A 223,719-nucleotide genomic window follows, 5' to 3' on the forward strand; every position below is an offset into this window, starting at 1 on the left:
GCGCGACCACGAACTCCTTACCGTCTTTGGTGAGGCCCCGGCCAGGAGGACAGGTGGCCAGCAGATGGGCACGGCGGCGGTCCATCTCGGACTCTGCCGGATCACCCAGCCGCAATTCGATCCGGGTGCCCAGGTGGTCTTTCAGCATCGGCCGCAGTTCCGCCCACCGATTCGCGGTCAGGACCACGTGGACCCCGACCGACAGGCCTTGCGCCGACAGCGCGGTGATGGGGTCCTCCAGTGCGTCGAATTCGCGACGCAGCGTGGCCCAGCCGTCGACCGCCAGGACGACCTCACCGTAATTGTCCGGAAAACGGGCCTCGGGCCCGTGCTGCTGCCGAAAGTCCTGGCGCCGGCGGCACACCGATAACAGCTGGGACACGATGCGCCGCAATAACTCCGGCTCGTTCCGACCGGCGACGGTGCCGACGTGCGGGTGCTGTCGCAACGCCGTCAGCGCACCGTCGCCCAGATCGAGGCCGTAGACGCTGAGGCCGTCGGCAGGCGCGGTCACAGCGAGGCCCAGTAGCAACGTCTGCAGCGCAACGGATTTCCCCGAGCGCGGGCCGCCCACGATGGCCACGTGCCCGCCGGACCCACTGAGGTCGGCAACGAGCGGCTCGCGGCGCTGCTGAAACGGGTTGTCCACTAATCCGATCGGGACCCGCAGCGGACCGCCTTCGCTGCCGGCCGCCAGCAGCTCGGACAACGCGGGCGAATTCGTGAGGGGCGGCAGCCAGACCGGATGAGCGCGCGCACCGCGACCGGTCAGCCGGCGCAAGGTCGTGTCCATCAGCGTCGGCCCGGCCGGCGGGTCAGGCGTGACCACCGGGGCCTCGACGGTGAACAGGCGCGGAACCGGGCGTTCGTCGTGGCTCTGTGGGACCGGCCCCGAGACGAATGCAGTGTGAAATCGCACCAGCTTTCCGTCTGCGGTGCGCAGCAACCCCGCACCCGGCGTTCCGGGCAGCTCGTGTGCGTCGGTGACCCCGATGACGGCCCGCGACTCCGCCGCCGAGAACGTCTTGAGGCAGACCCGGTACGAGAGGTGGGTGTCCAGTCCGCGCAGGCGACCCTCGTCGAGACGCTGGCTGGCCAGCAGGAGATGAACGCCCAGTGATCGACCGAGGCGGCCGATGGCGACGAACAGCTCCGCGAAATCCGGATGCTGGCTGAGCAATTCGGAGAACTCATCGACCACGATGAACAGGGCAGGCAGCGGTGGCAGGTCGGCGCCCGCCGCGCGTGCCCGCCGGTGGTCGCCGATTCCGGACAGGTTCCCGGCCGCCCGCAACAGTCCTTGGCGCCGTGTCAGCTCGCCGGCGAGGGCGTCGTGCATCCGGGCGACCAGATGTGCTTCCTGCGCCAAGTTGGTGATGACGGCCGCGACGTGGTTGGCCTGTTCGAAGCCGAGAAACGTTGCACCGCCTTTGAAGTCGACGAGGATCAGATTGAGCTCGTCCGGCGAGTGGGTGCTGATCAGACCCAGGGTCAGGGTGCGCAGGAACTCGGATTTGCCGGAACCTGTTGCGCCGATGCACAAGCCGTGCGGACCCATGCCGTGCTCGGCCGGTTCCTTGAGGTCGAGCTCGACCGTCGCACCGGTGTCGTCGGTACCGATCGGCACCCGCAGCCGATGCCGGGCCGGACGAATCGGCCACCCGTCCCCCGCCACGTCCACGCCGACGAACGTCGTCCGATCATGGTGTCGGCGTGCGTTGTCCGCACCGACGGCCAGGCGGTAGCGCGCCACACGTCGTCCGCAGGTCTCTGCTTGTGCGGCCGTGAGCACGTCGGCGGTCGAGCAGGGCGGAAGCGTCGACGCCGTACCCGGCGCGCCGAGCACCAGCAGTGTCACCGCGTCGGTGTCCACGAAGACGGCGGCCGCCGGACTGTCGACCAGCACCACCAGATGACACCCGGCGATGGCAGTGACGGCACCGAGGTCCGTAAACCGCAGCGGCTGCCCGCTGAGCACGCCCGAGCGATAGTGGTGCGGTAGCCATTTCAGCCAGTCCCACTCGGCCGATCCGGCGACCGCGGCGATCTTCAGCTGGTCGGGTCCATGCCACATAGCCAGCTGGCACGCCATGGCGCGCGCCTGTCCCCGTGGATCATCGCCGCCGACGTCGATCCGCCGCAGCCGATTGACGACGACCGTCACCGGGACATCGGGCACGGTCGCGGCGGTTCGTAGCAGCCGATCGAGTGCCGAGGCGGTCAGCGGATCCGTCGTCCCGTCGCCGGTGGCGGGTACCGGAACGAGTCTGGTGTTGAGTGGGCGTTCCCCGATCCCGACGCGGATTTCGGTGAAATCGTCGTCGTTCCAACGGCGTTGCCACATCCGTTCGGAGCCGGCGAGCGTCCACAGCGTGTCAGGCGGCGGGTGGTTCTGATGTAGTACCCGATGCTGCTCGGCTGCGGTTCGCTCCGCGCACTCACCGATCGCGTCGAGATACACCAGGTACTCACGCCGATCTGCGTCGATCTCACCTGCCCGGCGCGCACCGCGCGACCCGAGGACAGTGCTGCCGACCAGCGACAGCACCATCATCGCCGGAAACAGTAGGAACATCGGATTCCGGCCGGTGGCCGAACCCGAACGGAAGTAGAACACCATCATGCCGGCCATCGCCAACAGCATGAGCACGGGTGCGACTCGGGTGACGACGTTGCCCGACGACAATCGCGGCACCTGTGGTGGTGTCCGGACCTCGATGTCTTCCGCATCCACTGGGACTACGGGAGATCGTGCGACTCTGGTGAATTCCATCGAACTATCAGACGTACCCCGACACCGTTCGGTTCCATCGATTTTCGTGTCGGGTAGGGACCCGATTCGCGGTTACGGTGAGATCGGCATGTCGATCCGGGGGGCGCGATGTCTGAAGCAGTGTGTCGGCTATCCGTACGGACCGACAGTGAACGCACCAGCGACACCACCGATCTGGTGCTGCCTGCGGGCGCCGCGGTGGACGCGTTGCTCCCTGACATCGTGGCGCTGGCACATGCGCGCGCGCCGGAAGGCGTGAGTTGGCACCTGAGCCGGGCTGCCGGGGATCCGATCGACGGGTCATTATCGTTGCGGCAAAACGGAGTTCACGACGGTGACATCCTGGAGCTGCGGCGAAGCACGGTGCCGGAGTTCGGCACGCTCCGGAGGCACACGGCGACCATGGCCGCCGACCAGGCGCCTCGCGATGCCACCGGCCATCTGGTCGGGCCCGTGCTCTGTCTGTGGGCGGTGACCGCCGCGTCCGTGCTGCTGCTCTGGTCTGCTGCGCGCGGCGACCACTTCACGGCAGCCACTGTCGGTTGCGGTGGTGCGCTGGCTGCAGTGGCGATGTCATGGCGGTCCGGCCGGGCGGCGTGGCCGGCCGCCGCCGTCGTGCTCGCTTTCGCGGCGGGTTTCTCGGCCGTACCGGGTGGCCCGGCGGCGCCCAACGTCCTGCTCGGATCGGCGACGGCGTTCGCGGTGGCCCTCGTTCTGCTACGGATCGGTGTGCTTCCCGTATCCGTTGCGGCCGTGGCCTTTACGATGCCGACAATGGTGGCGACCGTTGCGGCGAGCATGTGGTCGGTGGCGCTGGCCAGTACCGGGGTGGCCACCACCGTGGCGGCATTTGTGGTGCTGTCGGCCGCGCCGCGGTGCGCTGTCACCGTCGCGGGACTCACGCCGCGCTCGGCGACGGTCACCGACGGCGATCCGCAACGGATCGAGCTGGCGCAGCGGGTGCTCACGGCGATGGTCGTGGGCGCGGCCGCTGCCGCGGCGGCCGGCGCCGTCGTGGTTGCAATGGGCGCCGTCCATGAGTCCCGGACCTCGACGGTGGTGTTCATCTGGGTGGCGACGGCCGCGATTGCGCTGCGGGCACCGTCCTATCGGCATCCGGCACGGCGGTGGGCGGTCATGGTCGCGGGAATGGTCTGTACCACTGCGGCTTTGGTCGTCACCGCGATGGCATTCCCCGGCTGGGCCGCCTGGCTCGGCGGCGGCGTCATCGCGGTGGTGCTGGGCGCTCAGCGGATCGGACGGGTGAGTGCCACGGTGGGCCGAGGCTTTGTACATCTCGAATACGTGGCACTGGTCGCCGTGCCGGCATGCGCACTCTGGACCGCAGATGTTTTCCGCCTGGCGCGTGGCCTGTGAGCGCCCTGCGACGGGTCATCGCTGTCGCCTTGACGATCACCATCGCGTCGGCCGCTCCGTGCGCACATGCCATCGCGCCGAAACCGGTTGATCACAGCCAACTTCCCGGACCCGCGGCCCCGGCGCCGCCCGGTAGGACCGAACAATCGGACCGGTGTGCGACGGCGAAGCCGGCTGATGCCCGTCCCGCAGACCAACCCGACATGCTCAATCTTGCTGCGGTGTGGCCGCTTTCCCGCGGCAGCGGACAGCTGGTGGCAGTGATCGACACCGGCGTGGCCCGGCACCGACTGCTCCCCCGCCTGGTCGCCGGCGGTGACTACGTCTCGTCCGGGGACGGTACGCAGGACTGCGACGGCCACGGTACGGCGATCGCCGGACTGATCGGCGCCGTTGCCCCGGACAACGGGACCTTCAGCGGTGCGGCACCCGACGCCACGATCCTGGCGATTCGACAGTCCAGCAACAAGTTCCGGCTGACCGACGATCATGAGATATCAGGGGTGGGTGATGTCGAGACGCTCGCCCGTGCGGTGCGCTCGGCCGCCGACGCGGGCGCCACTGTCATCAACATCTCGTCGGTCGCCTGCATGCCCGCCGCGGACCCGCTCGACGACCGGTCGTTGGGCGCCGCCCTGGCCTATGCGGTCGATGTCCGCAATGTCGTGGTCGTCGCGGCGGCGGGCAACGCCAGCGGTGACTGCGCGGGGCAGAACCCGCTGTCCGATCCCAAACGGCCGGGCACGCCGGACTGGGACACGGTGCACACCGTCGTCAGCCCGGGCTGGTACGACGACTACGTGCTCACCGTCGGATCGGTCAGCCCGAACGGGACGCCGTCGCCATTCAGCCTGGCCGGACCCTGGGTCGACGTCGCCGCGCCCGGCGAGTCGGTGGTGTCACTGAGCGCGCAGGGCGACGGACTGGTCGACAGCCGGCCCGACGGGCGCCCGCTGTCGGGCAGCAGCTACGCCGCACCCGTCGTCAGTGGTGTTGTCGCACTGGTGCGTTCGCGACTGCCACAATTGTCGGCCCGCCAGGTGATGGCCCGTATCGAAGACACCGCGCGCCATCCGGCCGACGGCTGGAACCCCCAGATCGGCCGCGGCGTGGTCGACCCGTTGGCCGCGGTCAGCGGCGGTGTGCCGACACCCGCCCCGGCGCGGGTGTCGACCGGGCAGAGTGCGCCGGCGTCCGGCTCCGATCATCGGCCGTCGCGGCGCATCGCCTTCCTCGGCACCGCAATCTGCATCGCGGTGGCGGCTGTCGCCGCGACCGGGCGGCGCCGGTCACCGCGATAGGCAACCGAAGGTCATTGCGTGTGCAGGTCGGCGAAAACAGATTCAGATGGCGTCCGTCCGCCCCCACCTTGACGCCCCTACCTACTAGTAGGTAGGCTAGCTTGCGTGGCACGAGCTCCGTCGACAGCAGACGAAATCCTTACTCACGCAGAAAGACTCATCATCGCCGGCGGCTACAACGGCTTCAGCTACGCCGACATCGCGAACGAAATCGGCATCCGCAAGCCGAGCATTCACCACCACTTCCCCACCAAGGCCGATCTTGTCCGGACCCTGGTGAGCCGTTACCGGCAGGAGGCCCTCGCCGGAATCGCCGAGATAGAACGCCACGTCGGCGATCCCATCGGCATGCTGCGTAGCTACGTCGATTACTGGCGCGCCTGCATCGCGGACGCGAGCCATCCATTTTGCGTCTGCGCCCTCCTGGCCGGCGAACTACCTTCCCTCCCGGAGCAAGTCGCCGACGAGGTGACCGCTCACTTTCGCGCACTGTCGGCGTGGCTGACGTCGGTTCTCGAGCGGGGCGCCGAGCAGCAACTGATTCGAATCGAGACAAGTCCCGGCGTCGACGCCGAGGTGTTCATGGCCACCGTGCACGGGGCGATGCTGTCCGCCCGCGCCTACGGCGATGCCGCAACGTTCGCCACCGTCGTAACCCCTCTGGTCAACCGACTCGACGCGATGGGCTCCACTCCGACGGCAACTGCGTGAACACCACGGCGGCAGCACCAATGACGAACAAGTCGTCGAAGTGAGCAATGCGGCGCACCCGCCGAAACCGATTCGTCGCGGCGATCGAAATCATTGAGAGGAAACCCATCATGTCAATCCACCAAGCAAGCCCGTCCGAGACCGACCGTGAGCAGTGGTTGAAGGTCTACTACTTCGTTCGCGCAGCCTTCTCCTTCGCCTGGGTAGCTGGCGCGCTGACGCTCGCCCAGCACAGCCTTCCGCTGGCCTCGGGGTGGCTCATCCTCTATCCGCTGTGGGACGCCGCCGCGAATTTCTGGGATGCCGCGCGAAGCGGTGGACTGGCGCAAAACCGCAGCCAGTTGATCAACGTTGCGGTCAGTCTGATCGTCACCGTCGTGGCTGCCTACGCCCTGTTCGCGGGTACGACGTGGGTACTCGCGGTCTTCGGCGCGTGGGCCACCCTTGCCGGGTTGCTGCAACTCATCACCGCCATTCGACGTTGGAAGGTCGGCGCGCAGTGGGCGATGGTCCTCAGCGGCGGCCAGTCGGCGCTTGTCGGGGGCCTGTTCATCACCCAGGCTCACACGCCGACCATCGAGTCGGTCAAGACCCTTGCCGGATACGCGGCGATGGGCGCGATCTACTTTCTCATTTCAGCGGTCTGGCTGACGGTGAAGGCCAAGCGCACCAAGGCAATAGGTGTCCCGCACGACGGGGACGCACGCACCGCGAAGCTCAGTCGACGGTCACGGGGCTAGCGGATCGAACGTCGTTGTCGCCGTGGCCAATTCGGACATGACATCGCCGACATCTTTGCGGCGTCGCCAGGCCCGACGCTGCCGCATGGCCCCGTTGCCCTGCTCGGCGATGCGGGCCAACTCGTCGCGGGCCATGTCATAGTCACCCAGCGCTTCGAGGGCCGGGCGGAGGTTCTCGATGAATCCGGCGAGCAGAACCCGGGCCGGCGCCATCGAGCAGTCGCCCGCCAAGTCGATCGCCTCGCCGTCGAGCCCGTCATGCGCCGCCTTCCAGTGCGCGGCGCGCAGCGTCCAATCAGCAAGGCGTGGTATCGGTTTCCCACGTTCCTTCGCGTCCAGCGCCGTCATCACCGCGGCCCGGATGAGCGTGGCCAGTAACACGGTCTCGGCCACTGTTGCCGGCACATCGGCCACGCGCACCTCGACGGTCGGGAAATTGGCAGACGGCCGCACATCCCAATAGAGCATGCCGTCGTCGAGCACCGCACCGGCCCGCGTCAGGGTGTTGGTGACGGCGTCGTAGTCCTCGACCGAGTCGAAGTATGGTGGCGGTCCGGCGCTCGGCCAGCGGGTCCACAGCACGCCCCGGAAGCTGGCGTAACCGCTGTCGGTGTTGCGGTAGATCGCGGAGTTCGCGCTCAGCGCAAGGAGCAGGTGCAGGTACGGCCGGAGCCGGTTGCTGACGTCGACGGCCGCCGCCCGGCTGGGCACCGCGACGTGCACGTGACATCCAGAGATGCCCTGCTCATGAGCGATCATGCCGAAGCGGTCGGCGATGCGGCCGTAACGCTCGGTAGTCGTCACCGGGAACGCGTGCGGCACGGTCGGCGGTAGCGCGACGGCCAACAGCCGCGCCCGCTGTGCCTCGGCCGACTCGGTGGCGACGCGGCGCAGCCGAGTCAGTTCCGCACGCAGATCGTCGCTGCTACTCATTACGGCGGTCGTGGTCTCGACCTGGCACCTGGTCAACTCGAGCTGTAGGTCCACACCGCGTGCGGCCGCATACTCCGCGACCGCCTGATTACGCGGAGTGGGCGCACCGTCGCGGTGATCGACGAGGAGAAATTCCTCCTCCACCCCGAAAGTCGGCAGGTCGGTCATGGCACCTGGAATGCCCCGGAGGCCACCAGGGCAAACCCGCCGGCTCGCTATGGCGACAGGCCGTCGCGCTGCACCTCGGCCGCCGCCACACTCAGCTCGGGGCCGCCGGGCAACCGGGCCAGCAGGGGCCAGGGCGCCGGCAGCGGCGCACCCTCCACCCCGAGGTACTTCGCCGTCTCGGCATCGTGGAGGCCGTACCGCACCCCGCTGTCCGTGACCAGGTACAGCGGTCCGGTCACCGATCCACCGGTGGCCCCGGTGGCGTGCACGTAGGCGTAGCGGCCCGGCGGGATCGCCACGGCATCGATGTTCGGACCGTCACCGTCTTCTTGCGCCAGCGTCCTCATCGCCTGGCCGGGTTTCCCCTGCACGACAACGGTTTCGGCGCGGCTGTCGTCCGATCGCCAGCGGGCGCAGACCGGGGCCTCGCTCGGCAGGGGCGGGCTCGCCCGGTCCGGAAACGTCGACACGGCAAGGTCGTGGACCGCGGGGATGGCGGCGATGGCCGCCGGCGCCACACTGCGGAGGTCACCGTCGTCCACGCCGTGGGTGAAGCGGATGACGTCGGCCGCCACGTCACCGATGCGCTGCAGACCACCGCTGAGGACCACGTGATGTTCCGGGGCGTCGGCGCGGCTCACGCGCAGCACCTGCCCGACGACGAAACCGCCCGGGCCCGTCCTGCCGAGGGCCGGGATCGGCGGCGCCGTGATCGCGGGAAGTTCGGACAGCAGGTCGAGGAACGATCGCGACACCTGCCGGGGCGTGACGCCGTCGAGCCGCAGCGCTCTGACCACCGCGAGGTCACGCAGATCCACCGCGGCGCGCTTGCCCCCGTACAGCAGATAGGTGGTGGACAGGTGCTCCCCCGCCGCCGTCGCCAGGATCGGTCGTCCGCCATCGGGTCCGACAGCGCCCTCGCCGGCGATCAGTGACGTCCGGCCGCTGTCGCACACCTGCCACGACGCCGCCGCGAGTGGCCGGCCCAATTCAGCTGGGGCACCCGGGATTCCGATGAGAGGCCCGCGCGGTGCGCTCGCGATGGCCGCCGCGTCCACCGCGACGGGGTTGACCGCGGACCTCGCGACGAGCCGGGCCGACGCGAGATTCAGCGCGGGGTGCCACGTCGGCCCGATCCGCACGTACAGCGCGCCGGTGTCCCGGACCATGACGATGGGCGCGTCTCCCAGCCTGCCCGCCGGCGACGCGATCGCGATGACCGCACAGACCGCCACTGCCAACAGTCCGACGAGCCATCCTGACGCGTACGAAATCGATTGCGCGCGAATCGGTTCGTCGACCATCGCCGCGTCACCACGCACCAGTGCATGCATCAGCCGCCGCGTCTGAAAACGCCGGCCGCTGGCCTCCAGCTGCGCGCCCTGCCCCCGAGCCATGTCCATCCCCCGGCTAGCAGCCTAACCGCGGACGGCCACCCGTCCCGACGCCAGTTTTCTCGGGGATTTGTGCACGATTTTCCGCGCCGACCGCGGAAAATCGTGCACAAATCCCTAGGAGACGTCGACCCAGTCCAGGGTGCGGCCGACGGCCTTCTGCCAGCCGGCGTATCCGGCGGCGCGCTGGCCGTCGTCCCACGACGGTGCCCAGCGCTTGTGCTCCAGCCAGTTGGCGCGCAGCTCGTCAGGGTTCGACCAGAACCCCACACCGAGCCCGGCGGCATACGCCGCGCCGAGCGCAGTGGTCTCGGCGACAACGGGTTTCACCACTTCGACGCCCAGCACGTCGGCCTGGATCTGCATGCACAGTTCGTTGGCGGTGATGCCGCCGTCGACCTTGAGTACTTCGAGGTGCACGCCGGAGTCCGCGGCCATGGCGTCGACGACGTCGCGGCTCTGGTAGCAGATGGCCTCGAGGGTGGCCCGGGCGATATGGGCGTTGGTGTTGAACCGCGACAGCCCGACGATCGCGCCGCGCGCATCCGAACGCCAGTACGGCGCAAAGAGTCCCGAGAACGCCGGCACGAAGTAGACGCCGCCGTTGTCCTCCACCTGGCGAGCCAGCGTCTCACTGTCGGAGGCACCGGCGATGATGCCCAGCTGGTCCCGCAGCCACTGCACGGCCGACCCGGTGACGGCGATCGAACCCTCCAGCGCGTAAACGGGTTTCGCGTCACCGAAGCGGTAACACACAGTCGTCAGCAGGCCGTGCTCCGAGCGCACGATCTTCTCACCGGTGTTGAGGAGCAGGAAATTACCTGTGCCGTAGGTGTTCTTGGCCTCGCCCGCCGACAGACACACCTGCCCGACCATGGCGGCCTGCTGGTCGCCGAGGATGCCGGTGACCGGTACCGGCGCGCCGAGAGGGCCGTCGGCCGCCGTCAGGCCGTAGGGCTCCGACACCGACGACGACGCGATGGCCGGCAGCATCTGGCGCGGAATCCCGAAGAACGACAACAGTTCGTCGTCCCAGTCCAGGGTCTCGAGGTTCATCAGCATGGTGCGGCTGGCGTTGGTGACGTCGGTGACGTGCACGCCGCCGCGGGTACCGCCGGTCAGGTTCCACAGCACCCACGTGTCGCAGGTGCCGAAGATCGCGTCACCGCGTTCGGCGGCGTCCCGCACGCCGTCGACGTTCTCGAGGATCCACTGAATCTTGCCGCCGGAGAAGTAGGTCGCCGGCGGCAGACCGGCCTTGCGGCGGATGACGTCGCCGTGGCCGTCGTGTTCCAGGGCCGAGGCGATGCGGTCGGTGCGGGTGTCCTGCCACACGATCGCGTGGTAGTACGGGCGCCCGGTGTGCTTGTTCCACACCATGGTCGTCTCACGCTGGTTGGTGATACCGAGCGCGACCAGATCGGACGCCGACAGCCGGGTCTTGTTCAGCGCGGTCTGCAGCACCGAGCCGGTGCGCTCCCAGATCTCGACGGGATTGTGCTCGACCCACCCGGCCCGCGGCAGGATCTGCTCGTGCTCGAGCTGGTGGCGTCCGACCTCGCGACCTGAGTGATCGAAGATCATCGCCCGGGTGCTGGTGGTGCCCTGGTCGATGGCCGCCACGAATTCGGCCAATGGCCCGTCCTTCCGCTCAAACGCTGCATCCGCTGTCGGACATCACGGTAGGAGACGCGGGCCTGTCACGCGATGCATTGCGGCAACCGGCGCGGGCGCGTCGGACGCCGAATGTCAGTTCTCGCGGGCGCGGCGTTCGCGGTACGCCGCGACGTGCTGGCGGTTCCCGCAGTTCCCGGTGTCGCAGAAGATGCGGGATCGGTTGCGCGACATGTCGATCAGCACCGCGGTGCAGTCCGACGCCGCACACGTCTTGAGCCGGCGCAGTTCACCGGCGCGGATCAGGTCGGCCAGGGCCATCGCCATCTCGGCGCCCATGCGCTGGGCGAGCGGGTCCTGGTCGGCCGCCAGGTGCAGGTGCCATTCCGGCATCTCGGGGTGTCGCGTCAGCCAGGGGTTGGCGCGGGTGTCACTGAGCAGGGCGTTGACCTGGCCGACCACCGCCTCCTCGTCGTCCGCCGCGGCCCACAGCAACCCGAGCCGTTCGCGCAGGGCCTGCACCGCGGCCAGCTCCGCGGTGTCCCGGTCGCGCCGGCCCGTCCAGCCGAAGTCGTTCAGATACCCGTCGAGGGCCGCCAGGTCGGCCAGCTGGTCGCCGTCGACCCGGTCGCTGTTGATCAACACGCACGCCGCGCGCAGCGTGAGCTCCGTGTCATGACTGAAATTCATTTGACTCGTTACACCCGCCCTCCGTAGCGTCATGACCAATCCCAACTTCACTCATTACATCATCGGAGGTGGCCCGTGACTGCGTCGAACGGCACCGCGGCCGGCCACTTCCGGACCGGCATGATCTTTGCCGTCGCATCCGCCTTCACCTTCGGGATGGCCGGTGCCCTGGGCAAGTCCCTGATCGAGGCGGGCTGGAGCCCCACCGCCGCGGTGGTCGCCCGGCTGACCGGCGGCGCGCTGGTCATGGCCGTGGTCGCGACGATCCTGCGCCGCGGCTGGGTACGCGAAGCGCTGAGCCACAAAGCGACGGTCGTCGCCTACGGCGCCATCCCGATCGCGGGCGCCCAGCTGTGCTACTTCAATGCCGTCACCTATCTGCCGGTCGGCGTGGCACTGCTGCTCGAGTACGCCGCACCCCTGCTGGTGGTCGGCTGGGTATGGGCCACGACCCGGCGCCGCCCCAGCACCCTCACGCTCGCCGGCGTCGCGATCGCCATCGCCGGCATCACGCTGGTGCTCGGCCTGGTCGGACCCGGCAGCCACACCGGAACCCAGATCAGCCTCGCCGGCATCGCCTGGGGCATGGGCGCCGCCATCTGCGCCGCCTGCTACTTCGTCATGTCCGACAAGGCCAGCGCGGACGGCACCGGCCTACACTCCATCACCCTGGCCACCGGCGGCCTGATCGTCGGCGCCGCTGCGGTGGCACTGCTCGGCGTCTCGGGCGTCATGCCGCTGGCCTTCACCAGCCACGCCACCACGCTGGCCGGCCTGACGACGTCCTGGCTGGTCCCCGTCATCGCCCTGGCCATCGTGCCGACCGCACTGGCCTACACCTTCGGCATCATGGGCATCGCCCGCCTGCAGCCCCGGTTCGCCTCGCTGGTCGGCCTGTCCGAGGTGATGTTCGCCGTGCTGGCGGCGTGGGCACTGCTGGGTGAGGCCATCACCGGAATCCAATTGCTGGGCGGAGCGGTGGTGCTGGCCGGCCTGGCGCTTGCCCGCCAGGGCGACCGCGGCGAAGCGACCTGGCACGACGACTGGCCCGACAGCCCGGAGGGTTTGCCAGCAGGTCAAACAATTGGCCGTAGCTGAGCCCCATATGTGAAGATGGCCCGCGTGACCTTGCTCAGCATGTCGGTCCGAGTGGCCGCAATCGCCGCCACCGTCATCTCCGGAACCGCGCTGCTGCCGTCGGCACCCGCCCAGGCAGACCCCTGCCCGAACATCGAGGTGATCTTCGCCCGCGGCACGCACGACGACCCCGGCATGGGCCGCGTCGGCTCGGTCCTGGTCGACGCCATCCAGCCCCTGGTCGGCAGCCGCACCGTCACCGGCTACGCCGTCGAGTACCCGGCGTCCTACGACTTCCTCACCGCACAGGACGGCGCGGCGGACGCGCAGAACCGCATCGCCTTGATGGCGCAGCAGTGCCCCAGCACCAAGATCGTGCTCGGTGGGTACTCGCAGGGCGCCGCGGTGGTCGACATGCTGGCCGGCGTTCCGCCGCTCGGTGACCGGATCGGCGATGTCGGCTCGGCACCTCCGCTGCCCACCGAACTCGCGAACCGGGTCGCGGCTGCCGCCGTATTCGGTAACCCGTCGGCCAAGTTCAGCCATCCGCTGGACTCCATCGGCCTGTTCTCGAACCGCTCGGTGGACCTGTGCCTGTGGGGCGACCCGATCTGCTCGCGTGGCCGAAACCCGTTCGCGCACTCGCGCTATGAGTCGTCCGAGTACATCGGGCAGGCCGCGCAGTTCATCGCATCCCGCGTCTGACCGGCGGCGGACCGGCTGTCGCGGGAGCACATCGGGAGTCGCGGTTAGGATTCGGTGTGATCATCAGTGCTCTGCGCCGGGCCTTCGCCGGCACCGCAACCACCGTCGTCATGGCCGGCATCACTGTGCTGACGCCACCGTCCCTGGGTGCCATCGGCACCGCCGCCGCGGCCAACTGCCCCGACATCGAGGTGACGTTCGCCCGCGGCACGTCCGAAGATCCGGGCCTGGGCCGCGTCGGCGGCGCGTTCGTCAACCAGCTGCGCAACAAGGTCGGCGGCCGCTCGGTGGGCGCCTACGCCGTCGTCTACCCGGCGTCATACGACTTCCTGGCCGCCGCTGACGGCGCCAACGACGCCAGCGCCCACATCCAGTGGATGGCCGAGAACTGCCCGGGCACCCGGCAGGTGCTCGGCGGCTACTCGCAGGGCGCCGCGGTGATGGACGTCATCGGCGCCATCCCGGTTCCGGGCATCGGCTTCAACAACCCGCTGCCGCCCGAGGCCGCCGGCCACGTCGCGGCGATCGCGGTGTTCGGCAACCCGTCCGCCAAGCTGGGCCTGCCTCTGACGGCGAGCCCGGTATGGGGCGGCAAGGTCATCGATCTGTGCAACGCGGGTGATCCGATCTGCCAGACCGACGGTCAGAGCGTGCCGGCGCACAAGAGCTATGCGGGTGGCCCGACCAACGAAGCGGCCAATTTCGTCGCCGGATTGTTGTAAGGCTGGCATCTTTTCTCGACGAGACCGTCAATTCGTCGGGATACCATCGGATTTGTGATTGGCCGCCGGACGCTGTGTGTGCTGATCACCATTCTGACTGTCGGCACCATCCCAATGTCCGTGCTACTGACGGACATTGGGATGGCCAACGCCGCTGCCACATGTGCGCCCGCCGAGGTCGTGTTCGCGCGCGGCCGGATGGAACCGCCCGGTCCCGGACAGGTCGGCGCCGCCTTCGTCACCGCGCTGCGTCAGCTCCGCGGCCCGAATATCGGTCTGTACCCGGTGAATTACCCCGCGGACACCCAGGTCGACGTGGGCGCCAACGACATGAGCCGGCGCGTGCAATGGCTCGCCCGTAACTGCCCGGCGACCAAGATCGTGCTCGGCGGTTACTCATTGGGCGCCGCCGCCACCGATCTGGTTATCGCGGTACCGATTTCGGCCTTCACCTTCAACAGCCCCCTGCCCCGCGGCGCCGATCAGCACATTGCGGCCGTCGCACTCTTCGGAAATGGCGCCAACTGGGCCCTGCCCATCACCGCGCTGAGCCCGACGTATCAGAATCGGACCATCGATCTCTGCCATTCCGACGACCCGGTCTGCAACCCGAGCAGCCCCTACAAATGGCGTTCCGAATGGCAGGATCACCTCGCGCCGGGCTACATCAAGTCCGGCATGGTGACCCAGGCCGCGAAGTTCGTGGCTGCGCGTCTGTGACGCGCCGCTAGACTCCAGCCATGACCCCCCGCTCCGTCATGACGTCCGTCCGGTCTGCCGTCGCCCTGGCCGGCGCGGCAGCGTCGGTTGCCACCGGCCTGGTGGCCGCGACGGCCGTAACCCCTGCAGCTGTCATCGGCGTCGCAGCGGCGGACCCGTGCCCGCAGGCGGAGGTGATCTTCGCGCGCGGCCGCAACGAGCGACCGGGCGTCGGCCGGGTGGGAGGCGCATTCGTCGATGCGCTGCGCGCCAAGACACCGCTGAACGTCGGGGTCTACGCGGTGAACTACCCCGCCAACGTCGAAATCGCCCAGGGCGCCAACGACATCAGCTCGCGCATTCAGGACATGGCCGCACGATGCCCCGACACCCGGTTGATCATCGGCGGTTACTCGCTGGGTGCCGCTTCGGCGGCCGTGGCATTGTCCTCCGACGGCAAGGGATTCGGGTTCAACCGGCCGCTGCCGCCCGGCATGGACACCCACATCGCGGCCGTCGCACTGTTCGGCAACGTCACCCACCGCATGGGTGGCTCCAACATCGGCCCGGCCTATCTCGATCGCACCATCGACCAGTGCAACGGCGCCGATCCCGTGTGCATGGCCGGACTTCCGCAAACCATCACCCAGCTGCAGGGCGACTGGCAGAACCACCTGCAGGACGGCTACATCGGGTCCGGCATGGTCGATCAGGCCGCCGACTTCGTCGCCGCCCGCCTGGCCCCGCCCCCACCGCCGGCCCCGTGAGCTCAGTCGAGTGTACGTAAATCCCGGGTGACGGCGATCCGCGACGCCAGCTGATCGTCGGGCGGGTAATCCACCGACACCAGGGTCAGGCCCCGCGCCGGGGCGGCTGCGTACTCGCTCGACCGACTGTCGGCCGCCAAAAGGCCTGCGATCCAACCAGGTTCGCGACGGCCCTCCCCCACGGCGAGCAGCGCGCCGACCAGCGACCGCACCATGTTCCAGCAGAAGGCATCGGCCGTCACGTGGGCGGTGACCAGATCACCCGAGCGCTGCCAGTCGAGCCGCTGCAGATCCCGGATGGTCGTCGCACCCTCCCGGAATCGGCAGAACGCGGCAAAATCCTGCAGCCCCAACAACTCCCGCGATGCGGCCGTCATCGCCTCCAGGTCCAGAGGCCGCGACCACGGCGTGATGAAGCGCGCCTGCTGCGGCTCGACACCGTACGGCGCCAACGACAACCGGTACTCGTAATGCCGCCGCAACGCGGAGAACCGGGCATCGAATCCCGGTGCGGCCCGAACGATCTGGCGGACCCGCACATCGGCAGGCAGGAAGCGCGCGAGCCGGCGCACCAGCGGCAGGAACTCCGGATCGCCGGGGCGGGGTGTGCGCGGATAGACGAATCTCAGTGCGGCAGAAGGCACATCGACATGCGCGACCTGCCCGGTGGCATGCACGCCGGTATCGGTCCGCCCTGCGGTGACCAGGCGCACCGGCTCACGGAACACCGTCGACAACGTCTCTTCGATGACACCGGCGACCGTGCGCTGCCCGGCCTGCGGTGCCCAACCGGCGAATTCGGTGCCGTCGTACGAGATATCCAGCCGTAAACGAACGTGCCCGCCATCGGATTCGATGGCGGGCACGTCGTTCACAGCGTGATTAGGACTTGGCCTCATCCTCGGTCGCCTCAGCCTCGGCCTCAGCGGTCTGAGCGTCGGCGATGCCCTCGTCAGCAGCCTCGACCTCGGCAACCGGAGCCTCGACAGCGGCTTCCTCAGCGGGAGCCTCGGCTTCGGCAGCCTTCGCCTGAGCGGCGGCCGCGCGACGGGCGCGGTCGGCCTCGGAGACGACGGTCTTCTCCCGAACCAGCTCGATCACGGCCATGGGGGCGTTGTCGCCCTTGCGGTTCTCGACCTTGATGATGCGGGTGTAGCCGCCCTCGCGGTCCGCGAAATGCGGTGCGATCTCGGCGAACAGGGTGTGCACCACGTCCTTGTCGCGGATCTTCTTCATCACCTCGCGCCGGTTGTGCAGCGCGCCCTTCTTGGCGTGGGTGATGAGCTTCTCGGCGTACGGACGCAACGCCCGGGCCTTGGCATCAGTGGTCTTGATGCGGCCGTGCTCGAACAGCGAGGTGGCCAGGTTGGCCAGGATCGCGGCCTGGTGTGACGACGACCCGCCGAGGCGAGCACCCTTAGTGGGTTTGGGCATTGCAACTTCTCCTAATTGGGGCCGGCCCCCGTATCAGGTAGGGCCGGGACGGAATCTCTTCTTTAGAGCTGTTCGGTTTCGGCGTAGTCCTGGTCGGCGTCCAGGTCATAGCTGGCATCGCTGTTCCAGGTGCCGGTGGCCACGTCGTAGCCGGCGACCTGCGACGGGTCGAACGTGGCGGGGCTGTCCTTGAGCGACAGACCCAGCTGGTGCAGCTTGATCTTGACCTCGTCGATGGACTTCTGGCCGAAGTTACGGATGTCCAGCAGGTCCGACTCGGTACGCGAGACCAGCTCGCCGACGGTGTGCACACCCTCGCGCTTGAGGCAGTTGTACGACCGCACGGTCAGCTCCAGGTCGTCGATCGGCAGCGCGAACGAGGCGATGTGGTCTGCCTCGGCCGGCGACGGGCCGATCTCGATGCCTTCGGCCTCGACATTGAGCTCACGGGCCAGACCGAACAGCTCGACCAGCGTCTTACCGGCCGAAGCCAGGGCGTCACGCGGGGCGATCGAGTTCTTGGTCTCGACATCCAGGATCAGCTTGTCGAAGTCGGTGCGCTGCTCGACGCGGGTGGCCTCCACCTTGTAGGTGACCTTCAGCACCGGCGAGTAGATCGAGTCGACCGGGATACGGCCGATCTCGGCACCCGAAGCCTTGTTCTGCACGGCCGGGACGTAACCGCGGCCGCGCTCGACGACGAGCTCGACCTCCAGCTTGCCCTTGTCGTTCAGGGTGGCGATGTGCATGTCCGGGTTGTGGACCGTGACGCCGGCCGGGGGCACGATGTCACCGGCGGTGACGGCACCCGGGCCCTGCTTGCGCAGGTACATGGTGACCGGCTCGTCCTCTTCCGAGGAGACGACCAGGCCCTTGAGGTTCAGGATGATGTCGGTGACGTCTTCCTTGACCCCGGGGACGGTGGTGAACTCGTGCAGGACACCGTCGATGCGGATGCTGGTGACCGCCGCGCCCGGGATGGACGACAGCAGCGTGCGCCGCAGCGAGTTACCCAGGGTGTAGCCGAAGCCCGGCTCCAGCGGCTCGATGGTGAACCGCGACCGGTTGTCGGCCAGCACGTCCTCGGACAGGGTGGGTCGCTGAGAGATCAGCATTTTTCTATCTCCTTCTCGGCACCCGCTATTTGATGCCGGTTGGTTGGTGCCCGCCCGGGATTGGGCGGGCCACCAGGACTCGAATTACTTCGAGTAGAACTCGACGATCAGCTGCTCGGTGAGCGGCACGACGATCTGGGCGCGCTCGGGCAGCTGGTGCACGAGGATGCGCTGACGCTCGCCGACAACCTGCAGCCACGACGGCACCGGACGCTCGCCGGCGACCTCACGGGCGATCTGGAACGGCAGGGTGTTCAGCGACTTCGGCTTGATGTCGATGATGTCGTACTGCGACACCCGGTAGCTCGGGATGTTCACCTTGACACCGTTGACGGTGAAGTGACCGTGGCTGACCAGCTGACGGGCCATGCGGCGGGTACGGGCCAGACCGGCGCGGTACACGACGTTGTCCAGACGGCTTTCGAGGATCTGCAGCAGGTTCTCACCGGTCTTGCCAGCCTTGCGGTTGGCTTCCTCGTAGTACTTGCGGAACTGCTTCTCCATGACGCCGTAGGTGAAGCGAGCCTTCTGCTTCTCCTGCAGCTGGGTGCGGTATTCGCTCTCCTTGATCCGCGCGCGGCCGTGCTGGCCGGGCGGGTAGGGGCGCTTTTCGAACGACTGATCGTCACCGACGAGGTCGACGCCGAGACGGCGCGACTTGCGGGTGGCGGGTCCGGTATAACGAGCCATTTTTCAGATCCTCCCTAGACCCGGCGCCGCTTGGGCGGACGGCAGCCGTTGTGCGGCTGCGGCGTGACGTCGGAAATCGCGCCGACCTCGAGGCCGGCAGCCTGCAGCGAACGGATCGCGGTCTCGCGGCCCGAACCCGGACCCTTCACGAAAACGTCGACCTTCTTGACACCGTGCTCCTGCGCCTTGCGGGCAGCGTTCTCGGCGGCGAGCTGCGCGGCGAACGGGGTGCTCTTGCGCGAACCCTTGAAGCCGACGTGACCCGACGAGGCCCAGGCGATGACGTTGCCCTGGGGATCGGTGATCGAGACGATGGTGTTGTTGAACGTGCTCTTGATGTGAGCGGCGCCGTGCGGGACGTTCTTCTTTTCCCGGCGACGAGTGGGCTTGCCGCGCTTGGAAGCAGCGCCGGCTTTCTTGGTGGGTGCCATTTACTTACCTGGCCTTCTTCTTGCCGGCGATGGTGCGCTTCGGGCCCTTGCGGGTACGCGCGTTGGTCTTGGTGCGCTGGCCACGCACGGGCAGGCCACGACGGTGGCGCAGGCCCTGGTAGCAACCGATCTCGATCTTGCGACGGATGTCGGCCTGCACCTCGCGGCGCAGGTCACCCTCGACCTTGAGGTTGCCTTCGATGTAGTCGCGCAGCTGGGTCACCTGGTCGTCGGTGAGGTCCTTGGTGCGCAGGTCCCGGTCGATGCCGGTGGCGGCCAGGATTTCCTGGCTGCGGGTACGGCCGATGCCGTAGATGTAGGTCAGCGCGATCTCCATGCGCTTGTCGCGCGGGAGATCAACGCCCATGAGGCGTGCCATCAGGCAGTGTTCCTTTTCATTGCGGAGGTCTGATCCCAGTCCGTTCCCCGTCTTGGTCGGGGTCCGGCCTCCGTGCCGGACGTGGTTGAGGGCCGTCTGCCCTCAGTGGTACTGGGAGGTCTGCATTCAGTTTTGGGTGCTGCTTGAGCTGGTGTTTAGCCCTGCCGCTGCTTGTGCCGCGGGTCAGAGCAGATCACCATGACCCGGCCGTGGCGGCGGATCACCCTGCACTTGTCGCAGATCGGCTTGACGCTCGGGTTCACCTTCACGACTTAGCGATCCTTTTCTCGGTTCTGAATTGATGGTGCTCGGGCGAGTTACTTGTAGCGGTACACGATGCGGCCACGGGACAGGTCGTACGGAGAGAGCTCCACTACGACACGGTCCTCCGGCAGGATGCGGATGTAGTGCTGCCGCATCTTGCCGCTGATGTGGGCGAGCACCTTGTGACCGTTCTCCAGCTCAATGCGGAACATCGCATTGGGCAGGGGCTCGATCACGCGACCCTCGACCTCGATGGCGCCGTCTTTCTTGGCCATACTCTTTGGTAATCCTCTGGTTCTTCGGTTTCGTATCTCATACGCCCGTGCTTGGCGCAGAGCCCACCCCGGCTACAAGAACGTGGACTTAATGCCAGGAAATTCCGGGGAACTTCAGAACAGAGCACGCAAAGAGCCGGCGCAGAAGCTGCACCGTTGGTCCACGATACCCGCTCGGACCCCAGGGACCAAAATCCGCGGAGCACCCCGGCAGAGGCCAGGTAGGCGCATCGTCTTCGCAAGTCAGGGCGCATGATGAACAGCGATGACTGGACCCGCTTCCCCGGCTCGCAATCCGGTGATTCTCACCGTTGACGATGATCCCGCAGTGTCCCGGGCCGTCGCCCGCGACCTGCGCAAACACTACGGTGAGCGCTATCGGATCGTACGCGCCGAATCTGGACAGGACGCGCTGGTCGCGATCAACGAGCTGCAGCTACGGGGCGACACCGTGGCGATGTTCATCGCGGACTACCAGATGCCGGAGATGAACGGCATCGACTTCCTGGAACTGGCCATGGACGTGTTCCCGCTGGCCCGCCGCGTGCTGCTGACCGCGTACGCGGACACCCATGCCGCGATCAACGCCATCAACCTGGTCGACCTGGACCACTACCTGCTCAAGCCGTGGGACCCGCCCGAGGAGAAGCTGTACCCGATCATCGACGGCCTGCTGGAGGCCTGGCATGAGGTCGGCGACCGCGCCGTCCCCCACACCAAGGTGATCGGCCACCGGTGGAATCCCCGCTCGTGGGAGGTCCGCCAGTTCCTGGCCCGCAACCAGCACTACTACCGCGCGTACGCGTCGGACGAGCCCAAGGGCAAGCAGCTGCTGACCGCCGCCGGCCTGGACGGGCTGGAGCTGCCGGTGGTGATCTCCGAGCAGGGCGAGACGCTGGTCCAGCCGACGGACGCGCAGCTGGCCGGAATGCTCGGCCTGTCGACCACACCGTCGTTGGAGATGTACGACCTGGCCGTCATCGGCGGCGGACCGGCCGGCCTGGCGGCCGCGGTGTACGGCGCGTCCGAGGGGCTGCGCACGGTCCTGATCGAGCGCACCACCACCGGCGGGCAGGCGGGCCGCAGCTCGCGCATCGAGAACTATTTGGGCTTCGAGACCGGCATCTCGGGCGCCGAGCTGACGACCTCGGCGCGGCGGCAGGCCGAGCGCTTCGCCGCCGAGGTCATCACCACCCGTGAGGTCGTCGGGCTGGACGTCTCGTCGCTGGCCAGCAAGACGCTGACCTTCGACGACGGCCGGAGTATCACCGCGCGGTCGGTCATCCTGGCCACCGGCGTCGACTACCGGCATCTGCAGGTCGCCGGGTGCTGGGAGGACCCCGACAGCGTCGGCAACAGCTATGTCGGCAACGGCGTCTTCTACGGCGCCTCGGTGTCGCAGGCCTCCGAATGCGCCGGCGAGGACGTCTACATCGTCGGCGGCGCGAACTCCGCCGGCCAGGCCGCGATGTTCATGTCGCAGCAGGCCAAGTCGGTGACGCTGCTGGTACGCGGCAAGTCGCTCGAGGCGTCGATGTCCTACTACCTGATCCAGCAGATCGAGAACACCCCGAACATCAGCGTCCGGACCTGCACCGAGGTGGTCGACACCTGCGGCGAGGACGGGCACCTGACCGGGCTGTGGCTGGTCAACAACGCCACCTGCGAGCGCGAGCACGTCGAGTCGACGCGCCTGTGCTGTTTCATCGGCGCCACCCCGCGCACCCAGTGGCTGGAGAACGCCGGCATCGCCCGCGACGACCACGGCTTCATCCTCACCGGCCCGGATCTCAAGGACGTCTGCGGCTGGAACCTGGACCGGCCGCCGCACCACTTGGAAACAAGTGTGCCCGGTGTGTTTGTTGCAGGAGATGTCCGCGCTGAATCGGCCAAACGGGTCGCAGCCGCGGTTGGCGAAGGCTCGATGGCAGTGATGCTGGTGCACCGGTATCTGGCCGAGACGTAGGAGGAGACCGGTATGGGCGAAACGTGCGCGCGAAGTGAACTGAAAACGCTGTTCCTTTTCGAGGCGTTGACCGACGAGCAGCTGGACACGCTGTGCGCCAACGGTCACATCGCGACGTTCGAGCCCGGCCCCGTCTGCACCGAAGGCGAACCGGCCACCTGCTTCTACGTCATGCTCGACGGCGAGCTGGTGATGTCGATGAAGTCGGGCGGCATCGACATCGAGACCAACCGCACCTCGATGCGCGGCGTGTACTGCGGCGCCTGGTCCGCGTACATCCCCGACGAGCAGCCGGTCTACGAGGCGTCGGTGCGGGTGACCAAGCCGTCGCGGTTCTTCGTCCTGGACGCCAACGCCTACGCCGACTTCATGCGCAAGGAATTCCCGATGGCGGTGCACCTGCTGGAGGGCCACAAGGTCGGCGGCCGCCGCGGGCGGCAGATCGTCGGCCAGCGCGAGAAGCTCCTCGCGCTCGGCCAGCTCTCGGCAGGGCTGACCCACCAGCTCAACAACCCGGCTGCCGCGACCGCCCGCGCCGTCGCCGACCTGCACGACCGGATCGGCAAGATGCGCCACAAGCTCGCCATGCTGGCCGACGGCCAGGTCAGCCCGCAGTCGCTGCGGGTGCTGGTCGGCATCCAGGAGGGCATCGCCGAGCAGGTGGCCAAGGCCAGGACCCAGGAACTGTCGGCCATCGAGGCGTCCGACCGTGAAGACCAGATCGGCGAATGGCTGGAGGACCACGACATCGCGTCCGCGTGGGACTACGCCCCCACCTTCGTCGACGCCGGCCTGGATGTCGCTTGGCTGGAAGGCATTTCGTCATCCATCGGGAGCGCCGACTCGTCCGCGACGTTGCAGGGCGCGCTGGGCTGGCTGAAGTACACCATCGACACCGAGCTGCTGATGTGTGAGATTTCCGAAGCGAGCAAGCGGATTTCGACGCTGCTGGCCGGTGCCAAGCAGTACTCCCAGATGGACCGGGCCCCCTATCAGAACGCCAACGTGCACGACCTCCTGCGCAGCACGCTGATGATGTTCGGTGACCGCATCGGCAAGGACGGCACCACCTGCGTCAAGGTCGTCAAGGAGTACGACCCGGCGCTGCCCGAATTGCATTGCTACCCAGCAGATCTGAACCAGGTGTGGACGAACATCATCGACAACGCACTGCAGGCCATGAAGGGCTGTGGAGTGCTGACGATCCGCACCAAGCGCGCCGGCGACGACACCGTCCGGATCGAGATCAACGACAACGGCCCGGGCATTCCGCCCGACGTCATCGAGCGCATCTTCACCCCGTTCTTCACGACCAAGCCGTTCGGCGAGGGCACCGGCCTGGGGCTCGATCTGGCGTGGCGCATCATCTGCGAGAAGCACCACGGCAACATCTACGTCGAATCCAAGCCGGGCGACACCACGTTCATCGTCACGCTGCCCGTGCACGCACCCGCGCCAGAAGAAATTCTGGCTGGGACAACGGGATAGTTCGAATCACCGCGCGCCGAACGGAATAGCCGCCCGCGCCCCATAGTTGCCGCAAAGGTGACCAAACCAGACCTTGGGCGCTACGGCGTATTCGGGCGCGGCGCGACGCCGCAACAGGCAGCAGAAATCGAAGCGCTGGGCTACGGCGCGATCTGGGTCGGGGGATCCCCGCCCGCGGAACTCGACTGGGTCGAGCCACTGCTCGGCGCGACGGAGCGGCTGAAGGTCGCGACCGGCATCGTCAACATCTGGACGGCGGCAGCGGGACCGGTGGCCGAGTCGTTCCACCGCATAAACACTGCGTATCCGGGCCGGTTCCTGCTGGGCATCGGCGTCGGGCACCCGGAGGCCATCACCGAGTACAAGAAGCCGATCGATGCGCTGAACGAGTATCTCGACAAACTCGACGAGTACGGCGTCCCGAAGGAACACCGCGTCGTGGCCGCGCTCGGCCCGCAGGTGCTCAAGCTCTCGGCCCGCCGCAGCGCCGGCGCACACCCGTATCTGACCACCCCGGAGCACACCGCCGAGGCGCGTGAATTGATCGGGCCGGACGCGTTCCTCGCGCCCGAGCACAAGGCGATCCTCACGACCGATGCGGAGAAGGCTCGCGCGGTCGGACGCCAGGCCCTGGAGATTTACCTCAATCTGAACAATTACCTCAACAGCTGGAAACGGTTGGGGTTCACTGACTCTGACGTCGCCAAGCCCGGCGGTGACGGGCTCGTCGACGCGGTGGTCGCGTACGGCACCGTCGACGCGATCGCCGCCCGGCTCAAGCAGCACCTCGACGCCGGCGCCGACCACGTACCGGTTCAGGTGCTGACGTCGCCCGAGAAACTGGTACCCGCACTGACCGAACTCGCCGGCCCGCTGGGCCTGCGGTAACTGGAAGGATCGCGCATGAGCAAGCTGGATCTGGGCCGCGTCGGGGTGTGGACGTTCGGCGCCCCTACGCCCGAGCAGGCCGCCGAGATCGAGAAGTTGGGGTACGGCGCGGTGTGGCCGGGCGGCTCCCCCGCCGGCGACCTGGCGTTCGTCGAGCCGATCCTGGCCGCGACGGAGAAATTGCAGGTGGCCACCGGCATCGTCAACGTGTGGACGGCCCCGGCCGGGCAGGTCGCCGAGTCGTACCACCGGATCGAGGCGGCCTACCCGGGACGGTTCGTGCTGGGCGTCGGCATCGGCCACCCCGAGCACACCAAGGAGTACCGCAAGCCCTACGACGTCCTCGTCGAGTACCTGGACGAGCTGGACGCCGCGGGCGTTCCGGTCGCGCGCCGGGTGGTCGCGGCCCTCGGCCCGAAGGTGTTGCGGCTGGCGGCCGACCGCAGCGCCGGTGCGCACCCGTACCTCACCACCCCTGAGCACACGGCAGAAGCGCGCCAGCTCATCGGGCCGGACGCGTTCCTGGCACCCGAGCACAAGGTCGTGCTGACCGACGGATCGGCCGAGGCCACCGCGGAGGCACGGGCCATCGGCCGGCAGACCGTCGACTTCTACCTGAATCTCAGTAACTACCTGAACAATTGGCGCCGGCTCGGCTTCTCCGAAGACGACATCGCCAAGCCGGGCAGCGACGCGTTGATCGACGCGGTGGTCGCGCACGGAACACCCGATGCCATCGCCGCACGGCTCACCGAGCATCTCGACGCCGGCGCCGATCACGTGACCGTCCAGGTGCTGGGCGGCTGGGACAAGCTGGTGCCGACGCTGACGGCGCTGGCGGGTCCGCTCGGCTTACGCGGATAGCCTGGCGCTCAGCGCTTTTGGCCTTGACCGTCCTGCTGGTCGTGGTGCTGCCAGATGCGGCGCAGCCAGTCCCAGTGCGGCCGGCGCTGCGTCGGCTTCGGGGCCTCGGCGATGGGCGGCGCGGCAACCGGCTGCGGCGGCACGACGGCCTTCGGCGGGACGACGACGGGCGCGCTCACCACGCCGGCCACCGGCGCCGGTGCCGGACCTGCCACATGATTGGCGGTCGCCATCGGGGCCGCGGCCGGCGCGACGTACGGAGTCGACCGCGTGTGGTCGACGACGGCCAGCGGAGTCGACGGCTCATCGCTGCCGCCGAGGAGGATCGCGCCGAGCGCGGCAGCGACGGTGACCCCGCCGAACACCACCGCGACGAGCGCGCCCCGTGTGCTTTTCGGTGGCCGCGTCGACGCGAGCGGTGCGGCGGGAATCAGGTTCGGCGCCAAAGGTTCTTCGGCGTCTCCCGACTCGGCCAGCGACCAGGCCAGCGCCCCGAACGGCATCGTCGGGAGCCCGTGGAGGCTTCCACTGGCCGGGTCGGATGAGTACTCCAGGTTCGGCAGTGTGGCGGTCATGGCAGTGGACATGGCGTGCTCCTGTGTCGTTGTTGCTGTCCCGGATGGGCGGCTCTCACACGTAGGAGTCGCGCGGCACCCACGACGGGACAACTTTTGGCGGGCTTTGCTTCTCGGCTCGACATCGGCCGGGCTAGTAGATGATTGGTCCCTGCGTCGTCGTCACCGGTGCCGGCTCAACGGGCCCGATCGGGCCCGTGGGCAACGGCCGCGGGCGGGGCGGCTTGGGCGTGCCGGTCGGTGTCGTCGGAGTTGGCGATGGCAGCGGCTCGGCGATGATGGGCGGCGTCTGGCTGGGCGACGGCTGCTCGGAGACGACGGGCGGCCGCGGATGGTGCGTCGGCAACGGCCGCGGCGACGGCGGCGGCGTCACGACCGGCGCGGCCGGCGGCAGCGGCACCGGCGACTGCTGCGGCGGCGGGACCGCCCGTGGCGGAAGGACCGTCGTCGGCTCGATAGGCGCGGTGACGACGGCGGTCGGGCTGGGAGGAGGTGCGACGGTCGTGGTCACCGGGTTCTCCGGCGTCGTGCTCGGTGGCGGGGTGACGGAGGTAGTGACGCCTTTCGGGGCGACCGGGGCGTTGGTTTCGTACCGCCAGGCGATGGTCAGCGCCAGCACGATCAGTGGAATGCCGATCAGCAGCGACATCGTCAGCATCACGCGGCCATTCGGCTGCCTGGTGGCCGGTTCCGCGGCGAGCCCGTCGGCCGCGGCGAACTGCTCGGTCGGCGCATCCGGCAGCGCACTCTGTGCCGCGGTGGGTGCGCTGTCCAGATCGGCGGACGCCGAGGTCAGCTGAATCCGATTCAGTGTGCGGTCGCGCAGCCAGGTCGGCGCGGGGATGAACAGCGGCGTGCCGCCGAGCAGCGCGACCGGGTTGACCATCCGGCGACGGTCCTGATCGCACGTCAGGCAACTTTCGATGTGACGGGCGATCCGCTTGCGCATCAGGATGGTGAAAGTCCCGTCCCACCCGGCGAGGATCGCGCCCAACTCCGCACAGCTGTTACCACTCTGTCCGCGTCGGGCGACCAACAGCGCGCCCAGCGAGCGTTCCATGGTGTCGCGCAACCGCTGCATGATCTTCTTGGCGCTGGCGGTACTGACGCCGAGGGCCTCGGCAAGTTCAGGCCCCTCCAGTCCGTGGCGGTAGCCCAGCTCCAGCACCGCGCGGTCGCGGTCGGACAACCCGCCGGCCGCTTCGGCGACCAGTTTGGCCAGTTCGTTGCGGGCTGCCAGCGTGTCGGGCCCGGCGTCCCCGGACGCCTCGTCGGGCAGTTCTTCTGACGGTTCTTCGCGGCGCCGCTGCCGGATCCGGCGCAGCGCCTCGTTCCTGGCGATCGCGTACAGCCAGGGGCGCAGCTTGTCGGGCTCCCGCAACTTGTCCAAAGCTGTTGCGGCAGTGCAGAACACGTCCTGGACGCAGTCCGCGGCAGCATCGCGGTCCCGGACCATGCCGACGCAGAAGTCGTGGAGCCGGTCGGCATAGCGGTCATAAATACCGGCAAATGCCATGCGGTCTCCGGAGAGCGCGGCGCCGACCAAGTCGGCGTCGCTGACAATGTCCCAATCTGGCACTGCGGTCATGAGACGGGCTCCCGTACCGGATCGATCGCCGGTATGCACTGATGCTAATCCGGCGAAGGCGAGATGGTTTGCCGAATCAACGAGCATCGGCGTTGGCTTCATTGAGGAGAACGAGAGCAGCCCGGACCCGGTTCAACACCGGACCCGGCTGCGTCTCGAATCCGCGCAGGCGGGGTGCCATCACGGCCAGTCAGTGCTTCTTGTGGTCGGAGTGCTTCCAGTCCCAGTCGTACCAGTGCCAGTAGTAGTGGCAGTGCTCCCAGTCCCACCGGGCCCACGAGCAGTAGTCGTGGCCCCAGGTCTGCGGAGCAGGGATGGACGGCTGGGCTTGTGCGGTGCCCGCCGTCAGGCCCATGCCGGCCAGGGCCATGCTGCCGGACAGCAGCGCTGCCGCGGCAGCCCGCTTCGCAAGAGACTGCCGCTTGGCAGGGGTGTTGTTGGTCATTTCGCGCTCCTTGTTCGGTGTTGCAGACGCCCCGTGCGGGCTCTGTCATAGGTAGGAGCGCGACCCCCGGACGCCGGGGACACTTTTTTCGGAAGAATCCGAATTGCCACGAAAAAACTTGTCAGACTCTGCTGCCGGCAGTGCTCATACCAGCATGAGCAACCATTCACCGACCCCGTGGAACCCCGACACCGACAACACCATCGCGGCTGACGCCATAGACGCCGGCCCGCGTTCGGCGACCTTCTCCCGGCTCGCGTACAGCGACCAACTCGACATACCCGATGCGCCGGAGGACGAACTCACCGTCGCCGTCGGCACCGACGACGGCCGCTGGGCCCGGCGCCGCGTGGCGCTTGCCCTGGGCGGTGCGGCCAGTGTGATCGTGGCGTCGGCCGCCGTGGCGTTCACCGCGATCAGTTCACTCGACGCGGGGACCTCTGTGGCGGCCGCCGGCGGCTCGACTGCCGTGCCCGCGGCCGCGCCGGCCGTCCTGGTGCAGTCGCCGTCGGCACTTCCCGTGCCTTCTGCCCCGCAGGCGGCGCCGGCCGCTCCGGTGATTCCCGATCACGTACCGGCAGCCGCGCCCCAGCGGTCGGCAGCACCCGTCGTCGTCACTGCGGCGCCGGCGGCCGGTCCCGCCCCCGAGGTCGCACCCCCGGCTCCCGCACCAGAAGTCGTCCCGGAACCGCCCGCACTACCACTGCCCACGTTCCCGCCGATCGTCATCAATCTGCCGGCGCCGCCGGCGGCACCGCCGAAAGAGCCGCCCACCAAACCCGAACCGCCCGTGGTAAAAGGCCCCCTCGCCATTCCGAGCCCCGGAAAGACCCCGCCGATCAACCCGAATCTGCCCCTGGATGCCGGCTGACATCCGGCCCACGCACAAGCCCGCCACGGTCGGTATCCCCACTGTGGCGGGCTTTTTCGCGTTGACCCTGTATTGACGGCGTGATTGTTCGAGTGGACTACGCCCGCACGTCAGGGTCAAGGACTCTGCGCGGGACAGCGGCAGGCCCCGCCCAGCGTCATCGCCGGCCGCCGGAACCCGCATCACCGGTCGGCGGCGGCGGCGCTTCGAACGACGGCGGCGCAACCGACATCGGCGGGCGCGTCACCGGCCCGGGCCTGCTGACGGTGCGATCGGGCAACGACGGGTGCGGTGCCGGCGCGGATCCGGCAGCCGGAGATTCCTGCTGAGGCTGCGGTTGCTGACTCGGCGCCACCACCGGCGGTGCGACGGATTTGGTCGAGACCCCGGGCATCGACGTACTCGACGCCGGCGGTGCGCTCGGCGGCGCGGAAAGCGGTGTTGTCGCAGGCGTTTCCAGTGGAGCCGTGATCCCGCTGTCGAGCGGTTCCCCGCCGTGCCGGCCCGGCCCGGCCAGCGTCCAGACCAGACCCGCCACCAGCAGCACCAGCGCGCACGCGGCCAGACTGATCGGCAGTGCGAGCCGGCGGCGCCGTTCCTCCGCCGGCGCGGTACCGGCGCCCGCGGCAGAACCGGCGCCGGCGGCCGAACCGGAATCGGCACCGGCGACCAGATCGGTTGTCCGACAGACCAACTGAATGTCCCTGAGCGTCGTATCCCGAAGCTCCTTCGGCGCCGGGATGAAGGGCATGGCGCCCAGTAGCGCTGCCGGACTCACCCGGCGGCGCCGTTCGGATTCACACTCGGGGCACGACTCGATGTGGCGGGCGATGCGCTTGCGCATCAGCACCGTCATCGCACCGTCCCAACCATCGAGCACCGCGGCAAGCTCCGGGCAGCGCGCCGGATCCTGCCGCGTCTGCCGGGCCACCAGCAGCGCACCGAGCGAGCGGCCGACCATCTCCCGCGCCCGATGCGTCAGGGTGTTGGCGGTGGCCGGGCTGACGCCGAGTGCCTTGCCGAGCTCCGGGCCGTCGAGGCCGTGGCGGTAACTCAATTCGATGACCTCGCGGTCGCGATCCGAGAGGCCACCGCAGGCCTCCCGGATCAATTGGGCCAGGTCGTCCTGCTCGGCCAGGGCATCGGGACCGGCATCGCCCGACGCGCTGTCGAGGTATTCGTCGTCGGCCGGTTGCTCACGCTGTCGGCGCTGAATGTGCCGCAGGGCCTGAGAGCGCGACACCGCGTACAACCACGGCCGCAGCTTCTCGGGCTGGCGCAGCTTCGACAGCCCGGTCGCCGCGGTGCAGAACGCCTCGTGCACACAGTCGGCAGCGGCGTCACTGTCACGGACCATGCGCACGACGAAGTCGTTGAGCCGGTCCGCGTAGCGGTCGTAGATCGCGGCGAAAGCCGCGCGGTCGCCCGAGGCGGCCGCGCGGGCAAGTTCCTCGTCGGGTGCTTCGTCCCAATCGACAAGCGCGCTCATCGGCGGGGTTCTCCCCTGATCATCAGTAGTAGTAGGCCGGGTAGAAGCCGGTATCGCCGTTGTCGCAGTTGACGTTGATGTCCCAGAACCGGTTCAGCGGAATGCCCGGAACGAAGAAGCCCGCCTCGCCGGCCGAGTTCTGGTAGGCCCTGGTGGTGAACCAGTCCGAGGTGTAGGTGCACCACGTGCCCCCGCTGCCACCGCTCCTACCGATCCAGATGCCGCCGTAGTGCGGTACCGGATTCACGCCCAAGGGGTTCGCGTGCGCGGTTCCGGCACCCATCAGAGCTACCGGGACCGCCGCTGCCGCAGCAATTCCAGCAACGAACTTTTTCAGCTTGGTAGCCATGTGCTCCGCCTTTCCTCTGCTCGGCCCGGTTGGCCTCGCTTGTATGTAGGAGCATCTCGCCGCATCAATCCTGACAAGTTTTTCCGAATTTGGTCAGGCATCCGCAAAGAAGTTCTGAACCTTGCGCATACCCCGGAGCAACCACAGCGGCAACCACGCTGCGCACCGGGCCGGCAAACCCCTTGCCAACACCCCGACCGAATTACTAGGATATGCAAGTATCTCGGCGCTCGAGTCGAGAATCCTGAACTCTCCATAACTTTGGACGGACGTCATGACCACCCAGATTCCGCATTTCATCAACGGCCGGCGCACCACCGGCGAATCGACCCGCACCGCCGACGTGCTCAACCCCAGCACCGGCCAGACTCAGGCCCAGGTGCTCCTGGCGTCGGCCGCCGACGTCGACGCCGCCGTGGCGGGGGCCGTTGTCGCGCAACGGGAATGGGCATCGTGGAATCCGCAGCGCCGGTCGCGCGTGCTGATGAAGTTCATCGACCTGGTGAACCAGAACAAGGATGAGTTGGCCCGCCTGCTCTCGCTGGAGCACGGCAAGACCTTCGAGGACTCGCTCGGCGACATCCAGCGCGGCGTCGAGGTCATCGAGTTCGCCGTCGGCATCCCGCACCTGATGAAGGGTGAGTTCACCGAGGGTGCCGGCGCCGGCATCGACGTCTACTCGATGCGCCAGCCGCTCGGTGTCGTCGCCGGCATCACGCCGTTCAACTTCCCCGCCATGATCCCGCTGTGGAAGGCCGGGCCCGCGCTGGCCTGCGGCAACGCCATCATCATCAAGCCGTCCGAGCGCGACCCCTCGGTGCCGCTGCGCCTCGCCGAGCTGTTCATCGAGGCGGGCCTGCCGGCCGGTGTCCTGCAGGTGGTCAACGGTGACAAGGAGGCCGTCGACGCCATCCTGCAGCACCCCGACATCAAGGCCGTCGGCTTCGTCGGCAGCACCGACATCGCGCAGTACATCTACTCGAACGCCGCCGCCAACGGTAAGCGCGCGCAGTGCTTCGGCGGCGCCAAGAACCACATGGTCGTGATGCCCGACGCCGACCTGGACCAGGCCGTCGACGCGTTGATCGGTGCCGGCTACGGCAGCGCGGGTGAGCGGTGCATGGCGATCAGCGTCGCCGTCCCCGTCGGCGAAGAGACCGCAAATCGCTTGCGCAACAAGCTCGTCGAGCGTGTCAACCAGCTGCGCGTCGGGCACAGCCTGGACCCGAAGGCCGACTACGGCCCGCTGGTCACCGGAGCGGCCCTCGAGCGGGTGCGGGGCTACATCGCCCAGGGTGTCGAGGCCGGCGCCGAGCTCGTGGTCGACGGCCGCGAACGCGCCAGCGACGACCTCACGTTCGACGACGCCGACCTGTCCGGCGGCTTCTTCCTCGGCCCCACCCTGTTCGACCACGTCACCCCGGACATGTCGATCTACACCGACGAAATCTTCGGCCCGGTGCTGGTGATCGTCCGCGCCCACGACTACGAGGAGGCGCTGCGGTTGCCGTCGGAGCACGAGTACGGCAACGGCGTCGCGGTGTTCACCCGCGACGGCGACACCGCCCGCGATTTCGTCTCGCGCGTGCAGGTCGGCATGGTCGGCGTCAATGTGCCGATCCCGGTTCCGGTGTCCTACCACAGCTTTGGCGGCTGGAAGCGGTCCGGCTTCGGCGACCTCAACCAGTACGGCACGGCGTCGATCCAGTTCTACACCAAGGTCAAGACCGTCACCGAGCGCTGGCCGTCGGGCATCAAGGACGGGGCCGAGTTCTCGATCCCGACCTTCAAGTAAGGGCCTGCGTTGAGCATCGACCTTTTCGGACTGGACGACGACGAACGCGTGATCGCCGAAACGGCGGCCGCGTTCGCCGAAAAGCGGCTGGCCCCAAATGCTTTGGCGTGGGACGCCGACGACCACTTCCCCACCGATGTCCTGCGGGAAGCGGCCGAGCTGGGCATGGCGGCCATCTACTGCAATGACGACGTGGGCGGCAGCGGACTGCGCCGGTTGGACGGTGTGCGCATCTTCGAGCAACTGGCCGCCGCCGATCCGACCATCGCGGCGTTCCTGTCGATCCACAACATGTGCGCGTGGATGGTGGACAGCTACGGCACGCCGGAACAGCGCAAGACCTGGCTGCCGAAGCTGGCCTCGATGGAGGCCATCGCCAGTTACTGCCTCACCGAGCCCGGCGCCGGCAGTGACGCCGCGGCCTTGCGCACCAAGGCCGTTCGCGACGGCGACCACTACGTGCTCGACGGCGTCAAACAGTTCATCTCGGGCGCGGGCGCCTCGGACGTCTACGTCGTGATGGCCCGCACCGGGGCAGACGGACCGCGCGGCATCTCGGCCTTCATCGTCGAAAAGGACACGCCGGGACTGAGTTTCGGCGCCAACGAAGAGAAGATGGGCTGGCACGCCCAGCCCACCGCCCAGGTGATCCTGGAAGGTGTGCGGGTGCCCGCCGAGGCCATGCTGGGCGGCTCGGACGGCGAGGGCAGCGGTTTCTCCATCGCGATGAACGGCCTCAACGGCGGCCGCATCAACATCGCCGCGTGCTCCCTGGGCGGCGCGCAGGCCGCCTACGACAAGGCGCTGGGCTATCTGGCATCGCGCGAGGCCTTCGGTGGGGCGCTGATCGACGAGCCGACCATCCGGTTCACCCTCGCCGAGATGGCCACCGCGCTCGAGACCTCGCGAAACATGTTGTGGCGGGCGGCAACCGCGCTCGACACCAACAATCCGCGCAAGGTCGAACTGTGCGCCATGGCCAAGCTCCATGTGACCGAGGCCTGCTACACGGTGGCCGACCAGGCGTTGCAGTTGCACGGCGGCTACGGCTACCTGCGCGAGTACGGGCTGGAAAAGATCGTCCGCGACCTCCGGGTGCACCGCATCCTGGAGGGGACGAACGAGATCATGCGCGTGGTCATCGGCCGGGCAGCCTCGGCTGCCGCACGTAATTGAGGGATTTGTGCACGAAAATCCGCGGTGAGCGCGAGAAATCGTGCACAAATCGCGGAGAACTAGGGAGGACAGACTGATGGCGACGATTGCATTCCTGGGCCTGGGCCACATGGGCGGCCCGATGGCGGCGAACCTCATCGCGGCGGGGCACACCGTGCACGGCTTCGACCCGGTCCCGGCCGCGGCGCAGGCGGCCCGCGAGCACGGCGCGACGACCTTCGACAGCGGCCCCGAGGCGGTGGCCGGCGCCGACGTCGTCATCACGATGCTGCCCAACGGCGACCTGGTGAAGAGCTGCTACGCCGAGGTCCTGCCCGCCGCGGCCCCCGGCGCGCTGTTCATCGATTCGTCCACCATCTCGGTCGACGATGCCCGCGAGGTGCACCGTCTGGCCGGCGAGCACGGCTTCGCCCAATTGGACGCCCCGGTGTCGGGCGGCGTGAAGGGCGCGACGGCCGGCACGCTGGCGTTCATGGTCGGCGGCGAGCCCGAGGCCTTCGAACGCGGACGCGCGGTGCTCGAGCCGATGGCCGGCAAGATCATCCACTGCGGCGACTCGGGGGCCGGCCAGGCCGCCAAGGTGTGCAACAACATGGTGCTCGCCGTCCAGCAGATCGCGATCGGTGAGGCGTTCGTGCTCGCCGAGCACCTCGGCCTGGACAAGCAGTCGCTGTTCGACGTGATCACCGGTGCGACCGGCAACTGCTGGGCCGTGCAGGTGAACTGTCCCGTCCCCGGACCGGTCCCCAGCTCCCCGGCCAACAACGGATTCCAGCCCGGTTTCGCCACCGCCCTGATGAACAAGGACCTCGGTCTGGCGATGGCTGCGGTGCGCTCGACGGGGTCGTCGGCACCCCTCGGTAGCCACGCCGCGGACATCTACGCAAAGTTTGCCGCCGAGCATCCCGATCTCGACTTCAGCGCGGTAATCAACCTGCTGCGTCAATGAGGTCGCATCACCATCACCGCACGTCACAGTGGTATTCGTTAGTTAACTGTGACATCGCGCGCATTAGGGCATAGGATGCGTGGGTCGCACAGGGAGGATTCGCGCCGCATGACTTTCAAATATTCCGCCAAGGGGGCCACCGCCTCGGCTACCGCGATTGCTGTGGCGTTTTTCGGGGCGGGCGTCGCCTTCGCATCGCCCGGCCCGTCGAGCCCGAGCAACCCGGGCACCGACCCGGCTCAGCCGACGCAGACGCAGCAGGCCAGCAAGAACAACGAGTCGGCCACGACGCCGTCGAGTGATCTCGGTACGGCCAGCAGCAAGACCGTCTCCAACTCGACTTCGAGTTCGACCGCCGGCCACACCGGCAAGACGGCCCGCAACAACGACAACGGCCTCGAGTGGGGTGACGACTGGAGCCTGGGTGGCTTCCCGCCGATCAACCTGTCGAGCATGCAGCCGCCGGAGGCCACCGTCGCCGTGCCGCTGTCCCTCGGCCTGCCCGGCCTGAGCCTGCCCAGCCTGGTGCTCGACGCCGGTCTCGGCGGTCTGGTCACCGGCCTCGGGGCGCTGCTCTTGAACGGTGCCGCAGCCGCCGTGCCCGCGGGCGCGACGCTGGGCGCCCCGGTAGCCGCTGCCGCAGCTCCGGCTGCGACTGCCGCCACCTTCGGCACCCTGTCCACCGTCGGCGACATCGCCAAGGTCTCCTCGGCGGCCGCCGCTCCGGCCCTGTCGGTTCCCGCCATGGCGGCTCCGGCGGTGGCTGCCCCGAGCCTCGGCGGCCTGCCGGCCATCGGCGCACCGGCCATCGGCTCGCTCGGCGCGCTGGCCGCACCGAAGCTGCCGGGCATCGGTCTGCCGAAGCTCCCGTCCGCCGGCCTGCCGGAGATGCCGGACTTCACCAAGCTGGGCACCCCCAAGCTGCCCAAGCCGGAAGACCTGCCCCACCCGGAGATCGGTCTGCCGAAGGCCCCGAAGGTCGGCCTGCCCGACATGTCGGACATCCCGCACCCGCAGATCGGCTTCCCGCCGCACCCGCGGATCTTCCCGAAGATCGGCCTGCCGAAGGTCAGCCTTCCGTGGTTCTGAGCCGCTGAAAGAGGCGGGGCTCGGCACCCCGCCTCGACAAGTGAAAAGTTGTGAAGAACTGGTGGTCAGCCCTGGGCTGACCACCAGTTCTTGTGTAGGCGCTCGCACCCGGCGGCCAGCAGGCCGTCGTACTCGGCGCGCACCTGGACCGCCCCGGGGAATTCGTGGCCGGCCGAGTAGCCGGTGGTGACGACCAGCGTCGCCAGCTTGGCGGCCCGTGCCGCGCGGAAACCGCGGGCACCGCCCGCGACCGCCAGTGCACTCTCGGGTCCCAGGCCCAACTCCCACAGGGCGTGGCCGTGCAGATCCGGCTCCCGGGTCGGACGCGGCAGATCGTCGGGCGTCACGATGGTCTCGGCGATGCCATCACCCAGCAGCTGACGGACCAGCGGCTCCACCCACGACCGGCTGCCGGTGCTGACCACGGCCACCGCCACCCCGGCGCCGAACAATCCGGCCGCCAGGTCGGCGAGGCCGTCGCGCGGGCTCACGTCACCATCGAGGACCGACGCCTCGAACAGGTCGGTCTTGGTGCGGTACACGTGGGCCGCGATCTCGTTGCTGACCCGCCCGTATCCGCGCCGGCGCAGCGCCGAGGCGACGCGCCGCTGTTCGTCGGCGATGCGGACCAGCCGGCCGTACTCGGCCACCGACCAGGAGATGTCGAGCCCGTGTTCGGCGAAGGCGGCGTTGAATGCCACGCGGTGCCCGTCGCGCTCGACATCGGCCAGCGCACCGTCCAGGTCGAAGATCACCGCGCGCAGCGGGTCGATCACGGCATGGGCCGGGCGCGCCACATCCCACCAGAACGTGCGCTCCACACAACTCACCGACATGCGTACAAGGGTGTCCCACGTCACACGTCCCGGGCCTCCCCCCAACGGGGGATTGGACCGGGGTAACACTCCGGGACCGTCCAGCCGGTCCTGCCGACCAGCGCCGAATCACGGCTCTAAGGTGATGCCATGAGCACCAGCGAGAAGCCGAAGGCGGATCGCGCATGACCGCCGAGCCCGATGCCGAGGCCGCCGCGCCGGTACGGCTGATCCTGGTCGACGACCACGAAATGGTCATCGAGGGACTCAAGGCCATGCTGGCCGCGTTCAGCGACCGGGTGCGGGTGGTCGGCCAGGCCGTCGGCGCCGAACGTGCCGCCGCGGTGGTCGACGAGCTGCAGCCCGACATCGTGCTGTGCGATGTGCGGATGCAGGGCGCCAGCGGTCTGGACCTGTGCCGTGAACTGCGCGAGCGCGATCCGGACCGCAAAGTGGTCATGCTGTCGGTGTACGACGACGAGCAGTACCTGTACCAGGCGCTGCGGGTCGGCGCGGCGGGCTATCTGCTCAAGAGCATCAGCAGCGACGATCTGGTCCGTCAGCTCGAATTGGTGCACGGCGGGGCGACGGCCATCGACCCGAGCATGGCCGCGCGGGCCGCCGATACCGCCGCCCGCATGCAGCGCGACGAGTTCTGGCCGGGCGCCCGGCAGGGCCTCACGCAGCGCGAGAGCGAAATCCTGTCGTTCGTCGTCGACGGCCTGTCCAACCGCGGTATCGCCACCCGGCTGGTGATCGGCGAGGAGACCGTCAAGAGCCACCTGCGATCCATCTACCGCAAGCTCGACGTCAGCGACCGGGCCGGCGCGGTGGCCACCGCGCTGCGGGAGGGCATCTACCGATGACACCGCGCAATGAGGTGCTGACCGCCGACCGCGAGCTGGCCCTGCTGCGCGAGCTGATCCAGGCCGCCTCGAGCGGACCCGGCGTCGAGCCGCTGGCCGCGGCGGCGGCCCGGATGATCACCGCGGCCACCGGCACCGACGTCTGCTTCGTCCATGTTCTCGACGACACCGAGCGATCGCTGACGTTGACGGGCGCGACCCCGCCGTTCGACCAGGAGGTGGGCAAGATCCGGCTCCCGCTCGGCGAAGGCGTCTCCGGGTGGGTGGCCAGCAACCGCGAACCTGTGGTGATCAGTCACGACAAGGAATCCGACCCCCGGTACCGGCCGTTCGAATCGCTGCGCGGCAGTGACTTCGCGTCGATGGTGTCGGTGCCGATGGAGACCGACCCGGGCGGGCTGGTCGGCGTGCTCAATGTGCACACCGTGGAGCGCCGGGAGTTCACTGCCCGCGACGTGGAGCTGCTGCTGGTCATCGGCCGGCTCATCGCCGGGGCCATGCATCAGGCCCGGCTGCACCGCCAGCTCGTCGCCCGCGAACGGGCCCACGAGAACTTCGTCGAGCAGGTCATCGAGGCCCAGGAGATCGAGCGCCGCCGACTGGCCGGCGACATCCACGACGGCATCTCGCAGCGGCTGGTGACGCTGTCGTACCGGCTCGACGCGGCCAGCCGGGCGGTCGGGACCGACGCCGCCGTCGCGGCCGAACAGCTGACGCTGGCCCGGGAACTGGTGGACCTGACGCTCGGCGAGGCCCGCGCCGCCATCGGGAATCTGCGCCCGCCCGTGCTCGACGATCTGGGGCTGGCCGGCGGACTGGCCAGCCTCGCGCGCTCCATCGGTCAGCTCGACGTCGACGTCGAGCTGACCGACGTCCGCCTCCCCGACCACATCGAGCTGGCGCTGTACCGCATCGCGCAGGAATGCCTGCAGAACGTCGTGAAGCACGCCCACGCCAGCAATGCGCTGCTGAAGTTCGCCGCCGACGCGGAGCACGCCCGGCTCGAGATCATCGACAACGGCATCGGCTTCGACACCTTCGAGCGCCCGCTGGGCGCCGACGAGACCGGCGGCTACGGCTTGCTGTCGATGGCCGAGCGCGCCGAGATCGTCGGCGGCCGGCTGAACATCCGGTCCCGGCCCGGCTCGGGGACCATCGTCACCGCCACCATCCCGCTGCCGTCGACGAACTGAGACGACTCTCCCCTCAGAGTTGCTAGATTTCACTTGCCGTGCATCATGCGGTCATCTCGGCAAATTTTGACAACGCCCGCAAAATGCCGAACCATCGAGGCTGACATGGGGGTGTAGGTGCGCACAGGCAACACAAACGCGATCATCGGCGCTGCCGCGATCATCTTCGCCGTGTTCGGCTATCTGGTGATCACCGGTGACCATGACACGGCGGCGGCACGTCTCACCAACGACATCGGACTGACCGCCTTCAGCAGCCTTGCCTGCCTGGCCGCTGTGGCCGCCTACCGGGCCAACCGTGGCCGGCGTCGGCGCGCCTGGCTGGCACTGGCGATCGGGATGGCAGGCTGGGTCGTCGGCAACCTGACCCTGCTCTATCACCACGCCGTGCTCGGATCGCCGCCCGCGTTTCCGTCGGTCGCCGACGCCGCGTTCCTGCTGCTGCCGTGCACCGTGGTGGTCGCGTCCGTCGGGAAGGTGCGGCCCGACCGCATGTCGGCCCTGCGCCCCGTGCTGGACGGCGTGATCGTCGCCTCCGCGTTGTTCCTCGTGTGCTGGGTGCTGGTCCTGGAGGATCTGTTCACCTCCGCGCATTCCAGCTGGATCGCGACCGCGGTGTCGGTGGCGTTCCCGATCTCGGACGTCGTCATGATCACGCTGGCCGTGTTGACGGTGGGTTCGACGGTGCCGGGCAAACGCCAGGCCATCGTCCTGGTCTGCACGGGACTGATCATCGTCGCGGTGGCCGACAGCATCTGGATATACGTTCTGGCGCAAGCGAATTCGACCAGCCCGGTGGCGGTCGTCTGCTGGGCGGCGGGCCTGGTGCTGTTCAGCGCCGGCGGGCTGATCGATGCGCGCACACCACCGTCGGCGACCCGGCGGAAACGGCAGCCGCTGTCCGATCCGCTGCTCTGGCTACCGTATTCGCCGATGGTGGCCGCGGTGGTCGTCGGGCTCTTCGACCTCTGGCCGGTGACCAACGACAAACCGGTGCTGATCGCCGCCTCGGTGCTCGTGATGACGGCGCTGGTCCGGCAGCTCATCGTGCTGATCCAGAATCGGCGGTTGTTGTTCGACCTGGCCGAGCAGACCAGGCGCGATCCGTTGACGGGTCTGGGAAATCGGTTGATGTTCAACGATCACCTCGATGCGGCCATCCGGTCCCGCGGCGACGATCGGATTCCCGTCGCCGTGCTCGCGCTCGACCTGGACGACTTCAAGATGGTGAACGACAACCTCGGGCACCCGAGCGGTGACGAGCTGTTGGTCGACGTCGCGAGCCGGCTGAAGAGCACGGTGCCGGCCGAGCACACCGTGGCCCGGCTGGGCGGCGACGAATTCGCCGTTCTCATCCGGTCGGCACCGAATGCGGCAACCACCATCGCCGAGCGGATCATCGAGGCGTTCGACGCACCGTTCTCGCTCAACAGCGAGAAGGTCTTCATCCACGCGAGTGTCGGGTTGGCGATCACCCCCGCCGACGAACCAGACGTCACCGCTGACGATCTGATGCAGCAGGCCGACATCGCGCTGTACGCCGCCAAGCGGACCGGCATCGGCGGCGTACAGACCTTCTCCGCGGACATGCGCCAGGTCTCGCGGCTGGACCTGCCGCAGCGGTGGAGCGACAGCGGTCGGATCCAGCCGCCCGCCCAAGCCGGTGTGCAACTGCTCGGGCAACTGCGCCGTGCCATCGGCGACTCCGAGTTGAAGTTGGTGTATCAGCCCAAAGTGCTGCTGGCCACCGGCGAAATCGTCGGTGTGGAGGCGTTGCCCCGCTGGCCCCATCCCGAGCTCGGCCTGCTGACCCCGTCCGAGTTTCTGCCGTTGATCCGGCGTAACGGCCTGATCGGCTCGGTTACCGACACGGTGCTCAAGCAAGCGGTCCTGGACGCCTCGACCTGGTTCGGGACGGGATATCGCAATGTGCCGGTCGCCATCAACCTCTTCGCGCAGTCGCTGACCGACGTCGATCTGGCCGATCGCATAGGGACCATCCTCGCCGAGCACTCACTGCCACCGAGCGCCCTCACCGTGGAGATCACCGAGCAGATGCTGCTGTCGAACATGAGCCGGACGGAGGTGGTCATCGATCGGCTCCGGAAGTCGGGTCTGCGGGTGTCGATCGACGACTTCGGGTCCGGCTACTCGACCACGAGTTACCTGCGCGACCTGCCGGTCGATGAACTCAAACTCGACCGCGAGTTCGTGCTGCCGATGACGCACAATCCCCGCGCCGCCGCCATCGTTCGATCGGTGATCAACCTGACCCACGCCCTGAACATCGCGAGCGTCGCCGAAGGAGTCGAAGACGCCGCGACCGCCGAGCAGCTCTCGGCGTACGGGTGCGATATCGGCCAGGGCTACTACTTCGCCAAACCGATGTTCGCCGAATCGCTGCGGCCCCTGATCGAATCGCGGAATCCGCTGCGGCGCTGAGCCGGTCAGAAGTCGCCGGCGGTGCGGCGCAGGGTCTCGATCGCGTCGACCAGCGCCGCGGACTGCTCGTCGGACATCCCGACGTCGGCGAACACCTCCTTGTTGAGGGTCACCGTGGCGTCCTCGACCGTCGAGCGGCCGAGCTCGGTCAGCCGCACCAGGGTGGTCCGCCCGTCCGTGGGGTGCGGCACCCGCTCGACGAGGCCGTCGGCCTCGAGCCGCCGGATGGCATGGGTGACACTCGTGACGTGCACCTGCAGCCGGTCGGACGCCTTGGTGATCGGCAGTGCGCCACTACCGCTGAACGCCAGTAGCCGGAGCAGTTCGTAGCGGGAAAAGCTGAGGTCATAGGGCCGCAGCGCAGTCTCCACGCGGGCCAGCAGAATCTGGTGGGCCCGCATCACCGAGGTCACCGCGACCATGCCGTCGGCGACGTCGCCCCAGCCGGCCCGCTCCCAGTTGGCCCGGGCCCGGGCGATGGGGTCACTGCTCACCGCTCATTCATACCGCACCGGACCCCTCGCCCGATGCAGTCAGGCCCCGACTTCCGTCCCGTCCACCGCCTTCCGGATGGCCGCCAGCACCGCGCGCGACGATCTGCGGTCCCCGACGGTGATCCGGACGCCGCCGTCGGCATAGCTGCGGACCCGCGGGCCGTCATCGCCGAATTTCCAGGCCCGCGCCCCGCTCGGCAGATACACGAAGTTGGCGTGGCTGTCGGTGCAGTACACACCCATCGACCGCAACCGCGCCCGCAGGAACGCCCCCTCCGAGGCGATCATCCGGATACGTTGCCGCAGTTGATCTTCCGCGTCGTAGGACGCGGCGACGGCGACCAGTCCGGTAATCCCGATCCCGAACGGCAACTGCATCCCCCACAGCTCGCGCGCCAGCGACGGCGCACACACGCCATAGCCGATGCGCAGGCCGGCGAGCCCGTAGGCCTTCGAAAAGGTGCGCACCACAACCAGATTGGGGTAGCGCACCACCAGCGACGGGATGTCCAGGCACAGCTCGGGGGCCAGGAACTCGACGTACGCCTCGTCCAGCAGGACGACGGTGCCCGACGGCACCCGGTCCAGGAACCGGTACAGGTCGGCGGCCGACTCGACCGTCCCGGTCGGGTTGTGCGGACGGCAGATCACCACCACCCGGGCGCGCGCCGCGGCGGCCGCCATGGCGTCGAGGTCGTGGTGACCGTGCCGGTCCAGCGGCACGGTCACCGACCGCAAGCGCGCCATCTGCGCGAAGATCGGATAGCCGTCGAAGGTGGGCGACGCCGTCACCAGCACGTCACCGGGGTGGGTGACGGCCTGCAGCACCTGCAGGATGACGCCGGTGGCGCCCGCGCCGACGAGTACCTGCTCATCGGCGACGCCCACGTGCCCGGCGATCAGCGACCGCAGCCGCTGCGGCAGGAACTCCGGGTACCGGTTCACCACGCCGATCGACGCGGTCAGCGCGGCCCGGACCGCCGGCAGCGGCGGGAACGGATTCTCGTTGAGCGCCAACGCCAACGGGTCGTCCGCGGCGGGCAGCGAACCGACCGCGTCGGCCAGCGCGCACGTGGGTGTCATCGCTGTCCGCCCCAGCGCACCGCGGCCGCGCCGGCGAAGTCACCGGCGTGCGCGAAGGCTGCCATCATCACCACGTCACCTTTCGCGACCTGTCCGTCGGTGATCGCCCGGTCCAGGTTGACGGGCACACCGGCGGCGAACAGGTTGCCGCACTCGTCGAAGGTGTCGCGGTGCTTCGCCTCGGGCAGCTCCAGGGCCTCGCGCCAGTTCCGCAGGAACACACGGTTCGGCTGATTGGTGACCAGCAGACCGATGTCCTTGGGCGCCAGCCCGATCCGGTCGCACACCGCGTACGCCACCTCGGGCACCTGACGGTTACCCCGGGCCAGCACCTTGGTGATCTTGCTCTCGGTGAAGCCGATGCAGCCCTCACCCGGTCCGGCCTGCCACCATTTGCGCGGCGGGTCGACCGACATCGTCATGTCACCGGCGTATTCGCCGTAGGTGCGGCATTCGACGTCGAGGATCGGCGAAACATCGGACGCCGCAACGAGTCCCACCGCGGCGCCGTCACCAGGCACCGAGGCCTGTGCCTTGGGCCGGATGGTGACCTGGTCGAACACCTGACCCGCCGCGTTCTGCGCGACCGCCACCAACGCGGTACGCCCCTCCCCTGACGCGATCAGCTGTTTGGCCAACTTGAGGCCCAGGATGAAGGCCGCGCACCCGCCGTTGTGCAGGTCGATCACCCAGTTCGGCTTCATGCCAAGGCGATTGGCCATGCCGCCGCCGCCGCCGTAGAACGGCATGTCGGGCAGCTGGGTATGGGTGATCAGGATGTCGACGTCGGCGAGGGCGTCGGAGCCGTGCCGGTCGACGAGGCCCGCGGCGGCCCGCTCGACCATGTCGATGGCCGTCTCGTCGGGGGCCACGTGGTGGCGGAACTTCGGCGCCCGGAACATCAGGTTGTCCCGCAGATCGTCGGAATCGGCGAACTGCGCGTAGTAGTCGGCGCTGATCGGCTCGCCCGGAAGATAGGTCGAGACATCGAGCAGGCTCACAACTGGTTGGCTCATGCGTGACTCACTTCATCCAGGCCGGGGTGATCGGCAGGCCGTTGCGATGCCGGTATTCGGCAATCGCCTTGAGGTTGTCCAGCTCGAGGCGGTGGCCCGCCCCGAACATGTCCCAGAAGTCCCCGACCCACACGGGTCGCTGCGCGGGCGCGGTCTCCGGGTACGGGTTGTGGTCGTAGAAGGGGTGGTGGCAGTTGGTCCACAGCACCACCGAGCCGGGCTTGTTGAGCACGACCTGGGCGTCGACGACGCGCATCAGGTAGATCATCCAGAGGTGCCGGCCCTGGTCCCAGGCGCAGTGGTAGTCGACGGTCATCGCCTCGCGGTTCGCCACTGTGCGCGTGTAGATTTCGGTCTCCGAGCCCAGCCGGTCGTAGGCCAGCCAGAGGCCCGGTTCCTCGGTTTCGGTGAATCCACGCAGGCTGTAGGTCCACTCTTCGAGGCTGCGGGTGTCCGCCAGGTACTCGAAGAGTTCCTGCGGCGGGCAGTCGATGTAGTCGTTGACGGTGCAGTAGCCACCGAAGACGACGTCGTGCGGGTATACCGACCGCATCATCTCCATGATGATGGGCGTGGCCTTTTCCCGCGGCGCGTTCTCGATGCGGGTCACGCCGTCGATGGGTAGGGCGATGTCTTCAAGCGCGGGCAGCGACATGCTGGGAGCTCTCTTTCTGCGTCTGTTGTGTGGCGGTATCGAGAAATGGTGCGAACGTGGGGATTTCGTCGGCGGAGCATTCGACGCTGACGACCGATGGCCCGTGCCGGCTGAGCGCTTCGCTCAGCGCGCCGGCCAGCTGCGGCAGCTCGGTGACGTCCGTCGCGTGCAGGCCGGGGAACATCGCGGCCAGGCCGGCGCCCAGCCGGGCCGGGGTGAAGCGGTTGTAGCTGTAGCGGTCGCCGTAGAACAACTGTTCGCGGGTGACGCACATGGCGTGGGCGTTGTTGTTGAACAACACGAAGGTGATCGGGAGCCGGTACTCCAACGCCGTGTGCAGCTCCATGCCGTGCATGAAGAACGAGCCGTCGCCGGCCACCACCACGGTCCGGTATTGCGGCCCAGCGGTTTTCGCCCGCGCGAAGCACATGCCGATGCCGGCGCCGAAGCTGTATCCCATGCCGCCCATCCCGAGCGCCACCACGAAGCGGCCGGACCGGCGCACCGGCAGCCCGTGCACCGTCGAGGCACCGGTGTTGCCGGCGTCGACGACGATGTCGGCGCCGTCGGGCAGCAGTTCGTCGAGCAGGGCGACGGTGTCGCGGTACCGGATGCCGGGGCCGTCGTGCGGCGGCGGCTGAAGTTCGGTGTGCGGCAGCGGGTCGAGGACCCGTAGCCCGTGGGGCCGGCCGGCTCCGGTCAACGATCGGGTCAGCGCCGTCAGCGATGCCCGCAGGTTGGTCGAATTCACGTGTGTGCTCGGCACATACGGACGTTCCGCGCCGAGCGAGACCGTCTGCACCCCGGCCAGCGCGCTGTCGAGGCCGGCGCGCGCCGTCACCGCCAGGCGCGTCCCGATCACCAGACACACCGCGCTGCGGGAGATCGCGTCGACGACCCGCGGATGGCCCATCACGCCGGTGACGCCCAGCCATGACGACTGCCCCAGCCCGGGTGAGCCGCTGACGTCCTTGCCGTCAGGCACCGTGGCGACCCAGGCCCGCAGCACCGAGCGCAATTCCTCGAGCTCACGGCGGGCGTCGTCGCGGGCCACCTGCTCGCCGGCGATGATCGTGACCGGCCCCAGCGCCCGGCGCAGCACCTCGGCGATGGGACCCGGGTCTGCCAGCAACGAATCCTGCACAGCAGCAACCGGATTGACCACATCGATCATCGCCTCCTGGACGTCCTTCGGCAGCAGCAGTACCGCCGGGCCACCACCGGCCGCCGCGGTCAGCGCCTCCGCCAGCGCCGGCACGATGTCCTCCGGCTCCGTCACGCGACGGCAGTACACCGACACCGCCGAGAACAACGCCACCGCGTCCAGCGATCCGGACCGGCCACTGGTGTCCTGGAAGCTGCCGCGGCCGTCCATGCCGGTCGGCGCCTGCCCCACCAGAGCCAGCACCGGCACTCGGCTGGCCAGTGATTCACCCAGTCCCGCAACAAGATTCAGCGATCCGCCGCCCGACGTCGCGGCCACCACCCCGATCCGGGACACCGCACGGCTGTAGCCGTCGGCCATGGTGGCCGCGGAGAACTCATGCTTGGCCAGGATCGCGGTGACGTTGTCCGCGAGGAACGCCGCGTCGAACAGGTCCTCGATATTGGCCCCGTCGACACCGAAGAAATACTCGACGCCCGACGCCGCAAGTTGCGTGATGATGTGGTCCACCACCCGATGCCTGCTGACCATCTGCCACCTGCTTCCGCTCGTCTAACCACAGACACGAGGCGGATGGGCGAATGGTTCAACGCCGGTGGAAATTTTTAGAGATTGCGCTCCAGCAAAACCTTGCCGCTGTCGGCGGAAACCAGTTGTACCGCAGCAATTTCCGAAACCTGCATCGGCGTGTTACCACTCGGCAACGCGGTGGCACCGGACATGCCGAACCACGTGGCGATCTGGTTACGGCTGCCATCGCGGCCCACCACCACCATACCCAGATTGGTCGGTGGCGCGGCCGGTCCGCTGGACCAGTCGCCGTAGCTGCAGGCCATGTCGATCCGCGTGCCCCAGCCGAAGCTGCTCAGCGCGATGGTGGCGTTGAACGGTGTGGGTGCCACGTGCTCCATGGGCAGCTGCGCGACCTGCTCCTGGCTCTGGCCCCCGCCGAAGAACTCGGGCCGGACGACGGCCACCGCACCGACGGCCAGTACCGCCGCGGCCAGGCCGGCCACCGCCGTCGTCACCCAGCGGGTCCGGCGCCGGCGCCAGCGCACCTTGGCCAGTATCGAGTCGAGCACCTCGGGCCGCAACGGCGGTTCGGGCTGCTCGGCGCCGATCTCCTGCACGTCGGCCAAATCCAGTAGACCCAACAGGGCCGGCATACCGCTGAGCTCACCGACCGCGTCGCGGCACCGGGAGCAGGTCTGTAGGTGCGCTTCGTACTCACGGCGTTCGGCGCTGGACAGCGAACCCAGCACGTACGCGGCGTCCCAGGTTGCGTACCGGTCGCCGTCAAAGGGTCCGAGAGGTTCGACAATGTGCATGCTCACCGGGTAACCCCCATTTCCTGCAGATTCAGGCGCAGCGCCCGGACCGCATAATGCAGCCTCGATTTCACCGTGCCCTCGGCGATCTGAAGCTCCGCCGCGATCTGGGCGACGCTCAACTGCCGGTAGTACGCGCGCTCGATCACGGCGCGATGGTCGACGGAGAGCTGGCTCAGGGCACCCCCGAGCAACATCCGATCCAGGGCGGTATCCACCTCGTTGGTGGCGGCCGGGTCCGTCCGGTCCTCGGCCTCCACGACCTCCGACGACGTGGTTTCGTGCCGGCGCCGAGCACTGCGCTGCTCATCGATGATGAGATTGCGCGCGACGGTGTAGAGCCAGGCCCGCGGGGACTGGTTGGCGTCGGACACGACGTCGGGGTGGCGCCACGCCCGCAGCAACGTCTCCTGCACCACGTCCTCGGCACGCGCCGAGTCCTGTGTCAGACGCAGGGCATAGCGCCAAAGGGCGCCTGCGTGCTCGTCGTAAAGCACCCGCATCATGGCGGCCTCCGGATCGCTCATGCACCAACCTCCGTCATTGACACGAGATCAGGGGCGATCCGGTTCACCGGATCAGTCGCGTAGCAGCGTCAAGATTCGGGGTCCGTCCTCGGTGACAGCAACGGTGTGTTCCCAGTGTGCGGCACGCGAGCCGTCCTTGGTGACAACTGTCCACTCGTCTTCGAGAATGACCGTCTTCGAGGTACCCAACGTCAGCATCGGCTCGATGGCCAGCACCGAACCGGGCTCGAGGAACGGGCCCCGGCCAGGAGATCCCTCGTTGGGCAGGAACGGGTCCATGTGCATCTCTTGACCGATGCCGTGCCCGCCGTAGCCTGCGACGATGCCGAACTTGCGGTCGTAACGGGCGGACGCCGCGTGGGTCCCCCGCTCGATGGCGTGCGAGACGTCGGTCAGCCGGTTACCGGGGACCATGGCGGCGATGCCGGCCTCCATGGACTCGCGGGTGGCGTCGGACAGCTTCTGGTCGGCGTCGATCAGCGGACCGACACCGAACGTCACGGCCGAGTCGCCGTGCCAGTTGTCCAGAATGGCGCCGCAGTCGATCGAGACCAGGTCACCGCTGACGAGCACCTCGTCGGCAGTCGGAATCCCGTGCACCACGCGGTCGTTGACCGACGCGCAGATGGTCGCCGGGAAGCCGTGATAGCCCAGGAACGACGGGATGCCGCCACCATCGCGGATGACGGACTCGGCGATCTGGTCCAGCTCGAGAGTGGACATCCCGGGCGCGGCGGCGTCACGAACCGCTTTCAGCGCTGCCGCCACCAGCGAACCGGCAGCCGCCATCGCGTCCAGTTCGCCGGGTGTCCGCTGCGGGACGACCTTGCGGCCGCGTCGGGGAAGACCAATCATCGATGACTACTTCAGCCGGATCGGCGGATTCAGCTGCCGAGCGCCTGCAGGGCGCGGGCGAAGACCTCGTCCAGGCTGCCGACGGCGTCGACCGAGACGAGTTCGTCCCGGTAGTAGTCCAGCAGCGGGGCGGTCTCGTCCCGGTACACCTTCATACGGTTGAGGATGACCTCTTCGGTGTCGTCGGCGCGGCCGCGGCTCTTCAACCGGGTCAGCAGCTCGGACTCCGACACGCGGAACTCCAGCACGGCGTCCAGCTTCAGGTTGCGCTTGGCCAGCATCTCCTTGAGCGCGACGGCCTGCTCGACCGAGCGGGGGAAGCCGTCGAGGATGAACCCGTCGGCAGTGTCGTCGGCGTCGAGACGGTCGTCGACCAGCGCGTTGGTCAGCTCGGCCGGGACCAGGTCGCCGGCGTCGAGGTACTTCTTGGCCTCGACACCGAGCGGGGTGCCCTTGCTGATGTTGCTACGAAACAGATCACCCGTGGAGATCTGCGGGATGCCGAACTTCTCGGCCAGCTTCTCGGCCTGAGTGCCCTTACCTGCTCCCGGCGGTCCCAGCAGAACCATTCTCATTTGAGGAACCCTTCGTAGTTGCGCTGCATCAGCTGGCTCTCGATTTGCTTCACCGTGTCCAGACCCACACCGATCATGATCAGCACGGCCGTACCGCCGAACGGCAAGTTCTGCACGCTACCGGAGTTGCCGATCTCGAGGAACAGATTGGGCAGCACGGCGATGATGCCCAGGTAGATCGAGCCGGGCAGGGTGATCCGGCTCAGGACGTACCGCAGGTAGTCCGCCGTCGGCTTGCCGGGCCGGATGCCGGGGATGAAGCCACCGAACTTCTTCATCTCGTCCGCCCGCTCATCGGGGTTGAACGTGATGGACACGTAGAAGTAGGTGAAGAAGATGATCAGCCCGAAGTAGATCGCGATGTAGACCGGATCGGCCGGGTTGGTCAGGTACTTGGCGATCGCCTTGGACCACCAGCCGTTGGATGCGTTCGGATCACCGGCGGTGACCAGCTGGGTGATCAGGTGCGGGATGTAGATCAGCGACGACGCGAAGATGACGGGGATGACGCCGGCCTGGTTGACCTTCAGGGGCAGGTAGGTCGAGGTACCGCCGTACATCCGGCGGCCCACCATACGCTTGGCGTATTGCACCGGGATACGGCGCTGGCCCTGCTCGACGAAGACGACACCGACGATGATGATCAGCGTCGCGGCCACGACGGAGGCGAACACGACGCCGCCGCGGCTCTCCAGGATGGACTGGCCTTCGGACGGGATGCGGGCGGCGATGCCGGCGAAGATCATCAGCGACATGCCGTTACCGATGCCACGCTCGGTGACGAGCTCGCCCATCCACATGACCAGGGCGGCGCCCGCGGTCATGACCAGCACGATCACGACCAGGGTGAAGATGCTCTGGTCCTGGATGATGTTCAGCGTGCAGCCCTGCAGCAGGTTGCCGCTCGCGGCCATCGCGACGATCGAGGTGCCCTGCAGAACTGCCAGCGCGATCGCGAGATAACGCGTGTACTGCGTCATCTTGGCCTGACCGGACTGGCCTTCCTTCTGCAGCTGTTCGAAGCGCGGGATGACCACGACCAGCAGCTGCACGATGATGCTGGCGGTGATGTAGGGCATCACGCCGACCGCCAGCACCGACAGGTGCAGCAGCGCACCGCCGGAGAACAGGTTGATCAGCGAGTAGACCTGTGCGGCGTCACCGCCACTGACCTGCTCGATGCACTTCTGCACGTTCGGGTAGTTCACCCCGGGGGACGGCAACGCGGCACCGGCCCGATACAGGACGACTACACCCAGCGTGAAGAGGATCTTGCGTCGCAGATCGGCCGTCCGCAGGGACGAGATAAAAGCCGAAAGCACTCTTCCTCCTGCGCAGCCGAGCTCGGGCCGCGGCGTGCTGATGGGGCTGGTCAGGTCCAGCGTTTGGTTAATTCCGTGCGCGAACACAGCAGGTACCCGACCTGCCTGGACGCGCCGTCAAATCAGTCTCCGAGAATAACAGTTGCCGTCCCCGCGACCTGCATCCGCTCGGCGCCGAACCCTTCCTACCCAGCCGGGACGCGGCGAAACGTGCCGCCACCCGGCATTTCTGCCGCGTTCAGGAACGGCGCGTACAGTCGCCGACAGGTTGTTACATGAGCTAACTACCAGCCCGCTCAACGGGTAATCGACGACAGGAACGACGCGATGGCACGCACTGACAACGACACGTGGGACCTGGCATCGAGCGTAGGAGCGACCGCGACCCTGGTCGCCGCCGCCCGCGCCCTCGCCACCAATTCCGAAGACCCGATCATCGACGACCCGTTCGCCGCTCCCCTGGTCCGCGCCGTCGGGGTCGAGTTCTTCACCAAGCTGGTCGACGGCGCCACCGATCCCGCCCAGTTCGGCGCCGGCTACGGCCCGACCATGTCGCAGCTGACCAACGGGATGGCGGCGCGCACCAGATTCTTCGACGACTTCTTCCGGGACGCCGGCAAGGCCGGTATCCGGCAGGCCGTCATCCTGGCCGCGGGCCTCGACTCGCGGGCCTACCGCCTGGTCTGGCCGGCGGGCACCGTCGTCTTCGAGATCGACCAGCCCGACGTCATCGAGTTCAAGTCCAAGACCCTGTCGGATCTCGGCGCGGCGCCGACCACCGAACGGCGCACGGTGGCGATCGACCTGCGCGACGACTGGCCTGCCGCACTGCGCGCCGCTGGCCTGGACCCCGCCAAGCCCACCGCATGGATCGCGGAGGGCCTGTTCGGCTACCTGCCGCCCGAAGCACAGGACCGGCTGCTCGACCAGATCTCCGAACTGTCCGCACCGGGCAGCCGGATGGGCGCCGAAGGTGTGCCGGCCACACCGGACCTCGACGAGGACGCCGTGCGCGAGCGGATGAAGGCCGCGTCGGAACACTGGCGCGACCAGGGCTTCGAACTCGACTTCAGCGATCTGGTCTATCTCGGTGACCGCGCCGACGTGGACACCTATCTGCAGGGCCACGGCTGGCAGACCACCGCCGTCACCTCCAACGAACTGCTGGTCCGCAACGGCCTGCCGGCCGTCGCGGCCGACCCGAACGGCCAGCCCTCGATGGGCGAGGTCAACTACGTCACCGCACTGCGCTGAGCCCACGACAGGAGTGAACCGATGACCCGGACCGACAGCGACACCTGGGACCTGGCCTCGAGCGTGGGCGCGACCGCCACGATGGTGGCGACCGCCCGCGCCCTGGCGACGAAGGAAGCCGAACCGCTCATTCGCGATCCGTACGCCGATCCGCTGGTGCGGGCCGTCGGCGTCGAGTTCTTCATCAAGCTGCTCGACGGGCAGGTCGATCTCAGCGGCGAGGTCGGGACGGCCGCCGCCATGATGACCAACCTGATGGCGGTGCGGACGAAGTTCTTCGACGACTTCTTCACCACCGCGGGTGACGCCGGCATCCGGCAGGCCGTCATCCTCGCCGCCGGACTGGACTCGCGCGCCTACCGGTTGGACTGGCCGGCCGGCACCGTCGTCTACGAGATCGACCAGCCCGAGGTGATCGCCGCCAAGACCGGGACCATGGCACAGATCGGGGCCACCCCGACGTGCGAACGCCGCACCGTGGCGATCGACCTGCGCGAGGACTGGCCGGCCGCACTGCGCGCCGCCGGATTCGACCCGTCGGCACCGACGGCCTGGATCGCCGAGGGGCTGCTGATCTATCTGCCGCCCGAGGCGCAGGACAAGCTGTTCGACAACATCACCGCACTGTCGGCGCCGGGCAGCCGCCTGGCCACGGAGTTCCACACCGACCACGGCGCCGGCATGCGTGAGCGCGGTGCCGCCATGAGCGAGCGGTGGCGCGGCGCGGGCCTGGACCTCAACCTGACCGACCTCTGGTACCAGGGCGAGCGCACCTCGGTGGTCGAGCACCTGGATGCCAGTGGCTGGAATACCACCGCCCGCCCGCGCCTTGAAGTTTTCGCCGAGTACGGCCGCCCCCTCGCCGAGACCGAAGACACCGCGGCGCTGCGTAATTCCCTGTCCGTGACGGCCATCAAGAACTAGGAGCTGGACCCACATGACACGAACTGACGGAGATTCCTGGGACCTGGCCTCGAGCGTCGGGGCCACCGCGACCATGGTCGCGGGGCAGCGTGCCATCGCCCACCGCGAGCAGCTGATCGACGACCCCTACGCCGAGCCGCTGGTGCGGGCCGTCGGGCTGGACTTCTTCACCAAGGCGCTCGACGGCGAGATCGACCTGAGCGACGTCAACCCGGCCTTCACTCCGCGGCGCGCGGCCGAGGGCATGACGGTGCGCACCCGCTGGTTCGACCAGCTGTTCCTCGACGCGGCCGCCACCGGCGTACGGCAGGCCGTGATCCTGGCGGCCGGGCTGGACGCGCGCGCCTACCGGCTGCCCTGGCCCGACGGCACCGTCGTCTTCGAGGTGGACCAGCCCGAGGTCATCGAGTTCAAGTCGACGACGCTCGCCGGCCTCGGCGCCGCCCCCACCGCGACCCGGCGCACCGTCGCCGTCGACCTGCGCGACGACTGGATGCAGGCCTTGCGGGACAACGGTTTCGACCCCGAGGCGCCCACCGCGTGGATCGCCGAAGGGCTGTTGATCTACCTGCCACCGGACGCCCAGGACCGGCTGTTCGACAACATCACCGCGCTGTCGGCGCCCGGCAGTTTCGTGGCCACCGAGCAGGTCGGTGATCTGAGCTCCGCGTTCGACGACGAGCGCATGCAGCAGATGCGCGACCGCATGAAGGCCCTCGGTTCGAACATCGAGATGGCCGACCTGATCTACCAGGGCGACCGCAACCACGTCACCGACTACCTGACGAGTCTCGGCTGGGACGTCACGGCGCGGTCGGTCGAAGAGGCGCACGCCGACAACGGTTTCCAGTACCCGGACGACGAACTGTCCCGGGCGTGGACCCAGCTGAAGTACGTCCGCGCGGTCCTGAACCGGAAGGCGTGAGCGCGATGGCCCGGACACACGGAGACAGCTGGGACCTGGCATCGAGCGTGGGCGCGACGGCCACGCTGGTCGCGACGGGACGCGCGATCGCCAGTACCCACGAACACGGTTTGATCGACGATCCGTTCGCGGCGCCGTTGGTGCGCGCCGTCGGGATCGAGGCGTTCACCAAGATGGTCGACGGCGAGCTGGACCTGGCGGTCCTCGACGCTGTCGCCCCGGATGCGGCGGCGCGGGCACGTGCCAACATCGACGAAATGGCCGTGCGCACACGGTTTTTCGATGACTACTTCATTGCCGGTACGGAAAGCGGCATCCGGCAGGCGGTGATCCTGGCTTCCGGGCTGGACGCGCGCGCCTACCGGCTGGCGTGGCCCGAGGGCACGGTGGTCTACGAGATCGACCAGCCGGAGGTCATCGAGTTCAAGACTCGCACCCTGGCCGGCCTCGGCGCCGAGCCGACGGCGCAGCGCCGGACCGTCCCGATCGATCTGCGTGAGGACTGGCCCGCTGCGTTGCGGGCGGCGGGCTTCGACCCCAGCCGGCCGACGGCGTGGCTGGCCGAAGGTCTGCTCATCTACCTGCCGCCGGAGGCGCAGGACAAGCTGTTCGACAACATTCACGAACTCAGCGCCCCCGGCAGTACCGTGGCCACCGAATTCGTGCCGGGCCTCAAGGCTTTCGATGCGGACAAGGCTCGTGAGGCCGCAGCGGGGTTCCAGCAGCTCGGCTTGAACATGGATATGCCGTCGCTGGTCTACCACGGCGAAAGGCACTCCGCCGCAGACTATCTGGCGGCCAAGGGCTGGCAGATGACCGGCATCGGCCGGGTGGATCTGCATGCCCGGCACGGGCTGACGGCGACGGTCCTCGGCGACGACGACCCGATGCGCGAAATCATCTACATCAGCGGCACACTCGGCTGAGTCACTAGAAGCGGTAATCCCCCAGCCAGAGCGCGCTGACCCCGGTCATCGACCGCTCGGCCTGGCCGAGGGCACCGACCAGTGACCGACCGAGCAAGGCCGCCACCGCTTCCGGCAATGACGCGGCCGCCGGTTGCGAGGAGGCCTTGGGCCGGACGTGATCGAGCAGCGACGAGCCCGGGTAGTTGACGACCTTGGCGGTCGCGTCGGGATCAAGGCCGGCCAGCACCTTGGCCCGGCGGACGGCGGTCCGCAGCCCACCGAGTTCGTCGACCAGGCCGCGTTCCAGTGCGTCGGCACCGGTCCAGATGCGGCCGCGGGCCACCTGCTCGACGGCCTCGACCGGCAGGTTGCGGCCGTCGGCGACGCGCTCGACGAAGTCGGTGTAGAAGAGGTCGGCCTCGGCCACCACGTGCGCGTGCTGCGCTTCGGTGAACGGCTGGTTCGCCGACCAGGCATCGGCATTCTCGTTGGTACGCACGGCATCCGAGCCGACACCGAGCCGTTCCTTGAGGCCCCTGGTGACGAGCTTGCCCGTCACCACGCCGATGGATCCGGTGATGGTGCCGGCGTTGGCGACGATGTGGTCGGCCGCCATCGACACGTAGTAGCCGCCCGATGCGGCGACCGCGCCCATCGACGCGACGACCGGCTTGCCCGCCTCGCGCAGCCGCGCCACCTCGCGCCAGATGGTCTCCGAACCCGTGACCGCACCTCCCGGGCTGTCCACGCGGAGCACGACGGCCGCGACGTCGTCGTCCGCAGCGGCTTCCCGCAGGGCGGCGGCGATGGTGTCGCCACCGACGCTCGACGGTCCCGGCGGGAAGGCGCTCGGGCCGCCGCGGCCACTGACGATGGGCCCGGCCATGGTGACGACGGCGATGGTCGGCTTGTGCTTGATGCCCGGCAGCGGCGGCACCTCGGGCAGCGTGTGCCCCGCGGTGGCCTTGGCGTACCGGGACAGGAACAGCCGCGGCGGCGCGTCCTTGCCGTCGGCTTCCGCTGCGCCCCCGGCCAATTCGCCGACCCGGGCATACGCCTCGTCGCGGAAACCGATGCGATCCACCAGCTTGGCCGCGACCGCGTCGTCGCGCAGCAGCGGCGCCCGGTCGACCAGGGCGTCGAGTTCGTCGGCGTCGACGCCGCGGGATTCGGCGATGGCGGTCAGCACCTGGGCGTGCAGGCTCTCGATGAGCCGGCCGTCGGCCTCGCGGTGTGGCTCGGTGTAGCGGTCCTGCGTGAACATGTTGGCCGCCGACTTGTACTCGCCGCGCGCCACGAACTGCGCCTCGATACCGGCCTTGTCGAAGGCGTCGCGCAGGAACAGCGCATTGGTCGCGAAACCCACCAGACCGACGGTGCCCGACGGCTGCATCCACACTTCCCGGAACGCCGAGGCCAGGTAGTACGACATGGTGCCCGGATAGGTCTCGGCCCAGGCGATGGACGGCTTGACGGCGCTGAACGCGGCGATGGCGTCGCGCAGCTCCTGCACCGGACCCGCTGCGGCAGCAGGTAATTGGACGCGGGCGATCAGCCCGGCGACGCGCTTGTCGTCGGCCGCGCGGTGGATGGCGGCCACGGCGTCGCGCAGCACGAGCGGCCGCGCGTTGCCCGTGACGAAGGCGATCGGGTCGAAGCCGGCGGTCTCCGGCGGCACGGCCTGCAGGTCGAGTTCCAGTACGCAGCCGTTGGGTACGCCGTGGTGACGCGCGGTGTCGACCTTGCGGACAAGGGCACGCAACTCATCAGGGCCGGGAAGACCGGGCAGGCTGGGCCGGAAAGCAAACATGATCCGAGCGTACCGACTCGCCGCCGACTGCCGAGCCGACGCAAAACTGTCCATTCCGGCGCTGAATTCGACAGTTTTACGTCTGCTCGCGGGAGAAGATCGACCCATGGTGCTCAAGGTGTCCGTCTCCCCCGATCTGGTCCGCGGCGATGCCGACGACGGCTACGGCAAGGTCGCCGACGCGTTCCGGGCCAATTTCGCGGCCGGCGGTGAGGTCGGTGCCGCGCTGTGCGTCTACCGCGACGGCCGCAAGGTCGTCGACATGTGGGGCGGCTACCGCGACGGCATCAGTAGGGCGCCGTGGCAGGCCGACACCATGGTCAACATGTTCTCGTCGACGAAAGGGGTTGCCGCCCTTGCCGTTGCGCACGCGGTGTCGAAAGGACTCTTCGACTACGACGAGCGCGTCAGCACGTACTGGCCCGAGTTCGCCGCGCAGGACAAAGGCGACGTCACTGTCCGGCAGCTGCTGGCGCACCAGGCCGGGCTGTGCGTGCTGACGCCCAATCCCCTGCTGTCCGACATCGCCGACCCGGTGCGGCTCTCCGCCATCCTCGCGGCGCAGAAACCCGCATGGACGCCCGGCACCCGGCACGGGTATCACGCCATCACCATCGGCTGGTACGAGTCCGAGCTGATCCGTCGCACCGATGGCCGTACACTCGGCCGCTATCTCGCCGAGGAGATCACCGGGCCGTCGGGCCTCGACCTGTACATCGGTCTGCCGGACTCGGTCGATCGGAACCGGCTCGCCACGTTGCACCATTGGCAGCGTTACGAGTCCTTGCGGCACCTCGACGTCATGCCGGCCGGGTTCCTGATCGGCAGCCTCAACCCGCGCGGGTTGCTGGCCAGGACCGCCGCCATCCCCGCCGACATCGACCCCTACGCCGGCGACTACAACACCGACAAGGTGCGCCGCGTCGAGATCCCGTCCGCCAACGGCACCGGCACGGCGCGCGCACTGGCCGGCCTCTACGGCGCCGCGGCGACCGGCGGGAGCGAAATAGGTTTCACCCCAGAGATTTTCGATGCATTGATCGCCCCGCCGCGCAATCCGTCGGGCGGCACGCGGGACATGGTGCTGCGGCTGGACGGCGCATACTCCCTCGGCTTCTGCAAGGAGTTCCCGCGGATGGTGTTCGGATCGTCGGGAAAGGCGTTCGGCACGCCCGGCTTCGGTGGCTCGTTCGGCTTCGCCGACCCCGACACCGGCGTGGGCTTCGGCTACGTGATGAACCGACTGGGCTTCCATCTGGTCAGCGATCCCCGCGAGCTGGCCATCCGGCAGGCACTCTTCCACGACGTCCTCGGCGCCCGGTTGCAGAGCTAGCTGCAGGACCAGGCCACCGAAACTGAGCTTGTGTGCCAATTCCCCGACGAACTTGGCACACAAGCTCATTCTCGGCGGACACAAAAGGGAGCCCCGGCCGAAGGCCGAGACTCCCTTTTTGCGAAACAGTTACAGCTCGGTCGCGCTACCACCGGCAGCGGTGATCGCCTCACGGGCGCTACCGCTGAACTTGTTGGCGGTGACGTCGACCTTGACGGCCAGCTTGCCGTCGCCGAGCACCTTGACCAGGGTGTTCTTGCGAACCAGGCCCGCGGCCACCAGCTCGTCCACACCGACGGTGCCGCCCTGCGGGAACGCCTTGGCGAGGTCGCCGACGTTCACCACCGCGTACTCCGTGCGGAAGCGGTTGCGGAAGCCCTTGAGCTTCGGCAGACGCATGTGGATCGGCATCTGGCCACCCTCGAACGTCACGGGGACGTTCTTGCGGGCCTTGGTGCCCTTGGTACCACGACCAGCGGTCTTACCCTTGGAGCCCTCACCACGACCGACGCGGGTCTTGGCCTTCTTGGACCCCGCGGCCGGCTTGAGGTCGTGCAGCTTGATGACGCTCATTTACGCCTCCTCAACCGTGACGAGGTGGTTGACCACCGCGAGCAGACCACGGGTCTGCGCGTTGTCCTCGCGAACGACGGACTGGCGGATCTTGCGCAATCCCAGCGTCCGCAGGCTCTCGCGCTGCTTCCACCGGGCACCCACGGTGCCGCGCACCTGGGTGATCTTCAGTTCAGCCATGATTATGCCGATCCTTCACGCGCTGCCGAGGCGGCGAGCGCTTCTGCCTCACGCCGGGCCCGCAGCATGCCGGCCGGCGCAACATCTTCGATGGGCAGGCCACGACGGGCCGCCACTTCCTCCGGACGCTGCAGCTGCTTCAGCGCGGCAACGGTGGCGTGCACCACGTTGATCGCGTTGTCGCTGCCCAGCGACTTGGCCAGGATGTCGTGCACGCCGGCGCATTCCAGCACCGCGCGAGCCGCACCACCGGCGATCACACCGGTACCCGGGCTGGCCGGACGCAGCATCACGACACCGGCAGCGGCCTCGCCCTGAACCGGGTGCACGATGGTGCCACCGATCAGCGGGACGCGGAAGAAGCCCTTGCGAGCCTCCTCGACACCCTTGGCGATGGCGGCCGGAACTTCCTTGGCCTTGCCGTAGCCGACGCCCACCATGCCGTGGCCGTCACCGACGATCACCAGCGCGGTGAAGCTGAAGCGCCGACCACCCTTGACCACCTTCGAAACGCGGTTGATGGTGACAACGCGCTCGATGTAGTTGCTCTTCTCACCGCGGTCATCGCCACGGCCACGGCCACCACGGTCGTCGCGACGGCCCCGGCCGTCACGGTCGCCGCGGCCACCACGGTTGTCCTGCGCCGAACCGGCGCCAGCCTGGTCGGCCATCATGCAGTCCTTCCGGTCATCTTCAAGTAAGTCATTAGAACGTCAACCCGCTTTCACGAGCGGCGTCGGCGAGCGCGGCGATCCGGCCGCCGTAGCTGTAGCCACCGCGGTCGAAGACGACCTCGGAGATGCCGGCAGCCTTGGCACGCTCGGCGATCAGCTGACCCACGCGGGTGCTGACGGCCTTCTTGTCACCGTCGACGGCACGCACGTCGGCCTCGATGGACGACGCGGCGGCCAGCGTGGTGCCGGTCAGGTCGTCGATCACCTGGACGTGGATGTGCCGCGAGGAGCGGTTGACCATCAGACGCGGACGCTCGGCGGTGCCGGCGACCTTCTTGCGCAGACGGGCGTGACGACGCAGACGCGCCACCCGACGGGTCTCAGAGATGTTCTGGCCCAACGGCTTACGCTTGTCAGTCTCAGTGTTGGCCATTGCTACTTACCTGTCTTTCCGACCTTGCGGCGGATCTGCTCACCCTCGTAGCGAATGCCCTTGCCCTTGTACGGGTCGGGGCGACGCAGGCGGCGGATGACTGCCGAGATCTGGCCGACTTTCTGCTTGTCGATGCCGGACACCGAGAACTTCGTCGGGGTCTCGACTGCGAACGTGATGCCCTCGGGGGCCTCGATCAGCACCGGGTGGCTGTAGCCGAGCGCGAACTCCAGGTTCGAGCCCTTGGCCTGCACGCGGTAACCGACGCCGAAGATTTCCATCTTGGTGGTGTAGCCCTGCGTCACACCGGTCACCAGGTTGGCGATCAGGGTGCGGGACAGTCCGTGCAGCGAGCGGTTACGACGCTCGTCGTTCGGACGGGTGACCACGACGGCACCTTCGTCGTTGCGCGACACCTCGATGGGCTCGGCAACATCGAGTGCCAGGGTGCCCTTGGGGCCCTTCACGGCGATGTTCTGGCCGTCGATGGTCACATCGACGCCGGCCGGAATGACAACCGGCTGCTTTCCAATACGCGACATGTTCTCTGCCCCCTACCAGACGTAAGCGAGGACTTCGCCGCCCACGCCCTGTCGAGCTGCCTGGCGGTCGGTGAGCAGGCCGGAGGACGTGGAGATGATCGCCACGCCCAGGCCACCCAGAACCCGCGGCAGGTTGGTGGATTTCGCGTACACCCGCAGACCGGGCTTGGACACCCGGCGGAGGCCGGCGATGCTGCGCTCGCGGCTCGGGCCGTACTTGAGGGAAACAACGAGGCTCTTGCCCACGCGGGCGTCCTCGGTGCGGTAGTCGGTGATGTAACCCTCCTTCTTGAGGATCTCGGCGATGTTCGCCTTGATCTTCGAGTGGGGCAGGGTCACCTCGTCGTGGTACGCCGAGTTGGCGTTGCGCAGACGTGTCAAGAAGTCTGCGATCGGATCCGTCATTGTCATGACAGCGTTGATCAACCTTTCTCGCTGCGGTTCCCATGCATCACGCCCGTGTCGGTCCCACCTTGCGGTGGCTCGGCACGTCACATCGTGGGCCTGCTACGAAGTGTTTTCCCTTATCTGACCGAGGTCGGTCAGGGGTCGTGCATCAGTAGTGCAATCCAGTTTCAGAAGGCACATACCGATCGGCCATCGGACGAAAACGCCCATGGCAACCTGCCCAGTGTAGACAATGCGCAGCTCAGGGCCAAATCCGTGCTACTCAAGGGTTTGGCGTCCACGAATGTGCAGACAGATCGCCCGAACGGCACTTTTGACGATCTCTGTGCACGCTCGCGAAGTCGCCTCGCCACACATCGCCACGAATGTGCAAAGAGCGCGTGGATCCGCCGTTCTGGACGATCTGTGTGCACGCTCGACGAGCCGCTACCGATGCGCACCGCTGCGCGAACGAAAAAGCCGCCCCGGTCACGAGGACCGGGGCGGCTTTCTACAGCGTCATGAGACGGGCAGAGTCACCAGCTGGACTTCTGCACGCCGGGCAGCTCGCCGGCGTGGGCCATCTCCCGCAGGCAGATTCGGCACAGGCCGAACTTGCGGAACACCGAGTGCGGGCGACCGCACTTGTTGCAGCGGGTGTAGCCACGCACCGCGAACTTCGGCTTCTTGTTGGCCTTGTTGACCAGAGCCTTCTTTGCCATTGTCAGTTCTCCTTGAACGGGAAGCCCAGGGCCCGCAGCAACGCACGGCCTTCGTCGTCAGTGGTGGCCGAGGTGACGACCGTGATGTCCATGCCACGGGGGCGGTCGATCGAGTCGACGTCGATCTCGTGGAACATCGACTGCTCGTTGAGGCCGAAGGTGTAGTTGCCGCTGCCGTCGAACTGCTTGGCCGACAGACCGCGGAAGTCGCGGATACGGGGCAGTGCGATGGAGATCAGACGGTCCAGGAACTCCCACATGCGGTCGCCACGCAGGGTGACGCGGCAGCCGATCGGCATGCCCTCACGCAGCTTGAACTGCGCGATGGACTTGCGGGCCTTGCGGATTTCCGGCTTCTGACCGGTGATCAGCGTCAGGTCGTTGACCGCGCCGTTGATCAGCTTGGCGTCGCGGGCGGCGTCACCGACACCCATGTTGACGACAACCTTGACCACGCCGGGGATCTGCATGACGTTGGCGTAATTGAATTCGTTGTTGAGCGCGTCGCGGATCTCTTCGCGGTAACGCGTCTTCAGCCGGGGCTGAGTGTTTTCCACAGTGGTCATCTCAGATGTCCTTGCCATTGCGCTTGGAGATACGGACCTTCTTGCCGCTCTCCTCATCGACGCGGTAGCCGATGCGGGTCGCGTTACCGTCGGAGTCGACCACCATCACGTTCGAAACGTGGATCGGCGCCTCCTGGGTGACGATGCCACCCGACGATGCACCACGCTCGTTCTGAGACTGCGCGGTGTGCTTCTTGATCCGGTTGACGCCCTCAACGAGCACCTTGTTGCGGGTCGGGTAGGCCTCGATGACCTTGCCCTTGGCACCCTTGTCCTTGCCGGCGATGACCAGCACGGTGTCGCCCTTGTGCACCTTCATCACAAAACCTCCGGGGCCAGCGAGACGATCTTCATGAACTTCTTCTCGCGCAGTTCGCGACCGACCGGCCCGAAGATGCGGGTACCGCGGGGGTCATTGTCGTTCTTGATGATGACGGCGGCGTTCTCGTCGAACTTGATGTAGCTGCCGTCCGGCCGGCGGCGCTCCTTGACGGTGCGCACGACGACGGCCTTGACCACGTCACCACGCTTGACGTTGCCGCCGGGGATGGCGTCCTTGACGGTCGCCACGATGATGTCGCCGATGCCGGCGTAGCGCCGCGACGAGCCACCGAGCACGCGGATGCAAAGGATTTCCTTTGCGCCCGTGTTGTCGGCGACCTTGAGTCGCGATTCCTGCTGAATCACTCGATCTCCTGACCTGGGGTTTGTATGCACGCCAGATACCGACCTGGGCGTGCGCGGTCTTGTTGTCCAAGGGCACGCAGAGTCGGCGTGTGACCGGGGTCTGCCCTGGGCAACCCCTACATAGTAGGCGAGCAGCCATAACGCTCCAAATCGCTGCTCAAATCCCCGCGAGCGTCCATTGCTCCTATGTCAAGCAGCGAGTGGTGTTTCGGGTTTTTGGTGTGATCGGTTGAGGTGCAGGTCGGTGTGGAGGCTGCGGTATACGGTTCGGCTGAGGTGGCGTTTGAGGCATCGTAGGGCTTCTTTGGTGGCCTTGCCGTCGGCGATGCGACCGCGGTAGTACTGCTGGCCGGCGCTGCCGGGGATGCGCAGCTGGGTGATGGCGATGCGGTGTAAGGCCGCGTTGAGTTGGCGGTTGCCGGACCGGTTCAAGCGGACGCGTCCGGCGGTGTTGCCCGACCAGACTGGGATCGGTGCGGTGCCGTTGTGGCGGCTGAAGGCGGCTTCGCTGCGGAAGTGGCTGATGCCGGCGGTTTCGGCGATGATCTTGGCGGCGGTCAGTTCACCGCATCCGGGCACCGTCAGTAGCGTCGGGGCGATTTTTTGGACGCGTTCGCCGATGCGTGCGGCCAGGGTGTTGATGGCCTCGGTCAGGCGCATGACGTCGGCGAGTTCATCGCGGGCCAACTCGGCCAGCAGGCCGTGCTGGGTGTCGAGCCATTTTGCGAGCGCGGTGCAGGCCTTGGTGCGGTGTAGTGAGCCCGGTTTGGGTTCAGCCGCGGGGTCGAGTTCGTGGATCCGTTGACGTAGCCGGTTGATCGTCGAAGTGCGTTGTGCCACAAGGTCTTCACGACGATCAATCAATAGTTTCAGTTCGCGCGAACTCTGATCATGAGAGGCGACGGGCAGATCAGGATTGCGCAGCACAGCCTGAGCGACGGCCAGCGCATCGATGGGATCGGACTTACCGCGGGTCCGTGCCGAGGCCCGGGCCTGCGACATGAGTTTGGGGGCCACCCGTACCACGGACTGGCCGGCGGTGAGCAGATCGCGCTCCAGGCGAGCTGACAGGTTGCGACAGTCCTCGATACCCCACAGCAATTCTTCCCCGAACTGCTCGCGGGCCCAGGCCAACGCCTTGTGGTGTCCGATGGTGGTGGCTTTGACGACCTTCTCACCGAGCTTGCGGCCGACCTCGTCGACCGCAACAAAGGTGTGGGTGCGCTTGTGGACATCGGTTCCAACGACGACCATGAACGGTGCCTTCTTTCATCAGAGGTGGATGAGGCGAAGGTCGGGCCGGCCGGCAGGACACATCTCAGTGGGGGCGGTGCCACGCTCCTATCAAGTCACGCCGGTCGGTCCTTCCCGCCTGGTATCGGCACAACGGCCGAATGCCAGCCCGCAGGCGGCAGTGTTTGCAAGAGCCAAATACCAGGTGAGAAGTAACCCAACCACCGCAACAGCGGCAACTCGAGAATGACACTGAGTGTTTGCACACCGACACACCGCCCCAGGCGCGCATTTCGGGCACGCTCGCGCGCGACGACCGTCCGCGGTCAGTTCACCAGCAGCCAGATGTACGTGATGGTCTCGGACAGTGCGGCAGCGACCATCACGTCGGTCTCGGACAGCCCGGTGTCAGCCCCCGATGCCCCAGCCCAGAACGCGCGACGTCAGCAGCACCAGTGCCAGTGACACCGTCGCCACCACGACCAGGCCGATCACCGCGACGACGAGTGGGCGCCAGCCGGTGCGCGCGATCTGCCGGAAGTCGGTGGAGAGGCCGACGCCGGCGAAGGTCAACAGGAAGGCCCACTTGGAGACTGCGGCCAGGTTCGCGATCTGCCCCTTGCTCAACAACCCCGCGGTGACGACGGCCGAGACCGCCAGGAAGCCGAGCACGAACTTCGGGAACTTCTGCCAGACGAACGCGGCCTTGGCCTTGAGTCCCGGCGCGACGGCGTCGGCCTCTCCCCTGGCGGCCCAGTAGATCGCGAAGCCGAGGACGACGAATCCGATCAGCGCGTTGCGGACCGACTTCACCAGGACGGCGGTCTTGCCGGCCTCGTCGGAGAAGAGGTAGCCGGTGGCGGTGGTCTCGGCGGTGTTGTCGACGGCGAGACCGGCCCACAACCCGAACTCGTGGTCGGTCAGCCCGATGGCGTGACCCAGCGGCGGCAGCACGAACAGTGCGACGGCGCCGAGCGCCAGGATCGATGCGATCGCGTAGCTGACGTCGGAGTTGCGGGCCCGGATGGCGCCCTTGGCCGCGATGATCGCCGACACCCCGCAGATCGATGTCCCGATGGCCAGCAGCGAGCCGAGCTTGCCGGACAGACCGAACCACCGGGCCGCGGCGATGATGATGGCGCCGGCGACGGTCATGTCGATCAGGATCTGCACCAGGCTCGTGGCGCCGAGCTTGAGGACGTCACCGAGGACGAACCGCGCACCCAGCAGGACGATGCCGATCTTCAGCCAGAATTCGTACGTGGCGACACCAGGGCGGAAAATCCGGTGCAGGCCAACGGTATTGGTGATGATCAACCCGAAGACGATGGCCCACAGCACGTATTCGATGTCGGGCACCCGCCAGTGCTGGTGCTTGGCCAGCGCCAGCCAGCCGATCTGGGCGTATTTGCCGGCCAGGCCCACCGCCACGAGGAGCAGCAGGCCCGGGATGTAGTCGAGGAACCGACGGGCGCCCGTGGATTCGGTGTGGTCGCCCGATTCGATGTGGTCGGCGGTATCAGCCGCTTCGACGGTCATCGTCACCAGCCGATCTTCGGCAGGACGCCGGCCACCGCGAGCGCGGTCACGGCCAGGCCCAAAATCGTTGCCCACCAATCAGTCCCGACGCGGCTCACCCAGCTCTGCGTCGCCTCGGTCTCAGTCATCACGCCTCTCCCGTCACCCGATGTGGGCTCATCGTTGCGGGCGCCGCGCCGACTGCACAGGGATCTGCTCGCGCTGAATCTCTTTGCCAGGGACGACCAGAAGGAGGTCAGCCGAGGATCGCGTGCGCCAGCCGCGTCAGCGCGCCACTGATCTGCGCGACGGACAGGCCACGTTGGCGTTGATGCAGGAAGTTCTCGGCGGCCAACGGCGCCAACAGAACGTCCACCAGCGCGTCCGGCTCGGGCACATCAGCCTGCACCAGCAGGGCGCGCACGTGCGCGGCCCAGAAGCCGTAGGCCCCGGTGCGGTAGCGGGCGCCACCGATCTCGGCGCCGAGCGCGAGATCCACGTGCTGGTCGAGAAGGTCGACCATGGCGGCATAGAACGCCGAAAGCCGTTCGGCCGGTGCGGCTCCCGGCCCCAGCGGTGGAGCTCCCGAGATCAGTTGACGCTGCAGGGCGCGCTCATGTTCGTCGAGCAGTGCAACAGCGATGGCCGCGGTGTTCGGGTAGCGCCGATACAGCGTGCCGCGCCCGACACCGGCCGCGGTGGCGATGTGTTCCATCGTGACGCTGCGTGGGTCACGACCGGCGAAGACCTCCGCGGCCGCGGCCAGAATCCGGGCTCGGTTACGCGCTGCGTCAGCCCGCTCGGCGCCGCCGCCCGCAGTGCCCGCGTCGTCGCCGAGCAGGTCCCGACCGATGTCCACCACCGCACAATAGCTCACCCCGGGAATAAGTGGACACAATGTCCGGTTAGTTGCATCATCAATCCGGACACAATGTCCACTTCTGAGAGGATGGTCATGACCACGTTGCTTCACCTGGACGCCAGCGCCCGGAACCCATCGATCAGCAGGCAGCTCAGCGCCGAGTTCGTGCAGGCCTGGCGCACTGCGGCGCCCGACGGCACCTACCGCTACCGCGACGTGGCGGCCGATCCGGTGCCGTTCATCGACGCCGGCTGGACCGAGATCTGCGATGCCGCACTGGCTGCCGGCGTCACCGACCTCGACGAGCTGGCTGGTTTGGCACGCACCCCCGCCCAAACCGCGGCCTGGGCCATAGTCGAACCGCTGCTGGCCGAATTGCGGTCAGCCGACGTCGTGCTGATCGGCACACCGATGTACAACTACTCGATTCCGGCCGCCCTGAAGGCCTGGCTGGACCAGGTGACGTTTCCGCGAATGTCGTTGGCCCCCCGCCGATTCGTGGTCGCCACCGCCAGGGGCGGCGCCTACTCGCCGGGCTCACCCAAGGCGGCCTTCGACTATCAGGAGAGGTTCCTGCGTGACTTCTTCGCCGGGCATTTCGCCGTCACCGACACCGTGTTCATCAACGCCGAACTGGCCAACTCCCGCGTCGATCCCACGCTCGCCCAGTTCCGGGCCGGGCACGACGCCTCCCTGACGGCCGCGCTGGGCACGGCACGCGCGTTGGCCGCGGAGTACGCGAAATGAGCTGGCTCATCCTCGCTCTGGCCGGCGGTGTGGAGATCGCCTGGTCCCAGAGCATCAAACCGACCGACGGGTTCACCCGCCTGCTGCCGACGATCGTCTGCGTGCTGGTCGGCGCGTTGTCGGTGTATCTGTTGTCCTTGGCGATGCGGACCCTGCCGGTCGGCACCGCCTATGCGGTTTTCACCGGCATCGGCGCCGCCGGGGCCATCGCCATCGGGGTGCTGGTCCACAAGGACCCACTCAACGCCGGTCGTGCGGTGGCGCTGTCGATGATCGTCGGCGGAATCGTGTTGGCCCGCTTGACCAATCCCGAATGATGAGCGCCGCTCAACCCAGCCGAATACCGAAGTCCCCCAGCAGAACCGGCTTCGCCGCGTCCAGCCCTTTCGAACCGGCGGGTCCCTGCAACTGCAGCGCAACGAGGTAGTCCCCGTTGTTGGTCCACACGTGCACGATGCGGTCCGCGTAATCGCTGCCGGAGCCCGGCTTGTCGGCGAGGACGCCCATCAACTTCTGCCCGCTGTAACCGCACAATTCGTCGGGCAGGATGCTGACGCTGTTGAACTCGTGGCCCGCGGTGCGCGCATCGGCGTACTGCTGGAACGCGGCCCCGGCATCGAGCGGTGTCGGGCTGATCTTCACGGTGCCGGTCAGGCCGTCGGGGCCGGTCAGGTTCAGCGCGACGTCACCGGAAGCCGGTGCCCCCGGGCTGAATCCATCGGGCACCGCGACGACGACGGTCGGCGCGCCGGGGGCCCCGGTGACTGCGGTCATGGTCTGGGCGGGCGGGCCCGGCGGGTCACAGACCTGCTCGCCCGCCGAGACCGGCCGTTTCGTCGTCTCGACCACGCCGTAGGCCGGCAGGTCGGGCATCTTCGACCCGGACGCCGCCGTCGACGACGTGGCGGACGCCACCGGCGAACTGGCGGCCGTCGTCGTGGTGCCGCCGGATTTCGTTGTATCGGAAGGCTTCTCGTCGGTCTTGCCACCACAGGCTGCCAGCAGCAGCGCCGCCGACAGCCCGACGGCGCACCGCATGATCGTTCCGCTCATCGCAGTCCCCTAGTCCTTGCAGAACGCCTTGGCCAGCTCCTGTTCGACGTCAAGATACGGCGTACCGGAGATGTCGACGACGACTTTGGCGATGGTGCCGCCGACGAAGGGATACGGGGCCCGGTAGCGGTTCGACACCGGCTGGCCCGCATTGCGCCCGACCGCGACACCGCCACCGGCGAGCCCGAAAGTGCCGGGGTGCGCGCGGACGTCGGGGCGGGCCGCCACCACCGCATCGTCGATGCGCAGTTCGACGGTGCCGAGCGGCGTGTGACTGCCTTCGACAGTGCCGGTACGGTCATAGTGGACGCCGAAAACGTGCCGCCCCAAGGGCAATGGATCGAGTGCGGACACCCATTGTTCGTCCTCGCCCATGAAGTTGTAGACGTACTGCAGCCGGCCATCCTGGACGAACAGCACATGTCCACCGTGACCGGCGCCCTGCTTGAAGAGCACCCCGGCGGCAGCGGCCGATTCGACGTCGACCTCAGCCAGCACCGAGAACGACTGACCCCGCAGTTCGACGGCGGCACCGATACCCACCTCGGCCGAATCCGGGTAGTAGGTGAAGGTCTGCCGGTCCCGCATCAGGTAGGGGCGGTCGCGCAACAGCGTCTCGAACACGTTGAGGTCGGCCAGCGGCAGGCCGTTGTACTTGGCGGCCTCGGAGAACCAGAGTTCTTGCATTTCCGCGAGTTTCGCTGGATTCTCGGCGGCGAGGTCGTGGCACTGACTGCGGTCGGCTTCGATGTGGAACAGCTCCCAGCGGTCCTTGTCGAAGTGCGACCACCCCGACGGCGTGGCGGCGTGCACCGTGTTGGCGAACCAGCCGTCGTGCCAGATGCCACGTGTGCCGAGCATCGCGTAGAACTGCGTCGTCTTACCGGTGTCGGCCGCCGAGTCTGCCAGGGCCGCTTTGAAACTCACACCTTCCAGTGGCCGCTGCGGCACCCCCCGCACCTCGGTCGGCGGCTCGATGCCCAACAGGTCGTAGACCGTCGGGGTGATGTCGGCGACGTTGACGTAGTTGTCGCGGACCTCGCCGTGTGCGGCGATTCCGTTGGGCCAGCTGATGATTGCGGTGTCGGCGATGCCGCCCTCATGAGAGGCGTAGCGCTTGAACAGCTTGTAGGGCGTGTTGAAGGCCATCGCCCAGCCGATCGGGTAGTGGTTGTAGGTGTCCGGCGAGCCCAGCGTGTCGAAGTACCGCATACTCTCTTCGACGGTGTCGATGTAGCCGTTGAAGAACTTGTTCTCGTTGACCGAACCGTTCGGGCCGCCTTCGCCGCTGGCCCCGTTGTCGGAGATGACGACGATGAGCGTGTTGTCCAGCTGGCCCGACTCTTCCAGGTAGTCGAGAATCCGGCCGATCTGCGCATCGGTGTACGACAGGAAGCCGGCGAACACCTCGGCCATGCGGGCGAACAGCTTCTTCTCGTCGTCGCTCAGCCCGTCCCACGGCCGCACCGTGTCCTGCAGCGGCCATGGCTCACCGTTGGGCCCCTTGACGTCCAGATACGGATTCATCGGCGAGAGTTCGGTGTCGGGCGGCACGATGCCGAGGCGCTTCTGGTTCTCCAGCACCAGGTCGCGGTAGACCTCGTAGCCCATGTCGAACCTGCCGGCGTACTTGTCGGCCCACTCCTTGAACACGTGGTGCGGTGCGTGCCCGGCGCCCGGGCAGACGTAGGAGAACCAGGACTTGTCCGGCGCGATGACCTTGGCGTCGCGGATGAACTCGATGGTCTTGTCCGCCAGGTCTTTTGACAGGTGGTAGCCCTCTTCCGGAGTGGCCGGCGGGGCGACGGGGTGGTTGTCGTACACCAACTCCGGGTACCACTGGTCGGTCTCGCCGCCCATGAAACCGTAGAAGCGTTCGAAGCCCCGTGACAACGGCCAGTGCCGTTTGGTGGACGCGAGGTTCGACTCCTCCAACGGCGTCAGATGCCACTTGCCGACGCAGTAGGTGTTCCAGCCTTTCTCGGCCAGCACCTCGGACAGCAGCGCGGTCTCAAAAGGTATGCGGCCGTGGCAGTTCGGGAAGCCGTCGGTGAACTCCTCGATGGTCGCCATGCCCACCGAGGTGGCGTTGCGGCCGGTGAGCAGCGACGCCCGTGTCGGCGAGCACAACGCGGTGGTGTGGAACTGCGACAGCCGTACCCCCTTGTCGGCGATGCGGCGCATGGCCGGCATGTCGACGAGGCCGCCGAAACAGTCCCAGGTGGCGATACCGGTGTCGTCCCACACCAGGTACAGCACATTGGGCGCGCCCGCCGGTGCGACCGGTGCCGCATAGGGTGCCCAGTCGGGCTCCGAGTCGCGGATGTCGAGTTTGATCTTGCCCTGGAATTCAGTTGCCATGACGCCTCGTCCCGGTCAGTGCCCGCCGATCCCGGCGATTTGCCCGGAGATTACACCCGGGAGCTGGGCTGCGCCCCGGATATTGACGTTCGCGACGCGCCACGCGCGCTACGGCAGCACCACCCGTCCCACCATGTCGCCGGGCGGAGTATGAGCCGCACGTTCCACCGGTTCGACCGTCAGACCCAGCGCCGTGGCCCGCCCGATGTCCGAAACCATGACCGTGCGCGTCTCCCGGATCGGCGGACCCGACTGCACCGGAACACCGTCCTTCATCAGCCACACCTGGTACGCCATGCCCGGCGGGGGCGGCGCGGCGCCATCGAACATCACCATGCCGTCCCCGCGCGTCCGCGAGTACACGACGGTCGCGGTACCACCGGAACGCAGGGCGGTGGAGACACTGCGGACGTCCGGCGCTGTGATCACCTGTTCGGCGACCGGCGGCGCGGGCGGCGGCCGCAACATCCAGCCCGCGGCGAACGCGCTGCCGCCCACGGCGAGTATCGCGGCCGCCGCCAGAACCGCTTTGCGCCAACGATGTTCGCGGACCTGACTCCGGTTGCTGCGCAGAACAGCATCTCGCAGTGCCGCCGGTGGCGGCACGGCCGTGGCGTCCGACAGTGTCCCGAGGGTCTCCCGAGCCTCGGCCACCTGAGCCCGGAATGCCGCCACCACCGGCTGGGGCGACTCAGCCAATCGCCGGTCGATCTCCGCGCGCTCGGCGTCGGAGACCGCGTCGAGCGCGTACGGCACGGCCAGCTCCAGCAGTTCGAATTCCGACGGATCGCTCATGACTCCCCCAGACAATCACGCAGCTTGCGCAGCGCATCGCGCATACGCGATTTGACCGTGCCGAGACTCGTGGACAGCCGCTCGGAGACCTCCACGTACGTCAGACCGTCGTAATAGGCCAACTCGATCGCCTCACGCTGCGCGCCGGTGAGCGTGCCGAGGCAGCCCACCACCCGACGGCGATCGTCGCCCCGCACCGCCGCCTCTGCCACCACGTCCGACGGCCTCTCGAGATGCGTTGTGCCGTAGTACCATTCACGCCGGGTACCCGCGACCTCCGCACGCACCCGATCGACCGCCCGGCGATGCGCCAGCGTCATCAGCCAGGCCAGCGCCGAACCCTCGGCAGGGTCATAGGCGGAAGCCGAGCGCCACACCTGCGCGTACACCTCCTGCGTCGTCTCCTCGCTGTAGCCGGGGTCCCGCAGCACCCGCAGGATCAGGCCGAACACCCGGGCGCAGGTCGCGTCGTAGAACGACGCGAACGCGTCGTCGTCCCCGTCGGCGACACGGCGCAACAGGGCACCGAGATCAGGGACATGCTCGGACGATGCGGCCATCGTCGAGCAGCCTAGCGGCATCGGTCAGTGCTTGGCCTGGGCGAGCAGCTCACGGATCATGCCCTCGGTGACGTCGTAGTCGCCCTCGCCGAACTTGAGGTGGCGCACGACGCCCGCGGCGTCGATCAGGTAGCCGGCCGGCCAGTACTGGTTCTGGTAGTTGTGCCAGGTGTCATATGAGTTGTCCAGGGCGACCGGGTATTTGATGTGCAGGTCGGCGGCACCCTTGATGACACCGGCACGGTCGTGCTCGAACTGGTATTCCGGCGTGTGCACGCCGATCACGGTGAAACCCTGGTCCTTGTAACGGTCATACCAACCGGTGACGTGCTCGATCGCACGCTGGCAGTTGATACAGGTGTAGGTCCAGAAGTCGACGAGAACCACCTTGCCGCGCAAGGCTTTCAGATCGAGCGGCGCGTCACCGGGGGTGTTGAACCAGCTGTCGATGCCGACGATGTCCGGGGCGGTACCGCAGTCCTGCAGGACACTCGCGCCCTCGGCACAGTTCGACAAGCCGGCGCCGGCGGGCGCGATGCGCGCCTGCAACGTCGCGGTGTAGTCGGGAATCTTCCGCTGCACCGTGGCGGGCAGATTCAGCGCCAACGCCACCGCGGCGACCAGCGTGACCACCCCGGCAGCAACCCGGACCTGCCGCTGACGCTGCTGAAATGCCTTGACGCGCTCGGCAACTCGCTGTCCCCCCAGAGCGAACAGCAGCAACGGCAGTGCGGTACCGACGGCGAACGACGCGGTCAGCGCGACGGTGTCCAGCCCGATGTGGCCGGTCGCCCCGGCCACCACGATGGCCGCCAGCACGGGTCCCGCGCACGGGGCGTAGAGCACACCCAGTGCCAGCCCGAGGCCGAAACCCTTACGGCTGCCGGCAATGTCACGTTGCGGCAGGCGCGCGAACGGCGCTTCCAGCAGGCGCTCGACGCGCGGGAAGATCAGCCCGACACCGATGGCCGTGAGCGCCAGCAGGCCGGCCCAGCGGATGATGTCGGCCGGCAGGTGCAACTGTTGCAGCACGACGGTCCCGACGAGGGTCACCACGCTGAAACTCAGGACGAGTCCGGCGATCACCAGGTAGGGGCGGCGATTGGTGCCGGAGAACAGGACCACGGGCAGGACGGGCAGGATGCACGGTGAGATGCCGGTGATCAGTCCGCCGAGGAATCCGATGAGGACGAGTGTGTGCATGCCCCGTATTCGGAGCCGGCGCCGATCCGGATTGGATTGCCGCCCTGGAATTTCCCGCCAAATGCAAAACTGCCCCTCTCCCGAAGGAGAGGGGCAGTTCTATGCACGTGCGAAGGCCTACTTGGCCTTCTCGAGCACCTCGACCAGCCGCCAGCGCTTGCTGGCCGACAGCGGACGGGTCTCCATCAGCGAGACGCGGTCGCCGATACCGGCGTCGCCGTTCTCGTCGTGCGCCTTGACCTTCTTGGTGGTCCGGATGATCTTCCCGTAGAGCGGGTGCATCTTGCGATCTTCCAGCTCGACCACGATGGTCTTCTGCATCTTGTCCGACACCACGTAGCCGATGGCGGTCTTGCGGCTACCGCGCTCGGTCTCGGTGGCCGGCGTGTGCTTGGGGCCCTTAGTTTCTGCCATGACTAATCCTTACCAACCGGCCCGGACGCCAGGCCCAACTCACGTTCGCGCAGGATCGTGTAGACCCGCGCGATCTCCTGCCGCACGGTGCGCAGCCGGCGGTTGTTCGACAGCTGACCGGTGGCCATCTGGAAGCGAAGGTTGAACAGCTCTTCCTTCGACTCGCGCAGACGCGTGGTCAGCTCTTCCTCGGTGAGCTCACGCAGTTCACCAGGCGTAACTCCAACTGCCATCAGAACTGCTCCTCTCGAGTCACGATGCGTGCCTTGATCGGCAGCTTGTGGATGGCGCGGGTCAGCGCCTCCCGGGCGATCTTCTCGTCGGGGTAGCTGAGCTCGAAGAGCACGCGACCCGGCTTGACGTTGGCAACCCACCACTCCGGCGAACCCTTACCGGAACCCATGCGGGTTTCGGCAGGCTTCTTGGTCAGCGGGCGGTCCGGGAAGATGTTGATCCAGACCTTGCCGCCACGCTTGATGTGCCGGTTGATGGCGATACGAGCGGACTCGATCTGCCGGTTGGTGATGTAGGCATGGCCCAGGGCCTGGATGCCGTAGTCACCGAAGCTGACCGAGGTGCCGCCGCTGGCGATACCGCGCTGCTCCGGGTGGTGCTGCTTGCGGTGCTTGACCTTGCGGGGAATCAGCATGCTTAGCTCTCCGTTGCTTCCGACGGCGCATCGCCGGCGGGGGCCTCAACAGCGACGTCCACAGCGCGGCCGGCCTCGGTGCTGGTCGCCGTGGTGCCCGACGAACCGCTGCGACGCGGACGGGTACCGGACGGACGATCCCGACGGGGACGGTCGGCGGCGGGAGCGGCGGCGGCGAGCTCACGCTTGCCACCGACGATGTCGCCCTTGTAGATCCACACCTTCACGCCGATACGGCCGAATGTGGTCTTGGCCTCGTACAGGCCGTAATCGATGTCGGCGCGCAGCGTGTGAAGCGGCACGCGACCTTCGCGGTAGAACTCCGAGCGGCTCATCTCAGCACCGCCGAGGCGGCCCGAGCACTGCACCCGGATGCCCTTGACGTTCGGCTGACGCATGGCCGACTGGATGGCCTTGCGCATGGCACGACGGAACGCGACACGGTTGCTCAGCTGCTCGGCGACGCCCTGCGCCACCAGCTGGGCCACGCCCTCGGGGCTCTTGACCTCGAGGATGTTCAGCTGAACCTGCTTGCCGGTCAGCTTCTCCAGGTCGGCGCGGATGCGGTCGGCCTCGGTGCCACGGCGACCGATGACGATGCCCGGACGTGCGGTGTGGATGTCCACCCGGACGCGGTCACGCGTGCGCTCGATCTGCACGTCGGCGATGCCGGCGCGCTCCAGGCCGGTGGCCAGCAGCTTGCGGATGGCGACGTCTTCCTTGACGTAGTCCGCGTACTGCTTGTCGGCGTACCAACGGGACTTCCATTCGGTGGTGATACCGAGGCGGAAGCCGTGCGGGTTGATTTTCTGGCCCACTACTCCGAGCCTCCCTTCGTCTCGGTCTTGGCAGCGGCGGCCTTGCTGCCCTGGGCACGACGAGCGCGCGCGGCACCGGCCGAAGCAGCCTTCGAGCCCTTGTCCTTCGCGGGACGGCTCTCGACGACCACGGTGATGTGGCTGGTGCGCTTGCGGATCCGGTACGCACGCCCCTGGGCGCGCGGCCGGATGCGCTTGGCGGTCGGGCCCTCGTCGGCGAAGACCGTGGCGACCACGAGGGTCGTCGGGTCCAGGCCCTCGTTGTTCTGCGCGTTGGCGGCAGCGCTGGCGATCACCTTGGCGACCGGCTCGCTGGCAGCCTGCGGTGCCCACCGCAGGATGTCGAGCGCCTCTTCGACGCTCTTGCCACGGACCAGGTCGATGACCCGGCGGGCCTTGCTCGCCGACACACGCACGAAGCGCGCCTTGGCGCTCGCGGACGGGTATTCAGTAACGGTAGTCATTAGCGGCGCTTGCTCTTCCGGTCGTCCTTGATGTGACCCTTGAAGGTCCGCGTCGGGGCGAACTCGCCGAGCTTGTGCCCAACCATCGCTTCGCTGACGAACACCGGCACGTGCTTGCGACCGTCGTGGACGGCGAAGGTGTGACCGATGAAGTCGGGGATGATGGTCGACCGACGGGACCAGGTCTTGATGACCTGCTTGGTGTTCTTCTCGTTCTGCGCGTCGACCTTCTTCAACAGATGGTCGTCGACGAACGGACCCTTCTTGAGGCTACGAGGCATCGTCTATTCCTTTCCGGCCTAGCGCTTCTTGCCGGTGCGCCGGCGGCGGACGATGAGCTTGTCGCTCGGCTTGTTCGGCTTGCGGGTGCGGCCCTCGGGCTTGCCCCACGGGCTCACCGGGTGACGACCACCGGAGGTCTTACCCTCACCACCACCGTGCGGGTGGTCAACCGGGTTCATCACGACACCACGGACGGTCGGGCGCTTGCCCTTCCACCGCATACGGCCGGCCTTACCCCAGTTGATGTTCGCCTGCTCGGCGTTGCCGACCTCGCCGACGGTGGCGCGGCAGCGCACGTCGACGCGACGGATTTCGCCCGACGGCATACGCAGCGTGGCGTAGGCGCCTTCCTTACCGAGCAGCTGGATGCTGACACCGGCCGAGCGGGCCAGCTTGGCGCCACCACCCGGACGCAGCTCCACAGCGTGGATGACGGTACCGGCCGGGATGTTGCGCATCGGCAGGTTGTTACCCGGCTTGATGTCGGCGTTGGGGCCGGACTCGACAACGTCGCCCTGCTTGAGGTCCTTGGGGGCGATGATGTAGCGCTTCTCGCCGTCCACGAAGTGGAGCAGCGCGATGTTCGCGGTGCGGTTCGGGTCGTACTCGATGTGCGCGACCTTGGCGTTGACACCGTCCTTGTCGTGGCGACGGAAGTCGATGACGCGGTAGGCACGCTTGTGACCGCCACCCTTGTGACGAGTCGTGATGCGGCCGTGCGCGTTACGACCACCAGTGCCGTGCAGCGGACGGATCAGCGACTTCTCCGGAGTCGAACGAGTGATCTCGGCGAAGTCGGAGACGCTCGAACCGCGACGACCCGGGGTCGTCGGCTTGTACTTGCGAATTCCCATTATCAGTTAATCCCTTAACTCCCGGCCGATCAGGCCGGAGCTCCGAACAGTTCGATCGGCTTGCTGCCGGCGGACAGGGTCACGATCGCGCGCTTGGTGCTCTTGCGCTGGCCGTAACCGGTGCGGGTGCGCTTGCGCTTGCCCTTCCGGTTCGCGGTGTTCACCGAGTCGACCTTCACGTCGAAGATCTTCTCGATAGCGATCTTGATCTGCGTCTTGTTGGACTCCGGCGCCACGATGAACGTGTACGTGTTGTCCTCGATGAGTCCGTAGGACTTCTCCGAGATGACCGGGGCCAGGATGATGTCGCGAGGATCAGTCACGGTAGCCATCAGGCCGACACCTCCTCTTTCGTGTTGGCGGTGATGTAGGCGTTGAGCGCCTCCACCGAGAACACCAGGTCGTCGGCGTTGAGCACGTCGTAGGTGTTCAGCTGATCCGGCGAGATCACGTGCACGCCAGGCAGGTTGCGGACGCTCTTGGCGCCGACCACATCGCTGCGGCCGATCACGACGAGCACCTTCTTGTTGTCGGTCAGCGACGACAGGAACGACTTGGCGCTCTTGGTCGACGGGTTCTGACCGGCCACCAGTTCGGTGATCGCGTGGATGCGCTCGTTGCGAGCCCGGTCCGACAGCGCGCTGCGCAGGGCAGCAGCGATCATCTTCTTCGGGGTCCGCTGGCTGTAGTCACGCGGCTGCGGGCCGTGGACGACGCCACCACCGGTGAACTGCGGGGCGCGGGTCGAACCCTGACGGGCGCGGCCGGTGCCCTTCTGGCGGTACGGCTTCTTGCCACCACCGGACACCATGGCCCGGGTCTTGGTGGCGTGCGTGCCCTGGCGGGCGGCGGCCAGCTGGGCCGTCACCACCTGGTGCATCAGCGCGATGTTGGGCTCGACGTCGAACAGCGCGGCGGGCAGCTCGACAGAGCCGTCCTTCTTGCCGTCCGGGGTCTTGACGTCAATCTTGAGAGTCATTACTTCTCGCCTCGCTTAACTGCGGTGCGGACAACCACCAGTCCACCGTTGCGGCCCGGGATGGCGCCCTTGATGAGCAGCACACCGTTCTCGGCGTCGACCTTGTGAACCTTCAGGTTCTGGGTGGTGACGCGGTCGCTACCCATCCGGCCGGACATGCGGGTGCCCTTGAAGACACGGCCCGGGGTGGCGCAGCCACCGATCGAACCGGGACGACGGTGCACAGCCTGGGCACCGTGCGCGGCGCCCTGGCCCTTGAAGCCGTGACGCTTCATGGTGCCGGCGAAGCCCTTGCCCTTGCTGGTGCCGGTCACGTCGACGTATGCGCCGTCGGCGAAGATCTCGGCGGTCAGCTCCTGGCCGACCTCGTACTCAGCAGCGGCGGACTCGTCGTCGAGACGAAGCTCGGCCAGGTGCCGGCGCGGGTTGATGCCTGCAGCGGCGAACTGACCGGTGACCGGCTTGTTCACCTTGCGAGGGCTGATCTCGCCGTAGGCGAGCTGCACGGCGCTGTAGCCGTCGCGCTCGGTGGTACGGATGCGGGTCACCACGTTGGGGCCGGCCTTCACGACCGTGACCGGGACGACTTTGTTGTTCTCGTCGAACACCTGCGTCATGCCCAGCTTGGTGCCCAAAATGCCTTTGCGTGCCATTTTTCTGGGTCTCCTACTGGATGTTGACGTCGACGCTCGCCGGCAGATCGATGCGCATCAAGGCGTCAACGGTCTTCGGCGTGGGGTCGAGGATGTCGATAAGGCGCTTGTGGGTACGCATTTCGAAATGCTCCCGCGAGTCCTTGTACTTATGGGGAGACCGGATGACGCAGTACACGTTCTTCTCGGTCGGCAGCGGCACCGGGCCGACCACGCTTGCCCCCGTACGGGTGACCGTCTCAACGATCTTGCGCGCCGAGGCGTCAATCGCCTCGTGGTCGTAGGCCTTGAGCCTGATGCGGATCTTCTGTCCCGCCACGCTTCTCCTACCTAACTTTCACGGGCCCGTGCTCGGGCCTGGTCTTCAATACGCACGCATCGGGATACCCGATCGCGCGCGCTGGCTATGCCGCCGCTCTTTACGTTTCTGTGGTTCACCGACCCCCGCGCTCGGGCGTGTCGCCTTTGCGCACAGTCGTCCGCGTTGGAAATTCCATCGTGGGCGATGCTGGGACCGGATGCGCCCGAGATGGGCGCCGGTCGTATGCCCGCAGCGGGCGAACCCGGCGCAAGGCAACCCGAACAGTATGCCCCAGATCCGGGCTCGCTCCAAATCCGCTGCGGAGCCGTCCGGCGCGCCCGGGTTCTGCCGCCGGTCCTGCGGTGATTCTGCGGTGCGGGCCTGGTTGTCCGAGTGGACGCCGCTCTGGTTTCGCGGTTGATGGAGGCTGTTCTGTTGACCCGGTATCCAAGGCGCATAAGTGCGAGTGGAGTGCGCCCTGGGTACAGAGTCAACGCATGCGCAGCCACGCCAGTTGTTGACTCTGTACTGGTGGCGCAACGGTGCGAGTCGGGCGCACCCAGGCCGGCGAAATCCGCGTCGGCACTGAACTTACTTTTGAGTAAGATAGAGCCATGTCGACACTGAGCCCCACCTACCGCGCCTGGAAGCAGCTCTCCGGACGACCCGGCGGCAGCCTGATGTTCTCCGCGGCCGCGATGGTGCGGGTGCCGTACTTCGCTTCGGTCCTACCCCGGGTGGTGAGGATGGAGCCGGGCTACGCCGAGGTGGCGGTGCCGAAGTGGTTCTTCGTCTACAACCATCTGCACACCGTGCATGCGATCGCGTCCTGCAACGCCGCCGAGGCCGCAATGGGGATGGCGATGGAAGCGACGGTCCCGACGAGCCACCGCTGGATCCCGAAGGCCATGAACGTGCGGTACCTGGCCAAGGCCACCACCTCACTGCGGGCACACGCGCGGGTCGACGTCCCTGACTTCGAGACGCTGACGAAAGGCACCGACGTCGTCGTATCGGTCTCGGTGGTCGACGCCCGAGGCGAGGAGGTCGTGCACGCCGACATCACGACGTGGGTGACGCCCGCCCAATCGAGGTAGGTGCCGTGGCCTTCGCGCACCAGCTCACCGTCGAAGATCAGCACCTCGTTGACCAACTGCCCGCGGTGGTTGCGGTAGTTGATGACGAGCGCCTGCATCCCTATATAGGTAGCCACGATCTCGAAGCGCAGCTCCGGCACCGCGGCCAGCGCGGTGGTCCAGTACCGCCGGAGGGCGTCCTTACCCCGCACCACTCCCCCGGACTCGGGCACCACGCGCGCCGCGACCGGTGAGGTGAAGACGACATCGTCGTGAAAATGCGCCAGGACCGCCTCGACGTCATGTGCGTTCCAGGCCGCGCACCACTCGCGGGCGAACCGGTCGGCATCGGGCATCGTCATGCCGACCTATCGAAGTGCACACCCGCCCTGGTCGGCAAGCCAATTTCCGGCGGTGTGCGTCGAGCGTGCGACCTGCCGAGACGCCACGCCGCTGACGTCACCAGAATCCCCCACGTTCGACGTGGCCATCAGTGCTGCAGACTCCCCCAGAACGCGCACTGGTGCACCTGGTCGTAGTCCGTGACCAATCGACTTCCGTCGGGGCGCAAGGACATGCGGCTGTCATGCTCGTCGCCGGTCAGCTGCGGCCATTCCGGCGCACCGTCGGCGCTCGGCCGGCCGTCGCGGACGAACGAGCTCCAGTAGTCGATCATCTGGTCCGACAGGGCGACCTGCGGCGGCGTCGGCGGCGGCGCCCCGCCCATGTTGAAGATGTACCGCAGATCGAGCGAATGACTGGCCCCGACCGGGAAAGGCAACTTGCGCAGCGGATCTGGCGTCGGTGGCGCGGGATCGGCGAATTCGTACCCGTACACGGGTGCGTCGGCAGCCAGCGCGTCGCCGATGCGGTCCGCCACACACGCGAACGCCGCGTCGGTGACTGCCGTCGAATAGGCGACGGCCGCGCTGCCGCCGTAGCGGTCCAGCGGGTAGTGCGTCGCCACCGCGCCGGCGTCGGCGCCGAACGTCGACTCCAGGAGGCGCGGGTAGGCGTCGGCATGGAACCGCTTGCCCGCGCGGAGATACTGCAGCGCGACGAAGAGGGTGAATTCGTCGCGGGTGGTACCGATCATCACCGGCACCCGGGCCGCAGCGCCGTCGCTGATGGCCCGCATCGGGTCGACCGGCAGCAGCGTTGTCCCGGAGACGGGCCCGCTGAGCATGTTCTCGCCGATTCCGTAGTACCACACCGGTTTTCGCAGTTTGTCGACCGGCAGACGGCGCAGACAATCGGCGGCGTCCGCCACATCCCCGCACCCCGCCGCCTGCGCATAGGTCAGGCTCGCCCGCGTGGCCTCCGGTAGTGCGCCCTGCGCCTGGCACGGCCCACTCGCGATGATGGCGCCGCGGAAGAGACCGGCCGAGTCGGGGGCGACGAGATGGTCGCACACCGACATCCCGCCGGCGGATTCACCGGCGATGGTCACCTTGTCGGGATCGCCGCCGAACGCGGCGATGTTGTCGCGCACCCAGCGCAGCGCCGCCTGCTGATCGGCCAGCCCGTAGTTGCCGACGTCGGGACCGCTACCCAGTGCGGGGTGGGCCAGGAAACCCAGCGCACCGAGGCGGTAGTTGACGGTCACCACCACGACGTCGCCGCGTGTGGTCAGCCGAGTCGAGTTGTAGATGCTGCTGGAGCCGTTGATGAATCCGCCGCCGTGCAGCCACACCAGCACGGGTCGACGTTCACCGGAGGCCCGCACCGGCGGCGTCCAGACATTGAGCGTCAGGCAATCCTCGCTGGTGTTACGGCCCATCTCGAGGTCGCCCTTGGGATCCTGGATGCAGCGCGCGCCCGGCTTGCTGCCGTCGAGCGCGCCGTCCCACGCGAGCGCGGGCGCCGGCGGCCGGAAGCGCAATGGTCCCAATGGTGGTGCGGCATAAGGAATTCCACCGAAGAACCGTAGGTCCGGATTGACCGTCCCGCGGACGGTCCCCGATGCGGTGTGCACCAGCGCCGGATCGGCGGTCACCGCGTCGGGCGCGACGACCGTCGCACCTTCACTGTGCGAGTCCAGGCCACAGCCGGCCACCAGCAGCACCGCGGCAGCCACTGCCGCAGCGCGCTGCAGCAGTCTGGGCGAATGGGCGGACGACACGACCACCCAGCGTACTGAACGCCCACCGAATGCAGCTCAGAAATATTTCGCGCGACCCCCTCCCCAACGGACATCGAACGACCTACACTCCACTTGACAGCTGTCAAGTTTGCGTCTGCGTGAGGAGTTCAATGACTGCACCCACCACCGACGAGGCCGCGAAGGTCCTCGCCGACCCCTCCGCCTACGCCGACGACGATCGGTTGCATACCGCCCTGACCCGCCTCCGCGCCACCAATCCCGTTGCCTGGGTAGACAATCCGCCGTACCGGCCGTTCTGGGCGATCACCAAGCACGCCGACATCATGGCCATCGAGCGCGACAACAACCTCTTCATCAGCGAGCCCCGCCCGCTGCTCATGAAGGCCGACGCCGAAGATCTGCTGAAGGCACAGGCCGAGGCGGGGATCGGGCTGCGCACGCTCATCCACATGGACGACCCGCACCACCGGAAGATCCGCGCCATCGGCGCCGACTGGTTCCGCCCCAAGGCCATGCGCGACCTGAAGGTCCGGGTGGACGAGCTCGCGAAGCGGTACGTCGACCGGATGCGCGACATCGGCCCCGAGTGCGACTTCGTCGAGGAGATCGCGATCCAGTTCCCGCTCTACGTGATCATGTCGCTGCTCGGCCTCCCCGAGGAGGACTACGACCGCATGCACACCCTCACGCAGGAGATGTTCGGCGGCGACGACGAGGAGTACTCACGCGGCCAGACACCGGAAGAGCTGTTCGCCGTGCTGCTCGACTTCTTCCAGTACTTTGCCGCGCTGACCGCATCCCGGCGGGCCAACCCGACCGATGACCTGGCGTCGGCGATCGCGAACGGCCGCATCGACGGCGAACCGCTCAGCGACATGGACACCGCGTCCTACTACGTGATCGTGGCCAGCGCCGGTCACGACACCACCAAGGACGCCATCTCGGGTGGGCTGCACGCGCTGATCCAGAATCCCGGCGAGCTGGCCCGCCTGAAGGCGAATCCCGAGCTGATGTCCACGGCCGTCGAGGAGATGATCCGGTGGAGCACGCCGGTGAAGGAATTCATGCGCACCGCGACCGCCGACACCGTCGTGCGCGGGGTGCCGATCGCCGCAGGCGAATCCGTCTATCTCGCTTACGTTTCCGGTAACCGCGACGAAGAGGTGTTCACCGATCCGTTCCGGTTCGACGTCGGGCGCGAGCCGAACAAGCACCTGGCGTTCGGCTACGGCGTGCACTTCTGTCTGGGTGCCGCACTGGCGCGCATGGAGATGAACAGCCTGTTCTCCGAACTGCTGCCCCGGCTGGACTCGATCGAATTGGCCGGTACCCCGGAGCTTTCCGCGACGACGTTCGTCGGCGGCTTCAAGCACCTGCCGATCCGGTACTCGCTGCGCTGATGCGATGAGTCGCGAGGAAGCCGTCGACGGCGGCGACGGCGATCTCGCGATAGTCGAAGTCGGGCAGGGTGCTGAGCTTGCCGAGCACGATCGGGCCGAGTAACAACGCCGCGGCGCGGACCCGGTCGACGTCGCCCAACTCGGCGACGGCCTCGGGACTGGACAGCACTGCCTCGAACGGGGCGGCGTACTGCTCGGCCACGCGTTCCCGCAAGTTACGGACCTCGATGCTCTCGGTCCCCGCCGTGCCCCACGGCAGGTGTTCGAGGTTGCCACCGAGCGTCAGCCACGACATGGCCGCCAGGCTGACCGGCGCCTCGGCGATCAGTTCCGCCTGCGCGTGCACGAGCGCGATCAACCGCTCGCGCAGGTTCCCGTCGGCGAGCGGCACGGGAGCCGGCGGGATGAGCGCGTGAAATGCCGCTGCCAGCAAGTCATTTCCGCTGGCATAGTGCCGATAGAGGGTCGCCCTGGCCACGTTGGACGCCCGGACCACCGCATCGATGGTGACGGCGCTGGGACCGCCGGCGCGCAGGAGGGCGGTCGCCGCCTCGAGGAGCCGCGCCCGTGACCGGGCCGGCCGGGGGTCGCCGTATTCGCTGGACAACGCAGTTCACCTTCCGGACGACAAACAAGACTGTTAGTCTTGTTTGAAGATCATCAGTCTTGAAACTACCGGAAGGTGGCCGCATGGCCGACAAGGCGAGCGTGGTGAGCCCCCGGGCCGGTACCACGCCGCCGACGGCCGCCGCGCCCATCGCGCGGAACCGCACCTGGACACTGCTGGTGGCGTGTTCCGGTGTGCTGGTGGTGATTTCGTCGATGGTCGCGCTCAACACCGCGCTCGGTGACATCGCCATGGCAACGTCGGCGAACCAGACCCAGCTGACCTGGATCATCGACAGTTACACACTGACACTGGCCTGCCTGCTGCTGCCCGCCGGCGCCCTCGGCGACCGCTACGGCCGGCGCGGTGCCCTGCTGTTCGGTCTGGCCATCTTCGCGGCGGCCTCGATCGTCCCGGCGGTCAGCACCGATCCCTTGCACATCATCGGCGCCCGCGCGGTCGCCGGAGTGGGCGCCGCCTTCATCATGCCGGCGACGCTGTCCCTGATCACCGCGTCGTACCCGGCCGACCAGCGCACCAAGGCGGTGGGCATCTGGGTCGGGATGGCCGGCTGTGGCGGCGTGTTCGGCATGCTGGGATCCGGTGTGCTGCTGCACTTCTGGCCCTGGCAGTCGATCTTCTGGGCCTTCGCCGGCGCCGGACTGGTCCTGATGGTCATGAGCACGACCATCACGACGTCGCGCGATGCGGAGGCCCGCACCTTGGACGTCGCCGGCGCGATCGTCATCGCCGCCGCGGTCGCCGCGCTGGTGTACGGCATCCTCGCGGCACCCGATCGGGGCTGGACACATCCGGTGGTGCTGGGTGGTATCGCCGGCGGCCTGATCCTGGCCGGGGCGTTCACGATCATCGAGCTCCGGGCCCGGTACCCGCTGCTGGATGTCCGGCTGTTTCTCGATCGCCAGTTCGGCACCGGAGCCGCGGCCATCACGGTGCTGTTCCTGGTGATGTTCGGTTTCTTCTACCTGGCGATGCAATTCATGCAACTGGTCATGGGCTACAGCCCGCTGGGAACCGCACTGGCACTGTCCCCGCTGGCGGTGCCGATGCTCATCCTGTCCCCGCTGTCGTCGTGGTACCTGCCGAAGCTGGGATTGCGCCTCGTGGTGCTCATCGGCCTGGGGCTGCTGTCCGCCGGCCTGCTGTCACTATGTCTGGTGCGCATCGACTCGTCGTACTGGGCCCTGGCGTGGCCGCTGCTGGTGGTGAGCACCGGAGTCGGAATATTCACCGCGCCAACGACTTCAGCGATCATGACATCGGTACCGGACGGCAAACAGGGGGTGGCGTCGGCGGTCAACGACACCACCCGGGAGGTGGGTGCCGCCCTCGGCATCGCGCTGACCGGCTCCCTCCTGGCAGCCGGATACACCAAACAGATCGGGCCCGCCGTGGCCGGTTTTCCGGCTCCGGTACAAGACGCCGCACGCGGCTCGCTGGCCGGTGCGGTGGCCGCGGCGCCCCATCTGGGCCCGGTCGGTGGTCAGCTCCTGGCCGTGGCCCGCGTGGCGTTCCTGCACGGCATGCAGACAACACTCGTGGTGCTGGCGTCGATCACCGCGGTCGCGGGCGTACTGATCGCATTCTGGGCGCCCGGCCGCGACCGCACACCGCCCAACAACTAGTCACCACAGGCATTTTCATGCGACGTCTCCGCCGCGCGGCGGTCACGCCGCGATGAACCCGGCGGCCCGGTGCGCCAGCATGACGATGGTCGCGTGCGGGCCCCGGCCGGTGATGCCCGGCAGCGCGGCGCCGTCGGCCACCCACAACCCGTCGACGCCGCGCACCCGGCACTGCGGATCGAGGACGGCACGCTCGTCGCCGTCGGCCCCCATCGGCGCCGTGGCCGCCAGATGCTGCGCCGTGGACCAGGCGGGCTCGCCACCGGCGACGGCGTCACCGAACAGGTCGCGGCACAGTTCGTGACCGGCGTGCAGCGCGGCGGCATCGGCCGGGTCGGCGTCATAGCGATGTTCGATGATGGGACGGACGTCGGGATCGTCCGACACCAGCAGGACCCGGCCCAGCGCGCGCGGCCGCATCAGGGAGATGCCGAGGTGCACCGGGTCCGCACCGGCGGCGACCCCGCCGGTCATGGCCGCGAAACCCCACGTGTACGGCCGGATCTCCAATTCCTCAGTGGTGAGCAGCAATTCGAGCGGCGGGCGCCCGGGCTCGGCGGGCCAGGTGGTCGGCACCACCCATTCCGGATGATCGGCGCACGCGGCCCCCACCGGCAGGTCCGCCACCACCGGCACGCCGACGCCCCGCAACTGCGCGGCCGGGCCGATCCCGGACAGCAGCAACAGATGGGCAGATTCAATTGCCCCGGCGCACAACACGATCCGGTCGGCATACCGGTCCGCCACCCCCTCGGGACCGAGACACCTGACCCCCACCGCACGGTCACCGTCGAACAACACCCGCAGACCGCGGGTACCGGCGAGCACCGTCAGGTTGTCCCGGCCCCGCGCGGCCGTCAGGTAGACCTCGCCCGGACCGTGCCGGTGGCCGGTGTCATCGATGTTGAGTGGCACCGCACCCAGGCCGGGCCGGACCCCGGCCGCGGCGTTGAGATCGTCGATCCAGGGGTACCGGCCGCCCGCCGCATCACGGAAAGCCTGTGAGGACGCTGCGAATTCGCTGAGACGGCGCACCGGGACCGGGCCGGCCGCGCCGTGCTCGGCACCGTCGCCGAAGTCGTGGTCCGTCTCGATGGCGCGATAGTGCGGCAGGACGTCGGGCCACGACCAGCCCGGCACCGCCCAGGCCGCGAAGTCCGCCGGCCAAGCCCGGCAGAAGTAGCCGCCGTTGATCGCCCCGGACCCGCCCAGCACCCGCCCGCGCACGATGTCCGCGGACCGCACCGGATTCTGCGTCAGCGTCGTGCGGTGCTGTCGCGCCACCGTGCTGTCGACGCCGATGGGCAGCACCCAGCCCGGTTCCGGGCGGATCGTGCCGCCGGTCTCCAGCAGCGTCACCCGGCAGCCGGGGTCGGCCGAAAGACGCTCGGCCAGAACGCAGCCGGCGCTGCCGGCCCCGACGATCAGGACGTCATCGCGACGTGGGCTCAAGTCCGGATCTGCGGCTTGAGCGCACCCAGATGCCGCTCGCGCACCACGCCGCCCCACAGCCCGAGACCGTAGGCGATGTCGTCGAGGCGCTTCAGCAGCAGGTAGGCCAGCAGGCCCACGCGCTGGGTGTTGTCGTCGACCGTGTGGTGGCGGCGGGCCCAGTCGACGACGCCGTCCACGATCGCGGCGATCAGCACCACTTGACGCCAGCGCCGGAAACAGACCGCCAGCACGAGAGCCACCGGCCAGTAGTGCCGGCACAGCGCCGCGGCGAGTTGCAGGGCCGCGGCCCACAGTCCCTGCGCGGCGACGGCGGCGACCTCACGCGGCTCGGTGTCGACCGACCGCAGCGAGTTGGCGATGCGCCGGCCGGTGATCGCGGCGGCGATGGTCGACGCCAGGTAGCCCACGCCCGACCCCATGGCCAGCAGCACCCAGACCACCAGCGTCCAGCCGGAAATGACCAGCGGCGCCGTCTTGCCCGGGTGCCGCACCGACAGCGGTGCGGCCGAGGAGCCGTAAAAGGCCTTGCGGGTGAACCACTCTCGCAGTGCGGTGCGGTGATCGTGGCCGACGAGCGCGATCGGTTCGTACCGCAGCCGGGCCCCGGCCTCGATGAACCGCCAGCACAGGTCCACGTCCTCGCCGGACTGCAGCGACTCGTCGAAACCGCCCACCTGGTCCAGCGCCGCCCGCCGGCAGATGATGGCCGCGCTCGGCACGTAGGCCACCATGCCGTACGGCACCACCGGGGCTTCCCGCATGCCGAGGTCGAGCGACGACCGCACCGCCTCGTAGCGCGCGATCAGATTGTCGGGCTCGTGCAGGCCGACGATGCGCGGCGCGACCAACGCGACGGCCGGGTCGCAAAAGTGCCCCAGCAGCGCTTCCAGCCACCCGCGACGGGGCACCACGTCCGAGTCCAGGAACGCGACGAAGTCGGTCTCGCAGGCGGCCAGCCCGGTGTTGCGGGCCGCGGCCGGGCCCCGGCTGACGTCGTGCCGGAGCACCCGGACGTCGCAGTGGCCGGCCAGGTCGCAGAAGTCCGCGGCCTGCAGTGGCACCACCGAGCCGTCGTCGACGACGACGACGCGCATGCCGCGCAGGGACCGCACCAGCCGGGCGACACCAACGGCGTTGTCACGTACCGGAATCACGACGGTCACGTCGAGGTGCGACGGCCCGGTCGCCGGCCGTGGGTGCGCCACCGTGGCGTCGAGCAGCGTGCGGGCCAGCTGCGCGCTCTGGGCGTCGTGCACCTCCAGGCGGCCACGGTCGAGCATCGTCTGCGCCGCCGGAGCCAGCTTCAGCAGTCGCGTCGGTGAGCCACCGAGCAGCGCGGCGCCCTCACCCAGCACCTTGACTCGGCGATCCACTTGGACGGCAAAGCCGTCAGGCAGCCGCGGCCCAGTCACTGTCCCACCCCCGTCACGCGAGCATCCCCCCAGAGCTCGGCTGCCATGCGCTGATCCGGCGCACGGAGCCGTCGACCATTTCTGCAAAGATACGGGACCCTTCGACGGCGGTGGCAGTCGTCGGATCGCCCAGCACCCCGACCGGGCTGACCGCCGCCACCCCGCCGCGACGCAATGCCGGCAGCAGCTCCGGCAACGGTGCGGTGTTGCCGACGACACTTTCGTCGACCCAGACGTCGGCCGGTGAAAGGTGCAGCAGTACAGACGTTTCGGTATGGCCCGCGTGGGCGTCCGCGCCGGCGGCCGCACACGGGCACCAGGCCACGTCGCGCCCCTCGGCCCGCAGCAGCGTGGTCGCCGCCGTCAGCGCCGCGACGTTGCCACCGTGGCCGTTGACGAACACGATCCGGCCGGCCCAGTTGCAGGCCGACCGCCCGAACTCGACCAGCAAATGTTCCAGCGCCGCCAGGCCGATCGAGATGGTGCCGGGAAAGCTCTCGTGCTCACCGCTTGCCCCGTAGCTGATGGCCGGCGCGACCAACCACGCCGACTGAGCGACGCCGTCAGCCTGGTCAGATTCCGCAGCCTCACACAACCGCGCGGCCACGGACCGCGACACCGCCTCAGCGATCCGGGTATCGGTATCCAGCGGCAGGTGCGGCCCATGCTGCTCGGTGGAACCAATCGGGACGATCAACGAAGGCCGCAGGGATTCCAACTGCCTCGACGTCGAGTTCCCGAGCTCGATGGGAAAAGGCACCCGCCGATGGTAAGCCGAATTTGCCCGCTGTGCGCCAATTGTTGCCGTATACGCAACAATTCGTAGCGAATGGTCAAATCACCGCGGTTGTCAAGACCCCGGCGACCATCACGTCAGCCACGTCAGCACCGCGCGTATCAGCGGACCCGTCGAATCCCGCCGGACCGCCCGGCGGCTCAGCCGCCCAGCCGCCGGGTGAAGCCTTCCGGCACCAGGATGTCGTCCGGCCCGAGGTCGTGAATCGACCCCTTGCCCAGACCACGCAGTGCCGAGTCGATACCGCCGTGCATGATGTCCAGCACGTTCTCGACGCCGGCCTGCCCCTCGGCCGCCAGCCCCCACAGGTAGGCCCGGCCGAGCATGACCGCCCGGGCACCCAGCGCCAGCGCCTTGACCACGTCGCTGCCGCGACGGATACCGCCGTCCAGCAAAACCTCGACCTGGTCGCCCACGGCCTCGGCGATGGCGGGCAGCGCCCGGATCGACGCGGGGGTGCTGTCGAGGTTGTTGCCACCATGGTTGGACACCGAGATGGCCGAAACACCGGCATCCACAGCACGTTTGGCGTCGTCGATGCGCATGACGCCCTTGAGCATGAACGGGCCGCCCCACAGCTCGCGCAGCCAGGCGATGTCCTCCCAGGTCGGCGCCGGTGTACCCATCCATTCGCCGTAGGCGTGGAAGAACGGCGGCGCGGGCTGACCGTTGATGGCCTGGTTCGGCACGCACAACTCCGGCGGCCGCAGGGTCTTGCCCCAGGTCCACATGTAGCGCGGCTTGGTGATGACCTCAGGGCTCATCTTGATGATGGTCTTGATGTCCATCTTTTCCGGGATCTTGGGGCTGCCCCAGTCCCGGCCGTGGCTGAAGCTCCAGTCGGTGGTGACGATCAGCCCCTTCGCGCCGGCCGCGCGGGCCCGCTCCGCCCGGGCCGCGATGTCGTCGCGGCTGCCGAGCCAGTAGATCTGGAAGAACGTCTTGGGGTTGGCCGCGATGACCTCTTCCATCGGCTTGCTCGCGAATGACGACAGCCCCATGGCGGTGCCGCGGGCCGCGGCGGCGCGCGCGACGGCGACCTCACCGTCGGGGTGGATCGCCTGCACACCGGTCGGAGAAATAATCACGGGCAGTGAAATCTCTTGACCCATAACCGTTGTGGACATCTCACGCTTGTCCAGCGCGCCGATGACGTGCGGCGCGAAACCGAGCTCACCGAACGCCGCGACGTTGTCGGCGACCGTCAGGCCCTTCTCGCTCGCCGAGATCAGCGACGAATAGGCCGACTTGGGGAGCCGCTTCTTCGCGCGCTCCTGCGCGATCGCGACGGTTTCGAACCAGGTATCACGGGCCATGATCTAAACAGGACTTTCGTTACAGAATTTCTGGGGAGCCTTGGCCGGCATGGCCAACAGCTTGAGCGGGATCGGCCCCTTGCGGCCGCCGCTGCGGGAGTGGTCGAGATGCGACTTGGGCTTGTCGCGATCGAGCGCCAGGGCGGGCTCGCCGTAGCCCTGCACGCACTCGGGGTCCGGGCCGTCCATGGGCAGACCGGTGAAGAACTTGGCTGCCATGCAGCCGCCGCGGCAGCTGTCGTAGTGGTTGCAGCTGCTGCAGGCGCCGGCCGACTGCGGTTCCCGAAGCTCGCGGAACAGCGGGGCGTTCTGCCAGACGTCCTGGAACCCGTTGTCGCTGAGGATGTTTCCGGCCAGGAAGCGCTCATGGATGGCGAACGGGCAGGCGTACACGTCGCCGACGGGGTCGATGAGGCACACGACGCGACCGGCGCCGCAGAGGTTCAGACCGGCCAGCGCGCCCGGCTCACCGAGACCCGACAGGTGGAAGAACGAGTCACCCGTGAGCACCCGCTCGCCCTTGGCGACCAGCCAGTTGTACAGCTGCACCTGCTGCTCGGCGGTGGGGTGCAGGTCGTCCCACACGTCGGCGCCGCGACCCGAGGGGCGCAGTCGGGTGATGCGCAGGGTGGCGCCGTAGTTGTCGGCCAGGGCCTTGAAATCGTCGAGCTGGTCGACGTTGTGCCGGGTGACGACGACCGAGATCTTGGCGTCCTTGAAACCGGCGTTCTTCAAGTTCTCCAGGGCCCGGATGGCCATGGCGAACGAGCCCGGGCCGCGCACCGCGTCGTTGATCTCCGCGGTGGCGCCGTCGAGCGAAATCTGAACGTCCACATAGTCACTCGCGGCCAGCTTGGCCGCGACCGCCTCGTCGATGCGCACCCCGTTGGTGGAGAACTTGACGCCGACGTGGTGCTCGGTGGCGTAGTCGACGAGCTCCCAGAAGTCAGACCGCACGGTCGGCTCGCCGCCGCCGATGTTCACGTAGAACACCTGCATGCGCTCGAGCTCGTCGATGATGTCCTTGCACTGCTGGGTGCTCAGCTCGCGCGGGTCGCGCTTGCCCGACGACGACAGGCAGTGCACGCAGGACAGGTTGCAGGCGTAGGTCAGTTCCCAGGTGAGGCAGATGGGCGCGTCGAGGCCGTGCTCGAACTGCTCGATCAGCCGGGGCACGGGTGCCGTTGCGGTCATGAAGCGGTGGATCCTTCGGGGCTGTTCTGGTCTGCCGGGATCAGCATCTTGGACTGGACCAGCACGCCGAACGCGTGCAGATACGGCCCCTGCTGGTCATCGTCGATACCGGCGGCGCGGCAGGCGCTGCGGACGTCCGGATGGTCGCCGAGGGAGTTGACGATCTCGACGATGGTGCGATTCTTCAGGAACGAAAGTTTGCGCGTACCAAAGTGATACAGGAGGGCGCCGAACGGTTCCGGACGGACGGCGACCTGGTGGTGCAGCCGCCAGCCGCGGTCAGGATCGAAGGCCGCCTCGGGCCCGGTCCGGGCCGCGGCTGGTGTAGACACGGTCAGTAGACCCCGCACATACCGTCGATCGAGACCTCTTCGACCAGAGTCTCGGTGACCAGTTCGGTGCTGGATTCAGCCTGCTGATTCGAGTCCATGGATCGCCCCTTTCGCTACCGTGGCAGTTGTCGGGACTCGACAACTGTGATCCAAGTCGCAAGAATATGGCATCGAGTGCCGAAAAGGAAGGGCGGGTCTGATGAGGACCGAAACGGAGCGTCCCGTGCCCGAAGCCGGGACCGCCCCACAGCACGGCCGCGTGGGCCGTCGCCGCTCCACCACGCGCGACCACATCACCGATGTGGCCCTCGAGCTCTTCGCGACCCGAGGCTTCGACGACGTCAGCGTCGACGACGTCGCCCACGCCGCCGGCATCTCCCGGCGCACCCTGTTCCGGTACTTCTCGTCGAAGAATGCCATCCCGTGGGCCGACTTCGACGCGAGTCTGACCAATCTGCGGGACCTGTTGAATGCCGTCCCCCACGACGTCCCGCTGGACACCGCACTGCGCTCGGCCTTGTTGGAATTCAACAGCTTTGACGAAGCCGAGACACCCGGGCACCGGCGCCGGATGCAGGTGATCCTGCAGACCGACGCGCTGCAGGCCTACTCGATGACGATGTACGCGGGCTGGCGCGGCGTGATCGCGGCATTCGTCGCCCGCCGGCTGGACACCAAGCCGACGGCGCTGGTGCCGCAGACGGTGGCGTGGACGGTGCTCGGGGTGGCGCTGACCGCCTACGAGCAGTGGCTCGCCGACGAGACCGTCTCACTCCCCGATGCCTTGGGCGAGGCCTTCGACATCGTCCGCGACGGCCTCCGCGCCGTGTGATTTGTGCACGGTTTTCCGCGGTCAGCGCGGAAAACCGTGCACAAATCACAAGAAGTTGCGGTTGGGGCGTCGGAAAATGAGCGCCCGGCGCGACGATAAGGGTGTGAGGGGCGAATCAGACGGTGATGCTCCGCAGACGCTGCTGGCGCTGTACGACACGGCGCTGCCCGTGGTCTACGGGTACTTCGTGCGGCGCTGCGGTGACCGGGGCACCGCGGAAGACCTGACGTCGGAGACGTTTCTGGCGGCGATGGACGCCGCCCGCCGGGATTCGCCACCGGCGATCTCGGTGCCCTGGTTGATCGGTGTGGCCCGGCACAAGCTGGCCGACCACTACCGGCGCAGGCACGACCGCTTCACCGTCCCCGTACCCGAAACACCCGAGCCCGCAGAGCCTTTCGACGACTGGGACGCCGAGCTGGACCGGATCGTCGCCGAGGCCGCGCTGGCCCGGTTACCCGAACAGCACCGCATGGTGCTGACACTGCGATATCTGGATGACCGCCCGGTGCCCGAATGCGCCGAGTTGATCGGACGCACCGTGCACGCCACCGAGGCCCTGCTGGTACGGGCCAAGCGGGCATTCCGGAGCGAATACCAGGACACCGAATACCAGGACGGAGGTGCGTCATGACCATGCACAACAGTCACGACCCACTGACGGTCCTGGCCGGCGGCGAAAGCCCCGTACAACCGGACCCGGCCTTCGCGGCCCGGTTGCGGGCGCGTCTGGAAGCCGCCGTCACCCTTCCGAAAGGAGTTGTCATGAGTGGAACCGACACCGCCATCGCCGATCTGAACGCACCTGCCACCGCCCCGGTCGCGGCGCCCCGGCCCGCGGCCCTGCCCTATCTCGCGGTGGCCGACGCCCGGGCCGCGCTGACCTGGTACGTCGACGCGCTGGGTGCCGTCGTCGTCGGGGACCCGATCGTCATGGACGACGGCCGGATCGGGCACGCCGAGCTGACGCTCGCCGGTGGCGTGCTGTACCTGGCCGACGAGTTCCCCGAGCTCGGCCTGAAAGCGCCAGCAGCCCAATCTGTTTCGGTGAGCCTGATGCTCAACGTGCCCGATACCGACGCCGCGCTCGCGCAGGCCCGGCAGCACGGCGCGCAGGTGCAGCGGGAACCGTACGACGCCCACGGCTCGCGGACCGCGGTCGTGATCGACCCGTTCGGGCACCGCTGGATGCTCACCGGACCGGTCCCGGTCACTGTGCCGATCGAGCACGGCGACATCGGCTACATCTCGGTGCAGACACCGGACGCCCAGCGGGCCGCCGCGTTCTACCGGCACGTGCTCGGCTGGGACTACGACCCCGACACCCGCAAGGTGACGGGCAACCGCATGCACACCGGCATCTTCGAGACCACCGGCCCACAGACGGTGTTCTGCTGCTACGCGGTGCGTGATCTCGACGCCGCCCGGCAGGCGATCCTGGACGCGGGCGGCCGGGTGGGCACGCCCGAGGAGCACGAGTGGGGCCCGACGCTCGACGCCACGGATGCGCTCGGCACCGACTTCGCGGTGTTCCAGCCGGCGCCGGGAATCGCCCGGCCCGAGCTGAACGGCGCAGGGCCAGGCGAACTTTCGTATATGACGTACTACGTCACCGACTCGGCCGCGTTCAAGGATTTCTACGGCGCGGTGCTGGGCTGGACGTTCGAGCCGGGTCGCATCGAGGACGGCTGGGCAGTGCAGGGGTGCCACCCGATGTCCGGCGCGGCCGGCGGCGCCGCACAGTCCGTCGCCGTCCCGATGTGGACCGTGACCGACATCGACGCCGCGGTGGCGCGAGTCCGCGAGGCCGGGGGCACCGTCATCGACGAACCGTCCCGGCAGCCGTACGGCATGTCGGCGGAGTGCACCGACGACCAGGGCGCCCGGTTCTACCTCGGCGCTTTCTGAGGGATTTGTGCACGATTTTCCGCGCCCCGCGCGGAAAATCGTGCACAAATCCCTAGAGGACGTCGGCGATCGGGACGGCGGCCGCGACCTTGGCGCGGTTCTTCATCACCTTGCCCGGCATGCCGCCGCCGACGACGCCGCTGACGGCGCCGTCGCGCTCGTAGAACGCCAGGAACTTGCGGCCGTCGTCCTCGACGATGTGCACGGTGTCACCGGCCTTGGGCTCGCCCAGGCACTGGATTTTGACGTCGTACTGGTCGCTCCAGAAGTAGGGCACCACCACGGCGGCGGTGGCGTCCTGGCCCAGCATCGCCGGCACGATCACCCGCGCCTGCTCGGCCACATTGCTCCAATGTTCCACGCGCACTTGGTGTCCCGCGGCGTCACGCCAGGAGGCGACATCACCGATGGCCCACACGTTCGGGGCACTGGTGCGGCCGGCGGCGTCGCACACGACGCCGTTGTCGACGGCGATGCCGCTACCTTCGAGCCAGTCGGTCGACGGGCGCGACCCGATACCGACGACGACGACGTCGGCGTCGAGTTCGGTGCCGTCCGCCAGTTGCACCTTCTCGACGTGGCCGGTGCCCGTCACCCCGGTGACCCCGACGCCGCACCGCACGTCGACACCCTCGGCGCGGTGCAGCCGGGCCACCAGTTCACCGATCTCGGTACCGAGCACCGACGCCAGCGGCGTGGGCTGCGGCTCGACGATCGTGACCTCGACACCCATCTTGCGCAGGCTCGCCGCCACCTCGCAGCCGATGAAGCCGGCGCCGATCACCACGGCGCGCTTGGCCGAACCGGCGTGCTCACGCAGCGCCAGCGACTCGTCGTAGGTGCGCAGCACCCGGATGCCGTCGAGAGCGGGCAGCGACGGGATGGTGCGGGGCACCAGGCCGGTGGCGATGACCAGCTCGTCGTACGCGACGACCTCGCCGTTGGCGCGCGTCACCGTCTGGGCCTCGGTGTCCAGCTTGACCGCGCCCGAGCCGAGCAGCAGCGTGATGTCGTTGTCGGCGTAGAACTCGGCGGGCTTGAGCGTCGTGTCGTCGACCTCGGCGCGCAGCACGTCCTTGGACAGTGGCGGCCGGTCGTACGGCAGATGGACCTCGTCGCTGATCAGCGTGATCGGCCCGGCGTACTCCGCTTTGCGCAGTTGCTCCGCCGTGCGTGCAGCGGCCAGACCGCCACCGACGATGACGATGCCTCCGTTTGTAGTCACGTCGGCTTTCTTACACGATGCGGCCGGTGCGAGGTAGGCCACCCTGTGCTTACCTGCTCAGCATTACGGCAGGGGTTCAGGCGTGGCCCCGGCCACCGACCCGGCGCTCGACGATGTTCGACAGCACCACGATGCTCTCGCTGCGTTCGATCGCCGCACTGCCCCGGATGCGCTCCAGCACCGCCTCCAGATGCCGCATGTCCCGGGTCATGAGATGCAGGATCGCGTCGGACGTGCCGGTCACCGTGGCGGCCGAGACCACCTCGGGGATGCCCTCCCAGGCCTCCCGCAGCTGCGCCGGCGTGATGGTGCCGTGGCAGTACACCTGAACGTATGCCTCTGTCCCCCAACCGATCACGTTCCGGTCGACGACCGTCGTGAAGCCCCGGATGACGCCGGTGGCCAGCAGCCGGTCGACGCGGCGTTTGACGGCGGGCGCCGACAGGCCCACCCGTTCGCCGATCTCGGCGAACGTGGCGCGCGCGTTGTCCGCCAACTCGGCCAGGATGCGCTCGTCGGTCTCGTCGACGCTTTCCACCGGCCGCACACCTCCCTCACGCAATAGATTGTCGAATCGCGAGTGATCAAACAATAGATCTGTTACATATGCGCAACAAGCATCGATTGCTTGCGCGCAATAGTGCTCCTACCATCGAATTATGACGATTACTGATGTCGTCAAGATGGCGACACCGAATTCAGGCTGGCGACCGGACCGGGTGGCCCGCCCCCGGCACTATGTGATGACCCGGCCCACGCATTTCGCCGTCGAATATGCGATCAACCCGTGGATGGACACCTCCACCCCCGTCGATACGGCGCTCGCGGTGCGGCAGTGGGAGCATCTGGTCCGGACGTACCGCAGCCTCGGGCACACCGTCGAACTGGTCGAACCGATTCCCGGACTGCCCGACATGGTCTACGCCGCGAACGGCGGGCTGGTGCTCGACGACGGGTTCGAGAAGGTGGCCATCATCGCCCGCTTCACCTACCCGCAGCGGACCGGAGAATCGGTGGCCTACGCCGGATGGCTGATGGACCACGGCTACTGCCCGCTGTACACCGAGCACACCAATGAGGGCCAGGGCGACCTGCTGATCATCGGGTCAAAGATCCTGGCCGGCTACGGATTCCGCACCGACCGACAGTCGCACGACGAGGTCGCCAAGCTGTCCGGGCTGCCGTTGGTCAGCCTGCAGTTGGTCAACCCCCGCTTCTACCACCTCGATACCGCGCTGGCCGTGCTGGACGACGAGACCATCGCGTTCTATCCCCCCGCCTTCGGTGCCACGTCGGTCGCATTGCTGCGCAAGATGTTTCCCGGCGCCATCGAGGTGTCCGATGCCGACGCCCACGTGCTCGGCCTGAACGCGGTGTCCGACGGGCTGAACGTCGTGCACCCGGCCGCGGCCACCGGGTTCGCCGCGCAGCTCGCCGACGCCGGTTTCCGGCCGGTCGGTGTCGACCTGTCCGAGTTGCTCAAGGGCGGCGGATCGGTGAAGTGCTGCACCTTGGAGGTGTACCCGGCGTCATGCTGAAAGCCGTTGCGGGGACACCGGAAAGCACGGCCGAGCTGATCGCCCTCGACGACCGCTACGCCGCGCACAACTACGCCCCGCTGCCGGTCGTCGCGGCGTCTGCCGACGGCGTGTGGATCACCGACCCGGAAGGGCGCAGCTACCTGGACTGTCTCGCGGCGTATTCGGCGGTGAACTTCGGCCACCGCAATCCCGAGATCCTGGCGACCGCACATGCCCAGCTGGACACCGTGACGCTCGTCAGCCGCGCCTTCCACTCCGACCGCCTGGGCCCGTTCTGCGCCGCTCTCGCCCAACTGTGCGGCAAGGAGCTGGTGCTGCCCATGAACAGCGGCGCCGAGGCGGTGGAGAGCGCGATCAAGGTCGCGCGCAAGTGGAGTCGAGACGTCAAGGGCAGCACCGACCCGAACATCGTCGTGGCACAGGGCAACTTCCACGGCCGCACGACGACGATCATCAGCTTCTCCGACGACGACACGGCGCGATGCGGTTTCGGCCCGTACACACCGGGCTTCCGGTTGGTGCCGTTCGGGGACGCCGACGCGCTCGCGGCGGCCGTCGACGACAACACTGCCGCGGTGCTGATCGAGCCGATCCAGGGCGAGGCCGGAATCATCGTGCCGCCCGACGACTATCTGCCCCGGGTCCGCGCGCTGTGCACCGAGCGCCACGTACTGATGATCGCCGACGAAATCCAGTCCGGTCTGGCCCGCACCGGCCGCACCTTCGCGTGCGACCACTGGGGCGTCGTGCCCGACGTCTACGTGCTGGGCAAGGCGCTCGGCGGCGGCGTCGTGCCGCTGTCCGCGGTGGTGGCCGACCGGGACGTGCTCGGCGTGCTGCACCCCGGCGAGCACGGATCGACGTTCGGCGGCAATCCGCTGGCCGCGGCCATCGGCACCACGGTGGTCGGCATGCTGCAGCGTGGCGAATTCCAAGCCCGGGCAACCGAACTCGGCCGGCACCTGCACGCTCGCCTGACGGCGATGATCGGGCACGGCGTGACGGCCGTGCGCGGACTGGGCCTGTGGGCGGGCGTCGACCTCGATCCGGCCGTGGGCACCGGCCGGGAGGTCAGCCTGCGGCTGGCCGAGCGCGGTGTGCTGACCAAGGACACCCACGGCCCGACTCTGCGGTTCGCCCCGCCCCTGGTCATCACCCGCGCCGAAATCGATTGGGCGATGGACCTATTCGCCGAGGTGCTGGCCGGGCCGACGGACGTGCGGTGGTAGACCGATAGGATGCGTTTCAATCCGCCACCCGACTGGCCGCCGTTTCCACCCGACTGGCAGCCAGGCCCGGACTGGCAGCCCGATCCTTCCTGGCCGCCACCACCGCCGGGTTGGCCGATGTGGGTGGACGACCAATACCGTTACGCCCCAACAGAACCGGCGCAGCGGTCCGGAAAACGGAAATGGTGGATCATCGGGGGTGCGGTGCTCGCCGTCGTCGCCCTGGTGGCCGGCGGCACCGTCGTCGCCACCAAACTCTCGCGCGACAACGCGGCGGCACCGAGCGCGACGCCGACGCCGTTCAACGGCCTGACCATCGTGCCGACGCACCCACCGGAGCCGACGGACTTCGACACCTGGACCCGCGTCGGCGACGTCGAGGCCACGTTCACCAACGACGGCCGGGCGGTACGCCTCGAGTCGAACGCCAACCCGACGGCCGCCTGGGCGGGTCTGCTCCAGCCCGGCGACCCGGCGTGCTCACTGCGGTTCACCGGGCGCGTCCGCACCGCGTCGGGCGGTTACACCCTCGGGCTCACCACGGAGGCCGGTCCCGCCGAAACCGATTCCGGCTCGATCCCCACACCGCCCGGCAACGACTGGCACGCGATCGATGTGACGATCACGAAGGCCGGCGAGGTCGCGGTGGATCTCGACGGCAAGTCCGCGCTGCGCCGCACGACAACGCCCGGCTGCGGCCGTCCCGCGATCAGAATCTCGGCGGGCGCAACGGAATTCGCGGACGTGCTGGTCGGTCAGGTGTCCGCGTAGGTCAGTACTTCATGACGCCGCGGTCGACGGCGATCTGGGAACCGGAGATGGTCCCCGAGCCCGGGCCGGCCAGCCAGGTCACCACGTCGGTGACCTCTTCCGGCGTCATGAACTCCTGCAGACCGGCCTTGCCGTCGTGAGAGACGGGCTTGTACGGCATCGGCGCGAAGCTGTGCAGGTAGGTCGGGTACTTGGCGAAGATCGCACCCATGGCCTCGGGCTCGATCATCGGCGTCATGATCGAGTACGGATGGATCGAGTTGACCCGGATGCCGAACTCGCCCACCTCGAGGGCCAGGGCGTTGGTCAGACCCACGAGGCCGAACTTCGAGGCCGCGTAGTGGCCGTTGCCCGGCGTCGCCTTGAGGCCCGCCGAGGAGCTGACGATGATGATCGACCCGCCGTTGCCCGCCTCGATCATCGCCGGGACGACGGCCCGGATGGTGCGCCACGTGCCCGAGAGGTTGACGTTGACGACGCTGTCCCACTGGTCTTCGTCCATCTCGAACAGCCGTCCCCAGCTCAGGACACCGGCGTTGGCGACCAGAATGTCGAGGCGGCCGAACTGCTCGACGGCGTCGGCGACGACCTGCTGCTGCGCGGCCAGGTCACGGATGTCGACCTCACGGGCGAGGACCTTGCGGCCTTCGGCCTCGACCAGGCGTGCGGTCTCGGCCAGATCCTCCGACGTCGGCATCGGGTAGGTGATGGTGTCCGAGACGGAACCACAGATGTCGATGGCGACGATGTCGGCACCCTCGCGCGCCATCCGGACGGCGTGCGCCCGGCCCTGTCCGCGGGCAGCCCCGGTAATGAACGCCACCTTGCCTTCGAGTGCTCCGCCTGCCGTCATTGCCAGTCCCTTCATCGCTTCTCGCCGGAATCAACCGCCACGCTAGCAGCCAAACTAGAACGCGTTCTAGTGGCTCCCGAAAGGCGGTCGTGTCGACTACAACTCGGCGATGATCTGGGCGCGCTTCGCGGTGTACTCGGCCTCGCTGATGGTGCCCATGGCGCGCAGCGTCTCGATCTCCTGCAGCCGCTGCGCTGTCGACGGCGCCGGTGGCGGCGGCACGACAGGCGGCGCCGCGGCGGCCGGCGCCGCCGCCGGCTCGCGCTCAGCGGCAGTGGCCCGCCGGACCACGTCCATCACCTGTTGCCGCACCGCTGGATTCGAGCGCAGGTCGGCGATTCCGCTGAGGGCCACCCCGTTCGACTTGAGGATCTGCAGGATGTCCATGATCGGACCCGACCGTCCCGTCAGGTCATAGGTGCGCCCGTCCTGCTCCGAGGTCAAGCGGACCGGCATCATGCCGGACACCAATGCGCTTCGCTCCCAGTCGATATGGAACTTGTTGGTCGCCGGGTTGACCATCACGACCAGCTTGCGGGCGGTGATCATCGGCAGCCGGCTCACCGAGGCCAGCACCTTGTCCTGCGCATCGAACGGAGCCAGCTGCGGCCCGGTGATGTGCAGATTGAGTTTCACCAGTGGCTGGTCGTTGACCCGGGTGCCGGTCTCCCCGATCCCGGTGACCTCGGCCAGCCCCAGTATCCCGCTGGCCTCGAGTTCCTCGAGCTCCGCCGACCGCATCTGGCCGAAGCCCGCCAACCCCAGCGCGACGAGTACGTCGATCGCCGTGACCAGCAGGCCCGCCCAGAACATCCACTTCAGCAATTCGTCCTGGCCGGTGTAGAAGTACACCGCCAGGAAGATGGGGCCCACCAGCCCGCCGCACAGCAGGACCATGACCTGAGCCTTGAGGTAACGCACCAGCATGTCAGCCACGCTCCTTGATCAGCCGAACCGATGCGAGAGACTTTAGTGCGGCTCAGTCGCCGAGGACGTCCAACAGGACGAACGAGAAATTGTCGGCGGCGCCATTGGCCCGGGCCGTCCCGATGATGATGGCCGAACCGTCGCCCCGGTCGTTGCACGCGGTGGCCGCCTGCAGATCGTGATGCTCCATCTGCCCGTGCACACCGTCAGAGCACATCAGGTAGCTGCCGGGCTGCAGCGGCGTCGCGGTCAGGTGCGCCGCGATGGGCACGCCCTGCCCGAGCGACTGCGTGATGATGTTGGTGGGCCGGCCCGACGCGTCGAGGACGGCGTCATCGACCGAAACCTGCGTCAGCGTCTCGCCCGCAACCGAATACACCCGGCTGTCCCCGACATTGAAGACGATCACCTCGTCGGCCGTCAGGCAGACACCGGCGATGGTGGTACCCATGCCGGCGAGTTCGGTGTCGCGGCCCATGTCGTACAGCCAGTCGCTGACATACGACAGCGACGACGTGATGTCGTCGCCACCGGTCCAGCCCGGCGACATGGTCGCGATCATGCTCAGCGCCGTCCGGCTCGCGACGTCGCCGCCGACGTGCCCGCCCATGCCGTCGCACACCGCGCAGACGAACGGGGCGCCCGGCTGCATCCGCATCTCCACCAGGACACCGTTGTGCGTCTGGCTGACCCAGCCGCCGACCATCACGGCATCTTCGTTGCGCTTGCGCCGCAATCCGGTGTCGGTGAATGCCCGTACGTTCACCCGCACGACAGGCCACCCCTCATCGTGTTCCCCTCCATCGCGAACGATCCTGCCATCCTGCCGGTAAAAGCACTGCGCCGACACCTCTTTCTCACGGCAAAACAAAGCGCCGCCCACCCTTTCGGGTGAGCGGCGCTCCGCTTGGAAAAACTAGATCACTTGATGATCTTGGTGACGCGACCCGCGCCGACGGTACGACCGCCCTCACGGATGGCGAAACGCAGACCCTCGTCCATGGCGACCGGCTGGATCAGCACGACGGAGATGTCGGTGTTGTCACCGGGCATGACCATCTCGGTGCCCTCGGGGAGGGTAACCACGCCCGTCACGTCCGTGGTACGGAAGTAGAACTGCGGGCGGTAGTTGTTGAAGAACGGCGTGTGGCGGCCACCCTCGTCCTTGGACAGGATGTAGACGCTGCCCTCGAACTCGGTGTGCGGGGTGGTGGTGCCGGGCTTCACGACGACCTGGCCACGCTCGACCTCTTCGCGCTTGATACCACGAACCAGCAGACCGACGTTGTCGCCGGCCTGGCCCTGGTCGAGCAGCTTGCGGAACATCTCGACACCGGTGACAGTGGTCTTGGTCGTGGTCGGGCGGATGCCGACGATCTCGACCTCTTCGTTGACGTTGATCACGCCACGCTCGACACGGCCGGTCACCACGGTGCCACGACCGGTGATGGTGAAGACGTCCTCAACGGGCATCAGGAACGGCTTGTCGGTCTCGCGAACCGGGTCCGGGATGGACTCGTCGACGGCCTCCATGAGCTCCTCGACGGACTTGACCCAGGTCGGGTCGCCCTCGAGCGCCTTCAGCGCCGAGACGCGGACCACGGGGGCCTCCTCGTCGAAGTCCTGAGCCGACAGCAGCTCGCGGACCTCCATCTCGACGAGCTCCAGGAGCTCCTCGTCCTCAACCATGTCGGACTTGTTCAGCGCGACGAGGATGTAGGGCACGCCGACCTGGCGGGCGAGCAGCACGTGCTCACGGGTCTGCGGCATCGGGCCGTCGGTGGCGGCGACCACGAGGATTGCGCCGTCCATCTGGGCGGCACCGGTGATCATGTTCTTGATGTAGTCAGCGTGACCGGGGGCGTCCACGTGGGCGTAGTGGCGCTTGTCGGTCTGGTACTCAACATGCGAGATGTTGATGGTGATACCGCGCTGACGCTCCTCGGGCGCGTTGTCGATCTGGTCGAATGCGCGCGATTCGTTCAAATCGGGGTACTTGTCGTGCAGAACCTTGGTGATTGCTGCAGTCAGCGTGGTCTTGCCGTGGTCAACGTGACCGATGGTCCCGATGTTGACGTGCGGCTTCGTCCGCTCGAACTTCGCCTTCGCCACTTCTGTGTCCTCCTGGACTTGTTGGTGCTTTGGTTAAGCAGGTGTGTAAAGCAGTAAAACAGTGTTCAGTTATGTGGTCCGCCAGGGACAACGGGTCAGAGACTACTGGCCCGTCGCCTTGGCGATGATCTCCTTCGACACGTTCGCCGGAACTTCGGCGTACGAGTCGAACACCATGGAGTAGTTCGCCCGGCCCTGGGTCTTCGACCGGAGGTCGCCGACGTAGCCGAACATTTCGGACAGCGGAACCTGTGCCTTGACGACACGAGCACCACTGCGCTCCTCCATGGCCTGGATCTGGCCACGGCGGGAGTTCAGGTCGCCGATCACGTCGCCCATGTAGTCCTCGGGCGTGGTGACCTCGACGGCCATGATCGGTTCCAGGATGACCGGCTGCGCGGCAGACGCAGCCTTCTTCAGTGCCTGCGAACCGGCGACCTTGAAGGCCATTTCCGACGAGTCGACGTCGTGGTAGGCGCCGTCGAGCAGCGTCACCTTGAGGTTGACCAGCGGGTAGCCGGCCAAGATGCCGTACTGCATCGCGTCCTGCGCACCGGCATCCACCGACGGGATGTACTCACGCGGGATACGGCCACCGGTGACCTTGTTCTCGAATTCGTAGGTCGCACCGTCTTCGCCGACGAAGGGCTCGACGTTGATGATGACCTTCGCGAACTGGCCCGATCCACCGGTCTGCTTCTTGTGGGTGAACTCCACGTTCTGCACGGCCTTGCGGATGGTCTCGCGGTAGGCGACCTGCGGCTTACCGACGTTGGCCTCGACCTTGAACTCGCGACGCATGCGGTCCACCAGGATGTCCAGGTGGAGCTCGCCCATACCGCCGATGACGGTCTGGCCGGTCTCCTGGTCCAGGTGCACCTTGAAGGTCGGGTCCTCTTCGGCGAGCTTCTGGATCGCCGTGCCCAGCTTCTCCTGGTCGCTCTTGGTCTTGGGCTCGATGGCCACCTCGATAACCGGGTCCGGGAACGTCATGGACTCCAGCACGATCTGGTTGGCCGGGTCGCACAGGGTGTCACCGGTGGTGGTGTCCTTGAGGCCGATGACCGCGTAGATGTGACCAGCGGCAGCCGACTCGACCGGGTTCTCCTTGTTGGAGTGCATCTGGAACAGCTTGCCCAGACGCTCCTTCTTGCCCTTGGTCGAGTTGATGACCTGAGCACCGGAGTCGACCTTGCCCGAGTAGACGCGGACGTAGGTCAGCTTGCCGAAGAACGGGTGCGTGGCGACCTTGAACGCCAGGCCCGAGAACGGCTCGTCGGCCGACGGCTTGCGCGAGATGATCTCGTCTTCCTTGCCCGGGACGTGGCCTTCGGCGGCCGGGACGTCCAGCGGGGTCGGGAGGTAGTCGATGACCGCGTCGAGCATGGGCTGCACACCCTTGTTCTTGAACGCGGAACCACACAGCACCGGGTACGCGGCGCTGGTGACGGTGAGCTTGCGCAGACCGCCCTTGATCTCCTCGATGGTCAGCTCTTCGCCGCCCAGGTACTTCTCCAGCAGCGCCTCGTCGGTCTCGGCGACCGCCTCGATCATGGCGGTGCGGTACTCCTCGGCCTTCTCCTGCAGGTCGGCCGGGATGTCGACGACGTCGTACTTCTCGCCGAGCTTGGTCTCGCCGCGCCAGACCTTGGCCTTCATCTCGACCAGGTCGACGACGCCCTCGAAGTCACCTTCGGAGCCGATCGGCAGCTGGATCGGGATGACGTTGGCGCCCAGGCGGTCCTTCATGGTCTGGACCGAGAAGTAGAAGTCGGCGCCCAGCTTGTCCATCTTGTTGACGAAGCAGATGCGCGGCACGTCGTACTTGTCGGCCTGGCGCCACACCTGCTCGGACTGCGGCTCCACGCCTTCCTTGCCGTCGAAGACGGCAACGGCACCGTCGAGCACGCGCAGCGAACGCTCCACCTCGACGGTGAAGTCGACGTGGCCCGGGGTGTCGATGATGTTGATCTGGTTGTCGTTCCAGAAACAGGTGGTGGCAGCGGAGGTGATGGTGATACCACGCTCCTGCTCCTGCTCCATCCAGTCCATGGTGGCCGCGCCGTCATGGACCTCACCGATCTTGTACGAGATACCGGTGTAGAAGAGGATGCGCTCGGTCGTCGTCGTCTTGCCGGCGTCGATGTGCGCCATGATGCCGATGTTGCGGACCTTGTTCAGGTCGGTCAGCACGTCCTGTGCCACGGCTAGATTCCCACTCTTTCAGTTGCTTTAAGTAAATCCGCGTCGCCCGGTAGGGCGGTCAGTTGTGAATCAGATGCGCCGGCCGCCGACATTGGCGGCCGGCGATTGAGTCACCAGCGGTAGTGCGCGAAGGCCCGGTTCGCCTCGGCCATCTTGTGGGTGTCCTCGCGTCGCTTGACGGCGGCACCCAGACCGTTGCTGGCGTCCAGGATTTCGTTGGCCAGGCGCTCGACCATGGTCTTCTCGCGGCGAGCCTTCGAGAAGCTGACCAGCCAGCGCAGCGCCAGGGTGGTCGAACGGTCCGGGCGAACCTCGACCGGCACCTGGTAGGTCGCGCCACCGACACGGCGGCTGCGGACCTCGAGGGACGGCTTGACGTTGTCCATGGCGCGCTTCAGCGTCACGACGGGGTCGGTACCGGTCTTCTCACGAGCCTGCTCAAGGGCGCCGTAGACGATGCGCTCGGCCAGCGACTTCTTGCCGTCCAGCAGCACCTTGTTGACGAGCTGGGTGACCAGCTGCGAACCGTAGACCGGGTCGTTGACCAGCGGCCGCTTCGGCGCGGGGCCCTTGCGTGGCATTAGCTCTTCTCCTTCTTGGCGCCGTAACGGCTGCGTGCCTGCTTGCGGTTCTTGACACCCTGGGTGTCCAGCGAGCCGCGGATGATCTTGTAGCGCACACCGGGGAGGTCCTTCACACGACCGCCACGCACGAGCACCATCGAGTGCTCCTGCAGGTTGTGGCCTTCACCCGGGATGTAGGCCGTGACCTCAACCTGGCTCGTCAGCTTCACACGGGCGACCTTGCGCAGCGCCGAGTTCGGCTTCTTGGGGGTGGTGGTGTACACGCGGGTGCACACACCACGACGCTGCGGGCTGCCCTTGAGCGCCGCGGTCTTGACCTTGGCGGTCTTGTCGTGGCGACCCTTGCGGACCAGCTGGTTGATGGTTGGCATCTATCGGCTTTCTGTGTTGCGTTCGTACTGCGGTTTAAGTCTCTGTACTGCGGTTTTCGTCCGATCGCATACCCCGCGTCCGGGCGTGTCGCACGAGGCTAGGCACAGACCTTTCGGTGCACCACGGACATGCGAATTGGCCCGGCGTGCAGGCATGCCTACAAACACAATGGATGCAAGCGCCCAGTCGGCCAGGCACGAACCACCACGATACCAGTACGGACCGCCACGATCCAAACCCGCACGGGGCACTCAAACCGCAGGTCAGAACGGTGCAGCCGGGATCGTGATCAACACCTTACCGTTGGCGCGATCCCCATCGGGTCATCAGAACCACTCCGAGGATGACCGCGAAGATCACCACCACCCCGCCGCCGAGAACCGCGATTCGTTGCACCGACCAGAACGACGGCGCGATCCGACCCGTCTGCACCGACTGCACCGATATCGGCAGCTGCAGCGGCCCGCCGGCCACCACGGCGGCGAACGACTTCGCCGAATCGGCGGTGAACTGCCCGTGGATCTGGGTGCGTCCCGTCGTGATGGGTTCCAGCAGCGCCGGCGCACTGACGACCTGGGTGTCGACCGTGAAAGCGGTCCGGGCGCCGGTGTTGGCCGCGGTGAACGTCGACCAGACGTCGGCGGCCTTGTCGTCGAAGGTGACGAAGACGACGAAGTCGCCGCGCTGCCCGCCCTGGCGCGCCGAGGCGTCCTTGATCTGGTCACCGCCGATGATCAACTTGTCCAGCAGATACACCTGCTTGCCGTCGTCGGAGCAGGTGACGAGCGGCAGCTTGGGGTCGTCATGGTCGGCGAGCGCGTCCGGCTGCCCGCAGCGCGTGGCCTGGAACTGCAGCGACAACACCTGAATCTGCGGCTGGGTGCTCTGCCGCAGCGCCTTCTCATCGGCGATGCGCTGGCTGTCGGCCGCCTTCGGGGCCGACGGGGTCTGGGACGCCGGCTCGGCCTGCGCCGGAATCGTGTGGATGACGGGCCGTATATAGAGGCGGCCGACGGCGGTGATGCCGCGCAGCTGCGCCTCGGTGACGTCGGTGGCGCTGACCTTGAGCGTGTTCCCGTCCAGCCCGACGGTCACGTCGTGGCCACCGAGGTGGTTGATCCGGGATTCGACGACCTTGCGGGTCTGCGCGAGGGCATCCGGCGCCGTTCCGGGCGGCGCCTGAATCGCGACCGACGCGTGGACCACCGGACGGGGCGGGCCGGCGCGCCAGATGTCCCGGGTCACGAACACCGTCGCGCCATAACTGAGGATCAGCACTGCCAGCACCAGGGCGACCAGCCAGCGGGGCACGCCGGACGGCGCGGGCACGGGCGGCGGCCACCCGGGCGGCATCGCCGGTGGCATCCCCGGCGGCATGAAGCCCGGCGGTGGTGGCTGGGGCGGGTGCGGCGGCTGCCAGCCGCTGTGGTCGTCAGACATCACGCGCTCCCCTGATCAAGCCGAGTCGCGCTCGTTCATCCCTCGGGCCAGCCGTACCACCATGTCGGTGAACACCGCGTCGGTGTCGACACCGTCCATCACGCCCGTCATCTCCAGCAACACGAAACCGTGCAGGGCCGACCAGAACTCCAGCGCCGCGTAGAAGGCGTTCTCACCGTCGAGTCCGTACGACGCCAGAACCGCGATCACCGGCCCGGCCGCCGCGTGCGTCGCGGCGGTGTACTCGGGGTCGTCGCCACCCAGCGGCATCCGGGTGAAGGCCGAGTACCGACCCGGATGGTGATGGGCGTAGCTGCGGTAGGCACTGGCCATGGCCATCACGGCGTCGTCCCGGCTGCGGCCCTCGCCGACGGTGTTGAGCATGCCGATGATGTCGTCGATGACGCGCATCCGGACGGTGCGGCGCAGGTCATCGAGGCTCTGCACGTGGTTGTACAGCGACGGGCCCTTGGTGCCGAGCTGGTTGGCCAGTGCGTTGATGGTCAGCGCATCCCAGCCCTCGCGGTCGAGGAAGGTCAGTGCCGCGCTGACGATCGAGTCCCGGCTGAGCTTGGTGGCCCGCGCCGCCGCCCGCGGCCGCACCGGCGCAGCCGGTCGGGCATCCCCAACCGCTTGCGACTCTGGCCGAGGTGCCATCTGCCCGATCCTCCGGTGTTCTATCGTGATTCCACGGACCGCGGCGCGGTCGGTTAACTAATGACTCTAACCTCTGGACGCTGCAGATACGTTGCCATTTGGGCGAATCTTGTAACCGCGTCTCATGGCAAGTCCCACAGAACGGACGAACCCACTCCGCAGCACCTGCCTCGCAACGTAGGCTCCCAGATACCGCAACACCGTGCACATCGCCGGACCAGAACGAAGGGAACCATCGTGAGTCGCACAGCATGGGGAACCGCATTGCTTGCCGGACTGCTGACGGTCCCGTTCGCGGTCGGCGCACCCAACGCCGCCGCGGTCAACGATGACACCCACATCGTCGGCACGGGCATCACCCAGACCCTCGACTGCCACAACGGCACCCTGTTCGTCAACGGTAGCGGCAACACCATCACCGCGTTCGGTACCTGCTGGGCCGTCACCGTCCAGGGCTCGTCCAACACCGTCATCGCCGACACGATCGTCAACGACGTCACCGCCTACGGCTTCAATCAGACGGTCATATTCCACAATGGGGATCCGGCACTCATCGACGTCGGTCACCAACTGGGATTGGGCAACCGGCTCAACAAGATCCCCTGACCGGGTTCCGCTCCGGGTGCCGGTAACGCCGACAGGGAGGGACACCGCATGAACCCCAACCGAATCGCGATGGCGGCGGGCGTCGTCACCGCAGCCGCTCTGCTGCTGACCGGCTGCGGATCGCAGGACAGCAATTCCGGTAGCAGCAGTTCGAGCGCCGCCGGCACGGCAGGCACCTCCGGCGTGCCGACGACAGCGCAGGTCGAGGTGGGCAACACCATCAACTACAGCGCCGTCGGCACCACGCGGGAAATCGACTGCGGCAGCGGCAAATCGCTGACCGTGGGCGGCGCCAACAACACGCTGACCGTCAAGGGCACCTGCGCGAAGGCCAACATCGGCGGCACCGACAATAAGGTGACGTTCGACAAGGTCGACCAGGAGCTCGACGTCGTCGGCATGCACGCCACCGTCACCTACAAGGACGGCTCGCCGAAGGTCAGCAACACGGGCTCCGGCAACACCGTCACCAAGGGCTGAACCTCACGCCGGAGCGCCGTGCCGGCCCGCTCCCCCGGCGAACCGCTGCGCGCCCGCGAGCGACTCCGCGGCCACCTGCGAGAGGCTGGCGAACTCGAATTCCATTGCGGATTGCTCGGATTCGCCCCACTGCCGCAGCGCGGACATCCGGTCGGCGCGCAGACACAACTGTGGCAACGCCGCCAGCTGGTGCGCGAGCTCTTCGGCCTTCGCCCGGGCCTGCCCGGGCGGCACGACGCGGTTCGCCAGGCCGATCTGCAGCGCCTCGGCGGCATCGACGGCACGGCCGGTGAGGATCAGGTCCATGGCCCGGCTGTGCCCGATCAGCCGCGGCAACCGGACCGTGCCACCGTCGATGAGCGGGACACCCCAGCGCCGGCAGAACACGCCGAAGGTCGCGTCCTCCTCGACGACGCGCAGGTCGCACCACACCGCGAGCTCCAGCCCGCCGGCGACGGCGTAGCCGCTGACCGCGGCGATGACCGGCTTGGACAGCATCATCCGGCTCGGGCCCATCGGCCCCGGCCCCGTCCGGTGCGTCTGGTTCATCTCCGGGGTGCCGAACGCCTTGAGATCCGCTCCGGCACAGAAGGTTCCGTGGTCGCCCCACAACACCGCCACGGCGGCGGAGTCGTCGCGGTCGAACTCGTCGAACGCCTGGTACAGCGCTGCTGCCGTCGGCCCGTTGACGGCGTTGCGGGCGGCGGGCCGGTCGATGATGACCGTCGTCACCGGCCCGTTCTTCTCGACGCGCACAGGTTCGGTCATGATGCCTCCATCGGTTCGTCGCGCCGCGCCACCAGCTCGGCGGCGAAGTCTGCATAGGCCTGCCGCAACTGCTCGCCGGGCCAGTCGCCCGGGAGCAGTTCGGCAGGTAGCACGGGGTCGGCCAACAGGTGCCGGACGATCGCGGCCGCCGCCACGAACCGGCCGGGAACGTCGGCGACCGCGGCGATCTCGTCGAGCAGTCGACGGGCGGTCGCGGCCCAGGCGGGCAGATCCCACAGGACAGCGGCCAGACCCGCCGGATCGTCGTCCCGGCTGGTCAGCACCCGGGCGTTGGCCGTGATCTCCTCCGGCAGCTCGCCGGCCAGATTTGCCGGCCGCAGCCACAGGCCCTCACGCAGCTCTCCGAACCTGTTCTGCAGCAGGTCGTTTCGCAATTCGGCCCGCGTCCGGGCATCGGCGCCGACCGTGGTGATGACGACTGTCGTCCAGTCACCGTGCCACGGCCGGGTGTTCGGGTCGATGGCGGCATCCTGCCGGCGTTGCCGCGCCAGCAGGCGGTCGGCGAGCCGGTAGCCGTCGGCCGAACGCACCAGATCACCGGCGCTGACCATGCGTGTCAACGCCACCCGCAGCGTCTGCTCCTTGATGTCGAAATCCGAAGTGAGCCGGAGCAACTCGGCCGCGGATGCCCACGCCGGGTGGGCACCCAGCAGCACGCTGAGCACCACCGACCGGGCGGTCATCCGCTTCAGCTCAGCCATGGCCGTCAGACCCCGGAGGCCACCCGGCCCGCGTCACCGAACGGATCGTCACGGTGCCGCACCGCCTGCCGGAATCCGTGCTCGACGGCGTCGGCGACGAACGCGTGCCCCTCGGGTGTGTGCCGGGCGATGCCGTCGAACACCGTGCTGACCATGCGGCTGGTCGCGATCCCCTGCTGTAGCAGCGAGGTGTTGCACGCGAGCTTCGCCATGATCAGCTGGTTGACGGGCATGGCCGCGATGCGGGCGACGAGCCGCTCGGTGCGTTCATCCAAGTCCTCGGGCTCCGGGGCCTCGACCGCCAGACCCCAGTCGGCGGCCTGCGCCCCGGTGATGCAGTCCCCGGTGAACAGCAGGCGTTTCGCGCGCTGGTCGCCCAGGCGGTGCGCCCAGAGGCCGGCGGCGGGCACACCCCACACCCGCATGGGCGGGTAGCCGATCTTGGCGTCGGAGGCGGCGATCACCTGGTCGGCGTGCAGCGCGATGTCGGTGCCGCCGGCCACGCAGTAGCCGTGGATTTTCACGACGGTCGGTTTGTCGCAGTGCATCAGGCTGGAGAAGCCACGGACGAACCGGCTCATCATCTGGTAATCGATCATCGGATCCCAGGGCTGATTCGGCAGGTGGTTGACGGCCTGCGTCTTGCCGTCGAGCACCGTGCCCTGGTGCTCCGCGCCGCCGGCGGCTCCGGTGCCGTCGGCGTACGCGCTCAGATCGAAACCGGCACAGAACCCTTCACCGCGACCGGACACCAGGATCACGTGCACGCTCGGATCGAGGTCGGCCCGTTCGACGCAGGCCGCCAGCTCCAGCGGGGTGTCCGCGACGATCGAGTTGCCCTTCTCCGGACGGTTGAACGTGATCCGCGCGACGCGATCGGTGACCTCGTAGGTCATGGTCTTCAGGTTGTCGAAATCCACCAGCTCAGCCTTCCCGCGAGCAGTCGCAAAACTGTCCCAAACGGGGATATTGGGACAGTTTTGCGTTCCCCCACAAGTGGGAGGTACCCCCAGCTCGGTAGTTGAAAATCAGCCCTTGACGAGGGCGCGTTCGATGATGGGCGCGAGGTCGAGGCCCGTCGGCAGGGTGCCGAACGCGCCGCCCCACTGGCGGTCGAGGCGGCTGACGAGGAACGCCTCGGCCACCGCGGGGTGCCCGTGGCGCACCAGCAGCGCGCCCTGCAGCGCCAGCGAGATGTCCTCGGCCACTTTGCGTCCGCGGTATTCGAGGGTCGCCGGATCGGTGAGCTGCGCCTTGAGCGCGTTGACGTGGGCGTCCAGGCGCGGGTCCTGCGCCTGCGCCAACTCGTCGAACAGCACCTCGATGCACTCGGGCTTGGTCGCCATGGCGCGCAGCGTGTCGAGCGCGCTGACGTTGCCCGAGCCTTCCCAGATGCCCATCAGCGGGGCCTCGCGGTAGAGCCGCGGCATACCCGATTCCTCGGCGTAGCCGTTGCCGCCGAAGCACTCCATGGCCTCCGCGGCGTGCGGCGTCGCCCGCTTGCACACCCAGTACTTGGCCGCGGCCAGACCGATGCGGCGGAACAGGCTTTCGCGTTCGTCACCGCGGACGGCGCGGTCGGTGGCGCCGGCCATGCGCATCGCCAGCATGGTGGCGGCCTCGGCTTCGACGGCCATGTCGGCCAGCACGTTGCGCATCAGCGGCTGGTCGATCAGGTAGGCGCCGAACGCCTTGCGGTGCTGGGCGTGGTGCACGGCCTGGGTCAGGCCGGTGCGCATGCTGGTGGCGCTGCCGAGCGTGCAGTCCAGGCGGGTCAGGTTGACCATCTCGATGATGGTCGGCACGCCGCGGCCCTCCTCGCCGACGAGCCAGACGGTCGCGCCGTCGTACTCGATCTCGCTGGAGGCGTTGGCGTGGTTGCCGAGCTTGTCCTTGAGCCGCTGGATGAACATGCGGTTGCGGGTGCCGTCGGGCAGGACGCGGGGCAGGAAGAAGCACGACAGTCCGCCCGGTGCCTGCGCGAGGACGAGGAACATGTCGCCCATCGGCGCCGAGGTGAACCACTTGTGCCCGCGCAGCGAGTAGCTGCCGTCACCGTTGGGCGTGGCCTGCGTGGTGCCGGCGCGGACGTCGGAGCCGCCCTGCTTCTCGGTCATCGACATGCCGGCGGTAATACCGGCTTTGGTGGCAGGCACTTTCAGCTCGGGGTCGTAGACCCGGCTGGTCAGCAGCGGTTCGTAGACCTTGGCCAGTTCGGGGTTGAACCGCAGTGCCGGGACGACGGCGTACGTCATCGAGATCGGGCAGACGTGGCCTGGCTCGGGGGTCCAGGCCGACATCTTCGCCGCACGGACAACGTGGGCGCCGGGACGGTCGTCGGCCCACGGTGCGCCGTGCAGGCCGTGTGTCACCGCGGCGTTCATGAGGTGGTGGTAGGCGGGGTCGTATTCGACCTCGTCGACGCGGTGCCCGTACCTGTCGTGCGTGTGCAGGATCGGGACGTTGCGGTCCGCGAGCTCCCCCCAGCGCTGCGCGACCCGGCTGCCGCCGAGCGCACCGACCTCGTGGACCTCGTCGACACCCCACTCCCCGCCTTCGCGGATGAGGGCCTCGGCGAGCGCCGGGAAGGTGGCGGGGTTGTAGTTCTCCAGCGGCGGGACCTGATTGGTCACGACATGGGTATCGGCCATGTCCCCACTATTACACTTTTACGACAGTCGCACAAGAACTGTATATATGAATGGCAGACGCGGTCCGGCGATCAAGTGGAAAATCTCAATACACTCGCGGCGGAGCTGAACGATGAATGTCAGCAGACACGCAACTCCCAGGAGTCCCACCATGCCTCTGGCCCGACAGGATTGCGCTGCGCTGGTCGTCGGCGGCCCGACCACCGTGCTCGATCTCGGCGGCCTGCGCATCGTCAGCGACCCGACCTTCGACGCCCCCGGCCCGCAGGGGTACTTGACGAAAACCCGCGGCCCGGCCGTCACCGAGGAGCAGATCGGCGCCGTCGACGTCGTCCTCGTCAGCCACGACAACCACGTTGACAACTTCGACGAGCGCGGCCGCGCCTTCGCCGAGAACGCACCGGTCCTGCTCACCACGATCGGCGCAGCCAGGCGACTGGGCACGCCGGCTGTCGGGTTGCGACCGTGGAGCACCTACACCCTCACCCGGCCCGACACCGGCGAGCTCAACGTCACCGCCGTCCCTGCCGTCCACGGTCCCGAAGACGGCGACCGCGACCCCGACGGGTACGTCAACTGCGAAGTCATCGGGTTCGTGCTTTCCGGTAGCACACTGCCCACGGTCTACATCAGCGGCGACAACGCCTCTCTCCGTACTGTCGGCGAGATCGCCCGTCGCGTCGGCACCATCGACGCAGCCATCCTGCACGCCGGCGCCGCCCGCGTGCCCGGCAAGTTCCGCACTCGGGCGGTCAGTCTCGACAGCATCCGAACGGCGGCCGCCGCCGCGGTGCTGGGCGCCCCGGTCAACATCCCCGTCCACTACGACGGTTGGGCACACTTCACCGAAGGCCGCGACGCCATCACACGCGCTTTCGACGACGCCGGTCTCACCGCGGCCCTGCGCATCGCCGACCACGGCACCTGGCTGTCGTTGCAGCCATGAGCGGTGCCGACGGTCTCGGCCGTCACCGACACGCGTGCGGTTCGCCTAGTGGCGCGTCACCACCTCGGTGGCGCGATCGCCACGGTGCACGAAGTAGCCCAGCGTCACGATGACGAACCAGATGGCACCCACCAGGATCGCGGTCCGGCCGTCGTCGGTGAAGAACAGCAGCACGACGACGAGTGCCAGGAACCCGAGCGCCAGGAACGTCGTGTACGGCGCGCCCGGCAGGCGGTAATCCGACGCCGGCAACACGCCGGCGGCCACCCGCTGGCGGTAGATGAAGTGCGACACCAGGATCGAGCCCCACACGAAGATGATGCCGATGGTCGACACCGAGGTGATGTAGGCGAACGCCTTGTCCGGCGACAGGTAGTTCACCAGGACACCGACGCCCATGGTCAGGGCGGAGAAGCAGATGGCGAGCATCGGCACGTGCCGGCTGCTCAGCGCCTGCAGACCGGCGGGCGCGTCACCGCGCTGCGCGAGGCTGCGCACCATGCGGCCCGTCGAATAGATACCCGAGTTGCACGACGACAGTGCCGCGGTGAGCAGGATGAAGTTCACGATGCCCGCGGCGGCCGGGATGTTGAGGTACTGGAAAACCGCGACGAACGGGCTGTGGCCGGCGTGGTAGTTGCGCCAGCCCTGCACCGACAGGATCACGATCAGCGCGCCGACGTAGAACAGGCCGATGCGGAAGGGCAGCGTGTTGATCGCCTTGCGCAGCGTCACCTTCGGGTTCTCGGCCTCGCCCGCGGTGACACCCACGAGCTCGACACCGACGTAGGCGAACACCACGATCTGCAGGCTCAGCAACGCCGAGCTGAAGCCCGTCGGGAAGAAGCCGCCGTCGTTCCACAGGTTGCTCACGCTGGGGCCGGTGGCCGGGCCGAAACCGGCGATCGGCAGCAGCACACCGATGCCGATGATGATCATGCCGATGATCGCGGTCACCTTGATCATCGAGAACCAGAACTCGGCCTCACCGAAGATCTTCACCGAGATCAGGTTCGCCACGAACAACACCAGCAGGACGACGAGCGCCGTCACCCACTGCGGGATGTCGTGCCCCCACGGCCAGTACTGCACGTACTTGCCGGCCACCGTGATCTCGGCCATGCAGGTCGTGGCCCAGACTGCCCAGTACGTCCAGCCGTTCGCGAACCCGGCGAAGCGGCCCATGAACTCCTCGGCGTACTCCGAGATGCTGCCCGACACCGGGCGGTACACCAGCAGCTCACCGAGCGCCCGCATGATGACGAACACCGCCAGACCGGCCAGCAGGTAGGCCAGGATCAGCGCCGGACCGGCCTTCTCGATAGCGCCGCCGGCGCCGTAGAACAGGCCGGTACCGATGGCCCCGCCGATCGCGATCATCTGCACGGTCCTGGCCGACAGACCGCGCTCGTAACCGACGTCGGGTGTCTCTGCTACCTCAGTGTTGGCGTCTCGCACCCGAGGTGTCTATCACAATTGTCGGGACCGACTAAACGTTCTCACGCAGGAACGCGATGTCGTCCTTCCGGCCGTCCTCGGACGTCTCGCAGATGACCGGAGCGTCCGCGGCGCGCACCACCGCTGCCAGCAACTGCGGGTCGATCTGACCCGAACCGAAGTTCGCGTGCCGGTCGGCCCCCGAGCCGGCGGCGTCGCGGGAGTCGTTGCAGTGCACCAGATCGATGCGGCCGGTGATGGACTTGATGCGCTCGACGGCGTCGACCAGCGCCTCCCCTGCCGCCCAGGCATGGCACGTGTCCAGGCAGAAGCCGATGCCCTTGTCGCCGATGCGATCCCACAGCCGGGCGATCGTGTCGAAGTGCCGCGCCATGGCGTGATCACCGCCGGCGGTGTTCTCCAGATACACCGGCATGTCCGTCTTGAGGGCGTCGAGCGCCTTCACCCACCGCTCGAAGCCGGCGTCCATGTCGTTGTCGTCGGCGTGCCCGCCGTGCACGATCACGGCCGTCGCGCCGATCTCGGACGCCGCATCGCACGTGTCCTGCAGGATCTTGCGCGACGGGATACGCACCTTGTTGTTGGCCGACGCGACGTTGATCAGGTACGGCGCGTGGACGTACAACGGCACCGACGACGCCCGCAGGATCTCGGCGTCCTCGCGGGGCGCGGGTTTCTTCCAGCTCTGCGGGTTGCCGAGGAAGAACTGCACCACATCGGCGCCATCGGCGGCCGCCGCGGCCAGGGGATCGGTGTTGTCGACGTGCGAGCCAATCAGCATGGGGCCCAGCCTAGTTGCGTGGACCGACACCTCGTCGGCCCACGTCCGACGCATCGTGAAACGCAGAACTGCCCCTCTTCCGGAGAAGAGGGGCAGTTCTGTGCGGATCACACCGCTACCGGTTAGCGGTAGTCGCTGTAGCCGTAGTCAGCCAGCGGCACGGCAGCACCAGTGGCCTGACCGAAGTCCGGGCTGTAGTACTGATCCTCGTAGGACGGGATCGTGTACGCCGCAGCGCGGGCTTCCTCGGTCGGCTGGACCTGGATGTTGCGGTACCGGTTGATGCCCGTACCAGCCGGGATCAACTTACCGATGATCACGTTCTCCTTCAGACCCTGCAGCTTGTCGCTACGGCAGTTGATCGCCGCATCGGTCAGCACGCGAGTGGTCTCCTGGAACGACGCCGCCGACAGCCACGAGTCCGTGGCCAGCGATGCCTTCGTGATACCCATCAGCACCGGACGTCCGGCCGCGGGCTCGCCACCCTCGGCCACGACGCGACGGTTCTCGGTCTCGAACTCGCTGCGCTCGGTCAGCGAACCGGGCAGGAACTCCGTCGAGCCCGAGTCGATGATCGTCACGCGACGCAGCATCTGGCGAACGATGACCTCGATGTGCTTGTCGTGGATCGACACACCCTGTGCGCGGTAGACCTCCTGGACCTCCTTGACGAGGTGAATCTGCACCTCGCGGGGGCCCTGGACGCGGAGCACCTCGTGGGGGTTCGCCGAACCCTCCATGAGCTGCTGGCCGACCTCGACGTGGTCACCATCGGCCAACAGGCGCTCGGTGCCGTCGTCGTGCTTGAAGACGCGCAGGCGGCGGTTACGACGCGGCAGCTTGTCGTAGACGACTTCCTCGCCACCATCGTCGGGAACGATGGTGATCTTGTAGAACTTGTCGTCCTCTTCCAGCTGCACCCGGCCGGCCACGTCGGCGATCGGAGCGACGTTGCGGGGCACGCGGGCCTCGAACAGCTCCTGGACGCGCGGCAGACCACCGACGATGTCGGCGCCACCGGTAACACCACCCTGGTGGAAGGTACGCATCGTCAGCTGGGTACCGGGCTCACCGATGGACTGGGCGGCGACGATACCGACGGCCTCGCCGATGTCGACCAGCTTGCCGGTGGCCATCGAGCGGCCGTAGCACTTGGCACACACACCGGTGCCGGTGGCACAGGTCAGCACCGAACGCACCTTGACCGTCGAGATACCCGCAGCCAGCAGGGCCTCGATCGCCGGGTCACCGAGATCGTGGCCGCGCTCGACGATGACGTTGCCGTTCGCGTCGACCGCATCGGTGGCCAGGGTCCGCGCGTAGGCGGACGTCTCGACGTGCGCATCGCGCACCAGCGAACCGTCGGCCTGGACCTCGGCCAGCGTGACGATGACGCCGCGCTCGGTCTCACAGTCGGTCTCGCGGACGATGACGTCCTGCGACACGTCGACCAGACGACGGGTCAGGTAGCCCGAGTCGGCGGTACGCAGAGCGGTATCGGCCAGACCCTTACGAGCACCGTGGGTGTTGATGAAGTACTCCAACACCGTCAGGCCCTCGCGGAAGGACGACTTGATGGGCCGCGGGATGAACTCACCCTTCGGGTTCGTCACCAGACCCTTCATGCCGGCCAGGGTGCGGGTCTGGGTGAGGTTACCCGTGGCGCCCGACTTCACGATCGTGATGATCGGGTTGTCCGCCGGGTAGTAGTCCTCCAGAGCCTTACCGACCTCTTCCGTGGCCTGCTGCCAGATCTTGACCAGCGACTCGTTGCGCTCCTCATGGTTCAGACCACCGCGCTGGTACTTCTTCTCGATCGCGTCGGCCTGGCCCTCGTAGCGCTCCAGGATTTCCTGCTTCTGCGGCGGCACCAGAACGTCGGCCATCGAGACCGTCACGCCCGAGCGGGTCGCCCAGTGGAAACCGGCGTCCTTCAGCTTGTCGACGGTCTGCGCCACGACGATCATCGGGTAGCGCTCGGCGAGATCGTTGATGATCGCCGCCTGGACCTTCTTGTGCATCTGCTTGTCGACGAACGGGTAGCCCTTCGGCAGCAGCTCGTTGAAGAGCACGCGACCCAGGGTGGTCTCCGCGGTCCACGCGTCGCCCGGCTTCCAGCCGTTCTCGAACAGCTGCTGCTCGATCTCGGCCGGCGGACGCAGGTGCGTCAGGCGGACCTTGATCTTCGCGCGCACCGACAGCGCACCGCGGTCCATGGCCATGATGGCCTCGGCCGGGCTGCTGTAGACGCCGGTCTCCGGCTGATCGTTGGTGGCCGGCGTGAACTCGCCGAGGTCACCGTCGATCTGCGTGGTCAGGAAGAACAGACCGGTCACCATGTCCAGACGCGGCATGGCGAGCGGGCGGCCCGACGCCGGCGACAGGATGTTGTTCGACGACAGCATCAGGATGCGCGCCTCGGCCTGCGCCTCCGCCGACAGCGGGAGGTGCACGGCCATCTGGTCACCGTCGAAGTCGGCGTTGAACGCCTCACACACCAGCGGGTGCAGCTGGATGGCCTTGCCTTCCACCAGCTGCGGCTCGAAGGCCTGGATACCCAGGCGGTGCAGCGTAGGTGCACGGTTCAGCAGCACCGGGTGCTCGGCGATGACCTCTTCGAGGACATCCCACACCTGGGGACGCTGACGCTCGACCATGCGCTTGGCGCTCTTGATGTTCTGCGCGTGATTCAGGTCGACCAGACGCTTCATCACGAACGGCTTGAACAGCTCGAGGGCCATGAGCTTCGGCAGACCACACTGGTGCAGCTTGAGCTGCGGGCCGACGACGATGACCGAACGGCCCGAGTAGTCGACGCGCTTACCCAGCAGGTTCTGACGGAAGCGGCCCTGCTTGCCCTTGAGCAGGTCGGACAGCGACTTGAGCGGACGGTTGCCCGGACCGGTGACCGGCCGGCCACGACGGCCGTTGTCGAACAGCGCGTCCACAGACTCCTGCAGCATGCGCTTTTCGTTGTTGACGATGATCTCGGGCGCACCGAGGTCGATCAGTCGCTTCAACCGGTTGTTGCGGTTGATGACGCGGCGGTAGAGGTCGTTCAGGTCGGAGGTCGCGAAGCGGCCACCGTCCAGCTGAACCATCGGGCGCAGCTCCGGCGGGATCACCGGAACGGCGTCGAGCACCATGCCCATGGGCGAGTTGCCGGACTGCTGGAACGCGGCGACGACCTTCAGACGCTTGAGGGCGCGCAGCTTCTTCTGGCCCTTGCCGTTCTTGATGGTGTCGCGCAGCGACTCGGCCTCGGCGTCGATGTCGAAGGTCTCGATGAGCTTCTTGATCGACTCGGCACCCATGGCACCGGTGAAGTACTCGCCGTAGCGGTCCTGCAGCTCGCGGTACAGCACCTCGTCCACGATGAGCTGCTTCGGGGCCAGCTTGGTGAAGGTGGTCCAGATTTCGTCGAGCCGGTCCAGCTCACGCTGGGCCCGGTCGCGGAGCTGACGCATCTCGCGCTCGCCACCGTCGCGCACCTTGCGGCGGACGTCGGACTTGGCGCCTTCCTTCTCCAGCTCGGCCAGGTCCTGCTCGAGCTTCTGCGCGCGCTCGGCGAGATCGAGGTCCCGTTGATCTTCAACGGCCTTCTTCTCGACGACCATCTCGGCCTCGAGCGTCGACAGCTCGTTGTGCCGCATCTCGGTGTCGACCGAGGTGATGACGTAGGCCGCGAAGTAGATGATCTTTTCCAGATCCTTCGGGGCCAGGTCCAGCAGGTAGCCCAAGCGCGACGGAACGCCCTTGAAGTACCAGATGTGGGTGACCGGCGCGGCCAGCTCGATGTGGCCCATGCGCTCACGACGCACCTTGGCACGAGTCACCTCGACGCCACAGCGCTCGCAGACGATGCCCTTGAAGCGGACGCGCTTGTACTTACCGCAGTAGCACTCCCAGTCGCGAGTAGGTCCGAAGATCTTCTCGCAGAACAGGCCGTCCTTTTCCGGCTTGAGCGTGCGGTAGTTGATGGTCTCCGGCTTCTTGACCTCGCCGTACGACCAATTACGGATGTCTTCCGCGGTGGCCAGGCCGATGCGGAGTTCATCGAAGAAGTTGACGTCTAGCACGTAACTCCCTTTCCCCTTGCGGGTGTATGAATCAGAAAAAGCTGACTACGGGCGGACGGTTTAGGCGAGGTCCTCGACGGACGCGGACTCGTTGCGCGACAGGTTGATACCCAGGTTCGCGGCGGTGCGCTCCAGGTCCTCGTCGTCGCTGTCGCGCATCTCGATCGCGGCACCGTCCGAAGACAGCACCTCGACGTTGAGGCACAGCGACTGGAGTTCCTTGAGCAGAACCTTGAACGACTCCGGGATACCCGGCTCGGGGATGTTCTCGCCCTTGACGATCGCCTCGTAGACCTTCACGCGACCGACGGTGTCGTCGGACTTGATGGTCAGCAGCTCCTGCAGCGTGTACGCCGCACCGTAGGCCTGCATGGCCCAGCACTCCATCTCACCGAACCGCTGGCCACCGAACTGCGCCTTACCACCGAGCGGCTGCTGGGTGATCATCGAGTACGGACCGGTCGAACGCGCGTGAATCTTGTCGTCCACCAGGTGGTGCAGCTTCAGGATGTACATGTAGCCGACCGTGACCGGGTACGGGAACGGCTCGCCGGAACGACCGTCGAACAGCGTGGCCTTGCCGTCGGCGTTGACCATGACGTCGCCGTCGCGGTTCGGCAGCGTCGAGCCCAGCAGGCCCTGCAGCTCGTTCTCGCGGGCACCGTCGAACACCGGGGTGGCGACGATGCTGTCGCGCGGCGCGCTGTGCATGCCCTCGGGCAGGTTCGCCGCCCACTCGGGCTCGCCCTCGATGTTCCAGCCGGCCTTGGCGACCCACCCGAGGTGGGTTTCCAGGATCTGGCCGATGTTCATACGACGCGGCACACCGTGCGTGTTCAGGATGATGTCCACCGGGGTGCCGTCAGGCATGAACGGCATGTCCTCGATCGGCAGGATCTTGCCGATGACGCCCTTGTTGCCGTGGCGGCCGGCGAGCTTGTCACCGTCGGAGATCTTGCGCTTCTGGGCCACGTAGACGCGGACCAGCTCGTTGACACCGGCGGGCAGATCGTCGTCGTCCTCGCGCGAGAACACGCGGACGCCGATGACCTTGCCGGACTCACCGTGCGGCACCTTCAGCGAGGTGTCGCGGACCTCACGGGCCTTCTCACCGAAGATGGCACGCAGCAGGCGCTCTTCCGGCGTCAGCTCGGTCTCACCCTTCGGGGTGACCTTGCCGACCAGGATGTCGCCGTCGCGGACCTCGGCGCCGATGCGGACGATGCCGCGCTCGTCGAGGTCAGCCAGCACCTCATCGGAGACGTTCGGGATGTCCCGGGTGATCTCCTCGGCGCCCAGCTTGGTGTCGCGGGCATCGATCTCGTGCTCCTCGATGTGGATCGAGGTGAGCACGTCCTGCTCCACGAGCCGCTGGCTCAGGATGATGGCGTCCTCGTAGTTGTGGCCTTCCCACGGCATGACTGCCACGAGCAGGTTCTTACCGAGGGCCATTTCACCGTTCTCGGTGCAGGGGCCGTCGGCGATGACCTGGCCGGCCTCGACACGCTGACCCGAGTCCACGATCGGGCGCTGGTTGGCGCACGTGCCGTGGTTAGAGCGGTTGAACTTGCGCATCCGGTAGGTGTGCCGCGAGCCGTCGTCAGCCATGACGGTGACGTAGTCGGCGGACACCTCTTCGATGACACCCGACTTGTCGGCGACGACGACGTCACCGGCGTCGATGGCGGCACGCAGCTCCATGCCGGTACCGACCAGCGGGGCCTCGCTGCGCACCAGCGGAACCGCCTGACGCTGCATGTTCGCACCCATCAGGGCGCGGTTGGCGTCGTCGTGCTCCAGGAACGGGATCATCGCGGTCGCGACCGACACCATCTGGCGCGGCGAGACGTCCATGTAGTCGACGTCGTTCGCCGAGACGAACTCGACCTCGCCGCCCTTACGACGGACGAGGATCTTCTCCTCGGTGAAGTGACCGTTCGCGTCCAGCGGCGAGTTGGCCTGCGCCACGACGTGGCGGTCCTCCTCGTCGGCGGTCAGGTAGTCGATCTGATCGGTGACGATGCCGTCGACGACCTTGCGGTACGGGGTCTCGATGAAGCCGAACGGGTTCACCCGCGCGTACACCGACAGCGAGCCGATCAGACCGATGTTCGGGCCTTCAGGGGTCTCGATCGGGCACATGCGGCCGTAGTGCGACGAGTGGACGTCGCGGACCTCGAGGCCGGCGCGCTCACGGGACAGACCACCGGGGCCCAGCGCCGACAGACGACGCTTGTGGGTCAGACCCGACAGCGGGTTGTTCTGGTCCATGAACTGCGACAGCTGCGACGTGCCGAAGAACTCCTTGATCGCCGCCACGACGGGACGGATGTTGATCAGGGTCTGCGGGGTGATCGCCTCGACGTCCTGCGTGGTCATGCGCTCGCGGACGACGCGCTCCATACGCGACAGGCCGACCCGGATCTGGTTCTGGATCAGCTCGCCCACGGTGCGCAGACGACGGTTGCCGAAGTGGTCGATGTCGTCGACCTCGACGGGGACCTCGACGCCGCCGGGGGCGGTCATGGTCTTGTCACCGTCGTGCAGGCGCACCAGGTACTCGATGGTGGCGACGATGTCCTCTTCGGTCAGCGTCGTCGCGGTCACCTGGGCCGGGTTGCCGTCGTGCAGGCCCAGCTTCTTGTTGACCTTGTACCGGCCCACGCGGGCCAGGTCGTAACGCTTCTCCTTGAAGAACAGGTTCTCCAGCAGGGTCTGCGCCGACTCCTTGGTCGGCGGCTCGCCCGGGCGCAGCTTCCGGTAGATGTCCAGCAGCGCCTCGTCGGGACCGGCGGTCGGGTCCTTCTCGAGGGTGCCCATCATGATCTCGGAGAAGCCGAAGCGCTCACGGATCTGCTCGTTGGTCCAGCCGAGTGCCTTCAGCAGCACGGTGACGGGCTGGCGGCGCTTGCGGTCGATGCGGACACCGACGGTGTCGCGCTTGTCGACGTCGAACTCCAGCCAGGCGCCACGGCCCGGGATGACCTTGACGCTGTGCAGGGTCTTCTCGGTGGCCTTGTCGATGGACTCGTCGAAGTACACACCGGGCGAACGGACGAGCTGCGACACGACGACGCGCTCGGTGCCGTTGATGATGAAGGTGCCCTTTTCGGTCATCATCGGGAAGTCACCCATGAAGACCGTCTGGCTCTTGATCTCGCCGGTGGTGTTGTTGATGAACTCAGCCGTGACGAACAGCGGGGCCGCGTACGTCTGGTCCTTTTCCTTGCACTCGTCGACCGGAGCCTTGACCTCGTCGAAGCGCGGGTCGGAGAAGCTCAGCGACAGGGTGCCGGCGAAGTCCTCGATCGGCGACAGCTCGGCGAGGACCTCTTCGAGGCCACCGACCGGATTGATGTCACCGCGGTCGACTGCCTTCGAGCGCCAGCGGTCCGAGCCGATCAGCCACTCGAAGGAATCCGTCTGCACATCGAGCAGGCCCGGAACCTCAAGTGGTTCGCGCAGCTTGGCGAACGAGACTCGGTTCGGCGCTCCTGGGACGGAGTTGTTGGAATCTACTGACTTGCTCTCGCGAGAGGCTGCCAAGATGCGTCCTTCCAGCACCTGATGCGACCATTCCGGTGCCGGTCGAAACCGGTCCGAATTGCCGCTATATCTGTGTCGGTCCGGCTGGCGTTCTCACAGTCCGGGCCTTACAAGACACAGGGCACGCGTCTAGATCACTGAGCAAGACTCAGGCTAGAAGGTGTCAGGTGCGGGTGAGGTGGGCAGGATGCAGCCAGCGCAACGTCCAACATTAGCGTAGGACGGCGCATTCCTCAACCACGGCATGGTGAATCAAGGGTTTGATCGGCTGACGCTGGCTGGCGTCCGGAACCCTCGAATACATGCTGCCCAACAGATTGGCCCGTTTGCGGGCGTCAGTCAAGACTTGCCACGGTGTTTGGTGTGGAGTTTTGCCGGCAACTGGCGAACCGGGGCGCTCTCATCGTGACGCAGCGGGCCCCGCGGCGCCACCCGCACGCCGTCGCCGGCGGACGCGCCGTGACCAAGATCACCGACCACCCTGCCCCGCACACCGCCGCCAGGCGTGCTCACAGCGCTCGCCGAGCGGAGATTTCGCGGTCAGGGTGCACGTGCGCCGAAAACAAATCGCGCCCGGGCTGGTTCAGCCCGGGCGCGATTTTCACGTTCTGCGGATCAGGCCCGCGGAATCTGAGCGGTCACCGGGTCGTCGGCGTGGCCGTTCTTGTTGAGGTCCTCGAGGATGGCGGCCTGCGCGGCGGGCGGCAGGGTGTGCAGGATCGAGCGCACACGAGCCTGCCGACGAGCGACGGCCTGGCGGACCGGCATACCCGGGGTCACCTCGATCTGCGGCGGCACGCCCTCGATCTCCTCGACACCACCGTCGGAGTGACCGGCATCGATCGCGGCCTGCTCGGCGGCCGCCGTCGCGGCGTCCTTCTCCTCGGACATACCGATGGGGCCGATACGACGGCCGTTGAGGAACTGCTTGACCGCGGGCTCCTCACTGGTCAGCAGCACCTCGCGGGGGCCGAACATGACCAGGTGCTTGCGGTAGAGCATGCCGATGTTGTCCGGCACCGTACGCACGATGTTGATGTTGTGGGTAACGATCAGCACCGTGGCGTCGATCTGGGCGTTGATGTCGATCAGCAGCTGCGACAGGTAGGCGGTACGGACCGGGTCCAGACCGGAGTCCGGCTCGTCGACCAGGATGATCTTGGGGTCGAGCACCAGGGCGCGGGCCAGGCCGGCACGCTTGCGCATACCACCGGAGATTTCGCCCGGGAACTTGTGACCGTCGTTGGGCATACCCACGACGTCCAGCTTCTCCATGACGATCTTGCGGATCTCGGACTCGGACTTCTTGGTGTGCTCGCGCAGCGGGAAGGCCGTGTTGTCGTAGATGTTCATCGAACCGAACAGCGCGCCGTCCTGGAACAGCACACCGAACAGGGTGCGGATCTCGTAGAGCTCCTTGGCCGAGCACTCGATGATGTTGGTGCCGTCGATGACGATCGAACCGCGCTCGGGCCGCAGCAGGCCGATGAGCGACTTCAGGAAAACAGACTTACCGGTACCGGACGGGCCCAGCATGACGCTGACCTCGCCGGCGGGGATGGTCAAAGTGACGTCTTCCCAGATCTTCGACGACCCAAAGGACTTACTCAGTCCCGTCACGTCGATTTGGACGCCCATGTGAGATCCCTTCCGCCAGCGCTCGCGCGCCATTTGCTGCCCTGCCTGTGGCTTGAGTCACTGTAGCGCATCGATCGCGAGCTGTTGCACCTTGTTCCAACTATCGGTCGGCCCGCCGAAAAGTCACCCTGATGGACGCGGAGCCAACTACCCCATCGTCCCCCGAACGGCTCGAAATGCCCCGATTTATATCCCCCTGAAAAGCGAAATCCCCCGGAGTCCGTGCTGGACTCCGGGGGAAAACGTCAGTTCTGGCGAACTTACTTGACGGACACCGATGCGCCGGCGGCCTCGAGCTTGGCCTTGGCGTCCTCGGCGGCCTCCTTCGAGACCTTCTCCAGCAGCGGCTTGGGGGCGCCGTCGACCAGGTCCTTGGCTTCCTTCAGGCCCAGGCCGGAAACGATCTCGCGGACGACCTTGATGACGCCGATCTTCTTGTCGCCGGCACCCTCGAGGATGACGTCGAACTCGGACTGCTCTTCGGCGGCCTCAGCGGCGGCGGGAGCGGCACCGGCGGCGGCAACGGCGACCGGAGCGGCGGCGGTGACGTCGAAGGTCTCCTCGAACTGCTTCACGAACTCCGAGAGCTCCAGCAGGGTCATTTCCTTGAACGCGTCGAGCAGTTCTTCGGTGGACAGCTTGGCCATGTGAATGGTCCTTCCTTATTACTTCTTTTGTGGATGTGGGGTGGGTCAGGCAGCCGGTTCGGCGGCCTTCTTGTCCTGCAGCGCGGCGGCCAGGCGCGCAACCTGGGACGCGGGCGCAACGAACAGCGCCGCGGCCTGGGACTGCTTCGCCTTGAGGGCGCCGGCCAGCTTGGACAGCAGCACTTCGCGCGACTCGAGGTCGGCGATCTTCTCGACCTGGGCCACGGACAGCGCAGCGCCGTCCATGTAGCCGCCCTTGATGACGAGCTGCTTGTGATCCTTCGCGAACTTCTTGAGTGCCTTCGCGGCATCGACCGGCTCGCCGGTGATGAACGCGATGGCGGTCGGACCTGCGAACAGGTCGTCGAGGCCTTCGATCCCGGCCTCCGAGGCGGCGCGCTTGACCAGGGTGTTCTTGGCGACCGTGTAGGTCGTCGAAGCACCGAGGGAACGACGCAGCTCGGCGAGATTGGCAACCGTCAGACCGCGGTACTCGGTCACGACAGTGGCCGTCGAGGCCTTGAACTGTTCGGCGATGTCAGCGACCGCAGTGGCTTTATCAGCCGTGGCCATACATGCCTCCTTGTGGTGTATTCATCGGCCCACTGGAGACTGCCGGGGATTCGGTCCGGAAATGCAAAGCGCCCCGACACAGAAAGGTCGGGGCGCGCAGAATCAAAACTCTGGAAACCTCGTCCTCCTGCGTGGGCCGCCAGGCGTTGCCTGGACCTTCAACCTCTGCGCGCAAGCGCTCAGCGGTGACCGACGGTCTTCGGTGGAACTGGACAAGAGTAGCCGATGGGCTGCCGATCAGCCAAAACGGCGATTCTGCAGCTACGGCCGGCCGCGGCGAACCTGGTCCGGCGTCGGCAACCGCCACTGCCGGCCCTGCTCGAGGTCGAAGCTCATGGGCTCGTACCGCAGCATGCCCGTCCCCGGGTACGGGGTGTACTCGCCGAACCATACGTCGCCGTCGACGGCATAGAGGTCAACGCGGATGAAATCCCAGCCGGTGCCCAGCACGCTCGCGATCTCCAGCATCTTGTCCAGTTCGAGCGGGCGTTCTTCGACGGCGACGGGGTGGATGCGCCACCGCACCGGCAGTTGACGCCAGTCGGCGTCCAGGAATGTGGTGGTCTGCCGCTTCCCGAAGCGGCCGCGATTCACCTGGATCAGCTCGACACGGCCGTCGAAGACGAAGAACTTGTAGTCGACGGGCGCTTCGCCGTCCGGGGTCGGGATGCGTTCCTCTATCAACAACAGCGGGCGGGCCTGGCTGTAGCCCCACTCGCCGAGCTCCAGTGGCGTCTCCTGGAACCAGCTTCTGGTCTGGTCCCGCAGGCGGGCCAGATCAGTTTGCGGATCGGGACCGAACAGCGCCTGGCCGCTGCTGGCATTGGGCTTGAGCACCCAGGGCGGCAGGGCCGCCAGGTCCGGTGCGTCCCGCAGGTCGGTCCCGCACCAGTACGTGGCGGGAATCCGGAGATCGGCGCCGGGGTACGCCGCGCGGGCCATCTCCTTCATCCACATCTTGTCGCAGGCCCGCACGATCCGGTCCCGGCGATCGTGGAAGATGCGCCAGTTCACCTTCTCGTTGAAGGTCGCGGGTTCACGGAAGTTGCCGGGCTTGCGGATCATCAAGAGATAGAGGACGTGCCGCAGGAACCGGACCGGGATCAACGCGAGCAGCCGGCGGCGGATCGACATGAGCCACGACGGCGTGGCGATGTATGTCAGCAGCGGCACGGCCTCATGCCTCGCTGGTGAGGTAGCCGCCGCGGCGGAAGAACTCCGTGCCGTCGTGCTCCTCTCCGTCGGCCGTGCGGAGCCGGGTGATGACCAGGCCGAGGTTCCCGCCGCGGTGGGCATGCGAGCCGCACACCACGGCGCCGCCGCCCTCCTGCACGATCACGCGGCCGGGGGTGCCGCCGTAGCGGATTTCGGAGACCTTGGCCTCGAGCACTTCGATGCGCTCACCGCGGTAGAAGGTGAACGCGCGCGGGTAGGGGTCCGACAGCGCGCGGACGAGGCGCTCCAGATCGTCGGACGGCCAGCTCCAGTCGATGAGGCTGTCGCGTTCGGCGCGCTTGTGGAAGTAGGTCCGCTCGGCCTTGTCCTGCGGCCGCCACTGTGCGGTGCCGGCTTCCAGCGCGGTCAGCGCCTCGTCCAGCGCGCCGGGGATCAGGTCGATGCCACGCATCACCAGTTCGGTGCCGGTGTCGTCGGGCCCGATGGACAGCGAGCGCTGGACCAGGATGTCGCCGGCGTCGAGCTCGGCGTTCATGCGGTGAATGGTCAGGCCGATGTGCGATTCCCCGCTGATCAGCGACCAGATGACCGGGGAGAAACCGGTGCCCTTCGGCAGCAGGGAGTCGTGCAGGTTCAGGGTGCCGTACGGCGGCAGGTCGTAGAGCTCGTCCGTCATCCGCGTGTACCAGCTGTTGACGACGATGACGTCGGGTTCGGAGCGCTTGACCAGGTCGATGGTCTCGTGGTCGGCGCGCATGGTCAGGTGGACCGGGATGTCGTGTGCCTGGGCGAGTTCCTCGACGGAGTCCGAGAAGATCGCCTTGTACGACTCCGTGCTGGTCGGGTGCGTGACGACCATCGGCACGTCGTGTCCCAGATCGATCAGCGCCTGCAGCGTCTTGACCCCCCACGTCTGGAAACCGAAGAAGACGACGCGCATGCCAAGACCTCACTAAGTCAGATTCTGCTGGCGTGTGAAGAGTTGTTCACCCACCGTTAAACAAGATCAACTTAGCTAAGTCTTGCCTAAGTTTGTTGCCTACCCCTCCCAGGTAGTTCACAGTCTCGTCAGCGCGGAACCGTGACCAGGACAAACGCGGCCAGCAACAGCGCCACCCGCACCCAGTGCAGCCGGTCCCAGCGGTGAGCGAGTTCCCGGCTTGTCGGCGCCTCGCCAGGGCCGGTACCCGCCCACGCCGCGACACGGTTGTTGATCGGCACCAGCGTGGTGAGCGTCAGGGCCATCACCACGCCCATCACCGCGACGGCGGCGATGGGGAGTGGCGCCGGCACGAGCACGGCATCGCCGACCAGCAGCACCGCCGCGGCGATGTACCAGAACGGCATCACCGTCCCGAGGAGCCTGCTGCCCGTCGCGCGCGCCTGGCGGTACGCGTCGTCGGGCAGCCGTTCCAGGATCGGATTGGTGAACGCGGCGACGCCGAACTCCACGCCGACGAGCGTGCCGACGACGATCACGGTGAGAACTTGCGCGATGTGCTCCATGACATCGAGCCTGTTCACTACACTGACAAAAAACAAGGTACTGACAAATTAGTCAGTAGAGGCGACGACGGGAGTGCATCGTGGCGGTGTCGAAGAAGGAAGTCGGTGAGTGCCCGATCGACGCCGCCCTGTCGGTGGTCGACGGCCGCTGGAAGGGCACCATTCTGTGGCGGCTCACGGACGGGCCGATGCGCACCGCAGAGCTCCGCCGCAGCATTCCCGGCATCACCGAGCGCATGCTCATCCGGCACCTGCACGAGCTCGTAGCCGACGGCATCATCGACCGGCACGACGCCGGCACGGTGCCGCCGTGCGTGCACTACTCGATCTCGCAGTACGGCAAGACGCTGGGCCCGGTGTTGTGGGCGCTGTGCGACTGGGGCCGAAAGCACATGGAGCGCAACGCTTCTCAGGCCCGCCACAACGCCGCGGCGCCGACGAGCCCGGCATCGCCGCCGAGTTCGGCGGGCACCACCCGCAGGCCGCGCAGGAAGCTCAATCCGGCGTAGCGCGGCAGCGCCGCCCGCAACGGGCCGAACAGCACCTCCCCCGCATTCGCCACGCCGCCGCCGATCACCACCAGGTCCAGGTCGCAGACGGCGGCCGCCGACGCGATGGCGACGGCGATCGCCTCGGCACCACGCGAGAATGCCTGCACCGCAATCGGATTCCCGCGCCCGGCGGCCTCGGCGAGTGCCTTCGCATCAGCGTCCGGCGGGGCGTCCCAGCCGTGCTCGTGCGCCCACCGCGCCAGGTGCGGACCCGAGGCCACCGCCTCCACGCAGCCCTGACCGCCGCAGGCGCAGCGCGGTCCGTCGGGGTCGACGACGACGTGGCCGATGTGACCGGCATTTCCGGTGCGGCCGAGGTACGGCGCACCGCCCTGCACCAGTCCGCCGCCGATACCGGTGGACACCACCATGCCGAGCAGGAACTGCGCCCCCTGCCCGGCCCCGCGCCAGTGCTCGCCCATGGCCAGGCAGACGACGTCGCCGGCCAGCCGCACCGGCAGGCCGGTGCGCTCGGCGAGCCGCTGAATCAACGGAAACTGGCGCCAGGCAACGACATTGAGCGGGCTGACCGTGCCCGCGACCACATCGATGGGGCCGGCGCAGCCGACGCCCACGGCGCGCACCGGCCGCCCGGCAGCGGCGGCGAGAGCGTTCCCGATCAACACGTCGACCGTCGCCCACACCTGCTCGCTGTCGGCGTGCGGGGTGGGGAGCTGCTCGCGGTGCACGAGCGCGCCGTCGGGGTCGACGAGGGCCGCGGCGATCTTCGTGCCACCGATGTCGAGGGCGAGGGTCAGGTCGGACATCGTGCGCTTTCAGTGCCGGTGGACGTGGTCGGGCTGACGCGGGTCGCCGGGATGTTCGTAGCCGGGCGCCAGATGCACCGACTCGGCTCGGCGGGCGTCGAGCCAGTGCCGGAAGGCCCGCCGGCGCGCCGAACCCAGCAGGTGCGCGGTGATCTGTGACCGCACCTCGTCCAGCGCGGGGGCGACGGTCGGCGCGGTGGACCAGCCACCGGGACCGGGTACCGGCGGCGCGAACCGCAGCGGGTTGCGCGCGTGATAGCTCTCGACCTCCGCGTCGGGGATCCGCACCGCGGCGGTCACCCGAACGAACAGCGCCCGTGCCAGCGGCTGTTCGAGCGCGGCCGCGGCGATACTGCCGAGCTCCATGCGGGCTGCCGCGTCGGGCAGCAGGTCGGTTTCGGTGGGCGCGTCCCTGTCGCTGACCCCGAGTTCGCCGGCCGCCACGCGCACCACCTCGTCGGTGACGAGCAGCTGAGCCAGCCAGCGCCGCAGCTGCCGGCCCTCACTGGTCCCGGGCGCCGGCAGCGACGAGGCTAATATGCTTGCCCGCAAACGTGTTTCGCGTTCGTCGAGTGCGGTTACGGGTATCTCCCGTCCAGCGACGGTGGCGATGCGGTTCATCGGACCCGCACCGATACCGCCGGTGTGTAGAGCACCCGGCCGGCCGCGGCGATCCGGATCAGCGCCCACCACTGTCCGGGCTCGACCCACGACGGTGGCGCGACGTCGAAGTCGAATGCGACGGTGCCGCCGGCCGGCACATCGGCGCCGAGTACGGCCGGCCCCAACCATTCCCAGGTGCCCCACGGACTGATGAGGTGTGCCTCCAAGCTCAGCGGCGCACCCGCGGCCGAGCCGACGACGACGCTCAGATCGCCGTGTTGCCCGGCGACGACGTCGACCGGTTGGGGTTCCTCGACCAGCCGCAGCAGCGGGGCGTCGCCGGGTTCGCCGACGGTGACGACACAGACGTCCTCGACCATCTGACGCCAGGCGGCCGGAACCTGATGATGCTTGTCGCCGCCGGTCACCGCCAGCTCGACCCGCACCGGATACCGGCCGGCGGGGGCGTCGGCCGGAAGGTCCAGCTGCACTTCGGTTTCCAGATAGCCGCCGGGCGGCAGCACGAAGGGCAGTTCGTCCGGGGTGGCCGACCAGCCGTCGGGGCACAGCACGCGGACCCGGCCGTGGAGCGTGGCGTCGGTGCAGTCGCTGGCGGCGGTGACGCGCAACGACACGGGGACGCCCGGTGCGCCGGCGGCTTCGGTGGGGTGCACATGAGCGACCGCGGGCAGTCCGCCCAACGGTGCGGGGCCGCGGTTGTGCAGCCAGTACCGGGCGTAAACCGGTTGGGCGACTTCGGCATCCGGCGCCAGGGTGGCGTGGTCGCCGTTGAGCACGTGCGGCAGGTCGAGCCGGGCCCGCACGGTGGCGATCTCGAAACCGTGCAGCCGCAGGTCTTTTCTGCCGGCGATCGGCTGTTCGAGCAGGTCGAGTCGTTCGACGTCCTCGAGGTGCCGTAGGCCAGAGGTGACGTCGACCTCGGTCGGCCGTCCCGAGGTCTGGACCAGGCGCAGGGTGATGCCCGCGCTCGGGTCGACGGGCGCGCTGCTGCCCGCCGCGATCGGGTTGCCGGTGGCCTTCAGCGCGGCCAGCGTCACCTCGGATGCGGGTTCGACGCCCAACAGTGAACCGGTACAAGGCAATCCGCCGGCCACCGCGGGATGGTCGGTGCGCACCGCGAGCAGCGGCTGGGAGTATTCGGCGCTGCGGCCCGGGATGCCCGCGGCGCGCCAGTCGCCGTCGCCGGCCGCGATGGCGTAGTCGAAGGTGTGGGTCCAGTGCTGGAGCTGGAAGTTCGACCCGTCGGGTGCGGTGCGGCGCGGCGGGTCGATCCAGGTGCCCGAGGGCCAGCCGGTGCACGACCGCAGCAACGAGGTGTGCAGGACGCCGTCCGGTTCGACGGCGAAACCCGGTACGCCGCGGTTCAGCAGCGCCACACTGCGGGCCTCGAAGGGCCCGATGCCGGCCGCGGCTTCCTGCTCGACGGTGATCTCGGTGGTCGCGAGGGCGGCGATCAGCTCGTCGATGGCGCCGGGTCCGGCGACGATCAGCACCGGCAGCGCCCGTACCCCTGTCAGGTCGGCGCCGGGAATCCACCGCTGCACCAGGTCAGCGTCGGCGGGCACCCAGAGCCGCGCGTTCCCGGCCGTCAGGCGGTGCCGCAGTTCGGCGCCGTAGCGGGGCTCGGCTGCCGCCAATACCGCTGCGGTGAAAGCGTTCTCGTCGGGGCCGCCGAGCGCGATGCGGGCGTCGGGCAGGTTGGAGTCGACGGCGAGGTCGCCGTAGCGCGGCTTGCCGGCGCTGCTGCAGGTGGCCGTCACCCCCGCGCGCACCAGCGCCACCATCAGGTCGCGGGTGGGCGACTGTGGGTCGGCGGCGTCCGGCGCGACGACCTCGGCGACCGACACCGCCCGCACGCTCTCGCCGTGCGCGTCGCGGACCCGGACCCGCACCGCCGAGGACAGCCCGAACCACCCGTAGGCGGGGTTGTCCAAGGTGTAGGGGTGCTCGGCGGTGTCGACCGCGTCGTGCGAATCCCGTTGGTGCAGCAGCCCGAAGCCGCGGCCGATCACCGCGTCGCCGACCTCGCTGACCGGCATCGCACCCGGCACCGGACAGGGCCAGCGCAGGCGCAACAGCTTGTCGGCGCCGGTGAACTCATCGACCACGGTGCGGCAGTCCACGCGGTCCACGCCGTGCCACAGCGTGATGGTCTGGGTGTACCGCAGCACGTCACCGATGCGCCCGGTGACCACCAACCGCTCCCCCAGCGCGCTGCGGTAGGCCTGCACCGACTCGGCGGCGTGCTCGGCGGAGCCCACCACCGGCCCCTTGGGCAACAGGTGCCAGGGCCCTTCGTGTTCGGTCGGATGCGCGGAATGCTCGTCGTAGACGGCGATCTCGTTGCCGACCCGGCCCGCGCCGATCAGCTCGACGCCCGCGCGCACCAGCGACGACACCGCGCCGCCGCGGTCGGGGTCGACCGTGCAGCGGTAGCGATCGTTGCCGATGCTGGTGCCGGACATCGGTTCCCAGGACGCGGGCGCCCACGCGGACTGCGTCGCGGCGTCGCCGAGCGTGTATCCCCGCCACCCGAGCGACGGCACGTCGTGGGCCGGCCACGTGACGGTGTGGCCGTCATCTTCGATCAGGACCGGGAGCGGCGTGCCGTCCACGTCGAGTACCGGCCCGTCCAGCGGTTCGTCGAGGTGGACGGTGACGATGTCGGTTCGGCTGTGCGCCAAGGGGTTCCACACCACGATGTCGCCGTCGACGGCCCGCGACAGCAGCGCCAACGCGTTGTCGCGGGCGGTCCGGCCGAGTTCCCAGGCGTCGCGCCAGCCGGTGAGCAGGTCGAGGTACACCTGGTCGGATTCGGAGCCGGTGATGGCGTCGTGGTGTGCGCCGTAGGCCAGTTGTACCCAGGCCTTGGCCAGGGCGGCTTGCGGATACGTAGCGCCGGTCAGCAGTCCGGCGAACACCGCGAACCGTTCGGCTTCCAGCACGACGTTCTCGGCGGCCCGGTTGGCCTGCTTGGTGTCGATGTACGACACGTCCTTACCGGTGTAGATCGGGTTCATGTCCCTGGTCTGCGGCGACGGCTGGGTGCCACCGGCCTCGAGTTCGGCCCGCACGGCGGCGAAGAACTCCCGCGGCAGCGCACACACGAAGCGGGGCCACGTGTAGCGGGCCGCCCAGTCGCGGTGAATCTCGGTCACCCACTTGTTCGGCGGGGTGTAGTCGGTGCCCACCGGCAGGAGCACATTGCGGGTCAGCGCAACCTTTTTCAGCTTGGCGAACGTGGCGTAGGTGGCGTCTTCGGCTTCTTGCAGCGATGCCGACGAGTCCATCCACCAGCCGGCCGCGTAATGCGCGGGCATGTAGTGGGTCAGCAGCCCGCGGCCCGACGGTGCGATCCAGTCGAATTCGCTGGCGAACTGCATGCGCTCGGGGTCGCCGTCGCGGTGCATCGGGCCCCACTGGTGATGCGGGCCGCGCGCCCATGAACTGGAGGTCAGGCCGGCGTCGGCGGCCATGCCCGGGAACTGCGGGTCGTGGCCGAACACGTCGAGCTGCCAGGCCGTCGCCGGGGCGGCGCCCATCACGTCACGCTGGAAACCGATGCCGTGCACGAAGTTCCGGATCGCAGTCTCGGGACTGGTCAGGTTGGTGTTCGGCTCGTTGTAGGTGCCGCCCATGATCTCGACGCGGCCCTCGGCGAGCAGCGCCCGCAGCTGGGCACGCTGCTCCGGATGGGTGTCCCAGTAGGGCTTGAGGTAGTCGACCTCGGCGAGTACGAACTTGTATTCGGGTTCGCGCCTTGCCATTTCGAGGTGCGCCGTGACCAGCTCGAAGCCGTTGGTCTGCCGGCACCGGCCGGGCGGGTCCTCGGTCCAGACGCTGGTGTAGGCGGCCTGGGTGTTCCACCACACCGGGTCGTAGTGGAAGTGGCTGATCATGTGCATGGTCCAGCCGGGCTCGGCGACGACGAACTCGAACGGCGTCTGCTCGCCGCCGATCTCGAGGCGCGCGGCCCGCACCTGGCCCGGCCGGCCGTCCTGGACGACCACCGGAATCTCCACGGTGCCGGCGCCGGGCTGCGCCACCGCCTGGCCACTGAGCCCGTCGCCGCCGACCCGGACCTCGGCGGCGTCGGCGCAGTCGGTGTAGTCCAGCCGGACGATCTGCCGCGGTTCGTCGGCCGGGCCGACGAACAACTCGGTGGAAACTACCGCCGTCACCTGCAGGAGTCGTCCCGTCGACACCCCTGCACCATACGGCGCAGCGTCGCTACTCGGGAGGCATTGCGGCACGCAACCGGTCGGCGACCACCGCGGCCGCGGCGATCACCTCCGGCGGTTCGAGGACCTCGAACCGGTATCCCGGCATCGCCAGGTACAACACGATGCGCTCGGGGTCGTCGCCGCCGGCCGTCACGATGCAGCGGTCCGGGCCGTCCGCCTCGATCTGCGCCGACGCCGCGGAAAACATCTGCGCCAGTTGACTTTCCGATGCCTCATAGCGGACCCGCGCGACGTACCGGTACGGCGACGCGGTGATGGCCTGACGCACGAACTCCGCGGGATCAGGCGCCGGGCGCGGCGCGAACGTCGTGCCCGCGGCCTTGACATCGACCATCCGGTCCAGGCGCAGAGTGCGCCAGTCCTGCTTGTCGCGGTCGTAGGCCAGCAGGTACCAGCGGCGCCCGGTGGTGACGAGTTGATAGGGCTCCAACCGCCGCTCGGTGCTGTTGCCGCGGATGTCGGTGTAGCCGAGCCTGACGTGTTCGTGGTCGCGGCAGGCGCGGGCCAGCGTCATCAGGTCGTCGGGCGAAACCGCTTCGACCGCACCGCCACCGGTCAGTGTCACCGTCGCGTCGTGCACGGCGGACACCTGCGACCGGAGCCGCGCCGGCATCACCTGGTCGAGTTTGGACAGTGCCCGCAGCGCCGACTCACCGACGCCCGCGACGCTGCCCCCGGCCGCGAGCCGCAGACAGACCGCCATCGCGACGGCCTCCTCGGGGTCGAGCAGCAGGGGCGGCAACGCGGCGCCGGCGCCCAATTGATAGCCGCCGTCGCGGCCCTTACTGGCGTGCACCGGATAGCCGAGGTCACGCAGCCGTTCGATGTCGCGGCGCACACTGCGGCCGGTGACGCCGAGCCGGTCGGCCAGCTCCTGCCCCGTCCACACCCGGCGCGCCTGCAGCAGCCCCAGCAGCTGCAGCACGCGGCTCGTCGTTTCGGACATGACAACACTCTGCCGCATTCATAGGACAGAAACAGTCCTAATTGAATGTCAGGCTCTTCATGTGACCGAAGAACGGACCAAAGAACTGGCCGACCAACTCGACTGGCATTGGCAACACCAGCTGCGTCCCCGGCTCGAGGGACTGACCGACGACGAATATTTCTGGGAGCCGGTGCCCGGGTGCTGGACCCTGCACCGCGACGGATCCATCGACTTCAGCTACCCGCCACCGCAACCCGAACCGTTCACGACCATCGCCTGGCGGCTGGCGCACGTCATCGTCGGCGTCCTGGCCATGCGGAACCACTCGCATTTCGGCGGACCACCGGCCGACTACCAGTCGTGGCCGTACGCCCGCGACGCACGCACCGCACTGGAGCAGCTCGACACCGCCTACGCGACCTGGATCACCGGAGTCCGCGGGCTCGACGCCGCTGCCCTGGCCCGGCCGTGCGGACCCGCCGAGGGTCCCTACGCTGACTTCTCAATGGCCACCCTCGTGCTGCACATCAATCGCGAAGTCATTCACCACGGAGCTGAAATCGCCTGCCTCCGTGACCTTTACACCCACACCCCGAAGGAGAACTGAACATGGCCGGACTGCCCGCACCCGCAGGCGACGAGCGTCAGACCCTCTTCAACTTCATCGCGTTCCAGCAGGACGCGTTCGCGGCCGTCGCCCACGGCCTCACCGACGAGCAGGCGCGCTCGACCCCATCGGTCAGCGCGTTGTCGATCGGCGGACTGATCAAGCACGTCACCGGTGTGCAGGCCGGCTGGGTCGCGCGTGCGGTCGCCGCGCCCGACTTCCCGCCGCGCGACACCCGGCCGATGGCCGAACAGATGGCCGAACACCAGGATCAGCTCACGATGCGCGACGACGAGAAGCTCGGCGACCTGCTCGACGCCCTGCGTACGCAGAACGCCAAGACGCTGCAGGCCTTCGCCGAACTCGACCTCGACACGCTGGTGCCGGTCCCGCACGAGGTGCCGTGGTTCCCCGCCGACGTCGACCACTGGACGGTGCGCTGGGTCGGCATGCACATCATCGAGGAGCTGTCGCGGCATGCCGGGCACGCCGACATCATCCGCGAATCCATCGACCGCGCGACCATGTACGAGCTGCTGGCCGCCGAGGAGGAGTGGCCGGAGACGGATTTCATCAAGCGCTGGCGGCCGGCCGCCCGGTAACTCGAGATGGACGAAATGGCTGCTCCCACCCACGGCGGAGCAGCCATTTCGTCATTCTCGGCGCAGCACCAATGCCAGTGCCGCGTCGACCACCACATCCAGGTCCGACCCCAACGAACCGGACAGCCACTGTTGGGCCAGCTCCGCCATGGCCCCGGTGTACATGGCCGCACCGACGCGCGCGGCGACGGGATCCGAACCGGGGTGCAGCCGGCCGCCCTCGGCGAGGACGGCATCGAGCAGCAGGTCCTGCGTGACGGCGCGGCGCGCGGCCAGCACCGGGTTGGCGCGGGCCTCGGTGAACAGCACCCGGCCGCGCCGCGGATCGGCGGACCCGAAGCCCAGTACCGCGGCGATGCCGGCCCGGGTCCGGTCCCGCACCGAGTCGCCCGCGACGGTGATGGCGGCGTCGACCACCGTGGCCAGTTCACCGCTGACCTTGTCGTAGACGGCGCCCAGCAGATCGTCGATGCCGTCGAAGCTCTCGTAGAAGTAGCGGGTGTTGAGCCCGCACGCACGGCACACCGAACGGACCGACAACGCCGATTCGCCGCCGGAGCCGAACAACTCGAATGCCGCGTCGACCAGTAACCCGCGCCGCTCGGCGCGGCGGTCGTCGAGCGGAACCCCCGCCCACCTGGTCGGTGTCGACATCCCTACAGCCTAGGTCTGGTCACACCCGTCACCAAATACTATTCTGGTTACGACCGTGACCAGAAGGGGTTGACGTGTACCTGCCGCACCAGTTCATCGAGCATCAGCTTCAGCACCGGTTCGACCAGACCATCCGGCGGAACTACTTCCGCGGCATGGAGTTCGCCGGCCCCGCCGGAGACCCGGGCTGGTTCGGCCCCGGCAGCGCCGTCTGGCACGTGCACTCCCACACCGAGGCCCTGGTCTTCGGCCTGCAGTGCGCCGCGTTCATCGAGCGCCTCGACCCGTCCATCTACTGGATGGGCATGCACCACTCGCGACTCGTCAAGCGCGACGAGAACGGCGAGGCCATTCCGGTGGTCGACCCGAAGGGCGCGGCCGTCCGGCTGGGCCACTCCATCGCGTTCTTCATCGGCACCGCGTACGGCAGCACCGAGACCGCCGAGAACCTGGCCCGGACCGTGCGCGCCATGCACCACACCATCAAGGGCGTCCGCCCGGACGGCGCGGCCTATGACGCCGACGATCCGGACTGGCTGCGCTGGAACTACGCGACGGTGGTGTGGGGCCTCGCGACGGCGCACGAGCTCTACCACCCGAACCCGTTGCGCGGCAAGAAACTTAACCGCTACTACGGCGAGTTCATCCGCGTCGGACACGCCCTCGGTGGCACCGACCTGCCCACCACCAAGGCCGAGACCCTGGACTGCCTGAAGTCCTATCTCCCCAAACTGGCGCTGACGCACGGCGCCGCCATGGCCACCGGCCCCAACCTGCCGATGCCGCAGAGCGCCATCGACTGGGCCGTCCGGGACACCATGCCGAAGTGGGCCAAGCAGCTGCTCGGACATACCGACCCCAACCCGATCGAGCGTGCCGCCCGTCGAGCCGTGGTGTGGTCGATCATCAACGGCCTGCACGCCGCCGCCGGACCGTTCCCGGAATTCCGCCAGGCCACAGCGCGGGTCAAGGGCGGCGTCGATCCGGAGCTGGCACCACACACCGTCCCGGCGTACGTGCCCGGCAGCGACCCGGTCCGCAGCCGCGCCGACATCGAGAGCGTCTTCGTCTGATCCGCGGCGGCGAAACGGCATGACGCGAGACACACCTTTTTGGCGGTACCCGGGGTTTTGAGACACTTCACCAATGAGTTCTCCGCGGAAGACACCGCACCGTGAAGGTGCCAGGCTGGACCGGGTGCCGCTGCCCGTCGAAGCCGCCCGCATCGGGGCCACCGGCTGGCAGCTCGCCCGGACCGGCGTACGCGTCGTCGGCAGCGCCTTTTCCAAGGGCAGCCTGCAGCAGAAGGTGATCAAGCAGGTCCCGAAGACGTTCTCCGATCTGGGGCCGACGTACGTCAAGCTCGGCCAGATCATCGCGTCGAGCCCCGGCGCCTTCGGCGAGCCGCTGAGCCGCGAGTTCCGCAGCCTGCTCGACCGGGTCCCGCCGGCCGACAAGAACGAGGTGCACAAGCTGCTGCGCGAAGAACTCGGCGGCGACCCGGCCGACCTCTTCGCCAGTTTCGACGACGAGCCCTTCGCCTCCGCGTCCATCGCCCAGGTGCACTACGCGACGCTGCACTCCGGTGAAGAGGTCGTCGTCAAAATCCAGCGCCCGGGCATCCGCCGCCGCGTGGCCGCCGATCTGCAGATCCTCAAGCGCGGCGCGCAGCTCGCCGAACTGGCCAAGCTGGGCCAGCGCCTGTCCGCGCAGGACGTGGTCGCCGACTTCGCCGACAACCTCGCCGAGGAACTCGACTTCCGGCTCGAGGCGCAGTCCATGGACGCCTGGGTGGCGCACATGCACGCCTCGCCGCTGGGCCAGAACATCCGGGTGGCCCAGGTCTACTGGGACCTGACCAGCGAGCGCGTGCTGACCATGGAACGCGTCGAGGGCATCCGGATCGACGACGCCGCCGCCATCCGCAAAGCCGGGTTCGACGGTGAGGAGCTGGTGAAGGCGCTGCTGTTCAGCGTGTTCGAGGGCGGTCTCAAGCACGGGCTGTTCCACGGCGACCTGCACGCCGGCAACCTCCACGTCGACAAGGACGGCAAGATCGTCTTCTTCGACTTCGGCATCATGGGCCGCATCGACCCGCGGACCCGGTGGCTGCTGCGCGAACTGGTGTACGCGCTGCTGGTCTCGAAAGACCACGCCGCCGCCGGCCGGATCGTCGTCATGATGGGCGCCGTCGGCACCGTCAAACCGGAGGGCCAGGCCGCCAAGGACTTGGAGGCCTTCGCCACGCCGCTGACCATGAAGTCACTGGGCGACATGTCGTACGCCGAGATCGGCAAGCAACTGTCCGCGCTCGCCGACGCATACGACGTCAAGCTGCCGCGCGAGCTGGTCCTGATCGGCAAGCAGTTCCTGTACGTCGAGCGCTACATGAAGCTGCTGGCGCCGCGGTGGCAGATGATGAGCGACCCCCAGCTGAAGGGCTACTTCGCCAACTTCATGGTGGACATCAGCCGCGACCACAAGAACGCCGACGGCCAATCCGAGGGGTAGGCCCCGAAGGCCGAATCCGACCATCGAACAGCACCCGCTGAGATACGAGTAGATATGCAGCCCGAACGAGACACCACCCCCGAGGTCCGCACCGGATTCGCCCGCTCGGGCGACCTGGAGATCGCCTACGAGGACATGGGCAATCCGGACGATCCGGCGGTGCTGCTCATCATGGGCCTGGGAGCGCAGCTGCTGTTGTGGCGAAAAGGCTTCTGCGACAAGCTCATCGAGAAGGGTTACCGCGTCATCCGGTTCGACAACCGCGACGTGGGCCTGTCCACCAAGATCGAGGGCAGGCACGCCGGTTCGGCGCTGCTGCCCCGGATGTTGCGGTCGTACGCCGGCCTGCGCAGCGACGCGGTCTACACGCTGGAGGACATGGCCGACGACGCCGCGGCACTGCTGGATCACCTGGAGATCGAGCAGGCACACATCGTCGGCGGCTCGATGGGCGGCATGATCGCGCAGGTCTTCGCGGCCCGCTACCAGCACCGGACCAAGACGCTCGGCGTCATCTTCTCCAGTAACAACCAGCCGCTGTTGCCGCCGCCCGGCCCGAAGCAGCTCAAGGCCATCACGACGCGGCCGCAGGACACGTCGCGCGCCGGCGTCATCGCCAACGCGGTCAACGTCGGCCGCATCATCGGCAGCCCCGCCTACCCGACGCCGCTCGACCAGGCCGAGGCCGACGCCGCCGAAAGCTACGACCGCTCGTACTACCCCGTCGGCGTCGCGCGCCACTTCGGGGCCATCTTGGGCAGCGGCAGCCTGCGGCACTACGACGAGATGATCACCGTCCCGACGCTCGTCATCCATGGTCGGGCCGATAAACTGATGCGACCGAGCGGTGGTCGAGCAGTGGCCAAGGCAATCCGGCGCGCTCGGTTGGTGTTGTTCGACGGCATGGGTCATGACCTGCCCGAGCCCCTCTGGGACGACATCGCCGGTGAACTGGCCACCACATTTGCCGAAATCCCATAGACGTATCAGTCCGGTCACAGCCGCCGCCACGCTGGGGGAATGAACGCGGCTACCGGCCTCAAGGCGGTTACGTTTGCTGTCTCGACTGACCGTGACGGCGCGTTACACCAACGTCAAGGAATCGGCCGGAGGCCAGGTATTGTGCGGGCACGATTGTGATTTAGTGACCGGCATCACCACCCAGTGAGGAAGGTCAAGTTAGGTGTTACAGATGATTCAGGAGTCCGCAGAGGCCAAGGACATGCGGCCGCATTTCGAGGACATCCAGGCGCACTACGACCTGTCCGACGATTTCTTTGGGCTGTTCCAGGACAACTCCCGCAAGTACAGCTGCGCCTACTTCACCGGACCGTTCGTCTCGATGGAGGAGGCCCAGCTCGCCAACGTCGACCAGCACCTCGAACAGCTTGACCTCAAGCCCGGCATGACGCTGCTGGAGATCGGCTGCGGCTGGGGTCTGACGATGCAGCGCGCCATGGAGAAGTACGACGTCAATGTCATCGGCCTGACGTTGAGCAAGAACCAGCAGGCGTTCTGCACGGAGCTGCTCAGCAACACCGCGTCGGACCGCTCGCACCGCGTGCTGCTGAAGGGCTGGGAAGAGTTCCACGAGCCGGTGGACCGCATCGTGTCGATCGAGGCCTTCGAACACTTCGGCTTCGAGCGCTACGACGACTTCTTCAAGAACTGCTACGAGATCATGCCCGCCGACGGCCGCATGACCATCCAGAGCAGCGTGAGCTACCACCCGATGGACATGGCCGCGCGCGGCAAGAAGCTGACGTTCGAGATGGCCCGGTTCATCAAGTTCATGGCGACCGACATCTTCCCCGGCGGCCGGCTGCCCAGCACCCAGATGATGGTGGATCACGGCGAGAAGGCCGGCTTCAACGTCCCCGAGCCGCTGTCGCTGCGCAACCACTACATCAAGACGCTCGGCGTGTGGGCCGCCAACCTGGAGCACGCCAAGGACAAGGCCATCGAGATCGCGGGCCAGGAGAACTACGACCGGTACATGAAGTATCTGACCGGCTGCCAGTTCTACTTCCTTGACGAGTGCCTCGACGTCAGCCTGGTCACCTACACCAAGCAGAAGGAAGCCGCGTAGGCATTTTCGACGAGTAGCGCCCCCGACCCGAGGTCGGGGGCGCTACTCGTTTTCGGGATCAGCTGCCGGATGCCGACGATTTCGCGCTCGCGTCGCGGTGCCGGTGGGAACGCTTGTCGACGGGTGGCGGCGCGTCCGACGCCCCAGCGTCTGACCGGTCCGGCTTCGTGGCCTTGTCGGACGTGTTGGCCTTGTCCGACGTGGTGGCCTTGCCGCGCGTGTCCTTCGAGGGTGACGTCGATCCGTCATCCTTGCGGGGCTTGCCCGACGTCTTGCCGGCCGGGTCAGCCGCGGCGGCGTCCGATGCCTTGCCGTCCGCGGCGGTATCCGACGTCTTGCCGTCCGCAGCGGTACCCGACGGCGCGGTGGTGTCTGACACCGCCGACGCGGTTGACCCGGCGACCTTGGCGCGCTTCTTCAGCTTGGTTGCCGTCGATGTGGTTTCCGTGGATTCGGTCGTCCCGGATTCCGCGGCCGCCGCGGTGGCGGCGGTCGTCGTCGCAACGGATGCCGTGGCGGCGGTGGCGGTGGCGGTTGCCTTTGCGGCCAACGGCGTAGATGTCGGCAGGACTCCGCTGAGGTGCGAGCTGACCGCCGTGACCCAGGCGTTGATGGCCTTGCCCAACTGCTGGAACTCGCCCTGGATCGCCAGGCTGATCGAATTCAGCAGACTCGCCAGCGACTGGGCTATCGCCGTGACACCGGAGACGATGCCACCGACCGTCGAGCCGACACCTCCGGCCGCGCTGGTGGCGTACTCCTTGATGGCCGCCGCGATGACGGCGACGGCGAGCTTCGGGGTCCAGTCGGCGTTGTAGATGCCGTAGCCGTCGGCACCGGCGACGCCGTCCTGCGCGGTGTAGATGAACACCGGCCCGGCATAGGCGAGGGTCTGCCACGTATCGAGCAGGTTCTTGATCAGGTCGGCCTGGGTCTGCTCGCTGACGTCGTTGGTCGACGCACCGAACTCACTGATCCAGATCTTGAGGTTGCCGTCGCCGTACTGCTGCAGCAGCTGATAGATCGCATTCAGTTGCGTCAGTGGGGAATTCGCGACGCCGGCGCCCGACGAGAAGGGCAGCGACTCCTGATACGGATGGAACGACAACGCGTCGAAGTAGCCGGACGCGCCGGCGGCCAGCATCTCCTTGACGAACGTCACCGGATCGAGCGTGATGCTGCCGAAGCTGATGACGCTGCCGAGCGCGCCGGCGACCACGGTGGCGGTCGGGTCGACCGCCTTGATCGCCGGGTAGGCCGCCTTGAGCAGCGCCGCGTAGGCAGTGGCGTCGATGGGATCCGACGACAACACGTAATTCGGCTCGTTCCAGATCTCGTACGCCGAGATGGTCGAGCCGTAGCGCTTGGCCACCTCGGCCGCGAACGCCGCGTACGTGGCCGGGTCCGGCGTGCCGGCACCTGTGATGGACGTCGAGGAGCCCGCCCATGTCGGCGTGCTGGCGATCTCCACCATGACGCCCATGTTCCGGTCGGCCGCGGCCTGCATGACCATGTCCATGTAGGACCAGTTGTAGGTGCCCTGCGCAGGTTCGACGAAGATCCACGGCACGAAGACCCGGATGTCCTGGACCCCGATGGACTGCAGGGTGTCGAGTGTCTGGTCGATCTGCGCCTGGGTCTGTCCGTACAGCCCCGAGTCGGCGATCCCGATGGTCGACGGCGCAGACACGATTTCGGCGGTGTTCTCGATCTGGGCGGTCAGATTCGCCGGCCCACTCGACGGCGCGTACGCGCAGATCAGTGCGATCGGGAGCATCGCGACAATGCCGCGAAACACACAGGCACGGACCAATCCACGCAGCGACCAATACATGCCGTCCTCCTCACCCCGAACGACCGGCCAGCGAATTGTTACGAGGCCGTCGATGAATGGCGGAGACATTACCGCCAATGACGGCAACAAATCTGCAGAACCGTTGGAGAAATAAACATACCTATGGTCAACAACCAGGTAGAACGCCATTGTCTATTCACAGCCCACTGATAGACTCCTGACAGAATTCTCCAATGATTTCACGCATCCGCGTTACATAGCACACGTAATTACCGAGCTCAGCAAATACGAATTATCGTTGCCAAAGTCACCGGGACGAGGCAGAACATACGTCCGGTACATTTTTCGGAACAGCTCGACGCGAGCCGGCACGGCCAACACGAGAAGTGCGGAGGCAAATCATCGCGATGTGGCATTCAGTTCTGACATACGCCGGTGCCATCACGCTGTGCGCAGCCGCGGCCGGCCTCGCGGTGCGGTGGGTTCCGATCGTCAACCGCACACTGTTGGCACTGGCCGCCGGCGCCCCGTATGCGCTCATCGGCGCCCCCGTGGCCGCCATCCTGTTCGGCGCCGCAGGAAACTGGCCGCTGGCAGCGGTCGCGGTCGGCACCACCGTCGTCGCGGCCGTCATACAACTACCCCTGTTCCGCCGCGCGAAGGCGCCGTCGGGGACGGCACTGCGGTTCCTGTCGGCAAATCTGCGCTACGGGCGGGCCGACGCCGAAGCCGTCGTCCGGTACGCCGAGGAGAGCGCGGATATCGTTGCGCTGCAAGAACTCACGCCCGCGGCGCTGGCGCGGCTGGAGTCGGCCGGGCTCGACCGGCTGTTCCCGCACCGGGCGCTGCGCGAGATGGACGAACCCGGGGGCGTCGGGCTCTGGAGCCGTCACCCGATCAGTGACATCCGCATCGACGACGGCTTCTGGCTGGGAATGCTGGCCGCCGACGTCCACCTGCCCGAGGCACCCGCCCCCACCCGCGTGCTGACGGTGCACCTGTCCGCGCCCTGGCCCGACCCGCTACAGGGCTGGCGCGACGACCTGGCGCGACTGGCGGGCACGTTGCTGACGGCTGCCCGGGCAAGCACGGGCCCCGTGCTGCTGGCCGGTGACCTGAACGCGACTCCGGACATGCGGGAATTCCGCCGGCTGCTGCGGCAGGGCTATCAGGACGCCGGCGCACAGGCCGGCGCCGGGGTGGTTCGCACGCATCCGTCCGACATCGTCGCGCCACCGGTCTTCGCGGTCGACCACATCCTCACGCGCGGCTACGTGGCCACGTCGCTGCGGACGCTGCAGGTACCCGGTTCCGACCACCGGGCCCTGCTGGCGCAGTTGGTCGCCGGTTGACTCAGTTCACCGGCACGTCGAGGATCGGGCGCGGCTCGGATGCGCCAGGCCCGTTGAAGTGCCACCACTCCCCCGGGTACACAGTCAGCCCACCGGCGACCATCGCGTCGCGCAGTCGCGCGCGGTTGGCCTGCTGTGCGGGGGTGACGCCCGTGGTCGCGTAGGCCGTCGCGCGCGGCGTGAAGTCGTCGAAATCGGTACCCATGTCGACGCCGGTGATGGTGACGTCCACCGACCGACCGGACTCGTGGCTGCGGGCGAACTGGCTGGGTTTGGCGACCCAGTTCGGGTCCGGCACGGCCTGGAACATCCGGACCTGCACGTCATGCGGGCGGTAGCAGTCCCAGAACGTCAGTACCTCGCCGTGCGCGCGCAGAATCCGGGCGGCGGTGGCCAGCCCCGGCGCCATGGACTCGTGGATCAGGCACCGGGCATCGGCGGGATACAGCGGGACACCGACGAAGTTGTTCGGGGTGGCGTAGCGCAGGTCGATCACCGCATCGGGGACGACGGACCGGACGTCGATCAGTCCGGCCGCAGCGGCCTGCGGTGACACCGGCGGCGGGGCGGGCTGTGGTGCTGCCGAGGCCGCGCCGAGGTCCGGCCCGAAGTTCCCGACCGACAGCAGCGCGCCCAAGGCGACGAGTGTTCGCACGAACATGTGTCGAGGTTGCCAGATCCCGGCACCGGACAACCACGGGATCACCGGATGTCGCGGTGTGCCAACGCGGTCGGCGCGCTCAGCGGCTGGGCGACGCCGGCTTCCTGGTGTTCTTGGTGCCGGCCCGCTTCCCCTTGGTCGGCCCGGGCTTGTCGCACTGATCGTCCGCGGCCTGCGGTGTGGCCAACCGATCCATCCACATCCGCAGCGTGGTGACCAGCAGCGCCGCACTCTGGTCGGCGTCGGCCATCCCGATCGCCTGAGATATCGCCAATCCGCTTCCGGTCGCCACGATGGCGTCGATCGCCTCGTCCAAGCGCGGGTCTGCGGCGTCGACGCCCTCGGGTATCAGGTCCTCGACCATCACCCGGACCGACTCCCGGAACCGATCGATGGTCTCCCTCGTCCCGGCGGTCTGCTCCGGGTCTCCCAAGGTGCTCAACAGGTACTCCGAACCGAGCACCGTGAGCGGGATGTCCGAGGACAACCGGGACCACCAGGTCGCCAGCGCCCCGAACCTGTCGTCCATCGAATCAGATTCGCCGACAAGCATTTCCAGCAGTTTGGTGGTTTCCGCGAGGTACCTCGTGCGGAGGACTTCGAGGCACAGCGCCTCTTTGCCCGCGAAGTTGCTGTAGACAGCACCGATGGTGCGCCCGGCGTCAGCCGCGATGGCTGCGATGGAGGTGCCGTGATAGCCGTTCGCATAGAAGAGCCGCGCCGCCGAATCGAGCACCTCCTGGCGCGTCTGCGCCTGACTCTCTGCGCGTGTCAACACTTTCCGAGCCGCCACAGTGTCCTCCGCAGGTCCGCCCACCGGTCGCCGGCGAGAGGCCAGACTACCGCCTCGGCGCGCTCCAAATTTGATATTGCCCCCATATTCAAATAGGGCTACTATCCGAAATGTGACATCGGCTCCACGGCAAGCAGCCCGACGGCGGCGCCCTGGCGATGCCCGCGATGAGCACGACGTAGGCCCGGCGACGCATTCCCGCCTACCGAAATTGATTACCGCTCAACTCTTTTCATGAGGTCGACCCAAGGAGTCGAAATGACCGATACACACAGCTCACCCAGCGCCACCGACGGATGTCGGCCATGACGGTGGCAGTGGTGACGGGTGGCGGCAGCGGCATCGGACGTGCGACGGCCGTGCGGTTCGCCCGCAACGGCTCCGAGGTCGTCGTGGCCGACATCAACGAGCAGACCGGCAAGGAAACGGTCGACCTCATCCAGGACGCGGGCGGCCGCGCGGTGTTCCGGCGACTCGACGTCGCCGACCTCACCGACTGGGAGGATTTCACCGACCGGGTGTGCGCCGAACACGGCGTGCCCGACGTCGTCGTCAACAACGCCGGCATCCTCATCGGTGGTGGGTTCCTGGAGCAGTCCAACGCGGACTGGCGGCGAATGATCCAGATCAACATGATGAGCCCCCTGGTGGGATCTCGGTTGTTCGTGCAACGCATGACGGACGCCGGGGTGCGCGGCCACATCGTCAACGTGTGTTCGGTCGGCGCGTTCATGCCGACGCCCATCGCCCCCTCGTATGTGGTCGCCAAGGCCGGCGCGTGGTTCGGCACCCAGGCGCTACGTGCGGAGTTCGGTGACAAGGGCATCGGCGTCAGCGCGATCTGCCCAGGGCTGATCCGAACCAGCCTGGCCGCCAACGGGACTCGCGGCGGCGTCGACGACAGCGACAGTTCGGACTGGGCGGCCAAGCTCGCCGCCGGCCACCGTTACATCGGCCGGTCCCCCGACCGGGTGGCCGCCGCGATCGAACGCGCGGTGCGCTGGAACCTCTCGACGGTCCCGGTCGGCGTCGAGGCCTGGGCCGGCTGGTACCTGTACCGGCTGTCACCGAGTGCGGCCCGCGGTCTCTACGGCCTGTTCACGATGTCGATCGCCGACAAGGCAGTCGCCCTGTCGGGCAGGCTGTTCGGAGGGAAGCGATGAAGAACGTCATCGTCACCGGCGCGGGGGCCGGTATCGGGCGTGAGACGGCAAAGCTGTTCGCCGCCAAAGGCGGTCGGGTCATCGTCGCAGACATCGACATGCCGGCCGCGAAGGAGACGGCCGAACAGATCGTCGGCGCAGGCGGCCAAGCCGTCGCCTACCGGCTGGACGTGGCCGCCGACGACGAGTGGGAGGCCTTCGGCGAGTGGATGTTTGCCCACTTCGGCGCACCCCACGTGCTGATCAACAACGCCGGCGTCATGGACCTCGGCGGGTTCGTGGAGATGAGCGCCGCGCAGTGGCAGCGCGAGATCGACATCAACCTGATGAGCGTCATCTACGGGTCACGGGTCTTCGCGCAACAGATGATCGACGATGGGATTCCCGGCCACATCGTCAATCTGTCGTCGGCGGCCGCGTACTTTCCATCGGGGCTCGAGCCCGCGTACGGCGTCGCGAAGTCGGCCGTCCTGATGGCCTCGCAGGCGCTACGAGTGGAGTTGCGCAGCAAAGGGATCGGCGTGACCGCGATCTGCCCGGGCGCCATCCGGACCAACCTGCTCGCCAACGGCCAACGGGCCGGGCTCACCGCGGAGCAGCAGGCGGCGTGGCGCGAGACCGCGGGCGGTATGCAGCGATACGCCTACACCTCACCGCAGAAGGTTGCCCGGGCGATCGAACGGGCCGTGCGGTGGAATTCGGCCGTCGTACCGGTCGCACCGGAATCCTGGCTGCTGTACGGGCTGTTCCGGTTCTCCCCCAGCCTCACGCGCGCAGTTCTCGCGCGCGCGTCCTTCGACCGCATCGAATCCGTGATCCCGGTCGCCGGCAAGGCACTCGCCCGGCTGACCGGGAAATAGGAGATATGACAATGACATCCAGCCCCGAATTCGAGGTCGTCGTCATCGGTGCGGGCTTCGGCGGCATCAACGCCGGCGTCCGGCTCCGGCAGGCCGGCATCGAGAACTTCGTCATCCTCGACAAGTGGGACAAGGTCGGCGGGACGTGGCACGCCAACCATTACCCCGGCGTCGCGGTCGACATTCCGTCGTTCATCTATCAGTTCAGCTATCACCAAAAAGGCGACTGGTCGCGGCTTTTCGCACCGGGCCACGAAATTCAGGCGTACGCCGAGGAGGTCGTGGATGCCCACGGGCTGCGGCCGAAGCTGCGCCTGAACACCACGGTCACCGGATGCCGGTTCGACGAGGCGAACGACATCTGGCACGTCAGTACCGATTCCGGCGAGGTGACGGCCCGGTTCATCATCGCGGGCATCGGCGGCCTGGAGGTGCCGAACCTCCCGGATATCGCGGGCATCGACAGCTTCGGCGGGACGGTGCTGCACACCGCCGCCTGGGATCACAGCGTCGATCTGCGCGGTAAGCGGGTCGGCGTCATCGGCACGGGCGCCAGTGCGCTGCAACTGATTCCGGAGGTCGCCAAAGTCGCCGCCCACCTCACGGTGTTCCAGCGCACCCCGATCTGGGTCGCGCCCAAGCCAGATTGGCACACGGGCCGGGTCACCAGGGCGGTGCTGGGCACCCCGATACTGCGCGCGCCGTTGCGCGCGATCGGCATGGTGGGCGTCGAACTCGGTGTCGGCGCCGGCATGCTGCACGGGCGGCGGATGCAGCCGCTCATCCGCGGCGCCGAAGCCGCGCTGAAACTCTGGATGCGCACGCAGGTCAAGGATCCGGTGACGCGCGAGAAGCTCACCCCGAAGTACCTGCTGGGCTGCAAGCGACCGTCGATGCACAACGAGTACTTCAAGACCTACAACCTGCCGCACGTCGATCTGGTGACCGACCCCATCGAGAAGGTCACCCCCGACGCGGTGGTGACCGAGGGCGGCGCGGCGCACGACATCGATGTGTTGGTGTGCGCCACCGGATTCAAGGTCATGGCCAAGGGCAGCACGCCGCCGTTCCCGACCCTGGGCCGTGACGGCGTCGATCTCAACGAGTTCTGGGAGGCCAACCGCTACCAGGCGTACCAGGGCGTCTCGGCACCGAAGTTCCCCAACGCCTTCCTCGTCATCGGGCCGTACGCCTACGCCCCGGGCTCGTATCTGGTGTTGATCGAGTCGACCGGGGACCACGCCGTGCGCGTGATCACCGAGGCCCGGCAGCGTGGCGCCACCCGCGTCGAGGTCAAGCAGGAGCCGCACGACCGCTTCTTCGCGGACATGCAGAAGCGCGTCGCCGGAACTCCCCTGATGACCTCGGCGTGTGGCGGCTCCAACACGTATTACCTCAATCATCACGGCGACGCCGCGGCGTTCCGCCCGACCACGGTTCTGGAGATGCGCTGGGCGAACCGGCATTTCCCGCTGTCGGACTACCGTTTCACCCGCAACACCGTGCACGTGCCCGAAGAGGTGAGCGCATGAGTACGACGCCGCAATTCGAGGTCGCCGTCATCGGCGCCGGGCCCGGCGGTATCGCCGCGGGCGTGAAGCTCCGCAAGGCCGGCATCGACGACTTCGTCATCCTGGAGCGCGCCGACGATGTCGGCGGCAGCTGGCACGAGAACCACTACCCGGGTCTCGGCGTGGACATCCCGACCATCGCGTATCAGTACTCGTTCGCGCGCAACGCCAACTGGGATCGTTTCTTCGCCAAAGGCGCGGAGGTCAAGCAGTACCACGTCGATGTGGCCCGAAAGTACGGGCTGTACTCGCGTATCCGGTTCAATACCAACGTCGAACGGGAGGAGTGGGACGACACCGGTAACTTCTGGAAGCTGCATGCCGCCGACGGCTCCGTCATCACGGCACGGTTCGTCATCAGCGCGGTGGGCGCGTTCGTCCGGCCCAAGGAAGACGTCGGGATTGCCGGCGCGAAATCGTTCAAGGGCAAGGTGCAGCGGCCGACCGATTGGGACCACGACTACGACATGACCGGCAAGGCCGTCGGCATCATCGGCACGGGAGCCAGTGCGGTGCAGATCATTCCGGCGATCGCACCGGAGGTCGGCAATCTGACGGTGTTCCAGCGCACCCCGGTCTGGTCCATTCCCAAGCCGGACTTCCGGGTACCGGCGGTGATGAAGAAGGTGCTGGCGATCCCCGGTGTGCAGGCCACGATCCACGGCGGCGTGCTGGTCGTGGTCGACCTGATTCTCCGTGGGGCACTGCGGACCTCGCATTCGACGCTGGATCGAGCCGACGCGCTCTGCATCCGCGGCTACCGCAGATTCGTGGCCAGAACGGTGCACGACCCGGAAACCAGCGCGAAGCTGACACCGAACTTCGGTCTGCTCGCCAAACGGCCGACCATGTCCAACGGATATCTGCAGGCCTACAACCGCACCAACGTGTCGCTGGTGACCGATCCCATCGAGAAGATCACGCCGACCGGCGTCCGGACCCGCGACGGAATGCTCCACAAGCTGGACGTGCTGATCCTGGCCACCGGCTACGAGGTGTTCTCCGATCCGGAGACGTATCGCCCGGGAACCGTCGTGGGCCGGGCCGGTTTCGATCTCGCCAAGTTCTACAACGAGGAAGGCCTGCAGGCGTACGAGAGCGTCTCGGTGCCGGGGCTGCCCAACCGGTGGACGCTGTGCGGCCCGTACTCGTGGACCGGGTCGGGCTGGCACGCCTTCGTCGAGATGACCGCGGACCACGCCGTCCGCGCGATCACCGAGACCCGCCGCCGCGCGGCGCACGTCTGCGAGATTCGCCCGGAGGCCGCCGACGCCTACCATCGCACGACCTACCGACGTGCGGAACCGTTGCGCTACTACCTCGGCGACCTCAACGGGCATGTGCCCACCTACTACCGGAACTCGCAGGGCGACACCACATACATCCGTCCCTCCGGTTTCTTCGAGGCCAGCCGCGGCAACCGCAGATTCCCGCTGGACGACTACCGCTACGAAATCCCGGCCACCACCGCGGGCGTGCACGCATGAGTGCGATCGATTCGGTGACCATCGAGTTGCCCAGCCGCGCGAGCCGGTCACTGCGCGTCGCCGATGCGCTGGGCCGCAGGACAATTCGGCCCGCACTCGACGGTATCGCCCGGCTGGCCTGGCGCGGTCCGCTGCGCGGCACGCCCGCGTTCCGCATCGCCAACCGCGCCGAGTTGATCACCGTCCCGCTACGGCCGCCGCGCGGCACCCGCCGCCGCGCCCTGCGCTTCGCCACCTGCCGCGCGGAATGGCTGTGGCACAAGACGATCGCCGGCCCCGACGACGTCACCGGCGGTGCCATCCTCTACTTCCACGGCGGTGGTTTTGTGGCTGGTGGACTGCACAGCCATCGCCGGATCGCGGGCCGCATCGCCCGCGCCGCAGGTATCCCGCTGCTCAACGTCGACTACCGGCAACTGCCGGCGGCCCACATCACCGACACTGTCGCCGACGCGCTCGATGCCTACCAGCATCTGCTCGGGTTGGGCTTCGCTCCCGAAAAGATCGTGTTCGCCGGCGATTCCGCGGGCGGTGGCCTGGCCTTCGCCGCGGCGCTGGCCGCACGCGAGCGCCGGCTGCCGATGCCCGGCGGCATCGTCGCCATCGCGCCGTGGGCCGAATTCGATCCGGCCCGCAGGCTCGCCCACGCCAACGATCGGACGGACGCCGTGTTGTCGGCCTTCACCCTCTCGGTCCCCGCCCTGGTCGGTTTCGCGGCCGGCGGCGAGCTGGACCCGCGCTGGTCGCCGGTGAACCACGACTTCACCGGGCTCCCACCGGTTTTCATCCAGGTGGGCTCGACCGAAGTACTCCTGGCCGACGCCGAACAACTGGCTCAGTGCTGCCGCGCGGCCGCGGTGCCCTGCACCCTGCAGATCTGGGATCGCGCACTGCACGTCTTCCACGCCGGGGCCGACATCCTTCCGGATGCCCGGGCCGCCATATCCGACATGGGCCGCACCATCCGCGCATTCGTCGACACCGGCGCCCCGTCTCTGCCGACCGGGCGCAGCACGGCGGCATGACCCGACGACAACATCGCCTCGCAACCGAACAGAACGGAATCTCCATGCCCCAGCCGCTGTTTCGCCAACGCATCACCGCCTGGATGCAGCTCCGTCCGGCCCCGATTCCCGTGCTCTGGCGCGGGGTGGACGGCATCCACTTCACCGCGGATGCGGTGATCCGGCTGATCGAGAAGGCCCACATGGGAATTCGGGATCAGATCGTGCTGCCGACGGCCACGAGAGTCGGTGTGGCGCCTGCGGCCATCGACACCTTCCGCCGACGGCACACGCAGTTCTTCGGCCGGGTGTACCGCGGACTGCGCACCATCCACTGGTACGTCTGACAACAAAGAACCCCCGCACGACCGAAGTCGTACGGGGGTCCTTCGTGAAATCGGATTCGGCTTACGCCTCTTCGGTGAAGTTCCGGGTGACGGCCGGGTCGACCGGGATGCCCGGGCCGGTGGTCGTCGAGACGGTGACCTTCTTCAGGTAACGGCCCTTCGACGACGACGGCTTGGCGCGCAGCACCTCGTCCAGCGCAGCACCGTAGTTCTCGGCCAGCTTGACCTCGTCGAACGACGCCTTGCCGATGATCAGGTGCAGGTTGGCCTGCTTGTCGACGCGGAAGTTGATCTTGCCGCCCTTGATGTCGGACACGGCCTTGGCCACGTCCGGGGTGACGGTGCCGGTCTTCGGGTTCGGCATCAGACCACGCGGGCCGAGGACGCGGGCGATCTTACCGACCTTCGCCATCTGATCCGGCGTCGCGATCGCGGCGTCGAAGTCGGTCCACCCACCCTGGATACGCTCGATCAGGTCATCGCTACCGACGGCATCGGCGCCGGCGGCCACAGCGGCCTCGGCCTTCTCACCAACCGCGAACACCACTACGCGGGCGGTCTTACCGGTGCCGTGCGGCAGGTTGACGGTGCCACGCACCATCTGGTCTGCCTTACGAGGATCGACACCCAGCCGGATCGCAACCTCGACGGTCGCATCCTGCTTCTTCGAGGACGTCTCCTTGGCCAGCTTGACGGCCTGGAGCGGGGTGTACAGGTTGTCGCGGTCCACCTTCTCGGCAGCTTCGCGGTATGCCTTGCTGTTCTTGCTCATTTGAATCTCCAGTTCAGAGGTTGTGGTTAGCGAGCCGAAGCGGGCTCTTCCACGTATTGCTCAGTTCGAGTACCCGACGTGTACGGGACGAACTATTCGACGGTGATGCCCATCGAGCGCGCGGTGCCGGCGATGATCTTGGCAGCGGCGTCGATGTCGTTCGCGTTGAGATCTTCCTTCTTGGTCTCGGCGATCTCGCGGACCTGGTCCCAGCTGATCTTGGCGACCTTGGTCTTGTGCGGCTCGGACGAACCCTTCTGGATACCCGCAGCCTTGAGCAGCAGCCGGGCAGCCGGCGGGGTCTTCAGAACGAACGTGAACGTGCGGTCCTCGTAGACGCTGATCTCGACGGGGATGACGTTTCCACGCTGGCTTTCTGTCGCGGCGTTGTACGCCTTGCAGAACTCCATGATGTTGACGCCGTGCTGGCCGAGCGCCGGACCCACGGGCGGGGCGGGGTTGGCCGCGCCGGCCTGGATCTGAAGCTTGATCAGCCCGACGACCTTCTTCTTCTTCGGGGCCATTGGTGTGGTGTTCCTTTCTAGGTAGTCGCGGCGCGACTACGTTCCTGCTAACCGGGAGCCGAGGCTCGCGATTAAATCTTGCTGACCTGTGTGAAGGTCAATTCGACGGGTGTCTCGCGTCCGAAGATGGACACCAGCACCTTGAGCTTCTGCTGTTCGGCGTTGACCTCGCTGATCGACGCGGGCAGCGTGGCGAACGGGCCGTCCATGACGGTGACCGACTCGCCGACCTCGAAGTCGACCAGGATCTCCGGACGCGCGAGGGTGGCTTCGCTGTCGGCACCCGACGTAGCGGCGGCCGCGGTCGCCTTGGCGGGCTTCTTCGCGGCGCCCTGCGGCAGCAGGAACTTCACGACGTCGTCGAGCGACAGCGCCGACGGCTTCGAGGTCGCGCCGACGAACCCGGTCACACCCGGGGTGTTGCGCACGGCGCCCCACGACTCGTCGTTCAGGTCCATGCGCACCAGGATGTAGCCCGGCAGCACCTTGCGGTTGACCTGCTTGCGCTGGCCGTTCTTGATCTCGGTGACCTCTTCGGTCGGCACCTCGACCTGGAAGATGTAGTCGCCGACGTCCAGGTTCTGCACGCGGGTCTCGAGGTTGGCCTTCACCTTGTTCTCGTAACCGGCGTACGAGTGGATGACGTACCACTCGCCTGCCTGACGACGCAGCTGCTTCTTCAGCGCGACCGCGGGATCCTCGTCCTCGGGCTCCTCGGCGACGGCTTCCGCCGTCTCGTCGACGACCACGTCGGTCGCCTCGGGCGCTTCCTCGGCGTCGGCCGAGTCGGTGTCCAGGGTGTCGTCAGCGTCCACGGTGTCGTCCGAGGTCTCCACCGACTCGACTGCCTCGGCGGTCACGTCGGACTCGTCCGAAGGTGTCTCGCCATCGAAAGTCACGGTAGTCAGTCCTCTCTTACGTTCTTGAGCTCGTCCCGGCGGGCGCTCGGCGTCAGCCGAACACCCACATGACGAGCTTGGCGAGACCGAAATCGACCCCACCGATCAGCGCCACCATGAAGACCAGGAACACCAGCACGACGGTCGTGTAACCGATCATCTGCTTGCGGTTCGGCCAGATGACCTTGCGCAGCTCGGCGACGACCTGCTTGAGGTAGTTCCAGACGAACACGAACGGGTTCCGAGTGGGGCCCGTCTTCTTGGACTTGTCAGCCTTCTTCGGCTTGGACTTCTTGCCGGCCTCGGCCGCGCTGTCCTCGGCGTCGGAGTCCGTGTCGCCGGTCTCGACGTCCGATTCGGACTCGTCGACCTCGACGGCCCGCCGGGCCCGCTTTCCGGTCGGACGCGCCGGACGCGTCACAACTGCGGTCTGGCCCTGCGACTCGCTTTCGCTCGCGTCGGTGCCCGCATCAGTACCGGCGCCTGCGGAGCCGGCACTATCGCGCTCGTCGCTCACCGCATGCCTTTCGTCTGTTCCAGGTGGTCACATTTCCAGTGTCCACATCGGTATTCAGTTGAGCAGGGGCGACAGGACTTGAACCTGCAACCTGCGGTTTTGGAGACCGCTGCTCTGCCAATTGAGCTACGCCCCTTCAGCACCGGCCAGGCCGGCGCTTCCGGTTGGGTCCTCACACAATTCGCGCGCTCCCCGATCGGTCGATGTGTAACCGACGGACAGCGCGCTGAAAAGGGTGGATCCCCGAGGACCGAGTGTACATCGGCCCCAGTCTGAGTTACTAATCCGCTCCGACGGCCGAACGCAAAACCTGGCCCGTTTCGCGGTCGTAGCGCACCGACACCGAGTTGTCGCCCTCGTGGCCCATCAACGTCGTGAAGGCCTCCATGATGACGCTGCCGTCGTCGTCGGTGAGGGTGTTGCGGGTCATCACGATGTCGGCGCCGAACCGGTGCTCGACGGAGATGATCTCGACGGTCGCGTGCAAGCGGTCACCGACCAGGATCGGGCGGTGGTACACGAACTTCTGGTCGACCTGGATGATCTGCATGGTCTCCATGCCGACATCGACGACGCGGAAGAAGTCCTGCTGGACCAGCAGTGCGACGATCGCCACGAACGTCGGGCCGGCGACGATGGCCTTGTGACCCAACTCGGCCGCGGCGGCTTCGTCCATCGAAACGGGGTGGTCGGACTTGACGGCCTTGGCATACTGCCGGACCTGCTCCCGGCCCACGACGAAGACCTGCGGGTACTTGTGGACCATCCCCAGGATGTTGGGATTCAGCGGCATGACTACGCCAACTTCGCGGTGGCGACGGCGCGGCCGAAGATCTTCTTGCCGCCGGTGGTGGCAGAGAGCGCGATGGTGACCGACTTGGATTCCTCGTCGACCGACTTCACGCGGCCGCTGAAGATGAGCTCAGCGCCGACGCCGTCGTTCGGGACCGGGACCACAGAGGTGAAGCGGACGTTGTACTCGGTCACGGCAGCCGGGTCGCCGACCCAGTTGGTGATGTAGCCGCCGCCGAGGCCCATGGTCAGCATGCCGTGGGCGATCGCGGTGTCCAGACCGACCTGCTTGGCGATCTCGTCGTCCCAGTGGATGGGGTTCAGGTCGCCGGAGACGCCGGCGTAGTTGACCAGGTCCTGCCGGGTCAGCTGGTAGGTCTTCTCAGGCAGCGCGTCGCCGACCTTGACCGAATTGAACTCACGAAGTGCCATCTGAGAATCCTCCCTGTCCGTCCTCGTCACCCGAGCGACCCGCCAAGGTCGTGTAGGCCTCCTGCACGACCTCATCACGGTCATTCGTGATGATGTTCTTGGTCACGATGATGTCGGTGCCGTGTGCCTGACGGAACGAGTCGACGTACACATCGCAGTACAGCTTGTCCCCGGCCTTGATCGGCTGCAGGAACTTCAGCGACTGGTCGACCTGGACGATCTGGGCATCAGAAATGGCGATGCCGGCATCGCCGAACATCGCGAATTGGGCTTGGTAGCCGAAGATGCAGATGAAGGTCAGCGGCGCGAGCAGCGCGTCGTGGCCGAGCTCGGCGGCCGCCGACTCCTGGTGGAAACACGCGTCGTCGTTCTGAACGGCAGTCGCGTGCTCACGGATCTTCTCGCGACCGACCTCGTAGCACTCGGGATGCCGGTAGTGATAGCCGACAATGTCCGCCAGACCCACGACGAGTGACTAACGCGACTCTTTGTGCGGCTGGTGCGTACCGCAGTTCGGGCAGAACTTCTTCAGCTCGAGCCGATCCGGGTCGTTGCGGCGGTTCTTCTTGGTGATGTAGTTACGGTGCTTGCACACCTCGCAGGCCAAGGTGATCTTCGGCCGTACGTCGGTACTCGACGCCACGTCTCTGCCTCTTTCGCTTCGAATCTCTGTTGTGCTGGTAGCGGTGGGGAGGCTCGATCTCCCGACCTCACGATTATGAGTCGTGCGCTCTAACCAGCTGAGCTACACCGCCCCGACAGACACAGGCGGCGCAGCGGCGGATTTTTACTTCCGTCGCTCCGCTCGCCATATGTCCACCGAGCCCCCTAACGGAATCGAACCGTTGACCTTTTCCTTACCATGGAAACGCTCTGCCGACTGAGCTAAGGGGGCCTGACCCTCGGTTTCGAACTGTCGGTTACGACCGTCTGCCCCGTGGGCCTTAAAGAGGTTACCGTCTCGCGGTTTCACCTGCCAAAACGGCAGCTCAACCACGCTATTTCGGCCTGTTCGGGCGGTCCCGTGGGCCCCGGTCGGCCCGGTTGTTCCCCCAAACCCCGTTCACCCTGCGTCCTGCGCGCAAAAGCCCGAGTAGGTCGGTGCGTGGTTACAGACTCAACACCGAGGTCGGCCACATCGCGGCTGACTCTGCATCCTGGGCACAAAAGGCCGAGTAGGTCGGTGCGTGGTCGCAGAGTCAACGCCGAGGCCGCCCTCCTAGGCTGTCGGCATGCCTGATGACCGCCTGTATTTCCGCCAGCTGCTCGCCGGTCGCGACTTCGCCGCGACGGACCCGATCGCCCAGCAGATGCGCAACTTCGCCTACCTCATCGGCGACCGGGAGACCGGCGACTGCGTGGTGGCCGACCCGGCCTACGCTGCGGGCGATCTGGTCGACGTCCTCGAGGGCGACGGCATGCACCTGTCCGGCGTGCTCGTCACCCACCACCACCCCGACCACGTCGGCGGCTCGATGATGGGCTTCGAGCTCAAGGGCCTGGCCGAGTTGCTGGAGCGGGTCAGCGTGCCGGTGCACGTCAACGCCCACGAGGCGGACTGGGTGTCCCGGGTGACCGGCATCGCACCGTCGGAGCTGACGCCGCACCAGCACGGCGACGTAGTGCAGGTCGGGGCCGTACCGATCGAGCTGCTGCACACCCCAGGGCACACCCCCGGCAGCCAGTGCTTCCTGCTCGACGGCCGGTTGGTGGCCGGCGACACGCTGTTCCTGGAGGGCTGTGGCCGCACCGATTTCCCGGGCGGGAACGTCGACGACATGTTCCGCAGCCTGCAGGCGCTGGCCGCCCTGCCCGGCGATCCGACGGTCTTCCCCGGGCACTGGTATTCGGCCGAACCCAGTGCGCCACTCGACGACGTCCGTCGCACCAATTACGTCTACCGGGCACGCGACCTGGACCAGTGGCGCATGCTCATGGGCGGCTAGCAGCGCAGCTACCTTTCGCTCTCCGTTGTACAAGTCAACCAGCGAATATTAGTCTCAGTGTCGGATAAAACCGATCGGGACTTGACGACTGGATGGCGCGGTGGACTGGATATCTCAACGCTGGGACGACCTGACAGGCCTGGGATCAGGCAGCTGGCTGGCCATCGCGGCGTGGGCCGCACTGGCGTTCGGCATCGTCGTACTGATCGTGGTGAACCGCCAGCTGTCCAAGAATCGCCAGCTCAAGCAGGATCAGGTGCGCCCGCAGGTGACCATGTTCATGGAGCCGCACGCGTCGGACTGGCATCTGATCGAGCTCGTGGTCCGCAACTTCGGGCAGACCGCGGCGCACAACATCTCGTTCGATTTCACGCACCACCCGACGGTCGCCATCTACGAGGATTCCGACCATGACGGCGAACTCGATGTCACCGAGCTGCGACTGCCCAGCGAACTCTCGGTCCTGGCTCCGGGGCAGGAGTGGCGAACCATCTGGGACTCGGCGATCAGCCGCGAGGAGCTGGGTGGGTCCATCCGGTCGCGATTCGAGGGGACGCTGACCTACTACGACGCGCCGGCGCCCGTGCAGGGCAAGAAGTCCCGCTTCGGGCGCAAGCCCCGCGAGTTCGAGTCGAAGGCGGTGCTCGACTGGGCGGCGCTGCAGCCGGTGCAGCGGCTGGAGCTGATGACGACGCACGACCTCGCCAAGCGCGAGAAGCAGAAGCTCGAACTGCTGCGCAGCGTGCTGACGTACTTCCACTACGCCTCCAAGGAGACGCAGCCCGACGTCTTCCGCGCCGAGATCGACCGGATGAACCGGGCGGTCCGCGAGACGCAGGACCGGTGGCGCAGCCGCGCTTCCGACGAGACCACGGAACTGGAAATCCAGTGGTTCGACGACGGCCCCAAGGGCCGGCACCGCAACGCCGTCCACTGACAGGACGCCTCCGAAGGCACGTCTAGCATCGGCTCACACCTGTTCCCGGCCCGGGAACCGACCGAGGGAGAGCCGATGAGCACCGTCACCTACTCCGTGACCGATGCGGTTGCCACGATCACGCTGGACGACGGCAAGGTCAACGTCCTGAGCCCGACGATGCAGGAGAACATCAACGCCGCGCTGGATCAGGCCGAGCAGTCGGACGATGTCAAGGCCGTCGTCATCGCCGGCAACAACCGGGTCCTGAGTGCCGGGTTCGACCTCGCGATCTTCGGCTCGGGTGACGCGGCGGCCGGGTTCGCCATGCTGCGCGGCGGCATCGAACTCGACGCCCGGCTGCTGCGCTTCCCCGTCCCCGTGGTGATCGCCGCGACCGGACACGCGATCGCCGGCGGCTCGTTCCTGCTGTGCTCGGGTGACCATCGGGTCGGCTCGGCCACGATGCGGTGCCAGGCCAACGAGGTGGCCATCGGCATGACGGTGCCGCAGTCCTGCATCGAAATCCTCCGGCTGCGACTGACCAATTCGGCCTTCCAGCGGGCGGTCGGCCTGGCCGCCACGTTCACCGGCGAGGAAGCCCGGGCGGCCGGCTGGGTGGACGAGATCGTCGACCAGGAGCACGTGCTGAGCCGCGCCCAGGAGGTGGCCGCGGGATTCGCCGCGACGCTGCACCCCAAGCATCACCTGGCCAGCAAGCTCAAGGCCCGCGCCGGCGGACTGGCCGCGATCCAGGCCGGCATCGACGGTCTGGCCGCCGAGTTCGCCGGGTAACGCCACACATCGACAAAGCTGTCGGTACGCCGACCTAGGGTGGTCCGATGGCGCTACACCTGCACCGAGCCGAAGACACCGGCGCGCTGGCCGCCGGGCTGGGTGCACTGCTCGCCGAACCGCCGGCGGATCCGTTCGCCTCCGAGCTGGTGCTGGTGTCCGCCCGCGGTATGGAGCGCTGGCTCAGCCAGCAGCTGTCCCATGCGCTCGGCCGCGGCACGGCGAACGACGGTGTGTGTGCGGGTATCGAATTCCGCTCCCCCGCATCGCTTCTCGCGGAGATCACGGGGACGGCCGACGACAACCCGTGGGAGCCCGACGCCCTGGTGTGGCCGCTGCTGGAGGTGCTCGACGAGCTGGGCGCAAACCACCCCTGGGCGGGCACCCTGGCCGCGCACCTCGGCTACACCGCGCTGGGCAATCCCGAGGAGACCCAGTTGCGGCAGGGCCGTCGGTACGCGGTGGCCCGGCGGCTGGCGGGCCTGTTCGACACCTACGCCAAAGCCCGGCCGGCGATGCTCGCCGACTGGCTGACGGGCGGCGAGTCCGACGGCGCGGGCGGCCGGCTGGACGACGACCTGCGGTGGCAACCGCACCTGTGGCGCGCGACCGCCGAACGTGTCGCTGCCGACCCGCCCCCGGTGCGGCAGGCGAAAACCATTGCCCGGCTGGTCGATTCGCCGTCCGAGCTACCCCCGCGGCTGTCTTTGTTCGGGCACACCCGGTTGCCCGCGGCAGATCTCGAACTGCTCGGGGCCTTGGCGACCCACCACGATCTGCACCTGTGGCTGCCGCACCCCAGCGACCCGTTGTGGCAGGCGCTGTCCGATCTGCGCGGGCAGGAGCTCCGGCGCCAGGACAGCAGCCGGTTGCGGGTAGGCCACCCCCTGCTGCAGACCCTGGGCCGCGATCTGCGGGAGCTGCAACGCGGCCTGCCAGCCGCGCAGTCCGATCGGTTCCACCCCCGCAGCGGATTCCCGGACACGCTGCTGGGCCGGCTGCAGTCCGACATCTCGGCCGACGAGGTGCGGCCCGGCGGGCGCCGGCTGGCCAAGGGCGACCGGTCCGTGCAGATCCATCGCTGCCACGGCGCGGCCCGGCAGATCGATGTCCTGCGTGATGTGCTGCTGGGCCTGCTCGACGACGACGAGACCCTGCAGCCGCGCGACATCCTGGTCATGTGCCCCGACATCGAAACCTATGCGCCGCTGATCACCGCGGCGTTCGGGGCGGGCGAGCATGCCGACCTCGGCCACCCGGCCCAGAGCCTGCGGGTCCGGTTGGCCGACCGCGCGCTGACCCAGACCAATCCCCTGCTCGGGGTGCTGGCCGAGCTGCTCGACATCGCCGACGGCCGGGCCACCGCCAGTGCGGTGCTGAGCCTGGCGCACAGCGAGCCGGTGCGCCGGCGCTTCGCGTGGGGCGACGACGACCTCGTGGACCTCACCGAATGGGTTGGCGCGGCGGGCATTCGGTGGGGTTTCGACGCGGCGCACCGCACCCCGTACGCGCTGCAGCGATACCCGCAGAACACCTGGCAGTTCGGGGTCGACCGACTGCTCGTCGGCGCCGCGATGTCCGACGATTCGCAGGGCTGGCTCGGTACCGCGTTGCCGCTCGACGACGTCGACTCGAACCGCGTGGAACTGGCCGGCCGGTTGGCCGAATACGTCCAGCGGTTGTGCGGTGTCGTCGACCGGCTCACCGGCGCGCAGCCCCTGGACAGCTGGGTGGAGATCCTGCGCGACGGCGTCGCGCAGCTCACCCGCGTCGGCCCCGACGAGCAGTGGCAGCAGGCGCAACTCGACCGTGAACTCGCGAAAGTGTTGACCCACGCGGGTTCTCGGTCCGGCACGACGCTGCGGCTGCCCGATATCCGGTCCCTGCTGCGCCGGCAGCTGGCCGGCCGCCCGACCCGCGCCAACTTCCGCACCGGCACACTGACGGTGTGCACCATGGTCCCGATGCGCTCGGTGCCGCATCGCGTGGTGTGCCTCGTCGGGCTCGACGACGGCGTCTTTCCGCGCACCAACATCGCCGACGGTGACGACGTCCTGGCCCGTCGCCCGCTCACCGGTGAACGCGACATCCGTTCGGAAGACCGGCAGTTGCTGCTCGATGCGATCTGCGCGGCCACCGACACCCTGGTCGTCACCTACACCGGCACCGACGAACACTCCGGCGAGCACCGGCCGCCCGCGGTCCCGGTACAGGAGCTGCTCGACGCGCTGGACCGGACCACGACCGAACCCGTCCGGGACCGCATCGTGGCCGACCACCCGTTGCAGCCCTTCGACATCCGCACCGTCGCCTGTGACGAGCTGGTACCCGACCGGCCGTTCACCTACGACCCGGCGGCGTTGCGCGGGGCCAGGGCCGTCCTGGGCGAGCGCCGGCCGAAGCCGCGGCTCATCGACGGCCCGCTGGACGAATCGCCCTGCGGTGACGTCGAACTCGCCGAACTGTTGCGGTTCTTCGCGAACCCGGTGAAGGGGTTCTTCCGGGCACTGGACTACACGCTGCCGTGGGACGCCGACGAATTGTCCGATGCCATCCCGGTCGCCATCGACGGCCTCGGCAAGTGGGCGGTCGGGGAACGCATGCTCGACGACCTGAAGATCGGCCGCGACCCGGACTTCGTCATCGGCGCCGAGTGGCGGCGCGGCACGCTGCCCCCGGGCCGGCTCGGCTGGCGGCAGGCCAACGAAATCCGCGGTGAGGCCCTCGAACTGGCAACCGCCGCCCGGACGCTGCAACGCGGCGAGGCGAGTGCGCTGGACATCGACGTCGACCTGGGCCAGGGCCGCAGGCTCACCGGCACCGTCGCGCCGGTGTGGCAGGACCGCACCGTGACGGTCACCTATTCGAAGCTGGGCGCCAAGCACCGGCTGCAGGCCTGGGTCACCCTGGTGGCGCTGGCGGCAGGTGCGCCGGAACGCGAATGGGAGGCGTACTGCATCGGCCGCGGCCCACGGGGCGGCGTGCACGCCATGGGGTATCGGCCTCCGGAGCAACCGCTTTCGGTGCTGCGGGACCTGGTCGCGATCTACGACGCGGGCCGCCGCGAACCGCTACCCCTGCCGTTGAAGACGTCGCTGGAGTGGGCGCGGGCGCGGCTGTTCGACGACCCGGTACCGGAGCGGGGCGCCGAGTCGGAATGGCGGTTCGAGAAGGACGGTGCCGAATACGTGGAGGTCTGGGGGCCGGCCGCGCCGTTGCACGTGTTGCTCGACCCGCCGCGACCCGACGAGCTCGCCGTCCGCGGCGAGACCACGCGCCTGGGCGCCTACGCGGCCCGGCTGTGGCAGCCGCTGCTCGACGCGGAACGGCGGGTCTGATGGACGCGTTCGATCTGCTCGGCCCGCTGCCGGAACCGGCGACGACGACGGTGCTGGAGGCCAGCGCCGGCACCGGAAAGACCTATGCCCTCGCCGGTCTGGTGACGCGGTATGTCGCCGAGGGTGCCGCGACGCTGGACCAGATGCTGCTGATCACCTTCAGCCGGGCGGCCACCCGCGAACTGCGCGAACGGGTGCGGGCGCAGTTGGTGAGGACCGTTGCCGCCCTGGGTGATCCGTCCGGGGACGACGACGACCTGATCCGTCACCTGGCGGACGTCGCGCCCGACGAACTGGTGCTGCGCCGGGCCCGGCTGCGCGACGCGCTGTCGGATTTCGACGCCGCGACCATCGCCACCACGCACGAGTTCTGTGGGCTGGTGCTGCGTTCCCTCGGCATCGCCGGCGACACCGATTCGGGCGCGCAGTTGGTGGAGAGCCTCGACGATCTGGTCGGCGAGATCGTCTCCGACCTGTACCTCACGACCTACGGAGACCAGCGCGACGAGCCCGCGCTGAGCTTCGCCGATGCGCTCGATCTGGCCAAGCGCGTCGTCGGCGATCCCGGCGCGCAGCTGCGACCCGAGACCGCCGACCCGGACAGCGTTGCCGCGCAACGCCTCTCGTTCGCGCGGGCGGTGCTCGAGGAGCTCGAACGCCGCAAGCGCCGGCTGGGGGTACTGAGCTTCGACGACCTGCTGAGCCGGCTCGCCACCGCGCTGGAGGAGCCCGACGCACCGGCGCGCGAGCGGATGCGCCGGCGCTGGCCGATCGTCATGGTCGACGAGTTCCAGGACACCGACCCGGTGCAGTGGCAGGTGATCTCGCGGGCCTTCGTCGGGCACAGCGCCGTGGTGCTGATCGGCGACCCGAAGCAGGCCATCTACGCGTTCCGCGGCGGTGACATCGTCACCTACCTGGATGCCGCGCGCAGTGCCGACCAGCGGCTGACGCTGGCCGAGAACTGGCGCAGTGACAAGGTTCTGGTGGACCGGCTGCAGACCGTGCTCAAGGGTGCGGCGCTCGGCGACAACGACATCGTGGTGCACCCCGTCGAGGCCCGCACCGAATGTCATCGGCTCACGGGAGCACCGCACAACGACCCGTTCCGGCTGCGGGTCGTCGCGCGCACGGAGTTCGGGACGCCGCAGCGCCGCATGGTGCCGATCGGCCAGTTGCGGCCGTACATCGCCAAGGATCTCGCCGCCGACATCTCGGTGCTGCTGGCCAGTGGCGCGCAGTTCGACGGCCGGCCGCTGACGGCCGGCGACATCGCGGTGATCGTCGACAGTGGCCTGGACGCCGTCCCCTGCCGGGATGCGCTGCTGGACTTGGGTATTCCGGTGGTGTACTCGGGCGACACCGACGTGTTCGCCTCGACCGCGGCGGCCGAGTGGCTGCGGCTGCTCGATGCCTTCGACACCCCCAACCGCAGCGGTGTGGTGCGGGCCGCCGCGACCACCATGTTCTTCGGCCACCGCGCGGCCGATCTCGCCGCCGGCGGCGACGAGCTGACCGACCAGATCACCACCACCATCCGGCAGTGGGCCGGCCTCGCCCGGGACCGGGGCATCGCGGCGGTGTTCGAGGCGGTGGTGTCGCTGGGTCTGCCCGAGCGGGTACTCGGGCATCGGGGCGGCGAGCGGCACATGACCGACCTGGCGCATGTCAGCCAGCTCCTGCACGAGACCGCCCATCGCGAGCGTTATCACCTGCCGGCCCTGCGGGATTGGTTGCGCCGCCAGATCAAGGACCGCGGCGGCCCGGCCGAACGCAACCGCCGGTTGGACAGCGACGCCGCCGCGGTGCAGATCATGACGGTGTGGCGCAGCAAGGGGCTGCAGTTCCCCGTCGTGTATCTGCCGTTCGGGTTCAACCGGTTCGTCAAGGCCGACACGGTGTTGCGGTTCCACGACACCGACGGCACACGGTGCCTGCACGTCGGCGGTGCCGGGGCCACCGACCGGGCCGCGGCCGAGCAGGCGGGCCTGGCCGAGACCGCCGGTGACAACGTCCGGCTGACCTATGTCGCGCTCACCCGCGCACAGTCACAGGTGGTGGCATGGTGGGCACCGTCGCGGGACGAACAGAACGGTGGCCTCTCGCGGCTGCTGCGGGGCCGCCGGCCCGGCGCCACCGCGGTGCCGGACTGCGTTGTCCCGCAGACACTTTCCGACGACGACGCGCTGGCATGTTTCACCGCGTGGGAGCACGCGGGCGGTCCGGTGGTCGAGGCGGCCGAGCCCGTCACCCCGATGACGCCGCCGGCACCGGAGGCACCGGTGGACCTGGACGTGCGGCATTTCCACCGCAGCATCGACACCTCTTGGCGACGGACGTCGTACTCGGCGCTGGTGCGCGTCGTCCACGACGACGGGCAGGCAGTGACCAGCGAACCGGACAGCGCGCTGCGGGACGACGAATCCGCCGACGTCGTGCCCGAGGCCCCACCGCCACTGTCCGGCAACGTGCCGTCGCCCATGGCGCAGCTGCCCGCGGGCGCCGCCTTCGGCTCGTTGGTGCACGCCGTGCTGGAACGTGCCGACCCGCTGTCCGGAGATCTGACGGCCGAACTCGCGGCCCGGATCGACGAGCAGGCCGGGTTGTGGAACGTCGAAGTGCCCACCGCTGAACTGGCTTCGGCGCTGGTGCCGATGCACGACACCCCGCTCGGCCCGCTGGCGCCGGGCCTGACGCTGCGGCAGATCGGGCTGCGGGACCGGTTGCGGGAACTGGATTTCGAGATGCCGCTGGGCGGCGGCCAGGACCGGCCCGACGCCGCGCGGGACATCCGGCTCGGCGACGTCGGCTTGCTGGTGAGCGAGCTGCTGCCGGCCTCGGATCCGCTGTCGGCCTACGGCGCGCGACTGCAGGCCGAACCGTTGGGACACCAGCGGCTGCACGGCTACCTGTCGGGTTCGATCGACGCGGTGCTGCGGGTTCCGGGCGAGAGCGGCCACAAGTACCTGGTGGTGGACTACAAGACCAACCGGCTGGGCGACTTCGGCACCGAGAACACCGCGGCGGACTACACGGCGCCGCGGCTCGCCGAGGCCATGATGCATTCCGACTACCCGTTGCAGGCATTGCTGTATTCGGTTGTGCTGCATCGGTTCCTGCGGTGGCGGCTGCCCGGCTACGAGCCCGCCCGGCATCTGGGCGGCGTGGCCTATCTGTTCGTCCGGGGCATGTGCGGCCCGGCGACCCCCGTGGTCGACGGTCACCCGTGCGGCGTGTTCAGCTGGCAGCCGCCGGTCGAGCTGGTGAGCCGGCTTTCCGACCTGTTGGACCGAGGGACGGCAGCATGACGGCACCACTGGAGGCAACACCGGACCGGCTGCCCGACCCCATGGACTGGCGGCAGGTGCCCGCGGCCACCGGGCTGCTGGCGACCTTCAACGCCGCCGGCGTGCTGAACGCCGCCGATGTGCATGTGGCCCAGCGGTGTTGCGCGCTGGCCGAGGAGACGCGCGATGTCGTCGCCCTCGCGGTCGGGCTGGCGATCCGGGCGCTGCGGGAAGGCTCGGTGTGCGTCGACCTCACCACCGTCGCCGACGACATCGGCGGTGACCTGCCCTGGCCGGCACCCGGCGAGCTGATCGCCGCCGTCGCGGATAGTCCGTTGACGGGCAAGGCCATCCGGCTGGACCACGCGCGGTTGCTGTACCTGGACCGTTACTGGCGCGAAGAACAGCAGGTGTGCACCGACCTGCTGGCACTGTCGGCGCAACCGTCGCGGTCGGTCGACGACACCGAACTCGAACGGCTCTTCCCGCCACCGGGTTACGCCGAACAGCGGGCCGCCGCACAACTGGCGCTGACGCAGCCGGTGACGGTGCTGACCGGTGGCCCCGGGACCGGCAAGACGACGACCGTGGCCCGGTTGCTCGCACTGCTGGCGCAGGCCGCGCACCCGGGGCGGCTGCGGATCGCGCTCGCGGCGCCCACCGGAAAGGCTGCCGCCCGGCTGCAGGAGGCCGTCTCGGCCGAGGTGGCCAAACTCGACTCGGCGGACCGGGAACGGCTCAGCGGGCTGCGGGCCGTCACCCTGCACCGGTTGCTCGGCGGGCGGCCCGACAGCGCATCGCGGTTCAAGCACCATCGCGGCAACCGGTTGCCGCACGACGTCGTCGTCGTCGACGAGACGTCGATGGTGTCCCTGACGCTCATGGCCCGGTTGCTCGAGGCTGTTCGCCCCGACACCCGGCTGCTGCTGGTCGGCGACCCCGACCAGTTGACCTCGGTGCAGGCGGGTGCCGTGCTGGCCGATCTGGTCGACGGCCTCACCGACCACCCGTCCATCCGCATCGCGGCGCTGCACACCACACACCGGTTCGGGGCGTCGATCGGCGGGCTGGCCGAAGCGATCCGGTCCGGTGACGCCGACGAGGTACTCACACTCCTGCGGGCCGGTGATGCGGCCATCGAGTTCATCGAGGATCCCGAGCCGGCCGCGGCGCTGCGACCCGTTCTGGTGGGCCACGCGCTGAAGGTACGTGCCTGCGCGCTGCTGGGCGCCGGGGCCGACGGCCTCACGGCCATGGACGAACACCGCCTGCTGTGCGCGCACCGCGACGGGCCCTACGGCGTGCGGCACTGGAATCGTCAGGTGGAGCGCTGGATCACCGACGAGACCGGACAGGCCACCTGGTCGCCGTGGTACCCCGGCCGCCCGCTGCTCGTCACCGCCAACGACTACGCGCTGGGCATCTACAACGGCGACACCGGCCTGGTCGCCGCGGGCCCGGACGGTGTCCAGGTGTACGTCGCGGGTGCGACTGCGACGCAACGGTTCTCGCCGAGCCGGATCGCCGATGTCGAGACCATGTACGCGTTGACCATCCACAAGAGCCAGGGCTCGCAGGCCGACGAGGTGACGGTGATCCTGCCGCCGGCCGACTCCCGGTTGCTGACCCGCGAGCTGTTCTACACCGCGGTCACGCGCGCGAAGAAGAAGGTGCGCATCGTCGGGTCGGCCGACGAGGTGCGGGCCGCGGTGCAGCGGCAGGCGCTGCGCGCGTCGGGCCTGCGGGACCGGCTGCGGGCCGGTACCTAGGGCCGCACCGGGTGCCGGCTCAGGATCGACACCCGGTTGAAGGCGTTGATCGCGGTGGCCACCCAGATCACCGCGGAAATCTCGTCGTCGTTCAGTACCGCTCGCGCCCTTGCGTATTCGCGCTCGGCGGTGTCGTGGTCGGGCAGCGTCGTGGTGATCTCGGCGAGCCGTAGCGCGGCGCGTTCGTGCTCGGAGAACAGCTCGGTGTCCCGCCAGGCGCGCAGCGTCGCCAGCTGTTTGTCGGTGACACCGGCCTTGACCGCGCGGCGGTGATGGATCTCCAGGCACGACGGGCAGCCGTTGATCAGGGAGACGCGGGTGTTGATCAGCTCCACCAGCGCCGGCGACAACCCGGCCTCGGCAGCGGTCTTCGTGACCGCGGTCGCGACCGCCACCAACGTCCGGTAGGCGTGGGGCGACTGCTTGTCGATGTGCACGTGCGCAGGGCCCGGTTCGGTGGTGTCCATTGCCTACTTTCAGGTTGTGGCCAGGACGGCGCGGGTATGGTCTGAGCGAACGCGACGATGGTACGCAGCCGGGAAGGCGAATCGTGAGCAATCTTGAGGCAGACCCCGTCGAATACGACTGTGCCGCCGGGCCTCCCAACCGCATCGAGATTCTGGAGCCGCGTGAGGTGCCGCTGGGCGGGCCGCGGGCCATGATGGTCCGTCGCACCTTGCCGCAGCGCGACCGCTCGCTGGTCGGCGCGTGGTGTTTCGCCGACCACTACGGCCCGGAAGACGTGCGCGTCAAGGCCGGGATGGATGTTCCGCCGCACCCGCACACGGGTCTGCAGACGGTCAGCTGGTTGTTCAGCGGCGAGATCGAGCACCGCGATTCGCATGGCATCCACGAGATGGTGCGGCCCGGTGAGCTGAACCTGATGACGGCCGGCGCCGGCATCTGTCACTCCGAGGTCTCCACGCCGGCGACGACGATCCTGCACGGCGTCCAGCTGTGGGTCGCACTGCCCGACGCCGCCCGCCACGGTCCCCGAAACTTCGACCACTATGCGCCACAGCCGGTTTCCTTCGGCGGCGCCACGGTGTCGGTGTTCCTGGGGACGCTGGCCGGACAGCGGTCACCGGTGCACACGCATACGCCGCTGCTCGGTGCGCAGGTCGATCTGCCCGCCGGCACCACCGTCGAGTTCGACGTCGACCCCACCTTCGAGCACGCCGTGCTGCTCGACCAGGGCGCGCTGACCGTCGCCGATACGCCGGTCCAGCCGTACGAAATGGCCTATCAGGGCGTCGGATCCACGCGTCTGACCCTCGCCAACACCGGAACCGAACCGGCTCGGGCCGTCATTCTCGGCGGCACGCCGTTCACCGAAGAACTGCTGATGTGGTGGAACTTCGTCGGACGCACGCACGACGAGATCGTCGAATACCGCAATCAATGGCAGGCCGAGTCGGAACAGTTCGGTGAAGTCCTCGGTTATCAGGGTGAGCCGGCGCGGCTGCCCGCTCCCCCGCTACCGACCACCCGTCTGGTCCCGCGGAAACCACCCACCGGAGGAAAGGCCCGAGTGATGCTCACCGACAAGAACGGCGAACCTGTCGAGGTGACCCAGGAAGCCGACCGATTCAGCATCGCGGTCGACGGAAAGCCCGTGGGGCTGACGGCTTTCATCGAGCACGGCGAGCAGCGGGTTTTCTACCACACCGAGATCGATCCGGCGTTCGGCGGGCGCGGGCTGGCCAGCGTCCTGATCGCTCAGGCGCTGGCGACCACGCGGCAGCAGGGCAAGCGCATCGTGGCGATCTGCCCGATGGTCAAGGCGTACGTCGAGAAGCACCACGACTTCGACGACATCCTCGATCCGCGGACGCCGGAGATTCTGCGGCTGCTGCCGCGCTAGGCCTCAGCCGATCAGCCCGCGTGCAGACGCCGTTCGGGATGTTCGGCCAGCCACCGTTCCTCGACTCGCTTGACCCGCAGGTGCTCGAACGTGATGACGAGCGCTCCCGCGGTGACCAGCGCGCCGGCGATGAGGCCGAGCGGTAGCTCGAGCCCCGTGTGACCGAACGCGGTTGCGAAGACGAAGCCGGCGATGGTGACGATGCCCAGTGCGATCAGGCCCAGGCCAGGCAGCCACAACGTGTCGATGAAGGATTCACCGGCATGCGGCTGGGTGGTTCGGGAATGATCCACCGGATCATGGTGTGCGCCCTTCATTCGCATCTCCCTCCTTGCCGAAGATGCCCTCAGGCTACGCCCGAATCCGGGTCATTGTGAGATAGTTCACACTTGGCCGCGACTGTCTTCGCGCGGTAGCTAGCGCGGCGGCAGCGGGGCCGCGACGGGCGCCGCGGTCACAGGCGGCGGCGGCAGGGCGGAGCCGCGGACCCATTGATCCCACGGCATGCTCCAGTCGCCGTTCTGGCTCAGCATCTGCGGCGGGCCACCGGTGTACTTGATCTCGACGACGTCGCCGGGCACGGAGAAGTCGTAGAACCACTTGGCATTCTCGCTGTTCAGGTTGAGGCAGCCGTGCGAGGTGTTCTGTTTGCCCTGCGCCCAGATGGTGGAGTTCAGCTGGTGCAGGTAGATGCCGTCATGGCTGATCCGGGTGGCCCACGGGATGGTCTCCTTGTAGCCGAGGCGGCTACTGGTCGGCAATCCGAACGTCGACGAGTCCATGATCACCGGGTTGGCCTTGTCCATCACGGTGTAGACACCGGGCGGGGTCCAGAACGAGATGACGGTGTTGCCGATCGTCTCGGTGCCGCCCATGCCCATCGAGGTCGGCATGGTGCGCACCAGTTGGCCGTTGTCGAAGACGCTGACCTGGTGGGTGTGGTCGTCGGCGACGGAGACGTGGGCGTTGCCGATCCGGAACGAGACATGCTCGTCCTGCTGGCCGTAGGTGTCCTCGCCCAGCCGGACGCCGTAAATCTTGGCCGCGACGCTGACCGTGGTGTTCGGCGCGTAGTACTTCTCCGGCCGCCAATGGGCGTTGGCGTCGTCGACCCAGTGCCACGAGCCGGTAACCGGCGGGTTGGTGGTGACGACGAGGTTGCGCTCCGCGGCGGCCTTGTCCTCGATCTTCTCGTCGAAGTGCGCGGTGACCACGACGCCGACGCCGTAGGTCCCGCCCTCCTGCAGCTGCGCACCGGAAACGGTGTTGAGGTACACCGCCGTCTGGTAGGTGGGGTCCAGCGTGGTGAAGCTCGACGTCTGCCGCGACGGCATGCCGGAGGGGCCGCGCGCCTCGATGGTCATCGTGTACTTGCGGCCGTAGCCCAGTTGCTCGGCGGGCGTCCAGGTCTTGGCGTCGGGCGAGAGCGTCCCGGGAATCTCTTTTCCGGCGCCGTTGACCATCGACACGGCGGTGATCGTGCCGCTCGCCGCGGTGACGTTGACGGGCGCCGCGGGGCTGACGTTCTTCGCCCCGCCGGCCGGCGAGACGCGCACGACGGCGGGCTCGGGAGCGGCGGGCTGCGACACGGACAGGTCGCGCGACGCGGCGACCACCTTGCAACCTTCCTGGCAGCGCGACGTCGACGACACCACGGTCCCACCGAGCACGGCAAGGACGGCCAACGCAGCGGCCAGCCAGGCGCCACGAACACGGCGGGATGAGGTCAACACAGCTCCAAAGTTCGGCTTCGGCCAGGGATTGTCGGATGGATGTACTCGAGGTACTGCATCAGAGTAAGCGGTCGGCCGGGCTCTTTGCACGTCGGATGGAGCTCGTCTCGATTTCACCAGAGCGACACTTCGGCGTGTCGGCTGGCAAACGCCCGCCGATGTGTGATAGGCCCAGATTCCCGGTGATTTCAGCACCGCCGGGCGGCGCCGTGCTGACCAGGCAATTCAGCCAAAGATGGTGCCCGCCAAGATGTTTGGGCAACACCACCGCGCCCGCGGCCGAATACCCTCCGCGACAAAGCAATTCACGACGCAGAGCGGGCTCTGCGCCGTGAACGGTGGACGGGCCGCGGGGCTACTGCGCCGCGAATCGATTGAGGGTGCCGCCGTGCATCGCGCGACCTGCGCGGGCCTGCCGGAAGCCGATCAGCCCACCGGCGCCGGTCAGCACCAACAGGCCGGTGAAACCCGGAACTGCGACAGCGGCGACCTCACTCAGGCCGGCCGCGCGGAGGTCGTCGGAATAGCCGGCCCGGTACGGCGCCGCCGCGACGATCGCGTTGTCGGCCGCGAACACCCGGTCAGCCGGTGCCGGGGCGCGCCCCGGCAGTTCCCCGGTGCCGCCGGAGTGGCCGGCGAAACGCGAATCCGTCTGCGCCCCACCGGATGCCACGGGCTCGACGCGGGTCCCGAAGTCGCGGCCGGTGGACACGGCGCGCGGCACTCCGGTCACCGGCGTGCCGACCGGCGACGACAGCTCGGCCACGGCGGAGGCCCACCCGTCGACCACGGGCAGCGCTTGCGCGACAGCAAACCCCGGCAACGCGGCCACGGTTCGGATCGGTTCACCCAATGCTGCCGGCAGCGGCCCCGTCAGCGCCGTCACCGGCGCCAGTGGCGCATCCGCCACGACGAGTGCGGTCTGACCGGCCGCGGCACTCGCCGCGGCCAACGGTACGGAGACCGACTGGACCGACGGCGCGGTGGTGGGAGTTTCGGCAATGCTCGCGGGTTCGCTGGCCGGTGCGCTCTGCGTCGTGTTCACGACGCCCGAAGGCAGGGCGGCCGACGTGCTCGAGGACGACGTCGCCGACGAGATGTTGGAGCCGTTGCGGCCGTCGCCGAATTTGGGCGTCAGTTGCTGGCCCGGAGAGGGCGTGACTCCGAAGCCGGTGAGCGCACCGGTTCCGACAGTGGTGGCGGTGGTGGTCAGCCCGCCGAACGCCTTGCGGAGGTCCCCAAGGGAAGACAGGCCCGGGCGCGACGTTCCCGAGCTGTCCCCACCTGCATCACCAGAAACACTGGGAGAGAGCGGCATATCGATCGGTGCAGCGCTCGCCACGCCGACACTGATAACCGGTGCGGCGACCAGCCAGGTCACCGCTGCCATGCGCAGGTGCGTCGCCACGCTGCATCCATCCTCTCGAAGCCGACTGCCAGCGGCCTCTGTCTAGTTTGCCACGAGAATTTGCTGTTGCGAAAATTTTCGTGACATCAACAACCATATTAGGGCAGTCGGCGCGAGAAATCAGAACGGCACAGTGGGCAGGTACTTGCCATCCAGGGTGATGACGGCTCGTTCGCCACCGTTGGGATCAGCAACCTTCTGCACATCGAGCCGGAAGTTGATGGCGGAGATGATGCCGTCACCGAACTGCTCGTGGACCAGCGCCTTGAGTGTGGTGCCGTAGACCTGCAGCATTTCGTAGAACCGGTAGATGGTCGGGTCGGTGGGCACGCCACCGGGGATGGACCCGCGCGTCGGGATGGTCTGTAGCAACCGCACTGCGGCATCGTCCAGGCCCAGCAGTTCACCGACGGCCTTGGCCGACTCTTCCGGAAGCGCGTGCTGGCCGAGGACGGCGGCCGTCGTGAAGGCCACCGACAGGCCGGCCGCGTCGGCGATCTGCTGCCAGGACAGGTCCTTGCGGGTCTTGGCTTCGACGGCCGTGGCGGCGAGGAGCTGACGGGCGGTCGGGTCGAATTGTGCGTGGATCATGACGGGACTTCCTTCCGGAGGGCGGGTGGTGTTTCGAGCGGGTGTCAGTGCTGCGCCCAGGTGCCGTACGGCACCATCGGGTTGGTGCCGAACGGCACGTAGGGGTTGGCACCGCCGATGAAGGTGTCCTGTGCGTACACGGGAACCGGGCCGGGAAGTGCCACCGTCCCGCCGTTGTCGGCCGATGCCGGGGCGGCCAGGCCGATCGTGAGCGCGGCGAATGCGCCGACGGCCAACCCGGTTGTCATGGCGCCGAGGCTGTTCTTCTTCATGATGGTGTTTCCTTTCTTGCTGCATTCACCATGTACGAACAGCACCTATAACGTCCAATAGCCACTTTTCACGCTTGCCATAGACAGCATCTATAGTTGGCGCCATGGCTGGACTCGAGCTCCGTCACCTGCGGTATCTCCTCGCCGTTGCCGAACACGGCAATTTTTCCCGCGCCGCCGAGGAGCTATATGTGTCGCAACCCACGCTCTCGCAGCAGATCAAACAGCTGGAAACGACGCTCGGCGTGCAACTCGTCGACCGCGGCGGCCGCACGGTCCGGCTGACGGATGCCGGCGCCGCTTTCGCCGAGCGCGCCCGGAGCGCACTCCGCGAACTGGCCGCCGCCGAGCGGGCCATCGAGGACGTCCAAGACCTCTCCCGCGGGCACCTGCGCCTGGGCATCACCCCGACGTTCATCACTTATCTGATCGGCCCGCTGACGGCCGAGCTGTACGCCCGCCATCCCGGGATCACCCTGACCGTGGTCGAGATGTCCCAGGACAGCATCGAAGCGGGCCTGCTCGCCGACGATCTCGACGTGGGCATCGCGTTCGTCGGCGCTCCCGTTCCCGGCATCGAGTTCGCCGCGCTGTTCACCGAGCACCTCGGCCTCGTGGCCGGTGGGCCGCGGGCCACCGGTCTGGCGGTCCCCCTGCCGGTCCGCGCGCTGGACGATGTCCAGCTGGCGCTGCTCAGCAGTGACTTCCTCACCCGGACCCACATCGACACCTATTTCGCGGCACACCATGTGGCCCCGCGGATCATCATCGAGGCCAACTCCGTCCAGGCCCTCACCGAGATCGTGCAGCGCACGCCGCTGGCGACGGTGCTGCCGGACGCCGTCACCCACGACCATCCGCACCTCACGCCGGTGCCACTGGACCCGCCCATTCCGACCCGGACCGTCGCGATCCTGCGCCGCGACGGCGGCTACCACAGCGCGGCCGCATCCGCGTTCGTGCGGCTCACGCACGAACTCGTCGCAGATCGCGGCTATGCACCGCCCGGGTGATCGTCAGAAGAAAGCCGTGTCGCGCAAAGCAATTCACGTGCCGGCCGCACGGGGGAACTCAGACGTGAACGTTCCTCCCACTCTCAATTTATGGCACACCCCGGGGCTTGCGGCAAGGCCCCGGTGGTGCCGCACAATCGTCCGGCCAGTCGGTACGACGAATGGGGGATGTCATGACGAACACGCCGAAGCCTTTTGAAGTGCATGAGTCGGGCGCGCTGCTGCACGGCACCAAGGCCGACCTCGCGGTGGGTGATCTGCTGCAGCCCGGGTGGGAATCGAACTACGAGACCGGCCGCGTCTCGAACCACGTCTACGTCACGCGGACACTGGACGCCGCGGCCTGGGGAGCCGAACTCGCGGCCGGCGACGGTCGCTGCCGCATCTACATCGTCGAGCCGCTGGGCGAGCTGGAGGACGACCCCAACGTGACGGACAAGAAACTGCCGGGCAACCCGACGCACTCCTACCGCACCCGCGAGCCGGTTCGCATCGTCGGTGAACTCACCGATTGGGTCGGGCATTCACCGGAGCAGATTCAGGCGATGCGCGACGGCCTGGCCGACCTCCAACGCCGGGGCCTTGCCGTCATCTACGACTGACGGTCAACACCAGCCAAAGCCATCGCAACCCTTTTCAATCGATATCCGTAAGCCTAGACTTACCGTTAGTGACTACTTACGAAACGGCCGACCCCTGGGGTGCTCTCGCCGACCGCACCCGGCGGACGATCTTCAAACGATTGGCCGCCGGGCCGCTCGCGGTCGGCGAGCTCGCCGAGGGACTGCCGGTCAGCCGGCCGGCGGTGTCCCAGCACCTCAAGGTGCTGCGTTGCGCCGGCCTGGTGACCGATCGGCAGGTCGGCACCCGGCGCATCTACCAAGTCGACCCCCGTGGCGTCGCGGCCCTGCGGGCCGAACTCGACGTGTTCTGGGACAAGACCTTGACGGCGTTCAAACAGCTGGCCGACGACGAAGGGAAACATTCATGACCGAGGTGGCACCGATCCGCAAGAGCGTCGTCGTCGAGGCGCCGGTCGACAGGGCGTTCGCGTTGTTCGTCGGCCGCTTCGACGCCATCAAACCCCGCGACCACAACCTGCTGGCAGTCCCGATCGCGGAGACGGTCTTCGAAACCCATGTGGGCGGCCACATCTACGACGTGGGCACCGACGGCAGCACGTGCCGGTGGGCACGCGTGCTGGCCTACGAGCCGCCCAAGCTCGTGGTCTTCTCGTGGGACATCGGGCCGACATGGCAGGTCGAATCCGACCCCGACAAAACCAGCGAGGTCGAAGTGCGGTTCACCGCCGAAGCCGACGGGCGGACGCGCGTCGATCTGGAGCACCGGCATCTGGAACGCCACGGCGCCGGCTGGCGATCGGTGGCCGACGGTGTCGACGGCGAGGCCGGCTGGCCGCTGTACCTGAACCGGTACCACGACATCGTCGCCGCGGAGGCGTGACCATGTCGTCGCAGCGTTCCATGCTGGACCTCGCGTACGAGGAGCGTCGCGACCTCGCCGCCTATCTGCGGACGCTGTCCGACGCTGACTGGCAGGCCCCCACGTTGTGCACCGAGTGGTCGGTGAAAGACGTTGTCGCACATGTCGTGAGCTACGAAGAGCTCAGCATCTTCGGCCTGCTGCAGCGCTTCGTCCGGGGACGGATCGTGCGCGCCAACGAGGTAGGCGTGCGGGACTTCGCGAGCTACACCCCCGCGCAGTTGATGGACTTCCTCGAGGCCCATCTGCGTGCGCAGGGGCTCACGTCGGGGTTCGACGGGATGATCGGACTAGTCGACGGGACTGTCCACCACCAGGACATCCGCCGGGCGCTCGGCCATCCGCGCACCATCCCGGCCGAACGCCTCGAACGCATCCTCCCGGCAGTCCCGGGCAACCCGCGACTGGGCGCAGGAAAGCGAATCCGGGGGCTGCGGCTGCGGGCCACCGACGTCGACTGGCAGCACGGCGCGGGGCCCGAGGTGCTTGGCACGGGCGAGGCATTGCTGATGGCGATGACCGGACGCCCGGCAGCCGTCGACGAACTGGGCGGCCCGGGTCAGCCGATTCTCGCGGCGAGATTGCGGTAATCGCACAACGCGAGAAATCAGCCGTTTGTACTGCAGACAGACGGCTGCTCATGCGGTATTCCCATTAGAGGGACATATGTCCCTCTTTCGGGCCGCGCGAGAGGACCGACCATGAGCAACGCCACGTACGTCGGACGGGTCGGGGGACTGGCGGTGGCACTCGGGGTCGGTTTCGCGATCGCGAGTACACCGGGTACGGCGTGGGCCGACGATGCGGCGAATCCCGGAGCCACCTCGGCGCCGGCACAGAACGCCGCGCCCGAGGCGGCCGGCGCCACGAAGCCCGGCGCGAATGCCGGCAAGAACAAGCGCCCGCCGGGCAAGGCGAGCAGCGACAAGCAGCGCGCCACGAAACCCACACCGACGGCGGCAGACAGTCCCGCGAAGACGCAGGCGACCGCGAAGACCGTCACCGGGTCCACGAAGAAGCCCACGCCGCGCGCCCTCCAGGCCGACGTGGAAACCGTGTCGGCCCCGGCACCGCGGGCGGTGGCCGCAACGGTCGTCGCGACATCGGCGGTGACGCCGTCGGTCACGTCCACCCCGACGCAGGCGAACGGCGCGGTCAGTGTCATGTCGGCGTCGAGCCTCGAGTCGTCGGCGAACGGTGGTCCCATCGCCCCGGACTTCTCGCCGGTGGCCGCCGTGCTGGCGGCCTGGGGCACCCGCACCCGGATCGAGGCCCAGACGAAACCCGCCGCGGTCACCTCGACGAGTCAGCCCGTGGTCGCCACCGCGGCGCAACCTGTGGTCGCGACCGCCACGCAGCCGGTCCCCACGGCCGCGACGACGAACGTCCCGTCACCCTGGCTGAACTACTCAAAGTCGATTTCGGTGGGCACCAATCCCGGCGCGGAGGTGATGGGTGCCGACGGCCGGCTGTACGTCGCCAACACCGGCAGCAACACGGTCTCGGTCATCAACACCACCACCGGAAAGCGCATCGACGCCAACCCGAGCTGGTTCTCGCAGGACATCTCGGTCGGTACCGCGCCGAGCGCACTGGCGCTGAGCCCCGACGGCACCCGGTTGTACGTCGCCAACAGCGGCAGCGGCACGGTGTCGGTCATCAACACCGTCGGCTACAAGCGCATCGACGCCAACCCGAGCACGTCGTCGAAGGACATCACGGTGGGCACCACGCCGAGCGCCTTGACGGTCGGCGCGGACGGCCGAATCTATGTGGCCAACAAGGGCAGCGGCACCGTGTCGGTCGTCGACCCCACCACCTACACCGTCACCGACACCATCGGCGTCGGTAGCCAACCGACCGCTCTCGCGCTCGGCACCGGGAAGGTGTACGTCGCCGATCAGGGCAGTAATACCGTCTCGGTGATCGACACCAGCACCCTCGGCGTCACCGGCATCGCGGTCGGCACCTCACCCACCGCGCTCGCCTTGGGCACCGGCGGCACGCTCTATGTGGCGGGCCAGAACAGCACGCTGTCCACCATCGACACCGCCACCGGCACCGTGCTGCCCGGCGCGGTCGCGGTGGGTCCCGCCCCCAGCTCGGTGGCCGTCAGCGCCGACGGCAGCATCGCCTACGTCGCCAACGGCAACGACACCGTCTCGGTGATCAACACCGCCACCTCGGCCGTCGTCAGCACCGTCCGGTTCGACACCGATGCCGCCGGTGGCCACGCCGTCGCCGTCGCCCCGGGCGGCGCCGTCTACGTCACCGACGCGACCGACCGCACCGTGCGTGTGCTCGTGCCGCCCTCGCTCATCGCGACGTCGGTGACGAAGATCGGGAGCGTCGGCGTCTCGGGCGTCGGCTCGACCCTGTTGAGCACCGACGGCACTCGCGCGCTGGTCATCACCGGCCCCTCGCCCATCTCGACGACCAGCACCACCCGCGTCGCGGTGATCGACACCGCGACCGGCAAGCAGGTCGGCAGCACGGTGTCCATCGCCGGCAAGCCCGTCGTCCCGGCATTCAGCGCCGACGGCACGCGGGCCGTGATCACCGCCGCGGGCACCACGACGACGCAGCTGGCGGTGATCGACCTCGCGACCGGCAAGCAGACCGGGACGACCCTCACCCTGCCGGGCGCGGTCGGCGTGCAGCTGCTGTCGGCCGACGGCAGCCGCGCTCTGACCACCACCTACGGCTCGGGCACCACCCAGGTCGCGGTGATCAACACGCTCACCGGCGCCCAGGCCGGCACCACCGTCTCCGTCACCGGCAACAGTCTGGAGGCGCCCGCCCTGACCGCCGATCGCACGCGCGCCCTGATCACCACCAGCCGCCCGATCTGGGAGGCCCCGGACACCACGCGGGTGGCAGTGCTCGACACCACCACGGGCACGCAACTCGGCACCACCGTCGAGATCGCCGGCAACGAGCTGGCCCCGCCGGTCCTCAACGCCGATGGCAGCCGCGCCGCGATCACCAATCAGATCAGGGATTTCGCCTCGGGCTACACCACGCAGGCGACGGTGATCAACGTCGCGACCGGCGCGCAGGTCGGCGCCACCGCGGACCTCGACGGTGAGGGCATCTCGTACGGCGCAGCGGTATTCAACGCCGCGGGCAACCGCGTCGTCTTCATGGCCCGCACGGAGGGCCCGGTCAACACGTTCACCACCCGGCTGGCGGTCCTGGACGCCGCCACCGGCGCCCCGGTCGGCACCGGTCTGGTCGTCGCCGGCGACGGGGCCCGCGAGCTCAGCGCCGACCGGACCCGCATGGTGATCACCGCGACGTCGACCGACCCGGTCACTCAGGTGACGACCACCAAGCTCGCGACCGTCGACCTCGCCACCGGCAACCAGATCGGCGACGTCACCCTGCCCGGCACCTGGCGCTCGCTGCTGATGACGCCCGACGGCAGCCGCGCCGTCACCATCGCCGGCGACAACGCCGGGACGCACGTGGCCGTGATCAACACCCTCACCGGCGCCCAGACCGGCACCACTCTCAACCTCGCAGGCGAGGAATTCGGCTCCCGTCTCATCAGCGTCGACGGCAGCCGGGCGCTGATCACCACGTCTGTCTACAACGGGGCCACGAGCGTCAACAGCGAGCGATTGACGGTGCTCGACACAACGACCGGCGCGCAGATCGGCAACACCGTGACGCTCATCGGTTTCCTCAACGGCGGGGTGCAGTACAGCGCCGACACCGGGCGTGCGGTGGCGATGACCATCAGCAGCAATTTCAACACCACCGGCGTCCCCACGTCGCAGGTGGCGGTGCTCGATACGACCACCGGCTTCCAGCTGGGCAGCACCCTCACCCTCAAGCCCGACAACGGCTACCTCGTCCTCAGTGGCAGCGGCACCCGCGCCGTCGTCAGCACCGGGAGCCAGCTCGTGGTCATCAACACCGCCAACGGCGCACAGGTGGGCAGCGCCCTCACCGGGGTGGGCAGCAATCCGCTGTTGACGGCCGACGGCAGCCGCGCGCTGACCACCGGAATCTCCTACAACGCCTGGACCCGCACGTACACGACGACGGCACGGGTGCTGAAGATCGTCTAGTGGTGGTCGTGGCCGGCGTGGTGCTCGTGGCTGCCCTCATGTCCCGCGTCGGGTGAGCCGCCCATCATGCGCAGCATCGGGATGCCGCCGGTGCGGACGAAGCGCAGCACCAGACCCGCGGCCAGCAGCAGGAAGACGATGTTGAGCCACGTGGTGTAGTTCCAGGAGATGCCGCTCTCCATCACCATGGCGTGGCGCTGCGTGGGGATGAGACCCGTTGCGCCGAACAGCAATTCGACAAGGTAACCCGCCGCGACCATCGAGACGTAGAAGGTGGCCAGCAGCGTCAGCATCATCCGGGTGCCGTAGTACTTCCGGTAGATGTTGAGGATCGGCAGGATCAGCAGGTCCGCGAAGATGAACGCGACCACGCCGCCGAAGCTGATGCCGCCGTTCCACAGCACCGCCGCCAGGGGCACGTTCCCGATGGAGCAGACGAACGACACGATCGCCACGACCGGCCCGACGATCGGTCCCCAGATCGCCGACCACGTCGGATCGTCGGCGAGAAAGAAGTTCTCCCAGAACGTATTCGGCACCCACGCGGCGATGGCACCGGCGATGAGCAGGCCGATGATGAGGTCCCGCAGGATCGCCGCCCACTCCATGACGAAGACGTGCGAGACGGACGTGAAGCCGGGTCCCGAGAACAGGCGCTTGGCGAACGAGCCCTCGCCCTGCACCGACATGTCCATGGCGGCATGCCCTTCCATCGAACCGGCGATGCCCTGGTCCGCCTGCACGCGGGCCGCGTCGATGAGGCGGCTGCGCACGAACAAGCGGAACAGCACCGCCAGAACGACGATCATGATCGGGCCACCGATGAACTCCGCGGCGGTGAACTGCCAGCCCATCAGCAGGGCCAGGATGATGCCGAGTTCGACGACGAGGTTGGTCGAGCCGATCTCGAAGGCCATCGCCGCGGTGAAGTTGGCGCCTTTGCGAAACAGCGAGCGCGCCAACGCCACTGCCGCGTACGAGCACGACGACGATGCGGCGCCGAGTCCGGCGGCCACGGCGAGGGTCTTGGGCTTGTCGTCGCCGAGGAGGCGGACGATCGTCGATTTCCGGACGACGGCCTGCACGACAGCCGACAGCGCGAACCCGAGGATCAGCGCCCAGAGAATCTCCCACGTCATCGAACCGGCCAGGGCCAGTGCGTGACCGATCGCAGCGATCGCGGCGTCCATCAGGTGACGTTAACCCGTCAGCGGCATTCCGAATCGTCGAGCGTGGGGGTTCACGCGGAAAATCGGCCGGATCTCCACGTCATCCCCCACGCTCGACGGTGATCAGACCGGGCTGCCGATGAACTCGATGCCGGCGTTGATCGCCGGGCGGTGCCGCAGCATGCGATAGTGCGCGAGCTTGCCGAGACCCTTCGTGGTGAGCAACTCGGAGCCGGGCCACGAAGCGGCGAGCTTCACGCTCGACGAGTAGGGGCTGTCGGGGTCGTCGGGGTCGTGAATGAGCAGCAGCGGCGGGTGGCCCGCGCGGGCCGCGAGGTTGACCATGTTGGTCTCTTCCAGCGACATGCCGATCCTGCGGACCAGGCGCTTCTGCAGGCCCGCACGGATCCGGGGGCCGAAGTTGTGGCGCGCGGCGAACAGGTCCAGGTACATCGGGTAGTCGCCCATCGGTGCGAGCAGCACCAACCGGCCGACCTTGGCGCCGTTCACCGCGGCGGCCATGGTGGTCGCGTTGGCCCCGAGCGAGTGCGCGACGACGGCGTGCGCCGGCCCGTGTTCGCGGATGACGGCCGCGACGGCGTCGGCGCATTCGATGGCGGTGGTGCGTCCGGGCGCGAGCGCGCCCGGGTCGGACTCGTTGTGGCTGGGCAGGTCGAACGCGATGACGCGATAGCCGGCGGTCACCAGCGGTTTGATGAACATGCCCAGGTGCGGCCGGCGGCCGCCCCAGCCGTGCACGAGGTACACCGGCGGCCCGTCGCCCCAGGATTCCCCGGCGATGCGGTGGCCGTCCCAATGCGCTTCCAGCGGTGCGCCCGGCTGGACACCGGGCGGCATGCGCAGGCTCTGCTCGATGATCGGCGGGGTGCACCACAACTCGGTGGCCCAGCGGGATCCGATGGGCGGCGCGAATCGCTCGAGTAAGGCGAACTGTTTGCGAATCTTGGGATCGACCGGCGGTTGCACACCGGAGCCCTCGACGTCGAGCACGACGTCACGGTCCGAAGACGACTCGACCATGTGTCGAATCCTAACGACCGCCCGGAATCCGGCCGCGGACGCTGTGCGGGCAACGGCCGCAGAAACACGTCAGGCCCCCTCGAAAGGGGGCCTGATCAGTGTGGCAGGTACAGGATTCGAACCTGTGTAGGCTTCCGCCGACGGATTTACAGTCCGCTCCCATTGGCCGCTCGGGCAACCTGCCGGGTTCGTCGCCTCCCGGTGACCCCGGGTTTGGCGCGAGTAGCAGAGTACAACGAAGATGTACCGAACACGAAAACGGGACCCCGACCAGGGGCGCAGATACGGAGGGCAATCCAATGGCGGATTCATCGTTCGACATCGTCAGCAAGGTCGACCGGCAGGAAGTCGACAATGCGCTGAACCAAGCCGCCAAGGAGCTGTCCACCCGCTTCGACTTCCGCGGCACGGACACCACCATTGCCTGGAAGGGTGACGAGGTCATCGAACTGGTCTCCTCGACCGAGGAACGTGTGAAGGCCGCCGTCGACGTGTTCAAGGAGAAGCTGGTCCGTCGCGACATCTCGATGAAGGCGTTCGACGCCGGCGATCCGCAGCCCAGCGGCAAGACCTACCGGGTGTCGGGGACGCTCCAGCAGGGCATCAGCAGCGAGCAGGCCAAGAAGATCACCAAGATCATCCGCGACGAGGGCCCCAAGGGCGTCAAGGCGCAGATTCAGGGCGACGAGATCCGGGTGTCCAGCAAGAAGCGCGACGACCTGCAGGCCGTCATCGCCCTGCTCAAGGGGGCCGACCTGGACGTGGCGCTGCAGTTCGTCAACTACCGCTGACGCTCAGCCGTCGCTGTTCAGCTCCTTGTCCAGGTGGGTGCCGACGTTCTTGCTGTCCCCGTGATGGTTGGTCATGTTGCGGCACTCGCCGTAGAGCTTGAACGCGAGCCGGCTTTCGCCCTGGTAGTACTCGATGTTGATCGCGACGCCGTTCCGGTTGATGGTGCCGCCGTAGTTGTGCTGGGTGGGTAGCTTGTCCGACCAGCCCGCGGCCAGCATGGCCTTCTTGACCTGTTCGGCGTAGTCGTGGCCGCTGACGCCGGGAGGCAGTTGCGCACTCATCTCGATGTATCCGCGGTTCGGCGGAGCGCCGTCGTCATTGCAGGAGGCGAGGTAGCCGCCGCCGGTAACGTCTTGCAGCCCAGCCACTTTCCGCAATTGCCGACCGGCGTCGAGGACTTGCGCCATGGACTCTTCATCGGTCATCGGGTGCGCTGGACGATCACTGTGCGGAAACAAGCCACATCCTCCTAACAACAGGGCACCGGCGACAGCCGCTGTACCGACGCGATATCGACTACTTGTACTCATGGTCGTTCTTCACCGTCTCACCTGGGCGATTGGATTCGGGATCCGAATATGCCGGGGTCCCGGGGATGGGGATGTCGACGTGCGGTACCGGGACGTCGATGCCGAACGGCAGGTCGATGTGGTCGGGTGTCGAGATGGTCGGCCGGTGCCGGTCCTCCGCCAGGAGTCCGTCGGTCGCGAGGCGTTCGCTGTGCCCGCTGGCGATGTCGGTCATCGCCCGCAACGACTCGCTGCCCATGTCGTAGTACTTCGAGTGATCGTGAATGCTCCAGCCGGTTTCCCCGGCCACCTCGGCCCGGAACCGGGTGGCGCCGAACCCGTCTGCCGATGGATCGGTCCCCAGACCGGCGACCGGCCCCAGCGGATTACCGAGTTGCGCGTTCAGCCATTGCGCCGCGCCCGGACCGCCCATCCCAAGTCGGGCGACGGGATCGGTCGATGCCGCCCCGACATACACCTGGCCACCGTTGACGTGGAAGTCTGCGGCACTATGCGCCAAATCTGTTCCAGGACAACCGATCAACACGACATCATTGACTTTCATACCGCTGCCCGCGCACGCATCGGCAACCGTGGTGGACCCGTACGAGTGACCCATCACCGTGACGTGCGACGCACCCTGATGCGTCGCCGCCAGCCCGTTGACGTCGGCGGCCAGTAAGTCGCCACCCTGCCTGGCCAGGGTCGGGTTCGCGATGCGCGGATCGGTGAAGCTGTCGGGCGCGTCGTAGCCCATCCACATCATCACCGCGGTGGAGCGGTTCGGGTCGGCCAGCCTCGCCTGGTCGTACACGTGAATCGCATCGTCATGGCCGTCGGCCAGCCAGCCGTCGTGGACGCTGCTGCCGGTGCCGGGCACGATCACCGTCGTATTGTCCGCGGTGTCGGGGTTCCCGAGGCAGATGGCCGCCCGCCCCTGTCCGCCATCCGCCTCCGGTTGATAAGCCCACAGCATGACGGGACGTTCCCGCTTCGAGTCGGTGCCGGACCCGCGCTGGTGCGCGAGACCTTCACTGGTGCGCCGGGCGTTGTAGAACCGCGTGGCGTCGGTCTGCGTCAGCCCGTACCGGCCGGGGTCCTTGAGGACGTCGTCCTCGGAGACGTGATTGCGGCCCGCGACGTCGCGGACCCGGTTCAGGTCGTCGTTCATCACCTGCTGATTGACGGCGTCCCGGGCACTGGCCGGGACACCGTTGAGGTTGCCCAATTCCGGCGGATGCCGGGCGATCAGCTGCTGTTGCTGCTCCGGCGTCAGTGCGTTCCACCACTTGTTGACGTCCTCGGGGTTGGTCCCCGGCGGCGGAATCTGGATGTCCTGCCCGCCGATGTTGACCGGCGCCGAGGGTTTCTGGCCTTGTACTGCCTGGTCGATCGCCGTGGCGGTGAGCGTGTCAGTGGTATCGAAGGCCTTCAGTTGCTCCTGAATGGAGTCGGTGAAGAACTCGGCCGCTTTCTTGAGGGGTCCCAAGTCGCCGACCAGCCACTGCTGTGGGGTGACCACGCCGTCGTCGCGGACCGAGAACCCCAGCATGAGGGCGGTGTCGACAAATTCCAGCAGGGTGCTGCGCAGCGAGGTGAGCTGATTGCCGCCGTCGGTGAGCGCCTTGGCCAGCTTGTCCAGCCGGGCCCGGTAGGCCTCCTGCTCGTCGATCAGCTGCTGCGCCTTGGCGATTGCGGCGTCGCTGGCCTGCCCCTGCCAGTTCGCTTTCAAATTGGCCAGCTGGCCGCGCTCGACGCCGATCACGATCTCCAGCGCGGCCGACGTGGTCCGTACGTCATCGGCGGCGTCGAGCATCGTCCCAGGCTTCGCCGCGCGCACGCGCGACACCGACACCGTCACCCCTGCCGCACCCCCTCGGCGATCGCTCCTTCGATCGTCGCACAGCGTGGCGGTACCAACCGACACAAACCTGGACACTCCGCGAATCCCGCCGCTCCGCTCGTCCCGGCGACATAACCTGTCGCCATGGCATCAGCGCAGCGCGTACCGACCGTCGTCGTTCTCGGTGGCGGGTCCTGGGGCACCACGGTGGCCTCGATCTGTGCGCGCCGGGGCCCGACGCTGCAGTGGGTACGGTCCGCGGAAACCGCGGCCGACATCAATGAAAAGCATTGCAACAGCCGCTATCTGGGTGACGGCGTGGCACTGCCCGAATCGCTGCGGGCGACCACCGACTTCTCCGAAGCAGCCAACAGCGCCGACGTCATCGTGATGGGTGTGCCGTCGCACGGCTTCCGCAACGTGCTGGGCGAGCTGGCCAAGGAACTGCGGCCGTGGGTCCCGGTGGTGTCGTTGGTCAAGGGCCTCGAGCAGGGCACCAACATGCGCATGAGCCAGATCGTCGACGAGGTGCTGCCGGGGCACCCGGCAGGAATCCTGGCCGGGCCCAACATCGCCCGCGAGGTCGCCGAGGGATACGCCGCCGCCGCGGTGCTCGCGATGCCGGACCAGCATCTCGCCGCCAATCTCGCAGGCCTGTTCCGCACCAGGCGGTTTCGCACCTACACCACCGACGACGTGATCGGTGTCGAGATGGCCGGGGCGCTCAAGAACGTGTACGCGATCTCCGTCGGCATGGGCTACTCATTGGGCATCGGCGAGAACACCCGCGCGATGGTGATGGCGCGCGCAGTGGCCGAGATGTCCAAGCTCGGCGTGGCGATGGGCGGCAACCGTGACACCTTCGCGGGCCTGGCCGGCATGGGCGACCTGATCGTCACCTGTACCAGCCAGCGCAGCCGCAACCGGCACGTCGGCGAGCAGCTGGGCCAGGGCAAGCCCATCGACGAGATCATCGCCTCGATGAACCAGGTCGCCGAAGGCGTCAAGGCCGCCAGCGTGATCATGGAATTCGCCGAGACGCACGGGCTGAGCATGCCGATCGCGCGTGAGGTGGACCGGGTGATCAACCACGGCTGCACGGTCGAGGACGCCTACGCCGGCCTCATGCTCGAGAAACCCGGGCACGAGGTCCACGGCGCAGGGTTCTGACCTCGGGATCAGTTGAAGTAGGGGTTGCGGTCTTTCGGCCTGTCCAGCAACGGATTCGACTCGTTGACGATGAAGCTGCCGGCCGGGCTGACCACGAAACCGGACTGGTCGAAGCTGTTGACGCACGCCGTCATGGTGCCGTCGGTGCCGCACGTGATGTTGCGGTAGGTGATCCGCGAGCCGGCCGGCAGGGTCTGGACCGCCCCGGGCATCTCGCCGACGTACTTCGGCCCGTTCAGGGTGTTGAACGCCGGCGCGCCCACCTGTTGACCGACGACGACGTTGGTGCCTTCGGGGGCGCCCGGCATCGGGCCGCTACAGCCGTACTCGCCTTCGTTGCGGCGCATGATGCACGTCAGACCGCCGGGGGCCTGGAACATGTAGAACGTCCCGTCCTTGCTGGCGTAGGTCGACGGGGTGACGGGCTTGAATCCGTTGAGGTTCGGCGCGGCGGGTCCCGGCGGCGGGGGCACCGGCTCCGGTGGCGGAGCCGCCGCGGCAACACCCGGCACCAACGAGATCGCCCCAGCGGCCACCACCGCACCGATCAGGATTCTGCTGAACACCTGCTCAGAGTAGAACCCAATGACCACGCCTCGCAGCGTCAGCCGCAAATCACTTGCAGCCGAGGTCGACGTAGACCGTGGTGCTCTGCCCGCGCAGCTTGCCCTCCTGGCTCGACAGCTCACGCCCGTGCCGGACGGCGGTGACGGTGCAATCCTCGATGGATCCGCTGCCGACCCGCGACTCGATCACCCGGAAGCCCTCGGTCTGCAGCCGATGGATCGTCTGCGTCGCGGATTCCCCGGGCGCCGGCGGCACCACGGGCCGCGCCGTGGCCGGTGCGGCCGCCGCGACCAGCAGGGCCAGGACGATTCCGGTCCCGGCCGAGATCTTGGTGGAACTCTTCATGGTTTTCCCTTTCCGCATCCAGCGCCGACAGCGCTGGATCAATAACTTCGACGGTAGTCGCGGAAATGGGCGAGAAACGCATTCTCAGGCCGAACCCATACGGATATCCGCATGAATCATGCCGAATTCAGGCGAAATTCAAACAGTCGACTCGGATACGTGCGGATTGTGCGACTCGCTCACCGTCACGTACTCCCCGACTTCCCGGTCCATCGGCAGCCGCACCCGGAAAATCGTTCCCGCAGTGTTCGATTCGACCTTCACGCGGCCGCCGTGCGCTTTGACGATCGTCGACACGATCGCCAGGCCGAGCCCCGTGCTGCCGAGCACGCGAGAACGCGATTTGTCGGCGACCACAAATCTGTCGAACAAATTCGGCAACAATTCTTCCGGAATTCCCGGGCCGTCATCGGCGACGGTCAATTCCACATATCCGGGACCCGGTGTCAGGCTGGTCGTGACCGATACTCCGGCGGGCGTGTGGACGCGTGCGTTGGCCAGCAGATTGCCGATCACCTGATGCAACCGGGCCGGGTCGCCGCGGACCCACACCGGCACGTCGGGCAGGCGCGAGCGCCAGCGGTGCGCGGGCGACGACACCGCGGCGTCGTTGACGGCATTGATCACCAGGTCGCACAGCTCGACGTCGTCGGTCTCGAGATCCTGATGCTCCTCGAGCCGCGAGATCAGCAGCAGGTCCTCCACCAGACCGGACATCCGCTGCGCCTCGGCCTCGATGCGGGCCAGCGCGTATTCGGTGCTCTCGGGCAGTGCGGCGCTGTCCTGACGGGTCAGTTCGGCGTACCCGCGGATGGCGGCCAGCGGTGTCCGCAACTCGTGGCTGGCGTCGGTGAGGAATTGCCGCGTCCGGCGGTGCGACGCGGCGAGTTCGGCGAGCGCACTGTCGACGTTGTCCAGCAGTTTGTTGAGCGTGTCCCCCACGATGCCGACCTCGGTGCGCGGGTCGGTGTCCTCCGGCCGGACCCGTTCGGTGATGCGGTGGTCCTCGCTGCCGAACTGCCGGGTCGCCACCTTCGCCGCCGTCGAGGCCACGCGGCTCAGCGGCCGCAGCGCATAGTTCACCACCGCGATGGTGCCGACCGCGGTCAGCGCGATGGCCAGCAGTGTCATGACCGCGACCGCGACGGTCTTGCGCGCCACCACACTGTTGGCGTCCTCCATGGACACGCCCGAGACCAGCACGTCACCGCCGCCGGCGTCCTGTCCGGCCATGCGGTACCAGCCGAGTCGCGGCAGCTTCACCGTCCGCGGCCCGAGGTTGGTCCACTGCTGCCCGCTGACGGCCTTGACGACGTCGGGCTGGACGGGCTTCGGTTCGCCGTCGGGGAACACCGCCGACTGCACGACGACGCCCTTGTGCAGCACCGCGATGAGGTTTCCGGGCGCCTGGCCACCGAAGGCCGTCAGGCCGTCTTCGCCGGCGTCGATCGGGTGGGCCGGGTCGCCGCGCTTGATCTCCAAGCGGTCATAGGAATGACCGAGGGCGTCGAGCGAGCGCTCGAGTTCGGCGTCGCTCATCGCCGACACATAGCTGTGCAGGCTGTACACCGACAGCACCCCGACCGCCAGCAGCACCACGGTGACCAGCGAGGTGACGCCGAATACGAGGCGTCGGCGCAGGGTGCGCGGACGCCACCACGGCGCCCGAACCGGCGTACGGGCGAGTACTCGAGTCGGCACCCGGGTCACACGCGTCACCTCGGGCAGGTTAGTCCTCCGCGTCGGCAGGGCGCAGCATGTAGCCCACGCCACGCACCGTGTGGATCATGGGCTCGCGATCGGTGTCGATCTTCTTGCGCAGATACGAGATGTAGAGGTCGACGATGCTCGACTTGCCGCCGAAGCCGTAGTTCCACACCCGGTCGAGGATCTCCGCGCGGGCGATGGCCCGTCGCGGGTTGCGCATCAGATACCGGAGCAGTTCGAACTCGGTGACGGTCAAGGAGATCGGCTCACCGGCCCGCGTCACCTCCCGGCTGGCGCCGTTGAGGACCATGTCGCCCACCTTGAGCACCTCGTCGGACTCGGGCGCGAGCTGGCTCGACCGGCGCAGCAGCCCGCGCAGCCGGGCCACCAGCTCTTCGAGGCTGAACGGCTTGGTCATGTAGTCGTCGGCGCCGGCGGTCAACCCCGTGACGCGGTCCATCACGGAGTCCCGCGCCGTGAGGAAGAGCGTCGGGGTGTAGCCCTCGGCCGCGCGCACCCGCTGCAGCAACTGCAGGCCGTCGGTGTCGGGCAGCATGATGTCCAGCACGACGATGTCCGGTTCCATCTCGCTGAACTTGGCGACCGCGTCGCGGCCGTTGTGCGCCACCTCGACGACCCAGCCCTCGTAGTGCAGCGCCATCTTGACCAGGTTGGTCAGCGCCGGCTCGTCATCGACCAGCAACACCCGGATGGGGGATCCGTCGGCACGCTCCATGCGCGGCAGCTGGCCGAGCACGGCGGCCCGGGGGTGACGCTCTCGTGGTGGTACCGACATCGTTGTCATTCTTCCATTGTGTTGAGAACACAGAAAATTGTCACTGCGTTCATACCGAGTTCAAATATTAGTCCCTACATATGACTCACGTCACTTACGTGGACCGATGTGATGTACGAGAGTCGTTGCAATACAGTCATTTTGACCGTTCGGACCACCGATCCCGAGCATACCGACCGGATCGATGCGAACCGGTATCCCAGATCGGCGAACCGATCAACCCTCTGATACGTGAAGAAGATTTGCGTTCTCTATGGGAACTCTCCCTCGCCTTGCGACCCCGTCTGGCGATACATACTCTCGCACTTAGCAATTGACGTCGTCTTTTCTCGGCGACCGTCGAACAGTTCTGAAACATGTTGTCTCGCAACATGTTTAATCGACAATGGTGTCGGCGGGCGCGCGGACCGAAACTCGCGCAGCGCATCTTCACATGTGTCCATCGGACAACAATTCGGAGAACGGAAACCTAGGCATGCTAGAAACCGCCCCGCCGGCAAAGGGTTTACGCGCGATACTGCGCTACGACCTGCCCGCGTCACTTGTCGTATTCCTGGTGGCACTGCCACTGTCGCTCGGCATCGCCGTCGCGTCGAACGCCCCCATCCTGGCCGGCATCATCGCCGCCATCGTCGGCGGCATCGTCGCCGGTGCGCTCGGCGGCTCGCCGCTGCAGGTGAGCGGACCGGCCGCCGGCCTGACCGTCGTCGTCGCCGGGCTGATCGCCCAATTCGGCTGGGGCGTGACGTGCGCCATCACCGTCGGCGCCGGCATACTCCAGATCCTGTTCGGCCTCAGCCGCGTGGCCCGGGCCGCGCTGGCCATCTCGCCGGTCGTCGTGCACGCCATGCTCGCGGGCATCGGCATCACCATCGCGCTGCAGCAGCTGCACGTGCTGCTGGGTGGCAAGTCCAACAGCAGCGCCTGGGAGAACATCCACGAGCTGCCGGCGCAGCTGATGAACGTCCACGGCCCCGGGTTCCTGCTCGGCATGCTGGTCATCGTCACGCTGGTGGCATGGCGCTGGGTGCCGGCGCCCGTCAACCGGATTCCCGGCCCGCTCGTCGCCATCGTCGGTGTGACGGCGCTGTCCGTCGCGCTGCCGTTCGACGTCAAGCGCATCCAGATCAACGGCTCGCTGCTGGACTCGCTGTCGTTGCCCACCCTGCCCAACGGACAGTGGGCCGCCGTCTTCGCGGGCGTCCTGACCGTCGCCCTCATCGCCAGCGTCGAGAGCCTGTTGTCGGCGGTCTCGGTCGATCGCATGCACAACGGCCCGCGCACCAACTTCGACCGTGAGCTGATCGGCCAGGGCGCGGCCAACACCATCTCCGGCGCCATCGGCGGCCTGCCCGTCACCGGCGTCATCGTGCGCAGCTCGACCAACGTCGCCGCGGGCGCCAAGTCCCGGGCGTCGGCCATCCTGCACGGGTTCTGGATCCTGCTGTTCGCAGTGCCGTTCGCCGGCCTGGCCCAGCTGATCCCGACGTCGGCGCTCGCCGGCCTGCTGATCGTCATCGGCTGCCAGCTGGTCAAGAAGGTGCACATCGAGACCGCCCGGCGCACAGGCGATATCGCGGTTTACGCCATCACGGTGCTCGGCGTCGTGTTCCTCAACCTGCTCGAGGGTGTGCTGATCGGCCTCGCCCTGGCGGTCGCCCTGACGGTGTGGCGCGTCATCCGGGCCAAGATCGTCACCGAGCACGTCGCCGGAAACGACTGGCGCATCGTGATCGAGGGCTCGGTCAGCTTCCTGTCGCTGCCGCGCCTGACCTCGGCCCTGGCTTCGGTGCCGACCGGTTCGGACGTCACCGTCGAGCTGTCGGTGGACTTCATCGACCACGCCGCCCACGAGACCATCGATGAGTGGAAGCGCCAGCACGTCGCCGGCGGTGGCTCCGTCGAGATTCACGAATACGGCACGGCCGAGCTGCACAGTGCGGCCGCCGGTCCGCCGACCCGCACGTTCACGCCGTTCGACAAGCGCTCGGGTGTCGTCCCGTGGAAGTCGCAGCCGCAGACCTCCTCTGTGATGGAGGGCCTGGAGACCTACCACCGCCGCACCGCACCCGTGCTGCGCCCACACATGGAGGACCTGGCCCACACGCAGAAGCCGGAGACGCTGTTCATCACCTGCGTCGACTCGCGCGTCGTGCCCAACGTCATCACCAGCAGTGGCCCCGGTGACCTGTTGACGGTCCGCAACGTCGGCAACCTGATCCCGGAGGGACGCGCCGACGCCTCGGTCGAGGCGGCCATCGCCTTCGCCGTCGAGGTCCTGGAGGTCTCGTCGATCGTGGTGTGCGGCCACTCCAGCTGCGGCGCCATGACCGCGCTGCTGGGCGGCGATCAGGGTCACGACGAGCACCTGCACACCTGGCTGGAGCACGGCGATGCGACGTTGCGCGCCTTCGACGAGGGCCGCCACCCCGTGGCCGTCGCCGCGGCCGAGGAAGGGTTCGGCGTCGTCGACCAGCTGTCGATGGTCAACGTCGCACTTCAGGCGCAGACCCTCGCCGCCCACCCGCTGGTCCGGGCCCGGCACCGCGCCGGCGACCTCGAGGTGATCGGGTTGTTCTATGACATCGGCACCGCGGCCGCCCTCCGGGTGACGCCGGTCAGCGTGGACCGTCTGGTCGAGGTTGCCGAGTAGTACCTGATTGATCCTGCGCCCAGGGCCGTACCCCGCGAGAGCGGCAGGCCCTGGGCGCAGTGTCATTTCCGGGTCCTCGTCAGCTCAGCCGCAGCAGCATCCGCCGGCCGCCTCCGCGGCGGACGGCAACTCGACGTTCGGCAGTTCGCCGTCGGGCCGCCAGTCGAACGGGAAGTGCTTGCTGGAGACGCCGAGGTACTCGTGGGAGAAGTCGAAGCCGACGGCGTCGGCCTTCCTGACCACACCCCACGTCGCGACCTGTCCCGGCCCGACTTCGGCACCCGGAGCGTTGACGGTGGTGACGCGACGGTTCGGGTCGGCCGTCGGGCCGGTCAGCGCATCCACCCGGACGTCGACCTTGCCCGGAATCTCCGCCCGCCAGTAGGCCAGGTCGTCGGCCGCGGCGAAGTTGATCGGGGCGTACTCGATACCCCGCAGCTCGCTGATCAGGGCGCCGAACTCCCCCGGCCAGCCGCCCTCGTCGCCGCGGAAGATCCGCTCCAGGGCTTTCCGTTGATCAGCGTCCGCCTTCTCGTCGATGTAGAACATGAGCTTCATGGTGGCGTCCGGGTCGCCGATCCACATGTTGCCGGCGAACTCGCCCAGGGCCACGACCCCGAGGCCACTGAGATCGGTTGCGCCGTAATGCCCTTCGTGCACCTGCCAGACGAGGGTGAACAGGCAGTCGCCGTGCGTGGGCTCCTGCGCGAAGCTGCACGGGCAGGGCAGCTTGCAGCTGCACACATCGAACCACTCGCCGCGTAGATGCCAATCGGCCTTCGGGGTTGCCGCCACCGTCATCGCTGAATCCCTTCTCGTGTGCATACCCCCTGGGGGTACCTGACGTGGACGACGTTACGCAGCGCGGCGAGCGTCCGTCAAGTACCCCCAGGGGGTATGTTTCTATGAGTTTGGCGAGCCCGACCGGGCGGTGCTGCATCCACCCTGAAGCCAGGGCGAAAAAGTGCGAGAGACGACGACCCTCAGCACAGGGTCAATGGGGCATCAGCCACGGCATCCGTTCACCCTGAAACCACGGCGCCAAAGTCCGAGTAGCGAAGGCCCAGAGGGGCAATCGAGACAGCGGGCGCTACCGCCCCGCCATGCGCTCCAGGCGTGCGATGCGGTCCTCGATGGGCGGGTGGGTCGAGAAGAGCTTGCCGATCTTCTCGCCGGCCCGGAACGGGTTGGCGATCATCAGGTGGGCCTGGTCGGCCAGCTGCGGCTCGGGCGGCAGCGGGGCCTGTTGCACGCCGGCGCTGATCTTGCGCAGCGCGCTCGCCAGCGCCAGCGGGTCACCCGTCAGTTCGGCGCCCGACTGGTCGGCCTGATACTCGCGCGAACGCGACACCGCCAGCCGGATGATGGTCGCGGCCAGCGGGCCGACGATCGAAAGCACGAGGAGGACAAAGGGATTGGGCCGGTCGTCGCGGTCGCCACCGAACATGCCGATGAAGTACGCGACGTTGACCAACGCCGTCACCACCGACGCCATGGCGCCCGCCACACAGGAGATCAGGATGTCGCGGTTGTAGACGTGCGAGAGCTCATGCCCCAGCACGGCGCGTAGCTCGCGCTCGGTGAGGATGTTCAGGATGCCCGTCGTGCAGCAGACCGCGGCATTGCGGGGATTGCGCCCCGTGGCGAACGCGTTGGGGGCGTCGGTGTCGCTGATGTACAGCTGCGGCATCGGCTGGCGCGCGGTGATGGCGAGCTCGCGGACGATGCGGTACATCGCGGGCGCCTGCATCTCGCTGACCGGCTGTGCGTGCATGGCCCGCAGCGCCATCTTGGCGCTGTTGAAGTAGACGTAGGCGTTCATGCCGATGGCGAACAGCACCGCCAGGTACATGATGTTCTTGCCGAACAGCGACCCGATCAGCACGATGAGCGTCGAGAAGCCCGCCAGCAGCGCGAACGTCTTCGCGGTGTTCGCGTGCGGATTCCACGTCATCGGCTACCTCCTCCAGCGCAGTCAAACTCACTGAATTGAACGCTCGGCAACTGGTGCCTGGTTCCAGGGTGTCCCGGTGGGAGGTCAGCCGTGGCGGTCAGCGGTGTACTCGACCAGGTTGAGCAGCGCCAACCGGCCGGGCAGATCCGGCAGGTTGTCCAACTCGGCGCGAGCGTCCGCGGCGAAGCGCTGAACGGTGCGCTTGGCCTCGACCATGCCCTGCGACGCGCGCAGCAGCGCCAGCGCCTCGGCGAGGTCGGCGTCGTTGTCGATGGGCTTGGCCAGCAACACCCGCAGCCGGTCGGCGTCGGGTCCGGTCTCCTGCAGCGCGTACAGCACCGGCAGGGTGTGTACGCCTTCGCGCAGATCGGTTCCCGGCACCTTGCCCGATTCGTCGGGATCGCTGTCGATGTCGATGATGTCGTCGGAGATCTGGAAGATGGTGCCGACGATGCCGCCGAGCCGGCTCAGCCGCTCGATCTGCTCCTCATCGGAGCCGGAGAACGTCGCACCGAACCGGCCGGACGCCTCGATCAGGCATGACGTCTTCTCGTACACGACCTTCAGGTAGTGCTCGACGGGGTCGGCGCCTTCGAGGGCGCCACGGGTCTCGCGCATCTGGCCGGTCACCAGCTGGGCGAAGGTGTCGGCGATGACGCGCACCGCGTCGGGCCCCAGCCGGGACACCAGCCGCGAGGCGGTGGCGAACAGGTAGTCGCCGGCCAGGATCGCGATGTTGTTGCCCCAGCGGGCGTTGGCGCTGTCCGCGCCGCGCCGCACCTGCGCCTCGTCCATGACGTCGTCGTGGTAGAGCGTCGCCAGGTGCACCAGCTCGATGACGGCGCCGGCGATCGCGACGTCGTTGTTGTTGGGGTCCGGCCCCAGCGACGCCGACAACACGGTGAACAGCGGACGGAACCGCTTGCCACCGGCCTGGAACAGGTGCTGGACCGCTTCGGCCATCAGCTCGTCGGCTTTGCCCAGCTCGGTCGACATCAGGTCTTCGATGCGCGCGACCGCGTCACGAACCTGCGCGGCGAAGGCGGCGTCACCAAAGTCCACGCCCGCGACCACTGTCGCTGGTGTCTTCATGGGTCCAACATACTGGGCGGCATGGTCGTGCACGCAGATGTGGTCGTGGTCGGAGCCGGGCCGGCAGGTTCCGCCGCTGCCGCCTGGGCAGCGCGCCGGGGCCGCGACGTCCTGGTGATCGACTCGGCGCAGTTTCCCCGGGACAAGGCCTGCGGCGACGGGCTGACGCCGCGGGCCATTGCCGAACTGCGTGAGCTGGGACTCGGCGAGTGGCTCGACGGCCACGTCAGCCACCACGGGCTGCGGCTGGCCGGCTTCGGCGCGCAGCGCGAGGTGCGCTGGCCGGGGCCGTCGTTCCCGGCCACCAGCAGCGCGGTTCCCCGCACCGAGCTCGACGACCGGATTCGTCAGGTCGCCGCCGACTCCGGGGCGAAGATGCTGCTGGGCGTCAAGGCCGTCGGCGTCTCCCACGATGCGGCCGGCCGGGTGACCACGTTGCAGCTCGACGACGGACAAGAGGTGAGCTGCGCCGAACTCATCGTCGCCGACGGCGCCCGCTCGACGCTGGGCCGTGTCCTGGGCCGGGAATGGCACCAAGAGACCGTGTACGGCGTCGCGATCCGCGCCTACATCGCGACGCCGCGGCACGCCGAGCCGTGGATCACGTCGCACCTGGAGCTGCGCTCCCCCGAGGGGGAGGTGCTGCCGGGCTACGGCTGGATCTTCCCGCTGGGCAACGGGGACGTGAACATCGGCGTGGGTGCGCTGGCCACCGAGAAACGTCCGGCCGACGCCGCGCTGCGCCCGCTACTGGCCCACTACACCAACCTGCGCCGCGACGAGTGGGGCTTCGAAGGTCAGCCGCGGCTGGCCAAGTCGGCGCTGCTGCCGATGGGCGGCGCGGTGTCGGGCGTCGCGGGACCGAACTGGATGCTCGTCGGCGACGCCGCCGCATGCGTCAACCCGCTCAACGGCGAGGGCATCGACTACGGCCTGGAGACGGGAAGGCTGGCCGCCGATCTGCTGGGCTCGGGTGACCTCAGCGCGGCCTGGCCCGCACTGCTGCAGCAGCACTACGCCGCCGGGTTCTCGGTGGCGCGCCGACTGGCGATCCTGCTGACCGTGCCGAAGTTCCTGCCGCTGACGGGGCCTGTCGCGATGCGATCGCAGTACCTGATGACGGTCGCGGTACGGGCCATGGGCAACCTCGTGACCGAGGAGGACACCGACATGATCGCCCGCATCTGGCGCCGGGCCGGACGTGGCTCGCGCCGGCTGGATCAGCGCAAGCCGTTCAGCTGACCGACCGCGCGAACCCGACGATGTCGCGGACGGTGGCCGCGAAGACCTCGGGCATGGCGCCGGCGAGCAGGATGTCCCCGGCGTGGCAGGTGCCGGCGACGATCCGCCCGACGACGCTGACGCCGGCCGCGGCCAGCCTGCGGTAGTAGATCAGGCCCTCGTCGCGCAGCGGGTCGAGCTCGTTGACCGAAATGACATGCGGCGGAAGGCCTTCCAACTCCACACTGGTGGCCGCCCCGGCCCAGCAGGTGCCGTCTTGCGCGTGCTGCTGGTCGGGGTCATAGATAGAGCCCAGCAGCGCCAGTTGCAGGCAGCTGATGAAGTACCCGTCGTTCTCCCGCAGCGACGGCAGGTCCTCGGCGTCCTCGAGCCACCGGTTCGAGATGTACGGGCACTGGGCGTAGACGCCGGCGATCTCGTCGATCCAGCCCTCCCGCTTGGCTTTCAGCGCGACCGTCAGCGTCAGGTTCCCGCCGCCGGACTCCCCCGACACGATCAGGTGGCTGATTCCGAGCTCGTCTTTGTGCGCCGCCGTCCAGCGCACGGCCGCCGCGCAGTCGTTGAGCCCGGCCGGGAACGGGTGCGGGCCGAGCGCGCCGCCCGAATTACGGAACTCGACGCCGACGACGACGAGCCCTGCGGCCGCAAGGTTTTCGCGGAGGCGGACGTACTGGATGTCGGCGGCGCTGAGGATCGCCATGCCACCGCCGTGCAGGTGCACAACCGCGGGCAGCGGACCGTCGGCATCGGTGGGTCGGCTGATGAACAGCGTGATCTCGTTGCCGTCGGCACCGGTGATGGTGGTGGTCGTGGTGGTGACGCCCTCAGGTGCGGGGGCCTGGTCCCCCAGCATCTTCAGCACGGCACCGGTCCCCTGCTCCGCGAACGCGGTGAACTCGAGGCGCTGCGCCAGCGGGGCGTCGACCGTCAGCGGCGGTTCCGGGAGGCGGCCGTCCATGCCGAATGCGGCGAGGGCCTTGACCATGCGCGGGTCAGAGCGGCGGTCGGTGCCGATGATGGAATCGGGATCAGCGAGGCGTCCGTAGGGCATGCCTCATCTTGGTGCACAAAGTGAACTTGGTCGAGACTTTGCGAAAAAGTCGCGACCAAGTTCACCGTGGGCGGAAAGTTACCGGTATTCGCAGAGGTAGGCGGTCTCGACCTCGACGCGGACGCCGAACTTGCTGTCGGCCGGCACGGTGAATTGCGTTCCGGCGGCGAAGGTTTCCCACTCGTCGCTGCCGGGCAGCTTGACGGTCAGGGCGCCGGACACCACGTGCATGATCTCGAGGCTCGAGGTGCCGAATTCGTATTCGCCGACGGCCATGACGCCGACGGTCGCGGGGCCCTCGGCGGGCGCGAACGCGATCGATGCGACCTTGCCATCGAAGTACTCATTGACCTTGAACAACACATCTCCTCGAACTCAGGTGAGGAGTCGGGATATCCGGGGCCTACGGCATCACGTACTTGTGGACTCCGAGGATGGCGTTCTCGTCGGCCGGTTCGGTGGTGCACTCGTGCAGCGCCGCCCGCACCTTCGCGGTGTCCATGCCGGTGCCGATGCACACCAGTTGGGTGCCGGTGCCGCGCCGCTTCTGCAGCCGCAGGGAGCCGCCCACCAGCTGCAGCAGGTATCGGTGTCCGGCGCCGAAGTCGACGAAACCCTTTGCCCGGTAAAGCCCTTCGGGCCGGTCACGCAGCAGGGCCAGCAAGCGGCGCGGGTTCAGCACGTCGCCGGTGATGTATTCGACGGACTGGTAGACGGGATGGTCGTGGTCGTGATCGTCGTGCAGCAGCTCGTCGAACGACAGCTGGGCCTGCGGGGCGCGTTCCGGAATGTCGATAAGCAGCGTCGGGTCGATGCGCGCGAAATCGGTGGGCTGCACGGGGACTCGCGGATTCTGCGCGCGAATCCGGGCCAGCACGGCGTCGACGTCGGCGACTTCACTTGCCCGGTTGAGCACCACCAGGTCGGCCACCGGCAGCCCGTGCCCGAACTCCGGCTCGCATCCGTTGACCACCAGGATCAGGCCGGCGTAATGGAAGTCGTCGGAGTCGGCCGTCATGATGGTCCGCGCCACCGCGGGCGGCTCGGCGACGCCGCTGGCCTCCACCACGATCAGGTCCAGGGCCGGGCGGACGGCGGCCAGCTTGCCCAGCATCTCGGCGACCTCACCGTCCTCGGCGACGCAGCAGATGCACCCGTTGGACAGTGACGCCATGGCGTCGACCTGACCGGCGACCAGCATCGCGTCGATGTTGACGGACCCGAAGTCGTTGACCAGCACGCCGATTCGCGCGCCGCGGCCGTTACGCAGCAGGTGGTTCAGCAGTGTGGTCTTGCCCGCGCCGAGGAAACCGGCGACCGCGAGGACGGGAATACTCACGGCTTGACGGCGGCGTGCAGCGCGACGATCCCTCCGGTCAGGTTGCGCCAGCGCACCTGCGACCAGCCGGCCGCCTCGATCTTGCGGGCCAGGTCGTCCTGGTCGGGCCAGGCCCGGATGGACTCCGCGAGGTAGACGTACGCCTCGGGGTTGGACGACACCGCGGTGGCCATCGTCGGGAGCGCCTTCATCAGGTACTCCTTGTAGGCCGTCGCGAAGAGCCGGTTGGTCGGCGTGGAGAACTCGCACACCACCAGGCGGCCACCGGGCCGGGTCACCCGGGCCATCTCACGCAGGCCGGCGCTGAAGTCGACGACGTTGCGCAGCCCGAAGCTGATGGTGACCGCGTCGAAGACGCCGTCGTCGAACGGCAGTCTGGTGGCGTCACCTGCCACCTTCGGGACCTTCCGGTCCGCCCCCGCCGCGAGCATGCCGACCGAGAAATCACAGGCCACACACCAGGCGCCCGACGTCGCGAGCTCGACGGTCGACACCGCGGTGCCGGCAGCCAAATCCAGGACCTTGTCACCTGGGCCGATACGCAGCGCCGCCCGCGTCTGCCGCCGCCAGAACCGGTCCTGCCCCAGCGACAGCACGGTGTTGGTGATGTCATAGCGACGGGCGACACCGTCGAACATCGACGCAACCTCGTGCGGATCTTTCTCCAATGACGCGCGACTCACGGATATGACGCTACCGGCTGCTCCAGCGCCCCGCGTCTGCGGCGGGGCGGGAATGGAAAGGGCACTTCGGGAGCTGTAAGCCGCATGGGGACAAAAGTCTGGTTCATCACGGGTACCTCGCGCGGTTTCGGGCGCGAGTGGACGGCTGCGGCGCTCGAGCGCGGTGACAAGGTGGCCGCAACGGCACGGGACGTGTCGACGCTCGACGACCTGGTGGCCAAGTACGGCGACGCGCTGCTGCCCATCACGCTCGACGTCACCGACCGCGACGCCGACTTCGCCGCGGTGAAGACAGCGCACGAGCACTTCGGCCGGTTGGACGTCGTCGTCAACAACGCGGGTTACGGCCAGTTCGGCTTCATCGAGGAGCTGTCGGAGGCCGAGGCGCGGGATCAGATCGAAACCAACGTCTTCGGCGCGCTGTGGATCACGCAGGCCGCACTGCCGTACCTGCGTGCGCAGGGCAGCGGGCACATCATCCAGGTGTCCTCGATCGGCGGCATCAGCGCGTTCGCCGGCCTCGGCGCCTACCACGCGTCGAAGTGGGCGCTCGAGGGTTTCTCGCAGTCGCTGGCCGCCGAGGTGGAACGGTTCGGGATTCACGTCACGCTCATCGAGCCCGGGGGATTCTCGACGGATTGGAGCGGCGCGTCGGCCAAGCGGACCACCGAGCTCGAGGCGTACGACGGGCTGCGGGCGGACGTCGCCCGCTGGCGCAGCGAGCGCAACGCGGTGCCGGGCAACCCGGAGGCGTCAGCAGCCGCGGTGCTCAAGATCGTCGATGCCGAGAAGCCGCCGCTGCGAGTCTTTTTCGGTAGTGCTCCGCTGCAGATCGCCAAGACCGACTACGAAAACCGGTTGCGCACTTGGGAAGAGTGGCAGCCGGTGGCCGAGCTGGCGCAGGGCTGACCGAAGGAACTTCATGGCGGGACTGAAATTCGTCCGACGGGACGACGGATTGACCTATGAGTTCGCCGAAGACGGCGAGGCGCACGGGTTTCCGTCGTACAAGCGGGTCGACCTGGACATCTGGTGCCGGCGACTGCCGCACTTCGGGTGGGTGGTGTGCACGGAGCTGGGCGCGGTGTCGAGCCGCCCGTTCGACCACGCGGGGTTCGGCTACCTGCCACCCGAGGGTACGTGGGTGAGCCGCAAGGACGACCGGTCCTACGTGTACGACCTCGTCCACGTGAGCTGAACTCCCGCCGAGCGTGCATGTCTGCGCACGGCACGCCGGTCGACACGTGCAGATTCGTCACTCTCGGTGGCCACGAGCGCGACATTCATACACACCGAATACGGCGTGTCGCAAGCAAACACGCACGCTCGCGGGGAATCAGGCAGCGTCAGGCAGCGAGGGCGCGACGCTCGCCGAGGACGGCGGCGTAGTGGCCGAGCAGTTCGTCGCACACGGCGGGCCAGGTGCGGCCGAGCACGCTGCGGCGGGCGGCGAGCGAGTAGCGGGACCGCTCGGCCAGCAGGTGGTCGACCGCGGCCGGCAGCGACCCCTCGAAATCCGCCACCGGCAAGAGCAATCCGGTGTGCATGGGTGTCACCAGATCACGCGGGCCACCCGCATCCGGCGCGATGACCGGCAGACCTGACGCCATGGCCTCCTGCACCGCCTGACAGAACGTCTCGTGCTCCCCCGGGTGCACGAACACGTCCATGCTGGCGTATGCCGTGGCCAGTTCCCGCCCGTACAGCGCGCCGGTGAAAACCGCTGTCGGCAGCAGCTTTTCGAGCTTGGGTTGATCGATACCCTCGCCGACGACCACGAGCTGCAGATCGTCGCGGCCGGCCAGCGCGGCCAGCCGTTCGACGTGCTTCTCCGGCGCCAGCCGGCCGACGAAACCCACCACCGGCTTGCCCTCGGGCGACCACTGCGCCCGCAGCGCGGCACTGCGCGCCGACGGTGCGAAACCGGTGACGTCGACGCCGCGGCCCCACTTGTACACGCGCGGAATCCGATGGGTGACAAGGTCTTCCATCGTCGCGCTGGACGGCGCGAGGGTCCGGTCGGCGCGCGAGTGCAGGTGCCGGTTCCAGGCCCACGCGGTCTTCGTCATCATGCCGACGCCGTAGCTCTGCGCGAAACCGGCGATGTCGGTCTGGAACACCGCGACGGTCGGGATGCCGAGGAAGCGCGCGGCGTGCAGGCCGCCGTAGCCCAGCAGCGCCGGCGACGCCAGGTGCACGATGTCGGGCCGAAAGTCGCGCAGTACCCGCACCATTCGCGGCCGCGGCACACCCAGCGGCAACGACGTCACCTTCGGGAACATGCGGGACGGGATGCGATGCACGGGCACATCGCCGTGAAAAGTGTCTGCGGGCTTTTCGCCCCGCGGTGTGTCCGGCGCGATCACCAGCGCCTCGTGGCCGTTCCGGTGGAGGTGCTCCAGCACCCGGAGCACCGAATTGGTGACGCCGTTGACATTCGGGAGAAAGGACTCCGCCACGATCGCAACTCGCACACCTGCAGGCTGGCAGCGCAGCCTGACCGTCAGGTGACCGTCAGGGGTACGCGACGCGAAGACACGCACAACTCGGGTACCACCGGTATCGTCTGTCGCACCGGGGTGAGAAAGGGGCCGGCATGCGTCTACCTCGGCTGATCCTCGCTTCGGCCACCGCGCTGGCCCTCCTCGCCGGGTCAACCGGCTGTGGCCGTACCGTCACCGGATCGGCACTCCGGGACCCGGATCTGCCAGGCGTCGCGCTCACCGCGGACGGCTTCGGCATCATCGCCGGCCGCCCCGACGCCCCGGCGCAGATCGAGGTGTACACCGAGCCGCAGTGCACCCACTGCGCCCACCTGCAGGACACCGACGGTCCGGAGCTGAAGAGCCTGATCGCCCTCGGCCTGCTCACCGTCACCTACCGCCCGGTGACGTTCCTGGACACCGAGTACGGCTATTCGGCCAAGGTGGCCAACGCGATGTTCCTGGCCGCCGCGCACGGCACGTCGGCGCCCGCGCTGCAGGCGTACGTCGCGACGCTGTGGGGCCACCAGAACCCGGGCGGGTCGGCACCGTCGGACGGTCAGCTCGCGGGCTGGGCCGCCGACGCCGGCGTCAGCGCCGAGGCCGTGGCCACCATCCAGTTCGGTGAACACGCCGTCGACACCGACGAGATGACGATCACCAACGAGACCCGGCTGCAGGAAATCCGCGACGGCGACGCCGGCACCCCGACGGTGTACGACCTCACCGGCAACACCGTGGTGGACATCCAGGAAGACGGGTGGCTGGCCAAGCTGACCGCCGGCCGGCAGACCTAACCCAGCCGGCGCTGCACGAGCGTCACGATCCAGAGCAGCGCACCGGCGACCAACCAGCCCACCACGGCGATCGACCCGGCCGGGATGACGGCCAGCGACGCGTTGCGGTTCTGCACCCGCACCAGGTCCGGGTTGCTGCGGTCGTACTCGACGTAGATGCGCATCCCGGTCTCCAGCTCGGACGGGTACAGCACCCCCAGCTCGGGCCGGTAGGTGACGCGGTCGGGCGTCACGAACTCGATGGTGGAGCGTCGCGGACCCGCCGAGAGCACCTCCGCGGCCGCCGTGCCCATGTTGTGCTCGATCTGCTGATCGTTGCGCCAGGCGCCGAGCACCAGCAGCACCGACTGCAGGGTCACCAGGCAGCCCATGATCACGATGCCGATCCGGATCCGGCGGATGACGCGCTGCGACCGGGTCTCCTTGCCGTCACCGAAGACCCGCAGAATCAGGTTGTCCCACAACGTGTTCAACCTGCAGCGCAGGGGTTCGGGGATCACGGCGCGGCCTTGATCGCCGCCCGTATCGATGCGTGCAGCGCCCGCAGGGTGGACCGGTCGGCCTTGACCTCCAACACGCGCATCCCCTCGAACGGTTCGCGCAGCGCGGCGGCCAGTCCGTCGGCCTCCACCTGCCGGCACTCGACGTGGTACGCCCGGCACAGGGCCGCGACGTCGACGTCGTGCGGGGTGCCGAAGATGCGCGAGGACACGTCGGAGAAGCGGGGATCGCCCTGCTCCAGCAATTCGAAGATGCCGCCGCCGTTGTCGTTGGAGACCACGATGGTCAGCGCCTTGGGCGTCGGCTCGGTGGGGCCGATCAGCAGGCCCGAGCTGTCGTGGACGAAGGTCAGGTCACCGATGAGCGCGACGGTCCGGCCCGACGTGTGGGCGAGCGCGGCGCCGATCGCCGTCGACACCGTGCCGTCGATGCCGGCGACGCCGCGGTTGGACCGCACCGAGATGCCGTGCGCGTTCAGCCCGACGAGCGCGGCGTCGCGCACCGGGTTGGAGGCGCCGAGCACCAGCTGGTCGCCGGGCTGCAGGCCGTCGGCGACGGCGGCCGCGACGTGCAGACCCGTGGTCAGTTCGTAGGCCGCGAGTTGGTCGCGCACCGCGTGTTCGGCGCGGGTGTTGGCCTCGGCGCACTTCGCGAGCCAGGACGGATCGGGAGTGCCCGAGGTGATGGCCCGCGTGCCGGTGGCCTGCGAGTTGCCGGACACGTCGGGCCAGCGCGGGCCGGTGGTCAGGGCGTAGACGGGGACCGACGGGTCGGCCAGCAGCGCCGATACCGGCCGGTGCAACGTGGGCCGGCCCAGCATGATCACCTGGTGCGGCCGGACCAGCGATAGCGCCAGCGGGTGCAGCGGGTTGTCGGCCGGCGGCGCAGTCGGTTCGGCGACCGTCGGCAGGTGCGCCAGGTTCTCGTGCCGCCCCGCGCCGTGGCCGGCGATGACGACGGTGTCGGCAGTCAGGTCGATCTCGAGGGGCTGGTCGAACGTGACGGGCGGGGTGTAGGTCCACGGCCGGCCGTCGGGGCGGCCCTCCGGGCAATAAGAGGAGCCGTCGACCGTTCCCTCTTTGGCGTCAGGGACCAGCGGCTCCCGCAGCGGGATGTCGAACTGCACGGGTCCGGCGTTGGCCGAGCGAGAACCCTTGGCGGCCACCAGGACCCGGCACGTCGCCGACCGCCACTGCGCGTTGGCCGCGGCGACGTCGGCCGTCGGCTCGGCCAGGCCGAGGCTGATCGTGGCCCGCACCTGGTTGCCGAAGTAACCGAGCTGCTCCATGGTCTGGTTGGCGCCGGTGCCCAGCAGTTCATAGGGCCGGTTGGCGCTCAGCACGATCAGCGGCACGCGGGCGTAGTTGGCCTCGATCACCGCCGGACCGAGGTTCGCCACGGCGGTGCCCGACGTCATCGCGATGCACACAGGTGAGCCGGCCGACACCGCGAGGCCGACGGCCAGGTACCCGGCGGTGCGCTCGTCGATGCGGACATGCAGGCGCAAGCGGCCGGCGCGGTCGGCGTCTGCCAGCGCGAACGCCAGCGGCGCGTTACGCGAACCAGGGCACAGCACCACATCGCGGACGCCGCCGCGAATCAGCTCGTCGACCACGACCCGCGCCTGAATCGTCGACGGGTTCATTGCTACAGCGTGTCACACCGGGTTGGCAGCGAAGAATTCCAACATCGCGGCGTTCACCGCATCGGGACGCTCGATGAAGCCGAGGTGCCCGGCGTCGGGGATTTCCAGGTAGCGGCCCAGCGGAATCGCGTCGGCCACCTCTTTCGACAGGTGCGGCGGCAGCACGACGTCGTCGGCGAACCCGATCACCTGCACGGGCACCGCGATCTGCTGGTAGGCCGGCAGCCGGTTGGTCTCGGGCGCGACGGCCAATTGCGCGCGCAGTCCCGGAGTGGGCTTCGTCGGCCACATGGTGAACATCTCGATCCAGTCCTGGACGGCGCGGTCGTCGTTCAGGGTCTTGGGTGAAAAGTTCTCCAGCAGACGGTTTTTCGCGTCCACCTCAGGCGGCAGCTCGATGCCGGCGGCGAGCAGCGCCCGCTCGGCCTCGCGGAAGAATTTGCGGGCCCGGTCCTCGCGGCCGCGCGTGGCCATCAGCACCGCGGAGGACACCAGCTCGGGGCGGGCGACCATGAGTTCCTGCGCGATGAACGACCCCATCGACACCCCGACGACGCGCACCGGGCCGCCGACGACCTTGTTGATCAACGACGCCGTGTCCGCGACCGCCTGGTCGGTGGAAAAGCCGATGGCGTTCTCCGTGGCGCCGATACCGCGGTTGTCGAACGTGATGCAGCGGAAGCCGGCCCGCTGGAACGCCGGTACCTGGTGCAGGTGCCACGTGCGGCCCGCGCCGCCGCGGCCCGCGATGAACAGCACCGGCTCGCCATTACCGCGCTCGTCATATGCCAGATTCACCCGGCCGAGGTTACTGGACCCGGGATTTGTGCACGATTTTCCGCGGTCGGCGCGGAAAATCGTGCACAAATCCCTAGGTCAGCGGCGGGTTCGGACCTTCTTGAGGGCCTGGTCCCACAGCAGCGCCGTGGTGGCCTTGAGGGCCGTCGGCTTGAGCAGCTCGCGGGACATCAGGGCCGTCGCACTGGCCTTGGTGGCGGCCGAGGCCTTCGACATGTGCCCGGAGTCGAACGGGGGCTGCGGGTCGTATTCCATGGACAGCTGGATGGCCTTGGCCTTGTCCTCGCCGCCGATCTGCGCGGCCAGCCACAGACCGAGATCGATGCCGGCCGAGACACCCGCGCAGGTGACGATGCGGTCGGCCGACTGCACGATGCGCTCGTCGGTGACGGGTTCGACGCCGAACGTGCGCAGCAGTTGCACGGCGGCCCAGTGCGACGTCGCGCGCTTGCCCTTCAGCAGTCCGGAGGCGCCCAGGATCACCGAGCCCGAGCACACCGACGCCGTCCACGTGGTGGTCTCGTGGGCCCGCCGCAGCCACTCCAGCAGCTTCTCGTCGCGCGCGTGCTCCATGGTGCTGAACCCGCCCGGGATGAGGACGATGTCGGGCGACGGGGTCTCGTCGAACGAGTGGGTGGCGCCCACCAGCAGCACCCCGGAGTCGGCGACGATCGGGCCCGGCTCGTGCCAGACGAAGCGGACCTCGGTATCGGGCAGCCAGCGCAACGACTCGTACGGCCCGATGAAGTCGAGGGCCGTGAACCCCGGGTACAGGACGATGGCAACTTGCATTATTGCTCCCTAGCTCGCATTTTCTCTGGTCCTCGCGTGCGCGAAAGTTCTGCGGTACTGGTCGGGTGAAACCCCGACGCGCCGAATGAAACTGCGGCGCAACGTTTCCGCGCTGCCGAAGCCGCAGCGGGCGGCGATGGCGGTGACGGTGTCGTCGGTCTCGGTGAGTTGCCGGCGGGCCGCGTCGGTGCGGACGCGCTCGACGTAGGCCGCGGGCGGCTCCCCCACCTCGGCGGTGAAGGTGCGGGTGAAGTGCCGCGGGCTCATCGCGGCGGCGCGCGCCAGCTCCGGGACACTGTGCGCGCCGCCGGGTTCGGCTTCGATGCGCTCCTGCACGTCGCGGATCGGTTCGCGCTTGGCGCGCGGCATCCAGACCGGCGGCGCGAACTGCGTCTGCCCGCCGGGCCGGCGCAGGTACAGCACCAGCCAGCGAGCGACGTCCTGGGCGACGTCGGTGCCGTAGTCGTCCTCGACGAGGGCCAGCGCCAGGTCGATGCCCGCGGTGACGCCGGCCGCCGTCCACACCTGCTCGGAGCTGCGGACGAAGATCGGATCGGGATCGACGGTGATGCAGGGGAATTCACTGGCGAGCTTGTCCGCCGAGGCCCAGTGGGTCGTGGCCGAGCAGCCGTCGAGCAGGCCGGACTCCGCCGCCAGGAAGGCGCCGTTGCAGACGCTGACGATGCGGCGCGCGTGGGGTGCGGCGGTGCGAATCCAGTCGATGACGGCCGGGTTGGCCCGGGCCTCGTCGACGCCCATGCCGCCGGGCAGCACGATGGTGTCGATGGGCTCGTTGGGGTCAGGCGGCGGCTTGGCGACGAATTCGAGCCCGGTCAGCGTGGTGACGGGACCGCCGTCGGCCGCGGCCAGGACCGGCGCGTAGCCCTCGTCAGCCCGCCCCATCGCGGCCAGCTGCAGCGTGGCTCCCGTGAACACGTCGAAGGGGCCGACCACATCGAGGGCCTGCACCCCGCGGAAGCCGAGCAGCACCACAGATCGCGTCACGCTTCTATCGTGCGACGCCGAGGTCCATGGCGTCTACGCCACGGACCCCACAAATCAGGACATGCCGGCCGGCATTACGCCCGGCCGAACAGGCCGCCCACGAGCCGCTGCAGCGGACCCGGTGCCGAGCTGTCCACCGCGGGCGCGTCGGCACGCGGTGCGGCGCCGTAGCCCACTGCCACCACGGCGTCGCACAGATCAGCAGGGCTGACGTCACGGTCGGTCTCGACGGTGGCGGTCTTGGTGGCGAAGCTGACCGATGCGTGCACGCCGTCGATCTTGTTGAGTGCCTTCTGCACCCGCCGGGAACACATGCCGCACGACATTCCGGTGATGTCGAGATAGACGGCACCGGTGGTCGGTGCCCCGGGCCGGGGTTCGGTCACATCCGTCAAGGTCATTTCCTCACAATCTGATCGGCGCCGAAGACAGTGTCGAGCGGCTGCGGCGTACTGGTGCACTCCGCGATGGATTCGAAATCGATATCGACAGTGGGATATTCGGCGAGGTACTCGGCATACGTGCGGCCGCGCAACCTCGCCCCCAACCCGACCCACGCGTCGAGTACCGCCCAGCGCTGCGGATTTCGGGCGGCCCACACGCTGCGGTCCAGCCGGTCCTTCCACTCCGGGAGATCGATGGCCGGGAACCCGAGGCCGTTGAGAAACGCTGTATAGGGCAGCTTTTCACCGCGTAGCACGGTCATACCGTGGCCCAGCTCCACCGCCGGTGACAGCCCGGGAAGCAGCCCGAGAATGCTGTGCGCGGCGGCCACGCCGGTGGTGACCTCTTCCGTCACCGGCACCACGGGACACGCCCCCAGCGCGGCGCAGGCATCGACCATCGCGACCAGGATGTCCGACGACCGCGCGACTTGACGAGCGTCACCGAGCACCCTGGGCAGGCGCACCACCGAGAAGTCCAGGCCCGCCGCGGCACGGGACACGACCATCTCCGCCAACGACTTCGACGCGGCATAGGGGTACGGCGCATGGCGCGGGTCGGTCACGCGGGACGCCGTCACGTCGGCGTTCACCACGAAGGTCGACAGGTGCACCAACCCGGCGCCGCGCCGCGCACACGCCGCGGCGATCGACGCCACCGCGGAAACGTTGGCCGCCCGCAGCCGGCGGTAGGGCACCAACACATCGGTGTTGCCGATGCAGTTCACCACGGTGCCGGCGCCGACGCCGGCGAGAAGGTCATCGAGTGCTGCGGGGCTCAGGTGCTCGGGTACCCGCACGATGTCGACGCCGTCCACGCGGCGCAGGCCCGTCCACGGATCACCTTCAGGCAGTGGCGATCTCGTGGCGAACACCACGTCGGGACAGTCGAGCCCGGCCCGGGCGCGGTCGAGGATCGCCTGCGCGAACCCGGTACCCAGGATGCCCGAGGCACCCAGGATCACGATGGCCGGTGCGCCGCGACCGGGCCCGCTGGTGGCCGGTAGGCAGTCCCTCCGTGCCGCCGCCAGGTCGTCTGCGATCTCGGCCGCGGTCTCCTCGTCCATCCAGGTGTCGACGTCAGGTCTGCGGCCGACGATATTGATGGCGGAGTCCGCGCCGATCAGATCGAGAATCGACAGCTGCCAGTCCAGGAACCGTCGCGTCTCCGGCAGGATGCGGATCAGGTCCAGTGAACCGATGCCCTCGTCCAGCAGGGACGCGTCCGGCCCGATCGGCCGGCCGAGCCGGCGACTCCACATCCCGGCGAGGACGGCTGCGCGCGGGTCCGCCTCGGTGCCGTCGCGCGGAACCTCCTTCTCCACAACCAGTTTCGCGCGGTCGACTTTTCCGTTGGGCCGGCGTGGGATGCTCGGGACGCCGACAACGTGAAATGCCGGTGCCCCATGCGCTCTCGCCAGGTCCTGAATCCTGGCGCGCGCGGCCGGGTCGTCGTTGCCGGTGCGGGTCTGCGGGGTTTGGAACCAGATACCCAGGCCATCGCCCGCCAGTTCCACTGCCGCGTCGGCTATCTCGGGTACCGACGACAACCGGCGCAGCAGTTCGGCGATGTCGAACCGCTTGCCGGCGATCTTGACCACGGCGTCCCGTCGTCCGGCCAGCATGGGGTAGCCCGCGGCGTCTGTCGTCACGCGGTCGCCGGTGGCGAAGGCCCGATGCCGGGAGCCATCGGGCGCCTGGACCGTGCCGAAGCTCGGGCCGTCCAGCCCGAGGTAACCGGCCGACACCAGCTCCCCGACGACGACCACTTCCCCGAATCCGACGAACACCGAGCCCGGCACCAGCGGGCGGCCCAGCCTGGCCGTGGTCTGCGCGGGTTCACCGGCACCGATCGGCAGCTGCGTGACGACCACCGTCGTCTCGGTCGGGCCGTACGTCGAGATCAGGGAGATGCCTTGGCCGGCAGGCACATCCCGCCACTTGTCGACCGCGGCGGGACGGACGGCCTCGCCGCCGATGATCACCTGGCGCAGCGCCGAGCCGCCCAGCGCTGCCAGTGCCGCGTCGTCCTCGCACAGCAGATGCCAGACCGCGGTGGGCAGGTCGAGCACGGTGGCGAGGTGCGCCGCGACATCGCGCGTCAGCGCGGGCAGGTCACCGGCGCGCATCGCGACCGACCGGACCACCCGCGCGCCACACGACAGCGCGCCGAACACCTCCTCCACACTGATGTCCGACGTCAGCGGAGCGCACTGCAGGATTGTGTCGGCCGGCCCCCAGCCGTAGGCATCCCGCACCGCGGCGCAGAAGATAGCCAGCGAACCATGCGTCACCGGAACAAGTTTCGGTTGCCCCGTCGAGCCCGACGTGGGCATCACATACGCGAGCCGGGAGCCCAGGCCCTGGTCGCGCATGACCTGGCCGATGCGGTCGTCCACGAGTTGTCCTGTCGTGCCGTCCACCTCGGCAACCGGTGTGGTGAGGTCGACCGCGTGCGCACGGGTGCCGCAATGCTCGGCAATGACGCTGACCCGCGACTCCACCTCGCCGGGTGTCGCGCAGACGCTGTAACCGCAGCCCGCCAGGTGGCACGCGATCAGCAGCTCCACCGCGCGCTGGGAATCGTCGTCGACGAAGACCAGCACATCGCCCGGATCGACACCGCGGCGGATGATCTCGGCGATCCACTGGTCGACGCCCGGGCTGCGGCACTGGCCGAGATCGGCGTCCAGGAACCAGGCGCGCGCACCGGCGAGTGACGGCGCGGGTACGCCGGAGCCCGCCTCCAGGCGGCCATCGGCGCCGAGCCCCGACCAGTCACCGACGGTCAACGCCATCGGCCGGTCCCAGTGCGCGTCCATCGATCGCAATGCCGCGACGATGCGGCCGGCGACGGCGACAGGTTCAGGGTGATCGTGCCGGGTCCAGATGGCGAAGTCGACGGTGCGCCGCGCCTCGTCGTGGACGCAGGAGACCGTGATCCCTTCCACCGGGCCGATATCGGTGACCACCGGGGGTTCGGACAGGTACGGGCCGAGCTCCGGGGCGGACCGGCCGCGCATGTAGTTGATCGTCAGCGCGTCGACAGGTGCGCCGCTGGTGATCGCGAGATGCATGCGGCGGTACCGCTCTTCCCGAAACCACCGGCGCCGCAGCGCTTTGACATAGCCGCGGTCGATCGCGGTGACGACGTCCCGGACCGCGGCGAAGGGTGCGAACCGAACCGGGTGGGCGACCGAATTCACCAGACAGGTGGCGACATTCAGCTCCGGCGCACCGAAGCGGTTGTCCACCGGGTGCACCAGGAGGGCCTCGGTGCTCTGGCGCAGGCTCGCGTGTACCGCCGCCGCGGCGGCCGCGACCAGGATGTTCAGCGGCACCTGCCGGGCCTCGGCGAGCGCCACGATCTCGTCATAGGCCCGGTCGGCGACTCGGCACGATTCCCACAGCACGCCGCGGCCTGCGGTACCGAGGCCCGCTTCGACAGTGCCCGGCGCGGAACCGCCGCGCAGGGCTTCTTCGGTCAGTTCGCGGCGCACCGCGGCAGCGTGGCGTTCGGTCGCTTCCGCCACTTTGGCGCGTTCGGTGTGGTGCGCCGCGGCGAGCGCCGCCAAACCTGCTGTGGTGCTTGATTTCTGCCCGGCGTCACCGAGATGCCGGGCCAGGCCGGCTTCGATGATTGCGGTCGCCGCGCCGTCGAGCAGGATGTGGTGGGTCTGCGCGTCCATGCCCACCACCTGGCCGTCGACGTCGGTGTGCACGACGTAGCGCACAAGCGGCGTTTCGAGAATGCCGTCCGCCCATGCCTTTTCCAACGCCCCGCCGACAGGGTCGGTCTGCGCTCGCACACTGACGACGTCCGCAACCTGGAGGCGGGCAACAAGAGCCGGGTAGCCGTCACCGGCTGCCGGCGGCTCCAGGACACACAGCTGAATGGGGTTGTCCCGCACCGTCGCTTCCAGCGCGGACAGGAACGTCGCCGGCGCCAGCGGCCGGAACCGGTATCTCTTACCGATCAGATACAGCGCGGGATCGGGGTCCTGCAGCACCCCGTGGTAGATGTTCTGCTGAGAGATGCTCAGCGGAATCCGGCCGTGGTCAGACGCCGCCACGGATGCCCGCCAATTCCCGAACCCAGCCGTCGATCGTCAGCTCCTGCGCCAGCTGCTTAAGCAGATCCGATTCCCGTTCCACCCCAAGGCGTTTCATGAGCAGGACGAACCGCACCGAGTCCAGCCCGAGTTCGCGCAGATCGGTGGCGTCGCCGTCGAACAGGTCGGATTCGTCGATGTAGAGCACGTCGGCGACGGCGGCCAGGACGCGTTCGCGGAGCCCGTCAGCCATGGACCGCCGCTGCCAGTGCGGCGCGAATGACCTTGCCGGACTGCGTCCTGGGTATCTCGGTCACCAGCGTGATGGTCGACGGCCTGGCCATCGATTCCGACTCCGCCCGATAGCGCGCCGCGATGGCCCGCTTGAGCTTGCGGGCCTGACCTTCGTCGAGTTCGCCCGACGGGATCACCGCCAGACCGATCAGGGCACCGAATTCGGTATCGGGGATCTCGAAGCAGGCCGCCGCACCGACGCCGGGGACGCTCTCGGCGATGCGGTCCACCTCGTCGGGTGCGACGTTGACGCCGCCGGAGATGATCATCTCCGATGACCGGCCCTTGATGTAGAAGTACCCGTCCACACCGCGCTCGAAGATGTCGCCGGTGTTCACCCAGCCGTCGACCAGGATGTCAGCGGTGCGCTCGGGATTGTTCCAGTACCCCAGCATGTTTGCCGGTGATTTGATCCACAGGGTGCCCGACTCGGCGCCGTCGCCGTCTAGCCGGACCTCGACTCCCGGGTACGGCCGCCCCACGGCGCCCGCCTCGATCCGGGCGATCGATCCCTCCGATGTCGGCAGACACAGGGCGGTACAACCGGTTTCGCTCAGGCCGAAGACCTGGGCCGTGTGAACGCCTGCCGCTTCGACGAACTGCACATCGGCCGCGATGGCACGCGATCCGCCGTAGCCGATCATGCGCAGTGGCGGCAGCGCCGCCCCGGCCCTGACCTCCGACACCAGTCGCGTCAGCAGGGTGGGCACCAGACAGGTCGAGGCGATCTGGTTGACGTTGAGAATCTCGGCCAGCGAGGCGGAATTCTCACCGCCGGTGACACATTCACTGCCGTGCATCAGGCAGTTCAGGATCCACCACAGTCCGCCGATGTGGCTGGCGGGCAGCGGCGAGTAGGTGGCTTCGCCGGCAACCCAGCTGATCCAGGTCAGGTTCTCGCGCGCCAGGATGTCGGCGACGGCGAAGAACGTTCGGTTGGCCAGCAGCACGGCTTTCGGTTCACCAGTGGTCCCGCTGGTGAAGATCATCGCCAGCGGATCGTCGGCGCCCAGTTCCGGCGGTGCGACGGCGGGCGCGGCGTCGCCGTGCCCGGCGACCTCGGTGGCGTCGACGGCGATCACCGGGATGGCGCTCAGCGTGTTTGGCAGCGCCGCCGGGTCGGCTCCCGGGGTCAGCAGCATCGCACCGGGGCCGGTGATCTCACCGAAGCGTGCGACCGTCGCGGCCGGGACAGCACGGTCCACCAGCACGGCGACGGCACCGAGCTGCGCGCAGGCCAGCACCGCGACGTAGGTCTCGGGACCGTTGTCGGACATCACGAATACCCGGTGGCCACGGCAAACCCCGCACTCCCGCAGCTCGCCCGCCAGCCGGTTCACCACGGCGGGGAGTTGGCCGTAGGTGACGGCGCTCGTCCCGTCGCAGCGCCGCAACGCGATGGCCTGCGGGTGCTGCCGCGCCTGCGCGAGCACCCGTCCCAGTACGGTGCTCACGGGATGTTGAGGACCGCGAGTTCGAACTCGCCGAATGCCGATCCGCCGTGGTCATCGTGGAACTCGATGGCGCACGGGACTTTCAGATACCGCCAGGTCCGCTCGACGACCTCGATACCTTCGCACGTCAGCCGCGCGGAGAACTTGCGCGCATCGATCTGCCGCTTGTAGCGCGACGCCGTCGACCGGATCAGCATGCTGGACAACTGGTTCTCGAAATAGTCGTCGAGCGACCACCCCCGGAACCCATCGATCTCGCCGTGGCGGACGGCCGGCGCGAACGCGGAGTAGGCGAGCTGGTTGAAGCACAGCACCAGTTCGACGGCGTTGAAATGCCCGGTGCTCCGGATGTAGACCGACTCCGGGATGCTGAAGTTCCCCGTCGCGAACATCGAGTCGCCGGTGGCCAGGTACGTCGCGTCGGTGAGATAACGGCAGCCCTTGTAGGAATAGGGCTCCAGGACTCTGGCCAGCAGCTCCTCCGGAATCTGCTCGGTATCAACCCATTCGGCGACGGTTGCGGTCAACTCGGTGGCGCTCATGCCGCGAACCCCGGCGTCGCCAGGCCGTCGAGCATCGTCAGCCGATACGTCGTCAGCGTCCCTGTCGCGGTGCCGTGCTTCGCCCGATGGATCAGGGCCCGGTTGTCCCACAGGATGATGTCGCCGACCTCGTAGTGCTGCGTATGGATGAACGGGGACGCGAAGTCGGCGTCGAGCTGGCCGGTGGCGGCGAGCAGTTCCTGCAGCACCGAGGGGTCCAGTACCTCGCCGTCGGCGTCTTCGATCTTGCTGGTGCCGGTGGAGCAGATGTAGAGGATTTCCTGGCCGGTGTGCGGGTGCCGGATCACCGTGGGCCACTTGATCGGCGGCGTGGCGCGGTTGATCTCGTCCCACACCTCACCGATCGGCTTGTAGACGTCGCTGGGCCGAATCTTGATGTGGCGCCGCGGATCATGCGTGCTGAAGGTCCCGCGTACCGGCTCCTGCTGCGCCGGGGGCAGGGATTCCCACACCTTGTTGAGATCGATGAAGTACGTGCCGCGGTCGGCGCCCGGCACCGTCAGTGGCATCACCATGGAGAACGCGAACGGTTCCGGCATGAACATGTAATCGATGTGCCAGAACGCACCCGTGCGTGGCACGCCCTGCCCCTCCTCCGTGGAAGAGACGAAGATCTCCGGGTGCTCGTTGTGGTGGTACACGGGCTCGTAGTACGTGACGATCTCACCGAGAATGCGGCCGAGCTCGATGAACTGCGCGGGCGAAGGTTTGACGCCCTTGAGGACGACAAGCTTGTTCTCGTAGACGATTTCGCGGAGCTCGTCGGTGGAGATGTTGCTCAGATTGTCCGGATCGATTCCGACGACCTGGGCTCCGAGCCCGTGTCCCTGCACATTGAGCGTCATCGACGCTGCCTCCCCAAGTTTGCTGCACCGCATCGCGGGGATGTCGAAATCCGTTGCCCCGCAATGCAGAAAGTCGTTCGGTTGTTGTCTTCAATTGATGTAGTCGTCGGCGCATCGAGAAAAGTTCCGCGCCGCTTCACAATTCGCGTCAGCGCTGCTGAGACCCGTCCGCCGCGCCGGAAGCCCAGGTGCCCGGAAGCAGGGGCGCCGGCGGGTTCGCATCGGCCGGCATCCGCTCCACCATCCCGCTGGGTGCGGTGCTCAATGTGGTCACCACACCGGTGAACCCGACCGGCCCGGCACCGTGCGCATTGGCGGAGATGACGGCCGCACCCGGCGAATTGTCGCCGGCACCAGGCAGATCGGCTTTCAGCTCGGGCAGCTCATCGCGATAGCCACGTGCCCCGCGCCGACTTCGACCCACTCGTTTGGCCCGGTCACGGGCGCCGGCCACGGCCCGGGCGGCCGCTGCCGCGCTGACGGTGTCGGTGGTGATATCGGGCGATTCGCTGCCGGGCTCCGGTCCCGGGCCCGACCCGGCGCGCGCCAGCCCGGGCACGGCGTAGACCAGGTTGGACGCGGGGGCGGCACCGCCGGCGCCCGCGGTCGTCGGCGCCGGCGTGGACGGCCCGGAAGCCTGCGGCACACCGACCTGGATACCGGGGACAACCGGGACGGCCTCAGCGCGTGGTGCAGCGGCCGCAGGCTGCCCGACAGCAGGCTCGGCAGGCACCGGTGCCACGTCCATCGCCGGTGGCAGTGGCGATTTCACCAGCGCCAGCGCCGCGAGCGCACTGAGTGCCGGCGCGAAGAACGGGGTCAGCAGCAGTCCATAGGAGGCGTAGTACGGGTACCAGAGCATGTCGTAGAGCGTCAACGCCACCAGGGCCAGCACCGCGGACGTGGCGGGATTGAAGCCCAGCTGCTCGAAGAAGCGTGTGAAGTTCTCGAGCATCTGGTCGATCTGACCGGGCGTACCCAGTTGCGAGAGGAATTGCCACAGGTCGCGCAGCGGTTGGCTCGGCGCGGCGGACAGGTTCGACATCGGCTGCCGGGCTTCACCACCGGGCGCGAGGATGGACGGTGCCGGCTGTGTGGGCGGGACCGCGGCCGTGGCCGATTCGCTCACCGCCTGGTAGACGATCATGGTGTCGGCCGCCTGCACCCACATGCGCGCGTAGTCGGCTTCGTTGAGCGCGATGGGAATCGTGTTGATACCGAAGAAGTTCGTCGCCACCAGGGCGGCATTGGTCACATGGTTGGCAGCCAGTTCGACCAGTGTCGGCATGGTCGCGACAGCGGTGCCGTAGGCAGCGGCCACGGTCTCGTGCTGCGCCGCCGCGGCGCCCGAGGCCAGTGCGGACTCCTCCAACCAGGCCAGATAGGGCACGTGCGCTGCCACGTACTGGACGGCGCTCGGCCCCTCCCAACTACTCCCCTGCACGTCGGTCAAGATGGCCGACAGCTCGGCGGCCGCCTGCCCGTACGCCACGCTCAGCTGTTGCCACTGCGCGGCGGCAGCGAGCAGCGAGCCCGGCCCCGGCCCGGCTGCCAGGAGCGCCGAATGCACTTCCGGCGGTAGCGCCAGCCAAATCGGTGCGGTCACTGTCAGCTAGTCGGGCAGCGCGTCGAGAAAGTTCCCGGCCACCGAAAACTCCTATGCCGCAGCCGGATATCGCGAAACGATGGAAATGCCGTTCCCGGGGCCGGTGCCACCGACGTGATCGGCAGACGTACGGTGGGCCCATGTCAGTCCTCGACGCCCGCCATCTCGACGGGGTATCCGAAACCGCGCTCCTCACCTTGCACCAGCGCGCCACCGAGGCCGCCCGGCCCGACGGCATCATCGACGACCCGATGGCGATCACGCTGCGGGACAGCCTCGATTACGACTATCAGGATTTCGGCCGTACCCATCAGGCCACCGCCCTGCGGGCCCTGGTGTTCGACGCGGCCACCCGCGATTATCTGACCGTCCACCCGCGCGCGACCGTCGTGGCGCTGGCAGAGGGTCTGCAGACCAGCTTCTGGCGCGTGGACAACAGCGAGATGACCTGGCTGTCAGTGGATTTGGCACCGATCATCGCGCTCCGGCAGCAGCTGCTCCCGACGTCCGGCCGGCTGGGGTATCGCGCGCAGTCCGCGCTCGACCACTCGTGGATGGACGCCGTCGACGCTGCCGACGGCGTGCTGATCACCGCCGAAGGCCTCTTCCAGTATCTGACCGAGGACGTCGTCTTCGCTCTCATCGCCGCCTGCGCCGACCGTTTTCCCCACGGGCAGTTGGTCTTTGACAGCGTGCCGCGGTTCCTGAGCGCCTATTCGCAGCGCCGCGGCTTCCGGCTCAGCGCGGACTACACCGTGCCCCCGATGCCGTTCTGGTTCACCGCCGACCAGTACCCGCGGTTGCAGGCCATCCCCGGCGTCCGTGCGGTGCGTGAACTGCGCTATCCGGCCGGCCGCGGCAAGCTCGTGCCGTGGGTCACCCGGCAGTCCTACCGCCGGCCGGCGTTGGCGCGCTTCCGCGCACCGGTGACGCTCGTCGAATTCAGTTGACGGACAACGTCCCCAGCAGCGGATAGCACGCGCGGACACGCTCGATCCACCAGTCCCGGCGCGCCGGGTCGGCCGCCAGGGCCGTCAGCCGGGCCGGGTCCGGCGCCACCGGGCCGACGGGCAGGAACCCGTCGGCCGGCGGTGCCACGTCCGCGACATCGTGCACGAACAAACCGCCGGTGCCCAGGCCGCAGGCGTGGTGCAGCGTCGGCAGGCAGCCGGCCGCGAGGAGCCCGCGCGTCATCCCGACCGCGGAATCCAGCGCACTCGACACCACGATCGGGATGTCGATCTGTGCGGCCACGTCCAACAACCGAGCCACCCCGCCCAGCGGCGCGACCTTGACCACCGCGACGTCGGCCGCGCGCTCGCGGACGACACGCAGCGGGTCCGACGCCTTGCGGATGGACTCGTCGGCCGCCACCGGCACGTCGACCAGCCGCCGCAGTGCGGCCAGTTCGGGCACCGTCGCGCACGGCTGTTCCAGGTACTCGAGGGGCCCCGACGCGGTCAGCGCCCGCGCCGCGGCCGCCGCCTCCGCGACGGTCCAGCCGCCGTTGGCGTCGACCCGCACCACCGGCACCAGGGCGCGGACGGCCTCGACGCGGGCCACGTCGTCGGCCAGCGTCTGTCCCGGTTCGGCCACCTTCACCTTGGCGGTGCGGGCACCCGGGAAGCGGGCCAGCACCTCGGGCACCCGCGCCGCGTCGACGGCGGGCACGGTGGCATTGATGGGGATACGGTCACGCACCGGCGCCTGCGCCGGCCGGTAGGCCGCCTCGATGCCGGACGCGAGCCAGTGCGCCGCCTCGGCCGCGCCGTACTCGACGAACGCGCCGAATTCACCCCAGCCACACGGCCCTTCGATCAGTGCGACTTCACGAACGTCGATGCCACGGAACCGGACCCGCATCGGCAGCGAGACGACGTACAGGCGCTCGAGCAGTTCGTCGAGCGGGGGCGGGGCGGGCGGCACCCCTCCATCGTGCCTCACACGGTGGCGCGGTCCCGACCCTCCCAGTACGGCTTGCGGAGCTCCTTCTTGAGGATTTTGCCGGTGGGGTTGCGCGGCATGTCGTCGACGAAGTCGATGGTCTTCGGACACTTGTAGGCGGCGAGGCGTTCCCGGGCGAAGGCGATGAGGTCGGCGTCCGACACTCCTTCTCCCGAATCCTCGAGCGTCACAACGGCTTTCACTGACTCGCCCCACTTCTCGTCGGGCACGCCGATGATCGCGACCTCGGACACCGCCGGATGCTCGGCGAGCACCCGCTCCACCTCGATGGAGTAGATGTTCTCGCCGCCGGAGATGATCATGTCCTTGAGCCGGTCCTCGACGAAGATGTAGCCGTCGGCGTCGACGCGGCCGATGTCGCCGGTGCGGAACCAGCCGTCGGAGGTGATGGCCTCGGCCGTCGCGTCCGGACGGTTCAGGTATTCCTTCATCAATGTCGGTGTGCGGAACCACAATTCGCCCTGTTCGCCGGCGGGCGCATCTTCGAGGGTCTCCGGGTTGACCACGCGGACCTCGGCTTGGGGAATCAGCACGCCGGCGCTGACCAGGCGCTCCTCGTTGTCGGCGCGGTGGTCCTCGGGCATCAGCCGGCTGACGACGCCGCAGACCTCGGTCAGGCCGTACACCTGGATGAACTCGGTGTCGGGCCACGCCGCCAGGGCCTGGCGCAGCAGCGGCAGCGGCATCGGTGAGGCGCCGTACGCGTACGTCTTCAGCGCGCTGAACAACTTCACCGCGTCCGGGCCGGACTCGAGCACCTTGGCCAGCACGGCCGGCACCAGGAACGTGCGGTTGGCACCGTTGAGGATGCCGCCGGCGAGCGACGCGCCGTCGGCGTCGCGCGTCATGTAGCTCGGCACCCCGTTGTGCAGCCCGTACTGCATGTACGACGAGCCACCGACGTGGAACAGCGGCATCGCCACCAGGTTCTTGTCACCGGCCTCGGCAGTCCAGCCCTCGAAGGCATTGATGGTGTGCGCGATCATGTTGGCCTGCGTGAGCGCGACGCCCTTCGGGCGGCCCGTCGTGCCCGAGGAGTACATGATGATGCAGACGTCGTCGGGCTGGACGTCGGGCGACCGATCCACCGGGGCCGCGCCGGCCAGCAGCGCCTCGTACTCGTCGCCGTCACCACCCTCGGGCGTCACGCTGACGATGTGCTCGACGGCCGTCAGCTTGTCGGTGATCGCATCGACCGCCGGCCGCAGCTCGGCGCCCACGATGAGAACCTTTGCGCCGCAGTCGTTCAGCACGAAGTCCAGCTCGTCAGCGGCGAGCCGGAAGTTGATGATGGCGTTGGCGGCGCCCAGCGACGCCGCGGCCAGCGTCAGCTCGACGCACGCCGGATGGTTCTTGTCCAGGAACGCCACGACGTCGCCGCGTTTGATGCCCCAGGCCTGCAGCGCACCGGCGAGGCGGCGGACCCGGTCGTTCCACTGCGACCACGTCCAGGTCCGACCGAGGTAGGTGATCGCTTCTTCGTCTGGCTTGGTCGCGGCCCAGTGGGCAACACGTTCATCGAGGAATCGGGGTGCCGACAGTTCAGTCATGTGCTGAGCCTGCCACGTCTGCCGCGCGCTCAGTCGGCTTTGGCGTGAACCTGTTGTCCTGCCAGGTAAGTCGCGAGGACTTCCAGGTCAGCGACGTCTTCCGGCGGCACCGTGCGCGGATCGGCGGACAGCACCACCAGATCGGCGTACTTGCCGACTTCCAGCGAACCGATGACATCGTCGGAGAACAGCTGCCAGGCCGCGTCGATGGTCTGCGCGCGGATCGCCTGGTCGACGGTGAGCCGTTCCTGCGGCGCCAGCACGCGGCCGCTCGGGGCGGTCCGGGTGGCCGCGACACTGATGTTGCGCAGCGGCTCCTCGGGCGTCACGGGTGGGTCGTTGTGCAGCGAGATCCGCATGCCGGTCGCGACGGCGGAGCCGGCCGGCATCCACACGTCGCCCTTCTCCGGGCCGAAGAGACCGTCGACGATGACGTCGCCCCAGTAATGGATGTGGTCGACGAACACGCTGCACGTGACGCCGAGATCGTGGGCGCGCTGCAGCTGCGCCGGCGTGATGGCGCCGACGTGCTCGAGCCGCAGCCGGTGATCGTC

Annotated in this window: 221 protein-coding genes, 4 tRNA genes and 3 pseudogenes (2 of these 228 cut by a window edge); 76 read left to right on the top strand and 152 right to left on the bottom strand. The window is 68.0% G+C overall.

The features are described 5' to 3' along the window. Window positions 1–2,773 carry the 5' portion of a type VII secretion protein EccCb gene (gene eccCb / locus ACZ5IQ_RS22905; protein ID WP_064859813.1) on the bottom strand. It extends 800 nt beyond the left edge of the window, so 2,773 of the gene's 3,573 nt are visible here — the first part of the coding sequence; the start codon lies at window positions 2,771–2,773; the stop codon falls past the left edge of the window. A 108-nt stretch (window positions 2,774–2,881) separates the two neighbouring features. Here eccCb and eccD point away from each other — a divergent pair, with 108 nt between their 5' ends. The 4 genes from eccD (at window position 2,882) to ACZ5IQ_RS22925 (ending at window position 6,902) form a co-directional block, all read left to right on the top strand. Further along, window positions 2,882–4,150, top strand: a complete 1,269-nt coding sequence (gene eccD / locus ACZ5IQ_RS22910) for a type VII secretion integral membrane protein EccD (protein WP_133425281.1) — start codon at window positions 2,882–2,884, stop codon at window positions 4,148–4,150. Then, the gene (gene mycP, locus ACZ5IQ_RS22915; protein ID WP_133425282.1) at window positions 4,102–5,451 is read left to right on the top strand and encodes a type VII secretion-associated serine protease mycosin; all 1,350 of its coding nucleotides are present in this window, start codon (window positions 4,102–4,104) and stop codon (window positions 5,449–5,451) included. Before eccD ends, mycP begins: the two co-directional genes overlap by 49 nt. A 105-nt stretch (window positions 5,452–5,556) precedes the next feature. After that, the gene (locus ACZ5IQ_RS22920; RefSeq protein ID WP_133425283.1) at window positions 5,557–6,162 is read left to right on the top strand and encodes a TetR/AcrR family transcriptional regulator; all 606 of its coding nucleotides are present in this window, start codon (window positions 5,557–5,559) and stop codon (window positions 6,160–6,162) included. Window positions 6,163–6,209: 47 nt separating this feature from the next. Continuing rightward, entirely contained in the window at window positions 6,210–6,902 is a 693-nt protein-coding gene (locus tag ACZ5IQ_RS22925) for a DUF308 domain-containing protein (RefSeq protein ID WP_244602407.1), read from the top strand. On the opposite strand, the gene ACZ5IQ_RS22930 is transcribed toward ACZ5IQ_RS22925, so the two are convergent. The 4 genes from ACZ5IQ_RS22930 to ACZ5IQ_RS22945 form a co-directional block, all read right to left on the bottom strand. Further along, window positions 6,891–8,003, bottom strand: a complete 1,113-nt coding sequence (locus ACZ5IQ_RS22930) for a glutamate--cysteine ligase 2 (protein ID WP_464480344.1) — start codon at window positions 8,001–8,003, stop codon at window positions 6,891–6,893. The genes ACZ5IQ_RS22925 and ACZ5IQ_RS22930 overlap by 12 nt on opposite strands. A 47-nt stretch (window positions 8,004–8,050) precedes the next feature. Further along, window positions 8,051–9,400 carry a type VII secretion protein EccB gene (eccB, locus tag ACZ5IQ_RS22935; protein ID WP_212806891.1) on the bottom strand — a complete coding sequence of 450 codons (1,350 nt, stop codon included), beginning with the start codon at window positions 9,398–9,400 and terminating at the stop codon, window positions 8,051–8,053. Between the two features lie 114 nt (window positions 9,401–9,514). Further along, complete coding sequence (glpK, locus tag ACZ5IQ_RS22940) at window positions 9,515–11,032, bottom strand: glycerol kinase GlpK (RefSeq protein ID WP_212806892.1); 1,518 nt, start codon at window positions 11,030–11,032, stop codon at window positions 9,515–9,517. A 114-nt stretch (window positions 11,033–11,146) separates the two neighbouring features. Further along, window positions 11,147–11,701 (bottom strand): CGNR zinc finger domain-containing protein, encoded by a 555-nt coding sequence (locus ACZ5IQ_RS22945; protein WP_020101471.1) that lies wholly within the window; start codon window positions 11,699–11,701, stop codon window positions 11,147–11,149. Between the two features lie 120 nt (window positions 11,702–11,821). Between ACZ5IQ_RS22945 and ACZ5IQ_RS22950 the strand changes: the two genes are divergently transcribed. The 5 genes from ACZ5IQ_RS22950 to ACZ5IQ_RS22970 all read left to right on the top strand — a co-directional run bounded on the left by ACZ5IQ_RS22950 (window position 11,822) and on the right by ACZ5IQ_RS22970 (window position 15,671). Then, entirely contained in the window at window positions 11,822–12,799 is a 978-nt protein-coding gene (locus ACZ5IQ_RS22950; protein ID WP_464481503.1) for an EamA family transporter, read from the top strand. Window positions 12,800–12,814: 15 nt separating this feature from the next. Continuing rightward, window positions 12,815–13,483 carry a cutinase family protein gene (locus ACZ5IQ_RS22955; protein ID WP_464480345.1) on the top strand — a complete coding sequence of 223 codons (669 nt, stop codon included), beginning with the start codon at window positions 12,815–12,817 and terminating at the stop codon, window positions 13,481–13,483. A gap of 110 nt (window positions 13,484–13,593) precedes the next feature. Beyond that, window positions 13,594–14,205: a cutinase family protein gene (locus ACZ5IQ_RS22960; protein ID WP_064858394.1), complete on the top strand. Its 612-nt coding sequence runs from the start codon at window positions 13,594–13,596 to the stop codon at window positions 14,203–14,205. Window positions 14,206–14,319: 114 nt separating this feature from the next. Beyond that, window positions 14,320–14,925, top strand: coding sequence for a cutinase family protein (locus ACZ5IQ_RS22965; protein WP_061007234.1), 606 nt, complete (start codon window positions 14,320–14,322; stop codon window positions 14,923–14,925). Between the two features lie 20 nt (window positions 14,926–14,945). Continuing rightward, window positions 14,946–15,671 (top strand): cutinase family protein, encoded by a 726-nt coding sequence (locus tag ACZ5IQ_RS22970; protein ID WP_226519452.1) that lies wholly within the window; start codon window positions 14,946–14,948, stop codon window positions 15,669–15,671. A gap of 2 nt (window positions 15,672–15,673) precedes the next feature. Here the strand turns inward: ACZ5IQ_RS22970 and truA are convergent, their stop codons facing one another. The 8 genes from truA to infA form a co-directional block, all read right to left on the bottom strand. After that, complete coding sequence (gene truA / locus ACZ5IQ_RS22975) at window positions 15,674–16,570, bottom strand: tRNA pseudouridine(38-40) synthase TruA (RefSeq protein ID WP_226519453.1); 897 nt, start codon at window positions 16,568–16,570, stop codon at window positions 15,674–15,676. Then, window positions 16,554–17,105: a 50S ribosomal protein L17 gene (gene rplQ, locus ACZ5IQ_RS22980; protein ID WP_133425289.1), complete on the bottom strand. Its 552-nt coding sequence runs from the start codon at window positions 17,103–17,105 to the stop codon at window positions 16,554–16,556. The genes truA and rplQ overlap by 17 nt, the downstream gene beginning before the upstream one ends. Before the next feature lie 62 nt (window positions 17,106–17,167). Next, window positions 17,168–18,220 carry a DNA-directed RNA polymerase subunit alpha gene (locus tag ACZ5IQ_RS22985; RefSeq protein WP_060998916.1) on the bottom strand — a complete coding sequence of 351 codons (1,053 nt, stop codon included), beginning with the start codon at window positions 18,218–18,220 and terminating at the stop codon, window positions 17,168–17,170. Between the two features lie 84 nt (window positions 18,221–18,304). Further along, the gene (rpsD, locus tag ACZ5IQ_RS22990) at window positions 18,305–18,910 is read right to left on the bottom strand and encodes a 30S ribosomal protein S4 (RefSeq protein ID WP_060998918.1); all 606 of its coding nucleotides are present in this window, start codon (window positions 18,908–18,910) and stop codon (window positions 18,305–18,307) included. A 14-nt stretch (window positions 18,911–18,924) separates the two neighbouring features. Continuing rightward, on the bottom strand, window positions 18,925–19,341 hold the full coding sequence (gene rpsK, locus ACZ5IQ_RS22995) for a 30S ribosomal protein S11 (RefSeq protein ID WP_020101461.1): 417 nt from the start codon (window positions 19,339–19,341) through the stop codon (window positions 18,925–18,927). A gap of 4 nt (window positions 19,342–19,345) precedes the next feature. Then, window positions 19,346–19,720 (bottom strand): 30S ribosomal protein S13, encoded by a 375-nt coding sequence (gene rpsM, locus ACZ5IQ_RS23000; protein WP_060998921.1) that lies wholly within the window; start codon window positions 19,718–19,720, stop codon window positions 19,346–19,348. A gap of 155 nt (window positions 19,721–19,875) precedes the next feature. Beyond that, window positions 19,876–19,989, bottom strand: a complete 114-nt coding sequence (gene rpmJ, locus ACZ5IQ_RS23005; RefSeq protein ID WP_003879483.1) for a 50S ribosomal protein L36 — start codon at window positions 19,987–19,989, stop codon at window positions 19,876–19,878. Window positions 19,990–20,037: 48 nt separating this feature from the next. After that, a complete protein-coding gene (gene infA / locus ACZ5IQ_RS23010; protein ID WP_003886926.1) occupies window positions 20,038–20,259 on the bottom strand; it encodes a translation initiation factor IF-1 in 222 nt (73 codons plus the stop codon). A 265-nt stretch (window positions 20,260–20,524) separates the two neighbouring features. Here infA and ACZ5IQ_RS23015 point away from each other — a divergent pair, with 265 nt between their 5' ends. The 4 genes from ACZ5IQ_RS23015 to ACZ5IQ_RS23030 are packed head-to-tail and all read left to right on the top strand — an operon-like array spanning window position 20,525 to window position 25,465. After that, window positions 20,525–22,225, top strand: coding sequence for an NAD(P)/FAD-dependent oxidoreductase (locus ACZ5IQ_RS23015; protein ID WP_064858360.1), 1,701 nt, complete (start codon window positions 20,525–20,527; stop codon window positions 22,223–22,225). 12 nt (window positions 22,226–22,237) lie between these two features. Beyond that, on the top strand, window positions 22,238–23,713 hold the full coding sequence (locus ACZ5IQ_RS23020) for an ATP-binding protein (protein ID WP_464480346.1): 1,476 nt from the start codon (window positions 22,238–22,240) through the stop codon (window positions 23,711–23,713). Window positions 23,714–23,770: 57 nt separating this feature from the next. Then, window positions 23,771–24,601: an LLM class F420-dependent oxidoreductase gene (locus ACZ5IQ_RS23025; protein WP_064858361.1), complete on the top strand. Its 831-nt coding sequence runs from the start codon at window positions 23,771–23,773 to the stop codon at window positions 24,599–24,601. Between the two features lie 15 nt (window positions 24,602–24,616). Beyond that, window positions 24,617–25,465, top strand: a complete 849-nt coding sequence (locus ACZ5IQ_RS23030) for an LLM class F420-dependent oxidoreductase (RefSeq protein WP_060998928.1) — start codon at window positions 24,617–24,619, stop codon at window positions 25,463–25,465. A gap of 8 nt (window positions 25,466–25,473) precedes the next feature. Here ACZ5IQ_RS23030 and ACZ5IQ_RS23035 read toward each other — a convergent pair whose 3' ends face one another. The 3 genes from ACZ5IQ_RS23035 to ACZ5IQ_RS23045 all read right to left on the bottom strand — a co-directional run bounded on the left by ACZ5IQ_RS23035 (window position 25,474) and on the right by ACZ5IQ_RS23045 (window position 28,073). After that, on the bottom strand, window positions 25,474–26,052 hold the full coding sequence (locus tag ACZ5IQ_RS23035) for a hypothetical protein (RefSeq protein ID WP_346417054.1): 579 nt from the start codon (window positions 26,050–26,052) through the stop codon (window positions 25,474–25,476). Between the two features lie 121 nt (window positions 26,053–26,173). Next, window positions 26,174–27,628 carry an RNA polymerase sigma factor gene (locus tag ACZ5IQ_RS23040; RefSeq protein WP_346417055.1) on the bottom strand — a complete coding sequence of 485 codons (1,455 nt, stop codon included), beginning with the start codon at window positions 27,626–27,628 and terminating at the stop codon, window positions 26,174–26,176. A 190-nt stretch (window positions 27,629–27,818) separates the two neighbouring features. After that, window positions 27,819–28,073: a hypothetical protein gene (locus ACZ5IQ_RS23045; RefSeq protein ID WP_073696978.1), complete on the bottom strand. Its 255-nt coding sequence runs from the start codon at window positions 28,071–28,073 to the stop codon at window positions 27,819–27,821. A 154-nt stretch (window positions 28,074–28,227) separates the two neighbouring features. Here ACZ5IQ_RS23045 and ACZ5IQ_RS23050 point away from each other — a divergent pair, with 154 nt between their 5' ends. After that, window positions 28,228–28,944 (top strand): hypothetical protein, encoded by a 717-nt coding sequence (locus ACZ5IQ_RS23050; protein WP_464480347.1) that lies wholly within the window; start codon window positions 28,228–28,230, stop codon window positions 28,942–28,944. 157 nt (window positions 28,945–29,101) lie between these two features. Here ACZ5IQ_RS23050 and ACZ5IQ_RS23055 read toward each other — a convergent pair whose 3' ends face one another. Together ACZ5IQ_RS23055 and ACZ5IQ_RS23060 are read right to left on the bottom strand one after the other, a co-directional pair. Continuing rightward, on the bottom strand, window positions 29,102–30,433 hold the full coding sequence (locus ACZ5IQ_RS23055; RefSeq protein ID WP_212806898.1) for an RNA polymerase sigma factor: 1,332 nt from the start codon (window positions 30,431–30,433) through the stop codon (window positions 29,102–29,104). Window positions 30,434–30,455: 22 nt separating this feature from the next. Then, window positions 30,456–30,782: a hypothetical protein gene (locus ACZ5IQ_RS23060; protein WP_212806899.1), complete on the bottom strand. Its 327-nt coding sequence runs from the start codon at window positions 30,780–30,782 to the stop codon at window positions 30,456–30,458. Window positions 30,783–31,056: 274 nt separating this feature from the next. On the opposite strand from ACZ5IQ_RS23060, the gene ACZ5IQ_RS23065 reads away from it, so the two are divergent. The 4 genes from ACZ5IQ_RS23065 to ACZ5IQ_RS23080 all read left to right on the top strand — a co-directional run bounded on the left by ACZ5IQ_RS23065 (window position 31,057) and on the right by ACZ5IQ_RS23080 (window position 35,791). Further along, window positions 31,057–32,577: a CoA-acylating methylmalonate-semialdehyde dehydrogenase gene (locus tag ACZ5IQ_RS23065; RefSeq protein WP_464480348.1), complete on the top strand. Its 1,521-nt coding sequence runs from the start codon at window positions 31,057–31,059 to the stop codon at window positions 32,575–32,577. Window positions 32,578–32,592: 15 nt separating this feature from the next. Continuing rightward, window positions 32,593–33,753, top strand: a complete 1,161-nt coding sequence (locus tag ACZ5IQ_RS23070) for an acyl-CoA dehydrogenase family protein (protein WP_212814635.1) — start codon at window positions 32,593–32,595, stop codon at window positions 33,751–33,753. Window positions 33,754–33,829: 76 nt separating this feature from the next. Next, window positions 33,830–34,702: a 3-hydroxyisobutyrate dehydrogenase gene (gene mmsB, locus ACZ5IQ_RS23075; RefSeq protein ID WP_212806901.1), complete on the top strand. Its 873-nt coding sequence runs from the start codon at window positions 33,830–33,832 to the stop codon at window positions 34,700–34,702. 108 nt (window positions 34,703–34,810) lie between these two features. Beyond that, a complete protein-coding gene (locus tag ACZ5IQ_RS23080; protein ID WP_133425297.1) occupies window positions 34,811–35,791 on the top strand; it encodes a hypothetical protein in 981 nt (326 codons plus the stop codon). Window positions 35,792–35,856: 65 nt separating this feature from the next. Here ACZ5IQ_RS23080 and ACZ5IQ_RS23085 read toward each other — a convergent pair whose 3' ends face one another. Then, complete coding sequence (locus ACZ5IQ_RS23085) at window positions 35,857–36,627, bottom strand: HAD family hydrolase (protein WP_244872777.1); 771 nt, start codon at window positions 36,625–36,627, stop codon at window positions 35,857–35,859. A gap of 164 nt (window positions 36,628–36,791) precedes the next feature. On the opposite strand from ACZ5IQ_RS23085, the gene ACZ5IQ_RS23090 reads away from it, so the two are divergent. From ACZ5IQ_RS23090 to ACZ5IQ_RS23100, 3 genes are all read left to right on the top strand, one after another. Continuing rightward, complete coding sequence (locus ACZ5IQ_RS23090; protein WP_212806902.1) at window positions 36,792–37,472, top strand: response regulator; 681 nt, start codon at window positions 36,792–36,794, stop codon at window positions 37,470–37,472. Next, entirely contained in the window at window positions 37,469–38,665 is a 1,197-nt protein-coding gene (locus ACZ5IQ_RS23095) for a GAF domain-containing sensor histidine kinase (protein ID WP_212806903.1), read from the top strand. The genes ACZ5IQ_RS23090 and ACZ5IQ_RS23095 overlap by 4 nt, the downstream gene beginning before the upstream one ends. 117 nt (window positions 38,666–38,782) lie before the next feature. After that, a complete protein-coding gene (locus tag ACZ5IQ_RS23100; protein WP_212806904.1) occupies window positions 38,783–41,107 on the top strand; it encodes a putative bifunctional diguanylate cyclase/phosphodiesterase in 2,325 nt (774 codons plus the stop codon). 5 nt (window positions 41,108–41,112) lie between these two features. Here ACZ5IQ_RS23100 and ACZ5IQ_RS23105 read toward each other — a convergent pair whose 3' ends face one another. The 10 genes from ACZ5IQ_RS23105 to secY all read right to left on the bottom strand — a co-directional run bounded on the left by ACZ5IQ_RS23105 (window position 41,113) and on the right by secY (window position 50,127). Then, complete coding sequence (locus tag ACZ5IQ_RS23105) at window positions 41,113–41,601, bottom strand: MarR family winged helix-turn-helix transcriptional regulator (RefSeq protein ID WP_133425300.1); 489 nt, start codon at window positions 41,599–41,601, stop codon at window positions 41,113–41,115. A 39-nt stretch (window positions 41,602–41,640) separates the two neighbouring features. Then, on the bottom strand, window positions 41,641–42,684 hold the full coding sequence (locus ACZ5IQ_RS23110) for a pyridoxal phosphate-dependent aminotransferase (RefSeq protein ID WP_226519465.1): 1,044 nt from the start codon (window positions 42,682–42,684) through the stop codon (window positions 41,641–41,643). Then, complete coding sequence (locus ACZ5IQ_RS23115; protein WP_226519466.1) at window positions 42,681–43,700, bottom strand: 3-oxoacyl-ACP synthase III family protein; 1,020 nt, start codon at window positions 43,698–43,700, stop codon at window positions 42,681–42,683. Before ACZ5IQ_RS23115 ends, ACZ5IQ_RS23110 begins: the two co-directional genes overlap by 4 nt. Window positions 43,701–43,707: 7 nt before the next feature. Continuing rightward, window positions 43,708–44,355, bottom strand: a complete 648-nt coding sequence (locus ACZ5IQ_RS23120; protein ID WP_464480349.1) for an SRPBCC family protein — start codon at window positions 44,353–44,355, stop codon at window positions 43,708–43,710. Continuing rightward, on the bottom strand, window positions 44,336–46,051 hold the full coding sequence (locus ACZ5IQ_RS23125) for a thiamine pyrophosphate-binding protein (RefSeq protein ID WP_135356890.1): 1,716 nt from the start codon (window positions 46,049–46,051) through the stop codon (window positions 44,336–44,338). Before ACZ5IQ_RS23125 ends, ACZ5IQ_RS23120 begins: the two co-directional genes overlap by 20 nt. Window positions 46,052–46,125: 74 nt before the next feature. After that, on the bottom strand, window positions 46,126–46,848 hold the full coding sequence (locus ACZ5IQ_RS23130) for a zf-HC2 domain-containing protein (protein WP_135356903.1): 723 nt from the start codon (window positions 46,846–46,848) through the stop codon (window positions 46,126–46,128). A gap of 2 nt (window positions 46,849–46,850) precedes the next feature. After that, entirely contained in the window at window positions 46,851–47,375 is a 525-nt protein-coding gene (locus ACZ5IQ_RS23135) for a sigma-70 family RNA polymerase sigma factor (RefSeq protein ID WP_406801911.1), read from the bottom strand. A gap of 51 nt (window positions 47,376–47,426) precedes the next feature. Next, a complete protein-coding gene (gene map, locus ACZ5IQ_RS23140) occupies window positions 47,427–48,230 on the bottom strand; it encodes a type I methionyl aminopeptidase (RefSeq protein WP_406801912.1) in 804 nt (267 codons plus the stop codon). 29 nt (window positions 48,231–48,259) lie between these two features. After that, window positions 48,260–48,805 (bottom strand): adenylate kinase, encoded by a 546-nt coding sequence (locus tag ACZ5IQ_RS23145; protein ID WP_318985765.1) that lies wholly within the window; start codon window positions 48,803–48,805, stop codon window positions 48,260–48,262. Then, window positions 48,802–50,127, bottom strand: coding sequence for a preprotein translocase subunit SecY (secY, locus tag ACZ5IQ_RS23150; RefSeq protein WP_135356887.1), 1,326 nt, complete (start codon window positions 50,125–50,127; stop codon window positions 48,802–48,804). The genes ACZ5IQ_RS23145 and secY overlap by 4 nt, the downstream gene beginning before the upstream one ends. Before the next feature lie 327 nt (window positions 50,128–50,454). On the opposite strand from secY, the gene ACZ5IQ_RS23155 reads away from it, so the two are divergent. The 4 genes from ACZ5IQ_RS23155 to ACZ5IQ_RS23170 are packed head-to-tail and all read left to right on the top strand — an operon-like array spanning window position 50,455 to window position 54,156. After that, window positions 50,455–51,381 carry a class I SAM-dependent methyltransferase gene (locus ACZ5IQ_RS23155; protein ID WP_135356886.1) on the top strand — a complete coding sequence of 309 codons (927 nt, stop codon included), beginning with the start codon at window positions 50,455–50,457 and terminating at the stop codon, window positions 51,379–51,381. 21 nt (window positions 51,382–51,402) lie between these two features. Beyond that, window positions 51,403–52,305: a class I SAM-dependent methyltransferase gene (locus ACZ5IQ_RS23160; RefSeq protein ID WP_464480350.1), complete on the top strand. Its 903-nt coding sequence runs from the start codon at window positions 51,403–51,405 to the stop codon at window positions 52,303–52,305. Window positions 52,306–52,318: 13 nt separating this feature from the next. After that, window positions 52,319–53,230 (top strand): class I SAM-dependent methyltransferase, encoded by a 912-nt coding sequence (locus ACZ5IQ_RS23165; protein ID WP_464480351.1) that lies wholly within the window; start codon window positions 52,319–52,321, stop codon window positions 53,228–53,230. A 5-nt stretch (window positions 53,231–53,235) separates the two neighbouring features. Then, entirely contained in the window at window positions 53,236–54,156 is a 921-nt protein-coding gene (locus tag ACZ5IQ_RS23170) for a class I SAM-dependent methyltransferase (RefSeq protein ID WP_464480352.1), read from the top strand. A 4-nt stretch (window positions 54,157–54,160) separates the two neighbouring features. Here ACZ5IQ_RS23170 and sppA read toward each other — a convergent pair whose 3' ends face one another. Next, entirely contained in the window at window positions 54,161–55,948 is a 1,788-nt protein-coding gene (sppA, locus tag ACZ5IQ_RS23175) for a signal peptide peptidase SppA (RefSeq protein ID WP_406803615.1), read from the bottom strand. A 106-nt stretch (window positions 55,949–56,054) separates the two neighbouring features. Here sppA and ACZ5IQ_RS23180 point away from each other — a divergent pair, with 106 nt between their 5' ends. Beyond that, complete coding sequence (locus ACZ5IQ_RS23180) at window positions 56,055–57,281, top strand: serine hydrolase domain-containing protein (RefSeq protein ID WP_464480353.1); 1,227 nt, start codon at window positions 56,055–56,057, stop codon at window positions 57,279–57,281. A gap of 129 nt (window positions 57,282–57,410) precedes the next feature. Here ACZ5IQ_RS23180 and rplO read toward each other — a convergent pair whose 3' ends face one another. The 14 genes from rplO to ACZ5IQ_RS23250 form a co-directional block, all read right to left on the bottom strand. Next, window positions 57,411–57,854: a 50S ribosomal protein L15 gene (rplO, locus tag ACZ5IQ_RS23185; protein WP_020101429.1), complete on the bottom strand. Its 444-nt coding sequence runs from the start codon at window positions 57,852–57,854 to the stop codon at window positions 57,411–57,413. Further along, window positions 57,855–58,034, bottom strand: a complete 180-nt coding sequence (gene rpmD / locus ACZ5IQ_RS23190) for a 50S ribosomal protein L30 (protein ID WP_020101428.1) — start codon at window positions 58,032–58,034, stop codon at window positions 57,855–57,857. Window positions 58,035–58,036: 2 nt separating this feature from the next. Continuing rightward, window positions 58,037–58,705 carry a 30S ribosomal protein S5 gene (gene rpsE, locus ACZ5IQ_RS23195; RefSeq protein ID WP_029105211.1) on the bottom strand — a complete coding sequence of 223 codons (669 nt, stop codon included), beginning with the start codon at window positions 58,703–58,705 and terminating at the stop codon, window positions 58,037–58,039. A 34-nt stretch (window positions 58,706–58,739) separates the two neighbouring features. Further along, window positions 58,740–59,141: a 50S ribosomal protein L18 gene (rplR, locus tag ACZ5IQ_RS23200; protein WP_020101426.1), complete on the bottom strand. Its 402-nt coding sequence runs from the start codon at window positions 59,139–59,141 to the stop codon at window positions 58,740–58,742. Between the two features lie 2 nt (window positions 59,142–59,143). Further along, window positions 59,144–59,683: a 50S ribosomal protein L6 gene (gene rplF, locus ACZ5IQ_RS23205; protein WP_226519478.1), complete on the bottom strand. Its 540-nt coding sequence runs from the start codon at window positions 59,681–59,683 to the stop codon at window positions 59,144–59,146. Between the two features lie 12 nt (window positions 59,684–59,695). After that, on the bottom strand, window positions 59,696–60,094 hold the full coding sequence (rpsH, locus tag ACZ5IQ_RS23210) for a 30S ribosomal protein S8 (protein ID WP_020101424.1): 399 nt from the start codon (window positions 60,092–60,094) through the stop codon (window positions 59,696–59,698). 512 nt (window positions 60,095–60,606) lie between these two features. After that, a complete protein-coding gene (locus tag ACZ5IQ_RS23215; RefSeq protein WP_005197641.1) occupies window positions 60,607–60,792 on the bottom strand; it encodes a type Z 30S ribosomal protein S14 in 186 nt (61 codons plus the stop codon). A gap of 2 nt (window positions 60,793–60,794) precedes the next feature. Further along, entirely contained in the window at window positions 60,795–61,358 is a 564-nt protein-coding gene (rplE, locus tag ACZ5IQ_RS23220; protein ID WP_020101422.1) for a 50S ribosomal protein L5, read from the bottom strand. A 1-nt stretch (window position 61,359) separates the two neighbouring features. Then, complete coding sequence (gene rplX / locus ACZ5IQ_RS23225) at window positions 61,360–61,677, bottom strand: 50S ribosomal protein L24 (RefSeq protein ID WP_020101421.1); 318 nt, start codon at window positions 61,675–61,677, stop codon at window positions 61,360–61,362. Then, on the bottom strand, window positions 61,677–62,045 hold the full coding sequence (rplN, locus tag ACZ5IQ_RS23230; RefSeq protein WP_020101420.1) for a 50S ribosomal protein L14: 369 nt from the start codon (window positions 62,043–62,045) through the stop codon (window positions 61,677–61,679). The genes rplX and rplN overlap by 1 nt, the downstream gene beginning before the upstream one ends. 189 nt (window positions 62,046–62,234) lie before the next feature. Continuing rightward, on the bottom strand, window positions 62,235–63,299 hold the full coding sequence (locus ACZ5IQ_RS23235) for an IS110 family RNA-guided transposase (protein ID WP_406801914.1): 1,065 nt from the start codon (window positions 63,297–63,299) through the stop codon (window positions 62,235–62,237). Between the two features lie 387 nt (window positions 63,300–63,686). Then, the gene (locus ACZ5IQ_RS23240; RefSeq protein ID WP_406774395.1) at window positions 63,687–64,817 is read right to left on the bottom strand and encodes a YeiH family protein; all 1,131 of its coding nucleotides are present in this window, start codon (window positions 64,815–64,817) and stop codon (window positions 63,687–63,689) included. A gap of 2 nt (window positions 64,818–64,819) precedes the next feature. Continuing rightward, window positions 64,820–64,945, bottom strand: coding sequence for a hypothetical protein (locus ACZ5IQ_RS23245; RefSeq protein ID WP_464480354.1), 126 nt, complete (start codon window positions 64,943–64,945; stop codon window positions 64,820–64,822). A gap of 107 nt (window positions 64,946–65,052) precedes the next feature. Then, on the bottom strand, window positions 65,053–65,655 hold the full coding sequence (locus tag ACZ5IQ_RS23250; RefSeq protein ID WP_464480355.1) for a TetR/AcrR family transcriptional regulator: 603 nt from the start codon (window positions 65,653–65,655) through the stop codon (window positions 65,053–65,055). A gap of 96 nt (window positions 65,656–65,751) precedes the next feature. Between ACZ5IQ_RS23250 and ACZ5IQ_RS23255 the strand changes: the two genes are divergently transcribed. Together ACZ5IQ_RS23255 and ACZ5IQ_RS23260 are read left to right on the top strand one after the other, a co-directional pair. Continuing rightward, entirely contained in the window at window positions 65,752–66,405 is a 654-nt protein-coding gene (locus tag ACZ5IQ_RS23255) for an FMN-dependent NADH-azoreductase (RefSeq protein WP_464480356.1), read from the top strand. After that, window positions 66,402–66,722 carry a DMT family transporter gene (locus tag ACZ5IQ_RS23260; protein WP_464480357.1) on the top strand — a complete coding sequence of 107 codons (321 nt, stop codon included), beginning with the start codon at window positions 66,402–66,404 and terminating at the stop codon, window positions 66,720–66,722. Before ACZ5IQ_RS23255 ends, ACZ5IQ_RS23260 begins: the two co-directional genes overlap by 4 nt. A 10-nt stretch (window positions 66,723–66,732) precedes the next feature. Here ACZ5IQ_RS23260 and ACZ5IQ_RS23265 read toward each other — a convergent pair whose 3' ends face one another. From ACZ5IQ_RS23265 to rpsJ, 16 genes and pseudogenes are all read right to left on the bottom strand, one after another. Next, window positions 66,733–67,458: a hypothetical protein gene (locus ACZ5IQ_RS23265; protein ID WP_464480358.1), complete on the bottom strand. Its 726-nt coding sequence runs from the start codon at window positions 67,456–67,458 to the stop codon at window positions 66,733–66,735. A 9-nt stretch (window positions 67,459–67,467) separates the two neighbouring features. Beyond that, window positions 67,468–69,819 carry an arylsulfatase gene (locus ACZ5IQ_RS23270; protein WP_464480359.1) on the bottom strand — a complete coding sequence of 784 codons (2,352 nt, stop codon included), beginning with the start codon at window positions 69,817–69,819 and terminating at the stop codon, window positions 67,468–67,470. Between the two features lie 108 nt (window positions 69,820–69,927). Continuing rightward, entirely contained in the window at window positions 69,928–70,614 is a 687-nt protein-coding gene (locus ACZ5IQ_RS23275; RefSeq protein WP_464480360.1) for an anti-sigma factor, read from the bottom strand. After that, window positions 70,611–71,174, bottom strand: a complete 564-nt coding sequence (gene sigK, locus ACZ5IQ_RS23280; protein WP_464480361.1) for an ECF RNA polymerase sigma factor SigK — start codon at window positions 71,172–71,174, stop codon at window positions 70,611–70,613. The genes ACZ5IQ_RS23275 and sigK overlap by 4 nt, the downstream gene beginning before the upstream one ends. A 39-nt stretch (window positions 71,175–71,213) precedes the next feature. Next, a pseudogene (locus ACZ5IQ_RS23285) lies at window positions 71,214–72,377 on the bottom strand (cytochrome c biogenesis protein/redoxin); the annotation flags it as partial. A 117-nt stretch (window positions 72,378–72,494) separates the two neighbouring features. Continuing rightward, window positions 72,495–72,791, bottom strand: a complete 297-nt coding sequence (rpsQ, locus tag ACZ5IQ_RS23290; RefSeq protein WP_212806911.1) for a 30S ribosomal protein S17 — start codon at window positions 72,789–72,791, stop codon at window positions 72,495–72,497. 2 nt (window positions 72,792–72,793) lie between these two features. Next, the gene (gene rpmC, locus ACZ5IQ_RS23295) at window positions 72,794–73,024 is read right to left on the bottom strand and encodes a 50S ribosomal protein L29 (RefSeq protein WP_061002778.1); all 231 of its coding nucleotides are present in this window, start codon (window positions 73,022–73,024) and stop codon (window positions 72,794–72,796) included. Continuing rightward, window positions 73,024–73,440 carry a 50S ribosomal protein L16 gene (gene rplP / locus ACZ5IQ_RS23300; protein WP_020101406.1) on the bottom strand — a complete coding sequence of 139 codons (417 nt, stop codon included), beginning with the start codon at window positions 73,438–73,440 and terminating at the stop codon, window positions 73,024–73,026. The genes rpmC and rplP overlap by 1 nt, the downstream gene beginning before the upstream one ends. Window positions 73,441–73,442: 2 nt before the next feature. Beyond that, window positions 73,443–74,258: a 30S ribosomal protein S3 gene (gene rpsC, locus ACZ5IQ_RS23305; protein WP_061002779.1), complete on the bottom strand. Its 816-nt coding sequence runs from the start codon at window positions 74,256–74,258 to the stop codon at window positions 73,443–73,445. Beyond that, entirely contained in the window at window positions 74,258–74,722 is a 465-nt protein-coding gene (gene rplV, locus ACZ5IQ_RS23310; protein ID WP_212806912.1) for a 50S ribosomal protein L22, read from the bottom strand. The genes rpsC and rplV overlap by 1 nt, the downstream gene beginning before the upstream one ends. Further along, window positions 74,722–75,003, bottom strand: a complete 282-nt coding sequence (rpsS, locus tag ACZ5IQ_RS23315; protein ID WP_020101403.1) for a 30S ribosomal protein S19 — start codon at window positions 75,001–75,003, stop codon at window positions 74,722–74,724. The genes rplV and rpsS overlap by 1 nt, the downstream gene beginning before the upstream one ends. An 18-nt stretch (window positions 75,004–75,021) precedes the next feature. Then, window positions 75,022–75,858 (bottom strand): 50S ribosomal protein L2, encoded by an 837-nt coding sequence (gene rplB / locus ACZ5IQ_RS23320; protein WP_061002785.1) that lies wholly within the window; start codon window positions 75,856–75,858, stop codon window positions 75,022–75,024. Between the two features lie 29 nt (window positions 75,859–75,887). Next, window positions 75,888–76,190: a 50S ribosomal protein L23 gene (gene rplW, locus ACZ5IQ_RS23325; RefSeq protein WP_029119743.1), complete on the bottom strand. Its 303-nt coding sequence runs from the start codon at window positions 76,188–76,190 to the stop codon at window positions 75,888–75,890. Further along, entirely contained in the window at window positions 76,190–76,837 is a 648-nt protein-coding gene (gene rplD / locus ACZ5IQ_RS23330; protein WP_061002787.1) for a 50S ribosomal protein L4, read from the bottom strand. Before rplD ends, rplW begins: the two co-directional genes overlap by 1 nt. Continuing rightward, window positions 76,837–77,490: a 50S ribosomal protein L3 gene (rplC, locus tag ACZ5IQ_RS23335; protein WP_073696999.1), complete on the bottom strand. Its 654-nt coding sequence runs from the start codon at window positions 77,488–77,490 to the stop codon at window positions 76,837–76,839. Before rplC ends, rplD begins: the two co-directional genes overlap by 1 nt. Window positions 77,491–77,503: 13 nt before the next feature. Beyond that, the gene (gene rpsJ, locus ACZ5IQ_RS23340; RefSeq protein WP_003883485.1) at window positions 77,504–77,809 is read right to left on the bottom strand and encodes a 30S ribosomal protein S10; all 306 of its coding nucleotides are present in this window, start codon (window positions 77,807–77,809) and stop codon (window positions 77,504–77,506) included. Between the two features lie 596 nt (window positions 77,810–78,405). On the opposite strand from rpsJ, the gene ACZ5IQ_RS23345 reads away from it, so the two are divergent. Next, on the top strand, window positions 78,406–78,888 hold the full coding sequence (locus ACZ5IQ_RS23345; protein WP_464480362.1) for a hotdog fold domain-containing protein: 483 nt from the start codon (window positions 78,406–78,408) through the stop codon (window positions 78,886–78,888). Here the strand turns inward: ACZ5IQ_RS23345 and ACZ5IQ_RS23350 are convergent. Continuing rightward, window positions 78,882–79,229 (bottom strand): annotated as a pseudogene (locus ACZ5IQ_RS23350) (nuclear transport factor 2 family protein); the annotation flags it as partial. The gene ACZ5IQ_RS23345 and the pseudogene ACZ5IQ_RS23350 overlap by 7 nt on opposite strands. 128 nt (window positions 79,230–79,357) lie before the next feature. Next, complete coding sequence (locus tag ACZ5IQ_RS23355) at window positions 79,358–80,995, bottom strand: carboxylesterase/lipase family protein (protein ID WP_464480363.1); 1,638 nt, start codon at window positions 80,993–80,995, stop codon at window positions 79,358–79,360. Between the two features lie 125 nt (window positions 80,996–81,120). Between ACZ5IQ_RS23355 and ACZ5IQ_RS23360 the strand changes: the two genes are divergently transcribed. Then, window positions 81,121–82,371, top strand: coding sequence for a cytochrome P450 (locus tag ACZ5IQ_RS23360; protein ID WP_212806918.1), 1,251 nt, complete (start codon window positions 81,121–81,123; stop codon window positions 82,369–82,371). Here ACZ5IQ_RS23360 and ACZ5IQ_RS23365 read toward each other — a convergent pair. Then, entirely contained in the window at window positions 82,337–82,978 is a 642-nt protein-coding gene (locus tag ACZ5IQ_RS23365) for a TetR/AcrR family transcriptional regulator (protein WP_212806919.1), read from the bottom strand. The genes ACZ5IQ_RS23360 and ACZ5IQ_RS23365 overlap by 35 nt on opposite strands. Window positions 82,979–83,061: 83 nt before the next feature. On the opposite strand from ACZ5IQ_RS23365, the gene ACZ5IQ_RS23370 reads away from it, so the two are divergent. Next, on the top strand, window positions 83,062–84,624 hold the full coding sequence (locus ACZ5IQ_RS23370) for an MFS transporter (protein WP_212806920.1): 1,563 nt from the start codon (window positions 83,062–83,064) through the stop codon (window positions 84,622–84,624). A 42-nt stretch (window positions 84,625–84,666) separates the two neighbouring features. On the opposite strand, the gene mftG is transcribed toward ACZ5IQ_RS23370, so the two are convergent. The 7 genes from mftG to mftA all read right to left on the bottom strand — a co-directional run bounded on the left by mftG (window position 84,667) and on the right by mftA (window position 91,227). Continuing rightward, entirely contained in the window at window positions 84,667–86,076 is a 1,410-nt protein-coding gene (gene mftG, locus ACZ5IQ_RS23375) for a mycofactocin dehydrogenase MftG (protein WP_406774382.1), read from the bottom strand. Then, the gene (gene mftF / locus ACZ5IQ_RS23380; protein WP_226519501.1) at window positions 86,073–87,491 is read right to left on the bottom strand and encodes a mycofactocin biosynthesis glycosyltransferase MftF; all 1,419 of its coding nucleotides are present in this window, start codon (window positions 87,489–87,491) and stop codon (window positions 86,073–86,075) included. Before mftF ends, mftG begins: the two co-directional genes overlap by 4 nt. Window positions 87,492–87,504: 13 nt before the next feature. After that, window positions 87,505–88,290, bottom strand: a complete 786-nt coding sequence (gene mftE / locus ACZ5IQ_RS23385) for a mycofactocin biosynthesis peptidyl-dipeptidase MftE (RefSeq protein WP_406774405.1) — start codon at window positions 88,288–88,290, stop codon at window positions 87,505–87,507. Window positions 88,291–88,427: 137 nt separating this feature from the next. Next, a complete protein-coding gene (mftD, locus tag ACZ5IQ_RS23390) occupies window positions 88,428–89,603 on the bottom strand; it encodes a pre-mycofactocin synthase MftD (protein WP_226519502.1) in 1,176 nt (391 codons plus the stop codon). A 3-nt stretch (window positions 89,604–89,606) separates the two neighbouring features. Further along, window positions 89,607–90,797 carry a mycofactocin radical SAM maturase gene (gene mftC, locus ACZ5IQ_RS23395; protein WP_406774381.1) on the bottom strand — a complete coding sequence of 397 codons (1,191 nt, stop codon included), beginning with the start codon at window positions 90,795–90,797 and terminating at the stop codon, window positions 89,607–89,609. Continuing rightward, window positions 90,794–91,129, bottom strand: a complete 336-nt coding sequence (gene mftB, locus ACZ5IQ_RS23400; RefSeq protein ID WP_464480364.1) for a mycofactocin biosynthesis chaperone MftB — start codon at window positions 91,127–91,129, stop codon at window positions 90,794–90,796. Before mftB ends, mftC begins: the two co-directional genes overlap by 4 nt. A gap of 2 nt (window positions 91,130–91,131) precedes the next feature. Then, on the bottom strand, window positions 91,132–91,227 hold the full coding sequence (gene mftA, locus ACZ5IQ_RS23405; protein ID WP_226519504.1) for a mycofactocin precursor MftA: 96 nt from the start codon (window positions 91,225–91,227) through the stop codon (window positions 91,132–91,134). Between the two features lie 101 nt (window positions 91,228–91,328). Here mftA and mftR point away from each other — a divergent pair, with 101 nt between their 5' ends. From mftR to ACZ5IQ_RS23420, 3 genes are all read left to right on the top strand, one after another. After that, window positions 91,329–91,961, top strand: coding sequence for a mycofactocin system transcriptional regulator (mftR, locus tag ACZ5IQ_RS23410; RefSeq protein ID WP_464480365.1), 633 nt, complete (start codon window positions 91,329–91,331; stop codon window positions 91,959–91,961). A gap of 76 nt (window positions 91,962–92,037) precedes the next feature. Beyond that, window positions 92,038–92,595: an RNA polymerase sigma factor gene (locus ACZ5IQ_RS23415; protein ID WP_212806922.1), complete on the top strand. Its 558-nt coding sequence runs from the start codon at window positions 92,038–92,040 to the stop codon at window positions 92,593–92,595. Window positions 92,596–92,597: 2 nt separating this feature from the next. Next, a complete protein-coding gene (locus ACZ5IQ_RS23420) occupies window positions 92,598–93,869 on the top strand; it encodes a VOC family protein (RefSeq protein WP_212814627.1) in 1,272 nt (423 codons plus the stop codon). A 52-nt stretch (window positions 93,870–93,921) separates the two neighbouring features. Here ACZ5IQ_RS23420 and ACZ5IQ_RS23425 read toward each other — a convergent pair whose 3' ends face one another. Beyond that, on the bottom strand, window positions 93,922–95,094 hold the full coding sequence (locus tag ACZ5IQ_RS23425) for an NAD(P)/FAD-dependent oxidoreductase (RefSeq protein ID WP_212806923.1): 1,173 nt from the start codon (window positions 95,092–95,094) through the stop codon (window positions 93,922–93,924). A gap of 76 nt (window positions 95,095–95,170) precedes the next feature. Continuing rightward, window positions 95,171–95,632, bottom strand: a complete 462-nt coding sequence (locus ACZ5IQ_RS23430; protein ID WP_212806924.1) for an Lrp/AsnC family transcriptional regulator — start codon at window positions 95,630–95,632, stop codon at window positions 95,171–95,173. Window positions 95,633–95,753: 121 nt separating this feature from the next. Between ACZ5IQ_RS23430 and ddaH the strand changes: the two genes are divergently transcribed. From ddaH to ACZ5IQ_RS23445, 3 genes are all read left to right on the top strand, one after another. Continuing rightward, window positions 95,754–96,632: a dimethylargininase gene (gene ddaH / locus ACZ5IQ_RS23435; RefSeq protein WP_212806925.1), complete on the top strand. Its 879-nt coding sequence runs from the start codon at window positions 95,754–95,756 to the stop codon at window positions 96,630–96,632. Beyond that, entirely contained in the window at window positions 96,626–97,864 is a 1,239-nt protein-coding gene (gene rocD, locus ACZ5IQ_RS23440; RefSeq protein ID WP_212806926.1) for an ornithine--oxo-acid transaminase, read from the top strand. Before ddaH ends, rocD begins: the two co-directional genes overlap by 7 nt. A 117-nt stretch (window positions 97,865–97,981) precedes the next feature. Further along, on the top strand, window positions 97,982–98,635 hold the full coding sequence (locus ACZ5IQ_RS23445) for a hypothetical protein (RefSeq protein WP_212806927.1): 654 nt from the start codon (window positions 97,982–97,984) through the stop codon (window positions 98,633–98,635). A gap of 1 nt (window position 98,636) precedes the next feature. Here the strand turns inward: ACZ5IQ_RS23445 and ACZ5IQ_RS23450 are convergent, their stop codons facing one another. The 9 genes from ACZ5IQ_RS23450 to ACZ5IQ_RS23490 all read right to left on the bottom strand — a co-directional run bounded on the left by ACZ5IQ_RS23450 (window position 98,637) and on the right by ACZ5IQ_RS23490 (window position 107,785). Continuing rightward, on the bottom strand, window positions 98,637–99,488 hold the full coding sequence (locus ACZ5IQ_RS23450) for a mycofactocin-coupled SDR family oxidoreductase (RefSeq protein WP_212806928.1): 852 nt from the start codon (window positions 99,486–99,488) through the stop codon (window positions 98,637–98,639). Between the two features lie 96 nt (window positions 99,489–99,584). Next, window positions 99,585–100,415: an SHOCT domain-containing protein gene (locus ACZ5IQ_RS23455; protein ID WP_212806929.1), complete on the bottom strand. Its 831-nt coding sequence runs from the start codon at window positions 100,413–100,415 to the stop codon at window positions 99,585–99,587. Between the two features lie 52 nt (window positions 100,416–100,467). Continuing rightward, on the bottom strand, window positions 100,468–101,187 hold the full coding sequence (locus ACZ5IQ_RS23460; RefSeq protein ID WP_212806930.1) for a PP2C family protein-serine/threonine phosphatase: 720 nt from the start codon (window positions 101,185–101,187) through the stop codon (window positions 100,468–100,470). A 149-nt stretch (window positions 101,188–101,336) separates the two neighbouring features. Continuing rightward, window positions 101,337–102,527 carry an elongation factor Tu gene (gene tuf / locus ACZ5IQ_RS23465; RefSeq protein WP_061001884.1) on the bottom strand — a complete coding sequence of 397 codons (1,191 nt, stop codon included), beginning with the start codon at window positions 102,525–102,527 and terminating at the stop codon, window positions 101,337–101,339. A 102-nt stretch (window positions 102,528–102,629) separates the two neighbouring features. Continuing rightward, a complete protein-coding gene (fusA, locus tag ACZ5IQ_RS23470) occupies window positions 102,630–104,732 on the bottom strand; it encodes an elongation factor G (RefSeq protein WP_212806931.1) in 2,103 nt (700 codons plus the stop codon). 110 nt (window positions 104,733–104,842) lie between these two features. Beyond that, on the bottom strand, window positions 104,843–105,313 hold the full coding sequence (gene rpsG / locus ACZ5IQ_RS23475; RefSeq protein WP_020101372.1) for a 30S ribosomal protein S7: 471 nt from the start codon (window positions 105,311–105,313) through the stop codon (window positions 104,843–104,845). Continuing rightward, window positions 105,313–105,687, bottom strand: a complete 375-nt coding sequence (gene rpsL, locus ACZ5IQ_RS23480; RefSeq protein ID WP_020101371.1) for a 30S ribosomal protein S12 — start codon at window positions 105,685–105,687, stop codon at window positions 105,313–105,315. Before rpsL ends, rpsG begins: the two co-directional genes overlap by 1 nt. Before the next feature lie 298 nt (window positions 105,688–105,985). Continuing rightward, window positions 105,986–107,128: a SecDF P1 head subdomain-containing protein gene (locus ACZ5IQ_RS23485; protein WP_212806932.1), complete on the bottom strand. Its 1,143-nt coding sequence runs from the start codon at window positions 107,126–107,128 to the stop codon at window positions 105,986–105,988. Window positions 107,129–107,143: 15 nt separating this feature from the next. Further along, a complete protein-coding gene (locus ACZ5IQ_RS23490; RefSeq protein ID WP_244872775.1) occupies window positions 107,144–107,785 on the bottom strand; it encodes a TetR/AcrR family transcriptional regulator in 642 nt (213 codons plus the stop codon). Between the two features lie 237 nt (window positions 107,786–108,022). On the opposite strand from ACZ5IQ_RS23490, the gene ACZ5IQ_RS23495 reads away from it, so the two are divergent. Together ACZ5IQ_RS23495 and ACZ5IQ_RS23500 are read left to right on the top strand one after the other, a co-directional pair. Beyond that, window positions 108,023–108,391, top strand: a complete 369-nt coding sequence (locus tag ACZ5IQ_RS23495; RefSeq protein ID WP_244872774.1) for a DUF3060 domain-containing protein — start codon at window positions 108,023–108,025, stop codon at window positions 108,389–108,391. Window positions 108,392–108,439: 48 nt separating this feature from the next. Further along, window positions 108,440–108,871, top strand: a complete 432-nt coding sequence (locus ACZ5IQ_RS23500) for a DUF3060 domain-containing protein (RefSeq protein WP_212806933.1) — start codon at window positions 108,440–108,442, stop codon at window positions 108,869–108,871. A 3-nt stretch (window positions 108,872–108,874) separates the two neighbouring features. Here the strand turns inward: ACZ5IQ_RS23500 and ACZ5IQ_RS23505 are convergent, their stop codons facing one another. The 4 genes from ACZ5IQ_RS23505 to ACZ5IQ_RS23520 all read right to left on the bottom strand — a co-directional run bounded on the left by ACZ5IQ_RS23505 (window position 108,875) and on the right by ACZ5IQ_RS23520 (window position 113,012). Next, the gene (locus ACZ5IQ_RS23505) at window positions 108,875–109,639 is read right to left on the bottom strand and encodes a crotonase/enoyl-CoA hydratase family protein (RefSeq protein ID WP_212806934.1); all 765 of its coding nucleotides are present in this window, start codon (window positions 109,637–109,639) and stop codon (window positions 108,875–108,877) included. Further along, window positions 109,636–110,352, bottom strand: coding sequence for a PaaX family transcriptional regulator C-terminal domain-containing protein (locus ACZ5IQ_RS23510; RefSeq protein WP_212814621.1), 717 nt, complete (start codon window positions 110,350–110,352; stop codon window positions 109,636–109,638). Before ACZ5IQ_RS23510 ends, ACZ5IQ_RS23505 begins: the two co-directional genes overlap by 4 nt. Window positions 110,353–110,366: 14 nt before the next feature. Continuing rightward, window positions 110,367–111,284: a crotonase/enoyl-CoA hydratase family protein gene (locus ACZ5IQ_RS23515; RefSeq protein WP_256445394.1), complete on the bottom strand. Its 918-nt coding sequence runs from the start codon at window positions 111,282–111,284 to the stop codon at window positions 110,367–110,369. A 105-nt stretch (window positions 111,285–111,389) separates the two neighbouring features. Further along, window positions 111,390–113,012, bottom strand: coding sequence for an acyl-CoA dehydrogenase family protein (locus ACZ5IQ_RS23520; RefSeq protein WP_212806936.1), 1,623 nt, complete (start codon window positions 113,010–113,012; stop codon window positions 111,390–111,392). A gap of 151 nt (window positions 113,013–113,163) precedes the next feature. Here ACZ5IQ_RS23520 and ACZ5IQ_RS23525 point away from each other — a divergent pair, with 151 nt between their 5' ends. Then, window positions 113,164–113,958 (top strand): MBL fold metallo-hydrolase, encoded by a 795-nt coding sequence (locus ACZ5IQ_RS23525; RefSeq protein WP_464480366.1) that lies wholly within the window; start codon window positions 113,164–113,166, stop codon window positions 113,956–113,958. A 45-nt stretch (window positions 113,959–114,003) separates the two neighbouring features. Here the strand turns inward: ACZ5IQ_RS23525 and ACZ5IQ_RS23530 are convergent, their stop codons facing one another. From ACZ5IQ_RS23530 to ACZ5IQ_RS23575, 10 genes are all read right to left on the bottom strand, one after another. Continuing rightward, the gene (locus ACZ5IQ_RS23530) at window positions 114,004–115,416 is read right to left on the bottom strand and encodes an amino acid permease (RefSeq protein WP_135356866.1); all 1,413 of its coding nucleotides are present in this window, start codon (window positions 115,414–115,416) and stop codon (window positions 114,004–114,006) included. A gap of 31 nt (window positions 115,417–115,447) precedes the next feature. Continuing rightward, a complete protein-coding gene (locus ACZ5IQ_RS23535; RefSeq protein ID WP_135356865.1) occupies window positions 115,448–116,197 on the bottom strand; it encodes a deoxyribonuclease IV in 750 nt (249 codons plus the stop codon). A gap of 122 nt (window positions 116,198–116,319) precedes the next feature. Continuing rightward, window positions 116,320–120,276: a DNA-directed RNA polymerase subunit beta' gene (locus ACZ5IQ_RS23540; RefSeq protein WP_464480367.1), complete on the bottom strand. Its 3,957-nt coding sequence runs from the start codon at window positions 120,274–120,276 to the stop codon at window positions 116,320–116,322. Window positions 120,277–120,336: 60 nt separating this feature from the next. Next, entirely contained in the window at window positions 120,337–123,822 is a 3,486-nt protein-coding gene (rpoB, locus tag ACZ5IQ_RS23545; protein WP_464480368.1) for a DNA-directed RNA polymerase subunit beta, read from the bottom strand. Between the two features lie 615 nt (window positions 123,823–124,437). Beyond that, window positions 124,438–125,460, bottom strand: a complete 1,023-nt coding sequence (locus tag ACZ5IQ_RS23550; RefSeq protein ID WP_061003231.1) for an ABC transporter ATP-binding protein — start codon at window positions 125,458–125,460, stop codon at window positions 124,438–124,440. 260 nt (window positions 125,461–125,720) lie between these two features. Next, window positions 125,721–126,107: a 50S ribosomal protein L7/L12 gene (gene rplL, locus ACZ5IQ_RS23555; RefSeq protein WP_138250490.1), complete on the bottom strand. Its 387-nt coding sequence runs from the start codon at window positions 126,105–126,107 to the stop codon at window positions 125,721–125,723. Between the two features lie 45 nt (window positions 126,108–126,152). Continuing rightward, window positions 126,153–126,680, bottom strand: coding sequence for a 50S ribosomal protein L10 (rplJ, locus tag ACZ5IQ_RS23560; RefSeq protein ID WP_138250491.1), 528 nt, complete (start codon window positions 126,678–126,680; stop codon window positions 126,153–126,155). Window positions 126,681–126,941: 261 nt separating this feature from the next. Next, window positions 126,942–127,853, bottom strand: a complete 912-nt coding sequence (locus ACZ5IQ_RS23565; protein WP_464480369.1) for an ATP-grasp fold amidoligase family protein — start codon at window positions 127,851–127,853, stop codon at window positions 126,942–126,944. Between the two features lie 4 nt (window positions 127,854–127,857). Then, a complete protein-coding gene (locus ACZ5IQ_RS23570) occupies window positions 127,858–128,796 on the bottom strand; it encodes a methionyl-tRNA formyltransferase (RefSeq protein ID WP_464480370.1) in 939 nt (312 codons plus the stop codon). A 128-nt stretch (window positions 128,797–128,924) separates the two neighbouring features. Continuing rightward, complete coding sequence (locus ACZ5IQ_RS23575; RefSeq protein ID WP_212813581.1) at window positions 128,925–129,362, bottom strand: anthrone oxygenase family protein; 438 nt, start codon at window positions 129,360–129,362, stop codon at window positions 128,925–128,927. A gap of 80 nt (window positions 129,363–129,442) precedes the next feature. Between ACZ5IQ_RS23575 and ACZ5IQ_RS23580 the strand changes: the two genes are divergently transcribed. Beyond that, window positions 129,443–129,871 carry a winged helix-turn-helix transcriptional regulator gene (locus ACZ5IQ_RS23580; protein ID WP_212806943.1) on the top strand — a complete coding sequence of 143 codons (429 nt, stop codon included), beginning with the start codon at window positions 129,443–129,445 and terminating at the stop codon, window positions 129,869–129,871. Here the strand turns inward: ACZ5IQ_RS23580 and ACZ5IQ_RS23585 are convergent. The 4 genes from ACZ5IQ_RS23585 to ACZ5IQ_RS23600 are packed head-to-tail and all read right to left on the bottom strand — an operon-like array spanning window position 129,772 to window position 136,494. After that, entirely contained in the window at window positions 129,772–130,680 is a 909-nt protein-coding gene (locus ACZ5IQ_RS23585; protein ID WP_212806944.1) for an ROK family protein, read from the bottom strand. The two genes, ACZ5IQ_RS23580 and ACZ5IQ_RS23585, sit on opposite strands and share 100 nt — an antisense overlap. A 9-nt stretch (window positions 130,681–130,689) precedes the next feature. Next, window positions 130,690–131,301 (bottom strand): DUF7158 domain-containing protein, encoded by a 612-nt coding sequence (locus tag ACZ5IQ_RS23590; RefSeq protein ID WP_212806945.1) that lies wholly within the window; start codon window positions 131,299–131,301, stop codon window positions 130,690–130,692. Continuing rightward, window positions 131,298–135,491: a glycoside hydrolase family 38 N-terminal domain-containing protein gene (locus tag ACZ5IQ_RS23595; RefSeq protein ID WP_212814617.1), complete on the bottom strand. Its 4,194-nt coding sequence runs from the start codon at window positions 135,489–135,491 to the stop codon at window positions 131,298–131,300. Before ACZ5IQ_RS23595 ends, ACZ5IQ_RS23590 begins: the two co-directional genes overlap by 4 nt. Window positions 135,492–135,534: 43 nt before the next feature. Continuing rightward, complete coding sequence (locus tag ACZ5IQ_RS23600) at window positions 135,535–136,494, bottom strand: helix-turn-helix transcriptional regulator (RefSeq protein ID WP_212806946.1); 960 nt, start codon at window positions 136,492–136,494, stop codon at window positions 135,535–135,537. Window positions 136,495–136,555: 61 nt separating this feature from the next. On the opposite strand from ACZ5IQ_RS23600, the gene ACZ5IQ_RS23605 reads away from it, so the two are divergent. Next, complete coding sequence (locus ACZ5IQ_RS23605; RefSeq protein WP_212806947.1) at window positions 136,556–137,083, top strand: DinB family protein; 528 nt, start codon at window positions 136,556–136,558, stop codon at window positions 137,081–137,083. Window positions 137,084–137,085: 2 nt separating this feature from the next. Further along, the gene (locus ACZ5IQ_RS23610; RefSeq protein ID WP_212806948.1) at window positions 137,086–137,685 is read left to right on the top strand and encodes a DinB family protein; all 600 of its coding nucleotides are present in this window, start codon (window positions 137,086–137,088) and stop codon (window positions 137,683–137,685) included. Window positions 137,686–137,736: 51 nt separating this feature from the next. Here ACZ5IQ_RS23610 and ACZ5IQ_RS23615 read toward each other — a convergent pair whose 3' ends face one another. Then, window positions 137,737–138,339 (bottom strand): TetR/AcrR family transcriptional regulator, encoded by a 603-nt coding sequence (locus ACZ5IQ_RS23615; protein ID WP_212806949.1) that lies wholly within the window; start codon window positions 138,337–138,339, stop codon window positions 137,737–137,739. Between the two features lie 74 nt (window positions 138,340–138,413). Between ACZ5IQ_RS23615 and ACZ5IQ_RS23620 the strand changes: the two genes are divergently transcribed. The 4 genes from ACZ5IQ_RS23620 (at window position 138,414) to ACZ5IQ_RS23635 (ending at window position 142,939) form a co-directional block, all read left to right on the top strand. Then, window positions 138,414–139,412: an oxygenase MpaB family protein gene (locus ACZ5IQ_RS23620; RefSeq protein WP_212806950.1), complete on the top strand. Its 999-nt coding sequence runs from the start codon at window positions 138,414–138,416 to the stop codon at window positions 139,410–139,412. A gap of 73 nt (window positions 139,413–139,485) precedes the next feature. Next, window positions 139,486–140,850, top strand: a complete 1,365-nt coding sequence (locus ACZ5IQ_RS23625) for an ABC1 kinase family protein (RefSeq protein ID WP_318985742.1) — start codon at window positions 139,486–139,488, stop codon at window positions 140,848–140,850. A gap of 54 nt (window positions 140,851–140,904) precedes the next feature. Continuing rightward, window positions 140,905–141,831: an alpha/beta fold hydrolase gene (locus tag ACZ5IQ_RS23630; RefSeq protein WP_212806952.1), complete on the top strand. Its 927-nt coding sequence runs from the start codon at window positions 140,905–140,907 to the stop codon at window positions 141,829–141,831. A 211-nt stretch (window positions 141,832–142,042) separates the two neighbouring features. After that, window positions 142,043–142,939, top strand: coding sequence for a cyclopropane mycolic acid synthase family methyltransferase (locus tag ACZ5IQ_RS23635; protein WP_212806953.1), 897 nt, complete (start codon window positions 142,043–142,045; stop codon window positions 142,937–142,939). A 58-nt stretch (window positions 142,940–142,997) separates the two neighbouring features. Here ACZ5IQ_RS23635 and ACZ5IQ_RS23640 read toward each other — a convergent pair whose 3' ends face one another. Further along, complete coding sequence (locus ACZ5IQ_RS23640; RefSeq protein ID WP_464480371.1) at window positions 142,998–144,773, bottom strand: cellulase family glycosylhydrolase; 1,776 nt, start codon at window positions 144,771–144,773, stop codon at window positions 142,998–143,000. 368 nt (window positions 144,774–145,141) lie between these two features. On the opposite strand from ACZ5IQ_RS23640, the gene ACZ5IQ_RS23645 reads away from it, so the two are divergent. Next, window positions 145,142–146,086 carry an endonuclease/exonuclease/phosphatase family protein gene (locus ACZ5IQ_RS23645; RefSeq protein WP_212806955.1) on the top strand — a complete coding sequence of 315 codons (945 nt, stop codon included), beginning with the start codon at window positions 145,142–145,144 and terminating at the stop codon, window positions 146,084–146,086. Window position 146,087: 1 nt separating this feature from the next. Here ACZ5IQ_RS23645 and ACZ5IQ_RS23650 read toward each other — a convergent pair whose 3' ends face one another. Then, on the bottom strand, window positions 146,088–146,747 hold the full coding sequence (locus ACZ5IQ_RS23650; protein WP_212806956.1) for a M15 family metallopeptidase: 660 nt from the start codon (window positions 146,745–146,747) through the stop codon (window positions 146,088–146,090). A gap of 79 nt (window positions 146,748–146,826) precedes the next feature. Then, a complete protein-coding gene (locus tag ACZ5IQ_RS23655) occupies window positions 146,827–147,525 on the bottom strand; it encodes a TetR/AcrR family transcriptional regulator (RefSeq protein WP_244872773.1) in 699 nt (232 codons plus the stop codon). Window positions 147,526–147,845: 320 nt separating this feature from the next. Here ACZ5IQ_RS23655 and ACZ5IQ_RS23660 point away from each other — a divergent pair, with 320 nt between their 5' ends. Genes ACZ5IQ_RS23660 through ACZ5IQ_RS23685 form a run of 6 tightly spaced genes read left to right on the top strand, consistent with a single transcriptional unit; the run spans window position 147,846 to window position 153,972 of the window. Continuing rightward, window positions 147,846–148,703, top strand: a complete 858-nt coding sequence (locus ACZ5IQ_RS23660; protein WP_212806957.1) for an SDR family NAD(P)-dependent oxidoreductase — start codon at window positions 147,846–147,848, stop codon at window positions 148,701–148,703. Next, window positions 148,700–149,563, top strand: a complete 864-nt coding sequence (locus tag ACZ5IQ_RS23665; protein WP_212806958.1) for an SDR family NAD(P)-dependent oxidoreductase — start codon at window positions 148,700–148,702, stop codon at window positions 149,561–149,563. The genes ACZ5IQ_RS23660 and ACZ5IQ_RS23665 overlap by 4 nt, the downstream gene beginning before the upstream one ends. A gap of 5 nt (window positions 149,564–149,568) precedes the next feature. Continuing rightward, window positions 149,569–151,095, top strand: coding sequence for a flavin-containing monooxygenase (locus tag ACZ5IQ_RS23670; RefSeq protein ID WP_212806959.1), 1,527 nt, complete (start codon window positions 149,569–149,571; stop codon window positions 151,093–151,095). Further along, entirely contained in the window at window positions 151,092–152,621 is a 1,530-nt protein-coding gene (locus tag ACZ5IQ_RS23675; RefSeq protein ID WP_406802892.1) for a flavin-containing monooxygenase, read from the top strand. The genes ACZ5IQ_RS23670 and ACZ5IQ_RS23675 overlap by 4 nt, the downstream gene beginning before the upstream one ends. Continuing rightward, window positions 152,618–153,646, top strand: coding sequence for an alpha/beta hydrolase (locus tag ACZ5IQ_RS23680; RefSeq protein WP_212806961.1), 1,029 nt, complete (start codon window positions 152,618–152,620; stop codon window positions 153,644–153,646). The genes ACZ5IQ_RS23675 and ACZ5IQ_RS23680 overlap by 4 nt, the downstream gene beginning before the upstream one ends. Before the next feature lie 44 nt (window positions 153,647–153,690). Further along, a complete protein-coding gene (locus ACZ5IQ_RS23685; RefSeq protein WP_212806962.1) occupies window positions 153,691–153,972 on the top strand; it encodes a hypothetical protein in 282 nt (93 codons plus the stop codon). Between the two features lie 61 nt (window positions 153,973–154,033). Here ACZ5IQ_RS23685 and rplA read toward each other — a convergent pair whose 3' ends face one another. The 11 genes from rplA to ACZ5IQ_RS23740 form a co-directional block, all read right to left on the bottom strand. After that, window positions 154,034–154,744 carry a 50S ribosomal protein L1 gene (gene rplA / locus ACZ5IQ_RS23690; RefSeq protein WP_061001845.1) on the bottom strand — a complete coding sequence of 237 codons (711 nt, stop codon included), beginning with the start codon at window positions 154,742–154,744 and terminating at the stop codon, window positions 154,034–154,036. A gap of 92 nt (window positions 154,745–154,836) precedes the next feature. Further along, window positions 154,837–155,268, bottom strand: coding sequence for a 50S ribosomal protein L11 (gene rplK, locus ACZ5IQ_RS23695; protein WP_020101322.1), 432 nt, complete (start codon window positions 155,266–155,268; stop codon window positions 154,837–154,839). A 71-nt stretch (window positions 155,269–155,339) separates the two neighbouring features. Beyond that, complete coding sequence (gene nusG / locus ACZ5IQ_RS23700) at window positions 155,340–156,083, bottom strand: transcription termination/antitermination protein NusG (RefSeq protein WP_406783900.1); 744 nt, start codon at window positions 156,081–156,083, stop codon at window positions 155,340–155,342. Window positions 156,084–156,219: 136 nt separating this feature from the next. Beyond that, window positions 156,220–156,684, bottom strand: coding sequence for a preprotein translocase subunit SecE (secE, locus tag ACZ5IQ_RS23705; protein WP_212806964.1), 465 nt, complete (start codon window positions 156,682–156,684; stop codon window positions 156,220–156,222). A 63-nt stretch (window positions 156,685–156,747) separates the two neighbouring features. Continuing rightward, a tRNA-Trp gene (locus ACZ5IQ_RS23710) sits at window positions 156,748–156,820 on the bottom strand. Between the two features lie 144 nt (window positions 156,821–156,964). After that, complete coding sequence (hadC, locus tag ACZ5IQ_RS23715) at window positions 156,965–157,477, bottom strand: (3R)-hydroxyacyl-ACP dehydratase subunit HadC (RefSeq protein WP_212806965.1); 513 nt, start codon at window positions 157,475–157,477, stop codon at window positions 156,965–156,967. 2 nt (window positions 157,478–157,479) lie between these two features. After that, entirely contained in the window at window positions 157,480–157,908 is a 429-nt protein-coding gene (gene hadB / locus ACZ5IQ_RS23720; RefSeq protein WP_212806966.1) for a (3R)-hydroxyacyl-ACP dehydratase subunit HadB, read from the bottom strand. Continuing rightward, the gene (gene hadA / locus ACZ5IQ_RS23725; protein ID WP_212806967.1) at window positions 157,895–158,374 is read right to left on the bottom strand and encodes a (3R)-hydroxyacyl-ACP dehydratase subunit HadA; all 480 of its coding nucleotides are present in this window, start codon (window positions 158,372–158,374) and stop codon (window positions 157,895–157,897) included. Before hadA ends, hadB begins: the two co-directional genes overlap by 14 nt. 9 nt (window positions 158,375–158,383) lie before the next feature. Beyond that, entirely contained in the window at window positions 158,384–158,551 is a 168-nt protein-coding gene (rpmG, locus tag ACZ5IQ_RS23730; RefSeq protein WP_059015841.1) for a 50S ribosomal protein L33, read from the bottom strand. Between the two features lie 35 nt (window positions 158,552–158,586). Further along, window positions 158,587–158,663, bottom strand: a tRNA-Met gene (locus ACZ5IQ_RS23735). Window positions 158,664–158,730: 67 nt separating this feature from the next. After that, a tRNA-Thr gene (locus ACZ5IQ_RS23740) sits at window positions 158,731–158,803 on the bottom strand. Window positions 158,804–159,140: 337 nt separating this feature from the next. Between ACZ5IQ_RS23740 and ACZ5IQ_RS23745 the strand changes: the two genes are divergently transcribed. The 6 genes from ACZ5IQ_RS23745 (at window position 159,141) to recD (ending at window position 169,959) form a co-directional block, all read left to right on the top strand. Continuing rightward, the gene (locus ACZ5IQ_RS23745; protein ID WP_212806968.1) at window positions 159,141–159,854 is read left to right on the top strand and encodes an MBL fold metallo-hydrolase; all 714 of its coding nucleotides are present in this window, start codon (window positions 159,141–159,143) and stop codon (window positions 159,852–159,854) included. A gap of 100 nt (window positions 159,855–159,954) precedes the next feature. Next, on the top strand, window positions 159,955–160,791 hold the full coding sequence (locus ACZ5IQ_RS23750; protein ID WP_212806969.1) for a hypothetical protein: 837 nt from the start codon (window positions 159,955–159,957) through the stop codon (window positions 160,789–160,791). Between the two features lie 75 nt (window positions 160,792–160,866). Beyond that, window positions 160,867–161,565 (top strand): crotonase/enoyl-CoA hydratase family protein, encoded by a 699-nt coding sequence (locus tag ACZ5IQ_RS23755; RefSeq protein ID WP_212806970.1) that lies wholly within the window; start codon window positions 160,867–160,869, stop codon window positions 161,563–161,565. A 47-nt stretch (window positions 161,566–161,612) separates the two neighbouring features. Beyond that, complete coding sequence (gene recC / locus ACZ5IQ_RS23760; protein ID WP_212806971.1) at window positions 161,613–164,903, top strand: exodeoxyribonuclease V subunit gamma; 3,291 nt, start codon at window positions 161,613–161,615, stop codon at window positions 164,901–164,903. Continuing rightward, window positions 164,903–168,211, top strand: coding sequence for a UvrD-helicase domain-containing protein (locus ACZ5IQ_RS23765; RefSeq protein ID WP_212806972.1), 3,309 nt, complete (start codon window positions 164,903–164,905; stop codon window positions 168,209–168,211). Before recC ends, ACZ5IQ_RS23765 begins: the two co-directional genes overlap by 1 nt. Window positions 168,212–168,252: 41 nt before the next feature. Further along, complete coding sequence (gene recD / locus ACZ5IQ_RS23770) at window positions 168,253–169,959, top strand: exodeoxyribonuclease V subunit alpha (RefSeq protein ID WP_371824581.1); 1,707 nt, start codon at window positions 168,253–168,255, stop codon at window positions 169,957–169,959. On the opposite strand, the gene ACZ5IQ_RS23775 is transcribed toward recD, so the two are convergent. Then, the gene (locus ACZ5IQ_RS23775; protein WP_212806974.1) at window positions 169,956–170,426 is read right to left on the bottom strand and encodes a carboxymuconolactone decarboxylase family protein; all 471 of its coding nucleotides are present in this window, start codon (window positions 170,424–170,426) and stop codon (window positions 169,956–169,958) included. The two genes, recD and ACZ5IQ_RS23775, sit on opposite strands and share 4 nt — an antisense overlap. 83 nt (window positions 170,427–170,509) lie before the next feature. Between ACZ5IQ_RS23775 and ACZ5IQ_RS23780 the strand changes: the two are divergent. Together ACZ5IQ_RS23780 and ACZ5IQ_RS23785 are read left to right on the top strand one after the other, a co-directional pair. Next, a pseudogene (locus tag ACZ5IQ_RS23780) lies at window positions 170,510–171,475 on the top strand (pirin family protein); the annotation flags it as partial. An 18-nt stretch (window positions 171,476–171,493) separates the two neighbouring features. Beyond that, a complete protein-coding gene (locus tag ACZ5IQ_RS23785) occupies window positions 171,494–171,823 on the top strand; it encodes a GNAT family N-acetyltransferase (RefSeq protein ID WP_225433725.1) in 330 nt (109 codons plus the stop codon). Between the two features lie 11 nt (window positions 171,824–171,834). Here ACZ5IQ_RS23785 and usfY read toward each other — a convergent pair whose 3' ends face one another. The 5 genes from usfY to ACZ5IQ_RS23810 all read right to left on the bottom strand — a co-directional run bounded on the left by usfY (window position 171,835) and on the right by ACZ5IQ_RS23810 (window position 175,827). Then, window positions 171,835–172,140, bottom strand: coding sequence for a protein UsfY (usfY, locus tag ACZ5IQ_RS23790; protein ID WP_212806976.1), 306 nt, complete (start codon window positions 172,138–172,140; stop codon window positions 171,835–171,837). A 99-nt stretch (window positions 172,141–172,239) separates the two neighbouring features. Continuing rightward, complete coding sequence (locus tag ACZ5IQ_RS23795) at window positions 172,240–173,556, bottom strand: L,D-transpeptidase (protein WP_212806977.1); 1,317 nt, start codon at window positions 173,554–173,556, stop codon at window positions 172,240–172,242. A gap of 355 nt (window positions 173,557–173,911) precedes the next feature. Beyond that, window positions 173,912–174,964 carry a hypothetical protein gene (locus ACZ5IQ_RS23800; protein WP_212806978.1) on the bottom strand — a complete coding sequence of 351 codons (1,053 nt, stop codon included), beginning with the start codon at window positions 174,962–174,964 and terminating at the stop codon, window positions 173,912–173,914. Window positions 174,965–175,084: 120 nt separating this feature from the next. Next, the gene (gene cynS / locus ACZ5IQ_RS23805) at window positions 175,085–175,555 is read right to left on the bottom strand and encodes a cyanase (RefSeq protein WP_212806979.1); all 471 of its coding nucleotides are present in this window, start codon (window positions 175,553–175,555) and stop codon (window positions 175,085–175,087) included. A gap of 44 nt (window positions 175,556–175,599) precedes the next feature. After that, window positions 175,600–175,827, bottom strand: a complete 228-nt coding sequence (locus tag ACZ5IQ_RS23810) for a hypothetical protein (protein WP_244872772.1) — start codon at window positions 175,825–175,827, stop codon at window positions 175,600–175,602. A gap of 104 nt (window positions 175,828–175,931) precedes the next feature. Here ACZ5IQ_RS23810 and cynR point away from each other — a divergent pair, with 104 nt between their 5' ends. The 6 genes from cynR (at window position 175,932) to ACZ5IQ_RS23840 (ending at window position 182,419) form a co-directional block, all read left to right on the top strand. Then, window positions 175,932–176,840, top strand: coding sequence for a transcriptional regulator CynR (gene cynR, locus ACZ5IQ_RS23815; RefSeq protein ID WP_212806980.1), 909 nt, complete (start codon window positions 175,932–175,934; stop codon window positions 176,838–176,840). A gap of 161 nt (window positions 176,841–177,001) precedes the next feature. Beyond that, window positions 177,002–177,442 carry an NAD(+)--rifampin ADP-ribosyltransferase gene (gene arr, locus ACZ5IQ_RS23820; RefSeq protein WP_371824483.1) on the top strand — a complete coding sequence of 147 codons (441 nt, stop codon included), beginning with the start codon at window positions 177,002–177,004 and terminating at the stop codon, window positions 177,440–177,442. 68 nt (window positions 177,443–177,510) lie between these two features. Continuing rightward, window positions 177,511–177,831 (top strand): ArsR/SmtB family transcription factor, encoded by a 321-nt coding sequence (locus ACZ5IQ_RS23825; protein ID WP_212806982.1) that lies wholly within the window; start codon window positions 177,511–177,513, stop codon window positions 177,829–177,831. Beyond that, window positions 177,828–178,304: an SRPBCC family protein gene (locus ACZ5IQ_RS23830; RefSeq protein ID WP_212806983.1), complete on the top strand. Its 477-nt coding sequence runs from the start codon at window positions 177,828–177,830 to the stop codon at window positions 178,302–178,304. The genes ACZ5IQ_RS23825 and ACZ5IQ_RS23830 overlap by 4 nt, the downstream gene beginning before the upstream one ends. A gap of 2 nt (window positions 178,305–178,306) precedes the next feature. Continuing rightward, window positions 178,307–178,933, top strand: coding sequence for a maleylpyruvate isomerase family mycothiol-dependent enzyme (locus ACZ5IQ_RS23835; protein WP_212806984.1), 627 nt, complete (start codon window positions 178,307–178,309; stop codon window positions 178,931–178,933). A gap of 111 nt (window positions 178,934–179,044) precedes the next feature. Continuing rightward, a complete protein-coding gene (locus tag ACZ5IQ_RS23840; protein WP_464480372.1) occupies window positions 179,045–182,419 on the top strand; it encodes an SMP-30/gluconolactonase/LRE family protein in 3,375 nt (1,124 codons plus the stop codon). Here the strand turns inward: ACZ5IQ_RS23840 and ACZ5IQ_RS23845 are convergent. The 3 genes from ACZ5IQ_RS23845 to ACZ5IQ_RS23855 form a co-directional block, all read right to left on the bottom strand. Next, complete coding sequence (locus ACZ5IQ_RS23845; protein WP_406774362.1) at window positions 182,416–183,609, bottom strand: permease; 1,194 nt, start codon at window positions 183,607–183,609, stop codon at window positions 182,416–182,418. The two genes, ACZ5IQ_RS23840 and ACZ5IQ_RS23845, sit on opposite strands and share 4 nt — an antisense overlap. Window positions 183,610–183,711: 102 nt before the next feature. After that, window positions 183,712–184,629, bottom strand: coding sequence for an alpha/beta fold hydrolase (locus tag ACZ5IQ_RS23850; protein ID WP_212806986.1), 918 nt, complete (start codon window positions 184,627–184,629; stop codon window positions 183,712–183,714). Window positions 184,630–184,730: 101 nt separating this feature from the next. Continuing rightward, window positions 184,731–184,813: transfer RNA gene (locus ACZ5IQ_RS23855), tRNA-Tyr, on the bottom strand. A 115-nt stretch (window positions 184,814–184,928) separates the two neighbouring features. Here ACZ5IQ_RS23855 and ACZ5IQ_RS23860 point away from each other — a divergent pair. Next, entirely contained in the window at window positions 184,929–185,420 is a 492-nt protein-coding gene (locus tag ACZ5IQ_RS23860) for a YajQ family cyclic di-GMP-binding protein (RefSeq protein ID WP_020101292.1), read from the top strand. 3 nt (window positions 185,421–185,423) lie between these two features. Here the strand turns inward: ACZ5IQ_RS23860 and ACZ5IQ_RS23865 are convergent, their stop codons facing one another. Together ACZ5IQ_RS23865 and ACZ5IQ_RS23870 are read right to left on the bottom strand one after the other, a co-directional pair. Next, entirely contained in the window at window positions 185,424–185,846 is a 423-nt protein-coding gene (locus ACZ5IQ_RS23865; RefSeq protein ID WP_212806987.1) for a hypothetical protein, read from the bottom strand. A 91-nt stretch (window positions 185,847–185,937) separates the two neighbouring features. After that, complete coding sequence (locus ACZ5IQ_RS23870; RefSeq protein ID WP_464480373.1) at window positions 185,938–187,746, bottom strand: alpha/beta hydrolase; 1,809 nt, start codon at window positions 187,744–187,746, stop codon at window positions 185,938–185,940. A gap of 171 nt (window positions 187,747–187,917) precedes the next feature. Between ACZ5IQ_RS23870 and ACZ5IQ_RS23875 the strand changes: the two genes are divergently transcribed. Next, window positions 187,918–188,943, top strand: a complete 1,026-nt coding sequence (locus ACZ5IQ_RS23875; protein WP_212806989.1) for an NAD(P)H-dependent glycerol-3-phosphate dehydrogenase — start codon at window positions 187,918–187,920, stop codon at window positions 188,941–188,943. Between the two features lie 8 nt (window positions 188,944–188,951). On the opposite strand, the gene ACZ5IQ_RS23880 is transcribed toward ACZ5IQ_RS23875, so the two are convergent. The 4 genes from ACZ5IQ_RS23880 to ACZ5IQ_RS23895 all read right to left on the bottom strand — a co-directional run bounded on the left by ACZ5IQ_RS23880 (window position 188,952) and on the right by ACZ5IQ_RS23895 (window position 192,367). Continuing rightward, the gene (locus ACZ5IQ_RS23880; RefSeq protein ID WP_464480374.1) at window positions 188,952–189,509 is read right to left on the bottom strand and encodes a hypothetical protein; all 558 of its coding nucleotides are present in this window, start codon (window positions 189,507–189,509) and stop codon (window positions 188,952–188,954) included. 49 nt (window positions 189,510–189,558) lie between these two features. Continuing rightward, window positions 189,559–189,855 (bottom strand): hypothetical protein, encoded by a 297-nt coding sequence (locus ACZ5IQ_RS23885; RefSeq protein ID WP_212806991.1) that lies wholly within the window; start codon window positions 189,853–189,855, stop codon window positions 189,559–189,561. 138 nt (window positions 189,856–189,993) lie between these two features. Beyond that, window positions 189,994–191,565, bottom strand: a complete 1,572-nt coding sequence (locus ACZ5IQ_RS23890; protein WP_244872916.1) for a sensor histidine kinase — start codon at window positions 191,563–191,565, stop codon at window positions 189,994–189,996. A 19-nt stretch (window positions 191,566–191,584) separates the two neighbouring features. Further along, entirely contained in the window at window positions 191,585–192,367 is a 783-nt protein-coding gene (locus ACZ5IQ_RS23895) for a response regulator transcription factor (protein ID WP_212806992.1), read from the bottom strand. 466 nt (window positions 192,368–192,833) lie between these two features. On the opposite strand from ACZ5IQ_RS23895, the gene ACZ5IQ_RS23900 reads away from it, so the two are divergent. After that, the gene (locus ACZ5IQ_RS23900) at window positions 192,834–195,011 is read left to right on the top strand and encodes a SulP family inorganic anion transporter (protein WP_212806993.1); all 2,178 of its coding nucleotides are present in this window, start codon (window positions 192,834–192,836) and stop codon (window positions 195,009–195,011) included. An 84-nt stretch (window positions 195,012–195,095) separates the two neighbouring features. Here the strand turns inward: ACZ5IQ_RS23900 and ACZ5IQ_RS23905 are convergent, their stop codons facing one another. The 3 genes from ACZ5IQ_RS23905 to grcC1 form a co-directional block, all read right to left on the bottom strand. Beyond that, window positions 195,096–195,812: a DUF1326 domain-containing protein gene (locus tag ACZ5IQ_RS23905; protein ID WP_371824484.1), complete on the bottom strand. Its 717-nt coding sequence runs from the start codon at window positions 195,810–195,812 to the stop codon at window positions 195,096–195,098. 289 nt (window positions 195,813–196,101) lie between these two features. After that, complete coding sequence (htpX, locus tag ACZ5IQ_RS23910) at window positions 196,102–196,965, bottom strand: zinc metalloprotease HtpX (protein ID WP_267323978.1); 864 nt, start codon at window positions 196,963–196,965, stop codon at window positions 196,102–196,104. 84 nt (window positions 196,966–197,049) lie between these two features. After that, window positions 197,050–198,057 carry a nonaprenyl/(2E,6E)-farnesyl/geranylgeranyl diphosphat synthase gene (grcC1, locus tag ACZ5IQ_RS23915; protein WP_464480375.1) on the bottom strand — a complete coding sequence of 336 codons (1,008 nt, stop codon included), beginning with the start codon at window positions 198,055–198,057 and terminating at the stop codon, window positions 197,050–197,052. A 21-nt stretch (window positions 198,058–198,078) separates the two neighbouring features. On the opposite strand from grcC1, the gene menJ reads away from it, so the two are divergent. After that, complete coding sequence (gene menJ / locus ACZ5IQ_RS23920; RefSeq protein WP_464480376.1) at window positions 198,079–199,299, top strand: menaquinone reductase; 1,221 nt, start codon at window positions 198,079–198,081, stop codon at window positions 199,297–199,299. Here the strand turns inward: menJ and ACZ5IQ_RS23925 are convergent. The 4 genes from ACZ5IQ_RS23925 to ACZ5IQ_RS23940 form a co-directional block, all read right to left on the bottom strand. Then, on the bottom strand, window positions 199,292–200,350 hold the full coding sequence (locus ACZ5IQ_RS23925; RefSeq protein WP_267323980.1) for an alpha/beta hydrolase: 1,059 nt from the start codon (window positions 200,348–200,350) through the stop codon (window positions 199,292–199,294). The two genes, menJ and ACZ5IQ_RS23925, sit on opposite strands and share 8 nt — an antisense overlap. A gap of 78 nt (window positions 200,351–200,428) precedes the next feature. Further along, window positions 200,429–200,713, bottom strand: coding sequence for a pyrimidine/purine nucleoside phosphorylase (gene ppnP / locus ACZ5IQ_RS23930; protein WP_020101275.1), 285 nt, complete (start codon window positions 200,711–200,713; stop codon window positions 200,429–200,431). 40 nt (window positions 200,714–200,753) lie between these two features. Next, window positions 200,754–201,689, bottom strand: a complete 936-nt coding sequence (locus ACZ5IQ_RS23935; RefSeq protein ID WP_464480377.1) for a CobW family GTP-binding protein — start codon at window positions 201,687–201,689, stop codon at window positions 200,754–200,756. Then, on the bottom strand, window positions 201,686–202,372 hold the full coding sequence (locus ACZ5IQ_RS23940) for a demethylmenaquinone methyltransferase (RefSeq protein WP_212806999.1): 687 nt from the start codon (window positions 202,370–202,372) through the stop codon (window positions 201,686–201,688). The genes ACZ5IQ_RS23935 and ACZ5IQ_RS23940 overlap by 4 nt, the downstream gene beginning before the upstream one ends. An 84-nt stretch (window positions 202,373–202,456) precedes the next feature. Between ACZ5IQ_RS23940 and ACZ5IQ_RS23945 the strand changes: the two genes are divergently transcribed. Beyond that, entirely contained in the window at window positions 202,457–203,281 is an 825-nt protein-coding gene (locus ACZ5IQ_RS23945) for an SDR family oxidoreductase (protein ID WP_464480378.1), read from the top strand. 13 nt (window positions 203,282–203,294) lie between these two features. Next, the gene (locus ACZ5IQ_RS23950; RefSeq protein ID WP_212807001.1) at window positions 203,295–203,570 is read left to right on the top strand and encodes a hypothetical protein; all 276 of its coding nucleotides are present in this window, start codon (window positions 203,295–203,297) and stop codon (window positions 203,568–203,570) included. Window positions 203,571–203,718: 148 nt separating this feature from the next. Here the strand turns inward: ACZ5IQ_RS23950 and ACZ5IQ_RS23955 are convergent, their stop codons facing one another. Then, a complete protein-coding gene (locus ACZ5IQ_RS23955; protein ID WP_212807002.1) occupies window positions 203,719–204,846 on the bottom strand; it encodes a glycosyltransferase family 4 protein in 1,128 nt (375 codons plus the stop codon). Window positions 204,847–204,968: 122 nt separating this feature from the next. On the opposite strand from ACZ5IQ_RS23955, the gene ACZ5IQ_RS23960 reads away from it, so the two are divergent. Then, the gene (locus ACZ5IQ_RS23960; RefSeq protein WP_212807003.1) at window positions 204,969–205,652 is read left to right on the top strand and encodes a DsbA family protein; all 684 of its coding nucleotides are present in this window, start codon (window positions 204,969–204,971) and stop codon (window positions 205,650–205,652) included. Here ACZ5IQ_RS23960 and ACZ5IQ_RS23965 read toward each other — a convergent pair. The 12 genes from ACZ5IQ_RS23965 to ACZ5IQ_RS24020 form a co-directional block, all read right to left on the bottom strand. Next, window positions 205,649–206,152 carry a DUF3592 domain-containing protein gene (locus tag ACZ5IQ_RS23965; protein ID WP_212807004.1) on the bottom strand — a complete coding sequence of 168 codons (504 nt, stop codon included), beginning with the start codon at window positions 206,150–206,152 and terminating at the stop codon, window positions 205,649–205,651. The genes ACZ5IQ_RS23960 and ACZ5IQ_RS23965 overlap by 4 nt on opposite strands. Continuing rightward, entirely contained in the window at window positions 206,149–207,798 is a 1,650-nt protein-coding gene (menD, locus tag ACZ5IQ_RS23970) for a 2-succinyl-5-enolpyruvyl-6-hydroxy-3-cyclohexene-1-carboxylic-acid synthase (protein ID WP_464480379.1), read from the bottom strand. The genes ACZ5IQ_RS23965 and menD overlap by 4 nt, the downstream gene beginning before the upstream one ends. 12 nt (window positions 207,799–207,810) lie before the next feature. Beyond that, window positions 207,811–208,596, bottom strand: coding sequence for an alpha/beta fold hydrolase (locus ACZ5IQ_RS23975; RefSeq protein WP_212807006.1), 786 nt, complete (start codon window positions 208,594–208,596; stop codon window positions 207,811–207,813). A 78-nt stretch (window positions 208,597–208,674) separates the two neighbouring features. Then, window positions 208,675–209,388: a DJ-1/PfpI family protein gene (locus ACZ5IQ_RS23980; protein ID WP_406801505.1), complete on the bottom strand. Its 714-nt coding sequence runs from the start codon at window positions 209,386–209,388 to the stop codon at window positions 208,675–208,677. 9 nt (window positions 209,389–209,397) lie between these two features. Next, complete coding sequence (locus tag ACZ5IQ_RS23985) at window positions 209,398–210,393, bottom strand: GlxA family transcriptional regulator (RefSeq protein ID WP_318985703.1); 996 nt, start codon at window positions 210,391–210,393, stop codon at window positions 209,398–209,400. Window positions 210,394–210,467: 74 nt separating this feature from the next. Continuing rightward, window positions 210,468–210,794, bottom strand: a complete 327-nt coding sequence (locus ACZ5IQ_RS23990) for a heavy-metal-associated domain-containing protein (protein ID WP_318985702.1) — start codon at window positions 210,792–210,794, stop codon at window positions 210,468–210,470. Continuing rightward, a complete protein-coding gene (locus tag ACZ5IQ_RS23995; protein WP_464480380.1) occupies window positions 210,791–214,909 on the bottom strand; it encodes an AMP-binding protein in 4,119 nt (1,372 codons plus the stop codon). The genes ACZ5IQ_RS23990 and ACZ5IQ_RS23995 overlap by 4 nt, the downstream gene beginning before the upstream one ends. Beyond that, window positions 214,896–215,141, bottom strand: coding sequence for an acyl carrier protein (locus ACZ5IQ_RS24000; RefSeq protein ID WP_464480381.1), 246 nt, complete (start codon window positions 215,139–215,141; stop codon window positions 214,896–214,898). The genes ACZ5IQ_RS23995 and ACZ5IQ_RS24000 overlap by 14 nt, the downstream gene beginning before the upstream one ends. Continuing rightward, window positions 215,134–216,636, bottom strand: a complete 1,503-nt coding sequence (gene fadD10, locus ACZ5IQ_RS24005) for a fatty acid--CoA ligase FadD10 (protein WP_464480382.1) — start codon at window positions 216,634–216,636, stop codon at window positions 215,134–215,136. Before fadD10 ends, ACZ5IQ_RS24000 begins: the two co-directional genes overlap by 8 nt. Then, window positions 216,633–217,178 (bottom strand): FcoT family thioesterase, encoded by a 546-nt coding sequence (locus ACZ5IQ_RS24010; protein ID WP_464480383.1) that lies wholly within the window; start codon window positions 217,176–217,178, stop codon window positions 216,633–216,635. The genes fadD10 and ACZ5IQ_RS24010 overlap by 4 nt, the downstream gene beginning before the upstream one ends. Next, window positions 217,175–218,044 carry a (3R)-3-[(carboxymethyl)amino]fatty acid oxygenase/decarboxylase gene (gene scoE, locus ACZ5IQ_RS24015; protein WP_464480384.1) on the bottom strand — a complete coding sequence of 290 codons (870 nt, stop codon included), beginning with the start codon at window positions 218,042–218,044 and terminating at the stop codon, window positions 217,175–217,177. The genes ACZ5IQ_RS24010 and scoE overlap by 4 nt, the downstream gene beginning before the upstream one ends. Before the next feature lie 148 nt (window positions 218,045–218,192). Beyond that, window positions 218,193–219,650 (bottom strand): PPE family protein, encoded by a 1,458-nt coding sequence (locus tag ACZ5IQ_RS24020; protein ID WP_464480385.1) that lies wholly within the window; start codon window positions 219,648–219,650, stop codon window positions 218,193–218,195. Between the two features lie 140 nt (window positions 219,651–219,790). Here ACZ5IQ_RS24020 and ACZ5IQ_RS24025 point away from each other — a divergent pair, with 140 nt between their 5' ends. Beyond that, the gene (locus ACZ5IQ_RS24025; protein WP_212807015.1) at window positions 219,791–220,600 is read left to right on the top strand and encodes a class I SAM-dependent methyltransferase; all 810 of its coding nucleotides are present in this window, start codon (window positions 219,791–219,793) and stop codon (window positions 220,598–220,600) included. Here ACZ5IQ_RS24025 and ACZ5IQ_RS24030 read toward each other — a convergent pair. The 3 genes in view from ACZ5IQ_RS24030 to ACZ5IQ_RS24040 are tightly spaced (at most 29 nt apart) and all read right to left on the bottom strand, a layout consistent with a single transcriptional unit that may run on beyond the window. Continuing rightward, on the bottom strand, window positions 220,593–221,576 hold the full coding sequence (locus tag ACZ5IQ_RS24030) for an o-succinylbenzoate synthase (protein ID WP_464480386.1): 984 nt from the start codon (window positions 221,574–221,576) through the stop codon (window positions 220,593–220,595). The genes ACZ5IQ_RS24025 and ACZ5IQ_RS24030 overlap by 8 nt on opposite strands. A 14-nt stretch (window positions 221,577–221,590) precedes the next feature. Beyond that, window positions 221,591–223,165, bottom strand: coding sequence for a long-chain-fatty-acid--CoA ligase (locus tag ACZ5IQ_RS24035; RefSeq protein ID WP_464480387.1), 1,575 nt, complete (start codon window positions 223,163–223,165; stop codon window positions 221,591–221,593). A gap of 29 nt (window positions 223,166–223,194) precedes the next feature. Continuing rightward, window positions 223,195–223,719, bottom strand: partial view of an amidohydrolase gene (locus ACZ5IQ_RS24040; RefSeq protein WP_464480388.1) — the 3' end only. The gene runs 1,086 nt beyond the window's last position; the window shows 525 of its 1,611 coding nt (coding positions 1,087–1,611); its start codon lies off the right edge, out of view; it ends in the stop codon at window positions 223,195–223,197.

It is taken from the genome of Mycobacterium toneyamaense (assembly GCF_055384815.1).

Excerpts from the sequence above, each read along its gene's own strand:
- rplF (WP_226519478.1), bottom strand. The coding sequence starts at position 59,683 with ATGTCGCGTATTGGAAAGCAGCCGGTTGTCATTCCGGCCGGCGTCGAT.
- ACZ5IQ_RS23455 (WP_212806929.1), bottom strand. The coding sequence starts at position 100,415 with ATGCTGGTGCGTTACCTCAAGGCTCAGGTCATGGTCCTGCTGTGCGGC.
- ACZ5IQ_RS23125 (WP_135356890.1), bottom strand. The coding sequence starts at position 46,051 with ATGGTCAGCAGGCATCGGGTGGTGGACCACATCATCACGCAACTTGCG.
- ACZ5IQ_RS22965 (WP_061007234.1), top strand. The coding sequence starts at position 14,320 with ATGTCCGTGCTACTGACGGACATTGGGATGGCCAACGCCGCTGCCACA.
- ACZ5IQ_RS23570 (WP_464480370.1), bottom strand. The coding sequence starts at position 128,796 with ATGCGCGTCGTCTTCTTCGGTTTCCAGACGTGGGGGGTCAAGACGCTG.
- rplQ (WP_133425289.1), bottom strand. The coding sequence starts at position 17,105 with ATGCCCAAACCCACTAAGGGTGCTCGCCTCGGCGGGTCGTCGTCACAC.
- ACZ5IQ_RS23745 (WP_212806968.1), top strand. The coding sequence starts at position 159,141 with ATGCCTGATGACCGCCTGTATTTCCGCCAGCTGCTCGCCGGTCGCGAC.
- ACZ5IQ_RS23490 (WP_244872775.1), bottom strand. The coding sequence starts at position 107,785 with ATGGCACCTCGGCCAGAGTCGCAAGCGGTTGGGGATGCCCGACCGGCT.
- ACZ5IQ_RS23810 (WP_244872772.1), bottom strand. The coding sequence starts at position 175,827 with ATGAAGAAGAACAGCCTCGGCGCCATGACAACCGGGTTGGCCGTCGGC.
- ACZ5IQ_RS23040 (WP_346417055.1), bottom strand. The coding sequence starts at position 27,628 with ATGACCGCAGTGCCAGATTGGGACATTGTCAGCGACGCCGACTTGGTC.
- ACZ5IQ_RS23080 (WP_133425297.1), top strand. The coding sequence starts at position 34,811 with ATGACTTTCAAATATTCCGCCAAGGGGGCCACCGCCTCGGCTACCGCG.
- rplV (WP_212806912.1), bottom strand. The coding sequence starts at position 74,722 with ATGACTACCGTTACTGAATACCCGTCCGCGAGCGCCAAGGCGCGCTTC.
- ACZ5IQ_RS23240 (WP_406774395.1), bottom strand. The coding sequence starts at position 64,817 with ATGACCGTCGAAGCGGCTGATACCGCCGACCACATCGAATCGGGCGAC.
- sigK (WP_464480361.1), bottom strand. The coding sequence starts at position 71,174 with ATGGCCGCATCGTCCGAGCATGTCCCTGATCTCGGTGCCCTGTTGCGC.
- menJ (WP_464480376.1), top strand. The coding sequence starts at position 198,079 with ATGGTCGTGCACGCAGATGTGGTCGTGGTCGGAGCCGGGCCGGCAGGT.
- ACZ5IQ_RS23420 (WP_212814627.1), top strand. The coding sequence starts at position 92,598 with ATGCACAACAGTCACGACCCACTGACGGTCCTGGCCGGCGGCGAAAGC.
- ACZ5IQ_RS22955 (WP_464480345.1), top strand. The coding sequence starts at position 12,815 with ATGGCCCGCGTGACCTTGCTCAGCATGTCGGTCCGAGTGGCCGCAATC.
- ACZ5IQ_RS23830 (WP_212806983.1), top strand. The coding sequence starts at position 177,828 with ATGACCGAGGTGGCACCGATCCGCAAGAGCGTCGTCGTCGAGGCGCCG.
- ACZ5IQ_RS23610 (WP_212806948.1), top strand. The coding sequence starts at position 137,086 with ATGGCCGGACTGCCCGCACCCGCAGGCGACGAGCGTCAGACCCTCTTC.
- ACZ5IQ_RS23885 (WP_212806991.1), bottom strand. The coding sequence starts at position 189,855 with ATGAAGAGTTCCACCAAGATCTCGGCCGGGACCGGAATCGTCCTGGCC.
- ACZ5IQ_RS23450 (WP_212806928.1), bottom strand. The coding sequence starts at position 99,488 with ATGACGGCAGGCGGAGCACTCGAAGGCAAGGTGGCGTTCATTACCGGG.
- rpsQ (WP_212806911.1), bottom strand. The coding sequence starts at position 72,791 with ATGGCAGAAACTAAGGGCCCCAAGCACACGCCGGCCACCGAGACCGAG.
- ACZ5IQ_RS23505 (WP_212806934.1), bottom strand. The coding sequence starts at position 109,639 with ATGACCGAACCTGTGCGCGTCGAGAAGAACGGGCCGGTGACGACGGTC.
- rpsG (WP_020101372.1), bottom strand. The coding sequence starts at position 105,313 with ATGCCACGCAAGGGCCCCGCGCCGAAGCGGCCGCTGGTCAACGACCCG.
- ACZ5IQ_RS23255 (WP_464480356.1), top strand. The coding sequence starts at position 65,752 with ATGACCACGTTGCTTCACCTGGACGCCAGCGCCCGGAACCCATCGATC.
- rplW (WP_029119743.1), bottom strand. The coding sequence starts at position 76,190 with ATGGCTACCGTGACTGATCCTCGCGACATCATCCTGGCCCCGGTCATC.
- rplO (WP_020101429.1), bottom strand. The coding sequence starts at position 57,854 with ATGAGCGTCATCAAGCTGCACGACCTCAAGCCGGCCGCGGGGTCCAAG.
- hadB (WP_212806966.1), bottom strand. The coding sequence starts at position 157,908 with ATGGCACTTCGTGAGTTCAATTCGGTCAAGGTCGGCGACGCGCTGCCT.
- ACZ5IQ_RS23835 (WP_212806984.1), top strand. The coding sequence starts at position 178,307 with ATGTCGTCGCAGCGTTCCATGCTGGACCTCGCGTACGAGGAGCGTCGC.
- ACZ5IQ_RS22970 (WP_226519452.1), top strand. The coding sequence starts at position 14,946 with ATGACCCCCCGCTCCGTCATGACGTCCGTCCGGTCTGCCGTCGCCCTG.
- rpsD (WP_060998918.1), bottom strand. The coding sequence starts at position 18,910 with ATGGCTCGTTATACCGGACCCGCCACCCGCAAGTCGCGCCGTCTCGGC.
- ACZ5IQ_RS23095 (WP_212806903.1), top strand. The coding sequence starts at position 37,469 with ATGACACCGCGCAATGAGGTGCTGACCGCCGACCGCGAGCTGGCCCTG.
- cynR (WP_212806980.1), top strand. The coding sequence starts at position 175,932 with ATGGCTGGACTCGAGCTCCGTCACCTGCGGTATCTCCTCGCCGTTGCC.
- ACZ5IQ_RS23960 (WP_212807003.1), top strand. The coding sequence starts at position 204,969 with ATGCGTCTACCTCGGCTGATCCTCGCTTCGGCCACCGCGCTGGCCCTC.
- rpsM (WP_060998921.1), bottom strand. The coding sequence starts at position 19,720 with ATGGCACGCCTCATGGGCGTTGATCTCCCGCGCGACAAGCGCATGGAG.
- rplC (WP_073696999.1), bottom strand. The coding sequence starts at position 77,490 with ATGGCACGCAAAGGCATTTTGGGCACCAAGCTGGGCATGACGCAGGTG.
- recD (WP_371824581.1), top strand. The coding sequence starts at position 168,253 with ATGGACTGGCGGCAGGTGCCCGCGGCCACCGGGCTGCTGGCGACCTTC.
- ACZ5IQ_RS23685 (WP_212806962.1), top strand. The coding sequence starts at position 153,691 with ATGCCCCAGCCGCTGTTTCGCCAACGCATCACCGCCTGGATGCAGCTC.
- ACZ5IQ_RS23360 (WP_212806918.1), top strand. The coding sequence starts at position 81,121 with ATGACTGCACCCACCACCGACGAGGCCGCGAAGGTCCTCGCCGACCCC.
- rplL (WP_138250490.1), bottom strand. The coding sequence starts at position 126,107 with ATGGCCAAGCTGTCCACCGAAGAACTGCTCGACGCGTTCAAGGAAATG.
- ACZ5IQ_RS23260 (WP_464480357.1), top strand. The coding sequence starts at position 66,402 with ATGAGCTGGCTCATCCTCGCTCTGGCCGGCGGTGTGGAGATCGCCTGG.
- ACZ5IQ_RS23765 (WP_212806972.1), top strand. The coding sequence starts at position 164,903 with ATGGACGCGTTCGATCTGCTCGGCCCGCTGCCGGAACCGGCGACGACG.
- ACZ5IQ_RS23630 (WP_212806952.1), top strand. The coding sequence starts at position 140,905 with ATGCAGCCCGAACGAGACACCACCCCCGAGGTCCGCACCGGATTCGCC.
- ACZ5IQ_RS23135 (WP_406801911.1), bottom strand. The coding sequence starts at position 47,375 with ATGAGCGATCCGGAGGCCGCCATGATGCGGGTGCTTTACGACGAGCAC.
- ACZ5IQ_RS23445 (WP_212806927.1), top strand. The coding sequence starts at position 97,982 with ATGTGGGTGGACGACCAATACCGTTACGCCCCAACAGAACCGGCGCAG.
- ACZ5IQ_RS23155 (WP_135356886.1), top strand. The coding sequence starts at position 50,455 with ATGGCACGCACTGACAACGACACGTGGGACCTGGCATCGAGCGTAGGA.
- ACZ5IQ_RS23500 (WP_212806933.1), top strand. The coding sequence starts at position 108,440 with ATGAACCCCAACCGAATCGCGATGGCGGCGGGCGTCGTCACCGCAGCC.
- ACZ5IQ_RS23120 (WP_464480349.1), bottom strand. The coding sequence starts at position 44,355 with ATGTCGCTGCCCGCGCTTGAAGACATCGCCCTACCCATCGACGGCGTG.
- ACZ5IQ_RS23905 (WP_371824484.1), bottom strand. The coding sequence starts at position 195,812 with ATGACGGTGGCGGCAACCCCGAAGGCCGATTGGCATCTACGCGGCGAG.
- ddaH (WP_212806925.1), top strand. The coding sequence starts at position 95,754 with ATGACGATTACTGATGTCGTCAAGATGGCGACACCGAATTCAGGCTGG.
- ACZ5IQ_RS23675 (WP_406802892.1), top strand. The coding sequence starts at position 151,092 with ATGAGTACGACGCCGCAATTCGAGGTCGCCGTCATCGGCGCCGGGCCC.
- ACZ5IQ_RS23945 (WP_464480378.1), top strand. The coding sequence starts at position 202,457 with ATGGGGACAAAAGTCTGGTTCATCACGGGTACCTCGCGCGGTTTCGGG.
- scoE (WP_464480384.1), bottom strand. The coding sequence starts at position 218,044 with ATGACGCTCAATGTGCAGGGACACGGGCTCGGAGCCCAGGTCGTCGGA.
- eccD (WP_133425281.1), top strand. The coding sequence starts at position 2,882 with ATGTCTGAAGCAGTGTGTCGGCTATCCGTACGGACCGACAGTGAACGC.
- ACZ5IQ_RS24035 (WP_464480387.1), bottom strand. The coding sequence starts at position 223,165 with ATGACTGAACTGTCGGCACCCCGATTCCTCGATGAACGTGTTGCCCAC.
- ACZ5IQ_RS23950 (WP_212807001.1), top strand. The coding sequence starts at position 203,295 with ATGGCGGGACTGAAATTCGTCCGACGGGACGACGGATTGACCTATGAG.
- ACZ5IQ_RS22930 (WP_464480344.1), bottom strand. The coding sequence starts at position 8,003 with ATGACCGACCTGCCGACTTTCGGGGTGGAGGAGGAATTTCTCCTCGTC.
- htpX (WP_267323978.1), bottom strand. The coding sequence starts at position 196,965 with ATGACGTGGAATCCGCACGCGAACACCGCGAAGACGTTCGCGCTGCTG.
- rocD (WP_212806926.1), top strand. The coding sequence starts at position 96,626 with ATGCTGAAAGCCGTTGCGGGGACACCGGAAAGCACGGCCGAGCTGATC.
- ACZ5IQ_RS23865 (WP_212806987.1), bottom strand. The coding sequence starts at position 185,846 with ATGACCGATGAAGAGTCCATGGCGCAAGTCCTCGACGCCGGTCGGCAA.
- ACZ5IQ_RS22950 (WP_464481503.1), top strand. The coding sequence starts at position 11,822 with ATGATCTTTGCCGTCGCATCCGCCTTCACCTTCGGGATGGCCGGTGCC.
- arr (WP_371824483.1), top strand. The coding sequence starts at position 177,002 with ATGGGGGATGTCATGACGAACACGCCGAAGCCTTTTGAAGTGCATGAG.
- rplK (WP_020101322.1), bottom strand. The coding sequence starts at position 155,268 with ATGGCCCCGAAGAAGAAGAAGGTCGTCGGGCTGATCAAGCTTCAGATC.
- rplB (WP_061002785.1), bottom strand. The coding sequence starts at position 75,858 with ATGGGAATTCGCAAGTACAAGCCGACGACCCCGGGTCGTCGCGGTTCG.
- ACZ5IQ_RS23525 (WP_464480366.1), top strand. The coding sequence starts at position 113,164 with ATGCCTCTGGCCCGACAGGATTGCGCTGCGCTGGTCGTCGGCGGCCCG.
- ACZ5IQ_RS23085 (WP_244872777.1), bottom strand. The coding sequence starts at position 36,627 with ATGTCGGTGAGTTGTGTGGAGCGCACGTTCTGGTGGGATGTGGCGCGC.
- ACZ5IQ_RS23990 (WP_318985702.1), bottom strand. The coding sequence starts at position 210,794 with ATGACCTTGACGGATGTGACCGAACCCCGGCCCGGGGCACCGACCACC.
- ACZ5IQ_RS23145 (WP_318985765.1), bottom strand. The coding sequence starts at position 48,805 with ATGAGAATGGTTCTGCTGGGACCGCCGGGAGCAGGTAAGGGCACTCAG.
- rplE (WP_020101422.1), bottom strand. The coding sequence starts at position 61,358 with ATGACCACTGTGGAAAACACTCAGCCCCGGCTGAAGACGCGTTACCGC.
- rplR (WP_020101426.1), bottom strand. The coding sequence starts at position 59,141 with ATGGCCAACACTGAGACTGACAAGCGTAAGCCGTTGGGCCAGAACATC.
- rplD (WP_061002787.1), bottom strand. The coding sequence starts at position 76,837 with ATGACTCTCAAGATTGACGTCAAGACCCCGGACGGCAAGAAGGACGGC.
- ACZ5IQ_RS23775 (WP_212806974.1), bottom strand. The coding sequence starts at position 170,426 with ATGGACACCACCGAACCGGGCCCTGCGCACGTGCACATCGACAAGCAG.
- recC (WP_212806971.1), top strand. The coding sequence starts at position 161,613 with ATGGCGCTACACCTGCACCGAGCCGAAGACACCGGCGCGCTGGCCGCC.
- ACZ5IQ_RS23575 (WP_212813581.1), bottom strand. The coding sequence starts at position 129,362 with ATGGAGCACATCGCGCAAGTTCTCACCGTGATCGTCGTCGGCACGCTC.
- ACZ5IQ_RS22985 (WP_060998916.1), bottom strand. The coding sequence starts at position 18,220 with ATGCTGATCTCTCAGCGACCCACCCTGTCCGAGGACGTGCTGGCCGAC.
- ACZ5IQ_RS23345 (WP_464480362.1), top strand. The coding sequence starts at position 78,406 with ATGTCGACACTGAGCCCCACCTACCGCGCCTGGAAGCAGCTCTCCGGA.
- rpmD (WP_020101428.1), bottom strand. The coding sequence starts at position 58,034 with ATGGCTGAACTGAAGATCACCCAGGTGCGCGGCACCGTGGGTGCCCGG.
- ACZ5IQ_RS23265 (WP_464480358.1), bottom strand. The coding sequence starts at position 67,458 with ATGAGCGGAACGATCATGCGGTGCGCCGTCGGGCTGTCGGCGGCGCTG.
- rpmC (WP_061002778.1), bottom strand. The coding sequence starts at position 73,024 with ATGGCAGTTGGAGTTACGCCTGGTGAACTGCGTGAGCTCACCGAGGAA.
- ACZ5IQ_RS22960 (WP_064858394.1), top strand. The coding sequence starts at position 13,594 with ATGGCCGGCATCACTGTGCTGACGCCACCGTCCCTGGGTGCCATCGGC.
- ACZ5IQ_RS23590 (WP_212806945.1), bottom strand. The coding sequence starts at position 131,301 with ATGAACCGCATCGCCACCGTCGCTGGACGGGAGATACCCGTAACCGCA.
- rpsK (WP_020101461.1), bottom strand. The coding sequence starts at position 19,341 with ATGGCACCCACCAAGAAAGCCGGCGCTGCTTCCAAGCGCGGCAAGCCC.
- ACZ5IQ_RS23670 (WP_212806959.1), top strand. The coding sequence starts at position 149,569 with ATGACAATGACATCCAGCCCCGAATTCGAGGTCGTCGTCATCGGTGCG.
- ACZ5IQ_RS23370 (WP_212806920.1), top strand. The coding sequence starts at position 83,062 with ATGGCCGACAAGGCGAGCGTGGTGAGCCCCCGGGCCGGTACCACGCCG.
- ACZ5IQ_RS23680 (WP_212806961.1), top strand. The coding sequence starts at position 152,618 with ATGAGTGCGATCGATTCGGTGACCATCGAGTTGCCCAGCCGCGCGAGC.
- ACZ5IQ_RS24010 (WP_464480383.1), bottom strand. The coding sequence starts at position 217,178 with ATGAGCGCCACCGAGTTGACCGCAACCGTCGCCGAATGGGTTGATACC.
- infA (WP_003886926.1), bottom strand. The coding sequence starts at position 20,259 with ATGGCCAAGAAAGACGGCGCCATCGAGGTCGAGGGTCGCGTGATCGAG.
- ACZ5IQ_RS23055 (WP_212806898.1), bottom strand. The coding sequence starts at position 30,433 with ATGAGCGCGCTTGTCGATTGGGACGAAGCACCCGACGAGGAACTTGCC.
- ACZ5IQ_RS23635 (WP_212806953.1), top strand. The coding sequence starts at position 142,043 with ATGATTCAGGAGTCCGCAGAGGCCAAGGACATGCGGCCGCATTTCGAG.
- ACZ5IQ_RS23270 (WP_464480359.1), bottom strand. The coding sequence starts at position 69,819 with ATGGCAACTGAATTCCAGGGCAAGATCAAACTCGACATCCGCGACTCG.
- ACZ5IQ_RS23160 (WP_464480350.1), top strand. The coding sequence starts at position 51,403 with ATGACCCGGACCGACAGCGACACCTGGGACCTGGCCTCGAGCGTGGGC.
- rplA (WP_061001845.1), bottom strand. The coding sequence starts at position 154,744 with ATGAGCAAGAACAGCAAGGCATACCGCGAAGCTGCCGAGAAGGTGGAC.
- sppA (WP_406803615.1), bottom strand. The coding sequence starts at position 55,948 with ATGTTTGCTTTCCGGCCCAGCCTGCCCGGTCTTCCCGGCCCTGATGAG.
- ACZ5IQ_RS22925 (WP_244602407.1), top strand. The coding sequence starts at position 6,210 with ATGCGGCGCACCCGCCGAAACCGATTCGTCGCGGCGATCGAAATCATT.
- rpsL (WP_020101371.1), bottom strand. The coding sequence starts at position 105,687 with ATGCCAACCATCAACCAGCTGGTCCGCAAGGGTCGCCACGACAAGACC.
- mmsB (WP_212806901.1), top strand. The coding sequence starts at position 33,830 with ATGGCGACGATTGCATTCCTGGGCCTGGGCCACATGGGCGGCCCGATG.
- ACZ5IQ_RS23785 (WP_225433725.1), top strand. The coding sequence starts at position 171,494 with ATGCTCACCGACAAGAACGGCGAACCTGTCGAGGTGACCCAGGAAGCC.
- ACZ5IQ_RS23845 (WP_406774362.1), bottom strand. The coding sequence starts at position 183,609 with ATGGACGCCGCGATCGCTGCGATCGGTCACGCACTGGCCCTGGCCGGT.
- eccB (WP_212806891.1), bottom strand. The coding sequence starts at position 9,400 with ATGGCTCGGGGGCAGGGCGCGCAGCTGGAGGCCAGCGGCCGGCGTTTT.
- ACZ5IQ_RS23645 (WP_212806955.1), top strand. The coding sequence starts at position 145,142 with ATGTGGCATTCAGTTCTGACATACGCCGGTGCCATCACGCTGTGCGCA.
- ACZ5IQ_RS23535 (WP_135356865.1), bottom strand. The coding sequence starts at position 116,197 with ATGCTGATTGGCTCGCACGTCGACAACACCGATCCCCTGGCCGCGGCG.
- ACZ5IQ_RS23900 (WP_212806993.1), top strand. The coding sequence starts at position 192,834 with ATGCTAGAAACCGCCCCGCCGGCAAAGGGTTTACGCGCGATACTGCGC.
- ACZ5IQ_RS23615 (WP_212806949.1), bottom strand. The coding sequence starts at position 138,339 with ATGTCGACACCGACCAGGTGGGCGGGGGTTCCGCTCGACGACCGCCGC.
- ACZ5IQ_RS23600 (WP_212806946.1), bottom strand. The coding sequence starts at position 136,494 with ATGTCCGAAACGACGAGCCGCGTGCTGCAGCTGCTGGGGCTGCTGCAG.
- ACZ5IQ_RS23485 (WP_212806932.1), bottom strand. The coding sequence starts at position 107,128 with ATGTCTGACGACCACAGCGGCTGGCAGCCGCCGCACCCGCCCCAGCCA.
- ACZ5IQ_RS23640 (WP_464480371.1), bottom strand. The coding sequence starts at position 144,773 with ATGTATTGGTCGCTGCGTGGATTGGTCCGTGCCTGTGTGTTTCGCGGC.
- mftA (WP_226519504.1), bottom strand. The coding sequence starts at position 91,227 with ATGGACTCGAATCAGCAGGCTGAATCCAGCACCGAACTGGTCACCGAG.
- mftR (WP_464480365.1), top strand. The coding sequence starts at position 91,329 with ATGAGGACCGAAACGGAGCGTCCCGTGCCCGAAGCCGGGACCGCCCCA.
- ACZ5IQ_RS23860 (WP_020101292.1), top strand. The coding sequence starts at position 184,929 with ATGGCGGATTCATCGTTCGACATCGTCAGCAAGGTCGACCGGCAGGAA.
- ACZ5IQ_RS23415 (WP_212806922.1), top strand. The coding sequence starts at position 92,038 with ATGAGCGCCCGGCGCGACGATAAGGGTGTGAGGGGCGAATCAGACGGT.
- truA (WP_226519453.1), bottom strand. The coding sequence starts at position 16,570 with ATGAGGCCAAGTCCTAATCACGCTGTGAACGACGTGCCCGCCATCGAA.
- ACZ5IQ_RS23015 (WP_064858360.1), top strand. The coding sequence starts at position 20,525 with ATGACTGGACCCGCTTCCCCGGCTCGCAATCCGGTGATTCTCACCGTT.
- ACZ5IQ_RS23850 (WP_212806986.1), bottom strand. The coding sequence starts at position 184,629 with ATGGTCGAGTCGTCTTCGGACCGTGACGTCGTGCTCGACGTCGAGGGC.
- mftC (WP_406774381.1), bottom strand. The coding sequence starts at position 90,797 with ATGACCGCAACGGCACCCGTGCCCCGGCTGATCGAGCAGTTCGAGCAC.
- ACZ5IQ_RS23170 (WP_464480352.1), top strand. The coding sequence starts at position 53,236 with ATGGCCCGGACACACGGAGACAGCTGGGACCTGGCATCGAGCGTGGGC.
- ACZ5IQ_RS23090 (WP_212806902.1), top strand. The coding sequence starts at position 36,792 with ATGACCGCCGAGCCCGATGCCGAGGCCGCCGCGCCGGTACGGCTGATC.
- ACZ5IQ_RS23130 (WP_135356903.1), bottom strand. The coding sequence starts at position 46,848 with ATGCACATTGTCGAACCTCTCGGACCCTTTGACGGCGACCGGTACGCA.
- ACZ5IQ_RS23870 (WP_464480373.1), bottom strand. The coding sequence starts at position 187,746 with ATGCTCGACGCCGCCGATGACGTACGGACCACGTCGGCCGCGCTGGAG.
- ACZ5IQ_RS23045 (WP_073696978.1), bottom strand. The coding sequence starts at position 28,073 with ATGACCAACAACACCCCTGCCAAGCGGCAGTCTCTTGCGAAGCGGGCT.
- rpsS (WP_020101403.1), bottom strand. The coding sequence starts at position 75,003 with ATGCCTCGTAGCCTCAAGAAGGGTCCGTTCGTCGACGACCATCTGTTG.
- rplP (WP_020101406.1), bottom strand. The coding sequence starts at position 73,440 with ATGCTGATTCCCCGCAAGGTCAAGCACCGCAAGCAGCACCACCCGGAG.
- ACZ5IQ_RS23980 (WP_406801505.1), bottom strand. The coding sequence starts at position 209,388 with ATGCAAGTTGCCATCGTCCTGTACCCGGGGTTCACGGCCCTCGACTTC.
- map (WP_406801912.1), bottom strand. The coding sequence starts at position 48,230 with ATGATTGGTCTTCCCCGACGCGGCCGCAAGGTCGTCCCGCAGCGGACA.
- ACZ5IQ_RS23585 (WP_212806944.1), bottom strand. The coding sequence starts at position 130,680 with ATGTCCGACCTGACCCTCGCCCTCGACATCGGTGGCACGAAGATCGCC.
- ACZ5IQ_RS23650 (WP_212806956.1), bottom strand. The coding sequence starts at position 146,747 with ATGTTCGTGCGAACACTCGTCGCCTTGGGCGCGCTGCTGTCGGTCGGG.
- ACZ5IQ_RS23895 (WP_212806992.1), bottom strand. The coding sequence starts at position 192,367 with ATGACAACGATGTCGGTACCACCACGAGAGCGTCACCCCCGGGCCGCC.
- ACZ5IQ_RS23275 (WP_464480360.1), bottom strand. The coding sequence starts at position 70,614 with ATGAGCGATCCGTCGGAATTCGAACTGCTGGAGCTGGCCGTGCCGTAC.
- ACZ5IQ_RS23665 (WP_212806958.1), top strand. The coding sequence starts at position 148,700 with ATGAAGAACGTCATCGTCACCGGCGCGGGGGCCGGTATCGGGCGTGAG.
- usfY (WP_212806976.1), bottom strand. The coding sequence starts at position 172,140 with ATGAAGGGCGCACACCATGATCCGGTGGATCATTCCCGAACCACCCAG.
- ACZ5IQ_RS23060 (WP_212806899.1), bottom strand. The coding sequence starts at position 30,782 with ATGGCTACCAAGCTGAAAAAGTTCGTTGCTGGAATTGCTGCGGCAGCG.
- hadC (WP_212806965.1), bottom strand. The coding sequence starts at position 157,477 with ATGCCGCTGAATCCCAACATCCTGGGGATGGTCCACAAGTACCCGCAG.
- ACZ5IQ_RS23875 (WP_212806989.1), top strand. The coding sequence starts at position 187,918 with ATGGCATCAGCGCAGCGCGTACCGACCGTCGTCGTTCTCGGTGGCGGG.
- menD (WP_464480379.1), bottom strand. The coding sequence starts at position 207,798 with ATGAACCCGTCGACGATTCAGGCGCGGGTCGTGGTCGACGAGCTGATT.
- ACZ5IQ_RS23065 (WP_464480348.1), top strand. The coding sequence starts at position 31,057 with ATGACCACCCAGATTCCGCATTTCATCAACGGCCGGCGCACCACCGGC.
- ACZ5IQ_RS23165 (WP_464480351.1), top strand. The coding sequence starts at position 52,319 with ATGACACGAACTGACGGAGATTCCTGGGACCTGGCCTCGAGCGTCGGG.
- mftD (WP_226519502.1), bottom strand. The coding sequence starts at position 89,603 with ATGGCCCGTGATACCTGGTTCGAAACCGTCGCGATCGCGCAGGAGCGC.
- rplX (WP_020101421.1), bottom strand. The coding sequence starts at position 61,677 with ATGAAGGTGCACAAGGGCGACACCGTGCTGGTCATCGCCGGCAAGGAC.
- ACZ5IQ_RS23020 (WP_464480346.1), top strand. The coding sequence starts at position 22,238 with ATGGGCGAAACGTGCGCGCGAAGTGAACTGAAAACGCTGTTCCTTTTC.
- ACZ5IQ_RS24025 (WP_212807015.1), top strand. The coding sequence starts at position 219,791 with ATGTCAGTCCTCGACGCCCGCCATCTCGACGGGGTATCCGAAACCGCG.
- ACZ5IQ_RS23245 (WP_464480354.1), bottom strand. The coding sequence starts at position 64,945 with ATGACTGAGACCGAGGCGACGCAGAGCTGGGTGAGCCGCGTCGGGACT.
- mycP (WP_133425282.1), top strand. The coding sequence starts at position 4,102 with ATGCGCACTCTGGACCGCAGATGTTTTCCGCCTGGCGCGTGGCCTGTG.
- ACZ5IQ_RS23755 (WP_212806970.1), top strand. The coding sequence starts at position 160,867 with ATGAGCACCGTCACCTACTCCGTGACCGATGCGGTTGCCACGATCACG.
- ACZ5IQ_RS23050 (WP_464480347.1), top strand. The coding sequence starts at position 28,228 with ATGAGCAACCATTCACCGACCCCGTGGAACCCCGACACCGACAACACC.
- rplJ (WP_138250491.1), bottom strand. The coding sequence starts at position 126,680 with ATGGCCACGGCTGATAAAGCCACTGCGGTCGCTGACATCGCCGAACAG.
- ACZ5IQ_RS23625 (WP_318985742.1), top strand. The coding sequence starts at position 139,486 with ATGAGTTCTCCGCGGAAGACACCGCACCGTGAAGGTGCCAGGCTGGAC.
- rpsE (WP_029105211.1), bottom strand. The coding sequence starts at position 58,705 with ATGGCCGACCAGGCTGGCGCCGGTTCGGCGCAGGACAACCGTGGTGGC.
- ACZ5IQ_RS23550 (WP_061003231.1), bottom strand. The coding sequence starts at position 125,460 with ATGGGCGTCCAAATCGACGTGACGGGACTGAGTAAGTCCTTTGGGTCG.
- ACZ5IQ_RS23925 (WP_267323980.1), bottom strand. The coding sequence starts at position 200,350 with ATGCCCTACGGACGCCTCGCTGATCCCGATTCCATCATCGGCACCGAC.
- cynS (WP_212806979.1), bottom strand. The coding sequence starts at position 175,555 with ATGATCCACGCACAATTCGACCCGACCGCCCGTCAGCTCCTCGCCGCC.
- ACZ5IQ_RS23035 (WP_346417054.1), bottom strand. The coding sequence starts at position 26,052 with ATGTCCACTGCCATGACCGCCACACTGCCGAACCTGGAGTACTCATCC.
- grcC1 (WP_464480375.1), bottom strand. The coding sequence starts at position 198,057 with ATGAAGACACCAGCGACAGTGGTCGCGGGCGTGGACTTTGGTGACGCC.
- ACZ5IQ_RS22945 (WP_020101471.1), bottom strand. The coding sequence starts at position 11,701 with ATGAATTTCAGTCATGACACGGAGCTCACGCTGCGCGCGGCGTGCGTG.
- ACZ5IQ_RS23030 (WP_060998928.1), top strand. The coding sequence starts at position 24,617 with ATGAGCAAGCTGGATCTGGGCCGCGTCGGGGTGTGGACGTTCGGCGCC.
- ACZ5IQ_RS23520 (WP_212806936.1), bottom strand. The coding sequence starts at position 113,012 with ATGGCCGATACCCATGTCGTGACCAATCAGGTCCCGCCGCTGGAGAAC.
- ACZ5IQ_RS23235 (WP_406801914.1), bottom strand. The coding sequence starts at position 63,299 with ATGGTCGTCGTTGGAACCGATGTCCACAAGCGCACCCACACCTTTGTT.
- ACZ5IQ_RS23110 (WP_226519465.1), bottom strand. The coding sequence starts at position 42,684 with ATGACACCCACGTGCGCGCTGGCCGACGCGGTCGGTTCGCTGCCCGCC.
- ACZ5IQ_RS24000 (WP_464480381.1), bottom strand. The coding sequence starts at position 215,141 with ATGGCTGACGGGCTCCGCGAACGCGTCCTGGCCGCCGTCGCCGACGTG.
- ACZ5IQ_RS23180 (WP_464480353.1), top strand. The coding sequence starts at position 56,055 with ATGGTGCTCAAGGTGTCCGTCTCCCCCGATCTGGTCCGCGGCGATGCC.
- ACZ5IQ_RS23215 (WP_005197641.1), bottom strand. The coding sequence starts at position 60,792 with ATGGCAAAGAAGGCTCTGGTCAACAAGGCCAACAAGAAGCCGAAGTTC.
- ACZ5IQ_RS23660 (WP_212806957.1), top strand. The coding sequence starts at position 147,846 with ATGACGGTGGCAGTGGTGACGGGTGGCGGCAGCGGCATCGGACGTGCG.
- ACZ5IQ_RS23840 (WP_464480372.1), top strand. The coding sequence starts at position 179,045 with ATGAGCAACGCCACGTACGTCGGACGGGTCGGGGGACTGGCGGTGGCA.
- ACZ5IQ_RS23115 (WP_226519466.1), bottom strand. The coding sequence starts at position 43,700 with ATGAGCCAACCAGTTGTGAGCCTGCTCGATGTCTCGACCTATCTTCCG.
- rpsH (WP_020101424.1), bottom strand. The coding sequence starts at position 60,094 with ATGACAATGACGGATCCGATCGCAGACTTCTTGACACGTCTGCGCAAC.